This is a genomic window from Nocardia sp. NPDC101769 (assembly GCF_044766925.1).
Classification (GTDB): Bacteria; Actinomycetota; Actinomycetes; order Mycobacteriales; family Mycobacteriaceae; genus Nocardia.
The window spans coordinates 280,125-444,647 of the sequence record NZ_JBIWMX010000004.1; the positions used below are offsets into that span (position 1 = coordinate 280,125).

163 protein-coding genes and 3 pseudogenes (1 of these 166 cut by a window edge) are annotated in these 164,523 nt (G+C 68.3%); 96 read left to right on the forward strand and 70 right to left on the reverse strand.

Annotated elements, in window-relative coordinates; all coding sequences use genetic code 11:
* From ACIRRA_RS09880 to ACIRRA_RS09895, 4 genes are all read left to right on the forward strand, one after another.
* Window positions 1-198, forward strand: the 3' portion of a protein-coding gene (locus tag ACIRRA_RS09880; protein WP_402765513.1) for an esterase/lipase family protein. Its footprint begins 822 nt before the window's first position; the window shows 198 of its 1,020 coding nt (coding positions 823-1,020); its start codon lies beyond the left edge, outside the window; it ends in the stop codon at window positions 196-198.
* 64 nt (window positions 199-262) lie between these two features.
* The gene (gene def / locus ACIRRA_RS09885) at window positions 263-835 is read left to right on the forward strand and encodes a peptide deformylase (RefSeq protein ID WP_357003202.1); all 573 of its coding nucleotides are present in this window, start codon (window positions 263-265) and stop codon (window positions 833-835) included.
* Between the two features lies 1 nt (window position 836).
* On the forward strand, window positions 837-1,760 hold the full coding sequence (gene fmt, locus ACIRRA_RS09890; RefSeq protein ID WP_402765516.1) for a methionyl-tRNA formyltransferase: 924 nt from the start codon (window positions 837-839) through the stop codon (window positions 1,758-1,760).
* Between the two features lie 734 nt (window positions 1,761-2,494).
* Window positions 2,495-3,814 (forward strand): RsmB/NOP family class I SAM-dependent RNA methyltransferase, encoded by a 1,320-nt coding sequence (locus tag ACIRRA_RS09895; protein ID WP_402765518.1) that lies wholly within the window; start codon window positions 2,495-2,497, stop codon window positions 3,812-3,814.
* Between the two features lie 105 nt (window positions 3,815-3,919).
* Here ACIRRA_RS09895 and ACIRRA_RS09900 read toward each other — a convergent pair whose 3' ends face one another.
* The 3 genes from ACIRRA_RS09900 to ACIRRA_RS09910 all read right to left on the reverse strand — a co-directional run bounded on the left by ACIRRA_RS09900 (window position 3,920) and on the right by ACIRRA_RS09910 (window position 7,387).
* Window positions 3,920-5,974: an NAD(+) synthase gene (locus ACIRRA_RS09900; RefSeq protein ID WP_402765520.1), complete on the reverse strand. Its 2,055-nt coding sequence runs from the start codon at window positions 5,972-5,974 to the stop codon at window positions 3,920-3,922.
* 91 nt (window positions 5,975-6,065) lie between these two features.
* Window positions 6,066-6,965 (reverse strand): RNA polymerase sigma factor SigF, encoded by a 900-nt coding sequence (locus tag ACIRRA_RS09905; RefSeq protein ID WP_402765522.1) that lies wholly within the window; start codon window positions 6,963-6,965, stop codon window positions 6,066-6,068.
* The gene (locus ACIRRA_RS09910) at window positions 6,965-7,387 is read right to left on the reverse strand and encodes an anti-sigma factor (RefSeq protein WP_402765524.1); all 423 of its coding nucleotides are present in this window, start codon (window positions 7,385-7,387) and stop codon (window positions 6,965-6,967) included. Before ACIRRA_RS09910 ends, ACIRRA_RS09905 begins: the two co-directional genes overlap by 1 nt.
* Window positions 7,388-7,514: 127 nt before the next feature.
* On the opposite strand from ACIRRA_RS09910, the gene rpe reads away from it, so the two are divergent.
* Window positions 7,515-8,180: a ribulose-phosphate 3-epimerase gene (gene rpe, locus ACIRRA_RS09915; protein ID WP_357003497.1), complete on the forward strand. Its 666-nt coding sequence runs from the start codon at window positions 7,515-7,517 to the stop codon at window positions 8,178-8,180.
* Between the two features lie 7 nt (window positions 8,181-8,187).
* Here the strand turns inward: rpe and ACIRRA_RS09920 are convergent, their stop codons facing one another.
* Window positions 8,188-8,595, reverse strand: a complete 408-nt coding sequence (locus ACIRRA_RS09920) for a hypothetical protein (protein ID WP_402765527.1) — start codon at window positions 8,593-8,595, stop codon at window positions 8,188-8,190.
* A 564-nt stretch (window positions 8,596-9,159) separates the two neighbouring features.
* Between ACIRRA_RS09920 and ACIRRA_RS09925 the strand changes: the two genes are divergently transcribed.
* The 4 genes from ACIRRA_RS09925 to ACIRRA_RS09940 all read left to right on the forward strand — a co-directional run bounded on the left by ACIRRA_RS09925 (window position 9,160) and on the right by ACIRRA_RS09940 (window position 12,362).
* Window positions 9,160-9,786 (forward strand): riboflavin synthase, encoded by a 627-nt coding sequence (locus ACIRRA_RS09925; RefSeq protein WP_402765530.1) that lies wholly within the window; start codon window positions 9,160-9,162, stop codon window positions 9,784-9,786.
* A 177-nt stretch (window positions 9,787-9,963) separates the two neighbouring features.
* Window positions 9,964-11,208, forward strand: coding sequence for a bifunctional 3,4-dihydroxy-2-butanone-4-phosphate synthase/GTP cyclohydrolase II (locus tag ACIRRA_RS09930; RefSeq protein ID WP_402765532.1), 1,245 nt, complete (start codon window positions 9,964-9,966; stop codon window positions 11,206-11,208).
* A 36-nt stretch (window positions 11,209-11,244) separates the two neighbouring features.
* On the forward strand, window positions 11,245-11,724 hold the full coding sequence (ribH, locus tag ACIRRA_RS09935) for a 6,7-dimethyl-8-ribityllumazine synthase (protein WP_357003218.1): 480 nt from the start codon (window positions 11,245-11,247) through the stop codon (window positions 11,722-11,724).
* A gap of 2 nt (window positions 11,725-11,726) precedes the next feature.
* Complete coding sequence (locus ACIRRA_RS09940; protein ID WP_402765535.1) at window positions 11,727-12,362, forward strand: PH domain-containing protein; 636 nt, start codon at window positions 11,727-11,729, stop codon at window positions 12,360-12,362.
* On the opposite strand, the gene ACIRRA_RS09945 is transcribed toward ACIRRA_RS09940, so the two are convergent.
* The gene (locus tag ACIRRA_RS09945) at window positions 12,359-14,314 is read right to left on the reverse strand and encodes a gamma-glutamyltransferase family protein (RefSeq protein ID WP_402765538.1); all 1,956 of its coding nucleotides are present in this window, start codon (window positions 14,312-14,314) and stop codon (window positions 12,359-12,361) included. The genes ACIRRA_RS09940 and ACIRRA_RS09945 overlap by 4 nt on opposite strands.
* A 262-nt stretch (window positions 14,315-14,576) precedes the next feature.
* On the opposite strand from ACIRRA_RS09945, the gene ACIRRA_RS09950 reads away from it, so the two are divergent.
* Together ACIRRA_RS09950 and ACIRRA_RS09955 are read left to right on the forward strand one after the other, a co-directional pair.
* The gene (locus tag ACIRRA_RS09950) at window positions 14,577-16,046 is read left to right on the forward strand and encodes an amino acid permease (protein WP_402765541.1); all 1,470 of its coding nucleotides are present in this window, start codon (window positions 14,577-14,579) and stop codon (window positions 16,044-16,046) included.
* 241 nt (window positions 16,047-16,287) lie between these two features.
* Window positions 16,288-16,782, forward strand: coding sequence for a hypothetical protein (locus tag ACIRRA_RS09955; protein WP_402765544.1), 495 nt, complete (start codon window positions 16,288-16,290; stop codon window positions 16,780-16,782).
* A gap of 64 nt (window positions 16,783-16,846) precedes the next feature.
* On the opposite strand, the gene ACIRRA_RS09960 is transcribed toward ACIRRA_RS09955, so the two are convergent.
* Window positions 16,847-18,508: an FAD-binding dehydrogenase gene (locus ACIRRA_RS09960; protein WP_402765546.1), complete on the reverse strand. Its 1,662-nt coding sequence runs from the start codon at window positions 18,506-18,508 to the stop codon at window positions 16,847-16,849.
* Window positions 18,509-18,633: 125 nt separating this feature from the next.
* On the opposite strand from ACIRRA_RS09960, the gene ACIRRA_RS09965 reads away from it, so the two are divergent.
* Window positions 18,634-19,869 carry a winged helix-turn-helix domain-containing protein gene (locus ACIRRA_RS09965; RefSeq protein WP_402765547.1) on the forward strand — a complete coding sequence of 412 codons (1,236 nt, stop codon included), beginning with the start codon at window positions 18,634-18,636 and terminating at the stop codon, window positions 19,867-19,869.
* A gap of 36 nt (window positions 19,870-19,905) precedes the next feature.
* Here the strand turns inward: ACIRRA_RS09965 and ACIRRA_RS09970 are convergent, their stop codons facing one another.
* Window positions 19,906-20,253 (reverse strand): hypothetical protein, encoded by a 348-nt coding sequence (locus tag ACIRRA_RS09970; protein ID WP_402765548.1) that lies wholly within the window; start codon window positions 20,251-20,253, stop codon window positions 19,906-19,908.
* 341 nt (window positions 20,254-20,594) lie between these two features.
* Between ACIRRA_RS09970 and uvrC the strand changes: the two genes are divergently transcribed.
* The 10 genes from uvrC to kstD all read left to right on the forward strand — a co-directional run bounded on the left by uvrC (window position 20,595) and on the right by kstD (window position 32,614).
* Complete coding sequence (gene uvrC / locus ACIRRA_RS09975) at window positions 20,595-22,760, forward strand: excinuclease ABC subunit UvrC (protein WP_402765550.1); 2,166 nt, start codon at window positions 20,595-20,597, stop codon at window positions 22,758-22,760.
* A gap of 218 nt (window positions 22,761-22,978) precedes the next feature.
* Window positions 22,979-23,980: an RNase adapter RapZ gene (gene rapZ, locus ACIRRA_RS09980; protein WP_402765553.1), complete on the forward strand. Its 1,002-nt coding sequence runs from the start codon at window positions 22,979-22,981 to the stop codon at window positions 23,978-23,980.
* Window positions 23,977-25,035: a uridine diphosphate-N-acetylglucosamine-binding protein YvcK gene (gene yvcK / locus ACIRRA_RS09985; protein WP_402765555.1), complete on the forward strand. Its 1,059-nt coding sequence runs from the start codon at window positions 23,977-23,979 to the stop codon at window positions 25,033-25,035. Before rapZ ends, yvcK begins: the two co-directional genes overlap by 4 nt.
* Window positions 25,026-26,009, forward strand: coding sequence for a DNA-binding protein WhiA (gene whiA, locus ACIRRA_RS09990; RefSeq protein ID WP_040858457.1), 984 nt, complete (start codon window positions 25,026-25,028; stop codon window positions 26,007-26,009). Before yvcK ends, whiA begins: the two co-directional genes overlap by 10 nt.
* 212 nt (window positions 26,010-26,221) lie before the next feature.
* Window positions 26,222-27,241, forward strand: a complete 1,020-nt coding sequence (gap, locus tag ACIRRA_RS09995) for a type I glyceraldehyde-3-phosphate dehydrogenase (protein WP_354837476.1) — start codon at window positions 26,222-26,224, stop codon at window positions 27,239-27,241.
* Between the two features lie 6 nt (window positions 27,242-27,247).
* On the forward strand, window positions 27,248-28,513 hold the full coding sequence (locus ACIRRA_RS10000) for a phosphoglycerate kinase (RefSeq protein WP_402765558.1): 1,266 nt from the start codon (window positions 27,248-27,250) through the stop codon (window positions 28,511-28,513).
* The gene (gene tpiA / locus ACIRRA_RS10005) at window positions 28,514-29,299 is read left to right on the forward strand and encodes a triose-phosphate isomerase (RefSeq protein ID WP_357003242.1); all 786 of its coding nucleotides are present in this window, start codon (window positions 28,514-28,516) and stop codon (window positions 29,297-29,299) included. It abuts the gene before it with no gap.
* Window positions 29,300-29,438: 139 nt separating this feature from the next.
* Window positions 29,439-29,867, forward strand: a complete 429-nt coding sequence (locus tag ACIRRA_RS10010) for a nitroreductase/quinone reductase family protein (protein WP_402765561.1) — start codon at window positions 29,439-29,441, stop codon at window positions 29,865-29,867.
* 419 nt (window positions 29,868-30,286) lie between these two features.
* A complete protein-coding gene (locus tag ACIRRA_RS10015; protein WP_402765564.1) occupies window positions 30,287-30,880 on the forward strand; it encodes a TetR/AcrR family transcriptional regulator in 594 nt (197 codons plus the stop codon).
* Between the two features lie 54 nt (window positions 30,881-30,934).
* Entirely contained in the window at window positions 30,935-32,614 is a 1,680-nt protein-coding gene (gene kstD, locus ACIRRA_RS10020; protein WP_402765567.1) for a 3-oxosteroid 1-dehydrogenase, read from the forward strand.
* 70 nt (window positions 32,615-32,684) lie between these two features.
* On the opposite strand, the gene ACIRRA_RS10025 is transcribed toward kstD, so the two are convergent.
* Window positions 32,685-33,401: an SDR family oxidoreductase gene (locus ACIRRA_RS10025; RefSeq protein WP_402765569.1), complete on the reverse strand. Its 717-nt coding sequence runs from the start codon at window positions 33,399-33,401 to the stop codon at window positions 32,685-32,687.
* 106 nt (window positions 33,402-33,507) lie between these two features.
* Between ACIRRA_RS10025 and ACIRRA_RS10030 the strand changes: the two genes are divergently transcribed.
* Both ACIRRA_RS10030 and ACIRRA_RS10035 read left to right on the forward strand, forming a co-directional pair.
* Window positions 33,508-34,362 carry a LysR family transcriptional regulator gene (locus tag ACIRRA_RS10030; RefSeq protein WP_402765572.1) on the forward strand — a complete coding sequence of 285 codons (855 nt, stop codon included), beginning with the start codon at window positions 33,508-33,510 and terminating at the stop codon, window positions 34,360-34,362.
* An 80-nt stretch (window positions 34,363-34,442) separates the two neighbouring features.
* Window positions 34,443-35,564, forward strand: coding sequence for a DUF5685 family protein (locus ACIRRA_RS10035; RefSeq protein WP_402765575.1), 1,122 nt, complete (start codon window positions 34,443-34,445; stop codon window positions 35,562-35,564).
* Between the two features lie 94 nt (window positions 35,565-35,658).
* Here ACIRRA_RS10035 and ACIRRA_RS10040 read toward each other — a convergent pair whose 3' ends face one another.
* The gene (locus ACIRRA_RS10040) at window positions 35,659-36,078 is read right to left on the reverse strand and encodes a hypothetical protein (RefSeq protein ID WP_357003256.1); all 420 of its coding nucleotides are present in this window, start codon (window positions 36,076-36,078) and stop codon (window positions 35,659-35,661) included.
* Between the two features lie 160 nt (window positions 36,079-36,238).
* Between ACIRRA_RS10040 and ACIRRA_RS10045 the strand changes: the two genes are divergently transcribed.
* The 5 genes from ACIRRA_RS10045 (at window position 36,239) to ACIRRA_RS10065 (ending at window position 41,732) form a co-directional block, all read left to right on the forward strand.
* Window positions 36,239-38,590, forward strand: a complete 2,352-nt coding sequence (locus ACIRRA_RS10045; protein WP_402765578.1) for a galactose oxidase-like domain-containing protein — start codon at window positions 36,239-36,241, stop codon at window positions 38,588-38,590.
* A 37-nt stretch (window positions 38,591-38,627) separates the two neighbouring features.
* Window positions 38,628-39,404, forward strand: a complete 777-nt coding sequence (locus ACIRRA_RS10050; RefSeq protein WP_402765581.1) for an enoyl-CoA hydratase-related protein — start codon at window positions 38,628-38,630, stop codon at window positions 39,402-39,404.
* Between the two features lie 89 nt (window positions 39,405-39,493).
* Window positions 39,494-39,982 carry a hypothetical protein gene (locus ACIRRA_RS10055; RefSeq protein ID WP_402765584.1) on the forward strand — a complete coding sequence of 163 codons (489 nt, stop codon included), beginning with the start codon at window positions 39,494-39,496 and terminating at the stop codon, window positions 39,980-39,982.
* A gap of 5 nt (window positions 39,983-39,987) precedes the next feature.
* Complete coding sequence (locus ACIRRA_RS10060; protein ID WP_402765587.1) at window positions 39,988-41,109, forward strand: sensor histidine kinase; 1,122 nt, start codon at window positions 39,988-39,990, stop codon at window positions 41,107-41,109.
* The gene (locus tag ACIRRA_RS10065; protein ID WP_402765589.1) at window positions 41,076-41,732 is read left to right on the forward strand and encodes a response regulator; all 657 of its coding nucleotides are present in this window, start codon (window positions 41,076-41,078) and stop codon (window positions 41,730-41,732) included. The genes ACIRRA_RS10060 and ACIRRA_RS10065 overlap by 34 nt, the downstream gene beginning before the upstream one ends.
* A 166-nt stretch (window positions 41,733-41,898) precedes the next feature.
* Here the strand turns inward: ACIRRA_RS10065 and ACIRRA_RS10070 are convergent, their stop codons facing one another.
* Window positions 41,899-42,723 (reverse strand): TIGR02452 family protein, encoded by an 825-nt coding sequence (locus tag ACIRRA_RS10070; protein WP_402765592.1) that lies wholly within the window; start codon window positions 42,721-42,723, stop codon window positions 41,899-41,901.
* Window positions 42,724-42,842: 119 nt separating this feature from the next.
* Here ACIRRA_RS10070 and ACIRRA_RS10075 point away from each other — a divergent pair, with 119 nt between their 5' ends.
* The gene (locus ACIRRA_RS10075) at window positions 42,843-43,205 is read left to right on the forward strand and encodes an ACT domain-containing protein (RefSeq protein WP_402765594.1); all 363 of its coding nucleotides are present in this window, start codon (window positions 42,843-42,845) and stop codon (window positions 43,203-43,205) included.
* A 264-nt stretch (window positions 43,206-43,469) separates the two neighbouring features.
* Window positions 43,470-43,844: a BlaI/MecI/CopY family transcriptional regulator gene (locus ACIRRA_RS10080; RefSeq protein WP_402765596.1), complete on the forward strand. Its 375-nt coding sequence runs from the start codon at window positions 43,470-43,472 to the stop codon at window positions 43,842-43,844.
* Between the two features lie 408 nt (window positions 43,845-44,252).
* Here the strand turns inward: ACIRRA_RS10080 and ACIRRA_RS10085 are convergent, their stop codons facing one another.
* The 4 genes from ACIRRA_RS10085 to ACIRRA_RS10100 all read right to left on the reverse strand — a co-directional run bounded on the left by ACIRRA_RS10085 (window position 44,253) and on the right by ACIRRA_RS10100 (window position 50,558).
* Window positions 44,253-46,565, reverse strand: a complete 2,313-nt coding sequence (locus tag ACIRRA_RS10085) for a thiamine pyrophosphate-dependent enzyme (protein ID WP_402765599.1) — start codon at window positions 46,563-46,565, stop codon at window positions 44,253-44,255.
* A gap of 258 nt (window positions 46,566-46,823) precedes the next feature.
* Window positions 46,824-47,378, reverse strand: coding sequence for an exonuclease domain-containing protein (locus ACIRRA_RS10090; RefSeq protein ID WP_402765602.1), 555 nt, complete (start codon window positions 47,376-47,378; stop codon window positions 46,824-46,826).
* A gap of 126 nt (window positions 47,379-47,504) precedes the next feature.
* Window positions 47,505-48,284 carry an META domain-containing protein gene (locus tag ACIRRA_RS10095; RefSeq protein WP_402765604.1) on the reverse strand — a complete coding sequence of 260 codons (780 nt, stop codon included), beginning with the start codon at window positions 48,282-48,284 and terminating at the stop codon, window positions 47,505-47,507.
* Window positions 48,285-48,389: 105 nt separating this feature from the next.
* A complete protein-coding gene (locus ACIRRA_RS10100) occupies window positions 48,390-50,558 on the reverse strand; it encodes an acyltransferase family protein (RefSeq protein WP_402765607.1) in 2,169 nt (722 codons plus the stop codon).
* 250 nt (window positions 50,559-50,808) lie between these two features.
* Between ACIRRA_RS10100 and ACIRRA_RS10105 the strand changes: the two genes are divergently transcribed.
* Together ACIRRA_RS10105 and ACIRRA_RS10110 are read left to right on the forward strand one after the other, a co-directional pair.
* Window positions 50,809-51,279: a VOC family protein gene (locus ACIRRA_RS10105; protein ID WP_402765609.1), complete on the forward strand. Its 471-nt coding sequence runs from the start codon at window positions 50,809-50,811 to the stop codon at window positions 51,277-51,279.
* Window positions 51,280-51,299: 20 nt separating this feature from the next.
* Window positions 51,300-52,055, forward strand: coding sequence for a MerR family transcriptional regulator (locus ACIRRA_RS10110; protein WP_402765612.1), 756 nt, complete (start codon window positions 51,300-51,302; stop codon window positions 52,053-52,055).
* 55 nt (window positions 52,056-52,110) lie between these two features.
* On the opposite strand, the gene ACIRRA_RS10115 is transcribed toward ACIRRA_RS10110, so the two are convergent.
* Window positions 52,111-52,602, reverse strand: a complete 492-nt coding sequence (locus tag ACIRRA_RS10115; RefSeq protein ID WP_402765615.1) for a hypothetical protein — start codon at window positions 52,600-52,602, stop codon at window positions 52,111-52,113.
* 110 nt (window positions 52,603-52,712) lie between these two features.
* Here ACIRRA_RS10115 and ACIRRA_RS10120 point away from each other — a divergent pair, with 110 nt between their 5' ends.
* From ACIRRA_RS10120 to secG, 3 genes are all read left to right on the forward strand, one after another.
* Window positions 52,713-52,844 (forward strand): hypothetical protein, encoded by a 132-nt coding sequence (locus ACIRRA_RS10120; RefSeq protein ID WP_402765618.1) that lies wholly within the window; start codon window positions 52,713-52,715, stop codon window positions 52,842-52,844.
* Between the two features lie 342 nt (window positions 52,845-53,186).
* Window positions 53,187-53,321 (forward strand): hypothetical protein, encoded by a 135-nt coding sequence (locus ACIRRA_RS10125; protein ID WP_357003286.1) that lies wholly within the window; start codon window positions 53,187-53,189, stop codon window positions 53,319-53,321.
* Between the two features lie 132 nt (window positions 53,322-53,453).
* Window positions 53,454-53,687: a preprotein translocase subunit SecG gene (gene secG, locus ACIRRA_RS10130; RefSeq protein WP_040858416.1), complete on the forward strand. Its 234-nt coding sequence runs from the start codon at window positions 53,454-53,456 to the stop codon at window positions 53,685-53,687.
* Between the two features lie 66 nt (window positions 53,688-53,753).
* On the opposite strand, the gene ACIRRA_RS10135 is transcribed toward secG, so the two are convergent.
* From ACIRRA_RS10135 to ACIRRA_RS10145, 3 genes are read right to left on the reverse strand one after another with little or no spacing between them, the layout of a single operon-like run.
* Window positions 53,754-54,095 (reverse strand): hypothetical protein, encoded by a 342-nt coding sequence (locus tag ACIRRA_RS10135; RefSeq protein WP_402765622.1) that lies wholly within the window; start codon window positions 54,093-54,095, stop codon window positions 53,754-53,756.
* On the reverse strand, window positions 54,088-54,234 hold the full coding sequence (locus ACIRRA_RS10140) for a hypothetical protein (protein ID WP_402765624.1): 147 nt from the start codon (window positions 54,232-54,234) through the stop codon (window positions 54,088-54,090). The genes ACIRRA_RS10135 and ACIRRA_RS10140 overlap by 8 nt, the downstream gene beginning before the upstream one ends.
* Entirely contained in the window at window positions 54,231-54,365 is a 135-nt protein-coding gene (locus ACIRRA_RS10145; RefSeq protein WP_402765627.1) for a hypothetical protein, read from the reverse strand. The genes ACIRRA_RS10140 and ACIRRA_RS10145 overlap by 4 nt, the downstream gene beginning before the upstream one ends.
* A gap of 147 nt (window positions 54,366-54,512) precedes the next feature.
* On the opposite strand from ACIRRA_RS10145, the gene ACIRRA_RS10150 reads away from it, so the two are divergent.
* Entirely contained in the window at window positions 54,513-55,178 is a 666-nt protein-coding gene (locus ACIRRA_RS10150; protein WP_402765629.1) for a DUF1361 domain-containing protein, read from the forward strand.
* Between the two features lie 18 nt (window positions 55,179-55,196).
* Here the strand turns inward: ACIRRA_RS10150 and fadD8 are convergent, their stop codons facing one another.
* The 3 genes from fadD8 to ACIRRA_RS10165 are packed head-to-tail and all read right to left on the reverse strand — an operon-like array spanning window position 55,197 to window position 58,914.
* Entirely contained in the window at window positions 55,197-56,804 is a 1,608-nt protein-coding gene (gene fadD8 / locus ACIRRA_RS10155; RefSeq protein ID WP_402765632.1) for a fatty-acid--CoA ligase FadD8, read from the reverse strand.
* A 24-nt stretch (window positions 56,805-56,828) separates the two neighbouring features.
* Window positions 56,829-58,022 carry a thiolase C-terminal domain-containing protein gene (locus ACIRRA_RS10160; RefSeq protein ID WP_402765634.1) on the reverse strand — a complete coding sequence of 398 codons (1,194 nt, stop codon included), beginning with the start codon at window positions 58,020-58,022 and terminating at the stop codon, window positions 56,829-56,831.
* Between the two features lie 43 nt (window positions 58,023-58,065).
* Window positions 58,066-58,914 carry an SDR family NAD(P)-dependent oxidoreductase gene (locus tag ACIRRA_RS10165; protein ID WP_402765636.1) on the reverse strand — a complete coding sequence of 283 codons (849 nt, stop codon included), beginning with the start codon at window positions 58,912-58,914 and terminating at the stop codon, window positions 58,066-58,068.
* Between the two features lie 53 nt (window positions 58,915-58,967).
* Here ACIRRA_RS10165 and ACIRRA_RS10170 point away from each other — a divergent pair, with 53 nt between their 5' ends.
* Entirely contained in the window at window positions 58,968-59,939 is a 972-nt protein-coding gene (locus ACIRRA_RS10170) for an alpha/beta fold hydrolase (protein WP_379436055.1), read from the forward strand.
* Window positions 59,940-60,071: 132 nt separating this feature from the next.
* A complete protein-coding gene (locus ACIRRA_RS10175; protein WP_402765640.1) occupies window positions 60,072-61,469 on the forward strand; it encodes an amidase in 1,398 nt (465 codons plus the stop codon).
* Window positions 61,470-61,473: 4 nt separating this feature from the next.
* On the opposite strand, the gene ACIRRA_RS10180 is transcribed toward ACIRRA_RS10175, so the two are convergent.
* Window positions 61,474-62,637, reverse strand: a complete 1,164-nt coding sequence (locus tag ACIRRA_RS10180; RefSeq protein WP_402765643.1) for a lactate 2-monooxygenase — start codon at window positions 62,635-62,637, stop codon at window positions 61,474-61,476.
* A 105-nt stretch (window positions 62,638-62,742) separates the two neighbouring features.
* Between ACIRRA_RS10180 and ACIRRA_RS10185 the strand changes: the two genes are divergently transcribed.
* Complete coding sequence (locus ACIRRA_RS10185) at window positions 62,743-63,792, forward strand: Lrp/AsnC family transcriptional regulator (RefSeq protein ID WP_402765646.1); 1,050 nt, start codon at window positions 62,743-62,745, stop codon at window positions 63,790-63,792.
* A 64-nt stretch (window positions 63,793-63,856) separates the two neighbouring features.
* Here ACIRRA_RS10185 and ACIRRA_RS10190 read toward each other — a convergent pair whose 3' ends face one another.
* The 6 genes from ACIRRA_RS10190 to tkt all read right to left on the reverse strand — a co-directional run bounded on the left by ACIRRA_RS10190 (window position 63,857) and on the right by tkt (window position 71,333).
* A complete protein-coding gene (locus ACIRRA_RS10190; protein ID WP_402765649.1) occupies window positions 63,857-64,651 on the reverse strand; it encodes a hypothetical protein in 795 nt (264 codons plus the stop codon).
* A gap of 205 nt (window positions 64,652-64,856) precedes the next feature.
* Window positions 64,857-65,591 (reverse strand): 6-phosphogluconolactonase, encoded by a 735-nt coding sequence (gene pgl / locus ACIRRA_RS10195; RefSeq protein ID WP_402765651.1) that lies wholly within the window; start codon window positions 65,589-65,591, stop codon window positions 64,857-64,859.
* Window positions 65,584-66,492, reverse strand: coding sequence for a glucose-6-phosphate dehydrogenase assembly protein OpcA (gene opcA, locus ACIRRA_RS10200; RefSeq protein WP_402765653.1), 909 nt, complete (start codon window positions 66,490-66,492; stop codon window positions 65,584-65,586). Before opcA ends, pgl begins: the two co-directional genes overlap by 8 nt.
* Window positions 66,489-68,051: a glucose-6-phosphate dehydrogenase gene (gene zwf / locus ACIRRA_RS10205; RefSeq protein WP_402765655.1), complete on the reverse strand. Its 1,563-nt coding sequence runs from the start codon at window positions 68,049-68,051 to the stop codon at window positions 66,489-66,491. The genes opcA and zwf overlap by 4 nt, the downstream gene beginning before the upstream one ends.
* 2 nt (window positions 68,052-68,053) lie before the next feature.
* Window positions 68,054-69,184 carry a transaldolase gene (gene tal / locus ACIRRA_RS10210; RefSeq protein ID WP_402765658.1) on the reverse strand — a complete coding sequence of 377 codons (1,131 nt, stop codon included), beginning with the start codon at window positions 69,182-69,184 and terminating at the stop codon, window positions 68,054-68,056.
* A 4-nt stretch (window positions 69,185-69,188) separates the two neighbouring features.
* On the reverse strand, window positions 69,189-71,333 hold the full coding sequence (tkt, locus tag ACIRRA_RS10215; RefSeq protein ID WP_402765661.1) for a transketolase: 2,145 nt from the start codon (window positions 71,331-71,333) through the stop codon (window positions 69,189-69,191).
* 433 nt (window positions 71,334-71,766) lie between these two features.
* Here tkt and ACIRRA_RS10220 point away from each other — a divergent pair, with 433 nt between their 5' ends.
* Window positions 71,767-72,705, forward strand: coding sequence for a heme o synthase (locus ACIRRA_RS10220; protein ID WP_357003501.1), 939 nt, complete (start codon window positions 71,767-71,769; stop codon window positions 72,703-72,705).
* 88 nt (window positions 72,706-72,793) lie between these two features.
* Window positions 72,794-73,435: a dihydrofolate reductase family protein gene (locus ACIRRA_RS10225; protein ID WP_402765664.1), complete on the forward strand. Its 642-nt coding sequence runs from the start codon at window positions 72,794-72,796 to the stop codon at window positions 73,433-73,435.
* A gap of 42 nt (window positions 73,436-73,477) precedes the next feature.
* On the opposite strand, the gene ACIRRA_RS10230 is transcribed toward ACIRRA_RS10225, so the two are convergent.
* Window positions 73,478-73,849, reverse strand: a complete 372-nt coding sequence (locus tag ACIRRA_RS10230; protein ID WP_402765947.1) for a hypothetical protein — start codon at window positions 73,847-73,849, stop codon at window positions 73,478-73,480.
* Between ACIRRA_RS10230 and ACIRRA_RS10235 the strand changes: the two genes are divergently transcribed.
* A complete protein-coding gene (locus tag ACIRRA_RS10235; RefSeq protein WP_402765944.1) occupies window positions 73,811-74,065 on the forward strand; it encodes a TauD/TfdA family dioxygenase in 255 nt (84 codons plus the stop codon). The two genes, ACIRRA_RS10230 and ACIRRA_RS10235, sit on opposite strands and share 39 nt — an antisense overlap.
* Window positions 74,066-74,152: 87 nt before the next feature.
* On the forward strand, window positions 74,153-75,382 hold the full coding sequence (locus ACIRRA_RS10240) for an FAD-dependent monooxygenase (RefSeq protein WP_402765667.1): 1,230 nt from the start codon (window positions 74,153-74,155) through the stop codon (window positions 75,380-75,382).
* A gap of 5 nt (window positions 75,383-75,387) precedes the next feature.
* Here ACIRRA_RS10240 and ACIRRA_RS10245 read toward each other — a convergent pair whose 3' ends face one another.
* Window positions 75,388-76,254, reverse strand: coding sequence for an alpha/beta fold hydrolase (locus ACIRRA_RS10245; protein WP_402765669.1), 867 nt, complete (start codon window positions 76,252-76,254; stop codon window positions 75,388-75,390).
* Window positions 76,255-76,340: 86 nt separating this feature from the next.
* On the opposite strand from ACIRRA_RS10245, the gene ACIRRA_RS10250 reads away from it, so the two are divergent.
* Window positions 76,341-76,832: a PQQ-binding-like beta-propeller repeat protein gene (locus ACIRRA_RS10250; RefSeq protein WP_402765672.1), complete on the forward strand. Its 492-nt coding sequence runs from the start codon at window positions 76,341-76,343 to the stop codon at window positions 76,830-76,832.
* A gap of 329 nt (window positions 76,833-77,161) precedes the next feature.
* Here the strand turns inward: ACIRRA_RS10250 and ACIRRA_RS10255 are convergent, their stop codons facing one another.
* On the reverse strand, window positions 77,162-78,538 hold the full coding sequence (locus ACIRRA_RS10255; protein ID WP_402765674.1) for a hypothetical protein: 1,377 nt from the start codon (window positions 78,536-78,538) through the stop codon (window positions 77,162-77,164).
* A 214-nt stretch (window positions 78,539-78,752) separates the two neighbouring features.
* Complete coding sequence (locus tag ACIRRA_RS10260) at window positions 78,753-80,219, reverse strand: FAD-dependent monooxygenase (protein WP_402765677.1); 1,467 nt, start codon at window positions 80,217-80,219, stop codon at window positions 78,753-78,755.
* An 80-nt stretch (window positions 80,220-80,299) separates the two neighbouring features.
* Here ACIRRA_RS10260 and ACIRRA_RS10265 point away from each other — a divergent pair, with 80 nt between their 5' ends.
* Window positions 80,300-80,908: a TetR/AcrR family transcriptional regulator gene (locus ACIRRA_RS10265; protein ID WP_402765679.1), complete on the forward strand. Its 609-nt coding sequence runs from the start codon at window positions 80,300-80,302 to the stop codon at window positions 80,906-80,908.
* Between the two features lie 8 nt (window positions 80,909-80,916).
* Here ACIRRA_RS10265 and ACIRRA_RS10270 read toward each other — a convergent pair whose 3' ends face one another.
* Window positions 80,917-81,882 (reverse strand): quinone oxidoreductase family protein, encoded by a 966-nt coding sequence (locus ACIRRA_RS10270; RefSeq protein ID WP_402765682.1) that lies wholly within the window; start codon window positions 81,880-81,882, stop codon window positions 80,917-80,919.
* Window positions 81,883-81,989: 107 nt separating this feature from the next.
* Here ACIRRA_RS10270 and ACIRRA_RS10275 point away from each other — a divergent pair, with 107 nt between their 5' ends.
* Window positions 81,990-82,340, forward strand: coding sequence for a hypothetical protein (locus ACIRRA_RS10275; RefSeq protein WP_402765685.1), 351 nt, complete (start codon window positions 81,990-81,992; stop codon window positions 82,338-82,340).
* A 53-nt stretch (window positions 82,341-82,393) separates the two neighbouring features.
* The gene (locus ACIRRA_RS10280; protein ID WP_402765688.1) at window positions 82,394-83,092 is read left to right on the forward strand and encodes a GntR family transcriptional regulator; all 699 of its coding nucleotides are present in this window, start codon (window positions 82,394-82,396) and stop codon (window positions 83,090-83,092) included.
* An 84-nt stretch (window positions 83,093-83,176) separates the two neighbouring features.
* On the opposite strand, the gene ACIRRA_RS10285 is transcribed toward ACIRRA_RS10280, so the two are convergent.
* Together ACIRRA_RS10285 and ACIRRA_RS10290 are read right to left on the reverse strand one after the other, a co-directional pair.
* The gene (locus tag ACIRRA_RS10285) at window positions 83,177-83,626 is read right to left on the reverse strand and encodes a PTS glucose transporter subunit IIA (protein ID WP_402765690.1); all 450 of its coding nucleotides are present in this window, start codon (window positions 83,624-83,626) and stop codon (window positions 83,177-83,179) included.
* A 5-nt stretch (window positions 83,627-83,631) separates the two neighbouring features.
* On the reverse strand, window positions 83,632-83,862 hold the full coding sequence (locus ACIRRA_RS10290) for a PTS glucose/sucrose transporter subunit IIB (RefSeq protein WP_354846627.1): 231 nt from the start codon (window positions 83,860-83,862) through the stop codon (window positions 83,632-83,634).
* A 125-nt stretch (window positions 83,863-83,987) separates the two neighbouring features.
* Between ACIRRA_RS10290 and ACIRRA_RS10295 the strand changes: the two genes are divergently transcribed.
* From ACIRRA_RS10295 to nagB, 5 genes are read left to right on the forward strand one after another with little or no spacing between them, the layout of a single operon-like run.
* Window positions 83,988-85,271 carry a PTS transporter subunit EIIC gene (locus ACIRRA_RS10295; protein WP_402765693.1) on the forward strand — a complete coding sequence of 428 codons (1,284 nt, stop codon included), beginning with the start codon at window positions 83,988-83,990 and terminating at the stop codon, window positions 85,269-85,271.
* Window positions 85,268-85,531, forward strand: coding sequence for an HPr family phosphocarrier protein (locus ACIRRA_RS10300; RefSeq protein ID WP_402765696.1), 264 nt, complete (start codon window positions 85,268-85,270; stop codon window positions 85,529-85,531). The genes ACIRRA_RS10295 and ACIRRA_RS10300 overlap by 4 nt, the downstream gene beginning before the upstream one ends.
* A complete protein-coding gene (ptsP, locus tag ACIRRA_RS10305; RefSeq protein ID WP_402765699.1) occupies window positions 85,521-87,176 on the forward strand; it encodes a phosphoenolpyruvate--protein phosphotransferase in 1,656 nt (551 codons plus the stop codon). The genes ACIRRA_RS10300 and ptsP overlap by 11 nt, the downstream gene beginning before the upstream one ends.
* On the forward strand, window positions 87,173-88,339 hold the full coding sequence (locus ACIRRA_RS10310; RefSeq protein WP_402765702.1) for an N-acetylglucosamine-6-phosphate deacetylase: 1,167 nt from the start codon (window positions 87,173-87,175) through the stop codon (window positions 88,337-88,339). Before ptsP ends, ACIRRA_RS10310 begins: the two co-directional genes overlap by 4 nt.
* Complete coding sequence (gene nagB, locus ACIRRA_RS10315) at window positions 88,327-89,109, forward strand: glucosamine-6-phosphate deaminase (RefSeq protein WP_402765705.1); 783 nt, start codon at window positions 88,327-88,329, stop codon at window positions 89,107-89,109. The genes ACIRRA_RS10310 and nagB overlap by 13 nt, the downstream gene beginning before the upstream one ends.
* A gap of 126 nt (window positions 89,110-89,235) precedes the next feature.
* Here the strand turns inward: nagB and ACIRRA_RS10320 are convergent, their stop codons facing one another.
* Window positions 89,236-90,144 (reverse strand): sigma-70 family RNA polymerase sigma factor, encoded by a 909-nt coding sequence (locus ACIRRA_RS10320; protein WP_402765707.1) that lies wholly within the window; start codon window positions 90,142-90,144, stop codon window positions 89,236-89,238.
* A gap of 170 nt (window positions 90,145-90,314) precedes the next feature.
* Here ACIRRA_RS10320 and ACIRRA_RS10325 point away from each other — a divergent pair, with 170 nt between their 5' ends.
* Together ACIRRA_RS10325 and ACIRRA_RS10330 are read left to right on the forward strand one after the other, a co-directional pair.
* Window positions 90,315-90,839, forward strand: coding sequence for a cupin domain-containing protein (locus ACIRRA_RS10325; RefSeq protein WP_402765710.1), 525 nt, complete (start codon window positions 90,315-90,317; stop codon window positions 90,837-90,839).
* 7 nt (window positions 90,840-90,846) lie between these two features.
* Window positions 90,847-91,719 (forward strand): class I SAM-dependent methyltransferase, encoded by an 873-nt coding sequence (locus ACIRRA_RS10330; RefSeq protein WP_402765713.1) that lies wholly within the window; start codon window positions 90,847-90,849, stop codon window positions 91,717-91,719.
* A 6-nt stretch (window positions 91,720-91,725) separates the two neighbouring features.
* Here the strand turns inward: ACIRRA_RS10330 and ACIRRA_RS10335 are convergent, their stop codons facing one another.
* From ACIRRA_RS10335 to ACIRRA_RS10345, 3 genes are all read right to left on the reverse strand, one after another.
* Entirely contained in the window at window positions 91,726-92,112 is a 387-nt protein-coding gene (locus ACIRRA_RS10335) for a hypothetical protein (protein ID WP_402765716.1), read from the reverse strand.
* Window positions 92,113-92,558: 446 nt separating this feature from the next.
* Complete coding sequence (locus tag ACIRRA_RS10340; protein WP_402765718.1) at window positions 92,559-93,413, reverse strand: DUF1152 domain-containing protein; 855 nt, start codon at window positions 93,411-93,413, stop codon at window positions 92,559-92,561.
* A gap of 463 nt (window positions 93,414-93,876) precedes the next feature.
* On the reverse strand, window positions 93,877-94,692 hold the full coding sequence (locus ACIRRA_RS10345; RefSeq protein ID WP_402765721.1) for an alpha/beta fold hydrolase: 816 nt from the start codon (window positions 94,690-94,692) through the stop codon (window positions 93,877-93,879).
* Between the two features lie 173 nt (window positions 94,693-94,865).
* Between ACIRRA_RS10345 and ACIRRA_RS10350 the strand changes: the two genes are divergently transcribed.
* A complete protein-coding gene (locus tag ACIRRA_RS10350; protein WP_402765723.1) occupies window positions 94,866-95,414 on the forward strand; it encodes a TetR/AcrR family transcriptional regulator in 549 nt (182 codons plus the stop codon).
* Window positions 95,415-95,669: 255 nt separating this feature from the next.
* Here the strand turns inward: ACIRRA_RS10350 and ACIRRA_RS10355 are convergent, their stop codons facing one another.
* From ACIRRA_RS10355 to mptB, 4 genes are all read right to left on the reverse strand, one after another.
* Window positions 95,670-96,647, reverse strand: a complete 978-nt coding sequence (locus ACIRRA_RS10355) for a heme A synthase (protein WP_402765725.1) — start codon at window positions 96,645-96,647, stop codon at window positions 95,670-95,672.
* Window positions 96,648-96,757: 110 nt separating this feature from the next.
* Window positions 96,758-97,540, reverse strand: coding sequence for an ABC transporter permease (locus ACIRRA_RS10360; RefSeq protein ID WP_402765728.1), 783 nt, complete (start codon window positions 97,538-97,540; stop codon window positions 96,758-96,760).
* A complete protein-coding gene (locus ACIRRA_RS10365; protein ID WP_402765731.1) occupies window positions 97,537-98,469 on the reverse strand; it encodes an ABC transporter ATP-binding protein in 933 nt (310 codons plus the stop codon). Before ACIRRA_RS10365 ends, ACIRRA_RS10360 begins: the two co-directional genes overlap by 4 nt.
* Window positions 98,466-100,148, reverse strand: coding sequence for a polyprenol phosphomannose-dependent alpha 1,6 mannosyltransferase MptB (gene mptB / locus ACIRRA_RS10370; RefSeq protein WP_402765734.1), 1,683 nt, complete (start codon window positions 100,146-100,148; stop codon window positions 98,466-98,468). The genes ACIRRA_RS10365 and mptB overlap by 4 nt, the downstream gene beginning before the upstream one ends.
* A 164-nt stretch (window positions 100,149-100,312) precedes the next feature.
* Here mptB and ACIRRA_RS10375 point away from each other — a divergent pair, with 164 nt between their 5' ends.
* From ACIRRA_RS10375 to ACIRRA_RS10400, 6 genes are all read left to right on the forward strand, one after another.
* Window positions 100,313-102,466, forward strand: coding sequence for an MMPL family transporter (locus ACIRRA_RS10375; protein ID WP_402765737.1), 2,154 nt, complete (start codon window positions 100,313-100,315; stop codon window positions 102,464-102,466).
* Between the two features lie 97 nt (window positions 102,467-102,563).
* The gene (locus ACIRRA_RS10380) at window positions 102,564-102,833 is read left to right on the forward strand and encodes a metal-sensitive transcriptional regulator (protein WP_354846695.1); all 270 of its coding nucleotides are present in this window, start codon (window positions 102,564-102,566) and stop codon (window positions 102,831-102,833) included.
* A 60-nt stretch (window positions 102,834-102,893) separates the two neighbouring features.
* The gene (locus tag ACIRRA_RS10385) at window positions 102,894-103,130 is read left to right on the forward strand and encodes a DUF2892 domain-containing protein (RefSeq protein WP_402765740.1); all 237 of its coding nucleotides are present in this window, start codon (window positions 102,894-102,896) and stop codon (window positions 103,128-103,130) included.
* Entirely contained in the window at window positions 103,130-103,525 is a 396-nt protein-coding gene (locus tag ACIRRA_RS10390; protein WP_402765743.1) for a DUF302 domain-containing protein, read from the forward strand. The genes ACIRRA_RS10385 and ACIRRA_RS10390 overlap by 1 nt, the downstream gene beginning before the upstream one ends.
* Before the next feature lie 59 nt (window positions 103,526-103,584).
* The gene (locus tag ACIRRA_RS10395) at window positions 103,585-104,187 is read left to right on the forward strand and encodes a TetR/AcrR family transcriptional regulator (protein ID WP_357003383.1); all 603 of its coding nucleotides are present in this window, start codon (window positions 103,585-103,587) and stop codon (window positions 104,185-104,187) included.
* A gap of 31 nt (window positions 104,188-104,218) precedes the next feature.
* The gene (locus ACIRRA_RS10400) at window positions 104,219-105,238 is read left to right on the forward strand and encodes a zinc-binding dehydrogenase (protein WP_402765746.1); all 1,020 of its coding nucleotides are present in this window, start codon (window positions 104,219-104,221) and stop codon (window positions 105,236-105,238) included.
* Here the strand turns inward: ACIRRA_RS10400 and ACIRRA_RS10405 are convergent.
* Window positions 105,216-106,124 carry a sigma-70 family RNA polymerase sigma factor gene (locus ACIRRA_RS10405; RefSeq protein WP_402765749.1) on the reverse strand — a complete coding sequence of 303 codons (909 nt, stop codon included), beginning with the start codon at window positions 106,122-106,124 and terminating at the stop codon, window positions 105,216-105,218. The genes ACIRRA_RS10400 and ACIRRA_RS10405 overlap by 23 nt on opposite strands.
* 29 nt (window positions 106,125-106,153) lie before the next feature.
* On the opposite strand from ACIRRA_RS10405, the gene ACIRRA_RS10410 reads away from it, so the two are divergent.
* The 5 genes and pseudogenes from ACIRRA_RS10410 to ACIRRA_RS10430 all read left to right on the forward strand — a co-directional run bounded on the left by ACIRRA_RS10410 (window position 106,154) and on the right by ACIRRA_RS10430 (window position 110,830).
* Window positions 106,154-106,585, forward strand: a complete 432-nt coding sequence (locus ACIRRA_RS10410) for a DoxX family protein (RefSeq protein ID WP_402765752.1) — start codon at window positions 106,154-106,156, stop codon at window positions 106,583-106,585.
* Window positions 106,586-106,632: 47 nt separating this feature from the next.
* Entirely contained in the window at window positions 106,633-107,949 is a 1,317-nt protein-coding gene (locus ACIRRA_RS10415; protein WP_402765754.1) for a cryptochrome/photolyase family protein, read from the forward strand.
* A 116-nt stretch (window positions 107,950-108,065) separates the two neighbouring features.
* Window positions 108,066-109,808, forward strand: a complete 1,743-nt coding sequence (locus ACIRRA_RS10420; protein WP_402765757.1) for a pyruvate dehydrogenase — start codon at window positions 108,066-108,068, stop codon at window positions 109,806-109,808.
* 69 nt (window positions 109,809-109,877) lie between these two features.
* On the forward strand, window positions 109,878-110,447 hold the full coding sequence (locus ACIRRA_RS10425; RefSeq protein ID WP_402765759.1) for a peptide deformylase: 570 nt from the start codon (window positions 109,878-109,880) through the stop codon (window positions 110,445-110,447).
* 57 nt (window positions 110,448-110,504) lie between these two features.
* Window positions 110,505-110,830 (forward strand): annotated as a pseudogene (locus tag ACIRRA_RS10430) (antibiotic biosynthesis monooxygenase family protein).
* On the opposite strand, the gene ACIRRA_RS10435 reads toward ACIRRA_RS10430, so the two are convergent.
* Window positions 110,775-112,046, reverse strand: a complete 1,272-nt coding sequence (locus ACIRRA_RS10435) for a DUF418 domain-containing protein (protein WP_402765762.1) — start codon at window positions 112,044-112,046, stop codon at window positions 110,775-110,777. The pseudogene ACIRRA_RS10430 and the gene ACIRRA_RS10435 sit on opposite strands and share 56 nt — an antisense overlap.
* 152 nt (window positions 112,047-112,198) lie before the next feature.
* Window positions 112,199-112,423 (reverse strand): annotated as a pseudogene (locus ACIRRA_RS10440) (peroxiredoxin); the annotation flags it as partial.
* Between the two features lie 299 nt (window positions 112,424-112,722).
* On the opposite strand from ACIRRA_RS10440, the gene ACIRRA_RS10445 reads away from it, so the two are divergent.
* Window positions 112,723-112,893 (forward strand): hypothetical protein, encoded by a 171-nt coding sequence (locus tag ACIRRA_RS10445; protein WP_402765765.1) that lies wholly within the window; start codon window positions 112,723-112,725, stop codon window positions 112,891-112,893.
* Between the two features lie 17 nt (window positions 112,894-112,910).
* Here the strand turns inward: ACIRRA_RS10445 and ACIRRA_RS10450 are convergent, their stop codons facing one another.
* The gene (locus tag ACIRRA_RS10450; protein ID WP_402765768.1) at window positions 112,911-113,918 is read right to left on the reverse strand and encodes an LLM class flavin-dependent oxidoreductase; all 1,008 of its coding nucleotides are present in this window, start codon (window positions 113,916-113,918) and stop codon (window positions 112,911-112,913) included.
* Window positions 113,919-114,048: 130 nt separating this feature from the next.
* A complete protein-coding gene (locus tag ACIRRA_RS10455) occupies window positions 114,049-114,891 on the reverse strand; it encodes an NAD(P)H-binding protein (RefSeq protein ID WP_402765771.1) in 843 nt (280 codons plus the stop codon).
* A 131-nt stretch (window positions 114,892-115,022) separates the two neighbouring features.
* On the opposite strand from ACIRRA_RS10455, the gene ACIRRA_RS10460 reads away from it, so the two are divergent.
* From ACIRRA_RS10460 to ACIRRA_RS10495, 8 genes are all read left to right on the forward strand, one after another.
* Window positions 115,023-115,865: a helix-turn-helix transcriptional regulator gene (locus tag ACIRRA_RS10460; protein WP_402765773.1), complete on the forward strand. Its 843-nt coding sequence runs from the start codon at window positions 115,023-115,025 to the stop codon at window positions 115,863-115,865.
* On the forward strand, window positions 115,862-117,298 hold the full coding sequence (gene sufB / locus ACIRRA_RS10465) for a Fe-S cluster assembly protein SufB (protein ID WP_402765775.1): 1,437 nt from the start codon (window positions 115,862-115,864) through the stop codon (window positions 117,296-117,298). The genes ACIRRA_RS10460 and sufB overlap by 4 nt, the downstream gene beginning before the upstream one ends.
* Window positions 117,298-118,476 (forward strand): Fe-S cluster assembly protein SufD, encoded by a 1,179-nt coding sequence (gene sufD, locus ACIRRA_RS10470; protein ID WP_402765777.1) that lies wholly within the window; start codon window positions 117,298-117,300, stop codon window positions 118,474-118,476. Before sufB ends, sufD begins: the two co-directional genes overlap by 1 nt.
* A 37-nt stretch (window positions 118,477-118,513) precedes the next feature.
* Complete coding sequence (gene sufC, locus ACIRRA_RS10475; RefSeq protein ID WP_402765780.1) at window positions 118,514-119,311, forward strand: Fe-S cluster assembly ATPase SufC; 798 nt, start codon at window positions 118,514-118,516, stop codon at window positions 119,309-119,311.
* On the forward strand, window positions 119,312-120,565 hold the full coding sequence (locus ACIRRA_RS10480; RefSeq protein WP_402765781.1) for a cysteine desulfurase: 1,254 nt from the start codon (window positions 119,312-119,314) through the stop codon (window positions 120,563-120,565). It abuts the gene before it with no gap.
* A 3-nt stretch (window positions 120,566-120,568) separates the two neighbouring features.
* The gene (sufU, locus tag ACIRRA_RS10485) at window positions 120,569-121,042 is read left to right on the forward strand and encodes a Fe-S cluster assembly sulfur transfer protein SufU (protein ID WP_402765784.1); all 474 of its coding nucleotides are present in this window, start codon (window positions 120,569-120,571) and stop codon (window positions 121,040-121,042) included.
* A gap of 2 nt (window positions 121,043-121,044) precedes the next feature.
* Window positions 121,045-121,401, forward strand: a complete 357-nt coding sequence (locus tag ACIRRA_RS10490) for a metal-sulfur cluster assembly factor (RefSeq protein ID WP_402765787.1) — start codon at window positions 121,045-121,047, stop codon at window positions 121,399-121,401.
* A gap of 228 nt (window positions 121,402-121,629) precedes the next feature.
* Window positions 121,630-121,782 carry a hypothetical protein gene (locus ACIRRA_RS10495; protein ID WP_402765790.1) on the forward strand — a complete coding sequence of 51 codons (153 nt, stop codon included), beginning with the start codon at window positions 121,630-121,632 and terminating at the stop codon, window positions 121,780-121,782.
* A 225-nt stretch (window positions 121,783-122,007) separates the two neighbouring features.
* On the opposite strand, the gene ACIRRA_RS10500 is transcribed toward ACIRRA_RS10495, so the two are convergent.
* Window positions 122,008-122,937, reverse strand: a complete 930-nt coding sequence (locus ACIRRA_RS10500; protein WP_402765793.1) for an RNA-guided endonuclease InsQ/TnpB family protein — start codon at window positions 122,935-122,937, stop codon at window positions 122,008-122,010.
* On the reverse strand, window positions 122,934-124,022 hold the full coding sequence (locus ACIRRA_RS10505; protein WP_402765796.1) for an ADP-ribosylglycohydrolase family protein: 1,089 nt from the start codon (window positions 124,020-124,022) through the stop codon (window positions 122,934-122,936). The genes ACIRRA_RS10500 and ACIRRA_RS10505 overlap by 4 nt, the downstream gene beginning before the upstream one ends.
* A 79-nt stretch (window positions 124,023-124,101) precedes the next feature.
* Here ACIRRA_RS10505 and ACIRRA_RS10510 point away from each other — a divergent pair, with 79 nt between their 5' ends.
* The 3 genes from ACIRRA_RS10510 to ACIRRA_RS10520 are packed head-to-tail and all read left to right on the forward strand — an operon-like array spanning window position 124,102 to window position 126,405.
* Window positions 124,102-125,184: a nitronate monooxygenase gene (locus ACIRRA_RS10510; protein ID WP_402765799.1), complete on the forward strand. Its 1,083-nt coding sequence runs from the start codon at window positions 124,102-124,104 to the stop codon at window positions 125,182-125,184.
* A gap of 50 nt (window positions 125,185-125,234) precedes the next feature.
* Window positions 125,235-125,897 carry a transcriptional repressor LexA gene (lexA, locus tag ACIRRA_RS10515; protein ID WP_402765802.1) on the forward strand — a complete coding sequence of 221 codons (663 nt, stop codon included), beginning with the start codon at window positions 125,235-125,237 and terminating at the stop codon, window positions 125,895-125,897.
* Between the two features lie 52 nt (window positions 125,898-125,949).
* Window positions 125,950-126,405 (forward strand): DUF4189 domain-containing protein, encoded by a 456-nt coding sequence (locus tag ACIRRA_RS10520; protein WP_354846753.1) that lies wholly within the window; start codon window positions 125,950-125,952, stop codon window positions 126,403-126,405.
* A 364-nt stretch (window positions 126,406-126,769) separates the two neighbouring features.
* On the opposite strand, the gene ACIRRA_RS10525 is transcribed toward ACIRRA_RS10520, so the two are convergent.
* From ACIRRA_RS10525 to ACIRRA_RS10545, 5 genes are all read right to left on the reverse strand, one after another.
* Window positions 126,770-127,762, reverse strand: coding sequence for a hypothetical protein (locus tag ACIRRA_RS10525; protein WP_402765806.1), 993 nt, complete (start codon window positions 127,760-127,762; stop codon window positions 126,770-126,772).
* A gap of 102 nt (window positions 127,763-127,864) precedes the next feature.
* Entirely contained in the window at window positions 127,865-128,359 is a 495-nt protein-coding gene (locus ACIRRA_RS10530; RefSeq protein ID WP_402765808.1) for a hypothetical protein, read from the reverse strand.
* Between the two features lie 30 nt (window positions 128,360-128,389).
* Entirely contained in the window at window positions 128,390-128,968 is a 579-nt protein-coding gene (locus ACIRRA_RS10535; protein ID WP_402765810.1) for a GNAT family N-acetyltransferase, read from the reverse strand.
* A 74-nt stretch (window positions 128,969-129,042) separates the two neighbouring features.
* Window positions 129,043-129,951, reverse strand: a complete 909-nt coding sequence (locus ACIRRA_RS10540) for a Ku protein (RefSeq protein ID WP_402765813.1) — start codon at window positions 129,949-129,951, stop codon at window positions 129,043-129,045.
* Between the two features lie 226 nt (window positions 129,952-130,177).
* Complete coding sequence (locus tag ACIRRA_RS10545) at window positions 130,178-130,642, reverse strand: aminoacyl-tRNA deacylase (protein ID WP_402765816.1); 465 nt, start codon at window positions 130,640-130,642, stop codon at window positions 130,178-130,180.
* A 59-nt stretch (window positions 130,643-130,701) separates the two neighbouring features.
* Here ACIRRA_RS10545 and ACIRRA_RS10550 point away from each other — a divergent pair, with 59 nt between their 5' ends.
* Entirely contained in the window at window positions 130,702-130,995 is a 294-nt protein-coding gene (locus ACIRRA_RS10550) for a hypothetical protein (RefSeq protein WP_402765819.1), read from the forward strand.
* Between the two features lie 421 nt (window positions 130,996-131,416).
* Here the strand turns inward: ACIRRA_RS10550 and ACIRRA_RS10555 are convergent, their stop codons facing one another.
* Together ACIRRA_RS10555 and ACIRRA_RS10560 are read right to left on the reverse strand one after the other, a co-directional pair.
* Window positions 131,417-132,406: a diiron oxygenase gene (locus ACIRRA_RS10555; protein ID WP_402765821.1), complete on the reverse strand. Its 990-nt coding sequence runs from the start codon at window positions 132,404-132,406 to the stop codon at window positions 131,417-131,419.
* Window positions 132,407-133,149: 743 nt separating this feature from the next.
* Entirely contained in the window at window positions 133,150-134,709 is a 1,560-nt protein-coding gene (locus ACIRRA_RS10560; RefSeq protein WP_402765822.1) for an MFS transporter, read from the reverse strand.
* Window positions 134,710-134,862: 153 nt separating this feature from the next.
* On the opposite strand from ACIRRA_RS10560, the gene ACIRRA_RS10565 reads away from it, so the two are divergent.
* Window positions 134,863-135,231, forward strand: coding sequence for a MarR family winged helix-turn-helix transcriptional regulator (locus tag ACIRRA_RS10565; protein WP_402765825.1), 369 nt, complete (start codon window positions 134,863-134,865; stop codon window positions 135,229-135,231).
* Window positions 135,232-135,500: 269 nt separating this feature from the next.
* Here ACIRRA_RS10565 and ACIRRA_RS10570 read toward each other — a convergent pair whose 3' ends face one another.
* Complete coding sequence (locus tag ACIRRA_RS10570) at window positions 135,501-137,009, reverse strand: PucR family transcriptional regulator (RefSeq protein ID WP_402765828.1); 1,509 nt, start codon at window positions 137,007-137,009, stop codon at window positions 135,501-135,503.
* A 163-nt stretch (window positions 137,010-137,172) separates the two neighbouring features.
* Between ACIRRA_RS10570 and uraD the strand changes: the two genes are divergently transcribed.
* The 10 genes from uraD (at window position 137,173) to ACIRRA_RS10620 (ending at window position 147,051) form a co-directional block, all read left to right on the forward strand.
* Window positions 137,173-137,688 (forward strand): 2-oxo-4-hydroxy-4-carboxy-5-ureidoimidazoline decarboxylase, encoded by a 516-nt coding sequence (gene uraD / locus ACIRRA_RS10575; protein ID WP_402765831.1) that lies wholly within the window; start codon window positions 137,173-137,175, stop codon window positions 137,686-137,688.
* Entirely contained in the window at window positions 137,685-137,984 is a 300-nt protein-coding gene (uraH, locus tag ACIRRA_RS10580; RefSeq protein WP_357003445.1) for a hydroxyisourate hydrolase, read from the forward strand. Before uraD ends, uraH begins: the two co-directional genes overlap by 4 nt.
* A 42-nt stretch (window positions 137,985-138,026) precedes the next feature.
* Entirely contained in the window at window positions 138,027-138,899 is an 873-nt protein-coding gene (locus tag ACIRRA_RS10585) for an FAD binding domain-containing protein (protein WP_402765834.1), read from the forward strand.
* The gene (locus ACIRRA_RS10590) at window positions 138,899-139,372 is read left to right on the forward strand and encodes a (2Fe-2S)-binding protein (protein WP_402765837.1); all 474 of its coding nucleotides are present in this window, start codon (window positions 138,899-138,901) and stop codon (window positions 139,370-139,372) included. The genes ACIRRA_RS10585 and ACIRRA_RS10590 overlap by 1 nt, the downstream gene beginning before the upstream one ends.
* Window positions 139,369-140,775 carry an 8-oxoguanine deaminase gene (locus ACIRRA_RS10595; RefSeq protein ID WP_402765840.1) on the forward strand — a complete coding sequence of 469 codons (1,407 nt, stop codon included), beginning with the start codon at window positions 139,369-139,371 and terminating at the stop codon, window positions 140,773-140,775. The genes ACIRRA_RS10590 and ACIRRA_RS10595 overlap by 4 nt, the downstream gene beginning before the upstream one ends.
* Window positions 140,772-143,105, forward strand: coding sequence for a xanthine dehydrogenase family protein molybdopterin-binding subunit (locus ACIRRA_RS10600; protein ID WP_402765842.1), 2,334 nt, complete (start codon window positions 140,772-140,774; stop codon window positions 143,103-143,105). The genes ACIRRA_RS10595 and ACIRRA_RS10600 overlap by 4 nt, the downstream gene beginning before the upstream one ends.
* Window positions 143,106-143,239: 134 nt before the next feature.
* The gene (locus ACIRRA_RS10605; RefSeq protein WP_402765844.1) at window positions 143,240-144,676 is read left to right on the forward strand and encodes an NCS2 family permease; all 1,437 of its coding nucleotides are present in this window, start codon (window positions 143,240-143,242) and stop codon (window positions 144,674-144,676) included.
* Window positions 144,677-144,678: 2 nt separating this feature from the next.
* Window positions 144,679-145,842 carry an XdhC family protein gene (locus ACIRRA_RS10610; protein WP_402765847.1) on the forward strand — a complete coding sequence of 388 codons (1,164 nt, stop codon included), beginning with the start codon at window positions 144,679-144,681 and terminating at the stop codon, window positions 145,840-145,842.
* 31 nt (window positions 145,843-145,873) lie between these two features.
* Entirely contained in the window at window positions 145,874-146,257 is a 384-nt protein-coding gene (locus ACIRRA_RS10615; protein ID WP_402765850.1) for a gamma-glutamylcyclotransferase, read from the forward strand.
* Window positions 146,254-147,051, forward strand: a complete 798-nt coding sequence (locus ACIRRA_RS10620) for a hydroxypyruvate isomerase family protein (protein WP_402765852.1) — start codon at window positions 146,254-146,256, stop codon at window positions 147,049-147,051. The genes ACIRRA_RS10615 and ACIRRA_RS10620 overlap by 4 nt, the downstream gene beginning before the upstream one ends.
* A 178-nt stretch (window positions 147,052-147,229) precedes the next feature.
* Here the strand turns inward: ACIRRA_RS10620 and ACIRRA_RS10625 are convergent, their stop codons facing one another.
* The 5 genes from ACIRRA_RS10625 to ACIRRA_RS10645 form a co-directional block, all read right to left on the reverse strand.
* Window positions 147,230-147,520: a hypothetical protein gene (locus ACIRRA_RS10625; RefSeq protein ID WP_402765854.1), complete on the reverse strand. Its 291-nt coding sequence runs from the start codon at window positions 147,518-147,520 to the stop codon at window positions 147,230-147,232.
* Window positions 147,521-147,798: 278 nt separating this feature from the next.
* Window positions 147,799-149,442, reverse strand: a complete 1,644-nt coding sequence (locus ACIRRA_RS10630; RefSeq protein ID WP_402765857.1) for an ArnT family glycosyltransferase — start codon at window positions 149,440-149,442, stop codon at window positions 147,799-147,801.
* On the reverse strand, window positions 149,439-151,034 hold the full coding sequence (locus tag ACIRRA_RS10635) for a glycosyltransferase (RefSeq protein WP_402765859.1): 1,596 nt from the start codon (window positions 151,032-151,034) through the stop codon (window positions 149,439-149,441). Before ACIRRA_RS10635 ends, ACIRRA_RS10630 begins: the two co-directional genes overlap by 4 nt.
* 262 nt (window positions 151,035-151,296) lie before the next feature.
* The gene (locus ACIRRA_RS10640) at window positions 151,297-152,247 is read right to left on the reverse strand and encodes a glycoside hydrolase family 6 protein (protein WP_402765862.1); all 951 of its coding nucleotides are present in this window, start codon (window positions 152,245-152,247) and stop codon (window positions 151,297-151,299) included.
* An 80-nt stretch (window positions 152,248-152,327) separates the two neighbouring features.
* On the reverse strand, window positions 152,328-153,482 hold the full coding sequence (locus ACIRRA_RS10645) for a lycopene cyclase family protein (RefSeq protein WP_402765865.1): 1,155 nt from the start codon (window positions 153,480-153,482) through the stop codon (window positions 152,328-152,330).
* An 88-nt stretch (window positions 153,483-153,570) separates the two neighbouring features.
* Here ACIRRA_RS10645 and ACIRRA_RS10650 point away from each other — a divergent pair, with 88 nt between their 5' ends.
* Entirely contained in the window at window positions 153,571-154,539 is a 969-nt protein-coding gene (locus ACIRRA_RS10650) for a hypothetical protein (RefSeq protein ID WP_402765868.1), read from the forward strand.
* A gap of 66 nt (window positions 154,540-154,605) precedes the next feature.
* Here the strand turns inward: ACIRRA_RS10650 and ACIRRA_RS10655 are convergent, their stop codons facing one another.
* The 3 genes from ACIRRA_RS10655 to ACIRRA_RS10665 all read right to left on the reverse strand — a co-directional run bounded on the left by ACIRRA_RS10655 (window position 154,606) and on the right by ACIRRA_RS10665 (window position 158,130).
* Entirely contained in the window at window positions 154,606-155,370 is a 765-nt protein-coding gene (locus tag ACIRRA_RS10655) for an SDR family oxidoreductase (protein ID WP_402765871.1), read from the reverse strand.
* A gap of 178 nt (window positions 155,371-155,548) precedes the next feature.
* Entirely contained in the window at window positions 155,549-156,571 is a 1,023-nt protein-coding gene (locus ACIRRA_RS10660) for a tyrosine-type recombinase/integrase (protein ID WP_402765873.1), read from the reverse strand.
* Window positions 156,572-157,791: 1,220 nt separating this feature from the next.
* Window positions 157,792-158,130, reverse strand: coding sequence for an Lsr2 family protein (locus tag ACIRRA_RS10665; protein ID WP_402765876.1), 339 nt, complete (start codon window positions 158,128-158,130; stop codon window positions 157,792-157,794).
* Window positions 158,131-158,534: 404 nt separating this feature from the next.
* Between ACIRRA_RS10665 and ACIRRA_RS10670 the strand changes: the two genes are divergently transcribed.
* Complete coding sequence (locus tag ACIRRA_RS10670; RefSeq protein ID WP_402765879.1) at window positions 158,535-158,834, forward strand: hypothetical protein; 300 nt, start codon at window positions 158,535-158,537, stop codon at window positions 158,832-158,834.
* A gap of 21 nt (window positions 158,835-158,855) precedes the next feature.
* Here ACIRRA_RS10670 and ACIRRA_RS10675 read toward each other — a convergent pair.
* The 3 genes and pseudogenes from ACIRRA_RS10675 to ACIRRA_RS10685 form a co-directional block, all read right to left on the reverse strand.
* Window positions 158,856-158,954, reverse strand: a pseudogene (locus ACIRRA_RS10675) (transposase); the annotation flags it as partial.
* A gap of 266 nt (window positions 158,955-159,220) precedes the next feature.
* The gene (locus tag ACIRRA_RS10680; protein ID WP_402765881.1) at window positions 159,221-160,666 is read right to left on the reverse strand and encodes an MFS transporter; all 1,446 of its coding nucleotides are present in this window, start codon (window positions 160,664-160,666) and stop codon (window positions 159,221-159,223) included.
* 13 nt (window positions 160,667-160,679) lie between these two features.
* On the reverse strand, window positions 160,680-161,273 hold the full coding sequence (locus ACIRRA_RS10685; protein WP_402765884.1) for a hypothetical protein: 594 nt from the start codon (window positions 161,271-161,273) through the stop codon (window positions 160,680-160,682).
* Window positions 161,274-161,476: 203 nt separating this feature from the next.
* Here ACIRRA_RS10685 and ACIRRA_RS10690 point away from each other — a divergent pair, with 203 nt between their 5' ends.
* Window positions 161,477-161,938, forward strand: a complete 462-nt coding sequence (locus tag ACIRRA_RS10690; protein ID WP_402765887.1) for a MarR family winged helix-turn-helix transcriptional regulator — start codon at window positions 161,477-161,479, stop codon at window positions 161,936-161,938.
* 409 nt (window positions 161,939-162,347) lie between these two features.
* Here the strand turns inward: ACIRRA_RS10690 and ACIRRA_RS10695 are convergent, their stop codons facing one another.
* Window positions 162,348-162,836, reverse strand: coding sequence for a hypothetical protein (locus ACIRRA_RS10695; RefSeq protein ID WP_402765890.1), 489 nt, complete (start codon window positions 162,834-162,836; stop codon window positions 162,348-162,350).
* A 419-nt stretch (window positions 162,837-163,255) separates the two neighbouring features.
* On the opposite strand from ACIRRA_RS10695, the gene ACIRRA_RS10700 reads away from it, so the two are divergent.
* Window positions 163,256-163,972 carry a hypothetical protein gene (locus ACIRRA_RS10700; RefSeq protein ID WP_402765893.1) on the forward strand — a complete coding sequence of 239 codons (717 nt, stop codon included), beginning with the start codon at window positions 163,256-163,258 and terminating at the stop codon, window positions 163,970-163,972.
* A 17-nt stretch (window positions 163,973-163,989) separates the two neighbouring features.
* Window positions 163,990-164,232: a hypothetical protein gene (locus tag ACIRRA_RS10705; protein ID WP_402765895.1), complete on the forward strand. Its 243-nt coding sequence runs from the start codon at window positions 163,990-163,992 to the stop codon at window positions 164,230-164,232.
* Window positions 164,233-164,523: the final 291 nt, after the last annotated feature.

The following is a 164,523-nucleotide window of genomic DNA, read 5'->3' on the forward strand; positions in this document are numbered from 1 at the left end:
GGTCCGGGCGCCACCAACATCGTGCTGCAGGAGCAGTGCGCGGAGGACCTGACCGGGCATTTCCATCTGGTGTACGACCCGTTCGTGCAGCGGCTGGTGGTCAATCTGCTCGATCCCGCGCACCCCGTGACACCGGCCTGCGTGCCGGTCGCACTGGGCACCGGCATCAGCGATGTCGTGTTGGCGGCGCATTCCTGATCAGGGTGGTCACGGGCGTCCGTAAAATGAGACGACCGTATTCGTTCGCCACCGGGAGCTGCCCGTGACCATCCAGCCTGTCCGCCTGTTCGGCGATCCGATCCTGCGCGCCCGCGCGGCGGAGGTCGAGACGTTCGACCGGGAGGTGCGCCAGCTGGTCACCGACCTCATCGACACCATGTACGAGAGCGGGGGCGTCGGTATGGCGGCCCCGCAGATCGGGGTCGGGCTACGGGTATTCGTCTACGACACCGGCGACGCGCAGGGGCATCTGATCAACCCGGTCTTCGAAGTGATCGGCGACGAGACCCAGACCGGACCGGAGGGCTGCCTGTCGATTCCGGGCGTGCGTTTCGACGTGACGCGCCCGCTGACCGTGCTCGCCCGCGGCGTCGACCTGGACGGCAAGCCGGTCGAGTTCCGGGCCGAGGGGTTGCTGGCGCGCTGCGTGCAGCACGAGACCGACCACCTCGACGGGGTGCTGTTCCTGCAGCGGCTGGAGTCGGCCTCGCGCAAGGAGGCCATGCGCACCATCCGGGAATCCGGTTGGTTCACACAGGGAGTCACGGTCCTGCCGGCGTCCGAGATCGGTGGCGGGCGTCGCGTGGCGGCCGGCGACCGGGAACGGAGTCGCTGATATGCGTCTGGTCTTCGCGGGAACCCCAGAACCGGCGGTGCCGTCGCTGCGGCGGCTCATCGAATCCTCCAGGCACGAGGTGGTCGGGGTGGTGACCCGGCCGGACGCGGTGGCCGGACGCGGCCGCAAGATCACCCGCTCGCCCATCGGGCGGCTGGCCGACGAGCACGGGATTCCCGTGTTCACGCCCAAGCGGCCGTCGGAGCCCGAATTCATCGAGCAGCTCACGGATTTGGCCCCCGACTGCTGTCCGGTGGTGGCCTACGGCGCGCTGCTGCCCGAGCCGGTGCTCGACATTCCCCGGCACGGCTGGATCAACCTGCACTTCTCGCTGCTGCCCGCCTGGCGCGGCGCCGCACCGGTGCAGGCCGCCATCCTCGCCGGCGACGAATACACCGGCGCGTCGACCTTCCGCATTGAGAAGGGCCTCGACACCGGCCCGGTCTTCGGCACCATGACCGAGCGGATCGCCGTCGCCGACACCGCGGGCTCGCTGCTGGAACGGCTCGCCGACAGCGGTTCGCTCCTGCTGGAATCCACCCTCGACGCCGTGGAAGACGGCACGGTGCAAGCGATTCCACAGCCCGTGGACGGTATCTCCTACGCCCCCAAGGTGGATCCGGAGGCCGGTCGCATCCGCTGGAGCCAGCCCGCCCTCGCCATCGACCGGCGTATTCGCGCGGTCACGCCCGCCCCCGGCGCCTGGACCGAAATCGACGGCAAACGGCTGAAACTCGGCCCCGTCGAGATGGTGGAGGAGACTCTTCCGGTCGGCACCATCGACATCCGCAAGACCGGCGTCTACCTCGGCACCGCGACCACGGCGGTCCGCCTCACCCAGGTCCAGCCCCAGGGCAAACGCATGATGCCCGCCCTGGACTGGGCCCGCGGCGCCCGCCTCGAACCCGGCACGGTGGTCGAGTGACCCGCCCCGACGGCGAAGGCCGCGACCGCGATTCGCGTACCGGTGGTCGCCCGCAGTCCGGCGACGGGGACCAGCGCCGCGGCTTCCGCCGCTCCGCCGGCGATTCGGGCACTTCGCGGGCGAGCGACCGATCCCAGGGGGATCAGCGCCGCACGCCGGGATACCGAACCGACGACGCACGCGGTGCGAACTCGCGGGGCGGCACGCAATCCGGTGAAGGTGAACAGCGTCGCGGTTTCCGTCGCTCCGCCGGGGCGGCAGGCGACTCGGGTGCGGCACGATCCTCCGGATCGCAGGGGACCGACGGCGGCGACCAGCGGCCTGCGGGCCTCGGCAAGGGTGAACGTCCTGCGGGAGACCGCAATTCGGGGTCGAACCGGTCGGATCGTGGGCCTCGCGGTGGCGATGGGCGGGGTGCGGGACGTGACCGCTCGGCGTCCACGGGTGGGCTTTCCTTCGGCGCCAATCGTGGCGGGGACACCGCCGGCGGCAATCGTGGCGGGGACACCGCCGGCGGTCACGAGGGCCGCGGTCGCAAGCAGGGTGATCATGGTCGCCGCGGTGGGTCGTCCGGCGGTAACCGCGCGGGCGGCCGGAGTGGCTCGTTCGATCGCGAAAGAACTGCGGGGCACGGGGCCCGGGGTCCGAAGCGGACTGCGGCGGGCGCGAAGGCCGACACGAGCAGTGCCGCCGCCCGGCGGGCCGAGCGGGCCGGGGCCGATCCGGTGCGGGTGGTGGCGCGGGATGTGCTGCGGGCCGTGCGGGAGCGGGACGCCTACGCGAATCTGGTGCTGCCCGGACTGTTGCGGGAGCGGCATATCAGTGGGCGTGACGCGGCGCTGGCCACCGAGTTGACCTATGGGGCCTCGCGGTCGCAGGGGCTGCTGGACGCGGTGATCGCCGACTGCGCGGGGCGAGGTGTCGAGGAGATCGACGGACCGCTCTTGGATGCGTTGCGGCTGGGGACCTATCAGCTGTTGCGCACCCGGATCGGCGCGCACGCGGCGGTCGACACGTCCGTCGCGCTGGTGCGAGCGGAGTACGGGCAGGGGCGGGCCGGGTTCGTGAACGCGGTGCTGCGGCGGGTGGCCGAGCGCACTCCCGAGGAGTGGGTGGAACGGCTCGCGCCGCGGGATCCGCTGGGGCACTTGGCATTCGAGTACGCGCATCCGGTCTGGATCGCGCAGGCGTTCGCGGACGCCCTGGGTGCGCGGGCCGGCGAGCTGGCCGACGTGCTGGCGGCCGACGATGCGCGGCCCGCCGTGCACCTGGTGGCGCGCCCGGGCGACATCACTGCCGAGGAACTGGCCCTGGTCACCGGCGGCGAGGAAGGCCGCTGGTCGCCCTACGCGGTGTACCTCGAGGGCGGTGACCCGGCGAAGCTGGAGCCGGTCCGCGAGGGCATGGCCGCCGTCCAGGACGAGGGCAGCCAGCTGGTCGCCCTGGCCGTCACCCGCGCACCCCTCGAGGGACCCGACACCGGCCGGTGGCTCGACCTGTGCGCCGGGCCGGGCGGAAAGACCGCGCTGCTGGCCGCGATCGCCGATATCGACGGCTTCCGCGTCGATGCGGTCGAACCCGCCGAGCATCGCGCTGATCTGGTACGCCAGGCCACCCGCGGCATGCCCGTCGACGTCCATGTCGCCGACGGCCGCGACAGCGGCCTGACCCCGGGCTTCGACCGTATCCTCGTCGACGCCCCCTGCACCGGCCTGGGCGCCCTGCGCCGCCGCCCGGAGGCCCGGTGGCGGCGCCAGCCCTCCGACGTCCGCGACCTGGTCACCCTGCAGCGCGAACTCCTGACCGCCGCATGGGATCTCGTCCGCCCCGGCGGTGTCGTGGTCTACTCGACCTGCTCCCCGCACCTCCCGGAAACGGTCTCCGTGGTGGCCGATATGGTCCGCCGCACCGGCGCCGAACAGCTCGACACCCGCGACCTGCTCCCGGGCGTCCCGGAACTCGGCGACGGCCCCGGCGCCCAGCTGTGGCCGCACCGCCACGGCACCGACGCCATGTTCCTGGCCGCGCTGCGCAAACCGCTTCAGCCGCAATAGGTCCGATCGCAGGTGCCCTGCGGCCGCGTGCCCGCAGGGCGCGAACATGGACGTCGCCGCGAACGTGGTTCGGTGCGGCCGGGTCGTAGCGGATCCGCAGCGGCGTCAGCCGGGGACGTTGCGGTCGAGCTCGTCGAGCCAGGCGGCGGCCGAGGCATCGCTCGGCGCGCGCCAATCACCGCGTGGGGACAGGGATCCGCCCGAGCCGACCTTGGGGGCATTCGGGAGGGTGGAGCGTTTGAACTGGCTGGTCTGGACGAAACGGCGCAGGAATTCGGCCAGCCAGTGCTTGACGGCGGGCAGGTCGTATTCGTGGCGCTGGTCGGCGGGGAGGAGGTCGGGCCAGCCGCCGCGGGTGCGGTCGGACCAGACATGGTGGGACAGGTAGGCGATGCGGCTCGGCAGATCACCGAAGCGGAGCAGGTGGTAGAGGTGGAAGTCCTGGAGTTCATAGGGGCCGACGGTGGCCTCGGAGCTCTGCGAGGGAGCATCGTCGTCGCCGGGAATGAGTTCGGGGGAGATCTCGGTGGCGAGAATGGAGGCCAGGACCTCACCCGCCTCGGGACCCAGCTCGCCGGTGTCGATCGTCCAGGCCACCAGGTATTTGATCAATGTCTTGGGGACCGAGGCGTTCACGCTGTAGTGGGCCATGTGGTCGCCGACGCCGAAGGTGCACCAGCCCAGCGCGAGTTCGCTGAGGTCGCCGGTCCCGACGACCAGGGCATCGTGCAGATTGGCCAGCCGGAACAGGTGTGAGGTGCGCTCGCCCGCCTGCACGTTCTCGTAGGTGACGTCGTACCGCGGAACCCCTTCGGCGGCAGGGTGCTTCAGGTCTCGCAGCATCTGCATGGCCGACGGCCGGATGTCGATCTCGTGTGCCGTCGCCCCGACCGCCCGCATGAGCCGCCGCGCGTCCTCGAGGGTTCGGGTGCTGGTGGCGAAGCCGGGCATGGTGTACGCCAGGACATTCGAGCGCGGCAGCCCCAGCCGGTCCATGGTCTTGGTGGCCACGATGAGCGCCACCGTGGAGTCCAGGCCGCCGGACACCCCGATTACCACCCGCTGTGATCCGGTGGCGGTCAGCCGTGTGCTCAGTCCCTCCACCTGGATGCGATGCACCTCGGCGCAGCGCTCGTTGCGGCGGGCCGGATCGGCGGGAACATAGGGAAAGCGCGGAATCTCGCGCCGCAGCGCGACGGTCCCGGCGGGCACGGGCAGCTCGACGTCGATGCGCCGGAACCGTTCCAGCCGCTCCCGATGATCGTGCACGGTGTCGGCGAAGCTGGTCGTGCGCAGCCGGTCCGCGGCCAGCCGCCGCAGATCGATATCGGCGGTGACCACCTGCGGGTGCCCGGCGAACCGCTCGCCCTCCACCAGCACATTGCCGTTCTCGCACACCAGTGCCTGTCCGTCCCAGGCCATGTCGGTGGTCGACTCGCCGTGCCCGGCAGCCGAATACAGGTACGCGGCGATATACCGCGCCGAATGTGAGGCGCACAGCTCGCGCCGGTAATCGGCCTTGCCGATGACGATATTGCTGGCCGACAGATTCACCAGCACACTGGCCCCGGCCAGTGCGGCGAAACCGCTGGGCGGCAACGGCACCCAGCCGTCCTCGCAGATCTCGAGATGGAACACGAAATCCGGCAGATTGCTCGCGGCGAACAGCAGATCGGCCCCGAACGGCACCCGCTGCCCGGCGATCACCACCTGGTCGTCGAGTGCCTCCCGCGCGGCCGCGAACTGACGCTTCTCGTAGAACTCCCGATAGTTGGGCAGGTAGCTCTTGGGCGCGGCTCCCAGCACCCGGCCGCGGTGAATCACGATGCCGCAGTTGAACAGCCGGCCCTGCGCCCGCACCGGCGCACCCACCACCAGCACCGTCTCGATGGCCGTGCTCTCCTCGACCACGCGCTCGAGCGCCAGCCCGACGGCGACATCCAGCGCGTCCTGATGGAACAGGTCGTCGGCGGTGTAGCTGGACAGCCCGAGCTCGGGGAAGACCGTCAGCGCCGCGTGCTCGGCCGCGGCGCGGCGCGCCAGCAGCAGGGTCTGTTCGGCGTTGAAGCCCGGATCGGCGACCCGCACCGGTGGCACCGCCACCGCGACCCGCGCGAACCCGTGCCGATACAGCGAATCGAACGGCAGCTGCTGTGACAACACCGACCCCTTTGCATCCGGCCGAGGCGATCATGGCCCGACCGCAATCTACCCATGCCGGGCACGCGCCGGGGCCCCGGCCACGCCGGAGTCACTCGCGGGCGGATTGTTCCCGCAGGCGGGCAAGGGTTTTCGAGAGGATCCGGGAGACGTGCATCTGGGAGATGCCCATCTGCTGGGCGATCTGGGTCTGGGTCATGGATTCGAAGAAACGCATGGTGAGGATGCGGCGTTCGCGTTCCGGGAGCCCGGCCAGCAGGGGCCGGATGGCCACGTATTCCTCGACGCGGTCGAACTGGGATTCTTCCTCGCCGAGGGTGTCGAGGAGCGAGGCCTCGGTGTCGCGGCCGACGGAGACGGCGTCGATGCTGCTGGGCTGGTACGCGTTTCCGGCGATGACCGCCTGGGTGACCTCGTCGGCGTCGATCTCGAGGGCGGCCGCGATCTCCTTGGCGGTGGGGGAGCGGCCCAGCTGCTGGGAGAGGGCGTCGATAGCGGAGCCGATGCGCAGGTGGGTTTCCTTGACCCGGCGCGGCACCCGCATGGCCCAGGTGTTGTCGCGGAAGTAGCGACGGACCTCGCCCATGATGGTGGGCACCGCGAAGGACAGGAAGTTGGAGCCGCGCGAGATGTCGAAGCGGTCCACCGCGTGCACCAGCCCCACCCGCGCGACCTGGGTGAGGTCGTCGAAAGGCTCACCGCGGCCGCTGAATTTGCGGGCGATGTGGTCGGCGAGCGGAATGCAGCGGTTGATCAGTTCGGTGCGCAGCGCGGCACGCCGCCCGGATCCCGGTGCGGCGGCGGCCAGTTCCTCGAAGAGCGTGGTGACGTCGTCGTAGCCGGAGACGCTGCGCGCGACCTCCTCGGCCTCGTCGGCGTCGACCGCCTCCTCGGTGCTGTCCTCGGTCTCGTCCGGTTCCCGGTTGTCGCGCGGTTCCTCGGGTTCCGGCGCGTCGGCGGGTGCTGCGAACACGTCGTCTGCGTCGGCCACTACGCCTTCCCCCGGACCCGCCGGAACTCCACCGCCGTCGGGTATCCGGAGATCGCCGGATCGAAGGGTTCCTGGGTGGCGGTGACCTCGTCGGAGAGCGTCCGAAGCACATGCCAGCCGAAGCTGCGCTGATCCGGTAGCCCCTCGGCCCCGGCGATGCCGCTCACCCGCACGATCAGATCGGACTCACCGACGGTGAACAGGCACTGCAGCGTGGTGTCCGGCGCGGCGACGGCGATCAGGGTGGAGGCGGCCTCGTCGACGGCGAGCCGGATATCGGCCACCTCGTCCAGGGTGAAATCGCTGAGCAGCACCAGTGTTTCGGCGAGTCCGCGCACGATGGGCAACTGGGAGACGGATGCGGCGACACCGATCTCGACCGGTGTACCGCGCAACCCTTGTTCCGCCGAAATGTTGATCACCCTGTAGAGGCTACCCATTCCGGTGCGCGGCAATCAGCCATTCCCGTTGACGTGGGGACCACCGGGGGCTGCCGATAGACTGCGGCCCGTGTGCACCTCTTCATCCCCCTTCCAGCGGCCCGCGCCGATGATCGCCCCGTCCATCCTGTCCGCCGACTTCGCGAATCTCGCGGCCGAACTGCAAGCGATCGAGGGCGCCGACTGGGTGCACGTCGATGTGATGGACAACCACTTCGTTCCCAATCTGACGCTGGGTCTGCCGGTGGTGCAAAGCCTGTTGAAGGCCACCGACATTCCGATGGACTGTCACCTCATGATCGAGAACCCGGAGCGCTGGGCCCCGGGCTACGCCGAGGCCGGCGCCTACAACGTCACTTTTCATGCCGAGGCCACCGACAACCCGATCGCGGTGGCGCGTGACATCCGCGCCGCGGGCGCCAAGGCCGGGCTCTCGGTCAAGCCGAACACCCCGATCGAGCCCTACCTCGAGATCCTGCGCGAGTTCGACACCCTGCTGGTGATGAGTGTCGAACCCGGTTTCGGCGGGCAGTCTTTCATCGCGCACGTGCTCGACAAGGCCCGGCAGGTGCGCCGCCTGGTCGACGCGGGTGAGCTGCGCCTGGTCGTGGAGATCGACGGCGGCATCAATATGGACACCATCGAGCAGGCCGCCGAGGCCGGCATCGACTGCTTCGTCGCGGGCTCCGCGGTGTACGGCACCCCGGACCCGGCCGCGACCGTGGAAATCTTGCGGCAGAAGGTGATCGCGATCGAGGCGGCGTCCGCACAGTAACGCGGGCTCAGTGCCGTAGCAGCGCTTCGATCACCGATTCCAGCGGCGGTACCGTGTCGCTGGAATCGGGGGAGTGCACCCAGGTGCGGTATCCCGTCCGCTCGTCGTCTGCGGACGGGAGCACGACCTGCGCTCCCGGGCACGCGACGGTGGCGTAGAGCCGGAACAGGGCGGCGGCCACCGATTTGGTGAGGGACTCCGGCCGGGCGGGGCCGGTGATGAAGGTCCATCGTCGTGCCCGGGGATGGTGCACGACCGGGCCGACCAGATTGGCCTGCGCCAGCTGCTGCTGGACGCGTTCGCCGAGGTCGGCGGGCATGGTGATGGCCCCGTAACGAGTGCCTATCTCCAACAGGATGTGCCGTGACGTCGGGTCGATCGATGCCGGCAGGTGAAATTCGCGTCGGTACTGCACGCAGCGAACTTCGAGTGTCGAATCGAGAAGCATGGTCACCCCGCACCCCCAACTGTGCCGATTGTGTTGTCTGCCACCTGAATCCGACCCGCGCGGGGCCCCAACCTTCCTTCGGTTCTGCTTGCGATGATCGTCCCGGCCCGGATCGCCGTGGACGCGTTGACCGTTCTGCACCGAACTGCTCGCGGAGAAGTTGAACTGTGGGAATCAGCTGCATAACAATCTTGCGACCTCTTTCGCTGCCGCGCAAGATTCTGGATTGAGCGAGTCGCGAATTGGGTACTACTTCACGTTGGGCCAGGTCAGGCCATTCAAAGTGCCGGTAAATCCCGGCGTTTCAATTGGCGATCGCGACCAATGAACACAATTATTCGATCGCACATTGGCTTATGCCCGATTTCGTCCATCTACCGGTATCCAATGCTCCACTGAACGAGGCCGCATGTCGCCTACGACCCCGCGTCGTTAGGCTGGTGGGGACGGCCGTCCACGCGGGGAATACCGCGTACCGCACCGGCTGTTGGCTCGAGCGGAGCACGCACACGCGATCAGGGAGAGGTACGCATGTTCACAGGCATCGTCGAGGAGCTGGGTGAGATCCTCGCCAACGAGCGGCTGGACGATTCGGCGCGGCTGACCATTCGCGGCCCCCTGGTGACCTCCGATGCGGGACACGGTGATTCGATCGCCGTCAACGGCGTCTGCCTCACCGTGGTCGACCGGAAGGTCGAGGGCGACACCTTCACCGTCGACGTCATGGCCGAGACCCTGGACCGTTCCAGCATCGGCGGCCTGACCGTCGGCTCCCGCGTCAACCTCGAGCGCGCCGCGGCCGTGAACAGCCGCCTGGGCGGGCACATCGTGCAGGGTCACGTCGACGGCACCGGCACCATCGTCTCCCGCACCCCGTACGAGAACTGGGAGGTCGTGCGAATCTCCCTGCCCGACAGCATCGCTCGCTACGTGGTGGAGAAGGGCTCGATCACCGTGGACGGCATCTCGCTGACCGTCTCGGGCATCGGCCTGGCCGAGGACGCCTTCGCCGACGGCGCCAAGGACTGGTTCGAGGTGTCGCTCATCCCCACCACCCGCGAGCTCACGACCCTCGGCACGGCCCCGGTCGGCACCATCGTGAATCTCGAAGTCGACATCATCGCGAAGTATGTCGAACGGCTCGTACAGCGCGCATGACCTGCGTGTTCGCGGCCCGTCTCGGTCTGGACCGACGGAGCGGGGGAGCGAAGCGGAGGAGCGGAGGAGGGAAGACCGAGACCTCGGGGGCCGCGAACTCGCGACGCCGGAGGCGGCGCAAATTGGGCACTGCCCTACTGTAATGAGGCACCTAATTCGAGATGGAGCACAACAGACGTGACCAGGTTCGACACCATCGAGCGCGCAGTCGCTGACATCGCCGCCGGTAAGGCGGTCGTCGTCGTCGACGACGAGGGCCGGGAGAACGAGGGCGACCTCATCTTCGCGGCGGAGAAGGCGACGCCCGAGCTGGTGGCCTTCATGATCCGCTACACCTCCGGTTACATCTGTGTACCGCTCACCGGCGACGACTGCGATCGCCTGGGCCTGCCGCCGATGTACGCGGTCAACCAGGACAAGCACGGCACCGCCTACACCGTGTCCGTCGACGCCCGAGAGGGCATCAGCACCGGCATCTCGGCCGCCGACCGCGCCACCACCATGCGGGTGCTGGCCGACCGCAACGCCAAGTCCGACGATCTGACCCGCCCGGGCCACGTGGTTCCGTTGCGTGCCAAGGACGGTGGCGTGCTACGCCGCCCCGGCCACACCGAGGCCGCCGTGGATCTGGCCCGGATGGCCGGGCTCAGCCCCGCCGGCGTCATCTGCGAGATCGTCAGCCAGAAGAACGAGGGCGATATGGCGCGCACCGAGGAGCTGCGCATCTTCGCCGACGAGCACGATCTGGCGCTCATCTCCATCGCCGACATGATCGCCTGGCGCCGCCGCAACGAGAAGCATGTCAAGCAGGTGGCCGAGGCCAAGCTGCCCACCGAGTTCGGCGACTTCCGGGCCATCGGCTACGAGAGCGAATACGACGACGCCGAGCACGTGGCCCTGGTCATGGGCGATATCGGCGACGGCACGGACGTGCTGGTGCGCGTGCACTCCGAATGCCTCACCGGTGACGCCTTCGGCTCGCTGCGCTGCGACTGCGGCCCGCAGCTGGACGCCGCCATGGAGATGATCGCCCAGCAGGGCCGCGGTGTGCTGCTCTACATGCGCGGCCACGAGGGCCGCGGCATCGGGCTGCTGCACAAGCTGCAGGCCTACCAGCTGCAGGACGGCGGCGCCGACACCGTGGACGCCAACCTGGACCTGGGCCTGCCCGCCGACGCCCGCGACTACGGCATCGGCGCGCAGATCCTCGCCGATCTGGGCATCACCTCGATGCGGCTGCTCACCAACAATCCCGACAAGCGTGCCGGGATCGAGGGCTACGGCCTGAGCATCAGCGAGCGGGTGGCGATGCCCGTGCGGGCCAACAAGCACAATCTGCGGTATCTGCGCACCAAGCGGGATCGGATGGGCCACGACCTGGTCGGCCTGGAAGACCTGGACCTGGGCGAAACCGCGAACTGACGCGCCGGAACCGACTACCGAGAGGGCGGAACAAGAATGAGCGGTACGGGCGTACCGACCTTCGAGCTGGCCGATGCCAAGGACCTCAAATTGGGGATCGTGGCGTCGCGCTGGCACACCACCATCTGCGACGCGCTGGTCGCGAACGCGGAGCAGACCGCCCGGGCCGCGGGCGTCGCCGATATCACGGTGGTCCGGGTCGCCGGCGCGATGGAGCTGCCGGTGGTGGCGCAGGCGCTGGCCCGCAGCCATGACGCGGTGGTCGCGCTGGGTGTCGTGATCCGTGGTGAGACACCGCATTTCGAGTACGTGTGCGATTCGGTGACCGCCGGTCTGACCCGGGTGTCACTCGACGAGAGCACCCCGGTCACCAATGGCGTGCTCACCGTGAACACCGAGCAGCAGGCGCTGGATCGCGCGGGCCTGCCCGGCTCGATCGAGAACAAGGGCGAGCAGGCCGCGGCCGCCGCCCTCGATGCCGCGCTGACCCTGCGCGAACTGACCCAGACCGTCTAGCCATGCCGGTCGTGCGGATCTGGAAGCGGGACGGCGGCTCCGAGGAGCCGCCCCGCAAGCCTGCCGCCACGCCGGAAACGCCTGCGGCGCACTCCGATCCGCGGGCCGAGCAGAAAGCGGAGTCCGAGGACACCATGGCCGAGCCGACCGAAACCGAGACGCCGGTGCAGCCCGGCACCGCCTCGGGCGACTGGGATCTCGAGGTGCGGCCGCACCGCACCATCGTCACCGTGCGGATCGTGGCGGCGGTGCTGGCGGCCATCTTCATCTTCGGCGGCATCGTGCTGCGGCACGGATCCACCGGCGTGAACTTCCGGGTCTCCGACCAGATCGGCCTGATGGTGTTCGGCCTGCTGCTGGCCGGCGGTGTGCTGACGCTCACCCGGCCCCGGGTGCGGGTCGGACGGCGCGGGGTGACGGTGCGCAATATCGTGGGCGACAGCGAGTTCCAGTGGAAGGACATCCGCGGGATCTCCTTCCCGGACAAGAAGTCCTGGGCCCGGCTGGAATTGGCGCACGACGAGTACGTGCCCATGATGGCCATCCGCTCCAACGACAAGATGCGCGCCGCCGAGGCCATGGACCGGTTCCGGGAACTCGGCGCCAAGTACAGCGCCGAGAACGAGGACCGACACTAGCGCGGGCCGCCGAGCACCGCGCCCTCGCGGCGCGGGTCCGCGCCGCCGATCCAGCCACTGCCGTCGCGGACCAGGGCCGACAGACCGCTGGACTGCGGCGCGACCGAGACCTGATCCCCGAACTGGCGCAGTTTCTGCACCAGCGGATCGTGGTCGCCGTTGTCGGTGGCGTCGACGGCCGGATGCTCACCACCCACATAGGTGGTGGGGGAGTTGGCCGCGCCGAAGTCGATCATCGACACCGCCTGTTGCGGGTTCATGCCCCAATCCAGCATGCCCACCAGGGTTTTCACCACGAACTGGATGATCACCGCCCCGCCGGGCGAACCGGTGACGTAGCTGAGCGCGCCGCGCGAGCCGTCGGGATTGCGGTCGAAGACCAGGGTCGGGGCCATCGAGCTGCGCGGCCGCTTGCCCGGGTCGAGGCGGTTGGCGATCGGGGTGCCGTCCATGTCGACCGGTTCGGCCGAGAAGTCGGTGAGCTGGTTGTTGAGGATGAACCCGTCCACGAAATGGAATGACCCGAACGCGGATTCGACCGTGGTGGTCATGGAGGCGGCGTTGCCGTACTCGTCGACGATGGAGATGTGGCTGGTGCCGTGCTCGGGCTGCTGCGGGCCGTTGCCGACCGGCACCGGGCCGAAGTCACCCGGCTTGGCGGTGCCCAGGCTCCTGGTCGGGTCGATGAGCGCCGCACGCTGCTTCAGGTAGCTGGGATCCAGCAGTGTCTGCGGCGAATTGCCCGGCAGCGGAACGAAATCCGAGTCGGCGATGTACTTGTCGCGGTCGGCGTAGGCGAGGCGTTCGGCCTCGGCGATCAGGTGCACGGCCTCCGGGGTGGGCTTGCCGCCGTTCCGGGCGGTGGCGCTGTCGCCGCCGAGGTCCGTCGGCTTCATCGACGCCAGGTCGAAGTTGGACAGGATGCCCAGGGCCGCTTCCACCGTGATGCCGCCCGAGGACGGGTTGGGCATGCCGCACACCTCGTGGGTGCGGTAGGGCGAGCACACCGCGGTGCGCTTCTTCGCCTGGTAGGACTGCAGATCCGCCAGGGACAGCAGCCCCGGGGTGCGTCCGCCGGCGGTGGTGGCGGTGGTGTCCACGATGTCGGAGGCGATCGCGCCGGTATAGAAGGCGTTCGCCCCGTCGGTCGCGATGGCCGACAGGGTCTTGGCGAAGGCCGGATTGGTGAGCGTGTTGCCGGACGGCTTCGGGCTGCCGTCGGGCTGTAGGAAATACGCCTTGGCGTTGTCGTCGCGCGCCAGGTCGGCTTTGGAGTCGGAGATCTGGCTCGCCATCCGCGGTGAGATCGTGAAGCCCCGATCCGCCAGGTCGATCGCCGGCGCGAACAGGCTCTTCCACGGCTGCTTGCCGTGCTCGTTGTGGGCCAGCTCCAGCATCCGCAGCACTCCCGGCGTGCCGATGGAGCGCCCGCTGGCCCGCGCATTCGGTTGCGGCACAGTGTGATCGGCGGCGCTGATGTAGCGCAGGTAGTCCTCGGTGGCGGCCGCCGGGGCGGTCTCGCGGCCGTCGTAGGCGTCGACGGTCCTGGCGTTGGCGTCGTAGTACATCAGGAACGCGCCGCCGCCGATGCCGGTGGCCTGGGGCTCCACCAGATTCAGCACGGTCTGTGCCACGATGAGCGCGTCCGCGGCGGTGCCGCCGTCCCGCAGCACCCGGCAAGCTGCCTCGGTGGCAACGGGATTGGCGGTGGAGACCGCGAAATCGCCGGTGCGCACGGGTGTCATGCCGGTGCGGTAGCCGGTGGCGACCTCGGGGTGCAGGGCCAGATTCGTGCCGCTGGGCTCGGCGGGCACCCCGGAGGTGACCGGAGTTCCGTTGGGCGACACCGTGCACGACGCACTCTGGTTCGTCGAGGACGAACAGGCGGTGACCAATCCGACCAGCAGCAGCAGAGCGGCAGCGCCGCTCCCGATTCGTCGCAAGCGCCTCATGATCGGACTCTAGCGCCGTGGGCCCGTGCGGGCAGGGCTTTGAGGGACCGGATCGGGGGGCTACCGGGGAACTCCGGGCCGTCGGTCGCTCAGGGATTTCAGCGCTTTCAAGGCAATCTCCGAAAAAGCGCACCAATTGGTCGCTTGACCGGGCCTTCTCTTTCGAAGGTTTCCCCGCTCTGGGCGCCGATGTGGAACTCGGCAAACGACAAGGTACCCTCAGGCTGCCTCACTTCACGATTGCGGAGGGTTAACCCGGCGAATGACCGAGATCCGGACTACTGCCACCAGCCTCAATGCCGAGGACAGCGGCTATCACAAAGCCCTGAAACCTCGGCAATTGCAGATGATCGCCATCGGCGGTGCCATCGGTACCGGCCTGTTCCTGGGCGCGGGTGGCCGGCTCCACAATGCCGGCCCATCGCTGTTCCTGGTGTACCTGATCTGCGGCATCTTCGTCTTCTTCATCCTGCGCGCGCTCGGTGAACTGGTGCTGCACCGCCCGTCCTCGGGTTCCTTCGTCTCCTATGCGCGCGAATTCTTCGGCGAGAAGGCCGCATTCGTGGCCGGCTGGATGTACTTCCTGAACTGGTCCATGACCGGGATCGTCGACACCACCGCGATCGCCACCTATCTGCACTATTGGGGACCCTTCCAGCCGATCGCGCAATGGCTGCTGGCGCTGGGCGCGCTGATCATCGTGCTCGGCATCAACCTGGTCTCGGTGAAATGGTTCGGCGAGATGGAATTCTGGGCCGCCATGATCAAGGTGGTGGCCCTGATGACCTTCCTGGTCATCGGCACCGTCTTCCTGGCCGGGCGCTTCGAGGTCGACGGTCAGAGCACCGGCCTGCGCATGGTCTCCGACGCCGGCGGCTGGTTCCCGACCGGCGTGCTGCCGCTGGTCACCGTTACCTCCGGCGTCGTGTTCGCCTACGCCGCCGTCGAAATGGTCGGCATCGCGGCCGGCGAGACCGAGAATCCGGCGAAGATCATGCCGCGCGCCATCAATTCGGTGATCATGCGTATCGCCGTGTTCTATTGCGGCTCGGTGATTCTGCTGGCGCTGCTGCTGCCCTACACCGCGTACAAGGGCGGTGAGAGCCCGTTCGTCACCTTCTTCGGCAAACTCGGTGTCGCGAACATGGGCTCGATCATGAATTTCGTGGTGCTCACCGCGGCGCTGTCGAGTTTGAATGCCGGACTGTATTCGACCGGCCGCATCCTCCGCTCGATGGCGATGAACGGCAGCGCGCCGAAATTCACCTCGCGGATGTCGAGCGCCGGTGTGCCGTACGGCGGCATTCTGCTCACCGCCGCTATTGCGCTGTTCGGTATCTGGCTGAATTACATTGTGCCGTCGCAGGCCTTCGAAATCGTGCTGAACGTCGCGTCGCTCGGCATTCTGGCGTCCTGGGCGACCATCGTGCTGTGCCAGTTGAAGCTGTTCTACCTGTGGAAGAAGGGGCAGGCGGAGCGTCCGGCGTTCCGGATGTTCGGTGCGCCCTACACCGGCATCGCGACGCTGGTGTTCCTCTTCGCGGTGCTGGTGCTGATGGCTTTCGACCATCCGGTCGGTACGTGGACGGTGGCCAGCCTGGTGATCATCGTGCCCGCGCTGGCCATCGGGTGGAAGTTCGCCAGCCCGCGGGTGCTGGCCATCGCCAAGCTGCGTGAGGGCTACACCGGCGAGTTCCCGGTGATTCCGCCGATCCCCATGGACGACAAGTAGTTTTCCGCTTCCGGGGGTAGACTGGGAAACTCTGTCCGGACCTGCGCTTTTCAACGGCCGCACGCGAAATCGCGTGCGGCCGTTATGTGTTCGAGATCACTGTTTCTAATGCCGGCTATCGGCTGTGGCCATGGTCATAACTTGGTCAACCAGATTGTCCGGAATCCGAACATTTGGTTAGCGTCAGGTTCAGCGCGTTCGCAGGGGGCGCGCGACCAGGGGTTACTCGATGAGGAGTGCTGTGAGTTCGCAAACGGCCGTTGCCGACCAGGTGGATATGACACCCGGCGCCACGGGAAACGGCGTTCCAGCCACATTTTTCGAGCGGGTGCTCGACGGGGTGCGGGGGTTGCGCCGTGATGGTTCCGAGATCGACATGCCCGCCAAGGTCCGGGAGACGCAATATGTCGCGCTCGGCGCGATGGGACTGGCGGTGCTGCACAGCCTGCTGTCCATCACCGGCGGCGTCTCGTGCGTGGTCGGCAGTATCGGCCACTTCTTCGCCGCCTGGGTGACCGGCGGTGTCGCACTACTGTTCGGGCTGCGCTCGCGCTGGATCTGGGTGACCGCGCTCGGATTGGCCAGCCTGCAGTCGTTCCTGGGCATCTTCACGCTGGTGTCGGCCGAAATGCCCACGGGCGTGGGGCCGTTCACCGTGCTCTTCGGCGTGATGGTGTCCGGCGCGGTGCTGGCGCTGCTACTGCGCCGCGACCTCTACCGCTGGTTCGGCGCCTGACCTCCGACGCGGCATGCCGCCCACCGGAAGCTGGTGGGCGGCACCCGCTTTCGTCGTCGAGCCGCTAGGTCAGGCTGCGGCCCAGCGCGCGGCCGGCGGCGCGACCGGAGAAGATGCAGCCGCCGAGGAAGGTGCCCTCCAGCGCGTTGTAGCCGTGCACTCCGCCACCGCCGAACCCGGCGACCTCGCCCGCGGCGTACAGGCCCGCGAACGGGGTGCCGTCGGCGCGGATGACCTGCGAGTCCAGATTGGTCTGCAGTCCGCCCAGGGTCTTGCGGGTCAGGATGTTCAGGCGCACGCCGATCAGCGGGCCGTGCGCGGGATCCAGGATCTTGTGCGGGCTCGCCACCCGGACCTTGTCGCCCAGGAAGCGGCGGGCATTGTTGACGGCCATCAGCTGGGCGTCCTTGCTGTATTTGTTCTCGACATCCCGGTCGCGGGCCACGATCTGGCGCTCGATATCGGTGAGGTCCAGCTGCGGGCCGCGCGAGATCTTGTTCATGCCCGCGATCAGCTCGGCGAGGGTGTCGGCGACCACGAAGTCCACGCCGTGCTGCTTGAACGCCTCCACCGGGCCCGGGGCGCCCTTCGCCACCCGGCTCTTGAGGGCCAGCTTCAGATCCTTGCCGGTGAGATCGGGATTCTGTTCCGAGCCCGAGAGCGCGAACTCCTTCTCGATGATCGACTGGTCGAGGATGAACCACGAGTAGTCGTAGCCGGTGGCCAGGATCTGCTTCATGGTGGCATTGGTGTCGAAACCCGGGAAAGCCGGCGCGGTCATGCGCTTTCCATTGGCGTCGAACCACAGCGAGGACGGGCCGGGAATGATGCGAATGGCGTGATCGGGCCAGATCGGATCCCAGTTGTGGATGCCCTCGGTGTAGTGCCACATGCGGTCCCGGTTCACGATGCGCCCGCCCGCGGCCTCGGTGATGCCCAGCATGCGGCCGTCCACGTGCGCGGGCACGCCGGAGATCAGGTGCTCGGGGCAGGGGCCGAGCCGGTCGGCCGGCCAGTTGCGGCGGATGAGTTCGTGATTGTGGCCGATGCCGCCGGAGGACACGATGACAGCCCGCGCGCGGAACTCGAACTCGCTCACGATATTTCGTGACGAGGCGACACCGCGGGCCTCGGTGGCGGGCTCCAGCACGCTGCCGCGCACGCCGGTCACCGCTTCGTCCTCGACGATCAGTTCGTCGACCCGGTGCCGGAAGGCGAAGCCGACCTGTCCCCGCTTCTCGGCCTCGAGCACGGGTTCGAGGAACACCCGCACCACTTCGGGGCCGGTGCCCCAGGTGAGATGGAAGCGCGGCACCGAGTTGCCGTGCCCGTCGGCGGCCACGCCGCCGCGCTCGGCCCAGCCGACCACGGGCGTCACCCGCAGCCCGAGATCGTAGAGATACTGCCGCTTCTCGGTGGCCGCGAACTCCACGTACGCGCGCGCCCACTGCCGCGCCCAGTGGTCCTCGTCCTCACGGTCGAAGCCGGCCGAGCCGAACCAGTCCTGCATGGCGAGCGCGAGGCTGTCCTTGACGCCGAGTCGCCGCTGTTCGGGACTGTCCACGAAGAACAGCCCGCCCAGCGACCAGAACGCCTGGCCGCCCAGGTTGGCGCGGTTCTCCTGATCCAGCACGAGCACGCGGCGTCCCGCCTTGACCAGCTCGTGCGTGGCGACGAGGCCGGCCAGCCCGGCCCCGACCACGATGACATCCGGATTCTCGATCATGCCCATGATTTCCTTGGTGTCGAAGTTCGATACACGAATGTATCGAACGAGGTCGCTGCTGTACAGGTGCTCGATACAGTGCTGTATCGAACGAGGTTGTCGGTGGGACATGGCATGGTTCGAGTGTGCCGACTTCTTCGTCCGGATCCCTGTCACTCGCGGCGGCGCGCCGCACTGCACTCGCGGCACAGGGCTTCGCCTCGGCACCGCCGAGCGGGACGCCCACCCGGCGCACGGTCCTGAAGGTGCTCGACAGCACCCGGCTGCTGCAGTTGGACTCGGTGTCGGCGGTGGTGCGCGCGCACTACGCCCCGGTGTTCAGCCGGATCGGGGCCTACGACCGGGCGCTGCTGGACGAGGCCGCGTGGGGGCACACCGCCCGGCGGCCGCGGCAGCTCATCGAGTACTGGGCGCACGAGGCGGCGCTGATTCCGGTCGAGGACTGGTCGCTCATGCGCTGGCGCATGGTGCAGTACCGGCACGGACGCTGGAACGGGATGCGGCAGGTGCTCGAACGAAATCCGGCCCTGGCCGACGATGTGCTCGGTGTGGTCAAGGAGTTCGGGGCCAGCACGGCGGGGGAGATCGAGCGGCATCTGGAGCTGGATCGGCCACGGGCCAAGGACAACTGGGGCTGGAACTACAGCGACACCAAGGTGGTGTGCGAGGCGCTGTTCGCGGCGGGGGAGCTGACGGTGCCGAAACGGGTGGGCTTCCAGCGGCATTACGACCTGGCCGCGAATGTCCTTCCGGCCCCGGTCCTCTCGCGCGAACCGGACGAAGCCGACGCGGTGCGGGAACTGGTGCGGCGGGCGGCGCGAGCGCACGGCATCGGCTCCGAAACCGATCTGCGGGACTACTACCGGCTCAGCCGCCGCCAAACCGAGCCCGCCATCGCCGATCTCCTCGACGCCGGGGAGTTGGAGCAGGTCACCGTCGCCGGCTGGGACAAGCCCGCCTACCTGCATGCCGAGGCGCGCACTCCGCGCCGGGTGACGGGCGCGGCCCTGCTGTGCCCCTTCGATCCGCTCATCTTCTTCCGCGACCGCACCGAGCGGCTTTTCGACTTCCACTACCGCATCGAGATCTACACGCCGGAACACAAACGCATGCACGGGTATTACGTCTTCCCGTTCCTGCTGGACGGCGAACTGGTGGCGCGGGTGGACCTGCGTGCCGAGCGCGGGACCGGGCGGTTGCTGGTGCCGGGCGCGTTCGCCGAGCCGGGCCGGGACCACTCGCGGGTGGCGGCCGCGCTGGCCGCGGCGCTGCGGGCCATGGCCGACTGGCTCGAACTCGAAACCGTCGAGGTGGGCGAAAAGGGCGATCTCGCACCGGCTTTGCGGCGCGAGATCGCGTAGGTCCGCGCAACGCGGATCGGAACGGTGAGCGTCAGGTCAGAACGGCCCGTCGGTCCAGGCATTCAGCACGATGCCGTTCTTGCCCTCACCCCTGCACTCGATCGTCATGGGGATGAGCGGCCGTGGCGAATCGCCCACGATGTAGGTGGGGGCCTGGTAGCCGCTGCCCACCTGCCGGGTGCCCAGGCACTGCACCACCGCGGCGTACCAGGTGTCCGCGGGGCAGGTGAAGGTCGCGGTGTCGAGCGTCCGCTCGATGCGGCAGACCGAGTCGGCGCGGGCAGTCGGCGCCGACACCGTGATCAGGCCTGCCACGCCGATGCCGAGTGCGGAACCTATCGCGAGTGACCTGCGGCGCGGGTGGAGATGGTGATGGTTCGTCATCGAACAAGCTCCCTCGTATACGGACAGATAACGCGAAACAGTTCATCCCATACTGGCCACGAGACCCCGCTGGACGGCCGAACCCCGTAGAGATCGGTGTTCGGCGTGGCGCGTCCTGCGGGACGCACGGACGCTGCCGGTCCGCGCCCGATGCGCATCCCCAGGCGATGCACTGCTGCGCGCGAGTGGCGGCGGAAACGCAGTCGGATCATGGCGTTCCCTCCGGGTGAATGATCTTGCGGATACTTCGTCGCCGGGACCGCCGCGGATGGTCGCCCGGAGGCCCCTGGGTGTATCGGAGGCCTTGGCCGCCTGTCGGGGGCACTGACTAACCTGGAGCCGTGGCAGATCCCGCGACCTACCGGCCCGCACCGGGCACCATTCCCGTCGAACCAGGTGTCTACAAGTTCCGGGACAAGTTCGGGCAGGTCATCTATGTCGGCAAGGCGAAAAGCCTGCGCCAGCGCCTGAACTCGTACTTCGCCGACGTGGCCGGGCTGCACCCGCGCACCCGGCAGATGGTGACCACGGCGGCCGGGGTCGAGTGGACCGTGGTGTCCACCGAGGTGGAAGCGCTGCAGCTGGAATACAACTGGATCAAGGAATTCGATCCCCGCTTCAATGTCCGCTACCGCGACGACAAGTCGTATCCGGTGCTGGCGGTCAGCCTCGACGAGGAGTATCCGCGGGTGTTCGTCTACCGCGGCGCGCGCAAGAAGGGCGTGCGGTACTTCGGCCCGTACGCCCACGCCTGGGCCATTCGCGAGACCCTGGATCTGCTGCTGCGGGTGTTCCCGGTGCGGACCTGCTCGGCGGGAGTCTTCAAGCGGCACAGTCAGATCGGGCGGCCGTGCCTGCTCGGCTATATCGACAAGTGCTCCGCGCCGTGCATCGGCCGGGTGAGCGCGGCCGAGCACCGGCAGATCGTGGACGACTTCTGCGACTTCCTCTCCGGCAAGACCGACCGCCTGGTCAAGCAGCTCGAGCGCCGCATGCACGAGGCCGCCGACGAACTCGACTTCGAGCTGGCCGCCCGCCTGCGCGACGACGTGCAGGCGCTCAAGCGCGCCCTGGAGAAGCAGGCCGTGGTGCTGGGCACCGGCACCGACGCCGATGTCATCGACTTCGCGGTGGACGAGCTCGAGGTCGCGGTCCAGATCTTCCACGTGCGCGACGGCCGGGTGCGCGGGCAGCGCGGCTGGGTGGTCGACAAGTCCGGCGACGCCCTGGACCTGGGGCGGTCAGGCCCGGAGGCGGCAGCCGGCGTAACCACGGAGGGCCCCGGCCCAGGTCCGATCGATCCGGACCTGGGGCGGTCAGGCCCGGAGGCGTCGCTCCACCTCCCAGCGCTTGCCGGCGTAACCACGGGGGGTCCCGGCTCAGCTCCGATCGAGCCCGACGTGGCGGAATCCGGCGGCGAGCTGGCCGCCCTGGTCGAGCAGTTCCTCACCCAGTTCTACGGCGAGCAGACCGCGGTCGCCGCGCAGAGCGGGGACGCGCAGCCCGGGGCCGTGGTCCCGCGCGAGGTGCTGGTCCCGGCCCTGCCCAATGATCATGAGCAGGTTCAGCAGTGGCTCTCGGACCTGCGCGGATCGGCCGTGCAGCTGCGGGTGCCGCAGCGCGGCGACAAGAAGGCGCTGGCCGAGACCGTGCAGCGCAATGCCCAGGAGGCCCTGGCCCAGCACAAGCTCAAGCGCGCCGGCGACCTGACCGCGCGTTCGGCAGCGCTGCAGGAACTACAGGACGCCCTGGATCTGGACAGCGCGCCGCTGCGCATCGAATGCGTGGACATCTCGCATGTGCAGGGCACCGATGTGGTGGCCTCGCTGGTCGTGTTCGAGGACGGCCTGGCCCGCAAGTCCGAGTACCGGCACTACGCCATCAAGGAGGCCGCGGGCGACGGCCGCTCCGACGACGTCGGCAGCATCGCCGAGGTGACCCGGCGGCGCTTCGGCAAGCTCCGCCGCGACCTGGACGCCGCCGAGGCCGCCGACCTCGAATCCGGTTCGGACCCAGTCGAATCCAGCCTGCCCGGCATCGATCCCCGGACCGGTAAGCCGCGCCGCTTCGCCTACCCGCCCAACCTGTACGTGGTGGACGGCGGTGCCCCGCAGGTGAATGCGGCCGCGGAGGTGCTCGACGAACTCGGCATCACCGATGTCGCGGTCATCGGACTGGCCAAGCGCCTGGAAGAGGTGTGGGTGCCGAACGAGGCGGACCCGGTGATCATGCCGCGCTCCAGTGAGGCGCTGTATCTGCTGCAGCGGGTCCGCGACGAGGCGCACCGTTTCGCCATCACCTTCCACCGCTCCAAACGCTCGCGGCGGATGACCGAATCGGTGCTGGACTCGGTGCCCGGACTGGGCTCGGCGCGCAAGACCGCGCTGGTCACGCACTTCGGATCGGTCGCCAAGCTCAAGCAGGCTACGGTGGAGCAGATCATCGAGGTCCCGGGCATCGGCGTGGCGACGGCCAAGGCGGTCCTGGCCGCCCTGCAGCAGCCGTAGCAACCGAGCGTGCGGACCCATCGGCTCGCCGCGAAGACGCGTCGGATCGGGGCCCACCGGGTAGAGTGCGACACGCCGAATAGCAAAACTACGACACGCCGTGTGTGCAGGTCGGGAGCAGAAATCACAGCTGTGTCTCGCTCCCCTCGTGCGCCTGCCGCGTTTCGGGGTGTCGGTGCAGGATGATCGAGGGAACTCCAGACACGAACCGGTAGGACATGACGCGCGTCGAAGCCAGTACTGATACGGCCGAAAACAGCAAGGCAACCGATAAAGGTGAGTCCCAGCCGACCGCCCGCCGTGGGCGGTCGGCACCCGATTCCGCACCGGTCGAGGTCGTCATCGTGACGGGCCTGTCCGGCGCCGGGCGCGGCACCGCCGCCAAGGTGCTCGAGGATCTCGGCTACTACGTGGCCGACAATCTTCCACCCGAATTGATCGGCCGCATGGTCGATCTCGGCCGCGGCGCCGAACCGCCCATCCGCAAACTGGCGCTCGTCATGGACGTGCGCAACCGCTTCTTCACCGGGAACCTCGCCGCGGTCGGCGAGCAGCTACGGGCCGCGGGTGTACGTACCCGCATCCTGTTCCTGGAGGCCTCCGACGATGTGCTGATCCGCCGCTTCGGGTTCGCGCGCCGCCGCCATCCGCTGCAGAGCGAGAGCGCCGACGGCACCCTCACCGCCGGCATCGCCGCCGAGCGGCAGCGTCTGGACCCGGTGAAAACGGCCGCCGACGTGGTCATCGACACCACCGCGCTGTCCATTCACCAGCTGCATCGCAAGCTCGAGGAGGTCTACGGCGGCGACGCCGCCACCGTGCTACAGCTGACCGTTCAATCGTTCGGTTTCAAATACGGAGTCCCGCTCGACGCCGACATGGTGTTCGATTTGCGGTTCCTGCCGAATCCGCATTGGATTCCCGAACTCCGCGAAAAGACCGGACAGGACGCCCCGGTCAGCGAGTATGTGTTGTCGCGGCCGGGTGCCCAGGACTACCTGGGCACCGCGCGGCATCTCGTCGACCTGACGACCGAGGGCTACCGCCAAGAGGGGAAGCGATACATGACCGTGGCAGTGGGCTGCACCGGCGGCAAACACCGCAGTGTGGCGATAGCGGAGGCGCTGGGCGAGGCGCTGGCGGGCAGCGACTCGGCTCCGGCGGGCAACGACTCGGGTGACGTGGTGCGCGTGGTTCATCGGGATCTGGGGCGGGAATGAGTGAGAACGACTCCGTCCGCTCCACCAATCCGGCCATCGCGGCCCTCGGTGGTGGGCACGGCCTGTATTCGACGCTGACCGCCATCCGGCGGCTCACCCGCAAGATCACCGCGGTGGTGACGGTCGCCGACGACGGCGGCTCCTCGGGGCGGCTGCGGTCCGAGCTGGGCATGCTGCCCCCTGGCGATCTGCGAATGGCCTTGGCGGCCTTGGCCGAAGAGGCCGACGGCATCTGGGCGCGAACTTTGCAACACCGCTTCGGCGGCACCGGCGCGCTGGCCGGGCATTCGGTGGGCAATCTGATTCTGGCGGGTCTCACCGAGGAGCTGGGCGATCCGCTCGCGGCCCTCGACGAGGCCGGGAGGGTCCTGCGCATCACCGGCCGCGTGCTGCCCATGTCGCCCATCGCGCTCACCATCGAGGCGGATGTGTCTGGGCTGGAAGGCGATCCGCGCGTGAGCCGCTGCATCCGCGGTCAGGTGGCCGTGGCGACCACGCCGGGCAAGGTGCGCCGGGTGCGGCTGATCCCCTCGGATCCGCCCGCCTGCCCCGAGGCGACCTCGGCCATCGAGCACGCCGACGTGGTGGTGCTGGGCCCCGGAAGCTGGTTCACGAGCGTCATCCCGCATGTGCTGGTGCCCGAATTGCACGAAGCGCTACTGCACACGCGGGCACGGAAAGTGCTGGTGCTCAACCTCGCTGCCGAACCGGGCGAAACGGCCGGATTCAGCGCCGAACGGCACCTGCATGTATTGTCCCAGCACGCACCGGATTTCACAGTCGACCATGTTCTGGTGGACTCCGGTTCCGTACCCGAGGGTAGGGAACGCGAACATCTGGCAAGAGCTGCCGAACAGCTGCGTGCGCGAGTAACCTTCGCTGATGTCGCCGAGGCGGGGACGGACCGGCACCACCCCGGAAAGCTTGCCGCCGCACTGGATCAGGTGATCCGGCAACCTCGGCCGGAATTGGCAGGGCTTCGAGTCGAAGGACGGCATATGGGCCAACGTGTGCGGTCCGGGTTGGGTGGAAAGGAGCGCGTCTCGTGGCGATGACAGCGGAAGTGAAGGACGAGCTGAGCCGGCTCTCTGTATCACAGGTGAGCTCGCGCAAAGCGGAATTGTCCGCGCTACTGCGGTTCGCCGGTGGATTGCACATCGTCGGCGGTCGAGTGATCGTCGAAGCCGAGGTGGACATGGGTTCCATTGCACGTCGGCTGCGCCGAGAGATCTTCGAGCTGTACGGATACGGCTCGGACGTGCATGTCCTCGGCGCCGGCGGGCTCCGGAAAACCTCCCGGTACGTGGTACGGGTTTCCAAGGAGGGCGAGGCGCTGGCGCGCCAGACCGGTTTACTCGATGTGCGCGGTCGTCCGGTGCGCGGGCTGCCCGCCCAGGTGGTGGGCGGCAGCATCGGGGATGCCGAAGCCGCTTGGCGTGGAGCGTTTCTCGCGCACGGCTCGCTCACCGAGCCGGGCCGCTCCTCGGCGCTGGAGGTGAGCTGCCCCGGGCCGGAGGCGGCGCTCGCCCTGGTCGGCGCCGCGCGGCGGATGGGCATCTCGGCCAAGGCGCGCGAGGTGCGCGGCACCGATCGCGTCGTGGTGCGTGACGGTGAGGCGATCGGCGCCCTGCTCACCCGCATGGGTGCGCAGGACACCCGGCTCACCTGGGAGGAGCGGCGCATGCGCCGCGAGGTCCGGGCGACGGCCAACCGGCTGGCCAATTTCGACGATGCCAACCTGCGTCGTTCGGCCCGCGCTGCCGTGGCCGCGGCGGCCCGCGTGGAGCGCGCGCTCGAGATACTGAGCGAGGATGTGCCGGATCATCTGGCCGCCGCGGGCAAGCTGCGCGTGCTGCACCGGCAGGCGTCCCTGGAGGAGCTGGGCCAGCTGGCCGATCCGCCCATGACGAAAGACGCTGTGGCGGGCCGGATCCGGCGGCTGCTGTCGATGGCCGACCGGCGCGCCAAGGAACTCGGCGTGCCCGACACCGAAAGTGCTGTCACCGCAGAGCTGCTCGAAGAGGCGTGAAACATCCACGCCGCCGCATAAACTGATCGATACCGCACGGTGATTCCGTCCGGAAGCGTCGCAACCCCAAGGGTCGCGGCGCTTCCGGTCGTACGTGATGGAAGTGAACGTTTCGTAGTTCACCGTGGCGGGGGTGTGTCCGTGATGTTTCCGTTACAGGTCTAGGGTTAGCACCGCAACGGAAACGATCCGCGAAGCTGAGGAGCGAAAACGTGACTGTCCGGGTAGGGATCAACGGCTTCGGCCGCATCGGGCGAAACTTCTTCCGAGCCGTCGAGGCGCAGAAGGCCCTCGGCACCACCGACATCGAGATCGTGGCTGTCAACGATCTGACCGACAACAAGTCGCTGGCGACCCTGCTGAAGTACGACTCGATCCTCGGCCGCCTGCCGCAGGACGTTTCCCTGGACGGCGACGAGACCATCGTCGTCGGCGACCAGCGCATCACCGCGCTGGCCATCAAGGAGGGCCCGGCCGCGCTGCCGTGGGGTGACCTGGGGGTCGACGTGGTCGTCGAGTCCACCGGTATCTTCACCGATGCCACCAAGGCGAAGGGTCACCTGGCCGCCGGCGCCAAGAAGGTCATCATCTCCGCGCCCGCCAAGGGCGAGGACATCACCATCGTGATGGGCGTCAACGACGACAAGTACGACGGTTCGCAGAACATCATCTCGAACGCGTCCTGCACCACCAACTGCCTGGGCCCGATTGCCAAGGTGCTCAACGACTCCTTCGGCATCGAGCGTGGTCTGATGACCACCGTGCACGCCTACACCCAGGACCAGAACCTGCAGGACGGCCCGCACTCGGATCTGCGTCGCGCCCGCGCGGCCGCGCTGAACATCGTGCCCACCGGCACCGGCGCCGCCAAGGCCATCGGCCTGGTGCTGCCCGAGCTGCTCGGCAAGCTGAACGGTTACGCGCTGCGCGTGCCGGTCCCGACCGGTTCGCTCACCGACCTGACCGTGGACCTGGCCAAGACCGCCTCGATCGACGAGATCAACGCCGCCATGAAGGCCGCCGCGGACGGCCCGATGAAGGGCATCCTGAAGTACAACGTCGACCCGATCGTCTCCTCCGACATCGTGACCGACCCGCACTCCTCCATCTACGACGCGCCGCTGACCCAGGTCATCGACAACCAGGTCAAGGTCGCCTCGTGGTACGACAACGAGTGGGGCTACTCCAACCGTCTCGCCGACCTCGTCGGCCTCGTCGGCAAGTCCCTCTAAGCGCCGATGACCATCAAGACTCTGCAGGATCTGCTGAACGAGGGCGTCGAGGGCCGGGGCGTGCTGGTGCGCTCCGATCTGAATGTTCCCCTCGAATTCCCTGTTTCGAGCGACCCGCGAGCGATCGCTGGCGGCGGCGTCATCACCGACCCGGGCCGCATCATCGCGTCCGCGCCGACCATCAAGGCGCTGGCCGAGGCCGGCGCCAAGGTCATCGTGACCGCGCACCTGGGCCGCCCCCAAGGCGAGCCGGATCCGAAGTTCTCCCTTGCGCCGGTCGCGGCGCGGCTGTCGGAGGAGCTGGGCCGCAATGTCCAGCTCGCCGGCGACGTGGTGGGTCAGGACGCGCTCGCCCGCTCCGAGGGCCTCACCGACGGTGATGTGCTGCTGCTGGAGAACATTCGCTTCGACGCGCGCGAGACCAGCAAGGACGACGCCGAGCGCGCCAAGCTCGCCCGTGCCCTGGTCGAGCTGGTCGGCGACGACGGCGCGTTCGTGTCCGACGGTTTCGGTGTGGTGCACCGCAAGCAGGCGTCGGTCTACGACGTGGCCAAGCTGCTGCCGCACTACGCGGGGACGCTGGTCGCGGCCGAGACCGAGGTGCTGAAGAAGCTCACCGAGAGCCCGGAGCGCCCGTACGCGGTCGTGCTCGGCGGTTCCAAGGTCTCCGACAAGCTGGCGGTCATCGAGGCGCTCGCGCCGAGGGTCGACACGTTGGTCATCGGCGGCGGCATGTGCTTCACCTTCCTTGCGGCACAGGGCCTTTCGGTGGGCACGTCGCTGCTGCAGCAGGAGATGATCGAGACCTGCAAGGGGCTGCTGGACAAGTACGCCGACGTCATCCACCTGCCGGTGGACATCGTGGTGGCCGACAAGTTCGCGGCCGACGCGGACTCGAAGACCGTGCCCGCCCACGAGATTCCGGACGGCTGGATGGGTCTGGACATCGGTGCCGACTCGGCCGCCCGCTTCTCGGCGCTGCTGACCGAGGCCAAGACCGTGTTCTGGAACGGCCCCATGGGCGTGTTCGAGTTCGAGAAGTTCTCGGCCGGCACCCGCGGTGTCGCCGAGGCGATCGCCACGGCGACCTCGAAGGGCGCGTTCACGGTCGTCGGTGGCGGCGACTCGGCCGCGGCCGTGCGTACCCTCGGTCTGCCGGACGACGGTTTCTCGCACATCTCCACCGGTGGCGGCGCGTCGCTGGAATACCTGGAGGGCAAGGAACTTCCCGGCCTCAGCGTCTTGGAAGATTCCGTGTTGGAGGGCCGCTGAATGGCACGTAAGCCTTTGATCGCCGGCAACTGGAAGATGAACCTCAACCACCTCGAGGCCATCGCTCTGGTGCAGAAGATCGCATTCGCGTTGCCGGAGAAGTACTTCGACAAGGTCGACGTGACGGTGATCCCGCCGTTCGTGGACCTGCGCAGCGTGCAGACGCTGGTCGAGGGTGACCGTCTCCTGATCACCTACGGTGCCCAGGACGTGTCCACCCACGACGAGGGCGCCTACACCGGCGAGATCAGCGGCTCCATGCTGGCCAAGCTGGGCTGCAGTTTCGTCGTGGTGGGTCACTCGGAGCGGCGTCAGTACCACAACGAGGACGACGCCACCGTGCTGGCCAAGGCCAAGCAGGCGCTCAAGTACGGCATCACTCCGATCGTCTGCATCGGTGAGGGCCTGGGCGTCCGCGAGACCAAGACCCATGTCGAGTACAACCTCGAGCAGCTGCGCGGCTCCCTCAAGGGCCTGACGGCCGAGGAGATCTCGAAGATCGTCATCGCTTATGAGCCGGTCTGGGCCATCGGCACCGGCAAGGTCGCCACCCCGGCCGACGCGCAGGAAGTCTGCGGTGCCATCCGCAAGGAACTCGCCGAACTGGCGAATCCCGAAGTGGCGGCCGGTGTCCGGGTCCTCTACGGCGGCTCGGTCAACGCCAAGAACGTCGGCGAACTGGTCGGCCAGACCGACATCGACGGCGCTCTCGTGGGCGGCGCGTCCCTGAAGGGTGACGAGTTCGCCACCCTCTCCGCGATCGCCGCCGGCGGCCCCCTGCCGTAACGGTTTCCGCTGCACAGGGCCGGGCATCCGCTGGATGCCCGGCCTTTCGCGGTCTCCGGGCGCCGAGTACGTGATCGCGGGCGGGGATGACGCCGCCGCGCCGGGGTGCTCCCATCGGCCGCGGTGCTCATGCTCGAGAATGATCGATATGAGCGACTGGAATACGAACATCATCAACGAGTTTCGGGCCAATGAGGGACGGGTCGGGGGGCCGTTCGAGGGGGCACCGATAATTCTCGTGCACCATCGGGGCCGAAAGACCGGGCGGGAGCATGTGACGCCCATGATGTACCTGGCCGATGAGCAGGATCCGGCGACCATGTACGTTTTCGCGTCCAAGGCGGGCGCGCCCACGAATCCGGACTGGTACTACAACCTGACCAAGGTGGGGAAGGCCGAGGCCGAGGTCGGGACCGAGACCTTCCTGGTCGAGGTCACCGAGGTGACCGGCGCGGATCGCGACCGGATCTATGAAGAACAGGCCCGGCGATACCCGGGTTTCGGCGAGTACGCCGTGAAGACCGCCGGTATCCGCACCATCCCGGTGCTGGCGCTGCGCCGGGCCTAGGTTCGCGGCCGCAGGGCGCGGGTGCTCGGTCCGCGCCCTGGTAGGCGTCGGCGCGGGTGCGTTCGACGTATGGGTGGTCGGGGGTGTTCGAGGGGATGGTGGGCGCGGAGATCGATCCCTGGTAGGCCGACGACCGGGGCCGAGGCGGGGTCGACGGTAGCGGCGGCCTCGTTCGTCGGTGGGAATCCGGGAGTGGGGTGCGGGGCCGCCTCGTCCATGAATTCATTTGCGGCGGTGTGGGAGTCGGCGGGGGAGTGTCAGCCGCCCGGGTGCAGGGGCGTCGGAATCGCGGGCGAGTGATCGCCGAATCTTGCTGGTCAGGACCTTTTCGCATGCTGCCCGCATGGCTGACAGGCAGTCCCTTCTTGACAGTAACTGTCATATCGGCAGATACTCGCTGTAACGAAGGAGGGCGACGAATGTCATTGCGGGAGCGGCAGCGCCGGCAGGTGCGCGGCGAGATTCAGCGGGCGGCGTACGAGTTGTTCGCGGAGAAGGGCTTCGGGGAGGTGACGACCGAGCAGATCGCCGCCGCGGCGGGTGTGTCGGCCAGTACCTACTTCCGGCATGTGCGGAGCAAGGAGGATCTGCTGCTGGATCCGGTCCGCGAGGGCGGGTCGGGAATCGTCGCGCTGCTCGAGGAGCGCGACGGCGACGAGCCCGCGGATGTGGCGCTGGCGCAGTCGATTCTGGCGCGTTCCACCGCGCTGGCCCCGGCGGAGCTGGAGCAGTGGCGGGCCGCGTTCCGCACCGCTCCGCATCTGCTGGAGCGGGTGGCTCTGATCACCCCGGAGCATCGGACGCGCCTGGTCGAGCTGGTCGCGCAGCGGATGGGCCGGGATCCCCAGCGGGACAGCACTCCGGGTTTGCTGGTGCATCTCATGCTGGCGGCGGCGGAGTTCGGTTACCTGCAGTGGCTGCGTAATTCGGCGCAGCCGGAGATGTCGCTGGCGGTGTGCGTCGAAGGCGCGCTGGACGCCGTGACCGGGGAGCGCTGGCGGAGCGACGGCTGAAAGCGGTTGGCACGCAGGCAGATAGCTACAACAGAACACGAAGATAGAGGAAACATGCAGCAGGACAGGGCAACTGACGAGATATTCGATCTGATCGTCGTGGGGTCGGGGGCGGCGGGTATGGCCGCGGCGTTGACGGCCGCCCACCACGGACTGTCCACGGTGATCGTCGAGAAGGCGCGGGCATGGGGCGGATCCACCGCGAGATCCGGCGGCGGAGTGTGGATTCCGGGTAATGCTGTGCTGCGCCGCGACGCGCCCGCCGATGACCCCGAGGCCGCACGAGCCTATTTGAAGCACATCGTCGGTCCCGGGGTGCCGCCGGAGCGGATCGACACCTTCCTCGATCGCGGGCCGGAGGCCTTCGACTTCCTGGCCGCGCACGCGCCGCTGCGCATGCGATGGGTGCCGGGCTATTCCGACTACTACCCGGAGGCGCCCGGTGGACGCGGCCACGGCCGCTCCATCGAGCCCGTGCCCTACAACGCCACCGGACTCGGTGCCGAATTGGACACGCTGGAGCCCGATTACGTGAAGGCGCCGAAGAACGTTGTGCTCACCCAGGCCGAGTTCCGGCAGCTGCATCTGGGCCTGCGCAATCCGCGCAGTCCGCTGGCGGCCGTGCACGTCGCCGGGCGGTGGCTGGCGGCGGCCGTGCTGCGCCGGCGCGTCCTGACCCGCGGCCAGGCCTTGAGCGCCATGCTGCGCGCGGGTCTGCTGGAGGCGAATGTGCCGCTGTGGCTGGACACTCCGCTGGTGGACCTGCGCACCGAGGACGGCCGGGTCACGGGCGCGGTGGTGCGCCGGGACGGGCGCGAGCAGGTGCTCACCGCCCGCCGGGGCGTGGTCATCGCATCCGGCGGCTTCGAGCACAACGAGGCGATGCGCAAGCAGTACCAGCGCGAGCCGATCGGCACCGACTGGACCGTCGGCGCGCAGGCCAATACCGGAGACGGCATTCGCGCGGGCGAGAATGCCGGTGGCGCGGTGGAATTCATGGCCGACGCCTGGTGGGGTCCGTCCATTCCGCTGCCCCGGGTGGCCTGGTTCTGCCTTGCCGAGCGCAATCTGCCGGGCAGTATCGTCGTCAACGACCGCGGCGAGCGGTTCATGAACGAATGCCTGCCCTATGTCGAGGCCACCCACCGCATGTACGGCGGCGAGCACGGGCAGGGTGCGGGTCCGGGCGAAAACCTGCCCGCCTGGCTGATTTTCGACCAGCGCTACCGCAACCGCTACCAGTTCGCGGGTGTCCTGCCGCGTCAGCCCCTGCCCGGCCGCTGGTTCAAGTCGGGCGCGCTCACCCGCGCCGACTCGCTCCCCGAACTCGCCGAGAAGATCGGTGTCCCGGTCGAGAAGCTCCGGGCCACCGTGACCCGTTTCAACGAATTCGCCGCCGCCGGTACCGATCCCGACTTCGGCCGCGGTGACAGCGCCTACGACAACTACTACGGCGACCCGCGCAACCGTCCGAACCCGAATCTCGGTGCGCTGGAGACGGGTCCGTTCTACGCGGCGAAACTGGTACCGGGCGACCTCGGCACCAAGGGCGGCCTGAGCGCCGATGTCGACGGCCGGGTGCTGCGGGCGGACGGTTCGGTGATCGAGGGCCTGTACGCGGCCGGCAATGCGAGCGCTCCGGTCATGGGCCACACCTACGCCGGTCCCGGCGCGACCATCGGCCCCGCTGTGGTCTTCGGTTACCTGGCGGCCCGCCACGCGGCAGGCCGGTAGTCCCGGTGCCGACCGGCGCACCGCTGGGGGATCCGTCCGGTCCCGCGGCGGTGCGCCACCGACTTCCGGGTCAGGCCAGGACCGCGCCGCCGTCGAGGGGCAGGACGGTGCCGGTGGCGTGGGGCTGGGTGAGGAAGAAGACGAAGGCCTGCGCGATATCGTCCACTTCCGCGATGCGGCGCAACGGCGTCGCGGCCGCGGTGTCGGCATAGAACTGCTCGCGCAGCTCCTCGGGGAAGTTCCACAGCGGCGACCGGACCACACCGGGCATGACCGCGTTCACCCGGATCGGCGCCAGTTCCACCGCCAGCGCCCGGGTCAGGGTCTCGATCGCGCCGCACACGCTGGAGGTGACCGTTGAACCCGGAACGGGGCGCGGCCCGGCGGTACCGCTGGTCAGGGTGATCGACCCGTCGGCCCGCAGCCGCGGCGCGGCCGCCTGCACCGCGGCCAATACGCCGAAGTACCGCAGCTCGAAGAACTTCCGCGCGGCGTCGAGATCCAGATCGGCCAGCGGGGAGAGCAGCAGCGGCTCGCCGGCGGTGTAGACGAGGTGGTCGAGCGCGCCGAGTTCATCGAACAGCGCTCGAATCCGGTTGGTGTCGTTGAGGTCCGCGACCACGCCGGTGACGCCGGCCGGGAGTTCGGCCACCGCGCGGTCCACGTTCTCCTGGCGGCTGGAGACGACGGTGACCTTCGCGCCCTGTGCGGCGGTCGCGGCGGCGACGGCGTAGCCGATTCCGGAGGTGCCGCCCAGGATGACGACGTGCTGTCCGTCGAGAGACATCGGATTTCCTTTCGGGGAAGTCTGCGTGTGTGCCTCTCCACCTTGGGTTTCGCGACCCTCTCCCGTCCAAGACCTATACCGCCGCCTGTAATACCCTGAAGGCATCATGAGTGATGTCGATCTGCGCAAGCTGCGTTACTTCGTGGCGGTGGCCGAACACCTGCATTTCGGCCGCGCGGCCGAGCAGCTCTTCATCGCGCAACCGGTGCTGTCTCGCCAGATTCGCGCGCTCGAGGAGGAACTGGGCGCGCAGCTGTTCGCCCGCGATCGCCGCGGGACCGCGCTGACGGCGGCGGGGGAGCAACTGCTGGCCGACGCCAGACCGCTACTCGCCGCCGCGGAAGCCTTGCAGCGCCGGGTGATTCGGGCCGTCGAGGGGACGCAGCGTTTCACCGTCGGCTTCATGCCCGGTCTCATCGTGACCGCCGCGGTGCGGACGCTCACCGAGCGTCACCCCGGCCTCACCGTCGATCTGGTACGCACCGGCTGGTTCGACCAGGTCGAGGTGATCCATGACGGCCGCGTCGACGTCAGCGTGGTGCGGCTGCCGGTGGACCCGCACGGTCTCGTCGTGCGCCCGCTCTACACCGAGCCCCGGGTCGTGGTGCTGCCCGCCGACCATCGCCTCGCGGGCAAGGACGCGGTCGTCGTCGGCGATCTCGCCGACGAGCACCTGCTCCAGGACCCGGACATGGTCCCCGAATGGAGTGCGGTGGCAACCGAATTGCGCACCGATCGCCCCGCCGTCCCGGTCTTCCACAGTGTGGAGGAGAAGCTCGAGCACGTCGCCGCGGGCTGGGGCATCATGTTCCTGCCGCTGTCGGTGGTGACCTTCTATACCCGCCCGGACATCGCCTACGTCCCGGTTCCCGACCTCGCGCCGCTGCAGGTGAGCCTGGCGTGGTCGTCGGCACGCCCGGTTCCGCTGGCCGAGGAGTTCGCCGTCCTTGCCGCCCAGTGAGATTCGATCCATGCCGTCCATTTCGGGGGTGATCTCGATTCGGGGCGACGAATGCCGCGTGAGCGGTTACCGTCGATGGTGTGTTCGGCATCATCAGGCCCTGCCGTCATCGGCTGGGCGAGGAACTCGGGCGGGCCTGGCTGGCGCAACTGTGCGGACTCTGTCTGGCACTGCGTGACGACCATGGTCAGAGCGCCCGCATGGCAACCAATTACGACGGGCTGATCGTCTCGGCCCTGGTGGAGGCGCAGTCCACGGCGCCGCCCACCCGCCGCGCGGCCGGGCCCTGCCCGCTGCGCGGCATGAAGCGCGCCGACGTCGCCACCGGCGACTGCGTCCGGCTGGCCGCCACGGTCTCGCTGGTGCTGGCCGCCGCCAAGGTGCGCGATCACGTGGCCGATCACGACGGCGTGGCGGGCGCGGCCGGATTCCGGCCCGCCGCCCGGCGCATCGCCCAGCGCTGGGCCCGGCAGGGCGAATCCACCGGCGCCGGACTCGGTTTCGACACCGGCGTGCTGGTCACCGCGGTGGACCGGCAGGGCGAGGTGGAGGCCGCGGCCGCGATGGGCACCCCGCTGCTGGAGGTCACCGAACCCACCGAGACCGCGACCGCCGCGGCCTTCGGCCACACCGCCGTCCTGGCGGGACGCCCGGGAAACCAGGCAGCGCTGTCGGAGGTCGGCCGATTGTTCGGCCGCATAGCGCATCTCGTGGATGCCGTCGAGGACCTGGATGAGGATCTCGCGCACGGAAAGTGGAATCCACTGGCCGCCACGGGAACCGAGGTTACCGAGGCGCACCGATTGTGCACCGATGCTCTGCTGGGTATCGAATTGGCCTTGGCCGACGTGGAATTCACCGATGGACGGCTGATTCACAAGCTGCTGAAGCACGAGCTGAACCGGTCGGTGACAAGGACCTTCGGCGGTCCCGCGCACACCTGCGCGAATCACGGTGCGGCCACCGCGCCGCTGAGCCGCCGGCGTCGCCGTGGTCCGGGGCCGGGCCCGTGGGGTCCGCCGCCGCCCGGCTACGGCCCGCCTCCGGGCTACGGCCCGGGTCCCGGCTACTACGGTCCCGCCCCGCGGCGCCGCGGTGGCTTCTGCCTGCCGTGCTGTGAGGGCTGCGTCTGCTGCGGCGAGGGATGCTGCTGTTGTGAGGAATCCTGTTGCTGCTGTGAGGAAACCTGCTGCGACTGCTGAGTCACCGCGAGGGGCGGGCACTGCGGATTGCCCGGCCCTCCCGGCCCGATGAACCCGCCACCTCCGGGTAGACGGCTCACCGATGCCGGATCGGCTAGCTGGAGGCGGAGGCGGAGCCGGTCGAGAGCAGGCTGCTGCCGCTCGCGCTGCCGCTGATCAGATTCGACAGGCCCGAGGAGCCGGTGTTCGTGGTGGTGGTCTGCAGGGTCCAGGTGCCGCAGCCGCTGGTGAAGAAGGCGACGTCGGTGGGCTTGATCTCGACGGTGACGGTGCCGTTGACCGCGCCGCCGGCCTGGATGGTGGCGCTGGCGTCGGGGGTGATGGCCGACAGCCGCGCCCAGGCGCACACGGTGGCGGCCGTCGTGGTCTTATAGACACCGGGTTGGATGTCGACGCCGACCTTGAAGGTGGCATCGGTGCTCATGCTGGTGCCGACGGCATTGGCGGTGCCGGTGGAGGCCAGGATGGCTGCCGCGGTGAGTGCGAGGCCGTTGGCCCAGACTGTCTTTCTCATGATGTGTCCTCAAGGGTGTGAAACGAGAGCGTTTCGGAGAGTAATGGGTGCCCGGGTCGCCGGGGTGCGTTTTCCGTAACCTGGCGCGAATGGGCATCCGGACTATCCGGACATCGGACACGGGATGCCGAAATCGCCCCAGGCCGCCATGATTGCTTGTGTGGCAGGACAATTCGTTCCCATCCCGGACTGGTTCTCACAGGACAACCAGGATTGCGGTCTCGCCGTCGTCGATCTGAGCGGCGACGGCACCCTCGACGCGGTGGTCCTCATGGTCGACAATCCGCCAGGTCAGAACACCGGAAACTATCGAGTCGGCCACGCCCTGGCCGCTGACGGCACCGTCCGCGAGTGGGGCCCCTGGCTACAGGTGCCCGACTGGTGGGGCTGGGAGAACCAGGGCGCGGGCATCGCCATCGCCGACCTGAACGGCAACGGCCGCCCGGACATGGTGGTGTTCCTCGTCGACAACCCCGTCGGCCAGAACCAGGGCTACTACCGCATCGGTCGCGACCTCGCCCCCGACGGCACCGTGACCGGCGGATGGACTGCGTGGCAACAGATTCCGGACTGGTACGGCTGGGAGAACCAGGGCGCCGACATCTGCCTGACCCACCTCGACGGGCAGCCGGTCCTGGTCGTCATGACCGTCGACAATCCGGTCGGGCAGAACAGCGGCCAGTTCCGCCTCGCCAAAGGCCTCGGCGCGGACGGCTCCGTCGCGGAATGGACGCCGTGGCTGGCGATTCCGGACTGGTGGGGGTGGGAGAACCAGGGCGCGGGCATGACCGTCGCCGACCTGGACGGGGACGGGCGGCCCGAACTCATCGTCTTCACCATCGATCACCCGCAGAACGGCAATGCCGGGCTCTACACCATCGGCTGGGGCCTGGACGGCACCGGGCACTGCGTCGACGGCTGGAGCCGCTGGTCGCACGTGCCGGACTGGGGCTTCTGGGAGAACGAGGGCGCGGCGGTCGCCCTGCTGCCCGGTGCCGGTGGCCTGCCGCAGCTGGTGGTGTGCGTCATCGACCATCCGCAGGGCGGCAATGCCGGATACCTGCGCGTGCTCGACCTCGACACCGATCTGGCCACCGCGGACACCCAGGGCGCCTGGCGCATCCTGGATTTCGGCACCGAGATCAATCCCGTGCACGCTGCCCTGCTGCACACCGGCGATGTACTGTTCTTCGCCGGATCCGGTAACGACCCGGATCGGTTGAACGCCCACGACTTCCGCACGCGGGTGTGGCACTACCCGAATCCGGGGCTGGACGCGCCCGCGACGCCCTTCGACATGTTCTGTTCCGGGCAGGCGTTCCTGCCGGACGGGCGGCTGCTGGCCGCGGGCGGGACCGAGCAGTACGACCCGTTCCTCGGGCTGCGCGACGCGTTGCTGTTCGACCCGCAGTCGCTGACCTGGAACCGGCAGCCCGATATGGTCTCCGGGCGCTGGTATCCGACCCTGGCCGCGCTGAAAAATGGTGCGGTGGTGGCGGTCTCGGGCCTGGGGGAGGACGGGTTCCTGTCCGAGACGCCCGAGTTGTTCGACCCCGTCACACTGACCTGGTCGAAACTGCCTGTGCCCGGGCCCATTCCGACGTACGCGCACCTCATACTGCTCGCCGACGACCGGGTGTTCTACACCGGCGGGCAGTTCGGCACCAACAACGGCATGCACCCCGCGATCTGGGACACCGCCACCGGCGCGGTCACCGAGGTGCCGGGGCTCGTCGATCCGGAGTCGCGCAGCCAGTCCACCAGCGTGCTGCTGCCGCCCGCGCAGGCGCAGCGGGTCATGCTGATCGGCGGCGGCAGCGTCGACCCGCACGGTCCCGGCATGGCCTCCGCGGACACCCGGATCGTGGATCTGAGCGCGGCCGCTCCGGCGTACCAGGCCGGTCCTGCCATGGCGTATGCCCGCATGCACGTGTGCGCGGTGATCCTGCCGGACCGCACGGTCCTGGCCGCGGGCGGTTCGGGCATGGAGGAGATGGCGGATTCGGTACCGCCGCACGGCGAGATCTACGATCCGGTCGCCGGAACCTGGTCGCCCACCGCGCCGGAGCGGGTGGCGCGGCTGTACCACTCGGTGGCGCTGCTGACACCGGACGGCAAGGTGGTGACCGCCGGATCGAATCCGCTGCGCAAGACAGAGGAACTGCGCATCGAGATGTTCTGGCCGCCGTACCTGTTCAAGGGTGCCCGGCCCGAATTCCAGATGTCGAGCGGCACAGCGGAATACGGTGCGACCCTGACACTCACCACCACGACCGCCGTGCGCGAGGCCAGCCTGCTGCACCCCACCTCGTGCACCCACTCCTGCGACAACAACCAGCGGCTGATCGACCTGCCGATCACCTCGGCCGCGCCCGGCGCCCTCACCGTCGCGCTGCCCTCGAACCCGGCGCTGGCCCCGCCCGGCTGGTACCTCGTGGTCGTGGTCGACACCGACGGGATTCCCTCGACCGGGCAGTGGCTGCACCTGAATCCGGCGCCCGCACCCGTGTGACCCGCGAAAGGCGGTACTCCGCACTACCGTGGATGGCATGACCGCGGAGTACCGCCACCTGCTCGTGAAGCGCGACGGCGACACCGTCACCGTCACCATGAACCGTCCGGACCGCCGCAACGCGCTGTCCGCCGACCACCTGACCGAACTGCTGGCCGCGTTCCGCGCCGCGGGCGACACCGACGCCACCGGCATCGTGCTCGCCGCGGCCGGGCCGGTGTTCAGCGCGGGCCACGATTTCGCCGATGTGGCCGCCCGTGACCTGCTCGGCGTGCGCGACCTGCTCACCCTGTGCCAGCAGGTCATGACCACCATGGAGACAGTGCCGCAGGTGGTGATCGCCCGCGTGCACGGGCTGGCCACCGCGGCCGGTTGCCAGCTCGTCGCCTCCTGCGACCTGGCCGTCGCCGCTGACTCCGCGGGCTTCGCCCTCCCCGGTGGCAAGGGCGGCTGGTTCTGCCACACCCCGGCCGTCCCGGTCGCCCGCTCGATCGGCCGCAAACGCCTCATGGAGCTGGCCCTCACCGGCGACGTCATCGACGCCCGCACCGCCGTCGACTGGGGTCTGATCAACTACGCCGTACCCGACGCCGACCTCGACGACGCCGTCGCCGACCTGCTCGCCCGCGCGACTCGCGGCAGCCGCGCCAGCAAGGCGCTCGGCAAACGCACCCTCTACGCCCAGCTCGATCGCCCCGAGGCCGACGCTTACACCCTCGCCCGCGAGGTCATGGCCGCCGCCTCGCAATTGCCCGGCGCCCGTGAGGGAATGGCCGCCTTCCTGGCGAAGCGCCCGCCCGTATGGCCCGACTGACCGGCATGTGGGTGGCGGGGGCGGGAAACCCACCCGGTCTCCACCCTGGGGTGGTGGGTGGAGGCGGCTCGCGGGGCGACCGTAGAGGCATGAACTTGCAGAATGCGGTGGTCGACGGCGCGGTGGCGGTGCTGGTGATCGGATGGATCATGTACCGGCAGACCCAATGGCAGGTCCTCGACGCCAATCGGCTCTGGCGGGGACCGATCATTCTCGGGCTGGTGGGGTTTCTGCTGATGAAGTCCGTGGTCACCGGCGGCGGCCTCGGGGTGATGTCGGTGGCACTGCTGGCCTTTTCTGCGGCGCTGGGTGTCGGGATCGGCGTGCTGATGGGCGTGCTGTCGCAGGTGCGCCGGACCGCCGCGGGATTGGAGGCGCGGACCGGGTGGGCCGGATCGCTGCTGTGGCTGGTGCTGCTGGTGGCGCGCATCGGGGTGGACGTGGTCGCGCACCTGGCCGGCGCGGTGGCCGTCACCTCGGTCGGGGCGATACTGCTGGTGGTTGCGCTCAATCGGGCGGGCCGGGCGCTGGTGCTGGCCCGGCGTGCCGAGCAGGCGCACCCGGTTGCGGCACACTGAGACCGATGTCCATCATCGACCCACCCTCGAGCCTGTCCAGGCTGCTGCGCCTGGTCGGGCTCGTCGCCGTGGTCTCCTCCTCGGCGAGTATGGCCCTGTTCCATCGGCCGTGGGTGGCGGCGCTGGTGGTGCTGTCGTGGCTGGGCTGGGCGGCGTGGGTGGTGATGCCCGCACGGCAGTGGCGGCGGGAACGAATCTGCCTGTGCGTCATGGCCATCGGTGGGGGATCGACCGTCGCTCAGTCGGTCGGCTCCGGAATCACCGCCCTGGCCACGGTATTCATCGCCCTCGGCCTGCTGAGCGCGCCGGTGTGGTTCGGTCTGGCGATCGCGGTGTCCACCTCGGTGCTGATGTGCGTCTCCATCCTGGTGGACGGGGCGCGTCCGGGGGCGCTGGTGGGATTGCTGGTCGGTGTGGTCGTGGTCGGCCTGGCGGGCTGGAGTCGCCGCCAGGCCCGGGTCGGCGCGGAGCGCAATCGGATGCTGGTGGAACAGAATCGGATCATCCGTGAGGAAAGGGACCGGGCGGCCGCCCTGGCCGAGCGCGGGCGCATCGCCCGCGACATCCACGACGTGCTCGCCCACACCCTGGGCGGTCTGGTGCTCCAGCTCGACGCCGCGGACGCACTGCTGGAGGCGGGGGAGACGGACCGAGCGGCGGAGCGGGTCAAGGCCTCCCATCGGCTGGCGGTGTCCGGGCTGGCCGACGCTCGCCGGGTGGTGGGGACGCTGCGGTCGGGCGGCTTCGACGCGGCGGCCGAACTGCGCCGGGTGGTGGAGGAGCACCGCGCCGCCGGCGGACAGCTCACCGAACGATTCGATGTCACGGTGGATCCGGCGAACGAGCAGGCGGCGGTGGCGCTGACCCGCGCGGTGCAGGAGGCGCTCACCAATGCGCGCAAACACGCACCCGGGCAACCGGTTACGCTCACGCTGCGCGGCAGCGGCGCGTCGCTGGAGGCAGTGGTATCGAATCCGCTTGCCGCGCACCGGATGCCGCTCGGCAGCACGGGATCGGGGGCGGGACTGCTGGGCATGCGGGAGCGGATCGAGGCGGCGGGCGGCCTGCTGTCCGCAGGAAAGGAGGAGGATCGGTGGACGGTGCGAATCCTGCTGCCGCGGAAGTGATCACGGTGGTGGTGGCCGACGATCAGACCACGGTGCGCGACGGGCTCACCACGGTGCTGTCGCTGCTGCCCGATATGCGGGTGGTGGGGGAGGCCCGCGACGGCGCGGAAGCGGTCGAGCTGGTACGGCGGGTGAAACCCCGTGTGGTGCTGATGGACCTGCGCATGCCCGGCATCGACGGCGTGGCCGCGACCGCCGCCGTCACGGCCCAGTATCCCGAGACGGCGGTCCTGGTGCTCACCACCTACGCCGATGACGCCTCCATTGCGGGCGCGCTGCGGGCGGGCGCACGCGGCTATCTCACCAAGGACGCCGGTCGCGCGGAAATCGCCGCGGCCATACGATCCGTCGCGAGCGGTCACACCACCCTGGCCGCCGATGTGGGCCGCCGCCTGCTCTCCGCCCTCGACGCGCCACCCGAACCGCCCGCCGACCTCACCGACCGCGAGCGGGACGTGTTGCGGCTGATGGCGCAGGGGCACAACAACTCCGAGATCGCCAAGGAGCTGTTCATCGGCGTCAGCACCGTGAAAACGCACATCAATTCGCTGTTCGCCAAGCTCGGCGTCCGCGATCGTGGCCAGGCCATCGCCTACGCCCATCGCACGGGTCTGGCCCGCTGAGCGCGGGGGCGGGGCTCCCGGCCCTCAATCGACTATCTGAGTCTGTAGATATTGCAATCTGAGCATGGATTGTCGATATGGCACCGCTGCCGCGACACCCGGACGATGAACCTGTTCGGAACAAGCAGCCGAGAAGGGTGGTGCCCGCCCTCGGACTTCGTCGCGGCTAGGGGGAAACCGCTTGGCCGAAGCGGGCTTCGAATGCGGCGCGGTTGGCAGAGGCGGGGGAGCGGTCCCAAATGGCGAAGACGACGCGGTCGAAGGCGGCGCCGTGGATCTGGAGCGCCTCGTCGAACGCCTCGGCGACCTCGTTCGGGTCATTGCGGAACACGCCGCATCCCCATGCGCCGAGGACCAATTCGCTGACGCGCTCGTGGGCGGCGACGGCGAGCACCCGTTCGGCGCGGGCGATCAGGATCTCGCGGACATCGACCCGTCGGCCGGAACGGTTCGCCAGTGCACCGGCGTTCGGGGCGGGCGAGGTCAGGAACGAGGTGGTGAAGGTGTGTGCGGTGAGCGCACCGCGGTCGTCGCGGATGACCGGGACCTCGCGGGAGAAGATGACGCGATGGCTGTAGCGCAGGTCGTCGGATGCGCGATGGGCCTCGTAATAGCGGGGCGTCTCGAGCAGGCAGCGGTACAGCAGGGCGCTGCGGCACAGGTCTTCCTCCTGGGCGCGCGCACCGCGGAGGTAACCGCCGCCGGGGTTGCGGGCGGAGGCGAAATTGAGGACGGCGATGGCCTTTCCGCCCTCCTCGTGTAGCCGGCGCGCGGCCTGCATGCTGCCTTCGGCCGTGACCTCGGGGCGTCCGGCGAACGGTCCGAGGTCTGGGTTGTAGAGCTCCTCGCCGGGTTCGAAACAGTGGGTCCAGGCGCGGGCCTCGGACAGCGCATCGGTGATGTCGACGAGGGTTCCGTCGGCCGCGCGATAGGTGCCGAGGGCGGCGATCCGCTCGTTCTCGACGGCGATTTGCTTTGGGCTGGTACTCATTTCAGCGACCATACGGGCCGGGCCGGAGGATGGCATCCGAATTTTAGTCGCGGACACCAATACTGGGCTGTCGCGGTGCGAGCAACGGATTTGTCCGACCGTCCGCCTACGATATCGCCATGACCGGCTCCCAGCGTTTGCGGATCGTCCCGTCGCAGTTCGCGGTGGATCATCTGCCGAATTCCACTTTCCCGGAGGATGACGAGTGGATCGCCCTGGTGCGGGCGCCGGAGGGGCTCACCGTGATTCGTGAGGCGCCCGCGTGGGCGGAGGGTGAGGCCTGGAAGGGTTTCTACGGTGTCGACGCGGGCAGCCTGAACGCGCCCGGCACGCTGGCCGCTTTGATCGGGCCACTCGCGGAGTCGTCGATCCCGGTGTTCGTCGCCTCCACCTACCATGCGGATCTGGTGCTGGTTCCCGCGCATCGGCTGGAGGAGGCGTCGGCGGCACTGCGTGATGCGGGGCATCGCATCGCGGACTGACGCTGCGTCGTTGTCGGCGAGCGGGGGCTGTCGGGTGTGAGAAATGCCGGTCCGGCGTTGTCCCGCTGTCCGGTTGCATGTGACGGCCGCCGGGTGCACCATATTACTGTCTACGTACGTAGAACGTATGAGCGGGCGCGTCCCCGGCGCCCGGCGCGGCTTGAGTCCATACCGGCGATCACCCTACGATCGGGTGCGCACCAGGACAGTAGGCCGACACGCGATGCGGAATCGGCCGAGCCGTGAGGTGAGGAGACGTCAGACGTGAGTGCGCGAGGCTTCGGAGACCTGGAAGCGGTCGTCATCGAACGCATCTGGGACCGCTCCGGCAAGACGACGGTCCGGGAATTGTTCGACGAGCTGGCCGGCGAGCGCGACATCGCTTACACCACCGTCATGTCCACCATGGACAATCTGCATCGCAAGGGCTGGCTGGAACGCGAACGCGTCGGCAAGGCCTACCGATACTGGGCCACCTTGAGCCGCGAGGAGTACAGCGCCCGCCTCATGCGTGAGGCGCTGGGTAGCGGCGGTCGATCGGATCTGGTGCTCGCGCACTTCGTGGAGCAGATGAGCGCCGAGGAGTCCGAGGGCCTGCGGGCGGCCCTGCGCAAACTCGCGCGCTCCAAACTGAGCTGACCGGAGGGTCTGCGCGCCATCTCGAATCCCACCGCTGCGACCGGTAGTGGCGTGCTGCCGTGCGCCGGCCGCGGGTTCGGCGTATCGGGTGTCCGATTGCGCAAACGGGGAACAGCGAAATCCGGTGTGTGACAAGGTCGATGATGATCGCCAACGTCACGGTCCAGGCCGGCACGGTCGAGGCCATGGCCGTCAGTCAGGCTGCCACCGCGATCCGCGGCGCGGCGCCCTCGGTGCTGAGTCGGCGCAGCAGCCGGGGTGCGAGCACGGCCACAGCGAATCCGGACAGCAGCAGACAGACGGCGACGCTCATGCCGGCACCCGCGATCGCGCTGCTCGCATCCGATCTCCTCCCGTGGAATGGGCACGAGAGTAGAGGGCAAAACTGCGGGCAGGCTTACTCTGTTGTCACTGCGGAGCGGTCAGCAGCGTGTGGGCGGCGGCCTCGATCGCCGCCTCGTCCAGCAGCACTGCCGCGGCGGCCGGACCCAGCGGCACGAAGCTGTCGGCACTGGTAACGCGGGCTACGTGGCCCTCGAACCCGGCGTCCAGCAGCACCGCGCACACCGCTTCGGAAACGCCTCCGCTGCGGCGGGTCTCATCGGCGACGAGCACCCGGCCGGTAGCGCGCGCATGTTCGAGCAGATCCGCCGCCGGCAGCGGCGCCAGCCAGCGCAGGTCCAGCACCCGCGCGTGAATCCCCTGCGCGGCCAGCCGTTCCGCCGCCCGCAGGCTCATCGGCACGCCATTGGCGAAGCTCACGATGGTGAGATCCGTGCCGGTGCCGTATACCCGGGCGTGCCCGATCTCGGCATGGCGTACACCGGAAATCGGCGCCAGCCAGCCGCCGTCCCCGGCGCCATACAGGTCGCGGGTGTGATAGAGCGCGATCGGCTCGAGGAACACGCACACCCGTCCGTCCGTCCGTGCCGCCGACAGGCACGTGCGCAGCATCGCCGCCGCATCATCGGCCCGGGCCGGCGCTGCGATCACCAGGCCGGGGATATCCCGTAGCGCCGCAAGGGAATTGTCATTGTGGAAATGCCCACCGAACCCCTTCTGGTAGGCCAGTCCCGCGATCCGCACCACCACCGGATTCCGGTACCGCCCACCCGAGAAGAACGACAGCGTCGCCGCCTCCCCCCGCAACTGATCCTCCGCATTGTGCACATACGCCAGGTACTGAATCTCCGGAATCGGCACGAACCCCGCCAGCCCCGCCCCCAGCGCGGTCCCCAGCACACTCTGCTCATCGAGCAGCGTGTCGAAAACCCTTCGCACCCCGAAACTCTGCTGCAACCCCTTCGTCACCCCGTACACCCCACCCTTACGCCCCACATCCTCCCCGAACACCAGCACATCCGGATCGCGAGCCAGCAACTCCGCCAGCGTGTGATTCACGGCCTGTGCCAGGGTGAGCGGCTCGCCGGAAACCGATGAAAGAGGCGCTGCCGACGAGATACCCTGCACTGCAGCCTGTTTCGCGGATGCGGCGGCGTAGGGTCGCGTAACGGAGGCCGGGGCCGATATCGCACCTGCCGCGTCCTCGGCGGCGGCAGCCGGACCGGCGGTCTCGGTGGCCGAGTCCACGGCAGCCGCGGTCGGGCGTGTGACATCGGCGGTGCGCAGGGCGTCGGCGCGGACCAGAGCCGGGTGGGCAGGGGCGAGCGGGGCGGTGATCTCGGCGGCCGAGTGCAATTTCGGTTCGTGCCAGGCTGCTTCGGCGGCCTTGGCGACCTGGTCGCCGATCTCGTCGTAGCGCCTGGTGATCGCGGCGGGGGTGGTGACGCCGGTGGTGATGAGCAGGCGGGCGGTGGCGGTCACCGGGTCGCGGCGCAGGTCGGCGGCGATGTCGGCGGGGCGGCGGTAGGCCGATTCCACATCGGAGCCCGCATGACCGAGCAGCCGTACGGTGCGCAGGTGCAGGAAGGCGGGTTTCCGTTGTGCGCGTATGTGATCCGCGGCCGCGGTCGCCGCCGCCAGTGCGGCGGGCAGGTCCGTGCCATCGGCGTCGAAGTACGCGAGTCCGGGCCGGGATCCGTAGGCCTGCTCGATCCAGGTGCGCGGAGTGGGCACGCTGATGCCGAGGCCGTTGTCCTCGCACACGAACAGGATCGGCATCGGTACGCCCTGGTGGGCGGTGTGGATCGCGGTATTGATCGCCCCGGCGGCGGTCGAATGGTTGGCCGACGCGTCGCCGAAGCTGCACACCACCACCGCATCCTCGGGCCACTCGGTGTGCAGGCGCAGCTGCGCGGCCCGGTCGAGGGCGAAGGCCAGGCCGACCGCGCGCGGCAGGTGCGAGGCGATGGTGGAGGTCTGCGGAATGATGTGGGCGGGCTTGCTGCCGAAAACCTTGTGCCGCCCACCGGAAATCGGGTCCGCGGCCGCCGCCGCGACACCCAGCATCACATCGCGGAGCGGATCCAGGCCGGGCACCTGCCGGGCGCGGTACACGAAGAACGCGCCGGACCGATAGTGCAGCAGCGCCGGATCGGTGACCCGCAGCGCCGCCGCCACCGCGACATTGCCCTCGTGCCCCGACGAACCGATGCTGTAGTACCCGTGCCCCTCCCGGGTGAGCCGCCGCGCGGCCAGATCCAGCTGCCGGGACGCGGCCTGGGCATCGAACAGTTCCAGGCACCGCGCGCCGGTCAATCCGGTGGCGGCGTCGATCGGTTCCCGGTGCGCGCGAGCCGCTCCCGGTGTCGTCGCGGCCACCTCCGCGCGAAACCACTGATCCAGCTCAGCTTCCCGATCGTTGATGACGCCCTCCCATATTTCGAGTTCGCCGGGACCTCAGCGTAGGTGTGACACAGCGCGATCAGCGGCAATATCGGATCTGTCGGCCGGTCTGTCCAGAGTGCCGGGCGTCGACCCGCCGCGGGCATATTTCCACCATATTGGTGATCTGTTCGGAAGTGTTCCAGGTGATGTCGGTGGTGGGCCTGCGGACTTCCGAAGACGCGGCCACCACGCTCAGCGCATCCAGGCGTCGTGCGCCAGCATGTCGGCGATCAACGCGGCGATGTTCCAGGCGTCGTCCCCGCCGCGATGGTGAGTCCCCTCGAGGGGTAGCCCCGCCAGCCGCAATGCCCCCGCCATCCCGTACCGCCGCTTGGTGTCCCGCGCGACCGAGAAGGCCAGCTTGGCATTGGTGTGCCTGCTGCCGAACGGGTACCGCACCCCCATCACCTCGCACTGCGCGGTGAACTGCTTGCGGTCGTAGTCACCCCAGCTCGCCCACGGCCGCGAATCGGCATGAAATTCGGTGCGCAGCAACTCGCACGCCTCGGCGAACCCGATTCCCGCCCCCACCTGGTTCGCCGTGAGTGTGGTCAGTTGTGTGCAGAACTCGCTGACCGTCGAATGCTCGGGCCGCACCAGGATGCTGTGCTTGCTCACCCGCTCGCGGGTAACTGTATCGAGGACGCACAACCCGATCTCGATGATCTCGTTCTGCTGTCCCGGCGGATTGTGCCCCTCCCAACAGGTGGCCTCCACATCCACCACATTCAGATATCTCTCGTTCATGCAATCGGACGCTAGCGCCCGGACAGCGCCGAGCGACAACGGTTTTCGGCGGCGATCACCCCGGCGGCCGGCTGGGCGGACGAGCCGGTTCACCGGATCCGGCAAAGATCCGATCCCAGGCGTTTCTCACTCCGCGCGCAGTTTCAATCCGGTGTCGTTGCCGGCGTTGCGGAGGGTCAGTTCGTTGGAATCGATGGCGGCCTTGGTTTTTCCGTCCAGTGCTTGCAGCACCTGCTGCTCGACCTCCATGACCTGCGGGTCGCACATCATGCGGGTGGTCGCGATCTGGAAGGTGACATTGTCGTCGTCGATCTGGGCCGTGCCGGTCATGGTGTTGCAGCCCGCGCTGCCCGAAACCTGGCCGTCCGGGGTGATGGTGAGGGCGGGGCGGACCTCGTCGAGGGTGGCCGAGTGGACCTCGGCGTCGGGGCGCAGCAGGGCGGTCACGATCCAGGGCGTGCCGATCAGCGGTTTGTCCGGGTGGGCGGCCTTGCGGTCGAGCATGGTGACGGTGGAGCCGTTGCCTTTCAGGGTGAGCGCGTCGCCGGCCAGCGTCCAGGTCGGCTGGGAGCGCAGCAGGCCGTCCTGCCAGCCGTCCGCGCCCGTGAGATCGCCCGGGCATGCCATGAGCGTGGTCGCCATCTCACCCACCTGGATGGTATTGCCTTGCAGGTCAACGGGTCCGGTGGCGGTATTGCAGCCGGAGGTGGCCGAGATGCGCCCGTCGGCGAAGGTCAGGGTCAGCGGCCCGCCACCCGGGATCGGGGTGCCCGCCACCGCGGTCGAGACGAAGGAGCGGCCCATGAGCGAGGCGGGCGGTATGTCGTTGACGCCGCCGTTGGAGAAGCATCCGGCGGCGGTCACGGCGGTCAGTGCGAGCAAGACCCACGGACGAGTTGCTGGCATATGCCCGATCGTACGGCGATCGGACCGGCATCCCGAGCGCCGACGCGAGCGTCTGTCCGATCGAGTCGGCGCCGGCGGCACCGCCACTACCCAGCCCGAAACGGCTCAGCCGTGGGCGAGCGCCTGGTCGGTGAACGCGCCGATGGCCGGTCCGAGTATCCGGGCGTAGCTGACGGTGAGATGGTTGTCGTCGCGGTACACCAGGGTATTGCCGACGATGAGGGGACAGCGGGCGGCAGTGCAGAACAGGGAGGTGAGGTCGGCGTACTGGCCGCCTCCGGCGACGGCTGCTGTCTGCTCGGCCACGACACCCGCGTCGTTCACCGCGACCGGTCGCTCGGGGGTACATGCCAACGCATCGTCGATGTGCTCGGACAGGCACGCCGGCACGGTGGTGTGCGGATCGGGGATCGGCCCGAGAACGAGGACGGCCGAGCCGATCGCGCGCAGCTGGGCAACCAGGCGGGTCAGGCCATCGATCCAGGCACGGTCGTAGGAGACGAAGCCGAAGTCTCCGCCATAGCGTCGGGACATACTCACCACAATCAGCCGTGGGCGTTCGCTCCGCAGCCGGGTCAACACCTGGCCGCGCCATTGCTCGCATTCGGTGTACTCCCGGTCCAGATAAGGACTCGTAATGGGCAGGTCCAGCAGTGGGCAGGTGACCTTCGCCATGGTTTCCAGCCGCAAGCCCCGCGCCGCGGCGATCGGCTCCAACGCCGGACTCCACATCGCGGCGTGCGAATCACCGACCAAGGCCACCGTGGTGGCCGAGTCCGGATTACCCGAGGCACACTCGGGCTGGCCCACATCACGCCAGGAGCGCACACACCCATTGATGAACACGTCTGCCTTGTCGCCGGACGCGTCGCCGAGGGAGGGGGTGAGATTCGAAGGGATAGCCCGGATCTCGGCCGAGGCGGCGACCGCCGACTGAGTTTGTGTCACCAGCTGCCGAACCGCCTGGTCGCGGGGGTCGGCGGCAGGAGTGGACGGCGCGGGGGGTGCGACGAGGGTGAGCGCCGGCGCCGACATACCGTGGCCGACCGGGGCGGGGACGAGCACGAGCAGTACCACCGCCACACCGATGGCGACCGCAGTGCACGCGCCGCCGCAGGCGAGGCTGAGCCCGCCGGAGCTCCGCAACAATGCGGCGAAGCGGACCGGATTCTCGACCGACCAGTGCGTCAGCAGGGCAAGTCCGCCGGCCATCACCACCGCGCCGAGTGCGCCGACTCGCCCGAGCGGGTGGCCGAGCGCCAGGGGCGCCAGCAGTAACACGGGCCAATGCCACAGATACCAGGTGTATGACAGGCCGCCGATCGCCCGCACCCGGGCCGGAGCCAGTAGCCGGCCAACCCCGAATCGTGGTTCGGCACAGCCGGACACGATCATCGAAGCCGCGCCCAGGACAGGCAGCAGCGCCGCGGCGCCGGGATACGGTGTCCTGCCGTCCAGCTGGGTGCAGGCCGTGACGATCAGGACCAGGCCGATCCATCCGACGAGCACGGCCACCGATTTCGGCAGCCGGGACCATACGACGGCCGAGAGCGCCACCATGCCGCCGACCGCCAGCTCCCAGGCCCGAGCGGGCAGCGAGAAGAAGGCCCATGGCGGCAGCACCCGGGTCCACACCAGCGAGATCGTGAACGAGGCGGCTGCGACAACCGCGAGCACGATCAGGTACGGCACCCGCGTGGCCGATCCGGTTCGTCGCCGCCGGACGAGCCAGGCCGTCGTCATGATGACCACCGGCCACAGCAGATAGAACTGCTCCTCCACACCGAGTGACCAGAACTGCTGAAACGGCGACGGCGGCGTATCGGCGGCGAGGTAGTCGGTCCCGTGCAGGGCGAGCCGGTAGTTCCCGGCGTACAACGCGCTTGCGATCCCGTCGCCCAGGACCTGGCGGGCCTGCAGCGGCGGCAGCAGCACCGCCGCGCCGATCGCGGTGGTGACCAGGACGATGCTCGCCGCGGGCAGCAACCGGCGAGCCCGTGCGCCGTAGAACCGGATCAGCTCGATAGTGCCGGTGACTGTTGCCTCCCGGCAGAGCATTCCGGTGATCAGGAAGCCCGATATCACGAAAAAGACATCCACGCCGACGAATCCACCACCGAGCCCGGGCGTACCCGCATGGAAGAACACGACGGCCAGTACCGCGACTGCTCGCAACCCTTCGATATCGGGCCGAAATCCCGCCCGGGGCGGCGATACATTCTGAACCCGGTCTGCCTGCCGATTTATCAATCCGCTCCCGGCCGTGTCCGTCATGGGGCTGCATTGTTATCGATCGGGTCGGCCATGTCACCGCGACTCTCCGGGTGGCCTGGTTTGTAGCCTCGACTTCGCACCATCGCCGTGCGGCCCGGTGTCGATCGCCCTGCCACGGCCGGGCCGGATGCCTGGACACCGCTGTTCTCCGTCTCGTGGAGGACATGCCGGCGGTTTACTCCGCCCACGCCTCGCCCTCCGGTGGCGCCGAGTTGACCTTGCCGCTACGTCAACCCATAGCGTCGAGGCCATGAGCGAGCACGCCGGACCGGCCATCGACCGGACCATCTACCCCATGCCCATGTTCGCCACCTTCCGGGTGCGCGACCTCGCCGCCGCGACCGCCTGCTACGAGGCCGCCGGATTCATTGCGCTGGCAACCATTCCCGGCGCCGACGGCACACCCGTCCTGGTGCACCTGCGGCGGATGAAGTACCAGGACCTGCTGCTGGTCCCGGGCGAACCGGCGCCGGGCAGCACGACTGTCACCTTCGCCGCCGGCGGCACGGACCTCACCTCACTGGCGAAAACCCTGCGGGAGCGCGATCTCCCGGGCCTCGGCGTGGCAGGTCCCGCGGACACCGCCTGGTACACCACGGATGTCACCCTCGACGACCCGGACGGCAACCGGGTCATCTTCACCGCACCCCGCGAGGCCGAGATGGACCGGGCCAAGGAGTGGGCGGCGACCTTCGAGGGCGACTGGGTCGGCAAGAATTAGCGACGAGACGGGAGGGCTTTGTGGAGTGGACGATTCGGCAACTGGCCGACAGCGCCGGCGTCACCAGCCGCACGCTGCGTCACTATGACGAGATCGGTCTGCTCCCGCCCGCTCGGGTCGGCCACAACGGCTACCGCTTCTACGACGCCGATTCGGTGGCACGGCTGCAGCGCATCCTGCTGCTGCGCGAGCTCGGCCTGAGCCTGCCGGTGATCGCCGAGGTCCTCGACCGCGAACATGATGCGGACAAGGCCCTGCACACCCATCTGCGGTTGCTGGAAGACGAACGCGCCCGCCTCGACGAGCGCATCCGGACCCTGCGTCACACCCTCGACGCGCGCGCCGGGGTCGACGGATCGCTGCAGATGATGCTGGAGGGCTTCAACGACCCCTACCGCGACGAGGTCGTATCCCGCTGGGGTGAAGACGCTTTCGCTGTGAGCAACGAGTGGTGGCACGGCAAGTCGTTGCGGGAGCAGCGGGAGTGGAAGCGTGACACCGACGATCTGATCGCGTGCTGGATCGCCGCCCGCGAGGACGGGTGCCCCCCGGACTCCGAGCGCGCGCAGGCGCTGGCCGCACGGCACGTGGCGTGGTTGCGGGCCATCCCCGGAACGCCACTGGCGGAGGGTGATCGGGAGCGCTCCATCGCCATGATCGGCGGGCTCGGGCGGATGTACGTCGAGGACGAGCGCTTCGCCGCCGCCTACGGCGGGCCCGAACACGCTGCCTTCGTGCGTGATTCGCTCGACGAATACGTCTGCCGGACACTGTGAAGCCCTGCCGCGCCGCGAAACGCGTGCCCGGCAGGGCTTTTCACGCAGGTATGGTTCAGCTGCCGTAGACCTGGCTGGAATTGAACGAGAACTGGTGTCCCATCGAGGCGCACTGCACCGCGCCGCGGTAGCCCTGCGTGCACGTCGCGCCCGCGTAGCTGATGCTGGCCGGAGACCACATGTCGCCACTGAGCGGCACCGCCTGGTTGCCGCCGGGCCGGGTGTGGCCGGTGCCGCCGCTCCATTCCGGATGGGCGGGCCAGGCGGCGTTGTCGATGATCGCGGCCGGGGCGTACGGCACCGGATAGGCCTGGCCGGTGGGCCCGGCCAGCGACACGTACATCAGTGCGCCCGCCGGGTTGATATCGCAGCCGACAACGCCATTGGCGGCGATCGAACAGTTGAAACCACCGATATTGAAGAAAGCGGTGTCTCCGACGAGGAAACCCGACGGATCGGTGGGGTCGGCGGAAGCGATGCCGGTACTGAGGAACAAGGCGCTCCCGGCCGCGGCGGCGAGCAGGACAGATCGAGCCTTCAACGTCATGAATCCCTCTCCTGTGATGAACGACCTTCGACAGCTGATCATGTGCTATTCGTATCAGCACTGGTCAGCGGATGTTAAACAGTCGAACTCGCCCCGCTGACGGCCCCGTCATGGTGCTGCGCACCTACCGCGTCCCACCGGAGAACACCGAGGAATTCATCGACGCCATGGCCCGGGGGCTGCACTCTCCACCTCATCGCCGAGGCCCCGCCGACCCCACCCGCGTCAACTGGCGCACCTGACGGCACGCCCGGAAATTCTGTTGCGGCATTCCCGGGTCGGCTGCGAATGTTGTTGTACCGCAAGCCCGATGGGTTGGCGGTCTCGGAAGGTTCCGGCCTGTGGAGGTCAGCCGGTCTTGAAAACCGGAGGCGGGCAACGTCCCCCGGGGGTTCGACTCCTCAGCTTTCCGCGATGTTCCGTCGCGAGACGGGACCGAATGGGTGTAGCGGTGTAGCGCAGTTCGGCAGCGCAGTGGACTCATGATCCGAAGGTCGTCGGTTCGAAGCGGGTTCGAGTCCCGCCGACCACCCTGGCGATCGTTGTCGATCAAGGAGTCTCGGAGCGGGCTGAGACAATCCATCATGCGAACAAACACAGTCGTGGTGCTCGCCGTGGCAGCCGCGGTGCTGGTCGTGGTGCACGCAACTCCGGTCTACTGGGTTGTGTGGTCGGTTCTGGTCGTACTCGCGACCGCGCTCTGGCTTGTCCGGCGTTGAGCATGCGCCTCATCGGCGCGTTCGAGCTCGCCAAGATCATCTGCTGGTTCTGACCGTCACCGCATGCCCCGGGCCACAGCCGTCCCTGGCCTGATTCGGGGTGTTCGATCTCTACCGCATACACTGTCGGCCATGCGGATGTTCCTGGATATCCTCCTCGTTATCACCAGCGTGCTGCTGGTGCTGCTGGTGCTGCTGCACCGGGCCAAGGGCGGAGGTCTGTCCAGCCTCTTCGGTGGTGGCGTGCAGTCGAGCTTGTCGGGGTCCACTGTTGTCGAGAAGAACCTCGATCGCATCACGATCTTCCTCGGGTTGATCTGGCTGATCTCCATTCTCGGCATCGGCCTCGAAATCAAGTTCTCCTAGCCCCAAGCTCCTGAAATCGCCCGGGCACCCCGTCGGTGCCCGGGCGATTCGTCGTGCGCGGCAGGGTCACCGCGGATGACGCTGCACGGGTGACAGATTCGCGAGGGCGGCGCTGAGGGCCCGGCGGGCATCAGCACGGCTGATGGGGGTGTCGTCGTCGAGGGCGGCCAGTTCGATGGTGAGGAAGTCGCGGATCAGGTCGGACATGCTCACGCCGCGATGGTCGGCCTCGGCGCGGATGCGCTGATCCATGGCGTAGGGGAGCCGGACCGTGCGCAGCACCGTGACCGGGGTGTCGGGGCCGGGGAGGTCGGGTTCGGGGGCGTCCTCGTCGAAGGTGAGGCTGTCGAGGAAGTCGCGGGCTTCGTCGGCCGTGTGCGGGTAGCCCTTGTCCGGATAGTCACTCATGGTCCGCCTCCCATTGTTCGAACTGGGCGAGAAGCCTTCCGGTCACCGGCCGGACGCCGACGACCTGCTGGTCCCACTGCGACAGCGGACGCACCACCACCGCCAGCGGCTGCCCCGCGCCGGTGCGGCCGATGATCATGAGAGCGGGTAGCCCGCCCGTCCCGCGCACCGGTCGCGGCCAGCGCCGGTCAGGACCCGCATGATCTCCTCGGGTGCGATGCCGAGCCGGGCCGCGACGTCGAGGGCCCACTCGGGAATCTCATATCCCACGGCCGCATAATACGATCGTAAAACAGCTGGTCGCCACCTGTCGACCAGCCTTTCACGGACGGCGTGGGCGCGTCGGTGGCAGGAGTGTTGCCAAAGGGTGTTGCCAACTCGCATGACGTGCCGCGCCGAGATCGTCATCATGAACGAATGGACCCGGTGAAGACGGTCGCGCCGAGCCTTGCGGGGGTGCTGGACCGGAATCTGTTCTGGATGGTGTGGAACACCGTATTGGCATGGATCCCGGTGGCTTTGGCGCTACTGGTGTTCCGTGGCGTGCGCGATCACGAACGGCGACTACCGATTTCGCCGGTGTGGTGGGGTGGATCGGTGCTGTTGCTGCTGTTCCTGCCCAACGCGCCCTACGTGGTGACCGATCTGGTGCACCTGCGCGACGACATCCGGGCGGCCGGCAACGGCCCGGTGGTGACGACGATCCTGCCGGTCTACGGCGCGTTCATCGCCTCCGGTTTCATCGCCTACTACCTGGTGCTGGCCGAGCTGGGTCGCTTCCTGGAGGCGCGCGGGCTGGGCGCGTGGCGCACCCCGGTGACGCTCGCGATCCATTTGCTGTGCGCGGTAGGCGTTTTCCTGGGCCGCTGGGTGCGATTGAACAGCTGGGAGCCGGTGGTGCAGCCGCGCGGCACCTTCGATCGGATGATGCTGGCGCTGAGCTGGAACTGGGCCCCGGTGCTCATCGCGGCCATGTTCGTGGCAACGGCCCTGGGGCACTTCGTGACCCGTGCCGTGGTGGAGGCGGGTGTCGACAGCGCCCGCCGGGGCGCCCGGCTGATCCGAACCCGGAAGTTCGCCTAGCCGAGCGCCCACGGGGAATCAGGCGATGCCCAGGCGCTCCTGAGCCAGCACGCGGATCGCCTTCTTGTCCGGTTTGCCGAGTCCGGTCAGTGGCAGTTCCTCGATCACCACGACATGCTTGGGCACCTGCACCGAACCCTTGCGCTGTTTGACCGCGGCCTGGATCTCGGCGGTGACCACCTCGATCGCGGCCGGATCGGCCGCGGTGGCGGGGTCGAGGACCAGCACGGCGGTCACGGCCTCGCCCCAATGCGGGTCCGGCACACCGACCACCGCGACGGTGACCACCTTCGGGTGTTCGGAGACAACGTCTTCCACTTCGCGGGGGAACACATTGAACCCGCCGGTGACGACCATGTCCTTGGAACGCCCGACGATGAACAGGAACCCGTCCTCGTCCTGTCGGGCCAGATCACCGGTGCGCAGCCAGCCGTTCTTGAACGTATCGGCGGTGACCTCGGGCAGATTCAGGTATCCGGCGGCGAGCAGCGGCCCGGAGACACAGATCTCGCCGACCTCACCCTGGGGGACCGGCTTGTCCTCGCTGTCCAGCAGCGCCACCCGGATCGCGGTCGAGGGCCGACCACACGAGGTGAGCCGTTCCTTGTCGTGCTCGTCCTTGCCCAGGTAGCTGATCGCCATCGGCGCCTCGGACTGCCCGAAGTACTGGGCGAAGATCGGCCCGAAGCGATCGATGGCCTCCTGCAACCGATTCGGGTCGATGGCCGAGGCCCCGTAGTACACCGTCTCCAGCGAGGACAGGTCCCGGGTCTTGGAATCCGGGTGATCGAGCAACGCGTACAGCATGGACGGCACCAGCATGGTCGCCGAGATCTTGTGCTCCTCGATGGCGCGCAGCACTTCTCCGGCATCGAAACGCGGCAGCACCACGCACTGCCCGCCCAGCAGCACGACCGGCAGGAAGAACGCCGCGCCCGCGTGCGAGAGCGGAGTGCAGATCAGGAACTTGGGCCGCTTGGGCCACTCCCACTCCGAGAGCTGGATCTGCGTCATGGTGTTCATGGTCAGCGCGGTGCCGATCACGCCCTTGGGCTTGCCGGTGGTGCCGCCGGTGTAGCTGATGGAGATGACATCGGAGGGCAGCAGCTCCACCGCCTGCACCGGATGCGGCTCGTACTTGTCGGCGGTGGCCAGCAGATCCACGCCGACATCGGCGAGCAGTTCGGGCACCGGGCCCAGCACCAGGATCTTGGTCAGCGTCGGCACCATGTCGACCAGTTCCCGGGCGCGCTGCACGAACGCGGGCACCGGATCCAGGACGAGCGTCGAAATGCCCGCGTCGGCAAGCACATACGCATGATCGTCCAGGCCGCCGATGGGGTGCAGGGCGGTGCGTCGCGAGCCCACGATCTGGCCGGCGCCGATGGTGAACAGCACCTCGGGCCGGTTCAGCGCGAGCACGCCGACCGGGGTGCCGGTGGTGACGCCGTGCTCGGCGAAGGCGTCGATGTAGCGGCTCATGCCGTCGAGCACCTCACCGCCGGTGAGGACGTGGTCGCCGAGGGTGAGCACCGGGCGGTTGCGGTGCCGCCTCAGCCCGGCCACCAGGGCGTGCCCGTTGTGCACGGGCAGCCGGAGCATGGTGTCGGGATCGAGTGTGGTCATGGGATTCTCAACTCCGTCCGATGGTCACGCCGTGTGGGCCGCGTACAGGGTGACGACCACCGCGCCGCCCAGGCCCAGATTGTGCGCCAGCGCGGTGCGCGCGCCCGCGACCTGCCGCTCGCCCGCGAGTCCGCGCAGCTGCCAGCTCAATTCGGTGCACTGGGCCAGGCCGGTCGCGCCGAGCGGGTGGCCCTTGGAGATCAGGCCGCCCGACGGGTTGACCACCCAGGTGCCGCCGTAGGTGGTGGCGCCGGACTCGATCAGCGCGCCCGACTCGCCCTCGCCGCACAGGCCCAGCGCCTCGTAGGTGATGAGCTCGTTGATGGAGAAGCAGTCGTGCAGCTCGATCACGTCGACATCGGCGACGCCGATTCCGGCGCGCGCGAACACTTTCGAGGCCGCCGCGCGGGTCATGGGCGCACCCACCACGTCGATCATGGAACCGGTGGAGAAGGCGGTGTTGTCGTCGGTGGCCAGCTCCTGGGCCAGGATCTCGATGGCCTGGCCCTCGAGGCCGTTGGCCTTGACGAACTCCTCGCTCACCACGACCGCCGCGGCCGCGCCGTCGGACATGGGTGAGCACTGCGAGCGGGTCAGCGGGCCGTGCACCGGCTTGTCGCCCAGCACCTGCTCGAGGGTGTAGGCATCCTGGAACTGCGCCAGTGGATTCCGGGTGGAGTGCTCGTGGTTCTTGACCGCGACGGCCGCCAGCTGCTCGGGCGTGGTGCCGTAGCGCTTCATGTGCTCGATGGCGGCATTGCCGAAGAACTGGGTGGTGATCGGCGCGGCGGAGAACTCGAAGTGCTCCTTGTTCACCTTCAGGTGCGCGTCGACGGTGGTGACCTTGGGCTTGGTGGCCGGACCGGCCATGGCCTCCTTGGTCATCTGCTCGAACCCGACGGCCAGGGCCACATCGGTGATGCCGGCGGCCACCCACTCGCGGGCGAACATAAGCGCGGTGGAACCGGTGGCGCAGTTGTTGTTCACATTGACGATCGGGATGCCGGTCAGGCCGATGTCGTAGAGGGCGCGCTGCCCGGCGGCCGAGGGCTGGAAGACGTAGCCGACCGCGGCGCGCTGCACCTGGTCGTAGGTGACGCCCGCGTCCTTCAGCGCGCCGTTCACGGCCTCGGCGACCATCTCCGGGTAGGTCCACTCGCGGGAACCGATCTTGACGAACGGCGTCATGTTCACGCCGACGACGAAAACGCGTCGCATAGGGTTGTCCACTCCTGTTCTTCGGGAACGTAATTCGTGATGTCTAGTCGGCGCGCGGGACGCGGCCGTCGAGGTCGGTGAAGCCGTAGGCCTCGGCCAGATCGGCGACCTTCCAGGCTTTTCCGGTGCGCGCCAGGCGATCCGGATCCGCGGCCAGCGCGACCACGGCGCGACCGGCGAAGTGCGGGGTCTCGGCCTGGTCGAGATCGAAGGTGCCCTCCCCCGGCAGGGTGACCAGGCGACGGCCCTGTGCATCGGCCGGAACCATTTGCAGCAGTTCGGTGTTCACGATGCCAGGCCAGATCGAGACGGCGGTCGCGCCGGTGCCGTCGAGATCGTGCGCCATGTCGGCGGTGAGCCGGTCCACGGCGGCCTTGCCGACGCCGTAGACCGCATTGTGCATCTGGCGGATCGCGCCGGGCGACGACACGCTCACGATCAGGCCCTGCGACTCGATGAGCAGCGACGCGGCGAAAACGCTTGCCACGTAATGGGATCGGACGCCGATATCGAAGCCCTCGTCCCACGCCCCGGGCGGCACCTCCCAGAACTTGCGACCGATCCAGCGCGCCGACGCGGGGGAGTTGTAGACATTGTTGACCAGCACGTCGAGCCGGCCCTGCTCGTCGCGGACCTGCGCGAACAGTTTCTCCACGGCCGCGTCGTCGCGGTGATCGCAGACCACCGGCACCCCGATCCCGCCCAGGGCGTCGATCTCGGCGGCGGTCCCGGCCACGGTGCCCGGCAGGTGCCCGGCCGTGACGGTGCGCCCGGTGACGTACACGGTCGCCCCGGCCGCGCCCAGCTCCAGGGCGATGCCCTTGCCGATGCCGCGGCTGGCGCCGGTCACCACCGCGACCTTTCCGGCGAGAATCTTGGGTATTTCGCTCACGACCTCTGGACATTACCTTGAAATAGGAACGTGTTCTAGAAATTGGAGGCGGAGTGGAACTGACACATCGGACGATCGACACCGGGGAGGTCCGCATGCACGTCGCGGATCAGGGCGAGGGCTTTCCGGTCGTCTTCTGTCACGGGTTTCCGCACACCTGGTTCATGTGGCACCACCAGCTCGACGCCGTCGCCGCGGCCGGCTACCGTGCCCTCGCCCCCGACCTGCGCGGATACGGCCGCACCGAGGCGCCCGCCGACCCGGAGGCCTACACCAACGCCGCCGTCATCGGCGACCTCATGGCCCTGCTCGACGACATCGGCGCGGAGCGGGCGGTCTTCGTCGGCCTCGACTTCGGTGCGCAGCTGGTGTGGGAGCTGAGCCTGCGCGCCCCCGAGCGGGTGGCCGCCGCCATGGTCCTGAACAACCCGTTCGCCCCGCGCCCGCCGCGCGCGCCGTCGGCCTTCTGGACGAAGGCGGCCGAACGTCACTTCCTGCACCTGTCCTACTTCCAGACCCCCGGCATCGCCGACGCCGAACTCGCCGCGGATCCGCGCGGCTTCCTGGCCCGCGTCTACTACTCGCTCTCCGGCGACTACCACTACCTCGACACCTGGAAGAATCCGCCCGGCCTCGGCTACCTCGACGTCCTCCCGCAGGCGCCCGCCCTGCCCTGGCCGTGGCTCTCGGAAGCCGAATTCGACACCCTGGTCCAGGATTTCGAGCGCACCGGCTTCACCGGCGGCCTCAACTGGTACCGCAACCTCGACCGCAACTGGGAACTCACCGCCGCCTACGCCGACGCCAAGGTCGAAGTCCCCACCTTCTTCCTCTACGGCCAGAACGACCCCGACATGGAGGGCTTCAGCGGTCGCGACCCCCTGGCCACCCTGCGTGCCAACGTCCCCGACCTCCGCGAGGTCGTCGAGGTCCCGGCCGCGGGCCATCTGGTCCAGCTCGAGCGCCCCGACGCCGTCAACACCTTCCTCACCGATGCCCTGAAGAGCCTCGGCCTCCCGGCGTAACCCGACTCGACTCGTGGCCCGGGACATCGGGCCCGGCCACCGGTCTATTCGAGGGATCCTGCTGTTCGTGCGCGCGGTGGGGGCGTACCGTCGGGCAGACATCGGGTGTGTGTCGATCAGGAGGCCCGGTTCATGGCGGTTCGAGTTCACGCTTTCAGCGATGACGCGCTCGGCGAGCATGACGGGGTGGCCATTGCCGCGCTGATCCGGAGCGGTGAGCTGAGTGCGGCCGAGGTCGCCAAGGCGGCCCGCGAGCGGGTGGCACAGGTGGATCCGGTGTTGCACGCGGTTGTTGTGGAGGCGGATCCGCCGCTGGTCTCGGGGGATCGGGAGGCGCTGCTGTTCGGTGTGCCGACCTTCGTGAAGGACAACACCGACGTGGCCGGGCTGCCGACCCAACACGGCAGTGCGGCCTGGCGGGCCCGGCCCGCGAAGGCGCACGGACCCTTCGCGAAACAGTTTCTGGGCACCGGTGTGACCGTGCTCGGGAAGAGCACCCTGCCCGAGTTCGGGTTGAACGCGACCACCGAATTCGTCGATGCCGAACCGACCCGCAACCCGTGGGACACCGAGGTCTCCTCGGGCGCCTCGTCGGGTGGTTCGGCCGCCCTCGTCGCGGCGGGGGCGGTGCCGATCGCGCACGGCAATGACGGCGGCGGTTCCATTCGGATTCCCGCCGCCTGTTGCGGGCTGGTCGGCCTGAAACCGACGCGTGGCCGTCACATCGACGGCCCGCAGGCTCGTTCCATGCCGATCAACCTGGTCTCCGAGGGCGTGCTCACCCGCACGGTCCGCGATACCGCCACCTATTTCGCGGCGGCCGAACGTTTCTGGCGCAATCCCACGCTGCTGCCGATCGGGCTGGTCGAGGGGCCCGCCCAGCGGCGGCTGCGCATCGGCCTCCTCAGCGATCCCATCACCGGGGCAACCCTCGACCCGCAGATCCGCGCGGTGCTCGACGACACCGTCACGCTGCTGGAGGGCCTCGGCCACGAGGTGCGGCCCATCCCCTACCCGGTGGACCGGGGCTTCGCCGAGGATTTCGCCACCTACTGGGCGATGCTGGCCTTCCTGGGCGGCCTCACCGGCAAACTCAGCTTCGGCCGGTCCTTCGATCCCGCTCGCCTCGACCCGTTCACCCGCGGCCTGGCCGCCCGCTTCCGCGGCTCCGCCCTGCGCTCACCCGCTGTGCTGTACCGGCTTTCGCGCCTCCGCCACGCCTACGCGGCCTCCTTCCACGACGTCGAACTCGTGGTGTCCCCGGTGCTGGCGAGCCTCACACCCCGCCTGGGCTACCTGAGCCCCGACCAGGCCTTCGACGACGTCTTCGGCCGCCTGCTGGACTATGTCACCTATACGCCGTTCGCGAATGTGACCGGGGCCCCGGCCCTTTCGCTCCCGATGGGCGCATCCGAGTCCGGTCTCCCCATCGGGGTGATGTTCTCCGCCCTCCACGGCGACGAACGCACCCTGCTCGAACTCGCCTACGCCCTCGAATCGGCCCGCCCCTTCCGCCGCATCCAGCGGTGACGAGCTAGACCGAGACCGCGCGCAGTGCCTCGGGCGTCAGATCCTTCAGCGTCGGATACCCGTCCACCGCCATGATCAGATCCGCCTCCGCCAGCAGCGTGCGCAGCACGTGCACGATGCCGTCCGCGCCGCCCAGCGCCAGCCCGTAGGCGTAGGGGCGGCCGATACCGACCGCGGACGCGCCCAGCGCCAGCGCCTTGATGATGTCCGCGCCCGAGCGCACCCCGGAATCGAACAGCACCGGCAGCCCCTCGGCGGCGGCCACCACCTCGGGCAGCATGTCCAGTGCCGGGAGCCCGCCATTGGCCTGGCGGCCACCGTGATTGGAGCAGTAGATGCCGTCGACGCCCAGGTCCCGGGCGCGGCGCGCGTCCTCGGGGTGGCAGATGCCCTTCACGATCAGCGGCAGCTTCGTCAGCGAGCGCAGCCACGGCAGATCCGCCCAGGTCAGCGGATTGCCGAAGACCTGGATCCAGCGCAGGATGGCCGACTGCGGATCCTGCTCCGGCGACTGCGCCAGGCTCGCCCGGAACACCGGATCGGTGAAGTAGTTGGCCAGGCAGTGCCCGCGCAGCTGCGGGAAATTGCCGGTGGACAGATCGCGCGGCCGCCAGCCGGTCACCCAGGTGTCGAGGGTGACCACGATGCCCTTGAACCCCGCCCGCTCGGCCCGCTCCACCAGGCTGGCGGCCAGATCCCGGTCGGTGGGCGTGTAGAGCTGGAAAAAGCCGGGGGTGTCACCGAATTGGGCCGCCACGTCCTCCATCGGATCCACGCTCAGCGTGGACGCCACCATGGGGACACCGGTGCGCGCCGCGGCCCGCGCGGTCGCCAGATCACCGTGCCCGTCCTGCGCACACAGACCGATCACACCCACCGGCACCATGAAAACCGGTGCGGGCCAGGTGTTCCCGAACAATTCCACCGACAGGTCACGCTGCTTGGCACCCACGAACATGCGCGGAATCACGCCCCACCGATCGAACGCCGCCACATTGGCCCGCTGGGTGCGCTCGTCGCCCGCGCCGCCCGCCACATACGACCACACCGACGGCGGCAGCGCCGCCTGCGCCCGCTCGGCCAGCTCCGCGAAGCTCACCGGCAGCGCCGGCACCACCCCGCGCAACCCGTTGAAGTAGATCTCGTTCTGAAAATCACCGAATGCCACGATGCACTCTCCAGTTCCGTCTCTGCCGAAAGCGACCCTGCGATTGTGCAAGACTGGGTGTCAGACACGGGTGAATCGCAGGATACGAGCAGAGAGTGCCGGACCGTGCAGGATGACGTCAGACTGCTGACCGAGGCGGAGCTGGCGCTCATCCACGCCCTGCAGCTGCGACCCCGCGCCTCGTGGACCGACCTCGGACGGGTGCTGGGCGTGGACCCGGTGACCGTGGCCCGCCGCTGGCAACGGCTCAGTGACCGCGGCGAGGCCTGGATCAGCGTCTCACCCGGCCCGGCGGTATTCGATCTGCTGTGTGCCGCCTTCGTCGACATCGATTGCGCCGCAGGGCAGACCGACGCGGTGGTCGCCACCCTGGCCGCGCATCCGCACATGCTCACCCTGGAACGCGCGGGCGGCAGCAACCGCATTCTCGCCACCGTCGCCACCGGCGATTTCGGGCAGATGTCGCGCTACACCCTCGACGTGCTGCCGGCCGTCGCACACATCGCGGCCGTGCGCACCCGCATCGTGACCCACTGGTTCGCCGAGGGCGGCAGCTGGCGCATCGACGCCCTCGCCCCCGGCCAGCGCGACCAGTTGCGCACCCCGCCCGTCCCGGCCGGAGCCGATCGCGGCCGCCGCGTCACCCCGCTGGACCGGGCCCTCATCGGCGCACTGGCCCGCGACGGCCGCACCGCGCACAGTGTCCTCGCCGCCGCCCTCGATACCAGCGCCTCCACCGTCAAACGCCGCATCGACGAGCTCACCCGTCTCGGGCTGCTCAGCTTCCGCTGCGATTTCGCGCGCCCACTGGGTGGCTGGCCGGTCGCGGTCACCTTCTGGGCGACCGCGCCCACCGCCGCGCTGCCCGAGATCGGCTACGGGCTCATCCAGCTCCCGCAGACCCGCAACTGCGCCGCCGTCAGCGGCACCCACAATCTGGTGCTGCAGGCCGGGCTGCACTCGGTCGCCGAGGTCACCCGCTTCGAAAACCAGATCGCCACACTGCATCCCGAGCTCGTCGTCACCGAACGCACCATCACACTGCGGCACGAGAAACTACTCGGCCGCATCCTGGACCGGCACGGCCGCTCCCACGTCGTGGTGCCACCGGATATCTGGCGGGAAACTGCACCGGCACAGGGTTATTCACGCTGAAGACGGCAATCTGTCACCGGCACTCGGCAATTCGAGGCCGACTCGCTGCCTCGGCTGCGATGTCTCAGAAGTTCGCGTTGAGGTACTCCGCCGCATGCGTCGTCCACAGCAGGCCCGTGCCCGGCATATTGTGCCCGGAATACAGCACGTGCTGCCCGTCCGGCCACGGCGTCAGATACCCGATCAGCCCACGTACCGCCGCCTGGTACCGATCCAGGTTCGCCACCGGATTCTGCATCAGGAAATCCAGCAGCTCATGGAAGATCACCGGCGTCAGATTCCCGATCTGCGCCCCCTCGACCAGCGAGAACGGCGAAATCGCGGTATCGATGGCCCGCAGCGGCGAATCGGCGGGGGAGGAGGTGATGATGTCGTCGGGATTCGCGTACTCACGCACATCCATCCCCAGCGGCCACGCGCCCCGCTGCCCGTGTATCCCATAGCTCGTCGCCGGACACAGATTCCCGACCGACTGCCCCGCCCGCCGCATGGGATTGGCGATATTCACCACGAACGCGATCTCCAGCGGCGACCCGTCGACATTGGTGTAGATACCCGCTCGCACCCCTTGCAGAATCGTGCTCGCCACGATCCCACCCAGCGAATAACTCATCAGCCCACACACATTCGGCGAATCCTGCAACGCCGTGACCCCCGCCGCCACCCCCAACCGCACCGACATGTCCAGCGAAGGCCCCCAGGTATCCGGATCCGGCCCGATCGAAGCAGGCCAATCGGGCTCGAAACACCGGAACTTCGCCGTATCCAGCAGCTTGGTGACATCGTGCAGCATGCCCGCCGGCGTCCCATCGCTGTTGCGCTGCTCCCCGGCACCCCGCAGAGTGATGATGTCGATCATGTCGTTCCCCTCGCGCCGAACCCTTCGGCCTCCGAGCCTCCACGCTATGACCGCAACCAGGCTTGATCGCGAGTACTCGACTACCTGAATCCAGCGCACGGAACCCGGGCGGACCTGTGGGTTCGCCGTATTCGAGCAGGAGGACGGAGGGGCGGACCCGCGGGTGCGGGTCCGCCCCTCCGTCGGATGCTGATTCGTCCTGGATCTAGCTCGGTAGATCCGCGGCGGCCGATTCGTCGAGGAGCCAGGTGGTCGATTCGGTGCCGATGGCGCCGGCGGCGGGGATGTCGAGCGGGGAGGCGCCGTTGAGTGCGGCGGCTACCGCGGCGGCTTTGGCCTCGCCGGAGACGATGAGCATCACGTGACGGGACTTGCGGATGGCGGGGAGGGTCAGGGTGATGCGGACGGCCGGGGGTTTGGGGGAGTTCGTTTCGGCCACGACGAGTTCGTGCTGTTCGCGGGTGGCATCGGTGTGGGGGAACAGTGAATTGATGTGGCCCTCACCGCCCATGCCCAGCAGGTGCAGGTCGAAGGCGCCGTGTTCGGCCAGGTGGGCGTGGACGGTGGCCGAGTACTCGCCGGCGGCCTCGAGCGGGTCGGGGTAGTCGCCGCTGGAGGTCTCGGTGGGGTGGACGCGGGCCGGGTCGACCGGGACGTGGTCCAGCAGGGCCTGACGGGCCTGGAGTTCATTGCGTTCGGCGTCGCCGGTGGGGACGAAACGCTCATCGCCCCAGAAGACGTCGAGCTTGGACCAGTCGATGTCGCCGGGGGCCTTGCGGACCCATTCCAGCAGGGCGATACCGGTGCCGCCGCCGGTCAGGACCACCGAGGCGGAGCCGCGCAGACGCTGCGCCTCCACCACCTGGGCGACGAACTTCGCGGCCGCGGCCTGCACGAGTTCGTCGGTGGTGGCGAAGGTTTCGACGGCGGGCTTACTCATAGGTCACCCTTTCGATTCCGGTGAGGGCCTCGGCGTAGATGTCGTCCGCGTCGAGGTGACGCAGTTCCTCGGCCAGGCAGTCCCTGGTCTCCCGACGGGCCAGCGCGAAACGCTGGTCGGGTTCACCGGTGCGGGTGAGCGTCGCGGTGCGGCCGTGCTGGGGACGCGCAATGGAGATCGACACCGTGGGCCGGTGCATCTCCACCTTCAGCTCGCCGGTGCGCCGCACCACCGGGCAGTCCAGCCGTGCGGCCAGCCAGCCCGCCAGCATGTCCAGCGCCGGTTCTTCCTTCAGACCCGAAATCGTCACGGACTCAACGGGTTCGAACGGAGCCTCGTCCAGCGCCGCCGCCAGCAGCGCCCGCCAGTAGGTGACCCGGCTCCACGCCAGATCGGTGTCGCCGGGCGCGTAGGACTGCCGCCGGCCCTTGATGGTGGTCTGCGGATCCGAAGCGAAGGTCGCATCGGTGATGCGGCGGGTCGCCAGGCGACCCACCGAATCCTTGGACGGGAACTCCGGCGCGCCCCGCGGCCACCACGCCACCACGGGGGTGTCGGGCAGCAGGAACGGGATCACCACACTCGACTCGTGCGGCACCAGATCCCCTTGCAGCCGAAGCACTATCACCTCGGCCGCCCCGGCGTCACCACCGACGCGGATCTGCGCGTCCAGCCGGGTCTGGGCCATGCGGTCACCGCGCGCCAGCACTATCACCCGGCACGGGTGCTCCCGGCTGGCGTCGTTGGCGGCGTCGATGGCGTCCTCGGCCTCGGAGCTGTCCAGGGTGCACACCACCAGGGTGAGCACCCGCCCCATGGTCACCACGCCATTGGATTCCCGCAGTTGCACAAGGCGTTTCGACACCTCGCGGGTGTCGGTGTCGGGCATGTCGATGATCACGGCCGCCGCCATTCCCGCCCGCTGCGCGCGAGCATCTCGTCGGCGGAATCCGGGCCCCAGCCGCCCGCCTCGTACGGGTCGGGCTTGCCGGTCTCGGCCCAGTGCGCGAGCGCGGGATCGAGGATGCGCCAGGACAATTCGACCTCCTCGTTGACCGGGAACAGCGACGGCACCCCGAGCAGCACATCCAGGATGAGCCGCTCGTAGGCCTCGGGGGAGTCCTCGGTGAAGGCCTCGCCGTAGCTGAAGTCCATGTTCACGTCGCGCACCTCCATCGACGACCCGGGCACCTTGGACCCGAATCGCATGGTGATGCCCTCATCCGGCTGCACCCGGATGACCAGCGCGTTCTGCCCGAGCTCCTCGGTCATGGTCTGGTCGAACGGCAGGTGCGGGGCCCGCTTGAACACCACCGCGATCTCGGTGACGCGGCGGCCCAGCCGTTTTCCGGTGCGCAGATAGAACGGCACTCCCGCCCAGCGGCGGGTTTCCACGGCCAGGGTGATGGCCGCGTAGGTCTCGGTGCGGGAGTTGGGGTCGAATCCCTCCTCCTGCAACAGGCCCACCACCGGCTCACTGCCCTGCCAGCCCGCGGTGTACTGGCCGCGCGCCGTCGTCTCGTCGAGCGGCTCGACGAGTTTCGTCGCCGAGAGCACCTTGATCTTCTCGATCTGCAGCTGCTTGGGCTGGAAGCTCACCGGCTCTTCCATGGCCGTCAGCGCCAGCAGCTGCAACAGGTGGTTCTGGATGACGTCGCGCGCCGCGCCGATGCCGTCGTAGTAGCCCGCGCGACCACCCAGGCCGATGTCCTCGGCCATGGTGATCTGCACATGGTCCACATAGTTGGCGTTCCAGATGGGATCCCACAGCTGGTTGGCGAAGCGCAGCGCCAGAATGTTCTGCACCGTCTCCTTGCCCAGGTAGTGGTCGATGCGGAACACCGAACGCTCCGGGAACACCGTGTTCACCAGGGCATTGAGCTCCTGGGCGCTCTTCAGGTCGTGCCCGAAGGGCTTCTCGATCACCACCCGCCGCCACGGTTCGGGCTGTCCGGCGGGGGAATCCGCCGGCTGGGCCAGACCGTTCTTGGACAGCTGCTCCAGCACGATCGGGAAGTCACTGGGCGGAATCGACAGATAGAAACCGGTATTGCCGGCGGTCCCGCGATCCCGGTCCAGATCCTTGAGGGTGGTGGCCAGCTTGTGGAAGGCCGCGTCGTCCTCGAACGTGCCGCGGACGAACCGCAGGCCCTCCTTCAGCTGCTGCCACACCTCCTCCCGGAAGGGAGTGCGCGCCGAGGAGGACACCGACTCGTGAACCAGGTTCGCGAAGTCCTCGTCGGTCCAGTCCCGGCGCGCGAAGCCGACCAGGGAGAAACCCGGGGGCAGCAGCCCCCGGTTCGCCAGGTCGTAGATCGCCGGCAGCACTTTGCGCCGCGACAGGTCACCGGTAACGCCGAATATCACCAAGCTGCACGGTCCAGCGATGCGCGGAACCCGGCTGTCGCGTGTATCGCGCAGCGGGTTCGGCGTCGCGACCGTCGTCGCTGCGCCTGCCACCGTCAGTTTCCTCCCGCCACCTGCAGCTTTTCGGAGGTGGCCGCGAGCAGTTCGTCCCAGGAGGCGACGAACTTGTCGACACCCTCGGTCTCGAGGACACCGAACACGTCGGCCAGGTCGATGCCCGCCGCGACCAGCTGGTCGAACACCTGCTGCGCCTCGGCGGCCAGGCCCGCGAGCCGATTGCCTTCCAGCACACCGTGATCGGCGAAGGCCTCGAGAGTCTTCTCCGGCAGCGTGTTGACCGTGTTCGGGCCCACCAGTTCGGTGATGTACATGGTGTCCGGGTACTCCGGGTTCTTCACGCCGGTCGAGGCCCACAGCGGACGCTGCGTGTTACCGCCCGCGGACGCCAGCTTGCCGTAGACCGAGGCGTGCGCACCGCCGTCGAACACATCCTGGTAGGCGGCATAGGCCAAGCGCGCGTTGGCGATTCCGGCCTTGCCGCGCAGGGCGAGCGCCTCCGCGGTGCCGATGCCCTCCAGCCGCTTGTCGATCTCGGTGTCCACGCGGGAGACGAAGAACGAAGCGACGGAATGGATTCCGGCGATGTCGTGCCCGGCGGTGTGCGCGTTGCGCAGACCGTCGAGGTAGGCGCCCATCACCGAGATGTAGCGCTGCACCGAGAAGATCAGCGTCACGTTCACGCTGATGCCCTCGGAGATCACCCGGGTGATGGCGGGCAGGCCCGCCTCGGTGGCCGGGATCTTGATCAGCAGGTTGGGCCGGTCCACGATCTTCCACAGCTCGATGGCCTGGGCGACCGTGCCGTCGGTGTCGAAGGCCAGGCGCGGGTCCACCTCGATGGAGACGCGGCCGTCGACGCCCTTGGTCTCGGCGAAGATGTCGGCGAAGAGGTCGCAGGCCGCGCGCACATCATCGGTGGTGATGGTGCGAATGGCCGAATCGACGTCCGCGCCGCGGGCGGCGAGCTCGGTGACCTGCTCGTCGTAGGCGTGGCCCTTGGCGAGCGCGCCCTGGAAAATGGTCGGGTTGGTGGTGACACCGACGACATTGCGAGAGTCGATCAGGCCCTGGAGGTTTCCGGACTTGATGCGATCGCGCGACAGATCGTCCAGCCACACCGAAACTCCGGCGGCCGACAGGGCCGCGGTGTTCGTGTTCTGGGTCATGGACTTATCCCTTCACCTTGGCAAGCGAGCGGGTGGCAGCGGCGACGACGGCATCAGCGGTGATGCCGAACTCGCGGAACAGCGTCTTGAAGTCGGCCGAGGCACCGAAGTGCTCGATGGACACGTTCTCACCGGCGTCACCGGTGAAACGGTGCCACGGCATCGCGATACCGGCCTCCACCGAAACGCGAGCCCGCACCGACGGCGGCAGGACCTCATCGCGGTAGGACTGGTCCTGCGCGTCGAACCACTCCACACACGGCATGGACACCACCCGGGTGCCGATGCCCTGTGCCTCGAGCGTAGCGCGCGCCTCGACGGCGAGCTGCAGTTCCGAACCGGTGGCGATCAGGATTACCTGCGGTGCGCCGGTGGAGGATTCGGCCAGGATGTAGCCGCCCTTGCGGACGCCCGCGTAGCTGGTGCCCTCCTGGATCGGCAGGTCCTGGCGGGTCAGGGCCAGCGCGGACGGGCCGTCCTGGTGCGGCGGCTCGGAGACCAGGAAGTGCGAATGCCGTTCGGCGCTGTCGCGTTCCAGGATGGTGCGCCAGGCGTAGGTGGTCTCGTTGGCGTCGCCGGGACGGACCACGTTCAGGCCCGGGATGGCGCGCAGGGCGGCCAGGTGCTCGATCGGCTGGTGGGTCGGGCCGTCCTCGCCGAGGCCGATGGAGTCGTGGGTCCACACGTAGGTGACCGGGGTGCGCATGAGCGCACCCAGGCGCACGGCCGGGCGCATGTAGTCGGAGAACACCAGGAAGGTGCCACCGTACGGACGGGTCGGTCCGTGCAGGGCGATGCCGTTGAGGATCGAACCCATCGCGTGCTCACGCACACCGAAGTGCAGGGTGCGGCCGTACGGGTTGGCCTTCCACGCACCGGTGGAAATCGACTCGGGGCCGAAGGACGGCACACCGGGCATGGTGGTGTTGTTGGACTCGGCCAGGTCGGCCGAACCGCCCCACAGCTCCGGCAGCACCGGCGCCAGCGCGGCGAGCACCTTGCCCGACGCCTTGCGGGTGGCCATACCCTTCGGGTCCGCCTCGTAGGTCGGCAGGGTCTCGGCCCAGCCCTCGGGCAGGCGGCGCTCCCGCAGGCGGTCGAACAGCGCCTTGTTCTCCGGGTTGGCGGCGGCCCAGGCGTCGAACTGCTCCTGCCAGACGGCGCGCGCGGCCTTGGCGCGGTCGGCGACATTGCCGCGCGAGTGCGCGACGACCGCGCCGTCCACGTCGAAGCTCTTCTCCGGGTCGAAGCCCAGGATCTTCTTGGTGGCCGCGACCTCGTCGGCGCCCAGCGCGGCGCCGTGCGAAGCGCCGGTGTTCATCTTGTTCGGGGCCGGGTAGCCGATGATGGTGCGCAGCAGGATGATCGACGGCTTGTCGGTCACGGCCTGCGCCGCGGTGATGGCCGCCTCGATGGCGGTCACGTTCTCGCCGCCCTCGACGGTCTGCACGTGCCAGCCGTAGGCGCGGTAGCGCGCGGCGGTGTCCTCGGTGAAGGCGATGCGGGTGTCGTCCTCGATGGAGATCTTGTTGTCGTCGTAGAAGACGATGAGGTTGCCCAGCTGCTGGGTGCCCGCCAGCGAGGACGCCTCGGAGGTGACGCCCTCCTCCATGTCACCGTCGGAGGCCACCACGTAGATGAAGTGGTCGAACGCCGACTTGCCCTGTGCCGCTTCGGGATCGAACAGCCCGCGCTCGCGCCGCGCCGCCATCGCCATGCCGACCGCCGACGCCAGGCCCTGGCCCAGCGGGCCGGTGGTGATCTCGACGTGGTCGGTGTGGCGGTACTCCGGGTGACCCGGGGTCAGCGAACCCCACTTGCGCAGGTGCTCGAGGTCGGTCAGCTCGAGACCCATGCCCGCCAGGTACAGCTGGATGTACAGGGTGAGGCTGGAGTGACCGCAGGAGAGCACGAAACGGTCGCGGCCCGCCCAGGCCGGATCACTCGGATCCAGCCGCATCACACGCTGGAACAGCGTGTACGCCAGCGGGGCCAGGCTCATCGCGGTGCCCGGATGGCCGTTGCCGGTGTTCTGGACCGCATCGGCGGCGAGGACCCGGGCCGTATCGACGGCTCTGGTGTCCAGATCGGTCCAGTCGGTGGGGTGGTTCGGCTGAGTGAGCGCGCGGATGTCGTCTGTGACTGACACGACCGAGGTTCTCCTGACCTTCTCGTCAACGATGCGGTGGTGGGCGGCGGTGGATTCGCTGCGTTCGATCCGGGTGCGACGCGGCCGCACCGATCTACAACCACCCTAAAGGGCGGCGTTTCGTGGTCATACGGGAACCCGCAATCACCGCCCGCCGTGTCTCTGGTTCGTGGCGTTTCCCGGACCTGTTCGTGACTGCCCGGTGTACGCATCGCGAACCGGTCTCGGGCCGCGCCGGGGTGGACCTGGTCGGGAGCATGGTCGCTGTAGGTCTACCATGCTCTGTAGTAGTGGCCGCGCCGCACTGGGCTGTGTCTGGAGATCGGCAGAGCGCGCTGCTAGTTCCAGACCGGATCGGATAGTGCACGGCGTGCGAGGAGAAACAGTGGGGATTGGGCAACAGCCGGGTGGCGCTCACGGCTCCTCCGGGGCGGTGCTCGCCGACCGCGTGACGGGCAGCGGCCCGCTGGCGGTGGCGGCCAGGCGAGTGCTCGCCTACATCGCACTGACCAAGCCCCGGGTCATCGAATTGCTGCTCGTCGCAACGATTCCCACCATGCTGCTGGCCGCCCGCGGCCACGTCGACATCCGGCTCATCCTGGTCACCCTGTTCGGCGGCTGGATGGGCGCGGCCAGCGCCAACACCCTCAACTGTGTCGCCGACGCCGATATCGACAAGGTGATGAAGCGGACCTCCAAGCGTCCGCTGGCCCGCGAGGCCGTGCCCACCCGCAATGCCTTCGTCTTCGGCGTCACCCTCGGCCTGGCCTCCTTCGCCTGGCTGTGGTGGCAGGCCAATCTGCTCTCGGGCGCGCTGGTCGTGGCGACCATCCTGTTCTACGTCTTCGTCTACACCCTCGGCCTCAAGCGCCGGACCTCACAGAACGTGGTGTGGGGCGGAGCCGCCGGCTGCATGCCCGCCCTGGTCGGCTGGTCCGCGGTGACCGGAAACATCGGCTGGCCCGCCATCGTGCTGTTCCTGGTGATCTTCTTCTGGACGCCGCCGCACACCTGGGCGCTCGCCATGCGGTACAAGGAGGACTACAAGGCCGCGGGCGTGCCGATGCTCCCGGTCGTCGCCACCGAGCAGGCGGTCACCAAGCAGATCGTCATCTACACCTGGCTGACCGTCCTGGCCACCTTCGCCCTGGTCCCCGCCGCCGGTGTGATCTACGCCGCCGTCGCGCTGGTGGCGGGCGCATGGTTCCTGCTCATGGCCCACCAGCTGTACTCCGGTGTGCGCAAGGGCGAATCGGTCAAGCCCCTGCGACTGTTCCTGCAGTCCAACAACTATCTGGCCGTCGTCTTCTGCGGCCTGGCCGTCGACTCGGTGCTCGGCTGGCACACCCTCGGCCACACCCTCTTCGGCTGATCCTGACGCGCGTGTCGATTCGACTCACCGCCGTTCGATGACAGGGTAGGGGCGGAACCGCCGCCCGCTCACCCGAGAGGACCGCGTCATGCCGAAACTTCGCGTCCACAATTTCGCCGTCTCGCTGGACGGTTTCGCCGCCGGACCCGATCAGGGCCCGGGCGCCCCGCTGGGGATCGGTGGAGAACGGCTGCACGACTGGGTCTTCCAGACCCGATACGGCCGCGAGATGATCGGCGAGAGCGGCGGCGACCTCGGCGCAGACAACGATCTCCTCGCCGCGGGAGACCGCGGTACCGGGGCCACCATCATGGGCCGCAATATGTTCGGCCCGATCCGCGGGGACTGGCCCGACCACTCCTGGACCGGCTGGTGGGGCGACAACCCGCCCTATCACCACGACACCTTCGTCATGACCCGTCACCCCCGCCCTGCGCTTCCGATGCAGGGCGGCACGACCTTCCACTTCGTCTCCGACACCCCCGAAGCCGTCCTGAAGCAGGCTTGCGAAGCGGCCGGAGGTCAGGACGTCCGCCTGGGCGGCGGCGTGGGCGCCATCCGGCAGTTCCTGGCGGCGGGCCTGATCGACGAGCTGCACGTGGTGCTGGTCCCGGTCCTGCTCGGGTCCGGTGAACGGCTGTTCCAGGACCTCGGCACCCTGCCCGGCTACCGCCTGTCGGACATGATCAGCACCAAGGCCGTCACTCACCTCTGGTTCACCAGGCAATGACCCCGAGCCGGCGCGCGGGCCGGGACCTGTTCGCGCGCCCGCTCATTCGCTCGCGGTGGTGGGGCCGGGGAGCGGACCGCGCAGGATCGACGCCGCCTCGGTGCCGATGGCATGTCGCAGTTGCTCGTTCGGCATGTCGTCGAGTCCGGCGGCATTGCGCAGGAACGGCTCGAACAGTTGCCGGCCGAGCGTGAACGCGGCCACATTCGCGACGGCCAGGGCGGCGTCCTGGTCGTCGGCGTGCTGCGTCCGAGCCTGATCGATCAGGGATTCGATGACCGGGAACCGGCTCTGCATCTGTCCGACCGGGTAGCCGTCGAGGATCGCGACAAGGTGCTGTTCTTCCGTGACCAGCCGCTGACCCCGCAGCAGCAGGTGGCCTTCGCGCGCCACTTCGGCGAGCTTGAGGTCCACCCCTTCATCCCCTCCAGCACCAGCTGCCCCGAGCTGGTCCGGTTCGAGAAGAGCGCTCAGGTCAGCGGATTCGAGAATGCCTGGCATCACGATGTCACCTGGCGCGAGAAGCCGTCGATGGGCGCTGTCCTGCCGGTAGTAGCTCCGCGGAGACAGGGGTGTCCGAGGCGGTTGCCGGTGCCGGTGTGGCGAGGGGAGCGGCGGATAATCGATTGATCCGATTCGGAATTCGCTGGAACACTGACTTGGTTCGACTCCTGGAGCGTCGGCTTCATGCGAAAGCATTGTGAGGGAGGGTTCGGCATGTCTCGGTCGGTTCGAATTCTGGTGTGTGGCGGCGGGATCGCGGGGAACGCGGTTGCGTTGCAGCTGTTGCGGGGCGGGATGGCCGTCACCGTCGTGGAGCGGGCGCCGGTCCCGCGGCCGGGCGGGCAGGCCGTCGACCTGCGCGGGCCCAGCCGCAAGGTGGCCGAGCGGATGGGTCTGATGCCCGGGATCCGCCGGCGGCAGCTCCACGAGCTGGGGATGGTGTTCGTCGATGAGGCAGGACGGCAGCGGTCCCGGATGCCGGCGGAGATGTTCGGCGGTCAGGGGTTCGTCGCCGATATCGAGATCGCCCGCGGCGAGCTCAATCAGGTGCTGCTCGACGAGATCGCCGGTCTGCCCGCGGAATCCGGTGCCCTCGACTATCGATACGGGGAATGGGTCGAGGGGCTGGAGCAGGACGGCGACGGGGTGAAGGTCCGGTTCGCCTCCGGCGCGGCGGACGAGTTCGATGTCGTGATCGGCGCGGACGGCCTGCATTCGGCCCTGCGGGAACGGGTGTTCGGCCCGGAGGAGCGGTACTGCGAGTATCTCGGGGCCTACATCGCCTTCTTCACCATTCCGACGCCGCCGGGTACCGGTCTGGAAACCGGATGGGTCGGGGTCCTGCCGGTGCCGGGCAGCATGGTCGCACTACGGCCCGATCCGGATCCGGCGACCTCGATGGCCATCTTCTCCACCCGGGTACCCGCCGATCCCGCCCTGCGCGGGAATATCACGGTGCAGCAGAACCTGATTCGCGAACGGTTGACCGGTCACGGCTGGGTGATTCCGGCGATTCTGGACCCCATGCCCGCGGCGCCGGACTTCTACTTCGACGAGGTGACCCGGGTCCGGATGCCGCGCTGGTCACAGGACCGGGTGGTGCTGCTCGGCGACGCCGCCTACTGCGGATCGCCGATGACCGGTATGGGCACCGCGCTCGCACTGATCGGCGCGTATCTGCTCGCGGGTGAACTCCTCGGCACGCCTGCGGATTTCGAGCGGGCCTTCGATCGATACGAGCAGATCCTGCGGCCGCTGGTGGCCGAGGTGCAGAAGGGCACCGAGACATCGGTGCGGCTCCGCCATCCCGAGACCCGTCGCGGCGTCGCGATCATGCAGACCCTGATGCGGGTGCTGGTGTCGCGACCGTTGCACCCGGCGCGCGCCCTGCTCACCCGTCTGATCGGCAAGCAGGGCGAATATCCGCTACCGGACTATGCCTGAGCCTGTCAGCTCTCGTCGAGGACCTCGCGCAGTCGCTCGGCGAAGGCCTCCGGCTGTCCCGGGTACCCGCCGTCGGGACCGGTGAATCCGCCGTGGTGACTGGGGAATACGACCGGGCTGCTGCCCAGGACGGCCGCGGTGGCCTCGGCGGTGCGTCCGGTGAAGACGCCCTTGGACTCCTCGCCGACGGCGATCAGCACCCGCGTGCTCGCGGCCTGCAGCGCCGCGACATCGGGGGCATAGTCGGTCACCGCCCAGGAGGCCTCCGACAGCAGCGGGTCGTCGCGGGTGCCGTCGTCGATGGTGGGCATGCCGAACATGGCCGGATCGGCCGGCGGCTGGGCGAAGTAGGCGTCGGTGAGCTCGCCCTGCCAGGACGTCCAGGCGATGAACGCCGCCATGCCCGCGAAGGATCCCTTGGCCTGGTACGCGTCGCGGACCGCGGCGCGGGCGCGCTCGGCGGCCGCCGCGTCGGGCAGCACCGGGATCATCGGCGGCTCGTGCGCCACCAGTGTGGCGACATCGTCCGGATGCGCGGTGACCAGGGCCAGCGCGGTGACCGCGCCGCCGCTGCTGGCGAACAGGTCCACCGGACCCACGCCGAGCGCGGTGAGCAGCGCGTGCACATCTTCGGCCTGCACGGTCGGTGAATTGTCGGTACGCCCGTCCTTGCGGACGCTCCGGCCGAGTCCGCGCGGATCGTAGGTGATCACGGTCCGCTCCGGGAAATACGAAGCCAGCGTGGCGAATCCGTCGGCGGTCATGGGCTGGCCGATCATCATGAGCGGCCGGTGCGGGCTCGCGGACGGCGCGGGTCCCAGCAGGTCGTAGGCGAGATCGACTTCGGTCGTTTCGAGGATGTGTTCGGTCATATCGGTAGAGACGGTACCGCGCGGCGGAATTCATCGGTGCCTCCTCGACGGTGTGTCACGATGGCGGAGCACAGCCGGGCCGACGAATGAGCGGTGATGATGGCGTACGGAATTCGGAACACGATGACAGCGCTGGGGCTCTGCTGAGTGCTCCTGTCTGTGACCGGGTGCGGCGGTCCGGCCACGCAGCCCCCGGCGACCACTACACCCCCGGCGGACACCACCGTGACCTCGATGGCGCCGTCTACGGTCAGCCGATCGTGGCCGGAGGCACGGTCTTCGCCGCCACCGAGAACGATTCGGTCTACGCGATCGCCGACGGCGACGGTCTACGCGATCGCCGACGGCGACGTCCGGTGGCGCACCGACTTTTTCGCACCAGCGAACTGGGCCCAGGACATCGCCGCCGACCGCGATCTGGGCAGCATGAACCCGGCGCCGGTGGAGGGCCGCCTCGTCATGGCCGGGAGATCCGGCGACGGTTACCTTCTCGATCGCGCGCACCTGGGCGGAATCTCCTCGGCCGCACCGGCTTTCACCGTTTGTCGCGCCTTCGGCCCGGCCGCGGTCGCGAGTGATGTGGCCTACCTGCCATGTGCCAACGGCACCATGGCGATTCGCGTGACCGCGACGGACGCTGCCACGGTACTGTGGCGCACCACCGCTCCCGCGAACGGCCCGCTCGTGGTCGCCGCCGGACGCGTCCGGACGACCGATTGGCACGCCGGCACGCTCTACGCCCTCAACCCTGCCATCGGAAAAGCGCTCGCCCAGTACGGAACCGGGCCGCTTCCGCACTTCGCCACCCCCGCGGTCGGAAACGGCGTGCTCATCCTCGGCACCACGGCCGGCGTGCAGACCTTCCGGCTTCCCCGGCCCCGCACCGGATTCCGGGGCGGGGGAGCGGTCAGTTGCAGGGCTGCAACGGGAAACAGGCGGGCGCGATGGTGGTCGACGGCAGTGTCGGGTCGACCGAATGTGTCGAGGTGGTCGCCTGGACGACTGCGGAGTGCGGCGGCTGCTGTTTGCTGGGCGTCGGCGTGGTCCGGCCCGTGCAGGCGATGGCGATCACCAGGATGATCACCGCCAGTACCAGGCCGCCGATGATCGGCAGATCCTTGCGCCGCTTCTTCCCGGTCCCGCTGGTGGCCTGCCGCTCGTTCCACAGCGGGAACCTCTCGCGTTCCTGCGACGGACCGGAAGCACCAGGCTGCGGCCAGGATTGGGGGCCCGGCCCGAAACCCGGCGGCGCGGGTTGACGCGGCTGCGGGGGTTGCCCGAACTGCGGTGCACCGGGCGGTGCGGGCAGGGGCTGGGTCGGTGCGGTCGGTGTCGGCCGCCCGGCCGGGGCCGCGCCCGGGATCGGTGTCGGAGGCGGTGGCGTGCCCCGGCTCGGCGCCTGTGGCTCGGACCTGCCCGCCAGCGCGCGGTAGGCCCGCTCGGCCACGCTCGCCGAGGTAGCACCCGCGATCGCGGCCGCGGCGGCACTGCCCCGGCCGGTGCGGGGCGTCGGATCCTGCTGTACGACAGGACGATCACCCCCACCCGCCGATTCGGCAGCGGGTCCCGGCTCGGGCGCGCCCGCGCCCTCGGCGGGGTGGACGGGCACCGACGGAACCGACGGCACCATCACCTCGGTCGGCCGGTTCGCGAACGGCAGCGGAGCGTCCCGTGCCGAGTCCGGCACGGGGAATCCCTCCGACACCAGATCGGAATAGGTTGCGGCGGCGGCGAACCCGAGCGCCCCCAGCACCTGCCCGACCTGTCCCGCATCCCACGACGCCGGGGCGCCCTCGGCGAGCGTGGTGAAATAGGCGCGCAGCGAGGACGGCCCGTCGCCGATCAGTACGTCGATGCCGGTGGGCAGCGCGCCCTTCTCCAGCTTCACGCGACTGCCCAGCTGCGGCACCAGCAGCACCAGCCCACTGACCGGCACATGCTCGCGTCCGGGCGCGGAGCGCAATTGCCCGGCGAGATCCACGGTCTGGCGGCGCACCCGCTCCAGCGGATCGGCGTCCCCGTCGATGGGTGCGGGCTTGCCGTCCACGGTCCACGGCTGATCCTGCGCGCATGCCAGGGTCCCGGTCACCCGCTCGGTGAACCCGTGCACACCGACCACCACACAGGTCTGCGGCGTCCACACCACCACATCGGCGTCCTGGCACTGCACCACGGCGATACCGGGTACGGCGTGCGGTCCGCTCCAGGATTTGAGCCAGTTCACCACGGTGCGTTCGGTACTCGACAGCCGCGACGGGTCGTCGTTACGGACCTTCACCAACATCCCAGAACCACCTCTGACCGATGCGCCTCTACCTGCCGGCCGCCCGAACCCTCGCCGCGACCACCATACGGGGTCGCGGCACCCTCGTGTGGCCGAAAATGTACAGTCACATCGAATCGTCTTGCGCGGCAGCATGATCATTCTGCACCGTGGGCCCCGGACTCGGGATCCCAGGGGCTTCGGCCGGTTACGCCCGGAATGTGAACTCCGGCAGCTACCGCTCGGTAGGCGTGCTGCGCGATCCGACATACCCGTCGGGGCGGACGACCACCCAGCTGCCGTCGGCCGCGTCGTAGGCCCGCCGCGCGTCCCCCGCGGCGTCGGTGAATTCACCATTGCCGGAGGCGGATTCCGGCCGGACCACGCGCACGGTCCGCCGGTCTGTCGCGGGGGATCCGGCCTGATCGGCCGTCGTGTCCGGGCCGAACAGCAGCAGCGTGGCATGGGGGCCGCGGAACAGGTCGAACAGCCGCACGGTCTTGCCGTTGGCATCGACCAGGGGTGCGTCGGGGGCGCGATCACCGGCCCGGAGCCCCGTCGCGTCGTCGCCGGTCTCCCGGTAGCCGATGTCGAGCTGATGGGTGCCCTCGCGATCCATGGCATCCGGATCGCCCTTCACGGTCTTGTCGAGCAACTCACTGCTCAACCCGAGGATCCGCGCGGCCACGGTGCGGCGCTCGGTCTCGTAGCTGTCCAGTAGCGCCTCGCTCGCGGGCCCCGGATGACGCAGCGCGGCTTCGAGTTTCCAGCCGAGGTTGTAGGCGTCCTGCACGCCGGTGTTGAGCCCCTGCCCGCCGGTCGGCGGATGCACGTGCGCGGCGTCTCCGGCCAGGAACACCCGGCCCGACCGATACCGCTGTGCGAGACGGACATTCGGCCGCCACACCGTCGACCAGGTCAGGTCGCTCAGGATGATGTCGTCACGGCGGGAACGCCGCGTGAGATGGTCCTGCAGATCCGCCAGCTCGGTGCCGGACTCGGTGGTCAGGCCGGTCGCGAACTGGAACTTTCGCCCACCCGGCAGCGGCATCAGCGCGATGCCGTCCATGGGGGAGGAGGTGTCGGCGAACCAGTACCCGACCGAGTGATCGAGCGCATCCGCGCACACGTCGCCCAACAGCATGCGGATCGACTCGTCGGTGGTGCCCTCGAACGGAATCCCCAGCGTCTTGCGCACGATGCTGCGGCCGCCGTCCGCTCCGACGAGATAGCCGGCCCGCACGGTCTCGGTCGCACCCGCGTGCTCGAGGATCACGGTCACTCCGTCGGCGTCCGCATTGAAATCGACCACGGCCGTGGCGGTTTCGACGCGTACCCCGAACTCGGCCAGTCGCTCGCGCAACACCCGCTCGGTATCGGCCTGGGCCAGCACCCACGGATTCGGGTGCGGCACCGCGGATGCGGGCTCCCGCCAGGCGCTCATCCGCCGCTCCATCACGAACTGCCCGTCCAGGTGCACCAGCAGCGGCGCCTGCGGCATGCCCTGTGCGAGCACCGCGTCGAGCACCCCGAGATCGTCGAACACCTCGAGGGTGCGCGGCTGCAGCCCGTCCCCGCGCGACCCGGCGAAGAACTCCTCGGCCTTGTCGACAATGCGGACCCCGATGCCGCGACGCGCCAGATCGATGGCGAGGGCGAGCCCGGTCGGACCAGCTCCCGCGACGAGGACCTGCGGATTCATGACAACTCCAATACTGAATCAAAATTCACTGAATGTAGATTCAGTATTCTGGGTGGTACCTTCCGCTGTCAAGGAGGTGGATGGTGGCAGCCCGCCGCAGTGCGAAGTCGGCCGAGACCGAACAGGCGCTCAAGCACGCCGCCCGGCAGCTGTTCGCCGACCGCGGCTACCTCAATACCAAGATCACCGACATCACCGCGGCCGCCGGCCGGGCCGCGGGCTCGTTCTACAACCACTTCGCGAGCAAGGAGGAGCTGCTCCAGTCGCTGCTGAAAGACCTTGCCGAGGAGAGCGACACCTCCGCCGAGGACCCGGCGCACACCGCCGACTTCACCGATCCGGAGTCGGTGCGCTACCACATCGCGAGCTACTGGTCCTTCGCCCGCACGAACTGGCCGGTCCTGCGCGCCGTCCAGCAGGCGGCCCTGGTCAATGACGACTTCGCCCGCATCGCAGCGCGTTTCGCCACCGAGCAGCGCGACGAGGTGGCCGACCACCTCGACGGCTTCGCCCCCGCCGGCCTGCGCCTACCCGGCTCGGCCGACGCCAGCCTGGCCATGATGTTCCTCGCGGCCACCGGCCTGTTGCAGGCGGTGGAGGAGGGCGGCCTGGGGCTCACCGACGAGCAGGCCGTGGACGCCCTCACCCGATTCGTCTACCGCGGCCTCACCGGCCGCGATCTCGGCTGACGAAAACCTCAGGGCACCAACACGATCGAACCGGTGGTCCGGCGCCCCTCGAGATCCCGGTGCGCCTGCTCGGCCTGCGCGAGCGGATAACTGCCGCCGATCCGGATGTGCAGCGTTCCGTCGGCGATCGCGTTCATGATGTCGCCTGCGCGCCACAGCAATTCGGCGTGATCCCGGGTGTAGTGCGCCAGCGTCGGACGGGTCACGAACAGTGAGCCCAGCGGATTGAGTCGCTGCAGATCGAACGGCGGCACCGGCCCGCTGGCCGCGCCGAACAACGCCACCGTGCCGCGAATCCGGGTGGCCGCCAGGCTGGACTCGAAGGTGGACGCGCCCACGCCGTCATAGGCCGCGGCCACGCCCGCTCCGTCGGTCAGCTCCCGCACCCGCGCCGCGATGTCCTCGTCATAGCGCAGCACCTCGGCCGCCCCGGCGTCCCGGGACAGCTTCTCCTTGTCGTCGGTCGACACCGTGGTGATCACCCGGACCCCGCGCGCCGCCAGCAGCTGCGTCAGGATCAGCCCGACACCGCCGGCTCCGGCGTGCACCAGCACGCTCTCGCCCGGCTCGGGCCTGTAGATGGACTCGATCAGATAGTGCGCTGTCATGCCCTGCAACAGCGCCGACGCCGCGACGGGCGCGCCCACCCCGTCCGGCACCGGAATCGCCACGGCCGCAGGCACGACCACCTGCTCGGCGTAACCGGCCGGTGCGGCCGCCCACGCCACCCGATCCCCGACCCGGAACTCGGTGACCTCGGGCCCGACCGCGGTGACCACACCGGTGCCCTCGGATCCCGGAATGTAGGGCACCGCCTGCGGGTACCGCCCGGTCCGAATGTAGGTGTCGATGAAGTTGATTCCGCTCGCCTGCGTCCGTACCAGCAACTGCCCGCGCCCGGCCTGCGGGTCCGGCACCTCCACGTACCGCAGGACTTCGGGACCGCCGTGCTCGGAAACCTGGATGGCGCGCATGGAATCAGTCTTACATCGCCGCGGACACGCGGTGCGCGGCGGCTCGCGGAGTGTGAGATGTGCGGCGGTTCATGGACGCTGAATTACCCGTGGGTAAACTGCAGCGCATGAGCGCTACCGCCGCCCCGGCATCCGAGAAGCTGTCGCCGTCCGTCGTGGATTCCGTGAAGGGATTCGTCGCCGAGCACGGCGGTTCCGCGACCGCGGTGCTGCAGCCCATCGGCCGCGTCGGCGTCCGCATCACCCTGGTCGGCGCGGACGGCACCCTGGGCGACCGCGTCGTCGGGTCCATGGCGGCCGCCAAGTCCCTCGTGGAGACCGTGAACGGCCTGTCCGAGACCGAGGAGTGGGACCGCGAGCTCATCTCCAAGGTCACCCCGGCGCAGGGCCACTGGGCCAAGATGGCAGGCTGGGTCGCACACCAGAAGCGATTCCCCAAGGCGCGCAACGAGAAGTGACCGCGCCCGCAGCCGGCGGGGGCGGAAAGGACCGGATCGACGTGTCAGGGCGCGTGACCAAGCAAGCGCAACTGCGTTCGGCGCTCACCACCCTGTGCGCGAATCTACGTCCCGGTGAAATGCTGCCCAGCGAACGCCAGTTGTGCGACGACTACCGCGTCAGCCGGATGACCGTGCGCGAGGTGCTGGGCCAGCTCGAATCCGAGGGCGTCATCACGCGCGTCCCCGGCAAGGGCACCTTCGTGGCCGAGCGGGTGGCCCGTTCCCGGCTGCACATGGCCTCGTTCACCGACGACATGCGCCGGCTGGGCCGCACCCCGAGCACGGTGGTACTGCACACCGATCATGCGGTGCCGCCGCCGGCCTCGGCGACCGCGCTGGGGCTGACCGCGAATAGCAAGGCGTACCACCTGGTTCGGCTGCGGCTGGCCGACGGACTGCCCATGTCCATCGACGACGGCTGGTACCGCGCCGATCTGCTGCCGGAGCTGCTGGATCACGAACTGACGCAGTCGCTCTACGCGCTGTTCTCCCGCGAGTACGACTGCCCGATCGACCGGGCCGAGCAGAGCGTGCGCGCGGTGGCCGCCGACGAGCGGCACGCGGGCTGGCTGGGCACCGAAACCGGTTCGCCGCTACTGGCTTTCGACCGGATCTCGTATTCGCGCGACCGGGCCGTGGAACACGCGCAGTCCTGGTACCGCGCGGATCGCTACCAGGTCTACATGACCGTCTCGGCCGAGGACGACTGACCGGCCTACCGGCAATGAATGAGCCGCCGCCCGATCGGGCAGCGGCTCAGTTCTTTTCCCGTCCTATGTGGAGTCTTTCGAGTCTCACATGGAGAACAACACCGAGCCCGCGGTGACCGGGCCGGTGAGGGCGTTCCGCGCCGATCCCGGGCTGCTGTCCATGACCACCACCGGCACGGCCGCGCTCAGGCCGAGGCGGCGAATGGCGTTGGGGGAGAAGGCGATCAGCGGATCACCCGCGGTGACCCGGTCGCCCTCGGCGGCCTTCACCTCGAAGAGGTCCGGCTTGCCGACGGTGTCGATGCCGACGTGCAGCAGCACGCCGGTGCCGTCGTCGGTGACGATGACCGCGGCGTGCGGGTGCAGCTTCACGATCGATCCGGTGACGGGGGCGACCACGGTGGTGGCGGCATCGGTGTCGAGGGGTTCGATGGCCACGCCCGCGCCCACCATCTCGGCCGAGAAGACCGGATCGGGGACTTCGGACAGGGGCATGGCGCGGCCGTCGAGCGGCGCCAGAATCTCGGTGCTCACGGCGGTCAGATCAGGTCGTTGATGTCTTCGGCCAGGGCGTCGGCGCTCGGTCCGACCACGACCTGAACCGCGTCACCCATCTTGACGACGCCATGTGCGCCGGCGGCCTTCAGTGCCTTCTCGTCGACGAGGTTCGCGTCCTTCACCTCGCAGCGTAGGCGGGTGATGCAGCCCTCCACCTCGACGATGTTGTCCGCGCCACCCAGTCCGGCGATGATCTGATCCACCTTCGACATTTTTCCTCCGTGCGTGTCGAGTAGACAAAGCTGGTTATAACCAGTATATGTCTGGTTATAACCAGTGACGCTAACTGATCGTGAACAGTACGCGTGACTCCATTCACAGACTGAGGACCACTTTCATGGCCGATGCCGTCGAGAGCTCCCGCAAGAAGCTCGATCTATCCGGACTGCAGAAACTCGGCCGCAGCTTGATGCTGCCGATCGCCACGCTACCCGCTGCCGGACTGTTGCTCCGGCTAGGACAGGACGACATGCTCGGCCGGTTCTCGCCGATGCGGTCCGTCGCCGCCGTGCTCGCCGGCGCGGGCGGCACCCTCATCGACAACTTGCCGCTGCTGTTCGCGGTCGGCATCGCCATCGGCTGGGCGAAGAAGGCCGACGGGTCCACCGCGCTCGCGGCGGTGGTCGGCTACCTCGCCTTCACCGGTGTCCTCAAGGCCATGTCACCGGTGGTGCTGGACGGCAGCTGCGGCCCGGTCCTGGGCTGGCTGTTCCGGGCGGCGCACTGGAACTGCCCGGTCGTCGACGTCGCAAAGGCCCCGGCCGCACAGCTCGTCAACTTCGGCGTCCTCGGCGGGATCGTGATGGGCCTGACCGCGGCCACGCTGTGGCAGCGCTTCCACCGCACCCAGCTACCCGACTACCTGGGCTTCTTCTCGGGCCGCCGGCTGGTGCCGATCCTGACCGCGTGTGCGGCCGTCGTGATCGGCGTGCTCATGTCGTTCATCTACCCCGCCTTCAATTCCGCGCTGACCTGGCTGGGCACCACCGTCGCCGACAACTCGGTCGTGGGCGGCGGCATCTTCGGCTTCGCCAACCGCATGCTGCTGCCGCTGGGCCTGCACCACATCATCAACTCGGTGGTGTGGTTCGTCATCGGCGACTACCACGGCGCGCACGGCGACATCCCGCGCTTCCTGGCCGGCGACCCCTCGGCCGGCACCTTCATGACCGGCTTCTTCCCGATCATGATGTTCGGCCTGCCCGCCGCGGCCATCGCCATCTGGCGCCACGCCCGCCCGGAGCACCGCAAGATGATCGGCGGCATCATGCTGTCCACCGGCCTGACCGCATTCCTGACCGGCATCACCGAACCGCTGGAGTTCTCATTCATCTTCGTGGCCTGGCCGCTGCTGGTGATCCACGCGTTCTTCACCGGTACCTCGCTGGCGCTCACCAATGCGCTCGGGATCCACGACGGGTTCACCTTCTCGGCCGGTGCCATCGACTATCTGCTGAACTTCGGCAAGGCCACCCATCCGTTGCTGCTGATCCCGATCGGACTCGGCTACGCGGCCCTGTACTACGTCACCTTCAGCTTCATCATCAAGCGCTGGAACCTGCCGACACCCGGGCGGGAGCCGGACGAGTCCGATTTCGAGAAGGAGAACATCGCAGCATGATCACCCGCACCGCCGTAGTCGCGTCCAGCACCGGACTGCACGCCCGGCCCGCTGCCCTGTTCGCCAAGGCCGCCGGGGAAGCCGGTGTCCCCGTGCAGATCTCGGTCGGCGGCAAGGACCCCGTCGCCGCCAACAGCCTGCTGCAGGTGATGACCCTCGGCGCCAAGCAGGGCGACACCGTCACCCTGCACGCCGAGGACGGCGCCGACGCGGCCCTCGATACGCTGGTCGCGATGCTGGAGACAGATCTTGACGCGTGAGGTGCGCGGTGTCGCCGCCGCCCCCGGGATCGCCGTCGGATCGGTGAAGTGGCTGGCGCCCGCGCCGGTCACCAGCCCGGACGACCCGCCAGGGAGCGACGTCGAGGCCGAAATCGCCCGCGCGGAGGCCGCTTTCGAGACGGTCGCCGGCCGGTATTCCGCGCAGGCTCTCGACGCGCAGGGCCCGGCGGCGGACATCCTGTTCATGACGTCGGCGCTGGCCGCGGATCCGGCACTGCTGGACCAGGTGCGCGCCGAGATCCGGGGCGGGACGCCGACCGCGCACTCGGTGACCGAGGCGGTGGCGCACTTCGGGGCGCAGCTGGCCGCGCTCGGCGGCATGATGGCCGAACGGGCCGCGGATCTGCGCGATGTGGGCCAGCGGGTGGTGGCCCAGTTGCTCGGGGTGGATCCGCCCGGGATCCCGGACAGTGCAACGCCTTTCGTGCTCGCCGCACAGGATCTGGCGCCCGCCGACACCGCGACGCTGGACCCGGAGCGGGTCATCGGGCTGCTCACGGTGGTGGGCGGGCCGACCTCGCACACCGCCATTCTGGCCAAGGCGCTGGGTATTCCGGCCGTGGTCGCCGCACCGGCCGCCGCCGGGATCGCCGAGGACACCGAAGTCGTGCTGGACGGCACGGCCGGCGTGGTCGAGGTCGAGCCGACCGCCGCGCGTCGCGAGGAAGTGCTCGCTCTGCGCGCTCGGCAGGTGGACACGCCGACCGGTCCGGGCTGTACCGCCGACGGCCACGCCGTACCGCTGCTGGCCAATGTCGGCTCCGCGGCCGATGCGCGGCTGGCGGTCGAACTCGGCGCCGAGGGCGTCGGCCTGTTCCGGACCGAATTCCTGTTCCTGGACCGCAAGTCGGCCCCGACGGTGGCCGAGCAGACCGAGCAGTACGCCGAGGTCTTCCGGGTCATGGGCGACCGGCCCGTCACGATCCGCACCCTCGATGCCGGATCCGACAAGCCGCTGCCGTTCCTCGACCTGCCGGACGAGGAGAACCCGGCGCTGGGCGTGCGCGGTCTGCGGTTGAGCAGCATCGATGAGGGGACGCTGCTCGACCAGCTCACGGCCATCGACACCGCGGCCAGGCAGACCGGCACGCCGGTTCAGGTCATGGCGCCGATGGTCGCCACCGCGGAGGAGGCGGGCTACTTCGCCGCCCGCGCCCGGGACGCCGGGATCGACACCTGCGGCATCATGGTCGAAATCCCCGCCGCCGCACTGCGTTCGGAGCAGCTCGGTGCGCAGGTGGACTTCTTCTCCATCGGCACCAACGATCTGTCGCAGTACCTGTTCGGCGCGGACCGCATGGCGGCGTCACTGGCGGCGCTGCACAATCCGTGGCAGCCCGCGCTGGCCGCGACCATCGCCTTGACGGTGACCGGCGCGGGTAAGCACGGCGTCAGGGTCGGCGTCTGCGGCGAATCCGCGTCGAACCCCGAATTCGCCTGTGTACTGGTGGGTCTCGGCGTCGAGACACTGTCCATGGCGCCGCGCTCGATCGGCGGCGTCCGGGCCCGGCTCGCCGAGGTCACCCTGCAGCAGTGCAGAGCGGCGGCGGCAGCGGTGCTCTCGGCCCGCACCGCCGACGACGCGCTCCAGGCCGCGCGCCGGGCATTGGGGCGAGACAAGTGACGACCACCCTGCGCGGCCGGGTCGTCACCCTCACCGAGGCGGGCGAGCTCGCCGACGGGGTGGTGTCGTTCGACGGGGCGCGCCTCGACTATGTGGGCCCGGCAACGGGATTCGGCGGCGACCTGCCGGAACCGGCGGACGAGCCGCCGGTCATCCTGCCGGGGCTGATCGACGTGCACTGTCACGGCGGCGGGGGATTCGGCTTCCCGGAAGCCGATCCCGAGGGCGTGGCCGCCGCGGCGAACTTCCACCGCGGCCGGGGCACCACGACGCTGCTCGCCTCACTCGTCTCCGCCACCGAGGCCGAACTGCGCGACCGCATCGACGTACTCGGCAAGGCCATCGACGACGGCCTGCTGGCGGGCATCCACCTCGAAGGCCCGTTCATCAGCGAGCACCGGCGCGGGGCCCACGATCCCGATCGGATCATCGCCGGTGATCCGGCGCTGCTGGAACGGCTCCTCGACTACGCGGGCGGTCGCATCGTGTCGGTGACCGTGGCCCCGGAAACGGCGAACTTCGACGCACTCGCGGACGTGCTCGCCGACGCGAATGTGATTCTCTCCCTGGGACACACCGCCGCCGACTACGCGCAGTCCGTGCACGCCATGCGCCGCGGGCGGCGGGTGTCCATCACGCACCTGTTCAATGCCATGCCCGAGCTGGCGCACCGCGACGCCAACTTCCTCACCGCCGCCATGGCCGCGGCGGGACGCGGGGATGTGGTGGCCGAGGTCATCGGCGACGGCGTGCACCTGGCCGACGGCACCGTGCGCATGGTCTTCGACACCATCGGCCCCGACAATCTCGCCCTCATCACCGACGCCATGGCCGCCGCCGGGCAGCCCGACGGGCGCTATCAGCTCGGCAGCCTGGATGTCGTGGTGCGGGAAGGCATCTCGCGCATCTACGATCCGGACCGGGAGGGCGCCATCGCCGGCGGTACCGCCACCGCCGCGGAAGTGTTGCGCCGCACCGTCTTCCACGCGGGCGTCGAGCTCACCGCGGCGGCCACCGCCGCGTGCGCCACCCCGGCGCGCCTGCTCGGCATGGCCGACGACATCGGCGCGCTGGCTCCGGGGATGCGCGCAGACATCCTGGTCGCCGACCACCACCTCAACCCCGTGACCGTGTACAAGGATGGAGCGCCATGGAACTCGTGATCACCGACAACGCGGCCGAGGCGGGCGTGCTGGCCGGCCGTATCATGGCCGACCACGTGCGCCGGGGCGCTCGCGCCATCGGGCTGGCCACGGGCTCCTCACCGCTGGGCGCGTACCGGGAGCTCATCCGGCAGTATCGCGAGGAGGGCCTGAGTTTCGCGGGCGTGCAGGCGTTCCTGCTCGACGAGTACATCGGCCTGCCGCCGGGACATCCGCAGTCCTACCGGCAGTTCATCCGTGACGAGTTCACCTCGCACGTCGACTTCGCCGACACCGACGTCCACAGCCCCGACGGCAATGCCGCCGATATCCCGGCGGCCGCGGCCGCTTACGAACGTGCCATCGCCGAGAACGGACCCATCGCCGTGCAGATCCTCGGCATCGGCGCGAACGGGCACATCGGCTTCAACGAGCCGGGCTCCTCGCTGCGCTCGCGCACCCGGGTCAAGACCCTGACCCCGACGACCCGCGAGGACAACGCTCGCTTCTTCGACGACGACCTGGATCAGGTGCCCACCCACGTCCTCACCCAGGGCCTCGGAACCATCGGCGACGCCGGCCATCTGCTCATGATCGCCACCGGTGCGGGCAAGGCGGAGGCCGTCGCCGCCGCGGTGGAGGGCCCGCTCTCCGCGTTCTGCCCGGCGTCGATCCTGCAGATGCACCCGCACGCCACCGTCATCGTGGACCCGGAGGCGGCGACACGCCTGCAGGCAGCCGACTACTACCGGTTCGCGGTGGCGAACAAGCCCTCCTGGCAGAGCTTCTGACGGCGTAATGCCGGTGCAGCACGCCTTTCGCGCACCCCGTCCGCGGTGATCCGGAAAAGCCTGTGCGGGTTCGTGATCGAGCAGCTCGACGCAGTCCGGTCACATGCTCGGCTGTCTGGCGTGCCATCAGGTGATCCGGGATAGCTTGTGCGGGTTGGTGATCGAGTAGATCGTCTGGATTCGGGTACCGGCCGGGTCCAGGTCGACGACGACGGCCGCCAGCGGGCTCTCGTCGGAGAACACCAGGACGCAGGGGTCTTCGGCCACCCAGCGGTAGCGAATGGCTAGGTGCCCGGCGGGGGGGTCGGCGGCCACGGCCATGAAGACCGCGGCGACCCGGTCGCGGCCGTGGACGGGTTCCAGGCTCTGGGCTCGGCCCACGCCGCCGCTGTCGGTCCACAGGGTGACGTCGGGGGCGAGGACCTCGAGCACGGTGGCGAGGTCACCACGCAGGGTGGCCTCGGCCAGGCGCTCGCTCAGTCCGGCCTGGAAGTGCTTGTCGCGCTGGCGAGGCCGGCGCTCGTGGATGTGCTTGCGGGCGCGGGAGGCGAGCTGGCGGATCGCGGTGGGGGAGCGGTCGAGCATGGCCGCGATCTCGGGGTGGCCGAAGCCGAACACATCGTGCAGGACGAAGACCGCGCGCTCCAGCGGGGACAGGGTTTCCAGGACCACGAGGACGGCCATGGACAGCGATTCCTTGCGTTCCACGACGCCGGACACCTCGTCTTCGGTGGTGACCAGCGGTTCGGGAAGCCAAGGGCCGACGTAGGTTTCGCGGCGTCTGCCGATCTCGGTGCGCCGCGCCAGGGCATGATTGGCGACCACCCGGACCAGGTAGGCGCGGGCATTGTCGACCGGTGCCGCCGCGGGGTCCCGGTGCCGTGCCGCCCACGCCAGCCACGCCTCCTGGAGCACGTCTTCGGTATCGGCGACGCTGCCGAGCATGTTGTATCCGACCGCGAACAGCAGTTCGCGGTAGTCGAGAAAGCGCGCGGTGACCTGGTCGGAGGCCGCGTGCGGTGGCTGTGCCGTCATGACTCGTCTCCCTTCTCTCGCCACCGAAGAGCCGGGCGGCCCGGAAACTGTGACATGGTGGCCCGGATCGTGTTCCGTGTCACCGAAGCCCGCGCCCATGTCACTGTTCGCGGTCACCGTGCCTCTGTGTTGTCGTCCGGGGAGGGTCCCCGGGGCCGAGGAGACCGACCATGACCACCACTCCCTCCGGCGCGGACCGCGCCCTGTTCATCCGGGCCGGCGAGGCCGAACAGCTGCCGGGCCTGGGCGTGCACCTGTACGCCGACCACGATATGACCGGCGGAAAGCTCAGCGCCAACCGCGCGGTCCTGCCCGCCGGCACCGACGGCCCGCCGCCGCACTTCCACACCACATCCGCGGAACTGTTCTTCCTGCTGGGCGGCACGCTGCGGGTGCTGGCCGGGGAGGAGATCCTCACCATGGGCGAGGGGGATTTCCTGCTGGTGCCGCCCGCCATGGTGCACGCCTGGGCCGCCTCCGCCGATTCGGCGGCCGATGTGTTGATCGTGTTCACGCCCGGCATCGAACGCTTCGAATACTTCCGGATGGGTGAGCGGCTCCGCCGCGGCGACGGCGATCCGCTCGAAATCCTGCGCACCCAGGAGCGTTTCGACAATCACTTCGTCGACAGCCCGCTCTGGCGCGAATCCCGGATCGATCGGGCGGCGGGCGAACTATGGCCGCCGCGCCGATAATGAACCCGTGACCGAGCGTGCAGCGAGCCGGACAGCGGTCCTGGTCTGCCAGGGCCGCGCCGTGGCGGACGGGCGAATGGGCATCGGGCGGTTCTCCGACCCGGTCGCGGTCGAATTATTGGTCGACGGCGAACGCGCACTGGTCGATCTCGTGCGCGCGGGCGCGGCGCCGAAAGGGGTCGGGGCGCGGATGGAGTACGAATTGCTCTCCGCCACTTCGGAAGTGCTGGCGGCCCGCACGGTCGCCATCGACGATGCGGTGCGGGAGAGTGCCCGTCCGCAGTTGGTGATTCTGGGCGCGGGGCTGGACGCGCGCGCCTGGCGCATGCCCGAATTGGCGGGAGTCGCCGTGTTCGAGGTGGATCATCCGGCGTCCCAGGCCGAGAAACGGGAACGGCTGGGGGAGCGGGAAGCCCTGGCGGACGTCCGTTTCGTCCCCGTCGATTTCGGTACGGACTCCCTCGGGGCCGCCCTCACCACGGCCGGCCACGACGAGACGCGGCCCACCACCTGGATCTGGGAGGGCGTCGTCCCCTATCTGACGCCTGCCGAGGTCGCCGAGACCGTCACCGAGGTGGCCAAGCACAGTGCCCCCGATAGCCGCCTGATCATCACCTACCCGACCCCCAATCGGGTGTACCACTACGGCCGCAAGGCCATGGAGCTGTTGCTGTCCGTCTCGGGCCGCACCAATCCGATGGCCGGCGAACCGCAGCGTTCGAGCTGGACCCCCGAGGCGATGGCCGCACTGCTAGCCGAGCACGGCTTCTCTGTCACAGCCGACCGCGACCTGCAATCGGTCGCGGTCGAGGCGGGAATCGAGGGCAAACGCACCTCCGTCCGCGCCGACGGTCACATCGTCATCGCCGATCGGCGCTGACCCTGCTCAGTTCAGCGTGACGACCCAGGAGCCGTTGCAGCCGCGGTTGGTGTCGCGGTTCGGATCGTAGTTCCACACCGTCTGCAGGTCCGAGTCCTTCTGAATGTTGAAATCACCCGTCGGCGACTGCACCGGCTGGCCGTTGTACAGCAGCAGGCTCAGGTCGTTCGGGTAGATCGTCCACGACCCGTTGTAGCCCGCCGGGTAGTTCATGGTCACCGTGGTGGTTCGGCCGGCGTGGTTCTGCACCACGATGCACGAATTCGGATGATTGGACTGTGCCTGGGCCGGTGCCGCGGCGAGCACGATGGCCGCCACTCCGACCGCGGCGGCGGCCACCGGTGCCGCTGCCTTCGCCACCAGACCCCGTCCGCCGTTGGGAACGTTCCACATGATGCCTGACCTCCGTTTGAATTCCACCGCCCGAATGGCTGATTGGATGAGACGAAGTTATCCACGGCACCCAGCGGGTTACTTATGAAATCCTTGTCGCCACGGCCCGGCGGTTGTCGTCCGCTTCCATCGGATCGGCAGTGATCAGGACCAGCCGCTGCCGCACCCCGGAGCGAGGTATCGGCATACCCGATCGCGATCTCGCGGGTCCGTTCTTCAGGATCCGTCAGGCATAGCCACATGGTCGTTCTGAGCTGAGCCGCAACGTGACTCGCGGGCAGGTCGAGTACGCCGACCTGCCTCCGGTGTCGGTGGGCGTGGCCTCGGTCGAGTGTCGGCCATCGTGGGCACACATCTCGATTCGAGCGCCGGCCATCGGCTCTACCAGACAATCGCCTGATGGCCATTGGCCGGTCGGCTGTTCTGGTGAACCGGGACGTCGATCGTCATACGGGGATCGTTCGGCGAGGCCGCAGGGGTGTGCGGTCGCGGAACGCTTCTATAGCCGCGGCAACTTCGAATGGTGTTGTGGCGTGCGCGATGTCGTCGCGGTAGAGCACCCGCTCGGCGACGGCATCCAGGTCGAATCCCCAGACCATCGACATGAGGGGATTGACGAAGAGTTCGGCACCCTTGGCGCGGGTGCGGGCCAGGCAGTGGTGATCACCGAATTCGCCGCGGGCGGCGTCGGTGACAGACGCGCAGACGATGCTCTCCTTACCCGGGGTGTGCTGCTGAACCCAGTCGACGGCCGCCAGCCAGGCATCGACGGCCGCGATGCCTGGCGTGAGAGCGAAGACGCCGTGATAAGCGCCGAGTCTGGCAAGTGCGGCAACGTTTTCCAGGAAATGCGCGTGGCAGACGCCATGGTGGGCATCGACGCCGAACCCGACGCAAATGGCCAGCTTGACGGACAGGTCGAGCGCCTGCGCCGCCAATAGGCTGGTCACATCCTCGACCGGTGTACCCAATCCGGCTTCATCACCGGTCATCAGCAGATCCGTACCCCCGTCGACCAACACCACCCCGTCCAGCCGGAGTTCGCGCGCCAACCACGCGTAGGCCGCCCGGACATCGGCGGGCCCACCCTTGCGAATCAGGAACACCCGACCCGGAAATCCGTGGTCACGCAACCACACCGCGAGGTGCTTCTCCGGAAAGTACGCGTCCGAACCCTCGGTCTCAGCATCGATTTCGAACAACCCCGGCCCGACCTGCCGGGCAGTGGTCCGCGTGACCGGTGTGAATGTGAGATTCGCCAGCACCACCGACTTGCCCTGCTCCTGCAGCGCGAACGCCATCGGCAATCCACTGAGGCACGTCGAACCCGCCCCCAGCTCCAGCGACCAGGACCCGCGAGCAATCCCGCAGTCGATGCAGTGCCGGTGTGTCGAACAGCGAGAGCGCACCCATCCGTCGAAGTATCCAGCACTTCCGCCGCCGGCGCCCGATCGCGCGGGCGGATCAGCCGACTGCCATACCCGAATTCGACTGTGCGACTCCGCTGCTCACCCATGAGCTCGCCTCCGAGGCCCAGAACTGCCAATTCACGGTGTCCGACTGGACGACGTCGGAGTTCTCGCCCGCGAAGTCCTCGAGCGCTTCATTCGCGCTGCCCCGCGGCGAACTATCCTGCCGACCGAATCCGCCAATCGGATCATCGATGCCGGACCATCAGACCACGGCAGAATCGGGGAGTCCTCACCGTCGCTACCCGGACAAATTCCGCGCCGAGAGCTCCCTGATCTTGGTGGGTGCCACACTTCATCTCGGTGACGGGTTGGCTCCCGGTGTCGCGTATGCGGATTTCATGAATGGGCGGACGATGTCCAGGAATTGCTCGGGGGCGGAGGAGAAGGGCAGGTGGCCGGTGGGGAGGACCTGCAACTCGGAGCCGGGGATCAGGGCGTGGGCTGTCCTGGCGTAGCGGAGGGGGAGGACCGGGTCGCGGCGGCCCCACACGATCAACGTCGGTGCCGCTATTTCTGTTGCGCGACTGGTGAGGTCGTAGCGGGGATCGTTGAAGCTGTGCCACAGAGCGGAGTAGGTGGCGCGACCGATCTCGGTGCCCGCCACGCGGATCGCGCGCTCCACGACGGCGTCGTCGTGCGGGCTCACGGGTTTCATGTAGTTGCGGATGCTGTGCGGCAACCAGCGGCGGGCCATCAGGTTGGAGCCGTAGAGGTTGCAGTAGGCCCGGGTCAGCGGCGTCTGCCGGACGAAGCCGCCGGTGTTGACGAGGACGAGCCCGGCGACGCGCGCGGGCTGCTCCAGCGCCAGGCGGGCGGCCGCGAATCCGCCCACCGAACTGCCGATGAACACCGCGGGATCCAGCTCCAATGTCGTGACAACCTCGGCGAGCGTGTCGGCGATCGCGGCGGCGGAGACGGTCGAATTCGGTTCGGACGCACCGTGTCCCGGCCAATCGATGGCGATCACCCGATGCTCCGCGGTCAGCGCCGGGAGGATCGGATCGAAGTCGCGGTGGTCGTGCAGGGTGGCGTGCAGCAGGACCACTGTGGGCCCCGTGCCGATGTCTTCGTAGGCCAGTCGTCCGGCCGACGTGCGCATGATGTGCATACGCAACAACCCTTCATTCGATTGTGGTGACCGAACGGTCGTTCACTGACCAGTCGGTCGGTCAAGTATGATGTGACCATACAATCGGTCCGAAACACACGCAAGGGGACGTCGAATCGCCTGTCACGCAACACAGGGCGAACCGGCACTGCCCCCGGTGAGGGTTGAATCTGATGAATCTGCGGGAGGATTCCGCCGCGCGCACCCGCGCCGCGCTCGTCGACAGCGGCCTGGTGCTGGCCGAGCGGCTGGGACTCGGCGGTGTCAGCGTGAACGTCCTGGTGGCCGAGCTCGGCGTCTCGAAAGGCACGTTCTTCCACCACTTCGGTACCCGCGCCAACTACCTGCTGGCCCTGCATCGCGAATTCCACGAGCGCCTGCAGGTCGAAATCGACTCCGCCACCGCCGGTCTCGCCCCGGGCCGGGACCGCCTCCTGGCCGGATCCACCGCCTACCTGAACGCCTGTCTGCGCGACCGCGGAGTCAAGGCTCTGCTGCTCGAAGTCCGGGCCGAACCCTTGATCGTGGACGAGGTCACGGCTCGCAACACCCACAACGCCGCGCTGATCGAACCCGATTTCAAGGTCCTGGGCTGGCCTCACCCGGAGGCAGGCGCCCGACTGTGGGTCGGCGTGGTCGCCGAAGCCGCCTTGCTGGAATTGCAGGCCGGCCATGAGCAGGGGTCGGTTCGAAGCGCCCTGTGGCAGTTCCTCCCCGCCTGACCCGCCTCCACGGCGGCGTCCAGGGCGCGCCCGACCCCCGCACGCGCAGCGGCCGACAACGGCCCTCCCGGCTGTCGCGCCCCAACATCACCGCAGGCCCCCACCTCGCAGACTGCTCCGGCGACCGCGACAGCAGCGGCAATCCGGCGAACGAGCCTCGTATGCTCCACTTCCGGCGCAACGGCCGCGAGCGCTCGGCCGGAATGTGCTGCTGCGCAGCCGGATTCGCCGCTCCCGACCCCGAGCCGGGTGGATTCAGGCGGCGGCCTTGTCGGCCGCTGCCGGGGCCGAGGTGGGGAGGGGTTCGCGGGTGCGCATGGCGGCCCAGAGGGCGGCGGTGGCGGCGGTGCAGGCGGCGGCGCCGCCGACGTGGACGGCGACCAGGGCGGCGGGCACGTGGGTGAAATACTGGACGATGCCGACCATGGCCTGGGAGCACACCAGGGAGATCACCAGGATCAGGCGGTTGCGGATGGTCTTGTTCATGCCGACCGCGGCCAGGCCGCAGGCGAGGCCGACGAGCAGGGCCAGGTACGCGACCAGAAGTTCGGCGTGCAGGTGGACCAGGGTGACGATCTCGACCTGCAGGCGTTGGACCGGCTTCTCGACGCTCTTGTCACCCGCGTGCGGGCCCGCGCCGGTGACCAGGGTGCCCGCGATCAGGGTCCCGGTGAGGGCCAGACCGGACAGGGCGGTCAGCAGCCGCAGCGGCTTGGGAACCTGGACCGTGTCGATGCCCTCGTCGGGTTCGCCGACCTTGGCCCACAGCAGCGTCGCCAGCCACACCATCAGCATGGATGCCAGCAGGTGCACAGCGACCGTCCACCACAGCAGCCCGGTGCGCACGGTGATACCGCCGATCACCGCCTGCAGTACGGTGCCGCCGGGCATCAGCCACGCGTACACCTGGACTTCGCGCCGCCGCCGCGCCCGGGTGACCGCGAGCACGATGGCCGCCGCGGCGAGCGACACCACGAAAGTCAGCATGCGGTTGCTGAATTCGACGACCTGGTGCACCACCGGCACCTCGGCCACCGCGGTCGGCACGAAGCTGCCGGGGAAGCACTGCGGCCAGGTGGGGCAGCCCAGGCCCGAGGCGGTGACGCGGACGACCGCGCCGGTCACCGAGATTCCGGCCTGGGACAGGATGACCAGGAAGGCGAGGAGTCGCTGCACCCGCAGGGAAGGCATCGGGAACAGGTCGGCAAGTCGCTGGAAGGCGCGAGACAGCACGCACCGATGGTAGCGGGGCCGCATTTCGCCCCGTCACCCGCCCTACTACAACGTGTCGTTAAACACCCGGGTGGGCGCGAACTTTCGAGGTGACCGCCACCCGGTCGGCCTCAATCGAACTTGAAGAAGCGGGTGGCCAGCCACCCCGCGAGCCCGCCCCAGCCCGCCAGCACCGCGAGCCCGTACCAGTCGATGCTGGTGCGCATCGCCTGCTCCAGGCACTCGGACAGCGCCCCGGACGGAATGATCCGCGCGATCAGGCTCACCGCGTGCGGCAGGTCGTCGGACATGAACACCAGGCTCGCGGTCCCGAGCATGACGAACCAGAGAATGTTGGCGAGCGCCAGCACCACCTCGGCCTTGAGCGTCCCGCCCAGTAGCAGCCCCAGCGCCGCGAAGGTCGCGGTCCCGAGCGCGATCACCACCGCACCCAGCAGCAACCCGGTCAGCACCGGCCGCCAGCCGAGCGCGAACCCGATGGCTCCCAACAAGATCGACTGCAGCACCACCACGAGCAGCACCGCCGAGCACTTGCCCGCGACAATGCCCCACCGCGGCAGCGGCGTCGCCCCGAGCCGCTTCAATGCCCCGTACCGCCGATCGAAGCCGACGGCGATCGCCTGCCCGGTGAACGCGGTCGACATGATCGCCGCCATCATCACCGCGGGCACGACCCGGTCCACCCGGTGCTCGCCGAGCCCGCTCACCGGTAGCAGGGTCAGCCCGATCAGCAGGGTGATCGGAATGAACATGGTCAGCAGCAGCTGTTCCCCGTTGCGCAGCAACAGGATCAGCTCCATGCGGGTCTGCGCCGCCAGCATCTTGGCGCGTGTGGTCGGTTGCGGCGCGGGGGAGAAGGTGCCCGCCGGGAATCGGTTCACGGTCTCGGTCATCCGCGGAGCTCCCGCCCGGTCAGTTCGAGGAACACGTCTTCCAGCCGGCGCTGGTCGATGCGAATGTCGGTGGGCAGCACGTCGATTCGCGCGCACCACGCGGTCATGGTGGCCAGCACCTGCGGGGTGATGTCGCCCTGCAGCAGGTATGACCCGGGTGCGGTCTCGCGCGGGGTGAACCCTTCCGGCAGTGCGGCTTCCAGCAGCGACAGGTCCAGTTTGGGCGGCGCGGTGAACGCCAGCCGCCCCTCGGCGCCGTGCGAGGTGACCTCGGCGGGCGTGCCCTGCGCGACGACCTGCCCGTGGTCGATGATCACCAGCTGATCGGCCAGCTGCTCGGCCTCGTCCATCATATGCGTGGTCAGCAGCACGCTGACCCCGTCGCGGCGCAGCGCGTCGATGAGCTCCCACACCAGATGCCGTGCCTGCGCGTCCAATCCGGCGGTCGGCTCGTCGAGGAACACGATCTCCGGCCGCCCGACCAGCGCGCACGCCAGCGCGAGCCGCTGCTGCTGCCCGCCCGAGAGCCGCCGATACGGCGTCCGCCGAGCGTCTTTCAGCCCGAGCGTGTCCAGCAGCCAGGCCGGGTCCAGGGGCTTCGCCGAATAGGACGCGACGAGATCGAGCATCTCCCCGGCCTTCGACCCCGGATAAGCGCCGCCGCCCTGCAGCATCACGCCGATGCGCGGTCGGAGCTGAGCGGAGTCGGCGATCGGGTCCAGGCCCAGCACCCGTACGGTTCCGGCGTCGGGAACGACGAAGCCCTCGCACATCTCGGTGGTGGTGGTCTTGCCGGCGCCGTTGGGTCCGAGCAGGGCCAGCACCTGTGCGCGTTCGATATCGAAGCTGATGCCGTCGACCGCGGTGGTCTCGCCGTAGCGTTTCACGACGCCGTCGACGCGTACGGCGGGTCCGGAAGCTGCGGTCACGATGAGACACCGTAAGGCGTGGGCTGCTGTGACCGAGCCGACACCCCCGGCTGATTGCGCCACGGCAGCACATTTCGGGTGAGGAAGATCAGCGACAGGCCCACGATCACGGTGGCGATGGCGGATTCGACGATCTGGAAGACATAGAAGTCCGCGCCGCGCGGCATGACCATCACCGACACCACGACCGACAGCACCACCGCCGGCACCCGGAACGCAGGCCGGTTGGCCCACGCCGCTAGGGGCACGATGGCCCACAGCAGGTACCAGGGTTGCACCACCGGGAACAGCAGCACGATCGCGCCGAGCGAAACACCCAGCGCGCCGATCGCATTCAAGCGCCCGGTCCAGGCGGCGATGAGCATGCGCAGAGTGACGAAGCCCGCGACGAGTTCCGCGATGGGCCGGGTGATGTCGAGCAGGGCGGTGGTGTGGTCGCCGAGTCCGAGCAGCACGCCGCCGAACCCGGTGATGATCCCGACGGCGGTCGGCAGCGAGAGGTAGCTGCGCACGGTGGTGGCGGTGCCGACGGTATTGACCCAGCCGAATCCGAGGCCGCTGGCATAGCTCACGGACAGCGTCGTGACCACGGCTATGACACCGAGCACGCCGCCGGCGATGAGCACGGGTTTGAGTCCGCGCCCCCATCGCCGCGCGAGCGCCATGCCGACGAACCCGAGGCTCACCAGCGAAATGATCTTCACCGACGAGGACAGCGTGATCAGCACGGTACCGAAAACCAGCAGCGCCCAGGCTCTTTGATCGAAGTGCGGGGCATCGTCGATGGCGCGCAGGCAGAATTCCAGGCCCGCCAGCATGAGTCCGAGCATGAGCGCGTCATTGTGCACGCCGCCCACCAGGTGGAACAGCACCAGCGGGTTGGCCGCGCCCAGCCACAGCGCGCTCACCGGCGCGACCCCGCAGCGCCGCGACAGTCGCGGCAGCGCCCACACCATCAGCGCCACGCCCGCGAGTGCCAGCAGCCGGTGCAGCCACACTCCGAGCACGATGTTGTCGCCGGTGATCTGCGCGATGCCGCGCCCCACCCACAGGAACAGCGGCCCGTATGGCGCGGAGGTGGACCGCCAGATATTGGGCACGTTGTTGGTGAGCACGTTGTCGAGCCCGAGCCCGTCCACCGGTCCGACCGAATACGGGTCCATGCCCCGGGCCGCGATTTCGCTCTGTGCCAGATACGAATACACGTCGTTGCTGAACATGGGTGGCGCGACGCTGAGCGGAATGATCCACAGCAGCAGCGTCCGATCCATCTGCGAGCGGCTGAGCCGGTGGCGTGGATCACCGCCCCACCCGCCGACGGCGAAGCGGCCCAGCAGCAGCCACGCCATGATCACCAGGACGGTGCCGATCATGCACATGGCCAGCGTCGAGGTGCCCGCGCGCGCGAAGAACCCGAGCACCCGCATGCCGGAGATCGGATTCTGGTGCACCGGTTGCGCTCCGACACCGAGCGCCGACACCGCCATGATCACGGCCCCGGTCGCGCCGAGCAGGCGGATCCGCAGCAGTTGCAGGGTTTCGCGCCGGTCCAGGCCGGGCCGTTCGGCGTCGACGCTGTGCAGGACGGCGACGGTGTGATCGGCGGCAGGAACGTCCAGGCCCAGGGCCCGGCGTCCGATATCGATGACTCTGCGCCGCGCGCCTTCCACTACCGCCACATCTGCGAAGCCTAGTCCGGAGCCGCGGGTCGGACGCCGATCGCATGGCCGTAGCGGGGGTTCGCCCGGTGTGCTCGCGAGTTGCCGATGGGCGCCCACACTTGCCATTTATACCCCTGGGGGTATAGTCGTGACATACCCCAGGGGGTATGGAAGGAAGTCAGATGCGAAGTACCACAGTCGGCGTCGCCGACGCTTCTCCGATCACGACCGCCCCCGGCGGTCTGCTGGGCCGTCTCGGGGCCCGCATGGCCGATCACGCCCGCTGGGTGTTCGGCTTCTGGTTGATCCTGTCGGTCGCCCTCGGTGCGGCCGCGCCCGCGGTGTTCGACTCGCTCGCGGGGGCGGGCTGGCAGGCCGATGGATCAGAGTCCGTGCAAGTCCGCGAGCTCGCCCAGGAGCACTTCGGCGGCAACTCGGCCGCGGCGGTGCAGGTGGTGATCCATTCGGACACCGCGACCATGGACAGTCCGCAGGCTCGACGCCTGGTGGGGGATCTCACCGGAATCCTGCAGGCCGACAGCCGATTCGGCGCGATCGTCGCACCCGTGCCGGGGCAGTCGGTCAGCCGCGACGGCCACACCGGCATTCTGCTGGCGGGCGCGAATGCGAACACCGACGAGATGGTTGCTGCGGTCACCGACGTCGGCCCGAAACTGAAGGCCCTCTCGTCCGACGGCTTCGAGATCTATCCGACCGGCGCCTCGGCACTGTGGAGCGACTTCAACAAGGCCAATCACGAGGCCATGATGAAGGCCGAGATGTTCTCGTGGCCGGTCACATTGGCGATCATGGTGCTGGCCTTCGGTTCCCTGGTGGCGGCCGGGCTGCCGCTGCTGCTGACCCTCACCGGGCTCATCGCTTCGGCGGGTGGCCTGGTGTTGCTGAACCATGTCACCCCGATCTCGGTGTGGGCCATGAACTTCGCCATGATGTTCGCCCTCGCGCTCGGCATCGACTACGCGCTGTTCCTGGTCTCCCGCTTCCGCGACGCCATCCGCGGTGACACGCCACCGCGCACCGCCGTCGCCATCACCATGGCGACCGCCGGTAAGGCCGTGCTCCTCTCGGGCCTGACCGTGCTGGTGAGCCTCTCGGCCGTGCTCGTGGTGCCCGCGCCCGCGGTGCGGACCATGGCGGTCGGCATCATGTTCGCGGTCTCGTTCGTGCTGCTGGCGACGCTGACCCTGCTGCCCGCCGTGCTCGGCGCGCTGGGCCGGCGCGTGAACGCGGGCTCGCTGCCGTACGTGGCCCGGCAGCAGCATCGGTCGCCGGTCTTCGCGAAGTGGGGACGACTGCTGCACAGCCACCCGTGGCCGTTCGCCGTCGGCTCTCTGCTGGTGCTGATCGCGCTTGCGATTCCGGTGACGAGCCTGAAGGTGGCCATGCCCTCCATCCAGGTGGTCCCCGCGGACGCGTCCGTGCGTCAGGGCTACGAGCTGGTCCAGCGCGAATTCGGCCCGGGCGCGCCCGGCATGCTGCAAATCGTGGCCCCCGCCTCGGACGGCGCGGACGTTCAGCGAATCGTGGCCTCGGACAATCGGATTGCGATGGTCACCCCGCCGCAGCCCGCCGCCGACGACAGTGGCCTGGTCATGCTCCAGGCGACCCCGACGGTCGACCCCTCGGATCCGGCCATGGGCGACATCGTCCATTCGCTGCGCGCCGCACTCCCGGCGGGTGCGCTGGTCGGCGGGGCGGTCGCCGAGAACCTCGACCTCCAGCAGGCCTTGAACGACTACCTGCCCCTGGTGGTCGGCATCATTCTGGTGCTGGGCTTCCTGCTCCTGCTGGTCGCCCTGCGTGCGCCGCTGATCGCCCTGCTGGGCGCGGGTGTCAGCCTGCTGTCGACCGCGGCGGCGTTCGGTGTGGCGAAGCTGGTGTTCCAGGACGGCCACGGCGCGGGCCTGCTCGGTTTCACGCCGCAGGGCTTCCTGGACGGCTGGGGTCCGGTGTTCTTCTTCGCCATGATCTTCGCCATCGCCATGGACTACACGGTCTTCCTGCTGGCCACGGCGAAGGAGCACTATGAGCGCTCGGGTGACCCCGAGGTGGCCCACATCGACGGCATCGCGCACTCGGGCCGGGTGATCGCGGCCGCGGCGGCGGTCATGGTGGCGGTGTTCTTCACCTTCGCGCTGGCCGATCCGCTGCCGCCGAAGGAGATGGGCATCATTCTCGGTGTCGCCGTCCTGCTGGACGCCGTGCTGATCCGCCTGATCCTGCTGCCGGTGCTGCTGCGCCTGACCGGCCACGCCGCCTGGTGGTCGCCGCGCTGGCTGCGCAGGGTGCTGCCGGATATCAGCTTCGCGCACTGACGGGTGGGGTCGTGGGAAAGGGTGAGCCCTCTCTCATGACCCTTCCATACCCCCAGGGGTATACTGAAGTCATCGGACTCAGGGAAGGAAACCCCCAATGATCGGCGACGAAGACAGCATCGCACTGGTCCTCAACCGGCTGCGCCGCGCGCACGGACAGCTCGCGGGCGTCATCTCGATGATCGAGCAGGGTCGCGACTGCAAGGACGTGGTCACCCAGCTCGCCGCGGTCTCCCGCGCTCTCGACCGCGCCGGATTCAAGATCGTCGCCACCGGTCTGCGGGACTGCCTGACCGGGGAGCGGGCCGAGAACTCCGAGCCGATGACAGTCGAGGAACTGGAAAAACTCTTCCTGGCGCTGGCCTGAAGCTCTTCGGGCGATCTCGTCCAAGCGATCGCCGGCGCCGGGAGTGAAAGGAATTTATTGATGGCCGCAATCCGCCGCTGGTCCATCGACAGCATCGTACCGGCCCTGGCCGGCGCCATGGTGCTGCTCAGCCTGGCGCTGGTGCTCGCGTTCTCGCCCCGGTGGCTGCTGCTGACCGCCTTCGTGGCCGCCAACCTGCTGCTCTTCGGGCTCGTGGGCTGGTGTCCGATGACACTGCTCCTGCAACGCCTGGGCGTGCCCCGAACCGGCGGCCCCGCAACGGAAAGGAATTCGTGATGACCCTCGCCCTCTCGGCCACTCTGCGCACCAATTTCGCCGACGCGGTGCAACGCACCCGGAAGGCCCTGTCCGAGCAGGGATTCGGCGTGCTCACCGAGATCGACGTGACCGCGACCATGAAGCAGAAGCTGGACGCGGACATGGAGGACTACTTCATCCTGGGCGCGTGCAATCCGTCGCTGGCGCACGCCGCCCTCGGCGTGGACCGTCAGATCGGCCTGCTGCTGCCGTGCAATGTAGTTGTGCGCGCGGATCGTTCGGACGTCGGCGCGGTGATCGTGGAGGCCATGAATCCGGAGGTGATGGTGCAGGTCGCGGGCGATCCTGCGCTGCAAGAGGTCGCCGACGCCGCCACGGAGAAACTGAGCGCGGCCATCGCGGCGCTCGGCTGATCCACTGCCCGAACACGATTCGCGCTGCCCCTGTCGGACCCGGCTCATACTCTGGATGAATGGTGTCCGATTCGAAACGGCGAATCGAGGTGGCTGCGGCCGGGCTGCTCGCCCGGCACGGCTATCACGGATTCGGGCTGAAGAAGTTGAGCGAGGCGGCGGGGCTGCCGTATGGGTCGATCTACCACCACTTCCCGGGCGGCAAGGAGGAGATCGCGGTCTCCGCCATCACCGGCACGGGCGTGCTGGTGGGGCGCATGATCCGCCAGGCCCCGGGTGATGTGTTCGGTACGGCTGCAACGCTGTTCGACTTCATGGCCGCCAAACTGGCCGAGAGCGACTGGGCCGCGGGCTGCCCGGTCGGGACCCCCGCCCTGGACGGCGGCAGTGATGTCGACTCCGTGCGCGCCGCGTGCGTGTCGGCCTTCGAGGCGATGACACACGGATTCGCCGAACTGTTCACCGAGCTCGGCCTGGCGCCGGGGGAGGCTCGCGATCTGGCCACCACGGTGGTCGCGGCCTACGAGGGCGCGACCGTCCTGGCCCGGGTGCGCCGCACCGATGACCCGCTGCACACGGTTTCCGCGGCCATGGCCCGGTTGATCCGGATGAGCCTCGCGGAAGTCGCTGCTGCCGAGGTGAATTCACCCCAGGGGGGTTGACTGGAAAGAATGTTCTAGCGACGATCGATCAATGAAGCGACTCGTGCTCGACGGCCCGCACGCACTGCGCTGGGAAGACGCCGCCGAACCCACCCTCGATGCCCCCGATCAGGCCCTGGTCCGCCCTATCGCCGTGGCCACCTGCGATATCGACCCCGCGATCCTGCAGGGCCGGTTCCCGCTGGCGGGCCCGTACCCCTTCGGCCACGAGGGGGTGGCGGAGGTGGTGGCCGTCGGCGACGACGTCACCACCGTCCGCCGTGGCGACAAGGTGGTGGTCCCGTTCCAGATCTCCTGTGGCGCCTGCGATTCCTGCCGCCGCGGCCATACGGGCAACTGCACCACCCACCCGTTCATGTCCAGCTACGGCCTCGGCCCGATGGGCGGGCTGAGCTGGGGCGGGCTGTGGTCGGACCTGGTCGCCGTCCCGCACGCGGACGCCATGCTGGTCCCGCTGCCCGCCGGAGTGGATCCGGCCGCGGTCGCCAGTGCCAGCGACAATATCGCCGACGCCTACCGATCGGTCGCCCCGCAGCTGGCCGCCCGCCCCGGCGCGGAAGTCCTGGTCCTGAGCGGTCCGGCGGCACCGTCCATCGGTCTGTATGCGGCCGGTCTCGCGGCGGCGCTCGGTTCCGCCCGGGCCGTCTACCTCGACACCGATCCCGAAAGGCTCGCCATCGCAGCCGAACTCGGCGCCGAGCCCGTCGAGGGCAGGCCGACCGACCGGATCGGCCGATTCCCGGTCACCGTCGAAGCCGTGGGCGGTTCCCAAGCGCTGGTGGCGGCCATCCGTGCCACGGCCAATGACGGTTTCTGCACCAGCGTCAGCGTCCAGACCCAGGATGTCGCCCTGCCCATGCTCGAAATGTATTCGCGCTGCTGCACTTTCCACACCGGCCGGGCGCACGCCCGCCCGTCGATCCCGCACATTCTGGATCTGGTGGCGGCCGGGCGTTTCGATCCGAGCGTGGTGACCACCCGCACCGTGGCCTGGGAGGATTCGATCGACGCCCTGCTCGAGGCGCCGGTCAAACTCGTCGCCACGCGCTGAAGCCGGATACCGAGAGTGGTAGTCGCGCCAGCGTTTCCGGCTCGGCGAGCACGTCGATCCGGACGATGCGCTCGCCCTCGACGGTGAACAACAGGATCGCCGGTGGCTCGTCGCGGCCGGCGACCAGCGCTCCCGGCCGCCCGTCGACCAGGACCATCGCCGAGAAGTCGGCCCGCGCGGCGAACCCGGCCGCCAGCCGCGCCACGATCGGTGCTCCCCGTGCGGTGACCGGCACCGGCCCCGGCGCGGCGGTCCGGTCCGCCGACACGGTCACGTCGGCGGCCAGGACCGCCAGCACCGCGGCGATGTCTCCGGCTCGGACCGCGGCCAGGAACGCCCGCACGACGCGGCGTTCCCGCAGCGCATCCGGCCGGAGCTCGTCGGAACCGTCGATCACCCGATGCCGGGCGCGGCTGGCCAGCAGCCGGGCCGCGTTCGGGGACCGCCGCAGGATGTCGGCGACCTCGTAGAACGGCACCGCGAACATGTCGTGCAGGACGAAGGCGACCCGTTCGGCCGGTGGCAGCCGCCGCAACAGCACCAGGACCGCCCGTTCCAGTTCGTCGGTGAGCACTGCCTGTTCCTCGGGTTCACCGGCGGTGGCAGTGGAGGGGAGCGGTCCGGGCACGACGTCGCCCAGCGGGCGTTCGGGGTTGGTCCGGCGGGCGCGCAGCCGGTCCAGGCAGATCCGGGACAGTGTGGTGGTCAGCCAGCCGTCCAGATTGCGGATGTCGTCGATGTCGGTGCGGTGCAACCGCATCCATGTCTCCTGGACCGCGTCCTCGGTCTCGCTGGATGCGCCGAGCAGGCGGAATGCCAGCGCGTTCAGTCTGGCGCGCCGCTGTTCGAAACGTTCTACCGGGAATCCCGAGTCGGTGTCCGACATATTTCGCGCTCGCCGAACGTCATGGTGTCATGACTACACGAACCATCGTCACACGAAAAGCTCCCGACCGCTCGGTGCTCTACTGGACCGCCACCATGCTGGTCGCGGCGGAACTGGTGGTCGGCGGGTGGTGGGACATCACCCGCTACCCGCAGGCCCGCGACACCATCGTGCATCTCGGCTATCCGACCTACTTCCTGGTCCTGCTGGGCGTCTGGAAGCTACTGGGCGCGCTCGCAGTCCTGGTTCCGGGATTTCCCCTGGTCAAGGAGTGGGCCTACGCGGGCGTCGTCTTCGTCGACAGCGGCGGCATCGTCTCGCACCTGACCGTCGGCTATGCCCGCGGCGAGGTGGCCGTGCTCGCGCTGCTGCTCGTGCTCACGGTCGTCTCGTGGGCGACCCGTCCGCCCGGGCGGAAAGTCCGGGACCAGCTGATAGGTTTCCGGCGGAATCTCCCGTAGAACACCGCGTTCCCGTTCGACCCGTTCGATCCGAAAGCGAGTGCTCGATGCAGGTGGCGATCGCCCTGTTCACCCGTGACCTGCGGGTGCACGACAATCCGGTACTGGCGGCGGCCGCGGGCGGGGCGGTGGTGCCGCTGTTCGTGCTGGATCCCGGGATCATCGAGCGAAACCCGGTCGCGCCCAACCGGCTCCGCTTCCTGACGGCGGCCCTCACGGACCTCGATGCCGAATTACGCGGGCTCGGCACACCATTGGTGATCCGCCGGGGCCCGGTCGTCGACGAGGTGGCCCGGGTGATCGCCGAAACGGGCGCGACGAGTGTGCATGTGGCCGCCGATGTCAGCCGGTACAGCCGAAACCGTGAGCGGGAGTTGCGCGTTCGCGCGGGCGAGTCGGGGTGCCGGCTGGTGGTCCATCCCGCGTCGGTGACCGTCGTCGACCCGTCGGAGCTGCGGCCTGCCACCGGTCGCGACCATTTCGCGGTCTTCACACCGTATTTCCGTCGCTGGCTCGAGACCCCACTGCGGCCGCAGGCCCCGCGCCCACGACAACTCGCGGGTCCGGACATCGGCGGCGAGCCCGTGCCCGCCTATGCGGATCTGTGCGCCGAGCCGACCTCCCCGCACCTGTCCGTGGGTGGCGAGCGCACCGGCCGGAAACTGTTGCACGACTGGCTCGCCGGGCCCGTGGACCGCTATCACACCGACAGCGACTGCCTGGCCGGCGCCACCTCGGGACTCTCGCCCTACCTCCACTTCGGCTGCCTCTCCCCGGCCGAGGTGGTCCGGCGCACCGATCTTGCCGCCCCAGGCGGCGAGGCCTTCGCCCGTCAGCTGGCCTGGCGCGATTTCCACCACCAGATCCTCGCGGCCCGGCCGGACCTCGCCCACACCGACCTCCGCCCGCGCCCCACCGCCCCGCGTGACGACCCGCACGCCTTCGCGGCCTGGCGGGACGGACGCACCGGCTACCCGGTCATCGACGCGGCCATGCGGCAGCTGCTGGCCGAGGGCTGGATGCCCGGTCGCGCCCGCCTGCTGGCCGCGAGCTTCCTCACCAAATCGCTGGGCGTGGACTGGCGCCTCGGTGCGGCGCACTTCCTGACCTGGCTGGTCGACGGCGACATCGCCAACAATCAGATGAACTGGCAGTGGGCCGCGGGCACGGGCACCGACACCCGCCCGAACCGGATCCTCAACCCCATCCGCCAGGCCGAGCGTTTCGATCCCGATGGCGAGTACGTCCGTCGCTGGCTCCCCGAGCTCGCGCGGCTGCCCGGTGCGCGCATCCACAAGCCGTGGCGCGCAACACCTCCCGTGCCGGGCTACCCGGCTCCGCTGGTGGAGTTCAACGGGATGTGACCACCGGTCCGACTCACTGTATAGCAACGATGTGGCAACTCTAACTGTCCGATTTCGGTACAGTGCGACAGTGGCCTCCGGTCATGCTCGGTCTCGGCACTGCGAACGGAGCGATCATGGGTCGGAATTCGGTCGCCAGCCAGTTGGTCGACGCGCTCGTCACCGCCGGTGTCCAACGGGTGTACGGACTGGTGGGGGATAGTTTGAACCCCTTCGTCGACGCCGTGCGCCGGACCGAGGGCATCGACTGGGTGCACTGCCACAACGAGGAGGGCGCCGCCTTCGCCGCCGGCGCGGAATCGGTGCTCACCGGCCGGCTGGCGGTCTGCGCGGCCAGCTGCGGACCCGGCAACACCCACCTGATCCAGGGGCTCTACGACGCGCACCGCAATGGCGCCGCCGTGCTGGCTATCGCCTCGCACATTCCCAGCCGTGAGATCGGCACCGGCTTCTTCCAGGAAACCCACCCCGAGCGACTCTTCGTGGAGTGCAGTCACTTCTGTGAGATGGTCGGCATCCCCGAGCAGATGCCGCGGCTCGCCTACATCGCCATGCAGACCGCACTCGGTCAGCATGGCGTCTCGGTGCTGGTGGTGCCCGGTGACGTGCTCAGCGCGGAGGCCGAGAACCGCGGCTGGCAGTCGGATCTGGTGGCCGAAGCGCCGACTGTTGTCCCGCCCGCCGCCCAGGTGGACCGCCTCGCGGAGGCCCTCAATGACGCCGACACCGTGGCCCTGTTCGCGGGCGCGGGTGTGCGTGGTGCACACGCCCAGGTCATGAGTCTGGCCGAGCGACTGCACGCCCCGATCGGCCACGCGCTCGGCGGCAAGGAGTGGATCCAGTTCGACAATCCGTACGACGTCGGCATGAGCGGCCTGCTCGGCTATGGCGCCGCCTACGAGGCCACCCACGAAGCCGACCTGCTGTTGTTGCTCGGCACCGACTTCCCCTACGACACGTTCCTGCCGCAGAACGGCCGGATCGCCCAGATCGACCGCGACCCGTCCCGCATCGGGCGCCGCGCCGCCGTCGATATCGCCGTCAATGGCGACGTGGCCGCCACCATCGACGCTGTCCTGCCGCTGCTGCACCAGAATCCGAGCCGCGCCTTCCTCGACGACATGTTGCGCCGGCACGCCTCCGCGCTGGAGAACGTGGTGGACGCCTACACCCGCGATATCGACCACCACACGCCCATCCACCCCGAGTACGTCGCCTCGCTCATCGACGAAATCGCCGACGACGACGCGGTTTTCACCGTCGACACCGGCATGTGCAATGTCTGGGCGGCACGGTACATCAACCCGAACGGCCGCCGCCGCATCATCGGCTCGTGGCGGCACGGCACCATGGCCAACGCCGTCCCGCACGCCATCGGCGCCCAGACGGCCTACCCGGGCCGGCAGGTGATCTCGCTGTCGGGCGACGGTGGTCTGGCCATGCTCATGGGTGAGCTGCTCACCGTCTGGCGGCACCGGTTGCCGGTGAAGATCGTGGTGTTCAACAACTCCACGCTCGGCATGGTGAAGCTGGAGATGCTGGTCGACGGCCTGCCCGACTACGGCACCGATCAGGAGCCGGTGAACTACGCCGATATCGCGGCGGCCGTGGGCATTCCGTCGCTGCGGGTGACCGACCCGTCCGAGGTCCGGGCCGCGCTGACCGAGGCGTTCGCCGCGCCCGGGCCGATGCTGGTGGACGTGGTCACCGACCCCAATGCCCTGTCCCTCCCGCCCCGGATCGATGCCGCGCAGGTCAAGGGGTTCGCCCTGGCCGCGGGCAAGATCGTGCTGGCCGGCGGTGTCGGCCGCATGATCGACATGGCCCGCAGCAACCTGCGCAATATTCCGCGCCCGTAGCGGGTCGCGTATGCCCGCTGCTGGACCCCGGCGGAAACCGGTCGGCCTGCTTCTGGAAGAAATAGGGACATGGCTGTTCGACCGATCCTCATCGCCGGTGACCCCAGACTGTCCACCCCGGCCGTGCCCGTCACCGAATTCGACGCGGAACTGGCCGCTTTCGTCGAGGACCTGTTCGAGACGAACACCGCGGCCCGGGGCGCGGGCCTGGCGGCCAATCAGATCGGCGATCCCCGTGCAGTTTTCGTGTACGACCTCATGACCGGCGACGGCCGGCAGCGCGGGTACGTCATCAATCCGAGCATCGAGACCTCCGAGATCCCGGAGACCATGCCCCACCCCGACGACGACGCCGAAGGCTGCCTCTCGGTGCCGGGGGAGTGGTTCCCGACCGGGCGCGCCGATTGGGCCGAGGTGTCGGGCGTCGACATCCACAACCAGCCGGTCATCGTCTCCGGCACCGGCTACCTGGCCCGCTGCCTGCAGCACGAGACCGATCACCTGCTCGGCCATCTGTACCTGGATCGCCTCATCGGCCGCAATCAGCGCGCCGCCAAGAAGATGATCAAGGCCAATGGCTGGACCGACGCGGGGCGGTCCTGGCTGCCCGGCCAGGACGCCGACCCGTTCCACGACTAGGAAGTGTCTCGAAGTGTGTGATGGGGTGACACCGCGGTGCGGTGCCGCCCCATCGGCATGTTTGGTGAAAGCTGTTGCCTACGTTGGCATATACCCGAGCTGGAGTAGCGCTTCGCGCACCGCGGACACGCGGTCGGGAACTCGCCCGGGTTCCTGGGCTTATAGCTGCTGCGACCCGTCTCCGGAGACAATCGGTACTTCGTTGTCACCCAGTGGGATTCGGAGGAGACTTTCGCCGCGTGGCGTGACGGTCCGTGCGCGAGGCGCAACCGGGCGAGGCCCGCAAGCCGGTCTCCACGGGCGCGTCGCCGCTGGAGTTCGAGGTCGTCACGGATGTGGCGGGGAAGGCCGCCCGACCAGAGCGTTCGTCACACCCTGAGTGATCGTGTGGAGCAGCCGTTCCGCCGGACCACGACGGAACCGGCTGCGCCACAGAGTCGCCGGCACCAGGGAACCGATGGCGAGTAGTGCCAGTAGTTCCCAGCCCGGGCCGTGGATGCCGCCCGGCAGTGCGGTCGCGTTCTCGTCGGGTACCGGCACCAGGGCGCTGACCGCCACCGCCTGCAGGATGTAGAGGCTCAACGCGCAGGAGCCCGCGGCCATCAAGGGCCGCAAGGCGATACCGGCACGCGGGACCAGTGCCATCAGGACACCGATCACCAGGAAGGCTGCACCGATCGCGCCGAACACCTCGAACGGGGTGCCGCTGTGCGGGGTGGCGACGGTCATCCACCACCAGCTCGTTGTCGCCACCGCGCCGAAACCCGTCATATCGATGATCTGGCCCGGATCGAAGTCGGTGACCCCGGCCTGTGTCATACCTGCGGTGAGCAGGTCGACCAGGTGCGCGCGCCCGCCCAGCGGGTGCTGCACCAGCCACGAACCGCCGTATCCGAGCAGGGCCAGCAGCGCACCGACACCTATCACCGGCAGCGGCCGGAGTGCGCGAATCCCCCAGCGGCCCAGAGCCATACCGGCGAAGAGGAACGGCATCCAGGTGAGCGCCGGGTACCCGCCGGTGAGCACCAGCATCTGGCCCGCCTGCCGCAGACCCGACCACGAGGTGAACATCTCGAAGATGGGGTTGCCGCCGGAAGCGTTCTGGTGCATGTGGCTTCGGATGACAAAGGACAGGATCGGTCCGGCGATCGCCCACACCGCCGCGAGTATCGCGAGCGCGCGGACCTCCAGCCGCAGGGCGGGCAGGGCCAGTAGGAAGAACAGGCCGTAGTAGGTCAGGATGATCATGATTCCGATGCCGGAATGCAGTTGCGCCAGCGCCAGACCCAGCAGCGCGACCAGCACGGCTCGGGAGCCGATGCGAATCAGGCTGCGGCGGGCCGCGATCCCGGTGGCAGGGTGCGGCCCGCCGGACATGAGCGCCATCGACACGCCCGCCAATACCGCGAACAGCGCGGCCGCCCGGCCCTCGAAGACCGTCAGCCAGGACGCGCCCGGCTGGCTCCGTTGCGGCCCGACATGCACCGCGAACATGCCCAGCACCGCGATGCCCCGCGCCGCGTCGAGCGCGAGGACACGCGGCAGCGAAGTCGAAGCATCCGCTTCTTGCGGCACGGTAACCGACGCCCGCGATCTCATAACCTTGCCCACCTCCAGGATTTCGACTGGTAGTGACAGCGAGGCTAATTCGGCACACACGAGAAAAACGAGCCCAATGCCCGATTCTCGGAAGAAATAGCCAAAAGAGTTAGCTTCCGGCTAATCAAAAGGGTCAGCCGGGAACTCGCGAGCTACGCCTCGAAGGTGGCATCCAGCTCGATGGTGCCGACGCCGGCCAGCGCCTTGGACACCGGGCAGCCCGCCTCGGCGGCGGCCAGGAAGCCGGCCTCGTCGATGCCCGACGCCTTGCCCACCAGGGTCAGCTTGATCTTGGAGATGCGGAAGCCGCCGGCCGGGTCCGGGCCCAGGGTCACGTCGGCGGTGATGTCCAGGCCCTGGACGGTGCCGCCGCATTGAACCGAAACATGTTGCGCTGCAGGAAGAATAGGGGCTCGTGATCGAGGGGTGCTGTTACGGTGAGCGGAAATCGGAACCCGGAACCGTGGGGGTGCGCATGCCGCTGCCGACGATCGATGGGGTGGCGGCCGCGAATCGGGCTGCGTCGCAGCGGCGCTCGATTCCGCCGGCCGTGGTGTGGCTGGTAGCCGCGCTGGGTGCGCTGGCCGGAGCGTAGTGCCTCCACCCGGCGAATCGCCACCGCTCCGTCCCCGCCGTCGCGGGCCTGCTCGCCGTCTTCCTCGTCTGTTCGGGCGGTGTGTTCATCCTGTTCGGCGTCCACCGCGAGAGCGTCTTCGACTTCCCGGACCGGGGCCCTTTCTCGATCTTCGACCACGATGCCTTTATCTGGCTCGTCCTGGTCCTGTTCGCGGTTACCGCCGTCGCTCTCCGGCGAAATACCCCGGCGGAGAGCGAGGGGCCGGCATAGCGGTCGGCCGATGTCCTTCAGCGCGTGACGGATTCGCGTGCGTCCATCGCCGCGCCGGTCAGCTCGATCGAGCGCACCCGGTCGTCGATGTTCTGGGCGTGGTGGGCCGTGATGAGTTCGTCGGCCTGGATGTCGGCCGCGAAGTCCTCCAGGTACGCCACGACGTCGGCGGGTGTGCCGACGGCCGTGTACGTGGTCATGCTGGCCAGGTGACGGCCATTGGGCGAGGCCAGGAAGGCGTCGATCTCCTCGTCGGAGAAGTCCATGCCCGCCGCGCCGCGCTTGATGAACGCGCGGGTGCGCGCCCGGTAGGAGACGGTCTTCTGCTCCTCGGCCTGCGCGCGGTCCTCCGCCGCGAACACATTGACCCCGGCCATGACATAGGGCTCGGCCAACTGTTCGGAGGGCCGGAAGCGGTCGCGGTACTCGCGGACGGCCTCGTGCAGGGAGTCGGGCGCGAAGTGGGAGGCGAAAGCGTAGGGCAGGCCGAGGTGCGCGGCCAGCTGCGCACCGAACAGCGACGACCCCAGAATGTAGAGCGGCACAACGCCTTCCGCCCGCGGCACGGCCTGAATGCCCGGAATCCGCGAGCTCCCGGTCAGGTACCCCTGCAACTCCAGCACGTCCTGCGGGAAGGCGTCCGCCGAGGACGGGTTACGCCGCAGCGCCCGCATGGTCTCCTGATCGCTGCCCGGCGCGCGGCCCAGCCCGAGGTCGATGCGACCCGGGTACAGCGACTCGAGGGTGCCGAACTGCTCGGCGATCACCAGCGGCGAGTGGTTCGGCAGCATGATCCCGCCCGCCCCGAGCCGGATGGTCCCGGTATGCGCGGCCACGTGGCCGATGAGCACGCTGGTCGCGCTGGACGCGATCGAGTTCATATTGTGGTGCTCGGCATACCAGACCCGCCGGTACCCGCTGCGTTCCGCCGCCTGCGCCAGCGCGACGCTGTTCCGGAAGCTGTCACGCGCGGTCTGACCGGGCGCGATCACCGCCAGGTCGAGGAGGGACAGTGCGATGGGCATGCTGGCACCGGCTTTCGTGGATGTCGTGGTCTGGACGGCGGGCGCTGTGGCACCCGCACCCCAGTGATAATTCGATTGCCATCGAACTTATGCCCGCGCCGCGCCGGGCCGTCATCGGGCGACCGGTCGGCTACCGGAACTTCTCTGCGTGCTCCGCGGCCCAGTCCCGGACATCCCGCGCCGGCCGCCCGGTGAGGTCGGCCACGGTCGTCGTGATCAGATCCGAGCGTGGCCTGAATTCGGCCATCGACAGCAGTGATTCGATCAGCCGCGCCGGCAGTCCGGCCCCGGTCATCGACTCCCGCGCCACCCCCAGCGGCAGCGCCTCGAACCGCAGTGAACGTCCCAGGACCTCGCCGATCGCCGCGACCTGATCCGCGCGCCCGACCACCCGCGGCCCGGTCACCAGGTACTTCCGCCAGGTGTGCGAGTGATCGGTGAGCAGTCGCGCCGCCACGGCCGCGATATCGCCCTCGTGCACCACCGCGCTCGGCGCGACCTCGGTCCCGCGCACCACGTCACCGGCGCGAATCTGCCCCGCCCAGGCCAGCGCATTGGAGGCGAGGGTGTCCGCGCGCAGCATGGTCCACGGCAGCCCCGAGGCCTCGATGAGGCCCTCCATCTCGGCATGCAACTGTGGAATCAGATCCGATTGCGGCCCTTGGTCGTTCACCGTCGTGGACGACAGATACACGACGCGCTGGGCGTGCTCGGCGAGCACCTTCAGCACCTGTGCCGCGCCCTCTGTCCCATGGAACGGCCACACCAGGAACACCGAGTCGACCCCCTCCGCGGCCGTGGCCAGGGATTCCGGCTCGGCCAGATCCCCGCCCACCACCTCGACTCCGGGCGGCAGGCCGGCGGTCTCCGGATCGCGAGCCAGCGCTCGTGTCCGGACCCCTGCCGCGGCCAGTTGGGCAACTACCTGCCGGCCGACGTTTCCCGTCGCACCCACCACGAGCACACTGTTCACGTCTTCGGAAACCCGCCACGACCGGGCCGAATTTCCGAAATGCGCGGATATATATGGTGGCCCGGATCACACCCGACCCCATCGCCCCAGGTCGCGAAGATCAGGTCAGGTGACCCTTACTGGAACGGGGGATGGAATTCCGTCACACTGATGTTGTGAAAACCGTGGGTTTGCGGAACGCGGAACAGGCCGGGCACCAACACGAGGGTGCCCGGTCCGTTGTCGTGCCCGTGCCGGCGGGTGAGGGTCACACCCGGGAAGCCGTCGTCAAGCTGCTGCTGGAGGAGGGCCCGATCACCGCGACCGCCATCGGTGAACGCCTGGGCCTGAGCCCGGCGGGCGTGCGCCGGCATCTGGACGCGCTCATCGAATCGGGCGAGGCCCGCGCGACGCGGTCGGCGCCGTGGCAGCAGAAGGGCCGTGGTCGTCCCGCCAAGCAGTTCCAGCTGACGGCCACCGGCCGTGGCCGCCTGGGGCACGCCTACGATGACCTCGCCGGAGCCGCCATGCGGCAGCTGCGGGAGATCGGCGGGGACCAGGCCATCACCGAATTCGCGCGCAAGCGGGTGGCGACCATCGTGTCCGGGGTCGGTGAGCTCACCGGGCATACCCCGGCCGAGACCGAGGCCAAGGCGGAGGAGATCGCGGACGCGTTCACCGATGCCGGATTCGCGGCCTCGACCCGGAAGGTCGGTGCGGGCGTGCAGATCTGCCAGCACCACTGCCCGGTCTCGCATGTCGCCGAGGAGTTCCCGGAGCTGTGCGCGGCCGAACTCGAAGCCTTCCGGGAAATTCTCGGTACGCACGTGCAGCGCCTGGCGACCATCGCCAATGGCGACTGCGCCTGCACCACGCACGTCCCGCTGGCCACAGTGCCCCCCATATCGAATACCGCCCAAAAGAATTCCGCATCGACCCCCGTTGCACAGCCCGCAACGACTTCTACACATGACTCCGGAAGGAGTGCCGAATGACGACGACCACCGACCAGGTGCAGCCGCTGTCCCAGGAAGAGACCATCGCGTCCCTGGGCACCTACGAGTACGGCTGGGCCGACAAGGATGTCGCCGGTGCCAGTGCCAAGCGCGGCCTGTCCGAGGACGTCGTTCGCGACATCTCGGCGAAGAAGAACGAGCCCGAATGGATGCTCGACTTCCGTCTGAAGGCACTGCGTATCTTCGACAAGAAGCCAATGCCGAGCTGGGGCTCCAACCTCGAGGGCATCGACTTCGACAACATCAAGTACTTCGTGCGCTCGAGCGAGAAGCAGGCCGCGTCCTGGGAAGAGCTGCCCGAGGACATCAAGAACACCTACGACAAGCTGGGCATCCCGGAGGCGGAGAAGCAGCGGCTGGTCGCGGGTGTCGCCGCGCAGTACGAGTCCGAGGTCGTCTACCACTCCATCCGTGAGGACCTGGAGAAGCAGGGCGTCATCTTCCTCGACACCGATACCGGTCTCAAGGAGCACCCGGAGATCTTCCAGAAGTACTTCGGCTCGGTCATCCCGTCGGGTGACAACAAGTTCTCCGCGCTGAATTCGGCGGTGTGGTCGGGTGGTTCGTTCATCTACGTGCCGCCGGGCGTGCACGTGGACATCCCGCTGCAGGCGTACTTCCGCATCAACACCGAGAACATGGGTCAGTTCGAGCGGACGCTGATCATCGTCGACGAGGACGCCTACGTCCACTACGTCGAGGGCTGCACCGCGCCGATCTACTCCTCGGATTCGCTGCACTCCGCGGTGGTCGAGATCATCGTGAAGAAGGGCGGCCGCTGCCGCTACACCACCATCCAGAACTGGTCGAACAACGTCTACAACCTGGTGACAAAGCGCGCCAAGGCCGAGGCGGGCGCGACCATGGAGTGGGTCGACGGCAATATCGGCTCCAAGGTCACCATGAAGTACCCGGCCGTGTGGATGACCGGTGAGTACGCCAAGGGTGAGGTGCTCTCCATCGCGTTCGCGGGTGCCGGCCAGCACCAGGACACCGGTGCGAAGATGCTGCACCTGGCGCCGCACACCTCCTCGACCATCATCTCCAAGTCGGTGGCGCGCGGCGGCGGTCGCGCCTCGTACCGCGGCCTGGTGCAGGTCAACAAGGGCGCGAACGGCTCGAAGTCGACTGTGAAGTGCGATGCGCTGCTGGTGGACAACGTCTCTCGTTCCGACACCTACCCGTACGTCGACATCCGCGAGGACGACGTGACCATGGGCCATGAGGCCACGGTGTCGAAGGTGTCCGAGGACCAGCTGTTCTACCTGATGAGCCGCGGCCTCACCGAGGACGAGGCCATGGCCATGATCGTGCGCGGCTTTGTCGAGCCGATCGCCAAGGAGCTCCCGATGGAGTACGCCCTGGAGCTGAACCGCCTGATCGAACTGCAGATGGAAGGAGCCGTCGGCTGATGACGGTCCAGAATGTTGCCGTTGCCGCCGAGGGCCGTGTGCCGGCGATCAACAAGGGTGAGGTTTTTGCGTCCTTCGACGTGAACGCCTTCGAAGTGCCGTCCGCGCATGACGAGGTGTGGCGCTTCACCCCGTTGCGTCGCCTGCGTGGCCTGCACGACGGCACCGCCGTTCGTGACGGCCGGGCCGTCGTCGAGGCGAACGCTGTCGAGGGCGTGACGGTGGAGACCGTCGGCCGTGACGACGCTCGCCTCGGTGTCGCCGGTACCCCCACCGATCGCGTTGCCGCGCAGGCGTACTCGGGTTTCGAGCATGCGACCATCGTGTCGATCGGCGCGGAAACCGAAGTGGCCGAAGCGGTCGTCGTCACCATCACTGGTCCGGGAGAGGGCAAGACCGCCTACGGGCACACCCAGATCCGACTGGGCAACTTCGCCCACGCGAACGTGGTCCTCGACCAGCGCGGCAGCGGAACCTACGCGGAGAATGTGGAATTCGTGCTCGGCGACAGCGCCAAGCTGAATGTCATCGTCATTCAGGACTGGGCCGACGACGCTGTGCACGCGACCGCGCACCACGCCAAGCTGGGTCGTGACGCCACCCTGCGGCACACCAATGTCACCCTCGGTGGCGATCTGGTGCGCCTGACCGCGACTGTCCGCTACGACGGTCCGGGCGGCGACGTCGAGCTGCTCGGCGTGTACTTCGCCGATGACGGCCAGCACTTCGAACAGCGCCTGCTGATCGATCACGGGGTGCCCCACTGCAAGTCGAACGTGCTGTACAAGGGTGCGCTGCAGGGCGATCCGTCCTCCAGCAAGCCGGACGCGCGCACCGTGTGGGTGGGCGATGTGCTCATTCGCGCGGCTGCCGAGGGCACCGACACCTACGAGGCCAACCGCAACCTGGTACTCACCGATGGCGCGCGCGCCGACTCGGTGCCGAACCTGGAGATCGAGACCGGCGAGATCGTCGGCGCCGGACATGCCTCGGCCACTGGGCGTTTCGATGACGAGCAGCTGTTCTACCTGCGCTCGCGCGGTATCAGCGAGGAGGCGGCGCGGCGTCTGGTCGTGCGCGGCTTCTTCTTCGAGATCATTCAGAAGATCACGGTCCCCGAGGTTCGGGAGCGGCTCGAGGCGGCCATCGAGGCTGAGCTCGCCGCCGTCGGCGCCTGACACCAACTTCCCATCCCCGCAAAGGAATTCGAATTCGATGACCACCCTGGAAATCAAGGACCTGCACGTCGAGGTCGCCAACCCGGACGAGAACGCCGAGCCCATCAAGATCCTCAAGGGCGTCAACCTGACCGTGAAGTCCGGTGAGACCCACGCGATCATGGGCCCCAACGGCTCCGGCAAGTCGACCCTGTCCTACGCCATCGCCGGGCACCCCAAGTACACCGTCACCCAGGGCACCATCACCCTCGACGGCGAGAACGTGCTGGAGATGTCGGTCGACGAGCGTGCGCGGGCCGGCCTGTTCCTGGCCATGCAGTACCCCGTCGAGGTCCCGGGCGTCTCGGTCTCGAACTTCCTGCGTACCGCCGCCACCGCCGTCCGCGGCGAGGCCCCCAAGCTGCGCACCTGGGTGAAGGAAGTCAAGGAGGGCATGGCCGAGCTGGACATCGATCCGGCCTTCGGCGAGCGCTCGGTCAACGAGGGTTTCTCCGGCGGTGAGAAGAAGCGCCAGGAGATCCTGCAGCTGAGCCTGCTCAAGCCGAAGATCGCCATCCTCGACGAGACCGACTCGGGTCTGGACGTGGACGCGCTGCGGATTGTTTCCGAGGGTGTGAACCGTTACAAGGAGCGGGAGACCGGCGGCATCCTGCTGATCACCCACTACACCCGCATCCTGCGCTACATCCAGCCCGACTTCGTTCACGTGTTCGTGAACGGCCGCATCGTGGCCGAGGGTGCCTCCGAGCTGGCCGAGGAACTCGACGCGAATGGCTACGTGCGCTTCACCTCATCCGCGGCGAGCCGCGAATCAGATTCTGTCGTAGGAGCCTAAATGACCAGCACCGTGGGGACTCTCGACATCGCCAGGATCCGGGCCGACTTCCCGATCCTGAGCCGGACCGTGCGCGATGGAAAACCGTTGGCGTACTTGGATTCCGGTGCGACGTCGCAACGTCCGCTGCAGGTGCTCGACGCCGAGCGGGAATTCCTGCTCGAACACAACGCGGCCGTGCATCGCAGCGCGCACCAGCTCGCCGAGGAGGCCAATGAGGCCTACGAGGCGGCGCGCGCGGCGATCGCGGCGTTCGTCGGCGTCGGTGCGGACGAGATCGTGTACACCAAGAACGCGACCGAGTCGCTGAACGTAGTGGCCTACGCCTTCTCCGATGACCGATTCCCGTACCGCGTCGGGCCCGGCGACGAGATCGTCATCACCGAGCTCGAACATCACGCGAATCTCGTGCCGTGGCAGGAGCTCGCGCGGCGGACCGGTGCGACGCTGAAGTGGTACGGCGTCACCGACGAGGGTCGCATCGACCTGGACTCGCTGGAGCTGTCGCCGGCCACCAAGGTGGTCGCCTTCACCCACCAGTCGAACGTGACCGGCGCGGTCGCGGATGTCGCCGAATTGGTGCGCCGCGCAAAGGAAGTCGGCGCGATCGTGGTGCTGGACGCCTGCCAGTCGGTGCCGCACATGCCGGTGGACTTCAAGGCGCTGGGCGTCGACTTCGCCGCATTCTCCGGCCACAAGATGCTCGGCCCCTCGGGCGTCGGCATCCTGTACGGCCGGCGTGAGCTGCTCGAGGACACCCCGCCGTTCATCACCGGTGGTTCCATGATCGAGACCGTGTACATGGATCACTCGACCTTCGCCCCGCCGCCGCAGCGGTTCGAGGCGGGTTCGCAGATGATCTCGCAGGTCGTCGGATTGGGCGCGGCTGTCCGGTATCTGAGCGAGGTCGGCATGGAAGCCGTTGCGGCGCACGAGCACTCGCTCGTCAGCGCGGCGCTCGAAGGTCTGGACGCGATCGACGGCGTCCGCATCATCGGCCCGACCGAGAACGTGAACCGTGGCGGCGCGGTGTCGTTCCTGGTGGACGGTATTCACGCCCACGACGTCGGCCAGATCCTCGATGACCAGGGTGTCGCCGTCCGCGTGGGCCACCACTGCGCGTGGCCGCTGCACCGGCACTTCGGCATCGCCGCGACCGCGCGGGCCTCGTTCGCGGTGTACAACACCCTCGACGAGGTCGATCAGCTGGTGGCCGCCGTGCGGAAGGCCCAGAGCTTCTTCGGAGTTGCATAAAACATGCGCATGGAGCAGATGTACCAGGAAGTCATCCTGGACCACTACAAGCACCCGCACCACCGAGGGCTGCGCGAGCCCTTCGGCGCCGAGGTGCACCACGTCAACCCCACCTGTGGTGACGAGGTGACGCTGCGTGTGCATATCGACGGCAATGGCGACGTCCAGGATGTGTCCTACGACGGCCAGGGTTGCTCGATCAGCCAGGCGTCCACCTCGGTGCTCACCGATCAGGTCATCGGCCTGCCGGTGCAGCAGGCGCTGAAGGTGGTCGAGGCGTTCGACGAGATGGTCACCGGCCGCGGCACGGTCGAGGGCGACGAGGAGGTGATCGGCGACGGCATCGCGTTCGTCGGCGTCGCCAAGTACCCCGCCCGCGTGAAGTGCGCGCTGCTGGGCTGGATGGCGTTCAAGGATGCCGTGGTGCGGATAGCCTCGGCCGAGGAAGCCAAGAAGACGATGGGCAACGGGGAGTAGAGATGAGCGAAACCGACCAGCAGGCCAAGGAACTCACCCTCGAGGAGATCCAGCACCTCGAGGACATGGAAGAGGCGATGCGCGACGTCGTCGACCCCGAGCTCGGCATCAATGTCGTCGACCTCGGCCTGGTCTACGGCATGACCTTCGAGGACGGCATCGCCAAACTCGACATGACCCTGACCTCCCCGGCCTGCCCGCTGACCGACGTCATCGAGGACCAGTCCCGCAACGCCCTCGTGCGCTCCGGCCTGGCCGAAGACCTCCAGATCAACTGGGTCTGGATGCCCCCGTGGGGCCCCGACAAGATCACCGACGACGGCCGCGAACAGCTGCGCGCCCTCGGCTTCACCGTCTAGCGGGACCAATGGATCCGCCGACGATGCGGACCGATCCGATGTGGATCGGTCCGCATCGTCGTTTTCGGCTCGAGCCCATATACATTCGGCTGACCGGAACCGCTGTGCGATAGTCGGATCCCGAGTCGAGTTCATCCGGCTGCGGTCACATTGCGAGGCGGAAGCGTTCCTCGACGGGTTGGACACAGGGAGCTTATCGACGATTTTCCGTGTATCGGATCACTCGAGGTGAGCGGGATCGATTCGCTCGCGGGAACTTTCGATGCGGTCGAGCTGGATCGGCTGGCTGACCCGGGCATTCGGGAGTCGGTCGGTCAGATCCGGGACTGGCTACGGTTCTGCCGCGACCAGCGCGTCGGCCTGGTGTGCTTCTACTACTGACAGCGTGTCTGAAAGACCCTGATCGGTTATCAGGCACCGCCCTTCTCGGGCGTCGTCGGTTCACTCCACTTGCGTGGTGTGCACGTCGGTTCCCGCGTCGTCCGGGCCGGTTTCACCGGCACCCATGAGGTGTCGGTCAGCGCCTTCCCGTCGGCGGGCGTTGGTGACCCGGCCTCCTGCTTGGGGGTCCGGGGATCGGGGAGAGTCTTCGTGCCGGATCGTCGGCTATACCGCGAGGTTGACCGCCACGTTGTGGTCGCGGTCGGCGCGAAACCCGCACTCGCAGGTGAACACCCGATCCGACAAGGTCAGCTGCGTGTTCATCCCGGTGCAGGCCGAGCGTTTGCTCGACGCGTACCAGCGGTCGGCGGTGACGACGGTGCCGCTGCGCCACTGTTGCTTGTAACGCACTAATCGAGCGAAGTCGGCCCATCCGGCGTCGCCGATCGCTTGCGCCAGATGGTGGTTGCCGAGCATGCCCGCCACATTCAGGTCCTCGAGGACGAGCCGGTCGTGGGTTTTGGCCAGCGTGTTGGTGACCTGATGCAGGAAGTGGCGGCGAACATTGGCGACATGGTGGTGATGTTGCGCCAGCCGTGCGGCAGCGTCTTTGCGGTTACGCGATCCTTTCTGCTTGCGGGACAATGATTTCGCCAGCCATCGCTGCTGGCGCAGCCCGGCCGCCAGGGGTTTGGGCGGGTTGTCGATGCGGGCGACTTTGGTGCTGTCCGCTGTGGCGGCGAACAGGAAATTGGACAACCCGAGGTCGACCCCCACCCAGCCGGTGTCATCGTCGGCCGCACGCAGCCGGTGGCGGACAGCCGGGTGGAAGTCGGCGGCCTCGATGGTCACGCTGAGCTGCCAGCGACCCGCCCGGAACGTCACAGTGGTGTAGAGGATTTTGGTTCGTTGGTTCGCGAGCATGCGCCGCAGGTGACGAGTGTCCTCCCTCACACGGATTGTTCCGATACCCGGCAGGGTCACCGATCGCGGAATTCCGTTGTCGCCGATGCGGATCCCCGCGCGACCGGACTTGGAGATCTTGCTGCGCAGCCGAAACGACGGGGTGGTCGAATTCTTCCTCTTGAATCGTCTGTCACCGTATGTCGTCCTTCTCGTCGATTTGAAAAGGCATCTGAGGTGACGCCCGATCACTGGTCGAGGCCTCGGTCGAGGGGGTAGCGGTCGGCCAGGGCCGTGCGATCGTTGTAGAAGAAGTTGAGGACGAGATCGTCGGCGACTCGGAACAATTCGTCGCGGCCCTCGACGACGGCCACCCATTCCATGGGCAGGGCCTCGAGGCCGTGGATGGCGCCGATGAGGTTGCCGGCCACCGCGCCGGTGGAGTCGGAATCGCCGGAGTGGTTGACCGACAACAGGAGCCCGGCGCGAATGTCGCCGGTGCGGTAGGTGTGCAGCGCGCAGTACACGGCGATGGCCAGGCACTCCTCGGCGCACCACCCCGCGCCGATTTGCTCCAGCCGCTCCGGGGTGGGGTCGCCCAGGTGCGCGGTGGTGAGGGCGGCGGCCAGGGCGGTGATCGTTTCGGCACTCGCGGGCATCGGGGCGAGCCGGGAGATGGTGTCCTGCACCGCGATCGGTAGTTCGGTTCCGGACAGGACGCTGTCGATCAAGATGGCGAAGGCGCCCGCAGCAAGGTAGCCGGTCGGGTGGCCGTGGGTGAGCTGGGCGCATCGCATGGCGGCATAGAACGCGCGATCGGCGCCGAATCCGGCCAGCCCGAACGGTGCCGACCGCATCACGGTCCCGCACCCCTTCGACTTCGGATTCACCGGCCCCGGTGCCCCGAACTCCAACGGCGGCACGAACTCTTCGGCTTGCCGCCGCAGCCCGGTCAGGCAGGCATTGCCCGGAGACCGCATGGCATACAGGAATTGGTGCCCCACCAGCCACCCGTCCACATCGGCCGCAGGTTTCTCCTGCTGTTGAGTATCCCGCCATCGCAGATACGCCCGCCGCAACACCGGCGCCGGATCCGCGCCGGTCGGACACCGCAACAACCCTTCAGCCGTGAACAACGTCATCTGCGTGTCATCGGTAATCTGCTGTGCCGCACCCGCGATCGGCCCCGGCAAGAACCCACCGACGCCGTTCTCCCCATACCGCTGCCGGATCTGCGCAAGGCTGAGGAATTCGATGGGCCACCCCAACGCATCCCCGATAGCCCCACCCAGCATCGCACCACGAACCCGATCGAACAGCCTCTCGTGATCCTCCACGCCACCCACCCTATGCGCGTCGATCTCCGGGACGTCACGCTGCGCAGTGTCCGCGCCCGGGCCATCGGGATCCGAAGGCATGACCCCCCTTGTCCTGACCAGCCTTGCCAGATTCACCCGTGGCGCTACCGTGGGAGTCGGCGTGGGCGGCTCGTGGCCACGCGTCGGTGTGGAAGCGGAGGGGCCCATGGCATTACGTACTGCGTTCACCGAGTTGGTTGGGGTGCGGTATCCGATCGCATCTGCGCCGATGGGTGGTTCCGCCGGTGGGGCTCTGGCCGCGGCGGTGTCCGAGGGGGGCGGGCTGGGACTGGTCGGGGGCGGCCGTGCCGAGGCCGAGTGGGTCGATCGGGAGCTGCGGATTGTCAGCGATCGCACCGAAAAGCCTTGGGGGATAGGGTTTCTTGCTTGGGGTGCGTCCCGGTCGGTGGTGGAACTGGCGCTGACGTACCGGCCGCGGGCGGTGATGTTGTCGTTCGGGGATCCGTGGCCTTTCGTCGAGCCGATCAGGGCGGCGGGCGCGATCTTGATCATCCAGGTGACCGATATGGCCGAGGCGGAGCGGGCGGTGGCCGTGGGCGCGGATGTGATCGTGGCGCAGGGAACCGAGGGTGGCGGTCACGGTGCGCGGCGGGGGCGTTCGACGCTGAGCTTCGTACCGGCAGTGGTCGATCAGGTCGGGCCGATTACCGTGCTCGCGGCGGGTGGTATCGCCGATGGGCGTGGGCTTGCCGCCGCGCTGACCCTGGGTGCGGCGGGGGCGCTGATTGGTACTCGATTCCAGGCGAGCATCGAGACTTTGGCGGATCCCTTCGTCGGCAAGGCCATCATCGAGGGCGGGGGCGAGAACACCGAGCGCAGTAGCGTACTGGACATCGTGCGCGATGCGAACTGGCCGTCGGAATACACCGCGCGCACGCTTCCGCACCCGATTCTCGACCAATGGCGCGGACGCGAATCCGAACTCATCGGTGACGAGGATGCCCGGCGGGCCTACCGCGCGGCGGTGGCGAGCGGCGAACTGCCGCCGATTCCGGTGTGGGCGAGCGAGGCGGTCGATCTCATCGAGAGTGTGCAACCTGCGGCAGACCTGGTCGGCGCTCTCGCTGCCGAGGCCGAGGCGGCACTCGCGCGGGCCACGGCCGGTCGTGACCGGGAATGACACGGCCGGGCGTGACCGGGAACAGCCGGTTCGGACCGTAGGATTCTCCGGTGACCTATGACGACTTCGACGGGTTCGAGCATCTCGACACCTCCACATTGCCGGAGCGGCAGCAGCGGATTCTGTGCAGTATTCGCGATTGGGTGCAGCGGCACGGGTATTCGCCGAGTACGCGGGAGATCGGCGATGCGGTCGGGTTGAAGTCGGCTTCGTCTGTCTCGCGGCATTTGCGCGAATTGGAGGAGCGGGGGTTTCTCAAGCGCAGTGAATCGGTGACCCGGCCCATGGATGTGCGGCTGTTCCTGCGGGCGGCCGGGCCGCAGTGGAAGCAGGACGAGAATTCGGTGCCGGTGCCCGTGGTGGGCGATATCGCGGCCGGCACGCCGATTCTGGCCGAGGAGCACACCGACGACGTGCTGTCGCTGCCGCGCGAGCTGGTGGGCCGCGGCACCGTCTTCGGCCTGCGGGTTCGTGGTGACTCCATGGTCGATGCCGCCATCTGCGACGGCGACATCGTGGTGGTGCGCAAGCAGCAGGAGGCGCACACCGGCGAGATCGTGGCCGCCATGATCGACGGCGAGGCCACGGTCAAGGTCTACCGCCGAGCCAACGGCCATGTGTATCTGGAGCCGCGCAATGCGGCTCACCCGGTGATCGATGGCGACAATGCCCAGGTGCTGGGTAAGGTTGTCTCGGTCATGCGCCGGGTCTGAGCGTCTGGCATGATGACGGCCGTTATCACCTTCCATCCCCGGGGAGTATCGAATGTCGTTGCTGCGCAAGGCCGGTGTAGGCCTCGCCGTTACGTCGATGGCCGCGATCGGCACCGTGGCCGCCGGAACCGCCTCCGCGGCGGACAGTGAACCGGTCTTCGTGGCCACCTCCGGTGACCTGTACGGCGCGCTGGCGCTGTCCAAGAGCACCGGAAATGTCGCCTATGCCGTGAACTACGGCAGCTGGGACAGCGCGGACAGCACCGCAGTGGACAAGTGCGGCGGCGGCGACTGCGCGGTCGTCGTGCACTTCGCCAATGCCTGCGGCGCGGTCGCACAGGGCGCCGACACCCGCTTCGGCTGGGCGTGGGCCCCCTCTAAGGTGGAGGCCGAGTCGGCCGCCATCAATGTGCTCGGCAAGAGCGCCCCGGGTTTCCCGGACACGGGGTCGTCCTCGCCGCGCCAGGCGAAGGTCATCTTGTCGGCTTGCACCGACAACGCGAGCTGACCGACCGCGAATCACCCTGGCGCCACACCGGCTTCGTCCGGTGTGGCGCTGTTTTGTTTGCCGGAGTCCATTTTCCAGCAACATGCCCGGCCGGACGGAGATGATTTCCCGGTGGACGACATCACGGACGAGGGCACCCGGTTCGCGATGCACGCGGCGATCGACGACGTGAATTACGGTGTCTCCCCGGGAGGCTGGGACAACCCGAAGCCCTACGCGTATGTCGGGCCGTGGACCCGGCGCGAGGGCGAGTTCTGGACGCGTCTTTCAGGGCGATGCGCCCGCGCGCCGAGGTGGCGACGGTCGAGGGCCTGCTGGAGTTCTTCCGGGAGGGAAGAGCCCGTGCCGCGCAGGACAATTGACGTCAGCGCAGGTGCGCCTTCAGCACATCGCCGCCCTCGGTGCCGAGGATGAAGGTGTGGTCGTCGGACGGGTCGACGGCCACGGAGGTCAGCGGCTGTCCCGACAGCAGCGTGCAGCTGGTGTGGGTGACCGGGTCGGCCCGCACGAATTGCCCACTGCCGGTGGCGATGTAGAGCAACCCGTCGGCGGCGATCGCCAGATCGTCGGGGAGCAGTGGTGCGGTGAGCGGCGCGGGCGCCAGATCGACGGCGACGCCGGCCCGGGCCGGATCGTCGACGGGTAGCGCGACGATGCGCGCCGTGGGGCTCTCCAGCAGGGTCACATAGAGGATGTTCCCGGCCGCGGCGATCCCGTCGGCGCCGGATCCCTTGGCCGCCAGCGTGTTTCGGGCCCGCTCGGTCCACTCGGTGTCGAGGGTCCCGTCCGGCCGGATCCGCTCCACGGTGTTGGCGGTGGTGTCGGCGACGAACAGATTCCCGGCCGCATCGAAGGCGGCCCCATTGGCCTGGCCGAGCCCGGAGGCGAAGACCTCGGGCTGCGGAACAGCCGCGTCGGGATCGAATCGGAGCACGCCGCCCTGCCCGGCGAGCCCGGCGAACGGTGAATTGCCGTATGTCACGTACATCAGCCCGTCCGGGCCGAGCCGGACCGCGCCCGGGCTCGACACCGGCACACTGACGACGAGGTGACCGTCCCGGTCGTACCGCTCGACCGTATTGCGGAAGGTGCGCGCCACCCAGATGTCCCCGGCCGCGTCGAATCCCAGATTCTCCGACCAGTCGACGACCGGCGTGCGGGTGGGCAGTCCCATCGCCGGTTCGGCTGGGGAGCAGGAAACCGGCGTGGCCGTGCCGGGCACGTCGGCGGCGGCGGGACCGGTCGTCGCGACGGGTCCGCCCGTGGCGACGGCCAGCAGGAGGGTCACGCCCAGTCCGGCGCGTCGCCCCCTGGGATCCGCTTGCGGCGCAGCTACTTCCGGTCGCGGCTGCGGCATCGAGGCGTTCCCTTCGCTGGGTGGTGGTCGCGGCCAGCGTATATCGCCTGGTCCAGCCCGGCAATGATTACCGGGCCGACATGCTCGAAGGTTCCGCGGCCGTTATGACGCGGCGGGGTGCGTGGGTAGCTGCTCGGTGGAGCGTTCCGCCAGTGCCGCTTCGACATTCGCGATGCCAGCCCGGACTCCGAGCCCGTAGCCGTACTCGTCGAGGGCATCGAGCCGGTCGCGGGCGTCGTCGAGGTGGCGCCGGGCGGTGTCGAAAGCGCCCAGGCGGCGGTAGTTGTCGGCGAGATTCAGGTGCAGCGACGGATAGAAACCCCGGACACTCAACCCCGCATGGTGGGCCTGGGCCCGCTCGTCGGTGAGCGTGTCGGCGGCGTCGAGGGCCCGGATATCCCAGGTGAGCGCGTCCGCTGCGTGCGCCTGGAGGTCGGCCAGGAAATGGGCGAGCGAGACCCGGTGCAGCGGGTCGCCGCCCGCGCCGATGGTGTCCCACAGCGCGGTCAGCTGCTTCCGCGCCGTCGCCGTATCACCTTGGCGGCCAAGGGTTACGGCGTCGTTGATGGCGATCATGGTCTCGTCGACGGCGGTCATGCCCGCGACCGTAGCGTGCGGGTCCGACAACTAGCGGGCGGGCCGTCCGTGCCGTCCGTCCCCGGTGATCCGGCCGCGGCGGATGAGATCGCGCTTGGTGCCGGGTCCGAGGGTGACCTGCTCGTCGGCCCCGGCGACGGCTTCGTCCGGATTGGGTCGTACGAACAATGTCACCGTGGTGCCCTCGGTGAATCCGTTCCTGCGCATCATCGACGCGGAGGCCGTGTTGTGGTTCTCCACGTCGGTCACGATGCGAGCCGCGCCGTGCTGGAACAGCAGATCGCAGCACGCGGTCATGAGCCGGCCCGCGACACCGCGCCCCTGCATGTCGGGCGCCACGGCGATCCACTCCAGGTACGCCCAGTCCTCGCGCAGCTCGAATTCCATGGAGGCCAGCACGAATCCGACCACCCGATCCGAATCCACCGCCACCCAGCAGGACCGGCCGGCACTGTCGAGGTGCTCGGCCACCGAGGTCAGCGACCAGGAGGTGTAGGGCTTGGCCTGGGTGTCGAACACCTGGTAGCCGAGGTCGATGACCTGACGCAGATGCCCGAGCCCCATGGGCACGACGGCGATATCCGGATGGATGGATATGTCGGAATCCATGCCCGTCAGTTTGCCAGGTCGGTGCTGGCTACCCGGGGCCCGCCGGGTAGCGAAGCCAGGCAGGTGCCGTGCTATCACGCGCCCTTGCGGGTCTGCTTGGCCGGAGCCTTCTTCGCGGCCTTCTTGGCGGGCTTCTTCTCCGTGGTCGCCTCCGCCGCCTTGGTGGCCTTGACCGGTGCGGCCGGTGCGGCACCCGCCTTGCGTCCGGAGGCTTCGAGGCTGCGCTGCAGGGCAGCGACCAGGTCCACCACCTCGGCATCCATTGCCGGAACCATCGCCTCGGGCGCCCGGGTGACCTTGCTGGAACCGCTGGCGATCGCCTCGTCGAGCAGTTTCTGCAATTCGATCTGATATTCGTCCACGTACAGGCTCGGATCGAAATCGTCGGACAGCGTGTCGACGAGCGTCTCGGCCATCTGCAATTCCTGGGACTTCGGCTCGGTCACGCCCTCGAGCTTGTCGAACGCCACCGCCCGCACCTCGTCCGGCCACAGCAGCGTCTGCAGTACCAGCACCCCGTCGCGCACCCGCAGCGCGCCGAGCCGGGTCTTCTGGCGCAGCGTGAAATGCACCAGCGCCACCCGGTCCACCCGTTCGAGGGTCTTCGCCAGCAGCACATAGGCTTTCGGCGTGGTCGAATCGGGTTCCAGATAGTAGCTCTTGTCGAAGAGAATCGGATCGATCTGCTCCGACGGCACGAATTGCAAGACTGGAATTTCGTGTTTCTCGGCCGCCGGAAGTTTGGCGAAATCCTCTTCGGTGAGAATCACCCGATCCCCGTCGGGTGATTCGTATGCTCGGTCGATATCGGAATACTGCACGGGCTGCCCGTCCACCGTGCACAACCGCTCGTAGCGAATGCGCCCGCCATCGGCGGCGTGCACCTGGTGGAACTTGATGTCGTGGTCCTCCGTGGCGGTGTAGACCTTTACGGGGACGTTCACCAGTCCGAACGCGATGGAGCCCTTCCAAATGGACCGCATTTGGCCAGAGTACGTCGTCCCAGGTCAGCGTTCTACCGCACCGCGCCGGGACCTGCCTGTTCGCCCTGGTCGCCGGTGGCTGCCGGTGAGCGTCCGACGGCTTGTGGACGGCTTGGGCTCGCGGACGCGTGCAGTCCGGCCAGCGTGCTCGCAGGCTCTCGGGAACGCCCAGGACCCGGTCCACTGCCTGCGGTCATGCCACGGTTGCTGCTCGGGACACGATGCCCTACATCCTGTACGAAAAATGCGCGATCTCGGCCGTTTCCATCAGTGACAGGAATTCGTCCTGCGCCATATGGATGAGCGCCTCGTGATCGCCGGCCTCGAAATAGACCTCCGGCTCCAGCGCCAGATCCTCCTCGAGGAAGGTCTGCATGCCGTAGGCCATGCAGACCGGCGGCAATGCGCCCGTATCGCAGTCCGTGAACAGCTCGCGCAGCTCGACTTCCTTCGCGAGCACCAGATGCCGGCCGGTCCGCGCCCAGAGATCGTCCAGGCGCACCGCTTGTGTCGTCGGTAATACGGCTGCGACATAGCCGTTGTCGTCTTCGAGCAGCACAGTTTTCGCGAGGCGATCGCCGGGGATGTGCGCCGCCGCGGCCGTCTGCAGGCTCGTATCGCTATGAGGGTGGTTCACGACTTCGTACCGCGAGGACTTCTGACGCAGGCAATCCTGCAGGGTGGGAGACATGGACATGGCAGACCTCGTCTCAACGTCTCGGGTGAATGCTGTGTTTATGGGTGAATGCTGTGTTTGTTCCGGTGTCGTTCAGCATAGATCGCATTTCCGGCACCTGGACTATTCAATCCATCAGGACGACATCATGCCGCTATCTCAACCGGGCACAGGTCGCCGAGCGTATCGGAGTCGCCGCGTCTGCCCTCAGCCGATACAACTTGCCCGACCCCGACGCGATCATCGGCCCGATCAACCCCGACGGAACGCTGCCCAAGGGCACAGTCCGCGGCTGGTACGAATCGACGATCGACGAATGGCACGCCTGGCGCGGTGGCCGACCTGCAGGGACCGCGGCGCATGGCTGAAACCAAGCGGCCGGACGCCTCGAACCTGGGGCGGCCGGCCAACCCGTCACGGACGATCAACCCATGAGTGGTCGATCGTCCTCCGCTCTGCCCACGTAGTCCTCCTGCCCCAAAACAGCTTCCACGACGACTGACGGCCACACCCCATCGGAAACTGTGGTTCTGCTGATGGCGCGTGCGGATGAGCAGCCGTGGTGCACGAATCTTTTTCTCGGCTCACAGCCGGAGTGATCGCACTCGAGATCATGTTGCGCACGAGCTATCTGGGATATCGGACCACTTGTGTGGCCTTTGAGCTGCGTGTTGGTCGGTCCTGGTGTGGGCCTTCGGTATTCGCGTTGTCGCGCTATCGAAAGCCCTTCCAATGGACCGCATTCCCGATCGTACTTCGGACGGGTGATTCCGGTGGGTAACCCCGGGGTCAGGCCGCCCGGCGTTCGGGCTCGCTGCGGTAGCGGGATTGGTCGCCGTCGATGTGCAGGAGCTTCCACAGCCGCTTGGTGACCGGGTTCATCAGGCCCAGGTCGTCGGCGAGGGAGCGCATGTCACCGAAGTATCCGGAGAGGATTTTCGAGGCGGTCGGGGAGCGCCAGAACGCCTCCTTGATGACCTCGCGGGGGACGTCGAAGGTGCGGGCGAATTCCGGTGGGGGAGCCATGATCTCACCGGCCAGCCACCGCATGGCGAGCGGGAAGGCGATACCGCAGACATTGCGATACAGCGGATTGAAACCCGGCACATGCTCTTTCAGGAACTCATTGGCAAAGGAGATGTGCCGGGCCTCCTCGGCGATATGGATCTCCATGCAACGCACCACCGCGGGCGGCAGGTGCGCGCCATTGCGGATGACCGCCTTCTGATAGTGGTCGATCGGTTCCTCGCCCCCGAGAATGCCGATGAACAGAATCGGCCACGCATAACCGCCGGCCACGCCGATGAACGGCGACAGTGCCCGGAAGATGGGCCGCATTCCCGGGACGTCCACGCCGATCCGGTTGACCAGTTCCTGGAACATCTGGATGTGGTTGCACTCCTCGGTCATCTCGTGGAGGCCGTAGCGGAACTCCGGTGACCCGTTGGGCAGCTTCATGATGTACTGCATCATGCCGCGGATCAGAATGCTCTCGAAGGCCGCGCCGACCTTGATGGCATTGGCGATCCGCCACCGCCCGATCTCGATCTGCCGTTCCACGGGCAGGTCCTGATACCACTGCGTCGCGCCGAGCGGATCGATGTCCGGTTGCAGCACCCACCGCGGGTCCTGGGGGTCGATCGCGAATTCCGGTGAGTCCCAGGCGATATCGAGATACGGATCGAATCGGCGGTACACCGATCCCTCCGACAGGGTGTGCAGCACGTCCGCGTAGTCTCGTGCCGCCGGAACGGAGCCCGACATCGTTGTCAGAGCCATCATTGCCTCCTCGTCTCTGTGCCGCGCCGCCCGGAAGCTGAAGCCGAGGCCGCTCCTGTGCGGTGCAACACACTCCAAGGTAAGTGCTAACTAGGGTTACAGACAACCCTGAAATGCCCGCGTGCCCGAGGATTCGGGCCGTGTCCCGCTCGTCACCAGCGCTGCCGGTGCAGAACCCGGTCGTGCGGACCGCGGGCTCGAACTCGATGCCGAGCGTGTAAGCCAGCGGCAGGAACGCGGCGAGCATGACCTCGTCGTAGGGCACGTCCAGGATCGCCGGACAGTTCGCGCTCGAGGCGAGCCCGGGCCGTGGTCCATACGGTCCCGAGGCCGGTGGGTGCCTGGCAGGCGCCTTCGCCGCGCTCGCTCCCGAGGAACGGGTCCAGCTGACGACCTTGCTCGGGAAGTTTCTCGCTGCCTGAGGGGCATCCGAGTGGTCACGTTCCCGCGCTGCGCGCGTGCGAGATTCGCGTGTGGAGGGAATTCCGTGGAACGGGGTTGCCCGACGCGCTGAATTTCCCTGCCCCGGACCGTCTTACGAGGTAGGTGGTGCGGACACCGTGCCCTCGGAACAGAAGGAAGCCGGCCATGTCGATCCGGAGATCGTTGCAACAAGCTCGGCGCGTGCACTCGAAATTGGTGCAGGCGCATCGCGGTCGGGACGATGAGCGCAGCGCCCTGCACCGCCGTCGGGTGGCGCAGGACGCGTGGCGTGGCGCTCGCTGAGAGCGGGACCGATCGGCTCAGTCGTGACCGGCGGCCGCCAGACTCGGCTCGGGCTCGGGTGCTGCCGGGGTGGGGCGGGGCCGCAGGGTCAGGGCCAGGACCGCGGCTCCCGCGAGCGCGAAGACCATGGTCCAGACACCGCCGACGTGCATGGCGTGGATGAAAGCGTCGTCCGCGGCGTGGGACAGGTCGGCGCGGTTGATGGCGGCGGCCACATGGCGCGCCTGTTCGGCGGATACCTGGGCGGGTTCGCGGGCGGCGTCGGGCAGGCCGGTGAGCGCGGCCTGGATGCCGGTCCGGTAGGTGATGGCCATGATGGTGCCGCCGAGTGCGATACCCAGGACGCTGCCGGTTTGCCGGACGGTATTGGTGACGGCCGATCCCGCGCCGGCGCGGTCGAGCGGGAGTGTGCTCATGAGGGCGCTGGTGACCGAACCGATCACCATGCCGATCGAGAAACCCTGTGCCGCAGCCAGTGCCACATTCCAGAGGATGGGCGTGTGCAGTCCGAAGAAGACCGCACTGCCCATGCAGAGCGCGCCGACGGTGAGGGCGGTCGCGGTCACCGCGCGCAGGGAGAAGCGGCGGACCAGGCGGACGCCGAGCGGACCGCCGATGATCACGCCGACGGCGGCGGGGGAGTTGATCAGACCCGCCGCCAGCGGTGAGAAGCCGCGTGCGCCCTGGAGGTAGAAGGCCGCGTAGAAGCCGGCGGCGGTCATGGCCATGAACAGCAGGCCCAGGGCAGCGTTGCCGCCGCCGAAGACCCGCTGGGCAAGCAGTCGAGGATCGAAACTCGGCTGCCCGGAACGCAATTCGACGATCACGAACGCGGCGAGCAGGGCCAGTCCGGCGGCGATGGGCGCCCACACCTGTACCGGCGTCCATGCGGCGACCTGACCGGCACGGATGAGCCCGTAGGCGAGTGCCGCCAAGCCGCTCACCGAGAGCGCCAGCCCGCCGAGGTCCAGCGGCCGCGGCGTTGGGCTGCGGAAGTTCGGGACCAGTGCCGCGATCCCGATCAGTGCGACCGCGACGACGGGCACGTTCACGAGAAACACCGAGCCCCACCAGAAGCGGTCGAGCAGCAGCCCGGCCAGCAGCGGCCCGGCCGCCAGTCCGACACCGGCGGAGGTGGAGAACAGCCCGATGGCCGACGCCCGCGCCGGACCGGTGAACGTCCAGGTCACCGTCGCCATGGTGGCGGGCATGATGAGCGCGCTGCCCACACCCATGACCGCACGCGCGGCGACGAGCCCGGCGGGATCACCGGCGTAGGCCGCCCAGACCGAGGCGGCGGCGAAGACGATCAATCCGGTGACGAGCACGGTCCGGTGCCCGTAGCGATCACCGAGCGCCCCGGCGGTGAACATGAGCGCGGCGAACACGAGCGTGTAGGACCCCGAGGCCCATTGCAGCTGAGCGGGATTCGCGCCCAGTCCGCGCACCGGATCGGCGAGGGTCTCGAGCGCGGTGGCGAGGATGGTGTTGTCCAGCCAGATCAGCAGGGAGGACAGCAGGAGAACGGCGAGGATGAGCCGCCGCCGGGATCTCGGCAGCGTCGCGGGCATGGTCATGGATGCCTTCGATAAGATTGGTAGGAACCTGACGATCGCCAGTGTGCGTGATTGTCAGGAACCTGTCAATCTTTGGAAAGGGTTGTCGCGGTGAGCTGTTCCGGATCGCAGGATGGATCCCTGACCTTCATGGTCCGCACGGTGTGGTTGAGCATGCGTTCCGCGATCGGTGAGGAACTCAAGGATTTCGGCCTCACGACCTCGCAGTATGCGACGCTGATGATGACGCAGGAACAGCCCGGGAAGTCGGTCACCGATATCGCCCGCGATGTCGGCAGCACCCGGCAGGCCGCGAACGAGATGCTCGGCGGCCTGGAGAAGGCAGGCCTGATCGAGCGCCGCGTGCACCCGACCGACCGCCGGACCCATCAGATCTACGTGACCGACGCGGGCCGCACCGCGTACACCGAGGCCCATGCCGCCGTCGGCCGCCGCGAAGCCGAACTGGAAGCCGGATTCACCCCCGAGCAGCGCGCGGCGGTCCGGAAATGGCTCAGCGGCATGGCCGAAGCCTGCCGCTGACCCGCGCCGATCCAGCCGCCAGACGCAAGTGGCTTTCCGCGATATGGAAAATTCCGCCGCCAAAGGATCGTCCTGATTCGAACCCTTCGGCGAGTACGACCGGCCGCCTTATGCCGAGGCCCACATCGGCCGCTACCGTGAGCAGCTCGGCTGGGGGAGAGGCCGCACACCCGGCAGTCTGGTCGCGATCGGGCCGCCTCTCCCGCACGGCACTCCGCCGCCCTGTCTGCTCGAGCGGGGCCGTGTGGTTCGGTGAGGGGGGACAGCGGTCACCGCAGGGCGAGGGCGAGGAAGAAGTCGACGCGATCCTCGAGCCGGGACAGGTCGCGGTTGGTGAGTTCCTCGATGCGCTGAATGCGGTAGCGCAGCGTATTCACGTGCAGGTGCAGCAGATCCGCGCACTTGGTCCAGGACCCGGACACTTCGAGGAAGGTCTCGAGGGTGTGCACCAGATCGGCGCGATTGTCCTGATCGTAGACGCGCAGTGGATCCAGTAGCCGCACCCGGAACATGCGCCGGACCTCGTCGGGGACGCTGGCCAGCAGCAGCATGTGGGTGGCGAGTTCGTCGTGGCGGACCACACTGGTGGGCTGCTGCCGTTCGGCGGCCATGCGCCGGGCGTAGCGGGCCTCCTCGACCGCGCCGCGCAGCCCCTCGCCGTCGACCGCGCCGCTGATGCCGACCGAGAGCCGGCTCAGTTGCAGCCCGGGTTCGAGGGCTTCGATGGCCCGATGGATGCGATCGTCCAGGGCCCTGTCGTCACCGAGGGCGACCAGCAGGATGACCTCGCCGTCGACCACCCCGATGGCAGGGCTTCGGCCATAAAGGATTTCGCGCAGCACGGCGCGCAACTCACCGGGCCGCACGGCCCCGGAGTCCGCGGTCGCGGCGACCGCGAGGTACCGGTCGGACAGTCCCAGCCCGGTCAGCTCCAGCCGGGAGATGATGTCGGCGGATTTGGCGTCGGACATGATCAGCTCGATCAGTTCCTGGGCCAGTCGTCCCTCGGCACTGTGCCGATCGTCCTGCCGGGCTCGTTCCAGGGACACCACCGCGGCCAGTTCCCCGATGAGGGCCCGCCGCTCCTCGGGCCAGTCCTTGTAGTCGCTCTCGAACACCAGGAACCAGTCCGCGATGCGCGAGGTCCCGTCCGCGTCCACCGCGAACAGCGAGTACCGCACCTGATCGTGGGAAAGCACATGCGGCAGCCGCCGCGCGCCCAGGAACGCCGACCGCACCTGGTCGGGCAGGTCCCGGGTCGGCCCGGCCACCACGCGGCCGAGCGCGGACACCACCCAGCAGCGCGTGCCCAGCGTGCGATGCACCAGGTCGAGCACCGAACCCAGCCCGCCGCCGGACACCAGTTGCCGGTGCCGGTCCAGGATCGCGCTCAGGTCGGCGGCCCGTCCGGACGACAGTTTCCGGTTGATCTGCTCGGTGACGGTGGCGAAGGCGATCTGCTCCGCGACCCGGAACAGCGGGATTCGGTGTTTCTTACAGGCCGCGACGAGATCGTCGGGAGCTCCGCCGTACAGCGCGTCACCGGCGGCGAGCGCTGCCACCCGGGCGCGGGCGAGCGCGCTCACGAAGGTCTCACTGTCCTCGGGGGAATGCCGCCATTGCAGGCCGGTCAGGACGAATTCGCCGCCGGAGAGGTATCGACCGGGATCGAGCATGTCGGTGGTTACCACCCAGCGTACGAAGCGGTCCAGCTCGTCTTCTCCGGTGACGAGCCGCAGGCCCAGATCGTGCATGGTCAGCAGGGAACGTAACCGCATGATGCCCGAGGCTAACAGTCGGTGACGGCCCGGTTACCGAACTTGGATGTAACTACGAACCCGCCCCTGTGAAGCAGGCCACAGGTTCGGAGGTCTCGTCCTTTCGGGCCTGACCACCCGCCGGGTTAAGTGGTTGACACAGCCAATGACGGATGGAGGTCGGATGTCGAGTCGCCTGGAATGGCTCGGTTCGCTGCCCCTGGAAGAGGCCGAGACGCACCTGCTGACCTGCAATGCATCGCGGACCTGGGCACGCAGGATGGTTGCGAACAGGCCGTACGCGGACGAGTCGAGTCTGATCGCCGCGGCGCTGACCGGGGTCACCGAGCTGAGTTGGATCGATGTCGAGGAGGCGCTGTCGGCGCACCCGCGCATCGGGGAGCGCACGGCCGCCGCCCACCGGTCCGAGCGTGAGGCGAAGTGGTCCGCCGACGAACAGTCCGGAGCCTCCGCCGCCGACGATCAGGTGAAGGCCGACCTGGCCTCCTGGAACGTGACCTACGAGGAACACTTCGGCCACGTCTTCCTGATCCGGGCCGCCGGGCGCAGCGCCACCGAGATGCTCTCGGAGCTCCAGCGCCGGCTCGGCAACTCGGTCGCCGACGAGCAGTTGACGGTCCGCCGCGAGCTCGCCGACATCACCGGCCTGCGGATCCGGAAACTCCTGGAGGACAAGTGAGTTTGTCCACCCACGTGCTCAATGCCGCGACCGGACGCCCGGCCGCGGGCATGGCGGTGCGGCTGGAGAGCGCGGCGGGGGAGATCCTCGCCGAGCGCCACACCGATGACGACGGTCGGGTCGAGGATCTACCCGCCCCGAGCGCCGGTGCGCACCGCCTGATCTTCGACACCTCCGGTGTCAGCCCGTTCTATCCCACGGTGACCATCGATTTCCTGGTCACCGATCCGGATGAGCACTACCACGTACCCCTGCTGTTGAGCCCCTACTCCTTCTCTACGTACCGGGGCAGCTGAGTGCTGTCGTACCTGCGTCGAACCGATATCTAGAGGATTGCAATGGATTTCCTACAACCGGGAAGCTGGGCCGAAGCGCTCCAGCTGAAAGCGGAACGCCCTGAGGCGGTTCCGATTCAGGGCGGCACCGACGTGATGGTCGAGCTGAACTTCGACCGGCACCGTCCGGCCGCCATTCTGGACCTGAACCCGTGCCGTGAGGTCTTCACCGTCGACGAGCAGGAGGACGGCCGGATCCGGCTGGGTTCCGGCGTCCCGTTCGTGAAGATCATCAATCGGTATCAGGACCGGCTACCCGGTCTGGCCCAGGCCTCGCGCACTGTGGGTTCTCCGCAGATCCGCAATCGCGGCACCGTCGGCGGCAATCTGGGCGGCGCCTCGCCCGCCGGTGACGCCCACCCGGCCCTGCTGGCCGGCAATGCCGTGGTCGAGGTCGAGTCGGCCGCCCGCGGCACCCGCATGATCGACATCGACGACTTCTACGTCTGGGTCAAGAAGAACGCGCTCGAACCGGACGAGCTCATTCGCGCCGTGTGGCTGAAGCCCGCCAGCGGCCCGCAGTACTTCTCGAAGGTCGGCACCCGCAACGCCATGGTGATCGCTGTGTGCTCGTTCTCCGTTGCGCTGCACGCGGATTCGCGGACCGTCGGCGCGGGCATCGGCTCGGCCGGTCCGACCCCGATCCGTCCGGTGGAGGCGCAGGACTTCCTGGCCGCCAACCTGGACTGGGACAACGGCGGCGCGCTGAACGACGAGCTGGCCCGCGAATTCGGCCGTCTGGTCGGCGCCGCGGCCAAGCCCATCGACGATGTGCGCGGCACCGCCGACTACCGCCGGCACGCGCTGTCGGTGATGGCCCGCCGGACCCTCGGCTGGGCGTGGAACGACTACACCGCCGAGAGGAGGGCGGCCTGATGCGTATCAACTTCACCGTCAACGGATCCCAGGAAACCGCCGACGACGTCTGGGAAGGCGAGAGCCTGCTGTACCTGCTGCGTGAGCGGGTCGGCCTCCCCGGCTCCAAGAACGCTTGCGAGCAGGGCGAATGTGGTTCCTGCACCGTCTATCTGGACGGCACTCCGGTCTGCTCGTGCCTGGTGGCCGCAGGCCAGGTGGAGGGCCGTTCGGTCCGTACCGTCGAGGGCCTGGCCGACGGCGACAAGCTGGACCCCATGCAGCGGGCTTTCGTGGAGGCCGGCGCGGTCCAGTGTGGTTTCTGCACACCGGGTCTGATCGTGCAGGCGCACGACCTGATCGATCGGGTGCCCAACCCGTCGGACGTCGAGATCCGCGAGGCGCTGGCCGGAAACCTGTGCCGCTGTACGGGTTACGAGAAGATTCTGGATGCCGTTCGCCTGGCGGCCGAGCGAAAGGCTGCCGCCGAATGAGTACTGCATCGCGAAGCGATTCCACCCCGGGCGGCGGTGGGGCGACGGGTGGGCACAAGCTGGTCATTGAAAACGCCTATATCGCACCGGTTGTCGGTGCGGAGATCCCGAACGGCTATCTGGTCGTCGGCGACGACGGCCGGATCGAAGCTCTCGGTGCAGGACCTGCGCCGATGGTGGTGGGTGCTGAACGCCTCTCCGGCACCGGCTGCCTGGTGACCCCGGGCCTGGTGAATACCCACCACCACCTCTACCAGTGGGCCACCCAGGGCCTGTTCCAGGACGCCACCCTGTTCGAGTGGCTGACCGGCCTGTACCGCCTGTGGGCCACCATGGACGCCGAGATCGTCTACGGCGCGGCGTCCGCCGGTCTGGGCTGGCTCGCGCTGACCGGCACCACCACCTCCACCGATCACCACTACGTGTTCCCCAAGGGCCGTGGTGATCTGTTCGAGGCCGAGGTGCGCGCCGCTCGCGAGCTGGGCATTCGCTTCCATCCGTGCCGCGGGTCCATGGACCGCGGCCAGTCGCACGGTGGCCTGCCGCCGGACGAGGTGGTCGAGAACCGCGAAGAGATCCTCCTCAACACCGAGGAGATCATCCGCACGTACCACGACCCGTCCTTCGACTCCATGCTGCGCGTGGCCGTCGCCCCCTGCTCGCCGTTCTCGGTGTCCGAGGGTCTGATGGTCGATTCGGCCGCGCTGGCCCGCCGGCACGGCGTGCGCCTGCACACCCACCTCGCCGAGACCCTGGACGAGGAAGAGCACTGCATCGAGCAGATGGGTTGCACCCCGGTCGAATACATGGAGAAGCTGGGCTGGCTCGGTGACGATGTGTGGTTCGCCCACGCGGTGCACCTGCACGACAAGGACATCGCGGCGTTCGCGAAGACCGGTACCGGTTCGGCGCACTGCCCGACCTCGAATGCTCGCCTGGGCGCGGGCATCGCGCGAGTGATGGACCTGCTGGCCGCCGGCGCGCCCGTCGGCCTCGGTGTGGACGGCGCGGCCTCCTCCGAGCTCACCTCCATGGCCGGCGAAATGCGCCAGGCCATGCTGTTCCAGCGCGCCGTGCACGGCCCCCGCGCCATGACCGCGCGGCAGGCCCTCGAGGTCGGCACCCTGGGTGGCGCCCGGAACCTGGGACGGCAGAACGAGATCGGTTCCCTCGAGGTGGGCAAGCTCGCCGATATCGCGGTCTGGAAGGTGGACGGCTTCCGTGCCGCCATCGAGGACCCGGTGTGCTCGCTGGTGTTCGGCCCGCAGCCGCCGCTGGCACGCCTGCTGGTGGGCGGCAACACCGTCGTGGAGAACGACGAGCTGAAGACCATGCCGCACGACGCGGTCGGCCAGGCCGGCGTAGCCGCGCGCAAGCGAATCATGAAGCAGGAGAACCGATGACCATCACACGCACCACTCGGTTCCCCACGGATGTGGCGGTCCCGGGCAAGGGCGGGATCGGCGAGAGCCCGCTCCGCCCGGACGGCACCCTCAAGGTGAAGGGCGAATTCGCCTACTCCTCCGACCTGTGGATGGACGGCATGCTGTGGGGCGCGACTCTGCGCAGCCCGCACGCCCGCGCCAGACTCGTCAGCGTCGACACCAGCAAGGCCCTCGCCATGACCGGCGTGCACGCCGTGCTCACCCACGAGGACGTGCCGGGCCGCAAGGTCTACGGCCTCGACCACACCTGGGACCAGCCGGTACTGGCCTTCGACGAGGTGCGCCACCACGGCGAGGCCATCGCCCTGGTCGCCGCCGACCACCCCGAGATCGCCCGGCGCGCCGTTGCCGCCATCGAGGTGGAATACGAAGTGCTGGAACCGATTACGGACCCGATGGCCGTGGTCGAGGACCCGGTCGGGCTGGCCGTGCAGTCGCGCGGCGGCATCGCCCGCTACCAGCCGGTTCGCTCCGGCGACATCGAGATCGGCAAGGCCCTCGCCACCGTCGTGGTCTCCGAGGAGTTCGAGGTCGGCATGCAGGACCAGGCCTTCCTGGGCCCCGAGTCCGGCATGGTCATCCCGAACGAGGACGGCTCGCTCGACTTCTATGTCGCGACGCAGTGGCTGCACTGGGACCTCACCCAGATCGGCCCGTGCCTGGGTCTGAACGAGGACCGGATCCGCATGACCATGTCCGGCGTCGGCGGCGCCTTCGGCGGCCGCGAGGACCTGTCCATGCAGATCCACGCCGGCATGCTGGCCATGCGCACCGGCAAGCCGATCAAGATGATGTACAACCGCGAGGAGTCGTTCTTCGGGCACGTGCACCGCCACCCGGCGAAGATGCGCTACGAATTCGGCGCCACCGCGACCGGAAAGATCACCTACGCCAAGGTTCTCATCGTTCTCGACGGCGGCGCGTACACCTCGGCCACCCAGAACGTGATCGGCAATGCCGCCTCGCTGGCGCTGGGCCCCTACGAGGTCCCGCACCTGGAGATCGATGCCTACGGCGTCTACACCAACAACCCGGTCTGCGGCGCCATGCGCGGATTCGGTGTCGTGCAGGCATGTTTCGCCCACGAGTCCATGATGGACAAGCTCGCCGAGGCCCTCGATATGGATCCGGTCACGGTCCGCCAGGTCAATGCCGTCTCCCAGGGTTCCACGCTCGCCACCGGCCAGGTCGTGCACGCGCCGACCCCGCTGAAGGAGATGCTCGACAGCCTGCGCGACATGGAACTGCCGGAGTCCGTGGACACCTCGGACATCCGCAACCTGCCCGGCGGTGCGTCGCAGACCACCCACGGCGAGGGCGTGTACCGCGGTGTCGGCTACGGCGTCGGGATCAAGAACATCTGCTTCTCCGAGGGTTTCGACGACTACTCGACCGCCCGGGTGCGCCTGGAAGTGATCGGCGGCGAGCCGGTCGCACTCGTGCACACGGCCGGCGCGGAGGTCGGCCAGGGCCTGATCACGCTCGAAGCGCAGATCGCGCGCACCGAACTCGCCATCGAGCGGGTGGTCAGCCACCCCTCCGACAACAATGTCGGCAGCTCGGGTTCGTCATCCGCCTCGCGTCAGTCGTACATGACCGGCGGCGCGGTGATGACCGCCTGCCGGGCGGTGGCCGACGAGCTGTTCGTGCTGGCGCGCAAGAAGTTCGACGTGCACGGCTTCATGCGGCTCGAGGGCGGCAAGGTTGTCAAGAACAACGGTGAAGTGGTCGCGACCATCGAGGATGTGCTCGGCGACGACGTCATCGATCTGACCCGTGAATACCATCACCAGCCGACCACCGGTATGGACAAGGTGACCGGTCAGGGCTCCAGCCACACCCAGCTCGCGGTCTGCGTGCACCGGGCCGTGGTGGATGTCGACACCGAACTCGGACTGGTCAAAGTCGTTGCCCTGGACGCCGTTCAGGACGTCGGCAAGATCATGAACCGGCTTTCGCTGGAAGGCCAGATCCACGGCGGCTCCATTCAGGGCCTGGGTCTGGCGGTTATGGAGGAAATTCAGGTCACCAACGGCAAAGTGCGGAACCCGTCCTTCACGGACTATCTGATTCCCACCATTCTCGATACACCCCCGCAGAAGCTGGAGATCCTGGAGAACCCGGACCCGCACGCCCCCTACGGCCTGCGCGGCGCGGGTGAACCGCCCACTCTCTCCTCCACGCCTGCGATCGCCTCAGCGATTCGCGATGCCTGCCGCAAGCGGGGCGGCACCGGAAACATCAACCGTGTGCCCGTGCGTCCGGAAGACATCATCCGGAACAGTTGATTAACAGGGGCAGATCGCGCTTCTCGAAATGGTGGAGCGCGATAGGGACCCCACAACAAGCATCACCGAATCCGCGGCCCGGGACACCCCAGCACCCCGGGCCGCTGGTCGGCTACGCCCATAGGAGGGCAGCCATGACCCAGACCCAGTCACCGATCACCACCCCGGAAACGCGGGGTTCTGCGCTCGAAAAGTTCTTCAGGCTATCGGAGCGCAAGACCACCATATCGCGTGAAATCCGTGGCGGCATCACTACATTCGTCGCTATGGCGTATGTCATATTGCTGGTCCCGCTAATTCTCGGCGGCGTCACCGACGCGCACGGGGACAAACTCAGCATCGCTCAGCTGACCACCACGACCGCCTTCTCCGCCGGCCTGACCACCGTCCTCATGGGCGTGGTCGGCAATGTGCCCCTCGCATTGGCCGCCGGCCTCGGTCTGGTCCCCGTCGTCGCCTATCAGGCCGCACCCCATATGACCTGGCCGCAGGCCATGGGCCTGGTGGTGCTGATGGGCATCGTCATCGTCATCCTGGCCGCGACCGGCCTGCGGACGATGATCATCAATGCCATTCCGCTGGCCATGAAGAATGCCATCGGCGTCGGCATCGGCATGTTCATCGCCATGATCGGCCTGGTCTCCTCGGGCGTGGTGGGACACGGTGCGCCCGGCGGGCCACCGGTGACACTGGGAGTCGAAGGGCATCTGTCCGGTTGGCCCACGGTGATCTTCGCGGTCGGCCTGTTGCTGATGCTCGCCCTGTTCATTCGCAAGGTGCCGGGCGCGATCCTGATCAGCATCGCCATCTCGACCGTGCTGGCGATCATCGTCAACGCCATGGCGACCATCGACCCCAGGTCGTGGGGCACCGTCGTGCCCGAGAAGCCGAAATCGCTGTTCGCTTCCCCGGATTTCGGCTTGATCGGCCACATCGACCTGTTCGGCGGCTTCGCCACCGCGGGTGCGGTGACCGCCACGGTGGTGCTGTTCACCCTGGTGCTGACCGGCTTCTTCGATGCCATGGGAACGGTTTTCGGCGTCTGTGACGAGGCGGGCCTGGTGGACGAGAAGGGTCAGGTGCCCGGCATGGGCAAGATCCTCACCACCGACGGTGTCGCCCAGATCATCGGCGGCCTGTCCGGCGGCGCGGGATCCACGGTGTACGTCGAGTCGGCGACGGGTGTCGGTGAGGGCGCCCGTACCGGTCTGGCCAGCGTCATCTCCGGCGGATTGTTCTGTGCCGCCATCTTCTTCACCCCGATCGCGGCCGTGGTGCCGATTCAGGCCGCCGCTCCCGCCCTGGTGCTGGTCGGCGCGCTCATGATGACGCAGGCCCGCAAGATCGACTGGAACGATCTCGAGGTCGCCGTACCGGCCTTCATCACGATCGTGCTCATGCCGTTCACCTACTCGATCACGAACGGTGTCGGTGCGGGCCTGATCGCCTACGCGGTGATCAAGCTCGCTCGCGGTAAGTACCGCGAAATCCATTGGCTGGTGGCCGTGGTGAGCGTCGTCTTCGTCGCCTACTTCGGCATCAACGGCATCGAATTGGCCCTGGGAGGCTAGTCATGCGCGACATCGCGGCACAACTCTTGGAATGGCATGCGGCGGGCAAGGATTACGCCGTGGCCTCCATCATCGGGATCGGCGGCTCCGCGCCCCGCCCGATCGGCGCGGCCCTGGCCGTGGATGCCGACGGCACCGTCATCGGGAGCATCTCCGGCGGCTGTGTCGAGGGCGCGGTCTACGAGTTGTGCCGCGAGTCGCTGCGAACGGGAGAGCCGCTCCGGGAGACCTTCGGCTACAGCGATACCGACGCCTTCGCGGTCGGATTGACCTGTGGCGGAACGATTCAGGTGTTCGTCCAGTCGGTGACCGAGTCCAATCGCGATGCGGTGGAGAAGGTCCTGCGAGCTGAGGGGGAGGCCGTGGCCATGGTCCGCGACCTCGACAGCGGCGCCGTGATGGCGCTGGGCACCTGGTGGACCTCCGGAGCCGAATTCGACGAACGGGTGGTGGCCGAAGCCCAGGCCATGCTCGACGCCGGCACGACCGCGGTGCGCACCATCGGGTGCGGCGCTCAGTCCGATGGGCAGCCCGCTGCCGCGTCCGATGGGCAGCCCGCTGCCGCCGAGGTCACGGTGTTCGTGGAATCCCATGTGCCGCCGCCGCGGATGATCGTCTTCGGGGCGATCGACTTCGCGGCTGCGGTCGCCGGCATCGGCAAGTTCCTCGGCTACCACGTCACCGTCTGCGACGCGCGGGAGGTCTTCGCCACCCGCGCCCGCTTCCCCGCCGCGGACGAGGTGGTCGTGGAATGGCCGAACAAGTATTTGGCGCGGACGCGGGTGGATGCCCGGACCGTGCTGTGTGTACTCACTCACGACGCCAAGTTCGACGTGCCGCTACTGGAGGTGGCGCTTCGCCTGCCGGTGGCGTTCGTGGGTGCGATGGGATCCCGGCGGACGCACGAGGACCGTCTCCAGCGGCTTCGTGCGGTCGGGATGACGAATGCCGAACTGGCGCGGCTGAAGTCGCCCATCGGACTCGATCTCGGCGGGCGCACTCCGGAGGAGACAGCCGTCTCCATCGCCGCCGAGATCGTGGCGGTCCGCCGTGGGGGCACCGGAATGCCTCTGGGCACCTACGGCGGACCGATCCATCGCGATGCGATCGCGGTGCCGGAGGTGACCGTCCCGGACTCGCCGGACGCCCTGCGGCTCACCGCCTGAAACTTCTGTCGACCGAAAAGGACCCACGGCCATGCCTTTGATCTTCCTGAATGGGGGTGCCATGCGCGGCGGTCCCCTGAACCACCTGCTCGAGGGCGCGCCCTGCGCCGGGGAGGTCAGGACTGCGCCGTACTACCGGTTCTACTCGGTCGGCGATCGCTTCCCCGGCCTGCATCCGGTGGCCTACGGCGGCGCGCCCATCGCGGGCGAGCTGTTCGAGGTGCCGATGGAGGTGCTGCGCACCCGCCTGCTCCCGGCCGAGCCGCCGGAGCTGGAACTGGGTGTGGTTGCCTTGGACGACAACCGCTCGGTGCTGTCCATGCTGTTGCGCCGCCCGATCATTTCCTACCCGCAGCTCATCGACATCACCGATTTCGGAAGCTGGCACACCTATAGGGAGGAAACGGCCCGATGAAGTACACCGCCGACGGGGCTCTGCGGAAATTCGACGTGCACTGCTCGATCCTGTTCACCGATCTGCCGCTGCTGGAACGTCCGGCGGCGGCGAAGGCAGCGGGGTTCGACGCGGTCGAGTTCTGGTGGCCCTTCGGCGAGAACCCGGTGCCCGGGGACAAGGAGGTCGACGCGTTCGTCTCCGCGGTGTTCGACGCCGGGGTGCAGCTGGTCGGATTGAACTTCATCGACCTGGTGCCCGCCGGGCGGGGACTGGTGTCCGTGCCCGGGCGGGAGGCCGAATTCCGGGACAATATCGACGTCACCGTGGGGATCGCCGAGCGGCTCGGATGCCGGTCGTTGAATGCCCTGTACGGGAACCGGATTCCCGGTGTGGACCCGGCGGCGCAGGATGAGCTGGCTTTGGAGAACCTGCGGCTGGCCGCGCGTGCCGCCGCGGGCATCGAGGCACAGGTGGTGCTGGAGGCTTTGAATTCCATTGAGTCGCCGGACTATCCGATCGTCTCGGCAGCGCGCGCCCTGCGGGTTATCGATGCGGCGGGCGAACCCAATCTCCGGTTCCTCTGCGATCTCTACCATCTCGCGCGCATGGGTGCGGATCTGTTCGGCGTGATCACCGAGTACGCGCCCCGGATCGGGCACGTGCAGATCGCGGATGCGCCCGCGCGCAGCCGGCCCGGCACCGGAACCCTCGATTTCGAGGCCCTCTTCGCCGCCCTCGACGCTGCCGGATACGACGGCTGGATCGGGCTGGAATACCAGGACCCCGACCGTGATTGGAGCTGGATCGAGTGAGCGTCGTGCCGAGCGGGCCGGGATCGTGGACATCGCGGGGGCACTGTGCGTCGGCGCTCCCGCCCGGCTGGGTGGTGGAGCGGTTCACCGTGCAGCTGCCGGTGAGTCGGACGCGGCCGGGGTCCGACTTCACGGTCCGGGAGCCGCCGACCGATGAGGGGCCGGCGGCTCCCGCGCTTCACCGCGTCAATGCCCGGTCGATGACCACGGCATAGATCGCTGTCTCCCAGGGCTCCGGCTCGGCACCCATGAGGATCTCGTCCAGGAGTGGCGCTCGCGCCAGGCTTCCCGCGCCGTAGTGACCGGAGGCGCGCGCACTGGCGATGACCGCGTAGACGACCGTGGCGTACACCTCGGCCCGCTCCGTGAGCACGACACCGGTCTTCGCCTCGAAACGCCGCAGCCGATCCTCGACCGCGTCGATCACATCCCGCAGCGCTCGAATCTCGATGTCACTCTGGTCGTCCACGTCCCACCCCTTTCGGTCCGCGGTGCGGCCTGTCGAATAGAAATGTCCTGGCCTGCAACTTGATCGGGCAGATCATGATCGGGCACTCGGCGTGCGCCCGCTGCGCGGCGAGCGCATCGGAAACGGTCATCCTCGGCAGCGCACGGTGACTGGATAGCGGAAGGTCGAACATCGTTGGAACCTCCCCATATTCGGGATTGCGACCCCACCAGCAGACCATCAGCGACCGCTCCGGACCGGCAATTCGGGAGAATTCGGGTAGATCAAGTCCGAACCCACTACTTCCGTACCTCGAGAATCGTCACTTTGTCATTGTTCTGGCCGAACGTTGTCATGACATCGGCATTGTGGAGGGCCTTGAAGACCCAGGGCATGGTGGATTCGGATTCGGAGATCAGGGTGGTCTGGGAGAGGGCCAAATAGTCGATGCGAGTCCAGCTCCCGAGCCATTTCGTGACGGCGGGGTCGGAGTCGACCTTGTAGACCCAGACGTTGCCGTTCCCGGAGAAGCCGGCGTTGTGGAGGTCGAGCCAGAGTTCGCCCTCGGAGACGAGGACGGCGTTGTGGGGGACGTGGGTGGCGAGCCAGGTGACGACCTGGCGTTCGGGGCGGTCGGCGTCGGCGGTCCACTGGTAGCGGAGGGTATTGGTCCAGTGGTCGGTGAGGCCGGGGAGAACGGACAGGACCGAGGCGACGACCAGGACGGTGCCGAGCAGGGCGGTGGTGGAGCGCCGGGTGGCGAGATCGGTTCGGCGCGGGGGTGATTCGAGGATTGCGCCGAGCGTGTCGGGGGTGAAGACGTCGCGGGGCCAGAGGGTGTCACCGAGACCGGCGAGGGCCAGGGCCATGAGGGGGAGCAGGGTGTCGATGTACATCGAGGGGAGGTAGCCGGTGCGCAGCAGGGTGGCCAGCTGGAGCAGCACGGCGAGCATGAGGGCTCGATAGCGGGTCACGGTGAGCAGGGCGACGGCGGCGAGGCTGCCGCCGATCGGGAGCAGGGTGTCGAGATTGAGCCAGCTGTCGACGAGGTTACGGGCATCGCTGTGGGGATCGAAGACACTGCCGCTGCCCTTGCGGGCGTGCAGCTGCCACTCGATGGCCTGGATCAGGGAGACGTGGCCGGGGCCGGGGATCAGCTCGTTCTTGAGGATCGCGTACAGCGGGTAGAGGGCCGCCGTCATGGTGAGGACGACCGCGAAGGACACCCACGCGTAGCGCCGATTGGCGGCCGGGCGGTAGTTCTGCCATAGGGCGTAGAGCAGGGCGGGAGCCACTACCGCGAGGGTCTCCTTGGTTTCCACCGTGACGGCGAAGCAGACCGCGGAACCCACTGCGGCACTCCACTTCCGGCGCGGGGACAGGGCCAGCAGGAAGGCGGCCAGCAGCCAGGGCAGCGCGATGTTGTCGAGCAGGACCAGGCGGCCGTAGTACATCGCCAGCGGGCTGAAGACGAACAGCAGCACCGCCGCGGCCGACCAGGCGCGGCGCATGCCCAGGCGGCGGGCCAGCAGGAAGATCAGCACGCAGGTCGCGACGCGCAGCACCACCATGAATTCGCGTCCGGCCACGGTGGTGTCGCCGGACCAGCGTTGCAGGCCGCGGGTCAGCTCGAACCAGATCGACATCTGCAGCCAGCCCAGCGGCGGATGGTCGTACCAGTAGGTGTAATTGGCGAGGGCGTGCAGGTTGGGGACGGCCCACGCCTCGGCCACGTAGACGCCCTCGTCCTTGAAGCGGAGGGGGTATCCGACGAGGTTGATCGAGGTGACCACCGCGCACAGCGCCGCCAGGGCGGTGATGAGGGCCAGGGTGAACCTCCGGCGCTCGGTCAGCGTCGAAATATGCTGGCCCAGAGCGGAAATACGCCGGCGCGCGGTGTATCCGGTGGCCTCCGGATCGCGGGTGCCGACCGCGGTGCTCATGCGGCGTCCGAGGTCGGCGCCGGCTCACCGGCGGGGCTCTGGAAGTGGTCGCCGACGTGGGCGGTCTTGTCCCAGCCGAGCCGCCCGAGCGCGTACCACACCACCGATTGGATTGCGGCATAGGACAGGACGAGCTGATACGGGTAGAAGGTGAGCGCGAACAGCACGTAGACGTGCCAGGGGACCGGGCGCTGATATGTCTTGCCGAACTCGTGGAGGTGCAGCATCTGCAGGGCGACGGCCAGGGCGATCGGGATCGCCGGCACGCACATGGCGACCGCCAGCGGCGCGGGCGATTTGATCCAGAAGACGGTGGCCAGCGTCAGCGGCAGTACCGCGAAGGAGATGGTCTGGAACAGGCTCATGGACAGGATCTGCGCGGCGATCACCCGCTGCCCGAAGGTCGGCAGCGAACGCCAGTTGCCCGCGACGAAGCTCTGGAGGAAGCCGATGTTCCAGCGCCGGCGTTGCTTGATCAGCGTGGCCAGGTCGGGTGGTGTCTCCTCGCGGGTGGTGAGACCCGGGTCGTAGAAGGTGAGGGTGCGCGCGCCGTGCACAGCGGTCGCGCGGACGCCGAGCTCGCAGTCCTCGGTCAGCGACATGGGCCAGGCGCCGGTCTCGGTGAGCAGGCCGGTGCGCAGGAACACCGTATTTCCGCCCAGCGGCATGAAGCCCTTGTCGGATTGGTAGCGCATCTGCGAGGAGAACCAGCGCTTGTACTCCAGCAGATTGTGCCAGGAATACCAGCGCAGCAGCCGCTGCCGGAAACGCTGGAGACGAGTGCCGGTGAACTGCGGATCCATCAGCTGGATGCCGCCCTGGATGATGGCGACACCGGGATGATCCTGGAAGGCTTGGTCGACCGCACGCAGAAGGCCGGGCGCGGCAATGGATTCCGCATCGAGAACGGTGAAAACCGTGAATTCCGAACACAATCGCCAGAATGCGTGATTCAGCTGTTGCGGCTTGTTCGGCGGGCGATCGCCCAGCGGGTAGACGATCAGCCGGATCGGGCCGTCCGGGAGCGGGCCGGGCAGGTCCGCGGGCAACGGCTCAGCGGTGAGTTCGCCGTCGAGGGTCCGGCGCATCTGCTCATACGATTCGCCCTGCGCCAGGCCGGCATTCACGATGCGACCGGTGATCGCCGCGACCTGGGCGGTCTCCGGGTCGTCGTCGTTGACCACCGCGATGACCCGGTGCCGGTCATGGTCGCGCTGCGTCCACACCGTAGTGAGCAGCGTGTGCGCCAGCACGTCCGTCTCGTGGCGGGCGGGAATCAGCACGGCGATGGACTCCGCCGCGGGCCCGCCCGGCGCGGCCAGCAGCAATTCCCGCTCCAGTCCGCCCTCGCGCTGCATGTACACCAGCGAGATGAGGAACCATGAGCTCATCACCAGCGTGAACGCCGAGAACGCGACGCTCAGCGCCACCAGGAAGGCGTGAAAACTCCCGGCGCACACCAGGACCACCGCCAGGCCCACCGGTACCGCGCCCGCCGCGGTCAACAGCTGACCCCGGCCGATCTTCCGGCTGCGCTCCCCGTGCACGAGATGTGCTGCGCGCGTGCGTGGTGGCGGGGCTTCAACAGACACAACGAATCCCTCACTGCGGCAATGCGAATCAATCAATGCCGAACGGCCACCCCCGACAGCAGCCCCCGAACTGCGAACCCGGGCTGCGGATCGGTGCCGTGGCACCCGGGTCGTGAAACCGGCGACTCTGCCGGTGCTCCGGATCGTAGCAAAACCGTTGCGGGAGTGCGTGTCGAGCGAATCTGCGATGTATCGGCCTCGAATCGGTCACCCGGCATCGGTGCGGGTGCCCGGCTGTACCGCTCGGTCGCCGGGTCGGGCCTCAGCCCGGAAGTTCGCGGCGTTTCACCAGGTCGTATGCGTAGGCGGGCCACCAGGTTCCGGCGCTGGGTTGCCCGGGAGCGCAGGATCCGTCGGATTCGCCGGGCCGCTTGATCCACAGATCCGCGTCGGCCGGGGTCGAGCCGGTGACGATCGAGGGTGGCAGGCCGAGTCCCCGCTCCCAAGGATTGCACCAGCTACCAGGGCCTTCCGGCGGCGGTCCGGTGCCATTGCGGGAAGTATCCACGATGTAGTGCCCGAAACCGAGCCGTGCGACGACCGCGTCTCCATACGCACGTTCGGTTTCCGTGCGATAGAAATTGGCGACATTCAAACTGAATCCTCGTGCGCGCCAGGCATGTACGGCCACGAGGCGGCGCGCGAGCTCGTCCGCGGGCAGCCAGTGCGAGTTGCCGCCGTCGACGTAGACGGCGACGCGGGGATCGACGGTGAGCCGGTCGACGGCGTAGGCGAGCAGTCGCGTCCGTTCGGCCGCCTGCTCGGGGGTCAGGCACGAGGTGTGGGCCAGCGCGTCGGGTTCGAGCACCACCACCGTGTGCCGATGGCCGATGCCCGTCGCGAACCGGTCGATCCAGTGGCGGTACGCACCGGCGTCGGCCGCTCCCGTACCCGGTCCGGTCCCGCAGTCGCGATGCGGAATCGCATAGGCGACAAGGACTGTCAGTGCCGGACCGGCAGCGGAAACGTAATCGTCCACGGCGGCGGAGAGGCGGTCGGCGGGGATCGCGGAATCGAACCAGCGGGCCGTCGGCTCCACCGCGATGGCCCGCAACGGTTCCTGCCCGGGTTCGCGCGCCGCCGCCGCGGACTGCGCTCCGGGATCCACGTACAGGGCGTATCCGGCCAACGGATTCGGCTGGGCGGCAGGATGATCCGGCAGCGCGAAACAGGCGGCGAGCAGCAGCAGGCCGATCAGTGCCCTGGCTCGCATATCCACCTCAACCGGGAGTCGCGGAGAGACCGCCGTCGACAATGGAGATGAACTCTACCGACAACCGTTGACCCGCTGCGCTACTCGGGATTTCCGGCGGGCGCGGCTCGGGAGGCATCGGGTGTGCGGCGGATCGGCAGGGCCGCCGCGGTGGCGAGCGTGCGCCGTAGTCGCCAGGGGAGCGCTGCGAACAGCGACATCATGGCGGCGGCGGTGCCGCGCAGGTCGTCGCGGCCGGAGAGGTACGCGCGCTGGGACTCGACGGGCAGTCCGAAGAAGGCCTCGAAGAACAGTGGCAGGTCGGCGGGCGGCAGCGCCAGCAGGGCGCGTAATCCGGCCTGGCGCAACAGGTGCACCGCCCGCGCCGGACCCGGCCACAGGGATTCCCCGGCTACGACGGCATCGGCCATCCGCAGCGAGGTCGCGACGCTGTACCCCGTCGCCGGATGCGTGAAAGCGCCCGCGGCGCCGAACGTGGAGGCGTTCGGCCGGCCGCCGTGCACCGGGAATCGGACCCGTTCGACCGGCTCGGTCCCGGTGAGAGCGATTCCCCGGGAACGCAATCGGTGCGTCAGCCGGTCGTGCAGCGTTCGCTGATCCAGCGCCGGGAGCCCGGCCAGGCACGTCTCCTCCAGCAGGATCCGCTCGTCGTCCAGTGGCACCGCGTACAGAAACGACCGGGGCGCATCGGTTTCCGCGCCGTTGTCCGCGCGCCAGTCCATGAAATACGTCTCCTGCTCCGGCAGCCGGGCCCGGTCCGCGATCACCCCGAATGCCGTCTGCTCGGCCAGCCTGGGGGAGCGGGCGACCCCGCGCGCGTCGATGACCCGTCCGGCCGCCAGTACCGAACCCGACGCGAGCCGCACCGACGGCAGATCCAGTCCGTCGTGCCGGTAGCGCGCCGCGCGCGCGATCTCGGTCACGCTGTCCTGCCGGAGCCGCGCACCCGTGACGTCCAGCGAATCCTGTAGGCGTGCCGTATCGAAGACGAGGTAGGGGCGATCCAATTCGATGCGGCGCTGCGCCCACGCGATCGGGCGGTCGACCATGGCCCCGACCGCCACCGGGGCGATCCACTGCGGCAGCTCATCCGCCCAGGCCGCATAGGTGGCCGTCCATCGCCGCCGGGGGTGCGGATCGACGATCGTGACCGAGAGTCCGTGTGTCAGCGCGCGGTGGGCGAGGGCTCGCCCCGCCGGGCCCGCACCGCAGATGAGCAGATCGTCGGTCACCACGTGATTGGATCATGCCGGGTCGCCCGCCTACGCTTCGGGAATGATGCCGGGCCGGGGAGGGCTCGGGCAGGCCGCGAAAGGTGAGCAGATGACGTATCCACCCGCCGGATTCGGCGGCGACCCCACCGTGCACGGGCAGCCGCCGCAGGATCCGGATCCGGCGTGGTGGGACCACCCCGCTCAGCAGACCGGCGGCCAGCAGCAGACGCCGCAGACCGGCTGGCCGGGACAGCAGCCGGCCGACCCGGCGGGCTGGCAGCCGACTCAGACGAATTGGATTGGGCAGCAAGGGTATCCGCAGCAGTCGGGGTATCCGCAGGATGCTGGTTACGGGCAGCAGCCGGGCTTCCAGCAGAACCCGGGCTTTCCGCAGCAGCCGGGCTTCCCGCCGCCGCAGCCGCCGAAGTCGAACACCGGCTTGATCATCGGCGTGGTGCTCGGCGCGATCGTCGTGCTCGCGGTCGCCGTCGGCACGATCGTCCTGGTCTCCAAGAAGGACGACTCCTCGCAGGCCGACGCCACCACGACCACCACCACGACGTTCGCCACCAGCGCCCCGGCCACCACCCGCAGTGCGCCCACCACCTCCAAGTCCGCGCCCGGCGGCAGCCGCTTCAGCTACACCGAATACGGCAAGGACTGGAACTTCAAACTGGGCGACGTCGCGCTGCAGGCCACCTACGTGTCCGGTCGCGACTACGACTCCTGCGCCCCGATCGAGGAGTCGGGCACACTGACCGGCCTCGGGTGCACGCGCGCCTCGGAGATGGCGTGGAAGACCGAGAACGGCGCACTCATGCTGACTCAGCTGGTGCTCACCATGGCCGACGCCGACAAGGCCTCCAGCGCCGACGGCCAGTTCGACGACAAGGACGTGGTGCTCCCCGACGGCAGCTACATCAAGAACTTCGAAACCGGCAAATGGCAGGACGGCAACCAGGGCAAGTTCCTGGTCATCACCGTCGGGACCGCCACTCCGGCCGTCGACGAGGCGACGGTCGAGAAGTACGTCAAGTACCGACACAACGACACCCTGGGTGCGCTGGCCTTCCGCTGAGCATTTCGCAACTCGCGCCCGGCACCCACTCCTGGTGCCGGGCGCGAGTTTTCGATGCGTCCGGTGTCAGATGCCGCCGGTGGCCAGCAGGCCGCCATCCACCCGCACGGTCGTGCCCGTGATCCACGAGGACTCGTCCGAGGCCAGGAATCCGATCAGCGCCGCCACATCCTCCGGCGACCCCAGCCGCTTCATCGGATAGACGCCCGCCGCGGCCTCCTCGTCGGCCGAATACAGCGCGTCCGCGAACTTGGTCTTGATCACTCCCGGCGCCACCGCGTTCACCCGGATCTTCGGGCCCAGCTGCCACGACAGCTCCTCGGTGAGCCGGATGAGCGCGGCCTTGGACGCCCCGTACGCGGCGATCACGCCGGTGGACCGCAGCCCCGCGACGCTGGCCACATTTACCACCGCGCCCCCGTGCTCACCCATCCACGCCCGGTACGCCTCCTGCACATAACCCAGCGCCGCAACGACATTCACATCGAAGATCTTGCGCACGGCATCCAGATCGGCATCCATCAGCGCCCCGTACACCGGATTGATCCCGGTGTTGTTGATCAGCACATCCAGCGACCCGAACTGCGCCACCGCGGCGGCGACCTGCTCGGCCCGAGCCGCCGCATCGCCCGAATTGCCGGCGACCGCGACCACCTGCCCCGCATACCCCAGCCCGCGCAGCCGCTCCGCCGCCTCCTCCAGCGGCTCCGGCTTCCGAGCCGAAATCACCACATTGGCGCCCCGCCGCAGCAGCTCCGCAGCCACCGCGAACCCGATACCCCGGCTGGCTCCGGTGACCAGCGCGCTCTTACCCGACAAGTCATCACTCATGTGACGGCACGCTACTTCAGTCCCCTCATATGAGCGATCTCGCGGTGGTTTGGGGGTCATGCGGTCACCTTATGCCGGTGGTGCAGTCACACGGAAGAACCAAGTCGGTGCAGTCACATGGACGGGGCGGGACAGCGACAGGCAGGATCGCATCCCCGAGATCCGCTCGCCGCAATGGTCAAGGCCGTGTCGTCCGCGCCAGGGGATGGGGCATGCCTGTCACCGCGGTCAGCGCCTCGGCAATTTCGGAGAGCGAAGCGCGAACGTAGGTGTAGGTGGCGCCGTCTCCGTAGGTGGGCTCCGAGTGTCCGGCGTAGGCGCGTGAGATGGCGTAGCCGAATTCGCGCTCGACGAACGTGAGCGTGGTGTAACGCAACCAATGCGCGCTCACCTGCATGGTGTCCGCCCAGCCGAGATGTTCGCGTATCCGCTTGGACAGGTAGTCGTAGCGGCGTCGTCCGATGGGTCTGCCGCTCCGATAACGGAGCACCTGTCGAGTCGATCGAGTGCCCCCGCGCGTGCTGACGTGCTCGACGAGCCGACGCATCAGCAGCGGGGAGACGGGTTGCCAGCGCTCGGTCTCGTCCTTCTCTCGCAGCTTGACGAGGCAGTCGTGCGTGTTGAGATCGTCGACCGTCAATGAGAGGACTCCGGCCTTGCGGCAAGCGGTTTCGATATGGAGCCGGACGATGAGGGCATCGAGCTCTCTGTCGTTACCGGTCGTGGAGGCGACCTCGCCTATCTGTCGAACTTGGTCGAAGGTGAGTGCGTGCCGAGTGCTGGGAAGCTGCCGAGGTTTGTGGACCCGGCCGGCCGGGTTGTCGACGGGGCGGATCCAGCGGTCGGCTTCGGCGTGCCGGTAGATGCACCGGATCGCGGAAACCATATTTGCTGCTGCTCCGCGACCGCCGCGGGAGTTCGCACGCACGACGGCGTGACGACGATGGTCTTTCACGAGCAGATCGATCTCTGTGGTGGTCGGCGCGTCGAGAGTCCGCTCACCCCAGATATTCTCGACGATCCGCCAATACGGTTCGTAATTGCGGACAGTGGATTCCGGTAGCGCCTCTCGCAGTCGGGGGATGAACTCACCGAACGTCGGGACAAGCCTGTGGCGATTTACATGGTCCGCGAGGTCACCGATCGTGAGACCGAGCCGTGAGAGCAGATGGGCCGCAGTATTGAGGTCATCGTCGGTCATGGCTCTGTCACCCATGGTGACCGGAGGTACCCCCATAGCGCTGCCGCCACGACGCGCGTCGGATAGACAACGAGCTGAGTCCGTGCCAGAAGAGCTGCAATCAACACCCGATCGCCGGCGCCCAACCCGCATGCGTGGCGGATCGAGGCCGGCAGGACCAGGTAGCCATTCGCGCGTACGCACCAACAGCTGTCCGCATCGGCGCGAACAACGGGTAGGCCTTCGACCAGGGCAATCGAGATAGGCTGGCCTGGAGTCCAACCCAGGAAGCTGATCGCCGATCTGTCGGACAACCGGCCGTGGTTGTCGACAGTCGCCGAACACTGATGAATCTCATCGATGGGTGTTGGCCCCGGCGCGTGCGGAAATGCGAACGGGATGCCCGGAGAGCTCGGTCTCGGCGATGCGGACTGGAAAATCAGATCGAACTCCGAGTCGAGTATTCCTGCCCGAACATCGTCGTGATCGGGAGTTCGCCGACTTGCTCCGAAAGGCCGCCCGGCTGAAGGCATCTGATCACCGTGTCGAACATCCGTCGGACCCGGCTCGCTCGCCGTTCGCGGCCGCCAACTCTGGTCACCATGCCCCGCTCCCTGGGGCTGGTTACCCTGCCGGACATCATTTGTTCTGATCACGTTTGATCTCCGCAGGTTGGGTATCCGGCGAGGAACTCGAGAGAAGCGAGGGGTGAAGTGTTGGCCTGTAACGTGATTGACGCCATGTCCCTTCACTCCATGCTCGGCGTGTGCGCGGTGCTGTATTTGGGCGGGTGTGGGAGTCTATGCAACCCTGCGGGACCTGGATGCGCCATGACTAGATCGAATTGTGTTGTGGGAGAGCGCGCCCCTCGGATGTGGATCAAATCGCGCGATTTCTGGCGTCGCCAACGATCGGGTGTAGGTCGAACTGGACTACGGCGACCGCGATTTCGAGCGGGTTGGCCTGCTCGACTTCATTGCCAGCAGGAAGGCGACCTGGATCGAACGAGGGCGGAAGCGGTGCCTGGCAAGGCTGTCCGTGTTGGGTTCGACGGCTGGATGTTCCCTGGAAGCGGCGTCGGGTTCGTGTGGATTAGGGCCGACTTTTTCTAGCGACCGTGCCGGGCGTCAGAGCGCCTTTCGTCTCCTGCCGCAGAATATTGCCCTGGCCCGGCGCGTGCGAAGGGGGTCGATCTCGAACCTGCCTGCCGGGCAGTTCATTCGGCAGGCAGTCCGTGATCGCTACTTGCCGGCCTTGTTGTAGGCATCCAGGATCTCGGCCGAGACCCGCCCGCGGCTCGATACCTCGAAGCCGTTCTTCCGGGCCCAGTTGCGAATAGCCTGGGTCTGCTCGCGATCGACTGCGGGACGAGACTTGGTGACGGTCGAGGTCTTCGATGAACGACCCATTTTGCGGGCGTGCTGGGTCCACTGTTCGAAGGTCCCACGCATGTGAGCGGCGTTCAGCTTCGACAGGTCGATCTCGTAGGCAACGCCCTCGACAGCAAAGTGCACTGTCTCCTCGGCGGTGGACTTGCCGTCATAATCGTCCACCAGCTCAACGACGACCTTGCGTGCCATGAAAGCAGCCTTTCTGGTTGCACCAATGTAGTGATACAACAGCCTAGTGGCATCGAGCTAACTCTGGATCCCCGGCTGGACCTGCGCGGGACATCGGTGCCAGGCCATGTCGCGCGCCACCGAGTCTTTCCCATCGCGCCATTAGCGATGTGCTTGCTCCTGACATCGAGACTCCGCAGCCAGCAGTTTGTGGACGGCACAGAGGCATTGGCGACTGGCGAAGAAGTCGTGTTGTCTGAATGAATGTCTGGGACTGTCAGTGCTGCAACAGCTTTGATGGTCCACAACGAATCGCAGCCGTACGGACACGTGCTTCGAGCTGCATCCGCACCACGTCGCCGATACCTACACATTTATGACTTCCATCCGAGCCCGGGACGTCGTCAGCGATGAGCGGGTGATCTATGCCGGCGCTGTGGACGTCGATGGTCCTTGTGGTGTCATTGCGGTTGCTGCCGCCGACAGCAGACAGACAGCTTCTTCCTGGTGATCTTGTGGCCGTCATCGCCATGGGCAAGGCGCAGTCTCGGCCAGCCTGGAACGCCGCGATCATTAAGGGCCGCAGCCGATTTCATGGTGCCGAGGTGTTCTTCACGGCGCATCCGAGTCCGCTGTCGGTCAATCAGGTCGACAAGCACAATGGACGGTTCAATCGTGACCATATCGCCGAGACCTTCGCGCGAGTGGCAAGCCTGCTTCGGTGAAGGGCGGGAGGTGGTTCAGCCGGCGCGGATAGCGCGCCGGTAGCGGGCATTGAGTGACTCGATCGCGTTGGCGGAGGACACGATTCGACGGATCTCGACATCGTAGTCGAGGAACGGAACGACCGACGGCGGCCCAGAGGCATCCGCTATTGCGAGTTCAGGGTGCATTCGCGCGAGCGGGTTCGCGCGCAGAGCAACTTTCGAGTTCAGTTGTGCGACTGTGCAATCCACGCCGCTGCCTCGAGCGTCCGGTCCGGCGACTGTTGTCGGCTCCGGCTGGTGGCGCAGGCACAAAGTTGTTGGTGGCGTTGCTGATCGGGTCATCCGCGGAGCGGAAGGTACCGGTTGGTCTCCGGCAGCTGGTCGTTGCCGGAGACCTGCGAGGATCACGCCATGGCATCGACCACGTTCGGCTTGACCGGTTTGATCATCGCCAACGCGATCACGATGCACACGGCGTAAAGCCCGGCGGCGGCGAGGAATCCGGCGGAATATCCTGTGGTGAGCGCATCGTTCACCGGCACCATGTGGCTTGCGTGGCGGGTTGTAGTGGTGGCGATCGTGGCGAGCGCTGCCAGACCCAGTGAGCTGCCGACCTGGCTGCCTGCGGTGAGCAGTGCGGAGCCGATACCGGCCTCGGATGCGTCGATGCCCCGTACACCGACGCCGGTGCTGATGACTGCGGTGATACCCAGTCCGATGCCCGTCGCCAGGCTCGCGGGCAGGACGAAAGCGTAGATACTCGAGTGCGGGGTGAGGAAGCCGAACATGACGCTGCCCGCGGCGATGATCCCCAAGCCGATCGACAACGCTGTCCTTTCCGACGTCCGCTCCATCAACTTCGGTGCGATGCCTGCCGCCAGGCCGAATCCGAGCGCGAGCGGCAGATACATGAGACTGGTCTTCAAGGCCGAATACCCTTGTACCTGTTGAAAGAACAGGGTGAGGAAGTAATACGTCGCGGTGGATCCGGAGTAGTACAGGAATGTCACTATGTTCGCGGCGACTCGACCGTGTTCGTTGATCACCTCGCGTGGCACCATCGGTGTCCGGCTCGTCAGCTGGATGAAAGCGAACACTGCCAGTAGAACGACTCCAGCGACCAGCAGTGCAATGACGGTGCCGTCCGTCCAGCTGTGCGCGGCAACGCGATTGACCGCGAAGATCAGCGAGCCGATACCGATGGTCGAAGTGATCGCGCCGGGGAAATCGATGCCGACCCGGTCCCGCTCACCTTCTACGAGCACGCTGACGCCTACGAGTATGGCCAGCACGACGGGGATGTTCACCAACAGCACCCACCGCCAGCTGGCGTAGGTGGTGAGTATCCCACCCAAGAGCAAGCCCATCAGGGCCGCCATTCCGGTAGCGGCACCGTACACCCCGAGCGCCCTATTGCGTTGATCCCCGGCCCGGAACGTACTCACCAGGAGCGATAACGCTCCGGGCGTGGCGACCGCAGCTCCGATGCCCTGCACCGCGCGCGCGAGGATGAGTTCGGTCCCGGTGCCAGCCAGTCCGCCGCACAGCGACGCCACCCCGAACACTACGAGCCCGAAGCGGAATACGTTCTTGCGCCCCAACGCATCACCCACCCGTCCGGCGACGAGCATGAAACCACCGAACGTCAGCGTGTAGGCGTTCAGGACCCAATTCAGGTTGTCCGCCGACATGTGCAACGACCGATAAATGCTGGGCAGGGCGACAATCATGATCGTGCCGTCGAGCACAACCATGAATCGTGCCAGGGCGATGATCGTTATAGCGATCGCCCCTTGCGTGCGTGGAGGCGCGCCGGTTTCGGCGGCAACGCCGATTTCTAGCTCGGACATCGCTATTGGTCCCTCATCGCCGTTCGGTACGCGTCGTTACCTTCGTGACTTCGGGAAGTCGCCGGTCCGTCGCCGAGGTGGGGACCATCCGGGCGACGGAGGTCGGCATTTCCCCGACCGTGAACACGTGGACCGAGTTGCCGATCCTCGCGGCCGTGAAGGAGGCTCGAACGGGAACGAAATCCGGCATGGCGATCGCGTGCTGACCGGGTTGGAGTTCCTCATCGAAGACCACCGCGGAAGTGCTCTGGGGCTCCGGAGGTTGGAACGAGGTGCCCCACCACGCCTCGACGGTCGCGTGAGCTGCTCGGGCGAGCGTGACCAGCACAGATCGTCGGGAACTGTCGTAGCTGACCTCCACACCCGACGACGCGTCGGCAGCGGTGACGGCTTCGACCTGGGCAGCGACCAGACCGGCCATACCCGCGAGTCCCTGGACGAAGGTCACCGTGGGATTCAGCTTGGACACCTCCTCGCGAAGACGGCGTTTCGTGTTCGCGGGAACCATCCCGCCGAAGGCGAGGACGTCGAGGGTCGATACGTCGTAATCGTCGAGGACATCGTCGAACTGGTTGGTGGCGTTGGCCTCGAAACCCTTGTCTCGCAAGATGTCAACTGTTTCGAGGAGCACGCTCGGGCTTCGTCCGACGATCAGGACTCGTGCGGCGTGCTGAGTAGGAAAGGCATTCATGGGATCTCCAGACGGAGGTTGCGAAACGGCGGACCGTGATCCTCGTTTTCGAGGCCGCCGTTGTTGGCCATGCCAACATATCATGTGTTGGCATGGCCAACAACTGCTAGTCTTTGGTCATGCCTGCCCGCCACAGTCGGTCCGACCGCACCCCCGACCGCATCAAGAACCGCCCGACCTGGCTCATCAGCCGGGCGTTCGCCCGGTCTTCAGCGATGCTCTCCGCAGGTTTCGAGCAGCACGGTGACGGATTGCGCGGCCACCATTACCGTCTCCTGGCCGCGCTCGAGCAGTGGGGCCCGGCCAGTCAAGCCGACCTCGGGCGCGACACCGGAATCGACCGCAGTGACGTGACGGCAGCGCTGATCGAACTCGAAGCACGCAGGCTCATCGAGCGGCGCGTCGATCCCGAGAACAAGAAACGAAACATCGTCACGATCACCGCCGGCGGCATCCACGAACTCACTGCGCTCGACTCGGTCGTCGGAAACGTCCAAGACGGCCTGCTCGCATCGCTCACCCCGGCGCAACGGCGCCAACTGGTCGGGCTGCTGACACGACTCCTCGAGCCAACCGATTGATCGCGAGACATTCGGCTGAGCGCGGAAGGCCGTTGCGGCACACCCGAGCAGCCGACGTCGTCTGCTGCTCGGGTGTGCCCCGATCAGCAACGCCACCAACAACTTTGTGCCGGCGCCATCGAGCGGGAATCGACACCGTTGACGCGGGATGGGCCGAACCCACCGCCCGAGCCTGTGAACGCACTACATTGCCGCATACCGCGCTGACCGAACCGGCCAGTGCGAGGCATCGGAAGATCAACTGGTCGTTCTGATTCGAGGTCGGCAGAACGTCCGTAACTGCCGAGTTGAGAGTGTTCGGTGGGCACGATAGGGCCTGGCCGGCACGCTACTACGCCGCGCTGATGCGGTATGCCCGATCGCCGGCCGCACTGGCTGACACCCGAGCCGACGAGGATCCATCTTACTGTTATCCGACATACCCCCATCGGCAGTCGGTGTAGAGGTCCGCGGACGTTGCGGATCTGCTCACCAAGACCGAGCACGGGTCTGTGGTCGCACCCACCCGGGTAAAGAGCGTGATCGAGGTCGAGAACGCGCAATCGAACCCGATGGGCTGCCAAGGCGCCGTGTCAGCGCAAGTACCGGCCCGTTGACTGTAGTTCGCGGGCATCACCAGGGGATGCTCATCGAGCCATGATGTCGACGCGGTGAACTGGCCGATGTATTCATACCGAGGGTCGGCCATATAGCCGGAACCAGTGCAGTGGTCATCCATCCGCTTCAGCTGGAATTGTTCCGGTACAACAACGTTGAAGTATCTCGTCAGCTGCTCACGGGCCTGCCCATCGGTCAGCGACCCACAAGTCGCTTCCGCGGAACCTGTGCTCGGCGTGAACGCATCAAACACCGCCAGGCCCACCACCGCGATCGCTGCCAGCCCAGCGAACACCATCAAGTACCCGCACCACCGTACGGCGCCCCGAATCCACATCTCTGCCCGCCACTCCTCGGAAACCATTGCGGTACACCCGATCCACCCACGCGAGGGCGATGACTGCCGACCATCGGGCCGCCGAGCACCACCGTGACCACCGTCGACCGCACTCTACTGCCGCATACCGCGCTGACCGAACCGGCCAGCGCGAACCCCCGGAAGATCTACGGGCAGATCGCCGTACAGCCTGCAGTGCGCGCTCAGGCCGCAGAGCACGCTGCTAGCGCTGGCCAAGTGGCGAGAATCGGTTGGTCGGACTCCCTGCGGCACACAACATCCGCCATCGAACCCCCGCCCGATCGGCGCAGCGGATTGTTTCAGCGCCGGCGGGTAAGACTTTGCACGTCGATGTGAGAGTGCTGTCGGGAAGGCGCGTAGCTGTGGGTGCCCGTAACCAGAATCAATGGACCAAGCAGATCATCACCCGGTTGACAAAGGCCATGGCAGCAGAAGGCTTCACGGTCTGCGTGCCGCTGGAGGTATGGCCCAGCACCGGGAAGCGTCTGTGGACGGAGGTCTACTTCAGTCCGGCGAGCGAGTCTATCCCCAGCATGACCTCGACTGTTGATGCCCACATCGAACGTCACCGCGATGGTGGCCTGCGTCTGGAAGGGACTGCGCGGATCGGATCGCCGGCCGTCGAGGAGGTCATGCGTGATATGCCCGGCGACGGGCTGAGCTTCGGCGACATCGATGCCGGGCGCTTCAAGCTGTTGGATGTTTCGCCGAAGCCACGGGTGATGTCGATCGATTTCGACGCCGAGCTCGATGTGGCGGTGGCTCAGTTCATGGAGTACGTCCGCGGCCCGGTACGTGAATGGTTCGCCAAACGATCCACGTTCCCCGCTCTACTGCAGACGGCACGCGAGCCGACAATCGCGCCGTGGGAAACGAATCCGGATCCGACGCTGCTGCGCGGAACTGTCGTGCTGTGCGTGCTGGATGGCCGGGTGCAGGATGCGGCGTCGTTGATGCGGTGGTATCTGCAGCGGGACCAGTTCCACCGGTGGGACTGCCTTGAGGATGCGTGCGCGTTCGACGCCGCGATGCGGGAACGGTTCCCCGCTTACGCCGCCGAGAGATCCAATCAGCCGTAGCGGACTAACATCCGCTATTGCCGCATACCGCGCTGACCCAACCGGCCAGTGCAAGGCATCGGAAGATCAACTGGCCGTGCCGATCCGAGGCCGGGGGAACGTCCGCAACTGCCGAATGCCGTGCGTTTGGAGGCAACGAGATCGTCGAGGCTGCCGATGATGAACAGCTCACCAAGGCCATCGCCCGTTACGGGCGTGTCGACCTGGCTCTGTATCGACGACTGAGCTGGCAAGTCACCAACCAAGTGGCCCACATCTGACTGCGGATCAGAAGGTTGGAAGTTCGAGTCTCTCCGGGCGCGCAAAGTAGAAGGCCCCTCCACTCGGTGGAGGGGCCTTCTGCGTTGTGGCCGTTGGGGTTACAGGCCGAGGGCCTTCAGGACGCCGCCCGTCTTGTGCCGACATCTCGGGGTGGTGCAGTCGATGGGCCGGGTCGCATCGGCCTTGGACAATTCCCCGGCCGAATCGTTCAACTCCACCCTGAAGGTCGAATTCGTGCACCGGCACCGTTTCCGCACCCGCGCCGAGGCCGCGTTGCGGATCGTCACCTG

What these genes read in the sequence shown, in the direction of transcription:
- kstD (WP_402765567.1), top strand. Translation starts at nt 30,935, where the DNA reads ATGCAGCAGGACAGGGCAACTGACGAGATATTCGATCTGATCGTCGTG.
- ACIRRA_RS10000 (WP_402765558.1), top strand. Translation starts at nt 27,248, where the DNA reads ATGACCATCAAGACTCTGCAGGATCTGCTGAACGAGGGCGTCGAGGGC.
- pgl (WP_402765651.1), bottom strand. Translation starts at nt 65,591, where the DNA reads ATGAGTAAGCCCGCCGTCGAAACCTTCGCCACCACCGACGAACTCGTG.
- ACIRRA_RS10630 (WP_402765857.1), bottom strand. Translation starts at nt 149,442, where the DNA reads ATGAGCACCGCGGTCGGCACCCGCGATCCGGAGGCCACCGGATACACC.
- ACIRRA_RS10030 (WP_402765572.1), top strand. Translation starts at nt 33,508, where the DNA reads ATGAGTGATGTCGATCTGCGCAAGCTGCGTTACTTCGTGGCGGTGGCC.
- fmt (WP_402765516.1), top strand. Translation starts at nt 837, where the DNA reads ATGCGTCTGGTCTTCGCGGGAACCCCAGAACCGGCGGTGCCGTCGCTG.
- ACIRRA_RS10090 (WP_402765602.1), bottom strand. Translation starts at nt 47,378, where the DNA reads ATGAACGAGAGATATCTGAATGTGGTGGATGTGGAGGCCACCTGTTGG.
- ACIRRA_RS10425 (WP_402765759.1), top strand. Translation starts at nt 109,878, where the DNA reads ATGGCTGTTCGACCGATCCTCATCGCCGGTGACCCCAGACTGTCCACC.
- ACIRRA_RS10525 (WP_402765806.1), bottom strand. Translation starts at nt 127,762, where the DNA reads ATGCCGCAGCCGCGACCGGAAGTAGCTGCGCCGCAAGCGGATCCCAGG.
- ACIRRA_RS10345 (WP_402765721.1), bottom strand. Translation starts at nt 94,692, where the DNA reads ATGCACATCATGCGCACGTCGGCCGGACGACTGGCCTACGAAGACATC.
- ACIRRA_RS10190 (WP_402765649.1), bottom strand. Translation starts at nt 64,651, where the DNA reads ATGATCGACATCATCACTCTGCGGGGTGCCGGGGAGCAGCGCAACAGC.
- rapZ (WP_402765553.1), top strand. Translation starts at nt 22,979, where the DNA reads ATGACGCGCGTCGAAGCCAGTACTGATACGGCCGAAAACAGCAAGGCA.
- ACIRRA_RS10385 (WP_402765740.1), top strand. Translation starts at nt 102,894, where the DNA reads ATGGCCGCAATCCGCCGCTGGTCCATCGACAGCATCGTACCGGCCCTG.
- rpe (WP_357003497.1), top strand. Translation starts at nt 7,515, where the DNA reads ATGATCGCCCCGTCCATCCTGTCCGCCGACTTCGCGAATCTCGCGGCC.
- ACIRRA_RS10420 (WP_402765757.1), top strand. Translation starts at nt 108,066, where the DNA reads ATGGGTCGGAATTCGGTCGCCAGCCAGTTGGTCGACGCGCTCGTCACC.
- ACIRRA_RS09925 (WP_402765530.1), top strand. Translation starts at nt 9,160, where the DNA reads ATGTTCACAGGCATCGTCGAGGAGCTGGGTGAGATCCTCGCCAACGAG.
- ACIRRA_RS10650 (WP_402765868.1), top strand. Translation starts at nt 153,571, where the DNA reads ATGACGTATCCACCCGCCGGATTCGGCGGCGACCCCACCGTGCACGGG.
- sufC (WP_402765780.1), top strand. Translation starts at nt 118,514, where the DNA reads ATGACCACCCTGGAAATCAAGGACCTGCACGTCGAGGTCGCCAACCCG.
- ACIRRA_RS10040 (WP_357003256.1), bottom strand. Translation starts at nt 36,078, where the DNA reads ATGAGAAAGACAGTCTGGGCCAACGGCCTCGCACTCACCGCGGCAGCC.
- ACIRRA_RS10100 (WP_402765607.1), bottom strand. Translation starts at nt 50,558, where the DNA reads ATGACGGACACGGCCGGGAGCGGATTGATAAATCGGCAGGCAGACCGG.
- ACIRRA_RS10055 (WP_402765584.1), top strand. Translation starts at nt 39,494, where the DNA reads ATGAACTTGCAGAATGCGGTGGTCGACGGCGCGGTGGCGGTGCTGGTG.
- ACIRRA_RS10125 (WP_357003286.1), top strand. Translation starts at nt 53,187, where the DNA reads ATGCGAACAAACACAGTCGTGGTGCTCGCCGTGGCAGCCGCGGTGCTG.
- ACIRRA_RS10600 (WP_402765842.1), top strand. Translation starts at nt 140,772, where the DNA reads ATGACCATCACACGCACCACTCGGTTCCCCACGGATGTGGCGGTCCCG.
- ACIRRA_RS10530 (WP_402765808.1), bottom strand. Translation starts at nt 128,359, where the DNA reads ATGACCGCCGTCGACGAGACCATGATCGCCATCAACGACGCCGTAACC.
- ACIRRA_RS10585 (WP_402765834.1), top strand. Translation starts at nt 138,027, where the DNA reads ATGGATTTCCTACAACCGGGAAGCTGGGCCGAAGCGCTCCAGCTGAAA.
- ACIRRA_RS10490 (WP_402765787.1), top strand. Translation starts at nt 121,045, where the DNA reads ATGAGCGAAACCGACCAGCAGGCCAAGGAACTCACCCTCGAGGAGATC.
- ACIRRA_RS10690 (WP_402765887.1), top strand. Translation starts at nt 161,477, where the DNA reads ATGCCTGCCCGCCACAGTCGGTCCGACCGCACCCCCGACCGCATCAAG.
- yvcK (WP_402765555.1), top strand. Translation starts at nt 23,977, where the DNA reads ATGAGTGAGAACGACTCCGTCCGCTCCACCAATCCGGCCATCGCGGCC.
- ACIRRA_RS10540 (WP_402765813.1), bottom strand. Translation starts at nt 129,951, where the DNA reads ATGCGGTCCATTTGGAAGGGCTCCATCGCGTTCGGACTGGTGAACGTC.
- nagB (WP_402765705.1), top strand. Translation starts at nt 88,327, where the DNA reads ATGGAACTCGTGATCACCGACAACGCGGCCGAGGCGGGCGTGCTGGCC.
- ACIRRA_RS10360 (WP_402765728.1), bottom strand. Translation starts at nt 97,540, where the DNA reads ATGACCGAGACCGTGAACCGATTCCCGGCGGGCACCTTCTCCCCCGCG.
- ACIRRA_RS10140 (WP_402765624.1), bottom strand. Translation starts at nt 54,234, where the DNA reads ATGATCATCGGCCGCACCGGCGCGGGGCAGCCGCTGGCGGTGGTGGTG.
- ACIRRA_RS10450 (WP_402765768.1), bottom strand. Translation starts at nt 113,918, where the DNA reads ATGCCCATCGCACTGTCCCTCCTCGACCTGGCGGTGATCGCGCCCGGT.
- ACIRRA_RS10250 (WP_402765672.1), top strand. Translation starts at nt 76,341, where the DNA reads ATGAGCGGTGATGATGGCGTACGGAATTCGGAACACGATGACAGCGCT.
- ACIRRA_RS10380 (WP_354846695.1), top strand. Translation starts at nt 102,564, where the DNA reads ATGATCGGCGACGAAGACAGCATCGCACTGGTCCTCAACCGGCTGCGC.
- ACIRRA_RS10560 (WP_402765822.1), bottom strand. Translation starts at nt 134,709, where the DNA reads ATGACCATGCCCGCGACGCTGCCGAGATCCCGGCGGCGGCTCATCCTC.
- ACIRRA_RS10260 (WP_402765677.1), bottom strand. Translation starts at nt 80,219, where the DNA reads ATGAATCCGCAGGTCCTCGTCGCGGGAGCTGGTCCGACCGGGCTCGCC.
- ACIRRA_RS10340 (WP_402765718.1), bottom strand. Translation starts at nt 93,413, where the DNA reads ATGGCGTTCGCGCTGCAGGAGCAGGGCAAGTCGGTGGTGCTGGCGAAT.
- ACIRRA_RS10400 (WP_402765746.1), top strand. Translation starts at nt 104,219, where the DNA reads ATGAAGCGACTCGTGCTCGACGGCCCGCACGCACTGCGCTGGGAAGAC.
- ACIRRA_RS10255 (WP_402765674.1), bottom strand. Translation starts at nt 78,538, where the DNA reads ATGTTGGTGAAGGTCCGTAACGACGACCCGTCGCGGCTGTCGAGTACC.
- ACIRRA_RS10520 (WP_354846753.1), top strand. Translation starts at nt 125,950, where the DNA reads ATGTCGTTGCTGCGCAAGGCCGGTGTAGGCCTCGCCGTTACGTCGATG.
- ACIRRA_RS10535 (WP_402765810.1), bottom strand. Translation starts at nt 128,968, where the DNA reads ATGGATTCCGACATATCCATCCATCCGGATATCGCCGTCGTGCCCATG.
- ACIRRA_RS10545 (WP_402765816.1), bottom strand. Translation starts at nt 130,642, where the DNA reads ATGTCTCCCACCCTGCAGGATTGCCTGCGTCAGAAGTCCTCGCGGTAC.
- ACIRRA_RS10610 (WP_402765847.1), top strand. Translation starts at nt 144,679, where the DNA reads ATGCGCGACATCGCGGCACAACTCTTGGAATGGCATGCGGCGGGCAAG.
- ACIRRA_RS10640 (WP_402765862.1), bottom strand. Translation starts at nt 152,247, where the DNA reads ATGCGAGCCAGGGCACTGATCGGCCTGCTGCTGCTCGCCGCCTGTTTC.
- ACIRRA_RS10105 (WP_402765609.1), top strand. Translation starts at nt 50,809, where the DNA reads ATGAGCGAGCACGCCGGACCGGCCATCGACCGGACCATCTACCCCATG.
- ACIRRA_RS10670 (WP_402765879.1), top strand. Translation starts at nt 158,535, where the DNA reads ATGCCGGCGCTGTGGACGTCGATGGTCCTTGTGGTGTCATTGCGGTTG.
- ACIRRA_RS10050 (WP_402765581.1), top strand. Translation starts at nt 38,628, where the DNA reads ATGACCGCGGAGTACCGCCACCTGCTCGTGAAGCGCGACGGCGACACC.
- ACIRRA_RS10060 (WP_402765587.1), top strand. Translation starts at nt 39,988, where the DNA reads ATGTCCATCATCGACCCACCCTCGAGCCTGTCCAGGCTGCTGCGCCTG.
- ACIRRA_RS10410 (WP_402765752.1), top strand. Translation starts at nt 106,154, where the DNA reads ATGACTACACGAACCATCGTCACACGAAAAGCTCCCGACCGCTCGGTG.
- ACIRRA_RS10095 (WP_402765604.1), bottom strand. Translation starts at nt 48,284, where the DNA reads ATGCCAGCAACTCGTCCGTGGGTCTTGCTCGCACTGACCGCCGTGACC.
- ACIRRA_RS10435 (WP_402765762.1), bottom strand. Translation starts at nt 112,046, where the DNA reads ATGAGATCGCGGGCGTCGGTTACCGTGCCGCAAGAAGCGGATGCTTCG.
- ACIRRA_RS10570 (WP_402765828.1), bottom strand. Translation starts at nt 137,009, where the DNA reads ATGCGGTTACGTTCCCTGCTGACCATGCACGATCTGGGCCTGCGGCTC.
- ACIRRA_RS09940 (WP_402765535.1), top strand. Translation starts at nt 11,727, where the DNA reads ATGCCGGTCGTGCGGATCTGGAAGCGGGACGGCGGCTCCGAGGAGCCG.
- ACIRRA_RS10595 (WP_402765840.1), top strand. Translation starts at nt 139,369, where the DNA reads ATGAGTACTGCATCGCGAAGCGATTCCACCCCGGGCGGCGGTGGGGCG.
- sufD (WP_402765777.1), top strand. Translation starts at nt 117,298, where the DNA reads ATGACGGTCCAGAATGTTGCCGTTGCCGCCGAGGGCCGTGTGCCGGCG.
- ACIRRA_RS10245 (WP_402765669.1), bottom strand. Translation starts at nt 76,254, where the DNA reads ATGACCGAACACATCCTCGAAACGACCGAAGTCGATCTCGCCTACGAC.
- tal (WP_402765658.1), bottom strand. Translation starts at nt 69,184, where the DNA reads ATGACCCAGAACACGAACACCGCGGCCCTGTCGGCCGCCGGAGTTTCG.
- ACIRRA_RS10160 (WP_402765634.1), bottom strand. Translation starts at nt 58,022, where the DNA reads ATGCGACGCGTTTTCGTCGTCGGCGTGAACATGACGCCGTTCGTCAAG.
- ACIRRA_RS10320 (WP_402765707.1), bottom strand. Translation starts at nt 90,144, where the DNA reads ATGACGGCACAGCCACCGCACGCGGCCTCCGACCAGGTCACCGCGCGC.
- ACIRRA_RS10395 (WP_357003383.1), top strand. Translation starts at nt 103,585, where the DNA reads ATGGTGTCCGATTCGAAACGGCGAATCGAGGTGGCTGCGGCCGGGCTG.
- ACIRRA_RS10375 (WP_402765737.1), top strand. Translation starts at nt 100,313, where the DNA reads ATGCGAAGTACCACAGTCGGCGTCGCCGACGCTTCTCCGATCACGACC.
- ACIRRA_RS10590 (WP_402765837.1), top strand. Translation starts at nt 138,899, where the DNA reads ATGCGTATCAACTTCACCGTCAACGGATCCCAGGAAACCGCCGACGAC.
- ribH (WP_357003218.1), top strand. Translation starts at nt 11,245, where the DNA reads ATGAGCGGTACGGGCGTACCGACCTTCGAGCTGGCCGATGCCAAGGAC.
- ACIRRA_RS10135 (WP_402765622.1), bottom strand. Translation starts at nt 54,095, where the DNA reads ATGAGTGACTATCCGGACAAGGGCTACCCGCACACGGCCGACGAAGCC.
- ACIRRA_RS10015 (WP_402765564.1), top strand. Translation starts at nt 30,287, where the DNA reads ATGTCATTGCGGGAGCGGCAGCGCCGGCAGGTGCGCGGCGAGATTCAG.
- ACIRRA_RS09960 (WP_402765546.1), bottom strand. Translation starts at nt 18,508, where the DNA reads ATGATCGAGAATCCGGATGTCATCGTGGTCGGGGCCGGGCTGGCCGGC.
- ACIRRA_RS10290 (WP_354846627.1), bottom strand. Translation starts at nt 83,862, where the DNA reads ATGTCGAAGGTGGATCAGATCATCGCCGGACTGGGTGGCGCGGACAAC.
- ACIRRA_RS10300 (WP_402765696.1), top strand. Translation starts at nt 85,268, where the DNA reads ATGATCACCCGCACCGCCGTAGTCGCGTCCAGCACCGGACTGCACGCC.
- ACIRRA_RS10565 (WP_402765825.1), top strand. Translation starts at nt 134,863, where the DNA reads ATGCGTTCCGCGATCGGTGAGGAACTCAAGGATTTCGGCCTCACGACC.
- secG (WP_040858416.1), top strand. Translation starts at nt 53,454, where the DNA reads ATGCGGATGTTCCTGGATATCCTCCTCGTTATCACCAGCGTGCTGCTG.
- ACIRRA_RS10605 (WP_402765844.1), top strand. Translation starts at nt 143,240, where the DNA reads ATGACCCAGACCCAGTCACCGATCACCACCCCGGAAACGCGGGGTTCT.
- ACIRRA_RS10480 (WP_402765781.1), top strand. Translation starts at nt 119,312, where the DNA reads ATGACCAGCACCGTGGGGACTCTCGACATCGCCAGGATCCGGGCCGAC.
- ACIRRA_RS10265 (WP_402765679.1), top strand. Translation starts at nt 80,300, where the DNA reads ATGGTGGCAGCCCGCCGCAGTGCGAAGTCGGCCGAGACCGAACAGGCG.
- ACIRRA_RS10025 (WP_402765569.1), bottom strand. Translation starts at nt 33,401, where the DNA reads ATGTCTCTCGACGGACAGCACGTCGTCATCCTGGGCGGCACCTCCGGA.
- ACIRRA_RS10615 (WP_402765850.1), top strand. Translation starts at nt 145,874, where the DNA reads ATGCCTTTGATCTTCCTGAATGGGGGTGCCATGCGCGGCGGTCCCCTG.
- ACIRRA_RS10325 (WP_402765710.1), top strand. Translation starts at nt 90,315, where the DNA reads ATGACCACCACTCCCTCCGGCGCGGACCGCGCCCTGTTCATCCGGGCC.
- ACIRRA_RS10150 (WP_402765629.1), top strand. Translation starts at nt 54,513, where the DNA reads ATGGACCCGGTGAAGACGGTCGCGCCGAGCCTTGCGGGGGTGCTGGAC.
- ACIRRA_RS10275 (WP_402765685.1), top strand. Translation starts at nt 81,990, where the DNA reads ATGAGCGCTACCGCCGCCCCGGCATCCGAGAAGCTGTCGCCGTCCGTC.
- ACIRRA_RS10070 (WP_402765592.1), bottom strand. Translation starts at nt 42,723, where the DNA reads ATGAGTACCAGCCCAAAGCAAATCGCCGTCGAGAACGAGCGGATCGCC.
- ACIRRA_RS09945 (WP_402765538.1), bottom strand. Translation starts at nt 14,314, where the DNA reads ATGAGGCGCTTGCGACGAATCGGGAGCGGCGCTGCCGCTCTGCTGCTG.
- ACIRRA_RS10295 (WP_402765693.1), top strand. Translation starts at nt 83,988, where the DNA reads ATGGCCGATGCCGTCGAGAGCTCCCGCAAGAAGCTCGATCTATCCGGA.
- ACIRRA_RS10350 (WP_402765723.1), top strand. Translation starts at nt 94,866, where the DNA reads ATGAATCTGCGGGAGGATTCCGCCGCGCGCACCCGCGCCGCGCTCGTC.
- ACIRRA_RS09970 (WP_402765548.1), bottom strand. Translation starts at nt 20,253, where the DNA reads ATGACGAACCATCACCATCTCCACCCGCGCCGCAGGTCACTCGCGATA.
- ACIRRA_RS10240 (WP_402765667.1), top strand. Translation starts at nt 74,153, where the DNA reads ATGTCTCGGTCGGTTCGAATTCTGGTGTGTGGCGGCGGGATCGCGGGG.
- ACIRRA_RS10655 (WP_402765871.1), bottom strand. Translation starts at nt 155,370, where the DNA reads ATGAGTGATGACTTGTCGGGTAAGAGCGCGCTGGTCACCGGAGCCAGC.
- ACIRRA_RS10390 (WP_402765743.1), top strand. Translation starts at nt 103,130, where the DNA reads ATGACCCTCGCCCTCTCGGCCACTCTGCGCACCAATTTCGCCGACGCG.
- ACIRRA_RS10175 (WP_402765640.1), top strand. Translation starts at nt 60,072, where the DNA reads ATGGCGGTTCGAGTTCACGCTTTCAGCGATGACGCGCTCGGCGAGCAT.
- ACIRRA_RS10460 (WP_402765773.1), top strand. Translation starts at nt 115,023, where the DNA reads ATGGAATTCCGTCACACTGATGTTGTGAAAACCGTGGGTTTGCGGAAC.
- ACIRRA_RS10115 (WP_402765615.1), bottom strand. Translation starts at nt 52,602, where the DNA reads ATGACGTTGAAGGCTCGATCTGTCCTGCTCGCCGCCGCGGCCGGGAGC.
- sufU (WP_402765784.1), top strand. Translation starts at nt 120,569, where the DNA reads ATGCGCATGGAGCAGATGTACCAGGAAGTCATCCTGGACCACTACAAG.
- ACIRRA_RS10010 (WP_402765561.1), top strand. Translation starts at nt 29,439, where the DNA reads ATGATCGATATGAGCGACTGGAATACGAACATCATCAACGAGTTTCGG.
- ACIRRA_RS10415 (WP_402765754.1), top strand. Translation starts at nt 106,633, where the DNA reads ATGCAGGTGGCGATCGCCCTGTTCACCCGTGACCTGCGGGTGCACGAC.
- ACIRRA_RS10620 (WP_402765852.1), top strand. Translation starts at nt 146,254, where the DNA reads ATGAAGTACACCGCCGACGGGGCTCTGCGGAAATTCGACGTGCACTGC.
- ACIRRA_RS10120 (WP_402765618.1), top strand. Translation starts at nt 52,713, where the DNA reads ATGGTGCTGCGCACCTACCGCGTCCCACCGGAGAACACCGAGGAATTC.
- uraD (WP_402765831.1), top strand. Translation starts at nt 137,173, where the DNA reads ATGTCGAGTCGCCTGGAATGGCTCGGTTCGCTGCCCCTGGAAGAGGCC.
- tpiA (WP_357003242.1), top strand. Translation starts at nt 28,514, where the DNA reads ATGGCACGTAAGCCTTTGATCGCCGGCAACTGGAAGATGAACCTCAAC.
- ACIRRA_RS10555 (WP_402765821.1), bottom strand. Translation starts at nt 132,406, where the DNA reads ATGGCTCTGACAACGATGTCGGGCTCCGTTCCGGCGGCACGAGACTAC.
- ACIRRA_RS10075 (WP_402765594.1), top strand. Translation starts at nt 42,843, where the DNA reads ATGACCGGCTCCCAGCGTTTGCGGATCGTCCCGTCGCAGTTCGCGGTG.
- ACIRRA_RS10335 (WP_402765716.1), bottom strand. Translation starts at nt 92,112, where the DNA reads ATGTGGAACGTTCCCAACGGCGGACGGGGTCTGGTGGCGAAGGCAGCG.
- ACIRRA_RS10270 (WP_402765682.1), bottom strand. Translation starts at nt 81,882, where the DNA reads ATGCGCGCCATCCAGGTTTCCGAGCACGGCGGTCCCGAAGTCCTGCGG.
- ACIRRA_RS10680 (WP_402765881.1), bottom strand. Translation starts at nt 160,666, where the DNA reads ATGTCCGAGCTAGAAATCGGCGTTGCCGCCGAAACCGGCGCGCCTCCA.
- ACIRRA_RS10510 (WP_402765799.1), top strand. Translation starts at nt 124,102, where the DNA reads ATGACCCCCCTTGTCCTGACCAGCCTTGCCAGATTCACCCGTGGCGCT.
- ACIRRA_RS10225 (WP_402765664.1), top strand. Translation starts at nt 72,794, where the DNA reads ATGCCGAAACTTCGCGTCCACAATTTCGCCGTCTCGCTGGACGGTTTC.
- ACIRRA_RS10660 (WP_402765873.1), bottom strand. Translation starts at nt 156,571, where the DNA reads ATGACCGACGATGACCTCAATACTGCGGCCCATCTGCTCTCACGGCTC.
- sufB (WP_402765775.1), top strand. Translation starts at nt 115,862, where the DNA reads ATGACGACGACCACCGACCAGGTGCAGCCGCTGTCCCAGGAAGAGACC.
- fadD8 (WP_402765632.1), bottom strand. Translation starts at nt 56,804, where the DNA reads ATGACCACACTCGATCCCGACACCATGCTCCGGCTGCCCGTGCACAAC.
- ACIRRA_RS09950 (WP_402765541.1), top strand. Translation starts at nt 14,577, where the DNA reads ATGACCGAGATCCGGACTACTGCCACCAGCCTCAATGCCGAGGACAGC.
- ACIRRA_RS10665 (WP_402765876.1), bottom strand. Translation starts at nt 158,130, where the DNA reads ATGGCACGCAAGGTCGTCGTTGAGCTGGTGGACGATTATGACGGCAAG.
- ACIRRA_RS10405 (WP_402765749.1), bottom strand. Translation starts at nt 106,124, where the DNA reads ATGTCGGACACCGACTCGGGATTCCCGGTAGAACGTTTCGAACAGCGG.